The 180231-nt window shown below is 67.5% G+C and carries 162 protein-coding genes, 1 tRNA gene and 3 riboswitches (1 of these 166 running past the window's edge); of the genes, 72 read left to right on the top strand and 91 right to left on the bottom strand.

What is annotated here, in order from left to right; all coding sequences use genetic code 11:
- Positions 1-90, top strand: a 90-nt coding sequence (locus tag QZM35_RS31185) for an IS3 family transposase (RefSeq protein WP_301777433.1), incomplete at its 5' end; no start/stop codon positions are given.
- A gap of 79 nt (positions 91-169) precedes the next feature.
- On the opposite strand, the gene metF is transcribed toward QZM35_RS31185, so the two are convergent.
- From metF to QZM35_RS31140, 9 genes are all read right to left on the bottom strand, one after another.
- A complete protein-coding gene (gene metF, locus QZM35_RS31180; protein ID WP_089424248.1) occupies positions 170-1000 on the bottom strand; it encodes a methylenetetrahydrofolate reductase [NAD(P)H] in 831 nt (276 codons plus the stop codon).
- A 27-nt stretch (positions 1001-1027) separates the two neighbouring features.
- A complete protein-coding gene (locus QZM35_RS31175; RefSeq protein WP_006477367.1) occupies positions 1028-1381 on the bottom strand; it encodes a phage holin family protein in 354 nt (117 codons plus the stop codon).
- Positions 1382-1541: 160 nt separating this feature from the next.
- On the bottom strand, positions 1542-2960 hold the full coding sequence (gene ahcY, locus QZM35_RS31170) for an adenosylhomocysteinase (RefSeq protein ID WP_069246874.1): 1419 nt from the start codon (positions 2958-2960) through the stop codon (positions 1542-1544).
- 32 nt (positions 2961-2992) lie between these two features.
- Positions 2993-3108, bottom strand: a riboswitch (S-adenosyl-L-homocysteine riboswitch).
- A gap of 108 nt (positions 3109-3216) precedes the next feature.
- A complete protein-coding gene (locus QZM35_RS31165) occupies positions 3217-3951 on the bottom strand; it encodes an RNA polymerase sigma factor FliA (protein ID WP_006484033.1) in 735 nt (244 codons plus the stop codon).
- 22 nt (positions 3952-3973) lie between these two features.
- Positions 3974-4792, bottom strand: a complete 819-nt coding sequence (locus QZM35_RS31160) for a MinD/ParA family protein (RefSeq protein WP_174976287.1) — start codon at positions 4790-4792, stop codon at positions 3974-3976.
- Positions 4785-6530 carry a flagellar biosynthesis protein FlhF gene (gene flhF, locus QZM35_RS31155; protein ID WP_301777430.1) on the bottom strand — a complete coding sequence of 582 codons (1746 nt, stop codon included), beginning with the start codon at positions 6528-6530 and terminating at the stop codon, positions 4785-4787. The genes QZM35_RS31160 and flhF overlap by 8 nt, the downstream gene beginning before the upstream one ends.
- Positions 6527-8626: a flagellar biosynthesis protein FlhA gene (flhA, locus tag QZM35_RS31150; RefSeq protein ID WP_089424245.1), complete on the bottom strand. Its 2100-nt coding sequence runs from the start codon at positions 8624-8626 to the stop codon at positions 6527-6529. The genes flhF and flhA overlap by 4 nt, the downstream gene beginning before the upstream one ends.
- Positions 8623-9819: a flagellar biosynthesis protein FlhB gene (gene flhB, locus QZM35_RS31145; RefSeq protein WP_089424244.1), complete on the bottom strand. Its 1197-nt coding sequence runs from the start codon at positions 9817-9819 to the stop codon at positions 8623-8625. The genes flhA and flhB overlap by 4 nt, the downstream gene beginning before the upstream one ends.
- A 320-nt stretch (positions 9820-10139) precedes the next feature.
- The gene (locus QZM35_RS31140) at positions 10140-10520 is read right to left on the bottom strand and encodes a DUF805 domain-containing protein (RefSeq protein ID WP_089424243.1); all 381 of its coding nucleotides are present in this window, start codon (positions 10518-10520) and stop codon (positions 10140-10142) included.
- Positions 10521-10870: 350 nt separating this feature from the next.
- Here QZM35_RS31140 and QZM35_RS31135 point away from each other — a divergent pair, with 350 nt between their 5' ends.
- The gene (locus QZM35_RS31135; protein ID WP_174976289.1) at positions 10871-11305 is read left to right on the top strand and encodes a hypothetical protein; all 435 of its coding nucleotides are present in this window, start codon (positions 10871-10873) and stop codon (positions 11303-11305) included.
- A gap of 78 nt (positions 11306-11383) precedes the next feature.
- Here QZM35_RS31135 and QZM35_RS31130 read toward each other — a convergent pair whose 3' ends face one another.
- The 16 genes from QZM35_RS31130 to flhD form a co-directional block, all read right to left on the bottom strand.
- The gene (locus QZM35_RS31130) at positions 11384-11881 is read right to left on the bottom strand and encodes a VOC family protein (protein ID WP_089424241.1); all 498 of its coding nucleotides are present in this window, start codon (positions 11879-11881) and stop codon (positions 11384-11386) included.
- Between the two features lie 166 nt (positions 11882-12047).
- On the bottom strand, positions 12048-13292 hold the full coding sequence (locus QZM35_RS31125; RefSeq protein ID WP_089424240.1) for a DUF3443 family protein: 1245 nt from the start codon (positions 13290-13292) through the stop codon (positions 12048-12050).
- Between the two features lie 16 nt (positions 13293-13308).
- On the bottom strand, positions 13309-13812 hold the full coding sequence (locus QZM35_RS31120) for a DUF2844 domain-containing protein (RefSeq protein ID WP_089424239.1): 504 nt from the start codon (positions 13810-13812) through the stop codon (positions 13309-13311).
- A 262-nt stretch (positions 13813-14074) separates the two neighbouring features.
- Positions 14075-14806: a protein phosphatase CheZ gene (gene cheZ / locus QZM35_RS31115; protein ID WP_089424238.1), complete on the bottom strand. Its 732-nt coding sequence runs from the start codon at positions 14804-14806 to the stop codon at positions 14075-14077.
- A 1-nt stretch (position 14807) separates the two neighbouring features.
- Positions 14808-15203 (bottom strand): chemotaxis response regulator CheY, encoded by a 396-nt coding sequence (gene cheY, locus QZM35_RS31110; RefSeq protein WP_039346818.1) that lies wholly within the window; start codon positions 15201-15203, stop codon positions 14808-14810.
- A gap of 67 nt (positions 15204-15270) precedes the next feature.
- On the bottom strand, positions 15271-16362 hold the full coding sequence (locus QZM35_RS31105; protein WP_301777429.1) for a chemotaxis response regulator protein-glutamate methylesterase: 1092 nt from the start codon (positions 16360-16362) through the stop codon (positions 15271-15273).
- Positions 16359-17084: a chemoreceptor glutamine deamidase CheD gene (gene cheD, locus QZM35_RS31100; RefSeq protein WP_089424236.1), complete on the bottom strand. Its 726-nt coding sequence runs from the start codon at positions 17082-17084 to the stop codon at positions 16359-16361. The genes QZM35_RS31105 and cheD overlap by 4 nt, the downstream gene beginning before the upstream one ends.
- A complete protein-coding gene (locus QZM35_RS31095) occupies positions 17081-18064 on the bottom strand; it encodes a CheR family methyltransferase (protein WP_089424235.1) in 984 nt (327 codons plus the stop codon). Before QZM35_RS31095 ends, cheD begins: the two co-directional genes overlap by 4 nt.
- A gap of 3 nt (positions 18065-18067) precedes the next feature.
- A complete protein-coding gene (locus QZM35_RS31090; RefSeq protein WP_301777428.1) occupies positions 18068-20035 on the bottom strand; it encodes a methyl-accepting chemotaxis protein in 1968 nt (655 codons plus the stop codon).
- 37 nt (positions 20036-20072) lie between these two features.
- A complete protein-coding gene (gene cheW, locus QZM35_RS31085) occupies positions 20073-20588 on the bottom strand; it encodes a chemotaxis protein CheW (RefSeq protein WP_043185043.1) in 516 nt (171 codons plus the stop codon).
- A 51-nt stretch (positions 20589-20639) separates the two neighbouring features.
- Entirely contained in the window at positions 20640-22886 is a 2247-nt protein-coding gene (gene cheA / locus QZM35_RS31080; RefSeq protein WP_301777427.1) for a chemotaxis protein CheA, read from the bottom strand.
- Positions 22887-22919: 33 nt separating this feature from the next.
- On the bottom strand, positions 22920-23297 hold the full coding sequence (locus QZM35_RS31075) for a response regulator (protein ID WP_011350594.1): 378 nt from the start codon (positions 23295-23297) through the stop codon (positions 22920-22922).
- Positions 23298-23321: 24 nt separating this feature from the next.
- Entirely contained in the window at positions 23322-24347 is a 1026-nt protein-coding gene (motB, locus tag QZM35_RS31070) for a flagellar motor protein MotB (RefSeq protein ID WP_301777426.1), read from the bottom strand.
- A gap of 13 nt (positions 24348-24360) precedes the next feature.
- Positions 24361-25221, bottom strand: a complete 861-nt coding sequence (motA, locus tag QZM35_RS31065; RefSeq protein ID WP_011350592.1) for a flagellar motor stator protein MotA — start codon at positions 25219-25221, stop codon at positions 24361-24363.
- Positions 25222-25389: 168 nt separating this feature from the next.
- A complete protein-coding gene (gene flhC, locus QZM35_RS31060; protein WP_011350591.1) occupies positions 25390-25944 on the bottom strand; it encodes a flagellar transcriptional regulator FlhC in 555 nt (184 codons plus the stop codon).
- A gap of 92 nt (positions 25945-26036) precedes the next feature.
- A complete protein-coding gene (gene flhD, locus QZM35_RS31055) occupies positions 26037-26357 on the bottom strand; it encodes a flagellar transcriptional regulator FlhD (RefSeq protein WP_254600254.1) in 321 nt (106 codons plus the stop codon).
- Positions 26358-27020: 663 nt separating this feature from the next.
- On the opposite strand from flhD, the gene QZM35_RS31050 reads away from it, so the two are divergent.
- A complete protein-coding gene (locus tag QZM35_RS31050) occupies positions 27021-28085 on the top strand; it encodes a glycosyltransferase family 4 protein (protein ID WP_046547453.1) in 1065 nt (354 codons plus the stop codon).
- Positions 28086-28190: 105 nt separating this feature from the next.
- Here the strand turns inward: QZM35_RS31050 and QZM35_RS31045 are convergent, their stop codons facing one another.
- Complete coding sequence (locus tag QZM35_RS31045; RefSeq protein WP_021162849.1) at positions 28191-28487, bottom strand: H-NS histone family protein; 297 nt, start codon at positions 28485-28487, stop codon at positions 28191-28193.
- Positions 28488-28787: 300 nt separating this feature from the next.
- Here QZM35_RS31045 and aqpZ point away from each other — a divergent pair, with 300 nt between their 5' ends.
- Positions 28788-29531 (top strand): aquaporin Z, encoded by a 744-nt coding sequence (aqpZ, locus tag QZM35_RS31040; protein ID WP_089424232.1) that lies wholly within the window; start codon positions 28788-28790, stop codon positions 29529-29531.
- Positions 29532-29649: 118 nt separating this feature from the next.
- Here the strand turns inward: aqpZ and QZM35_RS31035 are convergent, their stop codons facing one another.
- Both QZM35_RS31035 and QZM35_RS31030 read right to left on the bottom strand, forming a co-directional pair.
- A complete protein-coding gene (locus tag QZM35_RS31035; protein WP_089424231.1) occupies positions 29650-30474 on the bottom strand; it encodes a Cof-type HAD-IIB family hydrolase in 825 nt (274 codons plus the stop codon).
- 136 nt (positions 30475-30610) lie between these two features.
- Positions 30611-31492: a BadF/BadG/BcrA/BcrD ATPase family protein gene (locus tag QZM35_RS31030; RefSeq protein WP_301777425.1), complete on the bottom strand. Its 882-nt coding sequence runs from the start codon at positions 31490-31492 to the stop codon at positions 30611-30613.
- Positions 31493-31634: 142 nt separating this feature from the next.
- On the opposite strand from QZM35_RS31030, the gene QZM35_RS31025 reads away from it, so the two are divergent.
- A complete protein-coding gene (locus QZM35_RS31025) occupies positions 31635-32237 on the top strand; it encodes a DNA-3-methyladenine glycosylase I (protein ID WP_174974890.1) in 603 nt (200 codons plus the stop codon).
- A gap of 117 nt (positions 32238-32354) precedes the next feature.
- Here QZM35_RS31025 and QZM35_RS31020 read toward each other — a convergent pair whose 3' ends face one another.
- Complete coding sequence (locus QZM35_RS31020) at positions 32355-33590, bottom strand: PepSY domain-containing protein (protein WP_301777424.1); 1236 nt, start codon at positions 33588-33590, stop codon at positions 32355-32357.
- Between the two features lie 226 nt (positions 33591-33816).
- Here QZM35_RS31020 and QZM35_RS31015 point away from each other — a divergent pair, with 226 nt between their 5' ends.
- Positions 33817-35940, top strand: a complete 2124-nt coding sequence (locus QZM35_RS31015; RefSeq protein WP_301777423.1) for a TonB-dependent siderophore receptor — start codon at positions 33817-33819, stop codon at positions 35938-35940.
- A 123-nt stretch (positions 35941-36063) separates the two neighbouring features.
- Here the strand turns inward: QZM35_RS31015 and rpsU are convergent, their stop codons facing one another.
- The gene (gene rpsU / locus QZM35_RS31010) at positions 36064-36276 is read right to left on the bottom strand and encodes a 30S ribosomal protein S21 (RefSeq protein WP_006401410.1); all 213 of its coding nucleotides are present in this window, start codon (positions 36274-36276) and stop codon (positions 36064-36066) included.
- Between the two features lie 544 nt (positions 36277-36820).
- Between rpsU and QZM35_RS31005 the strand changes: the two genes are divergently transcribed.
- From QZM35_RS31005 to QZM35_RS30995, 3 genes are all read left to right on the top strand, one after another.
- Positions 36821-37639, top strand: coding sequence for a flagellin domain-containing protein (locus tag QZM35_RS31005; RefSeq protein ID WP_011350581.1), 819 nt, complete (start codon positions 36821-36823; stop codon positions 37637-37639).
- Between the two features lie 192 nt (positions 37640-37831).
- Positions 37832-39250 carry a flagellar filament capping protein FliD gene (gene fliD, locus QZM35_RS31000; protein WP_174947693.1) on the top strand — a complete coding sequence of 473 codons (1419 nt, stop codon included), beginning with the start codon at positions 37832-37834 and terminating at the stop codon, positions 39248-39250.
- Positions 39251-39283: 33 nt separating this feature from the next.
- A complete protein-coding gene (locus tag QZM35_RS30995; protein WP_089424224.1) occupies positions 39284-39580 on the top strand; it encodes a flagellar protein FliT in 297 nt (98 codons plus the stop codon).
- Between the two features lie 250 nt (positions 39581-39830).
- Here the strand turns inward: QZM35_RS30995 and QZM35_RS30990 are convergent, their stop codons facing one another.
- The 3 genes from QZM35_RS30990 to QZM35_RS30980 all read right to left on the bottom strand — a co-directional run bounded on the left by QZM35_RS30990 (position 39831) and on the right by QZM35_RS30980 (position 46541).
- Positions 39831-42317, bottom strand: coding sequence for a glycosyltransferase family 41 protein (locus QZM35_RS30990; RefSeq protein WP_301777422.1), 2487 nt, complete (start codon positions 42315-42317; stop codon positions 39831-39833).
- Complete coding sequence (locus QZM35_RS30985) at positions 42314-44512, bottom strand: glycosyltransferase family 41 protein (RefSeq protein WP_301777421.1); 2199 nt, start codon at positions 44510-44512, stop codon at positions 42314-42316. The genes QZM35_RS30990 and QZM35_RS30985 overlap by 4 nt, the downstream gene beginning before the upstream one ends.
- Before the next feature lie 241 nt (positions 44513-44753).
- The gene (locus QZM35_RS30980; protein ID WP_301777420.1) at positions 44754-46541 is read right to left on the bottom strand and encodes a tetratricopeptide repeat protein; all 1788 of its coding nucleotides are present in this window, start codon (positions 46539-46541) and stop codon (positions 44754-44756) included.
- A 406-nt stretch (positions 46542-46947) separates the two neighbouring features.
- On the opposite strand from QZM35_RS30980, the gene QZM35_RS30975 reads away from it, so the two are divergent.
- Genes QZM35_RS30975 through QZM35_RS30950 form a run of 6 tightly spaced genes read left to right on the top strand, consistent with a single transcriptional unit; the run spans position 46948 to position 55080 of the window.
- Entirely contained in the window at positions 46948-47733 is a 786-nt protein-coding gene (locus tag QZM35_RS30975) for a class I SAM-dependent methyltransferase (RefSeq protein WP_089424220.1), read from the top strand.
- Positions 47730-49115, top strand: coding sequence for an FAD-binding oxidoreductase (locus tag QZM35_RS30970; RefSeq protein ID WP_089430447.1), 1386 nt, complete (start codon positions 47730-47732; stop codon positions 49113-49115). The genes QZM35_RS30975 and QZM35_RS30970 overlap by 4 nt, the downstream gene beginning before the upstream one ends.
- Entirely contained in the window at positions 49112-49834 is a 723-nt protein-coding gene (locus tag QZM35_RS30965) for a WbqC family protein (RefSeq protein ID WP_089430446.1), read from the top strand. The genes QZM35_RS30970 and QZM35_RS30965 overlap by 4 nt, the downstream gene beginning before the upstream one ends.
- Before the next feature lie 10 nt (positions 49835-49844).
- Positions 49845-50492 (top strand): class I SAM-dependent methyltransferase, encoded by a 648-nt coding sequence (locus QZM35_RS30960; RefSeq protein WP_089424217.1) that lies wholly within the window; start codon positions 49845-49847, stop codon positions 50490-50492.
- Between the two features lie 59 nt (positions 50493-50551).
- Positions 50552-51709, top strand: a complete 1158-nt coding sequence (gene rffA / locus QZM35_RS30955; RefSeq protein ID WP_089424216.1) for a dTDP-4-amino-4,6-dideoxygalactose transaminase — start codon at positions 50552-50554, stop codon at positions 51707-51709.
- Positions 51710-51711: 2 nt separating this feature from the next.
- Complete coding sequence (locus QZM35_RS30950) at positions 51712-55080, top strand: glycosyltransferase (protein WP_301777419.1); 3369 nt, start codon at positions 51712-51714, stop codon at positions 55078-55080.
- Between the two features lie 70 nt (positions 55081-55150).
- Here the strand turns inward: QZM35_RS30950 and QZM35_RS30945 are convergent, their stop codons facing one another.
- Positions 55151-56695, bottom strand: coding sequence for a TIGR04222 domain-containing membrane protein (locus tag QZM35_RS30945; RefSeq protein ID WP_301777418.1), 1545 nt, complete (start codon positions 56693-56695; stop codon positions 55151-55153).
- Between the two features lie 531 nt (positions 56696-57226).
- Between QZM35_RS30945 and QZM35_RS30940 the strand changes: the two genes are divergently transcribed.
- From QZM35_RS30940 to QZM35_RS30845, 20 genes are all read left to right on the top strand, one after another.
- On the top strand, positions 57227-57433 hold the full coding sequence (locus QZM35_RS30940) for a tail protein X (RefSeq protein WP_069246838.1): 207 nt from the start codon (positions 57227-57229) through the stop codon (positions 57431-57433).
- Positions 57434-57449: 16 nt separating this feature from the next.
- Positions 57450-57794, top strand: a complete 345-nt coding sequence (locus QZM35_RS30935; protein WP_069246837.1) for a putative holin — start codon at positions 57450-57452, stop codon at positions 57792-57794.
- 1 nt (position 57795) lies between these two features.
- Positions 57796-58062 carry a phage holin family protein gene (locus QZM35_RS30930; protein WP_089424212.1) on the top strand — a complete coding sequence of 89 codons (267 nt, stop codon included), beginning with the start codon at positions 57796-57798 and terminating at the stop codon, positions 58060-58062.
- Between the two features lie 3 nt (positions 58063-58065).
- Positions 58066-58911: an N-acetylmuramidase family protein gene (locus tag QZM35_RS30925; RefSeq protein ID WP_301777417.1), complete on the top strand. Its 846-nt coding sequence runs from the start codon at positions 58066-58068 to the stop codon at positions 58909-58911.
- Positions 58908-59348: an Rz-like lysis system protein LysB gene (lysB, locus tag QZM35_RS30920; RefSeq protein ID WP_089424210.1), complete on the top strand. Its 441-nt coding sequence runs from the start codon at positions 58908-58910 to the stop codon at positions 59346-59348. Before QZM35_RS30925 ends, lysB begins: the two co-directional genes overlap by 4 nt.
- Positions 59236-59472, top strand: a complete 237-nt coding sequence (lysC, locus tag QZM35_RS30915; protein WP_226207559.1) for an Rz1-like lysis system protein LysC — start codon at positions 59236-59238, stop codon at positions 59470-59472. Before lysB ends, lysC begins: the two co-directional genes overlap by 113 nt.
- On the top strand, positions 59465-59914 hold the full coding sequence (locus tag QZM35_RS30910; protein WP_089424209.1) for a phage tail protein: 450 nt from the start codon (positions 59465-59467) through the stop codon (positions 59912-59914). Before lysC ends, QZM35_RS30910 begins: the two co-directional genes overlap by 8 nt.
- A gap of 581 nt (positions 59915-60495) precedes the next feature.
- On the top strand, positions 60496-61182 hold the full coding sequence (locus QZM35_RS30905; RefSeq protein ID WP_089424208.1) for a phage baseplate assembly protein V: 687 nt from the start codon (positions 60496-60498) through the stop codon (positions 61180-61182).
- The gene (locus QZM35_RS30900) at positions 61179-61541 is read left to right on the top strand and encodes a GPW/gp25 family protein (protein ID WP_089424207.1); all 363 of its coding nucleotides are present in this window, start codon (positions 61179-61181) and stop codon (positions 61539-61541) included. Before QZM35_RS30905 ends, QZM35_RS30900 begins: the two co-directional genes overlap by 4 nt.
- Complete coding sequence (locus QZM35_RS30895; RefSeq protein WP_089424206.1) at positions 61538-62452, top strand: baseplate J/gp47 family protein; 915 nt, start codon at positions 61538-61540, stop codon at positions 62450-62452. Before QZM35_RS30900 ends, QZM35_RS30895 begins: the two co-directional genes overlap by 4 nt.
- Entirely contained in the window at positions 62445-62987 is a 543-nt protein-coding gene (locus QZM35_RS30890; RefSeq protein ID WP_089424205.1) for a phage tail protein I, read from the top strand. The genes QZM35_RS30895 and QZM35_RS30890 overlap by 8 nt, the downstream gene beginning before the upstream one ends.
- Before the next feature lie 6 nt (positions 62988-62993).
- Positions 62994-65669, top strand: a complete 2676-nt coding sequence (locus QZM35_RS30885) for a phage tail protein (protein ID WP_301777416.1) — start codon at positions 62994-62996, stop codon at positions 65667-65669.
- Between the two features lie 15 nt (positions 65670-65684).
- The gene (locus QZM35_RS30880) at positions 65685-66395 is read left to right on the top strand and encodes a tail fiber assembly protein (protein ID WP_301777415.1); all 711 of its coding nucleotides are present in this window, start codon (positions 65685-65687) and stop codon (positions 66393-66395) included.
- A 60-nt stretch (positions 66396-66455) separates the two neighbouring features.
- Positions 66456-67628: a phage tail sheath protein gene (locus tag QZM35_RS30875; RefSeq protein ID WP_089424202.1), complete on the top strand. Its 1173-nt coding sequence runs from the start codon at positions 66456-66458 to the stop codon at positions 67626-67628.
- Positions 67629-67656: 28 nt separating this feature from the next.
- A complete protein-coding gene (locus QZM35_RS30870) occupies positions 67657-68166 on the top strand; it encodes a phage major tail tube protein (RefSeq protein ID WP_048251463.1) in 510 nt (169 codons plus the stop codon).
- Positions 68167-68249: 83 nt separating this feature from the next.
- Positions 68250-68621 carry a phage tail assembly protein gene (locus QZM35_RS30865; protein ID WP_175237768.1) on the top strand — a complete coding sequence of 124 codons (372 nt, stop codon included), beginning with the start codon at positions 68250-68252 and terminating at the stop codon, positions 68619-68621.
- Between the two features lie 8 nt (positions 68622-68629).
- Positions 68630-68743, top strand: a complete 114-nt coding sequence (locus QZM35_RS30860; RefSeq protein WP_006484104.1) for a GpE family phage tail protein — start codon at positions 68630-68632, stop codon at positions 68741-68743.
- 15 nt (positions 68744-68758) lie between these two features.
- Complete coding sequence (locus QZM35_RS30855) at positions 68759-71320, top strand: phage tail tape measure protein (protein ID WP_301777414.1); 2562 nt, start codon at positions 68759-68761, stop codon at positions 71318-71320.
- Positions 71321-71344: 24 nt separating this feature from the next.
- Complete coding sequence (locus QZM35_RS30850; RefSeq protein ID WP_069246823.1) at positions 71345-71776, top strand: phage tail protein; 432 nt, start codon at positions 71345-71347, stop codon at positions 71774-71776.
- The gene (locus QZM35_RS30845) at positions 71773-72843 is read left to right on the top strand and encodes a phage late control D family protein (RefSeq protein ID WP_089430435.1); all 1071 of its coding nucleotides are present in this window, start codon (positions 71773-71775) and stop codon (positions 72841-72843) included. Before QZM35_RS30850 ends, QZM35_RS30845 begins: the two co-directional genes overlap by 4 nt.
- Positions 72844-73016: 173 nt before the next feature.
- Here the strand turns inward: QZM35_RS30845 and QZM35_RS30840 are convergent, their stop codons facing one another.
- On the bottom strand, positions 73017-73313 hold the full coding sequence (locus tag QZM35_RS30840) for a hypothetical protein (protein WP_089430434.1): 297 nt from the start codon (positions 73311-73313) through the stop codon (positions 73017-73019).
- Positions 73314-73627: 314 nt separating this feature from the next.
- Positions 73628-74047 carry a transcriptional regulator gene (locus QZM35_RS30835; protein WP_089424294.1) on the bottom strand — a complete coding sequence of 140 codons (420 nt, stop codon included), beginning with the start codon at positions 74045-74047 and terminating at the stop codon, positions 73628-73630.
- A gap of 162 nt (positions 74048-74209) precedes the next feature.
- On the opposite strand from QZM35_RS30835, the gene QZM35_RS30830 reads away from it, so the two are divergent.
- The 7 genes from QZM35_RS30830 to QZM35_RS30800 all read left to right on the top strand — a co-directional run bounded on the left by QZM35_RS30830 (position 74210) and on the right by QZM35_RS30800 (position 79920).
- Positions 74210-74425 carry a hypothetical protein gene (locus QZM35_RS30830; RefSeq protein ID WP_089424197.1) on the top strand — a complete coding sequence of 72 codons (216 nt, stop codon included), beginning with the start codon at positions 74210-74212 and terminating at the stop codon, positions 74423-74425.
- Between the two features lie 180 nt (positions 74426-74605).
- A complete protein-coding gene (locus QZM35_RS30825) occupies positions 74606-74854 on the top strand; it encodes an ogr/Delta-like zinc finger family protein (protein ID WP_048251455.1) in 249 nt (82 codons plus the stop codon).
- Positions 74855-75043: 189 nt separating this feature from the next.
- Positions 75044-75310 carry a hypothetical protein gene (locus QZM35_RS30820; protein WP_089424196.1) on the top strand — a complete coding sequence of 89 codons (267 nt, stop codon included), beginning with the start codon at positions 75044-75046 and terminating at the stop codon, positions 75308-75310.
- Positions 75311-75317: 7 nt separating this feature from the next.
- Complete coding sequence (locus tag QZM35_RS30815) at positions 75318-78110, top strand: toprim domain-containing protein (protein ID WP_301777413.1); 2793 nt, start codon at positions 75318-75320, stop codon at positions 78108-78110.
- Positions 78107-78478 carry a hypothetical protein gene (locus QZM35_RS30810; RefSeq protein ID WP_089430433.1) on the top strand — a complete coding sequence of 124 codons (372 nt, stop codon included), beginning with the start codon at positions 78107-78109 and terminating at the stop codon, positions 78476-78478. Before QZM35_RS30815 ends, QZM35_RS30810 begins: the two co-directional genes overlap by 4 nt.
- Positions 78479-78487: 9 nt before the next feature.
- A complete protein-coding gene (locus QZM35_RS30805) occupies positions 78488-78937 on the top strand; it encodes a helix-turn-helix domain-containing protein (protein WP_089430432.1) in 450 nt (149 codons plus the stop codon).
- A complete protein-coding gene (locus QZM35_RS30800; protein ID WP_301777432.1) occupies positions 78850-79920 on the top strand; it encodes a site-specific integrase in 1071 nt (356 codons plus the stop codon). Before QZM35_RS30805 ends, QZM35_RS30800 begins: the two co-directional genes overlap by 88 nt.
- Positions 79921-79935: 15 nt before the next feature.
- On the opposite strand, the gene QZM35_RS30795 is transcribed toward QZM35_RS30800, so the two are convergent.
- Positions 79936-80011, bottom strand: a tRNA-Arg gene (locus QZM35_RS30795).
- A 251-nt stretch (positions 80012-80262) separates the two neighbouring features.
- On the opposite strand from QZM35_RS30795, the gene QZM35_RS30790 reads away from it, so the two are divergent.
- Complete coding sequence (locus QZM35_RS30790) at positions 80263-81153, top strand: cytochrome c5 family protein (protein WP_089424191.1); 891 nt, start codon at positions 80263-80265, stop codon at positions 81151-81153.
- 111 nt (positions 81154-81264) lie between these two features.
- On the opposite strand, the gene QZM35_RS30785 is transcribed toward QZM35_RS30790, so the two are convergent.
- Positions 81265-83352, bottom strand: a complete 2088-nt coding sequence (locus QZM35_RS30785) for a UvrD-helicase domain-containing protein (protein WP_301777412.1) — start codon at positions 83350-83352, stop codon at positions 81265-81267.
- Positions 83353-83639: 287 nt separating this feature from the next.
- Here QZM35_RS30785 and QZM35_RS30780 point away from each other — a divergent pair, with 287 nt between their 5' ends.
- The 8 genes from QZM35_RS30780 to QZM35_RS30745 all read left to right on the top strand — a co-directional run bounded on the left by QZM35_RS30780 (position 83640) and on the right by QZM35_RS30745 (position 94023).
- Positions 83640-84347, top strand: coding sequence for an SGNH/GDSL hydrolase family protein (locus tag QZM35_RS30780; RefSeq protein ID WP_089424190.1), 708 nt, complete (start codon positions 83640-83642; stop codon positions 84345-84347).
- Between the two features lie 237 nt (positions 84348-84584).
- The gene (locus QZM35_RS30775; protein ID WP_089430429.1) at positions 84585-85637 is read left to right on the top strand and encodes an oxidoreductase; all 1053 of its coding nucleotides are present in this window, start codon (positions 84585-84587) and stop codon (positions 85635-85637) included.
- A gap of 158 nt (positions 85638-85795) precedes the next feature.
- Complete coding sequence (locus QZM35_RS30770; protein WP_011350564.1) at positions 85796-86158, top strand: hypothetical protein; 363 nt, start codon at positions 85796-85798, stop codon at positions 86156-86158.
- Positions 86159-86275: 117 nt separating this feature from the next.
- A riboswitch (glycine riboswitch) is annotated at positions 86276-86377 on the top strand.
- A gap of 33 nt (positions 86378-86410) precedes the next feature.
- A riboswitch (glycine riboswitch) is annotated at positions 86411-86544 on the top strand.
- An 84-nt stretch (positions 86545-86628) separates the two neighbouring features.
- Positions 86629-87747: a glycine cleavage system aminomethyltransferase GcvT gene (gene gcvT / locus QZM35_RS30765; protein WP_089424188.1), complete on the top strand. Its 1119-nt coding sequence runs from the start codon at positions 86629-86631 to the stop codon at positions 87745-87747.
- A gap of 117 nt (positions 87748-87864) precedes the next feature.
- On the top strand, positions 87865-88245 hold the full coding sequence (gene gcvH, locus QZM35_RS30760) for a glycine cleavage system protein GcvH (protein WP_089430428.1): 381 nt from the start codon (positions 87865-87867) through the stop codon (positions 88243-88245).
- A 143-nt stretch (positions 88246-88388) separates the two neighbouring features.
- Positions 88389-91316: an aminomethyl-transferring glycine dehydrogenase gene (gene gcvP, locus QZM35_RS30755; RefSeq protein WP_301777411.1), complete on the top strand. Its 2928-nt coding sequence runs from the start codon at positions 88389-88391 to the stop codon at positions 91314-91316.
- 151 nt (positions 91317-91467) lie between these two features.
- Complete coding sequence (locus QZM35_RS30750) at positions 91468-92604, top strand: alginate lyase family protein (RefSeq protein WP_089424293.1); 1137 nt, start codon at positions 91468-91470, stop codon at positions 92602-92604.
- Positions 92605-92634: 30 nt separating this feature from the next.
- A complete protein-coding gene (locus tag QZM35_RS30745; RefSeq protein WP_301777410.1) occupies positions 92635-94023 on the top strand; it encodes an L-serine ammonia-lyase in 1389 nt (462 codons plus the stop codon).
- Between the two features lie 10 nt (positions 94024-94033).
- Here QZM35_RS30745 and QZM35_RS30740 read toward each other — a convergent pair whose 3' ends face one another.
- Positions 94034-94318: a type II toxin-antitoxin system RelE/ParE family toxin gene (locus tag QZM35_RS30740; protein WP_089430425.1), complete on the bottom strand. Its 285-nt coding sequence runs from the start codon at positions 94316-94318 to the stop codon at positions 94034-94036.
- Positions 94315-94776 (bottom strand): hypothetical protein, encoded by a 462-nt coding sequence (locus QZM35_RS30735; RefSeq protein ID WP_089430424.1) that lies wholly within the window; start codon positions 94774-94776, stop codon positions 94315-94317. Before QZM35_RS30735 ends, QZM35_RS30740 begins: the two co-directional genes overlap by 4 nt.
- A gap of 326 nt (positions 94777-95102) precedes the next feature.
- On the opposite strand from QZM35_RS30735, the gene QZM35_RS30730 reads away from it, so the two are divergent.
- On the top strand, positions 95103-96806 hold the full coding sequence (locus tag QZM35_RS30730) for a thiamine pyrophosphate-binding protein (RefSeq protein ID WP_301777409.1): 1704 nt from the start codon (positions 95103-95105) through the stop codon (positions 96804-96806).
- A gap of 7 nt (positions 96807-96813) precedes the next feature.
- Complete coding sequence (locus QZM35_RS30725) at positions 96814-97899, top strand: ADP-heptose--LPS heptosyltransferase (RefSeq protein ID WP_174974761.1); 1086 nt, start codon at positions 96814-96816, stop codon at positions 97897-97899.
- Positions 97900-98081: 182 nt separating this feature from the next.
- On the opposite strand, the gene QZM35_RS30720 is transcribed toward QZM35_RS30725, so the two are convergent.
- The 3 genes from QZM35_RS30720 to QZM35_RS30710 form a co-directional block, all read right to left on the bottom strand.
- The gene (locus QZM35_RS30720; RefSeq protein WP_089424181.1) at positions 98082-99116 is read right to left on the bottom strand and encodes a helix-turn-helix domain-containing protein; all 1035 of its coding nucleotides are present in this window, start codon (positions 99114-99116) and stop codon (positions 98082-98084) included.
- Between the two features lie 222 nt (positions 99117-99338).
- Positions 99339-99893, bottom strand: a complete 555-nt coding sequence (locus QZM35_RS30715) for a hypothetical protein (RefSeq protein ID WP_174974759.1) — start codon at positions 99891-99893, stop codon at positions 99339-99341.
- 318 nt (positions 99894-100211) lie between these two features.
- Positions 100212-101738, bottom strand: coding sequence for an aldehyde dehydrogenase family protein (locus QZM35_RS30710; protein ID WP_089424179.1), 1527 nt, complete (start codon positions 101736-101738; stop codon positions 100212-100214).
- A gap of 322 nt (positions 101739-102060) precedes the next feature.
- On the opposite strand from QZM35_RS30710, the gene QZM35_RS30705 reads away from it, so the two are divergent.
- Positions 102061-102489 carry a pyridoxamine 5'-phosphate oxidase family protein gene (locus QZM35_RS30705; RefSeq protein ID WP_089424178.1) on the top strand — a complete coding sequence of 143 codons (429 nt, stop codon included), beginning with the start codon at positions 102061-102063 and terminating at the stop codon, positions 102487-102489.
- Positions 102490-102601: 112 nt separating this feature from the next.
- Here QZM35_RS30705 and QZM35_RS30700 read toward each other — a convergent pair whose 3' ends face one another.
- Positions 102602-104215 carry an MFS transporter gene (locus QZM35_RS30700; RefSeq protein WP_301777408.1) on the bottom strand — a complete coding sequence of 538 codons (1614 nt, stop codon included), beginning with the start codon at positions 104213-104215 and terminating at the stop codon, positions 102602-102604.
- A gap of 155 nt (positions 104216-104370) precedes the next feature.
- Between QZM35_RS30700 and QZM35_RS30695 the strand changes: the two genes are divergently transcribed.
- Positions 104371-105255, top strand: coding sequence for a LysR family transcriptional regulator (locus tag QZM35_RS30695; protein ID WP_301777407.1), 885 nt, complete (start codon positions 104371-104373; stop codon positions 105253-105255).
- A gap of 63 nt (positions 105256-105318) precedes the next feature.
- On the opposite strand, the gene eutC is transcribed toward QZM35_RS30695, so the two are convergent.
- From eutC to QZM35_RS30675, 4 genes are all read right to left on the bottom strand, one after another.
- Positions 105319-106113 (bottom strand): ethanolamine ammonia-lyase subunit EutC, encoded by a 795-nt coding sequence (gene eutC, locus QZM35_RS30690; protein ID WP_089424175.1) that lies wholly within the window; start codon positions 106111-106113, stop codon positions 105319-105321.
- Positions 106110-107507: an ethanolamine ammonia-lyase subunit EutB gene (locus tag QZM35_RS30685; RefSeq protein ID WP_089471894.1), complete on the bottom strand. Its 1398-nt coding sequence runs from the start codon at positions 107505-107507 to the stop codon at positions 106110-106112. Before QZM35_RS30685 ends, eutC begins: the two co-directional genes overlap by 4 nt.
- An 89-nt stretch (positions 107508-107596) precedes the next feature.
- Positions 107597-109009: an ethanolamine permease gene (eat, locus tag QZM35_RS30680; RefSeq protein ID WP_039351387.1), complete on the bottom strand. Its 1413-nt coding sequence runs from the start codon at positions 109007-109009 to the stop codon at positions 107597-107599.
- 324 nt (positions 109010-109333) lie between these two features.
- On the bottom strand, positions 109334-110797 hold the full coding sequence (locus QZM35_RS30675; RefSeq protein ID WP_089424173.1) for a mechanosensitive ion channel: 1464 nt from the start codon (positions 110795-110797) through the stop codon (positions 109334-109336).
- Positions 110798-111074: 277 nt separating this feature from the next.
- Between QZM35_RS30675 and QZM35_RS30670 the strand changes: the two genes are divergently transcribed.
- On the top strand, positions 111075-111953 hold the full coding sequence (locus QZM35_RS30670; RefSeq protein ID WP_089424172.1) for a GyrI-like domain-containing protein: 879 nt from the start codon (positions 111075-111077) through the stop codon (positions 111951-111953).
- A gap of 85 nt (positions 111954-112038) precedes the next feature.
- Here the strand turns inward: QZM35_RS30670 and QZM35_RS30665 are convergent, their stop codons facing one another.
- Together QZM35_RS30665 and QZM35_RS30660 are read right to left on the bottom strand one after the other, a co-directional pair.
- The gene (locus QZM35_RS30665) at positions 112039-112398 is read right to left on the bottom strand and encodes a zinc ribbon domain-containing protein (RefSeq protein WP_174974747.1); all 360 of its coding nucleotides are present in this window, start codon (positions 112396-112398) and stop codon (positions 112039-112041) included.
- Between the two features lie 10 nt (positions 112399-112408).
- Positions 112409-115042 (bottom strand): heavy metal translocating P-type ATPase, encoded by a 2634-nt coding sequence (locus QZM35_RS30660; RefSeq protein WP_367620800.1) that lies wholly within the window; start codon positions 115040-115042, stop codon positions 112409-112411.
- Positions 115043-115122: 80 nt separating this feature from the next.
- Between QZM35_RS30660 and cadR the strand changes: the two genes are divergently transcribed.
- Positions 115123-115554: a Cd(II)/Pb(II)-responsive transcriptional regulator gene (gene cadR / locus QZM35_RS30650; RefSeq protein WP_011350541.1), complete on the top strand. Its 432-nt coding sequence runs from the start codon at positions 115123-115125 to the stop codon at positions 115552-115554.
- Positions 115555-115622: 68 nt separating this feature from the next.
- On the top strand, positions 115623-116195 hold the full coding sequence (locus tag QZM35_RS30645; RefSeq protein ID WP_089424169.1) for a PadR family transcriptional regulator: 573 nt from the start codon (positions 115623-115625) through the stop codon (positions 116193-116195).
- Between the two features lie 45 nt (positions 116196-116240).
- Here QZM35_RS30645 and QZM35_RS30640 read toward each other — a convergent pair whose 3' ends face one another.
- The 4 genes from QZM35_RS30640 to QZM35_RS30625 form a co-directional block, all read right to left on the bottom strand.
- Entirely contained in the window at positions 116241-117671 is a 1431-nt protein-coding gene (locus QZM35_RS30640; protein ID WP_301777404.1) for an FAD-binding oxidoreductase, read from the bottom strand.
- Between the two features lie 15 nt (positions 117672-117686).
- Positions 117687-118475 (bottom strand): ABC transporter substrate-binding protein, encoded by a 789-nt coding sequence (locus tag QZM35_RS30635; protein WP_089430414.1) that lies wholly within the window; start codon positions 118473-118475, stop codon positions 117687-117689.
- Positions 118476-118532: 57 nt separating this feature from the next.
- Complete coding sequence (locus QZM35_RS30630; protein WP_301777403.1) at positions 118533-119687, bottom strand: pyridoxal phosphate-dependent aminotransferase; 1155 nt, start codon at positions 119685-119687, stop codon at positions 118533-118535.
- A gap of 210 nt (positions 119688-119897) precedes the next feature.
- Positions 119898-120566, bottom strand: coding sequence for a TetR/AcrR family transcriptional regulator (locus QZM35_RS30625; protein WP_301777402.1), 669 nt, complete (start codon positions 120564-120566; stop codon positions 119898-119900).
- Between the two features lie 120 nt (positions 120567-120686).
- Between QZM35_RS30625 and QZM35_RS30620 the strand changes: the two genes are divergently transcribed.
- The 7 genes from QZM35_RS30620 to QZM35_RS30590 all read left to right on the top strand — a co-directional run bounded on the left by QZM35_RS30620 (position 120687) and on the right by QZM35_RS30590 (position 126911).
- Entirely contained in the window at positions 120687-122339 is a 1653-nt protein-coding gene (locus QZM35_RS30620; protein WP_089424164.1) for an acyl-CoA dehydrogenase family protein, read from the top strand.
- A gap of 57 nt (positions 122340-122396) precedes the next feature.
- Positions 122397-123905 (top strand): class I adenylate-forming enzyme family protein, encoded by a 1509-nt coding sequence (locus QZM35_RS30615; RefSeq protein WP_089430411.1) that lies wholly within the window; start codon positions 122397-122399, stop codon positions 123903-123905.
- 172 nt (positions 123906-124077) lie between these two features.
- On the top strand, positions 124078-124737 hold the full coding sequence (locus QZM35_RS30610; RefSeq protein ID WP_301777401.1) for a PAAR domain-containing protein: 660 nt from the start codon (positions 124078-124080) through the stop codon (positions 124735-124737).
- 10 nt (positions 124738-124747) lie between these two features.
- A complete protein-coding gene (locus QZM35_RS30605; protein ID WP_089424161.1) occupies positions 124748-125293 on the top strand; it encodes a hypothetical protein in 546 nt (181 codons plus the stop codon).
- Between the two features lie 4 nt (positions 125294-125297).
- Complete coding sequence (locus QZM35_RS30600) at positions 125298-126023, top strand: M35 family metallo-endopeptidase (protein WP_089424160.1); 726 nt, start codon at positions 125298-125300, stop codon at positions 126021-126023.
- A 4-nt stretch (positions 126024-126027) separates the two neighbouring features.
- Complete coding sequence (locus tag QZM35_RS30595) at positions 126028-126507, top strand: hypothetical protein (protein WP_144025151.1); 480 nt, start codon at positions 126028-126030, stop codon at positions 126505-126507.
- Complete coding sequence (locus tag QZM35_RS30590) at positions 126504-126911, top strand: hypothetical protein (RefSeq protein WP_301777400.1); 408 nt, start codon at positions 126504-126506, stop codon at positions 126909-126911. The genes QZM35_RS30595 and QZM35_RS30590 overlap by 4 nt, the downstream gene beginning before the upstream one ends.
- 225 nt (positions 126912-127136) lie before the next feature.
- Here QZM35_RS30590 and QZM35_RS30585 read toward each other — a convergent pair whose 3' ends face one another.
- The 4 genes from QZM35_RS30585 to hemE form a co-directional block, all read right to left on the bottom strand.
- Complete coding sequence (locus QZM35_RS30585; RefSeq protein WP_089424158.1) at positions 127137-128276, bottom strand: branched-chain amino acid ABC transporter substrate-binding protein; 1140 nt, start codon at positions 128274-128276, stop codon at positions 127137-127139.
- Positions 128277-128360: 84 nt separating this feature from the next.
- Entirely contained in the window at positions 128361-132293 is a 3933-nt protein-coding gene (gene putA, locus QZM35_RS30580; RefSeq protein ID WP_301777399.1) for a trifunctional transcriptional regulator/proline dehydrogenase/L-glutamate gamma-semialdehyde dehydrogenase, read from the bottom strand.
- Positions 132294-132676: 383 nt separating this feature from the next.
- A complete protein-coding gene (locus QZM35_RS30575; protein ID WP_301777398.1) occupies positions 132677-134938 on the bottom strand; it encodes a primosomal protein N' in 2262 nt (753 codons plus the stop codon).
- Between the two features lie 454 nt (positions 134939-135392).
- Positions 135393-136487 carry a uroporphyrinogen decarboxylase gene (hemE, locus tag QZM35_RS30570; RefSeq protein WP_278190121.1) on the bottom strand — a complete coding sequence of 365 codons (1095 nt, stop codon included), beginning with the start codon at positions 136485-136487 and terminating at the stop codon, positions 135393-135395.
- Positions 136488-136636: 149 nt separating this feature from the next.
- Between hemE and QZM35_RS30565 the strand changes: the two genes are divergently transcribed.
- Entirely contained in the window at positions 136637-137437 is an 801-nt protein-coding gene (locus tag QZM35_RS30565) for a transporter substrate-binding domain-containing protein (protein WP_301777397.1), read from the top strand.
- Positions 137438-138159: 722 nt separating this feature from the next.
- Here the strand turns inward: QZM35_RS30565 and QZM35_RS30560 are convergent.
- The 25 genes from QZM35_RS30560 to QZM35_RS30440 form a co-directional block, all read right to left on the bottom strand.
- A complete protein-coding gene (locus tag QZM35_RS30560; protein WP_089430406.1) occupies positions 138160-139887 on the bottom strand; it encodes an AMP-binding protein in 1728 nt (575 codons plus the stop codon).
- Positions 139888-140138: 251 nt separating this feature from the next.
- Positions 140139-140564, bottom strand: coding sequence for a F0F1 ATP synthase subunit epsilon (locus tag QZM35_RS30555; protein ID WP_006477288.1), 426 nt, complete (start codon positions 140562-140564; stop codon positions 140139-140141).
- 151 nt (positions 140565-140715) lie between these two features.
- On the bottom strand, positions 140716-142110 hold the full coding sequence (gene atpD, locus QZM35_RS30550; protein ID WP_039322510.1) for a F0F1 ATP synthase subunit beta: 1395 nt from the start codon (positions 142108-142110) through the stop codon (positions 140716-140718).
- Positions 142111-142176: 66 nt separating this feature from the next.
- Entirely contained in the window at positions 142177-143052 is an 876-nt protein-coding gene (gene atpG, locus QZM35_RS30545) for a F0F1 ATP synthase subunit gamma (protein ID WP_039351431.1), read from the bottom strand.
- A gap of 69 nt (positions 143053-143121) precedes the next feature.
- Positions 143122-144663 carry a F0F1 ATP synthase subunit alpha gene (gene atpA / locus QZM35_RS30540; RefSeq protein WP_021160444.1) on the bottom strand — a complete coding sequence of 514 codons (1542 nt, stop codon included), beginning with the start codon at positions 144661-144663 and terminating at the stop codon, positions 143122-143124.
- 44 nt (positions 144664-144707) lie between these two features.
- Entirely contained in the window at positions 144708-145247 is a 540-nt protein-coding gene (locus QZM35_RS30535; RefSeq protein WP_011350524.1) for a F0F1 ATP synthase subunit delta, read from the bottom strand.
- Positions 145248-145249: 2 nt separating this feature from the next.
- On the bottom strand, positions 145250-145720 hold the full coding sequence (locus tag QZM35_RS30530) for a F0F1 ATP synthase subunit B (RefSeq protein WP_039351436.1): 471 nt from the start codon (positions 145718-145720) through the stop codon (positions 145250-145252).
- 129 nt (positions 145721-145849) lie between these two features.
- Positions 145850-146119 (bottom strand): F0F1 ATP synthase subunit C, encoded by a 270-nt coding sequence (atpE, locus tag QZM35_RS30525; protein WP_006482730.1) that lies wholly within the window; start codon positions 146117-146119, stop codon positions 145850-145852.
- A 75-nt stretch (positions 146120-146194) separates the two neighbouring features.
- Entirely contained in the window at positions 146195-147046 is an 852-nt protein-coding gene (gene atpB / locus QZM35_RS30520) for a F0F1 ATP synthase subunit A (protein WP_039351439.1), read from the bottom strand.
- Between the two features lie 109 nt (positions 147047-147155).
- Complete coding sequence (locus QZM35_RS30515; protein ID WP_089424151.1) at positions 147156-147680, bottom strand: ATP synthase subunit I; 525 nt, start codon at positions 147678-147680, stop codon at positions 147156-147158.
- A 567-nt stretch (positions 147681-148247) separates the two neighbouring features.
- The gene (locus QZM35_RS30510) at positions 148248-149378 is read right to left on the bottom strand and encodes an SLC13 family permease (RefSeq protein ID WP_089430404.1); all 1131 of its coding nucleotides are present in this window, start codon (positions 149376-149378) and stop codon (positions 148248-148250) included.
- Positions 149379-149388: 10 nt separating this feature from the next.
- Positions 149389-150282, bottom strand: a complete 894-nt coding sequence (locus QZM35_RS30505) for a ParB/RepB/Spo0J family partition protein (RefSeq protein WP_027788713.1) — start codon at positions 150280-150282, stop codon at positions 149389-149391.
- 31 nt (positions 150283-150313) lie between these two features.
- Positions 150314-151093 (bottom strand): ParA family protein, encoded by a 780-nt coding sequence (locus QZM35_RS30500; RefSeq protein ID WP_089424149.1) that lies wholly within the window; start codon positions 151091-151093, stop codon positions 150314-150316.
- A 56-nt stretch (positions 151094-151149) separates the two neighbouring features.
- On the bottom strand, positions 151150-151836 hold the full coding sequence (gene rsmG, locus QZM35_RS30495) for a 16S rRNA (guanine(527)-N(7))-methyltransferase RsmG (protein ID WP_089424148.1): 687 nt from the start codon (positions 151834-151836) through the stop codon (positions 151150-151152).
- Entirely contained in the window at positions 151833-153803 is a 1971-nt protein-coding gene (gene mnmG, locus QZM35_RS30490) for a tRNA uridine-5-carboxymethylaminomethyl(34) synthesis enzyme MnmG (protein WP_089430403.1), read from the bottom strand. The genes rsmG and mnmG overlap by 4 nt, the downstream gene beginning before the upstream one ends.
- A 588-nt stretch (positions 153804-154391) precedes the next feature.
- Positions 154392-155147 carry an ABC transporter ATP-binding protein gene (locus QZM35_RS30485; protein WP_089430402.1) on the bottom strand — a complete coding sequence of 252 codons (756 nt, stop codon included), beginning with the start codon at positions 155145-155147 and terminating at the stop codon, positions 154392-154394.
- Complete coding sequence (locus tag QZM35_RS30480; RefSeq protein ID WP_089424145.1) at positions 155147-156931, bottom strand: ATP-binding cassette domain-containing protein; 1785 nt, start codon at positions 156929-156931, stop codon at positions 155147-155149. Before QZM35_RS30480 ends, QZM35_RS30485 begins: the two co-directional genes overlap by 1 nt.
- A gap of 4 nt (positions 156932-156935) precedes the next feature.
- The gene (locus QZM35_RS30475) at positions 156936-157991 is read right to left on the bottom strand and encodes a branched-chain amino acid ABC transporter permease (protein WP_089424144.1); all 1056 of its coding nucleotides are present in this window, start codon (positions 157989-157991) and stop codon (positions 156936-156938) included.
- 207 nt (positions 157992-158198) lie between these two features.
- On the bottom strand, positions 158199-159356 hold the full coding sequence (locus tag QZM35_RS30470) for an ABC transporter substrate-binding protein (RefSeq protein ID WP_301777396.1): 1158 nt from the start codon (positions 159354-159356) through the stop codon (positions 158199-158201).
- Between the two features lie 1125 nt (positions 159357-160481).
- Positions 160482-161456 carry a branched-chain amino acid ABC transporter permease gene (locus QZM35_RS30465; RefSeq protein WP_175237700.1) on the bottom strand — a complete coding sequence of 325 codons (975 nt, stop codon included), beginning with the start codon at positions 161454-161456 and terminating at the stop codon, positions 160482-160484.
- Positions 161456-162340 (bottom strand): branched-chain amino acid ABC transporter permease, encoded by an 885-nt coding sequence (locus QZM35_RS30460; RefSeq protein ID WP_089424140.1) that lies wholly within the window; start codon positions 162338-162340, stop codon positions 161456-161458. Before QZM35_RS30460 ends, QZM35_RS30465 begins: the two co-directional genes overlap by 1 nt.
- Before the next feature lie 128 nt (positions 162341-162468).
- Positions 162469-163668 (bottom strand): ABC transporter substrate-binding protein, encoded by a 1200-nt coding sequence (locus QZM35_RS30455; protein ID WP_089424139.1) that lies wholly within the window; start codon positions 163666-163668, stop codon positions 162469-162471.
- A gap of 77 nt (positions 163669-163745) precedes the next feature.
- Positions 163746-164501 carry an ABC transporter ATP-binding protein gene (locus QZM35_RS30450; protein ID WP_089424138.1) on the bottom strand — a complete coding sequence of 252 codons (756 nt, stop codon included), beginning with the start codon at positions 164499-164501 and terminating at the stop codon, positions 163746-163748.
- Positions 164498-165277 carry an ABC transporter ATP-binding protein gene (locus QZM35_RS30445; RefSeq protein WP_021160426.1) on the bottom strand — a complete coding sequence of 260 codons (780 nt, stop codon included), beginning with the start codon at positions 165275-165277 and terminating at the stop codon, positions 164498-164500. The genes QZM35_RS30450 and QZM35_RS30445 overlap by 4 nt, the downstream gene beginning before the upstream one ends.
- A 469-nt stretch (positions 165278-165746) precedes the next feature.
- Positions 165747-167432: a GMC family oxidoreductase gene (locus QZM35_RS30440; RefSeq protein WP_301777395.1), complete on the bottom strand. Its 1686-nt coding sequence runs from the start codon at positions 167430-167432 to the stop codon at positions 165747-165749.
- A gap of 169 nt (positions 167433-167601) precedes the next feature.
- Between QZM35_RS30440 and QZM35_RS30435 the strand changes: the two genes are divergently transcribed.
- On the top strand, positions 167602-168501 hold the full coding sequence (locus QZM35_RS30435; RefSeq protein WP_089424136.1) for a LysR family transcriptional regulator: 900 nt from the start codon (positions 167602-167604) through the stop codon (positions 168499-168501).
- 235 nt (positions 168502-168736) lie between these two features.
- On the top strand, positions 168737-169270 hold the full coding sequence (locus QZM35_RS30430; protein WP_069246759.1) for a class IV adenylate cyclase: 534 nt from the start codon (positions 168737-168739) through the stop codon (positions 169268-169270).
- 66 nt (positions 169271-169336) lie between these two features.
- On the opposite strand, the gene QZM35_RS30425 is transcribed toward QZM35_RS30430, so the two are convergent.
- Complete coding sequence (locus tag QZM35_RS30425; protein ID WP_006408082.1) at positions 169337-169822, bottom strand: Lrp/AsnC family transcriptional regulator; 486 nt, start codon at positions 169820-169822, stop codon at positions 169337-169339.
- A gap of 139 nt (positions 169823-169961) precedes the next feature.
- Here QZM35_RS30425 and phhA point away from each other — a divergent pair, with 139 nt between their 5' ends.
- Together phhA and QZM35_RS30415 are read left to right on the top strand one after the other, a co-directional pair.
- Positions 169962-170855 (top strand): phenylalanine 4-monooxygenase, encoded by an 894-nt coding sequence (gene phhA, locus QZM35_RS30420; protein WP_301777394.1) that lies wholly within the window; start codon positions 169962-169964, stop codon positions 170853-170855.
- 175 nt (positions 170856-171030) lie between these two features.
- Entirely contained in the window at positions 171031-171339 is a 309-nt protein-coding gene (locus QZM35_RS30415) for a 4a-hydroxytetrahydrobiopterin dehydratase (RefSeq protein WP_089424290.1), read from the top strand.
- A 92-nt stretch (positions 171340-171431) separates the two neighbouring features.
- Here the strand turns inward: QZM35_RS30415 and QZM35_RS30410 are convergent, their stop codons facing one another.
- Positions 171432-171662 carry a DUF3717 domain-containing protein gene (locus QZM35_RS30410; RefSeq protein WP_039351485.1) on the bottom strand — a complete coding sequence of 77 codons (231 nt, stop codon included), beginning with the start codon at positions 171660-171662 and terminating at the stop codon, positions 171432-171434.
- Positions 171663-171784: 122 nt separating this feature from the next.
- Between QZM35_RS30410 and QZM35_RS30405 the strand changes: the two genes are divergently transcribed.
- Positions 171785-172477, top strand: coding sequence for a response regulator transcription factor (locus QZM35_RS30405; protein WP_006401494.1), 693 nt, complete (start codon positions 171785-171787; stop codon positions 172475-172477).
- Between the two features lie 118 nt (positions 172478-172595).
- Entirely contained in the window at positions 172596-174080 is a 1485-nt protein-coding gene (locus QZM35_RS30400; RefSeq protein WP_089424135.1) for a sensor histidine kinase, read from the top strand.
- 136 nt (positions 174081-174216) lie between these two features.
- Here QZM35_RS30400 and QZM35_RS30395 read toward each other — a convergent pair whose 3' ends face one another.
- The 6 genes from QZM35_RS30395 to QZM35_RS30370 all read right to left on the bottom strand — a co-directional run.
- On the bottom strand, positions 174217-174747 hold the full coding sequence (locus QZM35_RS30395) for an SET domain-containing protein (RefSeq protein WP_089424134.1): 531 nt from the start codon (positions 174745-174747) through the stop codon (positions 174217-174219).
- Positions 174748-174927: 180 nt separating this feature from the next.
- Positions 174928-176040 (bottom strand): NADH:flavin oxidoreductase/NADH oxidase, encoded by a 1113-nt coding sequence (locus QZM35_RS30390; protein ID WP_089493803.1) that lies wholly within the window; start codon positions 176038-176040, stop codon positions 174928-174930.
- Between the two features lie 215 nt (positions 176041-176255).
- Positions 176256-176966 carry a glutamine amidotransferase gene (locus QZM35_RS30385; RefSeq protein WP_301777393.1) on the bottom strand — a complete coding sequence of 237 codons (711 nt, stop codon included), beginning with the start codon at positions 176964-176966 and terminating at the stop codon, positions 176256-176258.
- Positions 176967-176994: 28 nt separating this feature from the next.
- A complete protein-coding gene (locus QZM35_RS30380) occupies positions 176995-177633 on the bottom strand; it encodes a MarR family winged helix-turn-helix transcriptional regulator (protein WP_027788730.1) in 639 nt (212 codons plus the stop codon).
- A 508-nt stretch (positions 177634-178141) separates the two neighbouring features.
- A complete protein-coding gene (locus tag QZM35_RS30375; RefSeq protein ID WP_006490006.1) occupies positions 178142-179257 on the bottom strand; it encodes a YbdK family carboxylate-amine ligase in 1116 nt (371 codons plus the stop codon).
- 14 nt (positions 179258-179271) lie between these two features.
- A protein-coding gene (locus tag QZM35_RS30370) for a cation:proton antiporter (protein ID WP_089424132.1) crosses the window boundary here: on the bottom strand, positions 179272-180231 show its 3' portion. Its footprint extends 255 nt past the window's final position; the window shows 960 of its 1215 coding nt (coding positions 256-1215); its start codon lies off the right edge, out of view — the gene reads right to left on this strand; its stop codon occupies positions 179272-179274.

Here is a 180231-nt window from a genome sequence, read left to right as displayed (position 1 = left end):
TTGGCAAGCTACATCCACTACTACAATCACGACCGCATCAAACTGAAACTAAAAGGGCTGAGTCCCGTGCAATACAGAACTCAGCCCTAGCCGTCATAACCCGTCCAACTTTACGGGGTCAGTTCACACAACCGGCGGGGCTTTGACGCATGCAATCGCGTGAGCGCGCTTACATGACGAGCCGTTCACAGATCGTCCGCGTCGCGGCCGCCGTGTTCAGCGTATAGAAATGCAGACCCGGCACGCCCGCGTCGACCAGACGCTGGCACAGGCTCGTGACGACGTCCGCGCCGAACGCGCGGATCGACTCGCGATCGTCGCCGAAGCTCTCGAGCCGGCGCGCGACCCAGCGCGGCACTTCGGCGCCGCACATCTCGGAGAAGCGCATCAGCTGCGAGAAGTTCGTGATCGGCATGATGCCCGGCACGATCGGCACCTCCACGCCCAGCTTGCGCGCATCGTCGACGAAGCGGAAATACGCATCGGCGTTGAAGAAGTACTGCGTGATCGCGGAATTCGCGCCGGCTTTCACCTTGCGCGCGAAATTCTCGAGATCGGCCTTCGGCGAGCGCGCCTGCGGGTGGTACTCCGGATAGCCGGCCACCTCGATGTGGAACCAGTCGCCGTGTTCGGCACGGATGAAGCTGACGAGCTCCGACGCATAGCGCAGTTCGCCGACTTCGCCCATCCCCGACGGCAGGTCGCCCCGCAGCGCGACGATGTGGCGGATGCCGTACGAGCGGTACTGGTCGAGGATCGCGCGCAGGCTGTCGCGCGACGAACCGATGCACGACAGGTGCGGCGCGGCCTCGAGGCCGTCCTTCTGCATGTCGAGCACCGTATCGAGCGTGCCCTGCTGCGTCGAACCGCCGGCGCCGAACGTGCAGGACACGAATTTCGGCTTCAGCGGCAGCAGCTGCGCACGCGTGGCGCGCAGCTTCTCGACGCCTTCCGCCGTCTTCGGCGGGAAGAATTCAAACGAGAGTTCGATCGGTTTCATGATTCTGAGGGAACAGGCCCTGGGGCGTCAGCCGATGTCGCGCTGACCGAAGATCAGGGCGGACAGCAGCCACGACACGATGCTGTACAGGATCGAACCGAAGAATGCGGACCAGAAGCCCGACACCTCGAAGCCCTTCAGCAGCGACGACGCGAACCAGAAGCACAACGCGTTCACGACGAGGATGAACACCCCGAGCGTGACGATCGTGACGGGCAGCGTCAGCAGGATCAGCACCGGACGGATCACCGTGTTGATCAGGCCGAGCACGACCGCGATGATCAGCGCCGTGCCGAAGCTCTTGATGTGGATCGACGGCACGAGGTAGGTGATGATCAGCAGCGCGAGCGCGTTGATGACCCAGGTGAGGATGACGCTCATGGAGTGCTCCGGTTCGGTTGTCGATCGGTACGATCAGTGGCCGCCGCCGGCTGCCGCGGGTGCCCGTAGGCGCGCCGCGGCAGCCGGCGATCCCGCGCCGTGCCGCCGTACCGGGTGCGCGGGTGACGCGCGTCCGGCACCGCGGCAGCGGCGCATCGGATCAGTAGCGGTAGTGGTTCGGCTTGAACGGGCCGTCCTTCTGCACGCCGATGTACGAAGCCTGCTCGTCCGACAGCACGGACAGGTTCGCGCCGATGCGCGCGAGGTGCAGGCGCGCAACCTTTTCATCGAGGTGCTTCGGCAGCACGTACACCTTGTTCTCGTACTCGTTGCCGCGCACGAACAGCTCGATCTGCGCGAGCGTCTGGTTCGCGAACGAGTTCGACATCACGAACGACGGGTGGCCGGTCGCGCAGCCGAGGTTCACGAGGCGGCCTTCCGCCAGCAGGATCACGCGCTTGCCGTCCGGGAAGATGATGTGGTCGACCTGCGGCTTGATGTTTTCCCACTGGTACTGGCGGGTCGACGCAACGTCGATTTCCGAGTCGAAGTGGCCGATGTTGCAGACGATCGCGTTGTGGCGCATCGCCTTCATGTGATCGTGGTTGATCACGTGGTAGTTGCCGGTAGCCGTCACGAAGATGTCGGCCTTGTCGGCCGCGTATTCCATCGTCACGACGCGGTAGCCTTCCATCGCCGCCTGCAGTGCGCAGATCGGGTCGATTTCGGTGACCCACACGGTCGCGCCCAGGCCGCGCAGCGACTGCGCGCAGCCCTTGCCCACGTCGCCGTAGCCCGCGACGACCGCGACCTTGCCCGCGATCATCACGTCGGTCGCGCGCTTGATGCCGTCGACCAGCGATTCACGGCAGCCGTACAGGTTGTCGAACTTCGACTTGGTGACCGAATCGTTCACGTTGAACGCCGGGAACGGCAGGCGGCCGTCCTTTTCCATCTGGTACAGGCGGTGCACGCCGGTCGTGGTTTCTTCGGTCACGCCCTTGATGTGCGCGAGGCGCGTCGAGTACCAGGTCGGATCCGCGTCGAGGTGCTGCGCGATCGACTTGTACAGCGCGACTTCTTCCTCGTTGGTCGGCTTCGCGATCACCGAACGATCCTTCTCGGCCTTCGCGCCGAGGATCAGCAGCAGCGTTGCGTCGCCGCCGTCGTCCAGGATCATGTTCGCGAACTCGCCGTTCGGCCATTCGAAGATGCGGTGCGAGAACTCCCAGTATTCGTCGAGCGATTCGCCCTTGAACGCGAACACCGGCGTGCCGGCTTCGACGATCGCGGCAGCGGCGTGGTCCTGCGTCGAGAAGATGTTGCACGAGGCCCAGCGGACGTCCGCGCCGAGCGCCTTCAGCGTCTCGATCAGCACGCCCGTCTGGATCGTCATGTGCAGCGAACCGGCAATGCGCGCGCCCTTCAGCGGCTGCTGCGCCTTGTATTCGTCACGGATCTGCACGAGGCCCGGCATTTCGGTCTCGGCGATGTTCAGTTCCTTGCGGCCCCAGCCGGCCAGCGCCATGTCGGCGACGACGTAATCGTTGGAAGCTTTGGAATCGATAATGGCGTTCATCACGCCCTCCTTTCTAAAAAGTTTCTAGATTGGTGACGTGAGCGCCGTTCAGGAAGCGGGGCCGACGCGGTTGTGCCGCACGACTGCTTGGTGAAGCCTTCCGAGCCTGGCGGACGCAGGGTGGTCCGTCGCAACGCTCCTCGGAAAGCGGAGAGGATTGTAGCAAATCGGCGCGCAGAATGCGCAAGCCTGCACATACACGACGCGCACCCGGCACACGCGCGCGGCGTCGGCGCGCGCGGCCGTCAGTAAAGGGTCAGGACTCCGCGCCGACCCACGCCTGTTCGCGCAGCCGGGCACGCAGGCGCGCAACCGCCTGGCTGTGCAGCTGGCACACCCGCGATTCGCTCACTTCGAGCACCGCGCCGATTTCGCGCAGATTCAGACCCCGTTCGTAGTACAGCGACATCAGCAGCTTCTCGCGCTCCGGCAGCCGCTCGATCGCCTCGACGAGCGCTTCGCGCAGGTGCTCGTCGAGCAGCGCCGACAGCGGATCGGCGTGATCGACGCGGTAGCGGTCGAGGAACGGCTCGTCGTCGGCCGCGCGGTCGAAATCCTCGTAGTAGATCAGCTGGCTGCCGTGCAGGTCCTGCAGCATCCCCTGGTATTCGTCGAGCGGCATGTTCAGGTGCTGCGCGATCTCGGTCTCGCTCGCCGAGCGGCCGAGATGCTGCTCGACCTGGTGCACCGCGTGCTCGACCTCGCGCGACGTCTTGCGCAGGCTGCGCGGCAGCCAGTCGTTGCTGCGCAGCTCGTCGAGCATCGCGCCGCGGATACGCTGGGTCGCGTAGGTCTCGAACTGCGCGCCCTGGTCTTCCTTGTAGCGGCCGGCCGCGTCCATCAGGCCGATCATGCCGGCCTGGATCAGGTCGTCGAGGTCGACGCTCGCCGGCATCTTCGCGACGAGCTGCAGCCCGAGGCGTCGCACGAGCGGCGCATATTGCGCGAGCACGTCGGCCTGGGACATCTTTCCTTGAGCGTTGTACATCATGGCTCTCTCCTTCCGGTGGCGCTCACGCGGCGTGTGCCGCGCCCGCCTCATACGACGGCTTGCCGCCCGCGTGCACGGCACGGCCCGCACCCGAGCGCGGGCGCATCGGCCAGTACAGCAGGTCGGCGGCAATCTGCCGGTAGTCACGCGCGGCGGGCGACGACGGGAACGCGTCGACCGCGGCACGCGTCAGCTCGCGCGCATGCTCGACGAGCGGATCGGCGCTCACGCAGCCCGCGTCGGCGATCGACACCGTCAGGTAGCGGCTCGCGACGCCCGCGAGGTTGTCGAACGCCGTCTTCGCGTCCGCGTGGCTGCCGACGTGATTGGTCAGCACGCGGAACTGCGCGAACGCATGCGCGAAATGCAGCCGCTTCATGCACGCATACGCCTCGGTGATCGCCTGCGCGGCGACCCGCGTGACGACCAGCACGTCGTGCGCTTCGCGGGCGAGCGCCGAGAACGAACCGTCGGCGCCGAGCTGCGCGTCGACGAGGACGATGTCGGCCGGGCCGTCGATGAAATCGCTCAGCTGCGCGTCGGTGTAGCCGGTGCGCGCGAGCCGCGCCGCGGCGCACAGGCCGAAGCCGGCCGCGACCCGCGTGCGCTCGCCGTCGCGCAGCCACGCGCCCGCCAGCGTCGCGCTGGCCGAATGCACGTCGGCACGCTCGTCGACGACGAGCACATCCTTGCCGAGCGACGCGAGCGCCGTCGCCAGGTTCACGACGGTGGACGTGCAGCCGACCCCCGCCGGCCCGCCCGCCACCGCGACGATGCGTGACGCGCGCCCGGCCAGCAGGCGCCGCAGCCCTTCGGCCTGGTCGATGATTCGTTTATCCAAATCGCACCTCGTGAAGCTCGGCGGTGGAACGTGCGGTCAGTGCGGAAAGCAGCGTCGGCATGTCCTCGTCTTGCGGCACGAAGGGCGAGCCGTCACGCGGTACACAGAACGCGCTCTTCAGCAGGAATTTGGTCGACGCGACGTACAGGTTCTCCGGCACTTTCTGGCCGGTCGACACGTAATGGATCGGCAGCTTGTAGCGGATCACCGTGTCGAGCACGCCGCCGAGGTGGGTCGCCTCGTCGAGCTTCGTGAGGATGCAGCCGGCCAGGTCCGGATGCTCGCCCGCGCTGCGGTACGCCTGCACGACTTCGTTGAGCGTGTCGCCGTGGCTGGTCGCGTTGAGCAGCAGCAGGCGCTGCACCGGCGCGTTCGCCCCGTGCAGCATCGCGATCTGGTCGGATACCGCGCGGTCGCGCTGGCTCATGCCGATCGTGTCGATCAGCACGATGTGCTTGTTGCGCAGCTCGGACAGCGCGAGCGCGAGGTCGCCCGCATCCTTCACCGCGTGCACGGGCACGCCGAGGATCTTGCCGAAGATGCGCAGCTGCTCGTGGCCGCCGATCCGGTAGCTGTCGGTGGTCAGCAGCGCGACCTTGCTCGCGCCGAAGCGCATCACGCAACGCGCGGCCAGCTTCGCGGTGGTGGTCGTCTTGCCGACGCCCGTCGGCCCCATCAGCGCGAACACGCCGCCGCGCTCCATCAGCGCATCTTCGCTTTCGAGCACCGGCAGGTTCGACGCGAGCACCGATTGCGCCCATTCGGCGGCCTGTTCGAAGGTCTGCGCGCCGTCGGCCGCCGGCATGTTGTCGACCAGCATCCGCACGAGCTGCGCGGAGAAGCCGGCCGCGAACAGGTGCTTCGTCAGCGCGCCATGCACGGCGCTGCGACGCTGGCGGTCGTGCCACATCAGGCTGTCGAACTGCTCTGCCATCATCCCGCGCAGTTCGCCGAGCTCCTGCATCACCGTATCGTTGACGATCCGCTCGATGCGCGACTTCACGGCATCGGCCACCGCGGCGGCCGCGTCGGCGGACAGGCGCGTGCGCTCGGCCGCCTTCGCGGCATGCGCGGCGCTCGTGTTCGTGTCGGGGGCGCGGGGGGCGGCGGCCGGCATCCGGCGTTCGGCCTCGCGCACGATGTCGCGCGCCCAGTTGGGCGGCGTCGCGCTCGCGGCGGCCTGCGGGGCAGGCGCGCTCGCTTGCGGCGCGGCGGGCGTCGCCTGCGCACGCGCCATCAGCGCGTCGCGCTGCTGCGTCAGGCGCTTCGCGTGCTCGACGAGCCACGGCGCGGGTTCAGAGGTGGCGGCCGGTGCGGGGGCGGCGGAGGACGGCGCTGCCGCGGCCGGCGCTTCGTCATCGAGCGCCGAAGGTTGCGCCGTCGCCTCGTCCGCGTCGGCACTTGCACCGAACATCGACGAGAACACGTCCGGCAACCCGCCTTCGCCTGCCGCATACGGATTGACCGTCGGGCGGGCCAGCGGCGCGCCCGGGCGCGACACGATGCCCGGCACGGCGGCAGCCGGCACCGATTCCGGCGGGCGCGACGCGGCGATGCGCGGGCGTGCCGCGGCCGGCGGGGTCACGGCGGCCAGGTCCGAATCTGCCAGGGCGACGATTTCCACGCTGCCGTCATCGAGCGTGCGGTTCGACAGCACGACCGCGTCGGCGCCGAGCGCCTCGCGCACCAGACGAAGTGCGTCGCGGCTCGTTGCGCCGGTGAATTTGCGAATGTTCAAGCGGAACCCCCGATGACGTTAACGACTTTGATCGTGCGTGTGTCCGGCACTTCGGCATACGACAGCACTTTCAATTGCGGCAGGCTGCGGCGCAGGAAACGCGCGAGCATCGCGCGCAGCGCGTGCTGCACCAGCAGCACGGGCGGCAGCCCGAGATTCTGTTGACGCAGCATCGCCTGTTGCGTGCCGGTCAGAAGGTTGTGCGCGAGGCCGGGTTCGAGGCCCGGGTTCGCGCCGGTGGCGAGCGCCTGCGACAGCACGCGCTCCAGATTCGAGTCGAGGCCCATCACCTGCATCTCGCCGGCGCCCGGATACCACTGCTGCGTGATCGCGCGGCCGAGCGACAGCCGCACGGCGGCCGTGATCTCGAACGCGTCGCCGCGGCCCGCGTGTTCGGACACGGCTTCGAGAATCGTGCGCATGTCGCGGATCGGCACGCCTTCCTCGAGCAGGTTCTGCAGCACCTTCTGCAGCGTCGTCAGCGAGATCGTCTTCGGCACGAGGTCCTCGACGAGCGACGGCGCATCCTTGCCGGTGCGCTCGATGAGCGACTGCACTTCCTGGCGGCCGAGCAGCTCGGCCGCGTGCTGGACGACCAGATGGTTCAGGTGCGTCGCGACGACCGTGCTCGCGTCGACCACCGTGTAGCCGTATACCTGCGCCTGCTCGCGCATCGCGACGTCGATCCACACGGCCGGCAGCCCGAACGCGGGATCCTGCGTGACGGCGCCCGGCAGCGCGGCCGTCACCTGGCCGGGGTTGATCGCGAGCCACTGGCCCGGGAACACTTCGCCGACACCGATCTCGACGCCCTTCAGCGCGATCCGGTACGCGTTCGGCCGCAGCTCGAGGTTGTCGCGGATATGGATCACCGGTGGCAGGAAGCCGATTTCCTGCGCGAATTTCTTGCGGATGCTCTTGATGCGCTTGAGCAGTTCGCCGTCGCTGTTCTTGTCGACGAGCGGGATCAGGCGGTAACCGACTTCGAGGCCGAGCGGGTCGATCAGCTGCACGTCGTCCCAGGTCGCCTCGTGGCTGTCCGACGGCAGCACCGCGGGCGGCGCGATGTCGGTCAGGTCGCCGGCCGCCTTGCGGGCCGCCGCGCGCTTGGTCTGCGTGCGGGCCAGCCAGATCGCGCCGCCGCCGAGGGCGAGGAACGCGAAGTGCGGCATGCCCGGGATCAGCCCCATCAGCACGATGATCGCGCCGGTGATGTTCAGCACGCGCGGGTTCGTGAACAGCTGGCCGGTGATCTGCGTGCCGATGTCCTCGTCGGTCGCGACGCGCGACACGATCACGCCGGCCGCGGTGGAGATCACCAGCGACGGGATCTGCGCGACGAGGCCGTCGCCGATCGTCAGCAGCGTGTAGTTCGTGCCGGCAGCCGCGAACGTCATGTCGTGCTGGACCATCCCGACGATCAGCCCGCCGATCACGTTGATCGCCATGATGATCAGGCCGGCGATCGCGTCGCCGCGCACGAACTTCGACGCGCCGTCCATCGACCCGTAGAACTCGGCTTCCTGCGACACGGCCAGGCGGCGCTTGCGCGCCTGCTCTTCGTTGATGAGGCCCGCGTTCAGGTCGGCGTCGATCGCCATCTGCTTGCCGGGCATCGCGTCGAGCGTGAAGCGCGCGGACACTTCGGCGATCCGCCCCGCGCCCTTCGTGATCACCATGAAGTTGATGATCATCAGGATCACGAACACGACGATGCCGACCGCGAAGTTGCCGCCGACCAGGAAGTGGCCGAACGCCTCGATCACCTGGCCGGCCGCGTCCGGGCCCGTGTGGCCTTCGAGCAGCACGACGCGCGTCGAGGCGACGTTCAGCGACAGGCGCAGGAGCGTCGAGAACAGCAGCACGCTCGGGAACGCCGCGAAGTCGAGCGGCTTCATCGTGTACATGCTGACGAGCAGCACCATCACGGACAGCGCGATGTTGAACGTGAACAGCAGATCCAGCAGCATCGGCGGCAGCGGCAGGATCATCATCCCCAAAATCATGCAGATGAGGATCGGGCCCGCGAGTGCGCGCAGGTTCGTGCCCGCGAACGGGTTCGGGCGCTTCGCGAACAGGCCGGTTGGGGTGCTCATGCCGTACCTCCCTTGCCGAGCGCGTCTTCCTGCTCTTCGCGTTCATCGTCGGCGGACACCGACGCGCCTTTGTCGAGGTCGGCCGGCACCTCCAGATCGACCGGCATCGCCGGGAACGCGCCGCCTTCCGAACGGAAGCGCTTGAGCTGGTAGACCCACGCGAGCACTTCGGCGACGGCCGAGTACAGCGAGCCGGGAATCTCGCGTTCGAGTTCGACGTTGTGATACAGCGCACGCGCGAGCGGCGGCGCTTCGAGCAGCGGCACGTTGTGTTCGGCCGCGAGTTCGCGGATGCGCGCGGCGACGAGGTTCACGCCCTTCGCGACGACCTTCGGCGCGCGCATCTCGCCGTCCGTGTATTGCAGCGCGACGGCGAAGTGCGTCGGGTTCGTCACGACCACGTCGGCCTTCGGCACGGCCGCCATCATCCGGCGGCGCGCGATCGCACGCTGCTGCTGGCGGATCCGCCCCTTCACGTGCGGATCGCCTTCGTTCTCGCGATGCTCGCGCTTCACTTCTTCCTTCGTCATGCGCAACTTCTTGTTGTACTGCCAGATTTGGTAAGGCACATCGAGTGCGGCGACCACCAGCATCCCGGCGACCGTCGTGCCGCAGCACACGGCGATCAGGTGCAGCGCATCGGGCAGCGCCACGCGCAGCGGCTGCGTCGCGAGGGCGAGCAGCTCGTCCTTGCTGCGCCAGATCGCGATGCCGCCGATGCCGCCGACGACCAGCGTCTTCGCGAACGACATCCCGAGCTGGATCGGCCCCTGGATCGAGAAGATCCGGCCGAGGCCCGAGATCGGGTTCAGGCGGTCGAACTTCAGCTCGAACGTCTTCGACGAGATCAGCCAGCCGCCGAGCGCCATCGGCGCGAGCAGCGCGGCAACGCCGGTGAGCGCGAGGATCGGCAGCAGCGCGGCGAAGCCTTCGAGGCTCGCGCTGCCGGCCGCCGACAGCATCCGGCTCGTGTCGAACGCGGTCGCGCGATCGAACGTGAACGCGCCGCGCAGCATCGCCTGCAGATGCCCGCCCGACGGGCCCGCGAGCAGCCACGTGCCGTAGAACCCGGCCGCGAGCAACGCGAACGAAGCCAGCTCGCGCGAACGCGCGACCTGCCCCTCCTCACGCGCCTTCTCGAGGCGCCTGGGAGTGGCGGCTTCGGTCTTGTCGAGATCGCTCTCGTCTGCCACGGGGCCTCCAGTCGGGTACGGCGGAATGCCGCTTTCCAGTGACACCGATTATTCATGGAGGCGTCAAACGCCGATCGGTCGAGCAAAGCCGGGAAAGGGGGGTATTTCGGGGAATCGGGCGAACCGGTGCGAACGGGGCCGGACGGGGGACGGAACGGGGTGCGGCGCGGCGGTAAAACGTGCCGGCGGGGGCGATGGCGGGTGTCGGCGCCGGGCGGAGCGGCGACGGCGTGAAGCGGGGAAGAAGCAGTGCAGCGGTGCAGCGGATGCGACGCGAAATCGGGCCCCGACGCGGCGTCGCGCGTCGGGGCAGGCGTCGGTCAGGCCGCCACGATCGGGTCCGCGCCGAAGCGGTTCGGACCTTCGGTGCCGCGCGTGCACGTCCATACCAGCAGCAAGATGCCGCCGACGACCGGAATCAGCGCGAGCAGCAGGAACCAGCCCGAGCGGCCCGTATCGTGCAGGCGGCGGACGCTGACCGCGAGGCCCGGAATGATCAGCGCCAGCGAAACCAGGGCGAGTACCGCGAGCAGCAGCAGCGTGATCAGGCCGCCGTCGCGGCCGGCCGCGCCGATGATCTGCGCGGCGATCGACAGCACCGTGGTCAACAGCACGAAATACCAGTATTCGGCACGACGCGCACGGCCTTCGAATGTCGCGTATTTATTGAGTACGGCACGAACGGCTTCGGAAAAATTCATTTTATTACCCTCCTGTTTTATATAGACGACCCCGGAAACAACGCCGGCATTATATGTTTGAATTTAGACGGACTCCATCTCTTTTCACATACCGGTAGTGCGCGCACCGGCCGTCTTGCCGGCCCGCACGGTGCGGGAATGGCTGCAATAGCGGAATCCGGCGCCATCGGCTTGCATGCCGCGTCATTTTAATAATCTTGAAGACCTGACAGAAACGACAGCCCCCGGATAATCCAGCATTTGATTACATCCGAATGAAATCGAGTGCGATCGATAATCGGCCGCGAGTGTGCCGCATTCGATTAACCGGCCGGCATTACGCGGGCGTGCAAAGCGCGCTACGCTTCGCCATGACTCGCCGATTCCGGTCGAACCGCACCATGCTCGGTCATCCGCTCGTTCCGTTGCTGTCGCTTGCCTGCGCGCTGGCCGCCGGATGCGCGGGCACGCCGGCCCTGCCGCCCGGCGCGCAGGCGCCTGACACGCCGCATCCCGGCACGATCGCCCTGCGCGATGCATGGAACGGATCGACGCAAACCCTGCGCGCGCAGGATTTCCCCGCGAGCTTCATCTTCCGCTGCGTCGACACGCGCGGCGAGCCGGCGGAACGCGCCCGCGCGGCCTGGTGCGTGCCGGTCGTCGAGATCGAATCGGTGCCGGTCGACGCCGCCGGGCGCCCGGTCGCGCCGGCCGACGCCGTCCGGATCGAAAGCACCGCGTACGGGCCCGACCACCGCTTCCTCGACCACACGCGCCTGATGCGCGACGGCCGGCCGCCGGCCTAGCGCCCATTCCGGCCGCCCACGGGGCTTGCGCGGCCCGCCGGTTCGCCGGTTCACGCCTGCACCCCGCCACCCGGCCCCCTAACCCGCCGCCGCCCGCTGCAACGCGTCGAGATCGAGCTTCTTCATCGTCATCACCTGCGCCATCACGCGCTCCGCGCGCGCCGGATCGCCCGTCATCAGCTCGCTCATCTGCGCCGGCACGACCTGCCACGACACGCCGAAGCGGTCGCGCAGCCAGCCACACTGCTGCGCACGCTCGTCGCCGCCTTCCGACAGGCGCGCCCAGTAGCGGTCGATTTCGTCCTGGTCCCGGCAGTTGACGACGAACGACACGGCCGGCGTGATCTGGAACACGGGGCCGCCGTTCAGCGCGACGAAGGCCTGCCCGTCGAGCTCGAACGCGACGGTCATCACCGCACCCTCCGCGCTGCCGGACGCATGCGCGCCGGCCTTGCCGTAGCGCGCGACATGCACGATGCGCGCGTTGTCGAACACCGATACGTAGAAACCGGCGGCCGCCTCGGCGTCGCGGTCGAACCACAGGAACGGCGTGATGCGTTGTATGCGCGGGTTCATGGCGCTGCCTCCTCGATGTCGTGCCGGCATGGGTGCCGGTATTACATCGTAGGCGCTGTGCCCGCGCGCGGCGGCGCGCCGGTCGGACCCGTCGTGCCGCGCACGGCCGTCGAATAAAAAAGGGGGCGATCGCTCGCCCCCTGGTCCTGCGTCTCGCCGTGCCGCGTCAGAACGCGACGAAAGGCGCCGCGCCGCCGCTCGCGGTCTTGTCCATCCCGAAGTAGATCGTCCGGTTGTAGAAGTGCGGCATGCCGATGTCGAGCCAGCTGGACGAACCAAACGGGCCCGCGATGTCGTTGAACGCGAACGTCGACGGGTTCGAGAACAGCGAATCCGCGTTCACGACGGGCATTGTCACCGTGCCGCTCACGCCGTTCTGGCCGGTCAGCGTCGCCGAATTGCTGGTCGTCGTCGACGGGCAGTAGAACTGCGTGTTCTTCGGGCAGGCCGGCAACGTGCCCGACGTATCGTTGAAGAAGTACGCATTCGAACCCGTATCGAAGAACGCGGTCACGTTGCGCCCCTGGAACGTCGCGCTGACGTCGCCCGTCGTGGTCGACGTCATCACGGTCTTCCCGGTCAGGTCGGGCAGGCCGAACGTCAGCGTGCCGGTTGCGCTGGCCTGCCCGCTGTCCGAAATTTTCGGCATGCTCACGCTCACCCCGCTGCTGTCGGCGAAGCGATGCACCGGGTTGGCGACCTGCTGCGCCACCGGCACGAGCGCGACCGTGCAGTTCGCGTTGTTGCCGTTCGGGCACGCGTAATAGTTGTTGTTCGTCGACGTCGACGTCGCGCAGGTCGTGCCGCAGTCGACCGGCGCCGGCCCGATGCCGAGGATCCCGTTCGCGCCGAGCGCGCTTGCCGAGTTGGCCGACGCGCCGCCGTTCGTGCACGAGCTCGGCACGTTGGTCGTGCCGAGGTCGCCGATGATCTGCACGGGCAGCGAACTCGCCTGCTCGGAGCCGATCGACAGGTCGACCGTGCGCACCGATCCCCACGTATAGCTCGACACGAACTTGCCGCACTCGGCGACCGGCGCGCCGCCGCTCGTCACCTGCGGGAGGCTGCCGAGCACGCCCGACACGGCGCTGCCGACGAGCCGCAGCCCGTAGGACGCGGTATCGACGAGCACGTTGTTGACCACCTGGCAGTTCGACGTGCCCGGCGCGCAGACCTTCAGGCTGACAGTCGGGATGTTGATCACGTTCGCGACGCCGGCATTGACGGTGATGACGGCCGTGTTCCCGGAATTGCCGTCCGAGCCGCCGTTACCGTTGTTGCCGCCGTTGCCGTTGTTGCCTGAGCTGCTGCCGCCGCCGTCTCCGCCGCCGCATGCCGTCACGAGGACGGCCGTTGCCGCCGCAAGGCCCAGCACGCCGAGCCAGCGCTTGAATGTACGAGGAATTCTCAAGATCGCTCTCCCGCTGTCACTGGATGTCGGTGCCGGTCAGGCCGGCAGGCAGCGCCGCCGGCAGCCACGCCTGGCCCGAGAAGGCGCCCATGTGGCCGCCTGTCCGGATCACGAGGCCGCTGGTGTCGACGGACACGGGCGCGCGCCAGCCGCGCGCCTGGTGCGCCGCCTGGACGCCTGCGGTGTACTGCGGGAAATAGCTGCCGAGCAGCGACGCGAGATCCGGCATCGTCGGCCCTTGCCATGCGAGGCCGAACACGCTGCCGGCGGCCGACGTGTATTCGTGGATGACGGTGCCCGATCCGAGCGTGATCTCGCGGACGGTATAGGCGGCCGTGCTCGTCTGCATGCCGTCTGCCGAACGCATCGCGCGCTGCAGTGCGCGCACGGTTGCGGCCCGATCGTCCGCCGGCGGCGACATCGGCGCGCCGCCCAGTTCAGCGTATGCGTGGACACTCCACAGCACACCCATTGCAGCCGTCGCGTGCGCGACGGCCCAGCCCAAGCGTTTCAGCTTCACGTTCCCCCCCAAGGGACTGGCTTCGTCGACGGCGGTGCGGCCATCGCGCCCGCGCCACCAGCCAACATATGAAATCGTACGATTGACGCTACGTTGCTGCTGACGCGTAGTATGCCTGCTGAGTGTGTCGAAGTGTCAATTTGACGCAGGATCGCGCTGCGCCACGCGGGGGCCGCGTGCGCGGTGAAGGAGTGCGGGGGACGGTGTGACGCGGGCATCGGGCGCCGCTGCGAGACGCGGCGCGCCGATGCCCGCGGCAGGGTCAGAAGCCCAGGCTGGCGAGCAGGTCGTCCACCTGCCCCTGGTCCTGGACCACGTCGGTCTTGCCTTCCGGCGCGATCTGCGGGCCGTTCAGCAGCGACTCGGGGCTGCCGGTCGGGCTGATCTGCTCGGCCGCGAGCAAAGCCGCGGTGGCCGCGAACTGCTCGCGCCGCTCGGGCGCGATGTTCTCGACGAGCACCGTGAGGAGCTGCTGCTCGATCAGGTAGACCATGTCCATGATCTTCTTGATCACCTGCCCGGTCAGGTCCTGGAAATCCTGCGCGAGCATGATCTCGAGCAGTTGCGCGCGGGTGGCCGAAGCCGACTCGGGCAGCGTGCGCAGGAACGTGCGCGTATCGTCCATCAGCTCGCGCACTTCCGCGTGCTCGATCGGTGCCGCATACCACTGGGCCCAGCGCGCGTCGAGCGCCTCGGCCTCGTTCTGGATGCGCTCCTGCATCGGCTTCGCGACCTCGATCGCGTTCAGCACGCGCACGGCGGCCTGCTCGGTCATCGTCGCGACGTAGCGCAGCCGGTCGCGCGCATCGGGCACGGCTTCCGCCGCCCGCTCGACATGCTTGTCGAGCCCGAGCTCGCGCATCGAATCGCGCAGCGTGCGCGTGACATGGCCGATGCGCGCGAGGATGCGGTCGCTCGCGAAATCGGCGCCTTCGGCCTGGCCGTCGGCGCTGAACCCGGCGCCGGTCAGCGCGGCATGGATCGGCTCGTTCACGTCAGCTCCCGGTCTTCGCCATCTTGTCGATGATCTTGTTCAGCTTCTCGTCGAGCGTCGCGGCCGTGAACGGTTTCACGACGTAGCCGCTCGCGCCGGCCTGCGCGGCCGCGATGATGTTCTCCTTCTTCGACTCGGCCGTGACCATCAGCACCGGCAGGTGCGTGAGCGTCGCGTCCGCGCGGATTTCCTTCAGCATCGCGAGGCCGTCGAGGTTCGGCATGTTCCAGTCGGAGATCACGAAGTCGAAACCGCCGCCGCGCAGCCGCGCCAGGCCGGCCGCGCCGTCCTCGGCCTCGTCGACGTTCGAATAGCCCAGTTCCTTGAGCAGGTTGCGGACGATCCGGCGCATCGTCGGGAAATCGTCCACCACCAGGATTTTCATGCTCTTGTCCATCGTCGTTCCTTTCCAGATTCGTTTCCGTCGGGACGCGTATCGTGGCACGCGCCCCGTGACATTCCATTCAAACGCGCTGCACGCGGTCGCCCATCGTCGCCAGGCGCGCCATCACGCGACGGCTCATCTCGGCGAGCGGCACGATCTCGTCCGCGCCGCCGAGCGCGATCGCCTCGCGCGGCATTCCGAACACGATGCAGCTTGCTTCATCCTGCGCGAACGTGTGAGCGCCCGCGCGTTTCATTTCCAGCAGGCCGGCCGCGCCGTCGCGACCCATCCCGGTCAGGATCACCCCGAGCGCGTTCTTGCCCGCGTGCGTCGCCGCCGAGCGGAACAGCACGTCGACCGACGGGCGGTGCCGGTTCACCGGCGGCTCGTCCGACAGTTGCGCAATATAGTTCGCCCCGCTTCTCGCAAGCAACAGGTGCGCGTGGCCCGGCGCAATATATGCGTGGCCCGGCAGCACGCGCTCGCCGTGCTCGGCTTCCTTCACCGCGATCCGGCACAGGCCGTTCAGCCGCTGCGCGAACGACTTCGTGAAGCCCGGCGGCATGTGCTGCGCGATCAGCACGGCCGGCGCATCCGGCGGCAGCGGCGTCAGCACTTCGCGGATCGCCTCGGTGCCGCCCGTCGACGCGCCGATGATGATCAGCTTCTCGGTACTGACGAGCGGGTTGTTGATCATCGGCGCGGCCGGGTGGCTGTCCGTCGCGCGCGCGGCGGCCTGCGGCTGCGGCGCCTGGCGCACGCGCGCCCGCGACGCCGCGCGGATCTTGTCGGCGAGCTTTTCCGCGTAGTCGAGCATGCCGTCGCGAATCCCGACGCGCGGCTTCGTGACGAAATCGACCGCGCCGAGTTCGAGCGCACGCAGCGTGATTTCCGAGCCGCGCTCGGTCAGCGACGACACCATCACGACCGGCATCGGCCGCAGGCGCATCAGCTTCTCGAGGAAGTCGAGCCCGTCCATGCGCGGCATTTCGACGTCGAGCGTGAGCACGTCGGGGTTGTGCTGCTTGATGAGCTCGCGCGCGACGAGCGGATCGGGCGCGGTCGCGCACACCGTCATGTCGGGCTGGCTGTTGATGATCTCGGTCATCAGGCTGCGGATCAGCGCCGAATCGTCGACGCACATCACTTTGATCTTCTGCACTGCGGTCATGCCTCCTGCTTTCTTGATAGGTTCGCCGCCCGCACGCCGCCGGCCGGCGCCGCGCTGCGCGCGCCGAACAGCTCGATGCGCGGGCGCGCCGGTTGCGGCGGGGCCGGACGCTTGGCCGCGAACAGCTCGACCTGCGGACGCGGCCGTGCGGCGCGGGCGCGATCGGCCTCGCGGGCGAGCGCGGCTTCGCGCTCGGTGACGCCCGGCACCTGCAGCCGCAGCTTCTTCACCGCCGCGCGCCCCGTGGCCGCCATGAACGCGACCTTGCGCGGGTGCACGCCCTGCAGGTCTTCCGCCGTGATGCGGATGCGTTCGAGCGCGAGGTAGCGGCGCACGAAATCCGCGTTGCGGTCGCCGATGTTGATCGTCGTCATCCCGGCCAGCACGGCGGCGCCCCCGAACACCTTCGCCTCGAAGCGTTCGCGGCGCCCGCCGGCCTTGATCATCTCGTTGATCAGCACTTCCATCGCATACGCGCCGTAGCGCATCGATTCCGACGCGGCCGCGCCCGGATCGGCGCCGTCGTCGGGCAGCATGAAGTGGTTCATCCCGCCGATGCCCGCGTACGGATCGTGCAGGCACGCGGCGACGCACGAGCCGAGCACGGTCATCAGCACCATGTCCTCGGACGTCGTGTAGAACTCGTTCGGCAGCAGCTTCACGCCGGGACGGCCGAAGTGGTTGTCGAAGTAGCGATTGGTGGCGATCGGCAAGGCGCTCATCCGCGCTCTCCCAGAGCGGATGCGGCGCCCGCGGCATGCATGCGCGCGGGAGACGGCATCGCGCTCGCCTGCGCGCCCCGCGGCCGCGCGCCCTGGGCGGCGTCGCGGGTCAGTTCGTACACCGTCTGCCCGCGCAGCCGGAACGCCTGCGTGACATACGTGAAGTTCTCCGAATGGCCGGCGAACAGCAGCCCGCCCGGCTTCACGAGCGGCTCGAAGCGCGACAGCACCTGCCCCTGCGTCGGCTTGTCGAAATAGATCATCACGTTGCGGCAGAAGATCGCGTCGAACGGCTTCGCGATCCCGTAATCCGCATCGGTCAGGTTCAGCTGCTCGAAGCGGATCATCGCGCGCAGCTCGGGGCGCACCTTCACGCGGCCGGCCTGCGCGCCCGTGCCCTTCAGGAAGAAGCGCTTCAGCCGCTCCGGCGCCAGGTGCTTGACCTGGTCGTACGTGTAGATGCCGGCCTCCGCCTTCGCGAGCACCTGCGTGTCGAGGTCGGTCGCGAGGATCGACGCGCCGCGCGCGGCCGATTCGCCGAGCGCCTCGATCAGCGTGATCGCGATCGAGTAAGGCTCTTCGCCCGTCGACGCCGCCGAGCACCAGACCGAGACCGGCGCCGGCCGCCCTTTCACGAAATCCGACAGGATCGGGAAATGGTGAGCCTCGCGGAAGAACGCGGTCAGGTTCGTCGTCAGCGCATTGGTGAACGCTTCCCACTCGAGCGGATCGTCTTCCTGCTCGAGCAGGTCGAGGTAGTCGCGGAACGTGTCGAGGCCGCGTGCCCGCAAGCGGCGCGCGAGACGGCTGTACGCCATGTCGCGCTTGTGCTCGGACAGCGAGATCCCCGCGCGTTGATGGATCAGCGCGCGAATGCGTGCGAAATCCGCGCTGGTGAACGCGAAATCGCGCCCCGGCTCGCCCGCGCGAGGCGAGGCATCCGGTGCATCGGGTCGAAACGGCGCGCGCGCATGCGGCATGGTTTAGAAGGTCTCCCAATCGTCGTCGGACGTGCCGGCCGTGGCCGCCGCCGGCTTCTCGCCGTTCAGCGCCGGGCGCACGAGCGCGGGCTTCGCGGCCGGCTTGTCGGCCGGTGCGGCGGTTTTCGCCAGACGCGGCCCGTAGCCGCCCGCGGCCGTGCCGCGGGAAGCCGGTGCATCCTTGTGCGCGTGCGCGCCCGTATCGGCTGCACGCTTCGTTTCATGGCCCGCACCCGACGCAGCCGCGGCGGCGGCACGCGGCGCCGGCGCGGCGCGCCGTGCCGGTTGTGCGGCAGCCTGCGGAGCCGGCAGCGCGGCGACCGGCGCCGCGTCGAAACGCGGCTCCGACGTCAGCGCCGGCGCGGGCTCGTGTGCGACCGGCCGCGCGACACCACGCGACGGCGCGAGCACGATGCCGCCCATCACGCGCCAGCCCGACACGATCGCCTTCATCTGGCGCGTCTGCTCCTCGAGCGACGCCGCCGCGGCGGCCGCCTGCTCGACGAGCGCGGCGTTCTGCTGCGTGACCGAATCCATCTGGCCGACCGCGCGGTTGACCTGCTCGATGCCGGTCGACTGCTCGTCCGACGCGGCGCTGATCTCGCCCATGATGTCGGTCACGCGGCGCACGGCCTGCACGATCTCGTCCATCGTCGTGCCGGCGCGCGACACGAGCGCCGACCCGCTTTCGACCTTCTCGGCCGAATCGCCGATCAGCTGCTTGATTTCCTTCGCGGCGCTCGCGCTGCGCTGCGCGAGCGAGCGCACCTCGCCGGCGACCACCGCGAAGCCGCGGCCCTGTTCGCCCGCGCGCGCGGCTTCGACCGCCGCGTTCAGCGCGAGGATGTTGGTCTGGAATGCGATGCCTTCGATCGTGCCGATGATGTCGACGACCTTGCCCGAGCTCGCCGCGATGTCCTGCATCGTCGACACGACCTGGCCGACCACCTCGCCGCCCTGCGTCGCGATGTCCGATGCGTTCACCGCGAGCTGGCTGGCCTGCCGCGCGTTTTCCGCGTTCTGCCGCACGGTGCCCGTCAGCTGCTCCATGCTCGACGCGGTTTCCTGCAGCGATGCGGCCTGCTCCTCGGTGCGCTGCGACAGGTCGGTGTTGCCGGTCGAGATCTCGCGCGCGCCGACGTCGATCGACTCGGTACCGCGATGCACGGCCTGCACCATCGTCGTGACGGCGTCCTGCATCCGCTTGATGCCGCCGAACAGGCGGCCGATCTCGTTGGTGCTGAACACGTTGACCGGCTGCGTGAGGTCGCCGCCGGCGATGCGCTCGAAGTGCGCGATCGCGTCTTCCAGCGGCTGCACGATCAGCCCGCGCAGCGCGAAGCGGATCGCGATCACGACGACGAACGCGATCGCGATGCCCGCCGCGATCAACCCGATCATCAGCGAGATCTGCGATTGCGTCGTGGCCTGGCGATCTTCCGCGCGCTTCTGCAGCGATGCGACCACGGCCGCCGCGGCCTGGTCGTACGCGACGAACATCGGGCTGATCTTGGTATCGGCAACGGCGTGGTACGCGGCCATGTCGCCCGCGCGCGCGGCCGCGAACTCGGGCTCGACGCCTTCCTTCACGATCGTCGCGTAGCGGGCGGCCAGGTCGTCGACGAGCGCCTGCTCGATACCGAGCTTCGGCGTCGCCTGGAACGCCTGCCAGTTCTGGTTCGACTTTGCGTACAGCTCCTGCGCGCGGTCGAGCACCTTGGCCGCTTCGGCCGTGTTGCCGGCTTCCGTCAACGAGCGGAAGCGGTCGAGCGACACGCGTGCGCGCAGCAGGTACGACGACGTATCGTCGAGCGAGTGGATCGCCGGCAGGTCGACGTGCGCGATCGCGTCGAGCGAGCGGCTCGCGTGATTCAGCGCGACCAGGCCGAGCCCGCCGACGGCTGCGGCCAGCGCCACGAGGATGAGTCCGACCGCCGTGAGCGTCGTGCGGATCGACCAGTTTTGCAACATTGCAGATTCTCCCGAAATTCCTGCGCGCGCGGCGCGCTTACCCGCCGAGCGTCTCGATCAGCGCCATTTCACGGCTCGACATCAGCTTCTCGATGTCCATCAGGATCAGCATGCGGCCGTCGACCGTGCCGAGGCCCGTCAGGTACTCGGTCGTCAGCGTCGCGCCGAATTCCGGCGCCGGCATGATCTGGTCGGTCTGCAGCGTCAGCACGTCCGACACGCCGTCGACCACCATCCCGACCACGCGATGCGCGACGTTCAGGATGATCACGACGGTCTGGTGGTCGTACTCGACGCGGCCGAGATGGAACTTGATCCGCATGTCGACGATCGGCACGATGATCCCCCGCAGGTTGATCACGCCCTTGATGAACTCCGGTGCGTTCGCGATGCGCGTGACGCTGTCGTAGCCGCGGATTTCCTGCACCTTCAGGATGTCGATCCCGTATTCCTCGTCGCCGAGCGTGAACACGAGGAATTCCTGGCCCGTCGCGTCGCCTTGTTCCGCGTCGCGGCGGCTCGTCGCCGCGTTCGCCGCGGCCGGATTGATCATTTGGACTTCAGCAGACACGTTTGCCCCCAATCGGTTGAATGGCGAGTGACATCAGAACATCGCGAGCTCGGCGCCGGCACGGGCGCCGTGCATCGCACGGGTTTCGCGGTTCAGCGCCGCGACGTCGACGATCAGCGCGACGCTGCCGTCGCCGAGGATGGTCGCCGCCGAGATGCCGTGCACCTTGCGGTAATTGGTTTCGAGGTTCTTCACGACCACCTGCTGCTGGCCGACCAGCTCGTCGATCAGCATCGCGAAGCGGCGCCCCTCGGTTTCCATGATCGTGACGATCCCTTGCGTCGGGTCGGTGCGCGCGTCGTCGACCGAGAACACCTCGTGCAGCGCGACCAGCGGCAGGTATTCGCCGCGCACGCGCACCACGCGCTCGCCGTTGCCGACCGTGTAGATGTCGTCGTTCGACGGCTGCAGCGACTCCATTACGAAGTTCAGCGGCAGGATGAAGATCTCGTTGCCGACCTTCACCGACATCCCGTCGAGGATCGCGAGCGTCAGCGGCAGCACGATCCGCGTGGTCGTGCCGCGGCCGGCCACCGACGTGATTTCCACGTGGCCGCCCATCGACTGGATGTTGCGCTTCACGACGTCCATCCCGACGCCGCGGCCCGACACGTCGGTCACCGTCTCGGCGGTCGAGAAGCCCGGCGCGAAGATCAGCTGCCAGACTTCGTCGTCGCTGATGTTGTCGGACACCTGCATGCCCTGTTTCGCGGCCTTCGCGAGGATCCGCTCGCGGTTCAGGCCCGCGCCGTCGTCGCTCACCTCGATCACGATGTTGCCGCCGTGATGCGCGGCCGACAGCACGAGCTGGCCCACGGCGTCCTTGCCGGCGGTCACGCGCTTGTCGACCGTCTCGATCCCGTGGTCGAGGCTGTTGCGCACGAGGTGGGTCAGCGGATCGATGATCCGTTCGATCAGGCTCTTGTCGAGCTCGGTCGCCTGGCCGAACGTGACGAGCTCGACCTGCTTGCCGAGCTTGCCGGCGAGGTCGCGCACGAGACGCGGGAAGCGGCTGAACACGTAGTCCATCGGCATCATGCGGATCGACATCACCGCTTCCTGCAGGTCGCGCGCATTGCGCTCGAGCTGCGCCATCCCGTTGAACAGGCGGTCGTGCAGCGCCGGATCGAACGCGCTCGCGGTTTCCGCGAGCATCGCCTGCGTGATCACGAGCTCGCCGACCAGGTTGATCAGCTGGTCGACCTTCTCGACACCGACGCGGATCGAGCTGCCTTCGGCGCCCGATGCCGCCGCGGCGGCCGGGCGGGCGCGCTTGTCGTCGTGATGCGCGGCGGCCTGCGGCGCGTGGTCGGCGTGCGCCGCCGGCTGGGCCGGCTGCGGCGCTTGCGCGGCGGCGGCCGGCTCGGCGGGCGCGGGTGCGGCCGGTGCCGATGCCGCCGGTTGCGGTGCCGCGGCCTGCGGCGTGAATACCTCGGCGCGCGCCGGTTGCGCGGCGGCGGCCGGTTCCGCGGCCGGCACCGCGGCGTCCTGCGCGGCCGCCGGTGCAGCCGGCGCCGTGCCGCGCCCGACGCGGATCTGGCTTTCGTCGATCACGAAGCAGCACACGGCGACGATGTCGTCCGACGGCACGTCCGATTCGACCCACAGCGTCAGGTCGGCGCCCACTTCCTCGCGGCCGACGATCCGGCCGAGGTTGCCGAGTTCTTCGGTGAGCAGTTCGCGATCCTTTGCATCGACGCCCACGAGCGTGATCTTCAGGTGCGGGCCGCCTTCGCCTGCGTCGCCCGCCGGATGCGCAGCCGCGACGGCCTGCTCGATCACGTGGTCGGGCACACGATCGTCGGCGGCAGCCGGTTCCATGGCCGGCGCAGCCGGTGCGACGACAGCCGCGACCGGCGCCACGGCGGCGGCAGCCGGCGCAGCCGCGCCGCTCTCGGCCTTCAGCCGTTCGAGCTTCGCGCAGATCGTCGCGGCGGCGGCCGCGTCCGGTTCGGCGCTCGCGCGATAGTCGACGAGCTGGTCGGACAGCACGTCCTTGGTCTCCAGGAACGCGTCGACCATTTCCTTGGTCAGCGTCAGCTCATGGTTGCGGGCGCGGTCGAGCAGCGATTCGAGGATGTGCGTCGTATCGGTCAGCGCGGAAAAGCCGAACGTCGCCGCGCCGCCCTTGATCGAATGCGCGGCGCGGAAGATCGCGGCCAGATCCTCGGGGTCGGGCGAACCGACGTCGAGGTTCAGCAGCAGCTGCTCCATCTGTGCGAGCAGCTCGTCCGCTTCGTCGAAAAATGTCTGGTAGAACTGAGTGATGTCGAGAGTCATGCCCGGTCCCGGGTTGAATGCGTCGCGTGAATGTCAGGAGGCGGCCGGCTCGGACAGCGTCGCGACCAGGTCGACCAGCACGGCGGGGTCGATCGGCTTCTCGATCCAGCCGGTCGCGCCCGCGTCGCGTGCGGCGTCCTTGAACGCGTCGCTGCCTTCGGTCGTCAGCACGAGGATCGGCGTTTCCGTATAGGCGGTCAGCTTGCGCAGCGCGGCGATCACTTCCAGCCCGCTCTTGCGCGGCATGTTCTGGTCGGTCAGCACCAGGTCGTACGGCACGGTGGCCGCCAGGTCGAAGCCGGCCTCGCCGTCCGGCGCCACCGTCACGTCGTAGCCGGCCTGCATCAGCGTTGCCTGCAGCAGCGCACGCATGGTCGCGGAGTCGTCGATGGCGAGAATGGTTCGGATCATGTCTGTCTCGGAATCTCGTAAACGTCAGGGTTTCGGCACGGCGACGGCGGACGCCGCGAGCGCCGGGCGCACGGCCGGCGCCGGGGCCAGCTGCTGCGCGAGCTGCTGCGAGCCGGCCGCATCGGCCGACAGCGTCGTGGTCGTCGCATCGTCGCGCATCAGCGCCTCTTCGGAATTGCGGTTCAGCACGATCACGCTGATCCGGCGGTTTTCCGGATCGAGCGGGTCGGCCTTGTTCAGATTCTGGGTCGACGCGAGGCCGAGCACGCGCAGCACTTTCGCCTCGCCCATGCCGCCGGCGATCAGCTCGCGGCGCGACGCGTTCGCGCGGTCGGCCGACAGCTCCCAGTTGCTGTAGCCGCCCTCGCCGCCCGCGTACGGCACGGCGTCGGTGTGGCCCTGGACGATGATCCGGTTCGGCACGTCGTTCAGCGTCTTGCCGATCTCGCGCAGGATGTCGCGCATGTACGGCTCGACGTGGTCGCTCGACATCGCGAACATCGGCCGCTTCTGCGAATCGACGATCTCGATGCGCAGCCCCATCAGCGTGGAATCGATGCGGATCTGCTGCTTGAACTGGCGCAGCGTCGGGTTGGCCTCGATCGCGGCCATCAGCTTGATCTGCAGGTCGTGCAGGCGCGCCTGCTCGAGCCGGTCCTGCGCGGCCTGCGCGTTCTGCGCCTGCGAGCGGGAATGCTCGTCGCCCATCTTCGCGAGACGTTCGGCGAGCTGCGTGGTGCCGTCGGTGCGGCGCAGCGTGCCGGCGTCGACGCTCGACAGGTCGCGGCCGCCGCCGTTGATGATGCTGGAATCCTGCGAGCTGCGGTCGCCGCTGCCGAACAGCGCGGCCTTCAGCGGCGTGTTGAAGTATTCGGCGATCCCCTTCAGCTGCACCGGCGTGACCGAGCTCAGCAGCCACATCAGCAGGAAGAACGCCATCATCGCGGTCATGAAGTCCGCGTACGCGAGCTTCCATGCGCCGCCGTGGTGGCCCTTCTTCGCCGGGGCCACCCGCTTGACGACGATTGCGCGATCCTTGCTCTTGCTCATTGGGCGCTCCGCGTCACTTCGCCTTCACGCGGCGCACATGTTCTTCGAGTTCGGAGAACGACGGGCGCTCGGTCGAGAACAGCACCTTGCGGCCGAACTCGACCGCAATCGCCGGCGCATAGCCGTTCAGCGTCGCGAGGATCGTCACCTTGATGCACTGGAACATCTTGGTCGACTCGGCGACGCGCTGCTCCGCGAGGCTCGCGAGCGGCCCGATCAGCCCGTACGACAGCAGGATCCCGAGGAACGTGCCGACCAGCGCCTGCGCGATCATCGCGCCGAGCACCGCGGGCGGCTTGTCGGCCGACGCCATCGTGTGCACGACGCCCATCACGGCCGCGACGATACCGAATGCCGGCATCGCGTCGCCGACACGCATCAGCGCATGCGCGGGGCCTTCGCCTTCCGCGTGGTGCGTCTCGATCTCCTCGTCCATCAGGCTCTCGATCTCGAACGCGTTCATGTTGCCGCCCACCATCAGGCGCAGGTAGTCGGTCAGGAATTCGACGATGTGATGATCGGCGAGGATCTTCGGGTATTGCGTGAAGATCGGGCTCTTTTCCGGATCGTCGATGTCGGCCTCGAGCGTGAGCGTGCCTTCCTTGCGTGCCTTCGCGAGCAGCACGTAAAGAAGCGCCATCAGCTCCATGTAGACATCCTTCGTGTATTTCGAGCCCTTGAAGAGCGTCGGCAGCACGCGCAGCGTGGCCTTGATGGTCTTGCCGCCGTTGCCGAGGATGAACGCGCCGACGCCGGCGCCCACGATCATCAGGATCTCGACCGGCTGGATCAAGGCGCCCAGATGCCCGCCTGCCAGCGCATAACCGCCGAAGACGGACAACAGCGTCACGAGTGTTCCCACGATAATCAGCACTGCCTGTCCCTCACGAATGACCGGCGGGGAGACCGCCGTTAAACAGGTTTACGGCAGTCGGCAGGAAAACTTTCGCGGGCGGCCAGGCGGCGGCCCGACGGTGTTTACCAGCAATTCGCAGACGATTCGCGCCATCCGGCGCGGCCTGAGCGCCCCGCCCGGCGCTGCTCAGGCCGCGGCAGCGGCCAGTTCGGCGCGCGCGGCGGCGGCCTTGCGGGTCTTGCCCGCGCGCGACGGCGGCTGGCAGAGGCCGCAGACGAAACCTTGATGCGGATCATGCGCATGCGCGACGAAGTGGCCGCCGCAGCGCGTGCACGGGGTCATCTGCAGCATCCCCGAATCGAAGAAGCGCACGAGCGTCCACGCGCGCGTGAGGCTCAGCGCGGCCTCGTCGCCGGACAGGTTCACGTGCTCCTGATAGAGCCGGTACGCCTTCACGATCGACTGGATCGGCTCGCAGCGGCCGTGGTCCTGCATGAACCGGTAGATGTTGTAGAACAGCGACGAGTGGATGTTCGGCTGCCACGTCATGAACCAGTCGGTCGAGAACGGCAGCATCCCCTTCGGCGGCGACACGCCCTTCAGTTCCTTGTACAGCTTGATCAGACGGTCCCGCGACAGGCTCGTCTCCGCTTCCAGCAGCTGCAGCCGGGCGCCCAGTTCGATCAGTTCGATGGCGAGGGTGATTTCCTTCACCTCGATCACGACGCTTTTGCTTGCCATGGTGATAACCGTCCGCTTGACGTTATTCGGATGGATGGCCAATACGCTGCCCACCGGCGCGGCACGCCGGGACAAACGCAAGGCGGGATGGATCAGCGGACGCCTTCGACCTGCTGCCCGGCCATCAGGATGGCCGAGTGGGCGTGCGCGACGACATCGCTGCGGCCCTTGTCGGCGAGCGACGAGAGCAGCGCGTGATCATCGAAGCGGAAGCGGCACAGCATCTGGTTCGACGCAGCCAGCTTCACGGTCTGTGCGAGCGTGAGGCTGGCGAGCACGTCGGCGAGTTCCTGGGAAATGCCCATGCGGAACATGCCCATCGCTTTGTCTTCCCGCAGCAGGCGTTGCGCGAGGAGGAGGTACGACAGGTTGACCTCTTTGATCTCACTGAGCATTTCGCTGGTAGCGCTCATGATTCCCCCGTTAAAGAGCTTTGCTTTGGCCATTCGTGTTATGAAAACGTTTGCTCGATCAGAGCGCTCTTGGCGCTCAGTCGGCTCGTTTATAGTCTTACAGGGCGAATTTTGGCCAAACGGCATGTGCGCCGGTATCAGCGAAGTGGCGTATGCCGCGCAGGATTTGTCTGTAAACCGTGTAGGAATTTTTCCGACAAAGCGAATTGAAAGACTCAATCGGGGAAGCGGCTGGCAGCGCGGATTCGGCTGTGATGTGTCCGATGGCCTCCGTGCAGTCCTGGAAGGCTTGCCGGCAAGGCTGCCAGCAATCGGATCGGTAAAAATTATAGTGCTTTTTCACGAAGACGCAACAATAGTTGCGTCTATCTCTATTTCTGTTTCCGCACCCTTTTTATCGGGGTTTTCGCGTATTTCATCGTGTAACAAGCCTTAAGTGTTTGAAAAAACACTCGAACCCCTCAGGGCGATATCGATAATGGACTCCAATGGGCGGCGGCGCGAGCCGTGCCGGCCCGCCCCGCAGCTTGCCGTCCGAAGCCCCGCGCACCCCGCCCAGGGCACGGCCACGTACCGCCAACCGCGTACGCCGGCGAGTTCCGCAACGTTGCACGGGACCCGCGTCGGCGCCACCGCGCCCCGGGTCGAAACAGGAGAACATCCATGCGAATTGCCCAGATCGCGCCGCTTTACGAAGCCGTTCCGCCGAAACTCTACGGCGGCACCGAGCGTGTCGTGTCCTACCTCACCGAGGCGCTCGTCGATCTCGGCCATGACGTGACCCTGTTTGCCAGCGGCGACTCCGTCACGTCGGCCCGACTCGAGGCGGCCTGGCCGCGCGCACTGCGGCTCGACCCGTCGATCCGCGATTCGATGGCGCCCCATATGCGGCTCCTCGAAAAGGTCGCCCGGGTCGCGCACGAATTCGACGTGCTGCACTTCCACCTCGACTACCTGCCGTTCCCGCTGATGTCGCGCCTCGACACGCCGTACGTGACGACGCTGCACGGCCGCCTCGACCTGCCGGAACTGCAGCCCGTGTTCGATGCGTTCCCGGACGCGCCGGTTGTGTCGATCTCGAACAACCAGCGCAAGCCGCTGCCGCAGGCCGCGTGGGCCGGCACCGTGTATCACGGGCTGCCCGACACGCTGCTCACGCCGCAACCGGGCGTGAAGCCCGAATACCTCGCGTTCCTCGGCCGGATCTGCCCGGAAAAGCGCGTCGACACCGCGATCCGGATCGCCGCGCAAAGCGGGCTGCCGCTGAAGATCGCCGCGAAGGTCGACAAGGCCGACGCCGACTACTTCAAGGAAGTGATCGAGCCGCTGCTCGACCAGGCGCACGTCGAATTCATCGGCGAGATCAACGAGGCGCAGAAGCCCGCGTTCCTGTCCGGCGCGAAGGCGCTGCTGTTCCCGATCGACTGGCCGGAGCCGTTCGGCCTGGTGATGATCGAGGCGATGGCCTGCGGCACGCCGGTCGTCGCGTTCAACCGCGGCTCGGTGCCCGAAGTGATCGAGGACGGCGTGACCGGCTTCATCGTCGAGGACGTGCAGGGCGCGGTCGGCGCGCTGCACCGGATCGACAGCCTGTCGCGCACCGCCATCCGCGAACGTTTCGATACGCGCTTCAGCTCGAAGGCGATGGCGCAGCGATATGTCGAAACTTACGAATCGCTTTGCACGGGAGCCCGTCAACCGGCATTGCGCCGGGTCGCCGGCGCCTGACACGGAATGCCGCAAGGAAATATGCCGTAATCCAATCCGCGCCGAAATTGGCGCGGATAACAAAAGAGCCGCATCTCGATGCGGCTCTTTTGTTTGGGCTTTCGGTCATTCGATGAGGAAACGATCGCGGTTTTTACCGACGATCCAATTCGGCGGCTTGCCACGCCCGCTCCAGGTCGCGCCCGACTTCGGATCGCGGTATTTCGGGGGCAGCGGCGCCTTCTTCGGCGGACGCCCGCGCTTCGCTCGCTCCGCGAAGCCCAGATCCTGGGCAGTCAGCCCATATTCGGCAATCTTTTGCTGGACTTCCGCAATCACCGCCGCCACTTCCTGGCGGCGCACATCGTCCGCCTGGGCCTGCAGATCGGCGATCTGCGCCTTGAGCTTCGCGTATTGAGACATTTTTTGACTCCCCTTTTCGATGATGCGGCCCCGGCGAATCCGGCCGGGACACCAACATCCGTTACGCCATCCGCACTGCCGCCCTGCCCTTTGAAATGAATGCTGTCATCTTTAACCGATTCGACTATATCGAGAATGCGGACTTATTCTAATAAAAGGCATTCGTCAGCTATTCAAATTTAACAATCGTTGACCCTCCCCGACCCGATTCATTTCCTATAATCCAGACCAATTCCGGGTGACGGTTTAAATCCGTCGCGTCGTCCGGTTGTCTTCAATCCACTTGAACGAGGTCCTTACATGAATCTTTCTCAGCGTCTCGCTGCAGAGGTATTCGGCACGTTCTGGCTGGTGCTCGGCGGGTGCGGAAGCGCCGTGCTGGCCGCCGCCTTTCCGGGCCTCGGCATCGGCTTTGCCGGCGTCGCACTTGCCTTCGGCCTGACCGTGCTGACGATGGCATTCGCAATTGGCCACATTTCGGGCTGCCACCTGAATCCGGCGGTGAGCGTCGGCCTGACGGTCGCCGGCCGCTTCCCCGCACGCGATCTCGTGCCGTACATCGTCGCGCAGGTGGTCGGCGCGACGCTCGGCGCGTTCGTGCTGTACCTGATCGCGACCGGCAAGCCGGGCTTCGACGTCGTCGGCAGCGGCTTCGCGACGAACGGCTTCGGCGAACGCTCGCCCGGCCACTACGCACTCAGTTCGGCGTTCATTTGCGAAGTCGTGATGACGGGCTTCTTCCTGTTCGTGATCCTGGGCGCCACCGACAAGCGCGGCGTGCCGGCCGGCTTTGCGCCGATCGCGATCGGCCTGTGCCTGACGCTGATCCACCTGATCTCGATCCCGGTCACCAACACGTCGGTGAACCCGGCCCGCTCGACCGGCCCCGCGCTGTTCGTGGGCGGCGATGCGATCGGTCAGCTCTGGCTGTTCTGGGTGGCACCGATCATCGGCGCGGTACTCGCCGGGATCATCTATCCGCTGGTCGCGGGGCGTGACGACGCCGTCGACCTGCTGCCGGCATCGGCTCGCACAAGCGAATAAAACACTACGGGGTCAAGCGAGCAGAGCAGCGAGCCTCACGCTGTCGAAGAAGATCGAGGCAGGTCATTTCGACGGGCGCCACTGGCGCCCGTTTTTCATTTCCGCGCCGGCAGCGCGCTCAGGAGGCGGCGACGTTGTCTTCGAGCGAGAACAGCGTGCGCAGGTGACGGGCGACGCCCGAATCGAAGTTGTTGCCGATCCGCGGGATGTGCGGGAGCCGCGCGATCAGGTCGGGATTCGCGTTGTTCATCATGAACGCGTGGCCGGCGGTTTCGAGCAGGTCGATATCGTTCATGTTGTCGCCGAACGCGATGCAGTGGCCGGTGTCGACGCCGAGCCGTGCGAGCACCGAGCGCAGCGCGCGGCCCTTCGACACGTTCGCGGTCATCACCTCGAGGCAGTCGGGCAGCGAGTACGTGACGTACAGCGCATCGCCGAAGCGCACGCGCATCTGCTCGGCGACGACCGCCAGATCCGCCGGATCGCCGATGTACAGCACTTTCGCGATATCCGCGCCGTCATGCGCGGGCATGTCGATCACGTCGTAGCGGAAGCCCGAATCCTGGTGGAATTCGAGCAGGTGCGGCGCATCGCGGTCGATCAGCCAGCCCTGGTCGGTGAACAGGTTGACGATCACGCGGCCATGCGCGCCGACGACATCCGGCTGCACGAGGCCGCGGACGATCGCCGGATCGATGTCCTGCGCGTGGATCGTCGTGTCGTCCGGTGCATGCACACGCGCGCCGTTCGACGTGATCAGGTACGGCCGGATGCCGAGCACGTCGCGAATGCCGGCGACGTCCGCGTAATGGCGCCCGGTGGCGATCACGAACTGCAGGCCGTCGCGGTCGAGCCGGCGGACGGTGTCGATCGTGTACGGATCGAGCTGGTGGTCGCTGTTCAGCAGGGTACCGTCGAGATCGGTGGCGATGACTTTGTACATGGGACGGAAGAATGGCGCTCAGGGCTCTGCGGAATGGCCATTCTAACGTCGTGCCCGGTTGCCCGCCGGACGGTTCCCGGTCGATTGCCGCCAGCGGCGCGGTTGCGGTGCGCCTCCAACCACCCCCGAAACGCCGTCAGCCCCCTTCCGCCGCCCGCAACGCCTGCAGCGCGAGCCGCAGCGCGCCGTGCGCGGAATCGTCGAGCGGCGCGCGCAGCCGGACGGCATGGCGCGCCGGCACGGCCGGAGCGAGGGCGTCCGCCAATCCACCGCACAGCGCAACCGGCAGCGCCCGCTGCGGATCGAGCGCGTCGATCATCTTGCCGATCTCGTCGCCCGCCTGCGCGATCAGCGCGGCCGCGACCGGATGCGCACGATGCGCGAACACGATCGGCGCAAGCCGCGCGTAGATCGTCTGGTTCGCATCGCACGACCACTGGACGAGCGCGTCGCGATCCTGCGCGCCCGTTTCCGCGAGCAGCGCGGTGGCGAACGCATCGCGCGGCACGCGGCCGTCGAGCGCCTGCTGCGCATACGCGAGCGCGCGCACGCCGAGCCATGCGCCGCTCGCCTCGTCGCCGGACGGGAAGCCGAAGCCGCCGGCGATGCGGCACGCGCCGGCCGCATCGAGCGCCGCGGCGATGCTGCCGGTGCCGAGCGCGACGATCAGCCCCGGCGCGCCGCCGTGCGCGCCGACGACGGTCGTATACGCGTCGCTCTCGACCGCGAGCGCGCCGAGCGGTGCCTGCGCGCGGAACGCGGCCAGCCACGCCGCATTGTTGACGCCCGCGAGCCCGCAGCCGAGCGCGCACTGCGACCAGTCGAATGCATGACCGGCCCGGGTGAATGCATCCGCGCAGGCTGCGCCGATCGACGCCCACGCGCGCTCGATGCCGAGCCCGAGCCCTGACGGGCCGCCGCGCCCCTGCGCGAGCTCGCGCCCGTGCCGGTCGGCCAGCACCGCGCGCGTGCCCGTGCCGCCGCCGTCGATGCCGATCGCAAAAAGTAATGCCGCCATGCCTTCATCCCGCTGATTCGAACAGGCGCCAAGCTTAACCGGATCGGCGCCGCGCGCCCATCTGCCGTTCGGCCGGCTGTTCCGTGAAAAGGGCTTCCGCTATGCTGACGCGATCGAATCGATACGAAAAGCGAGGCAGACGATGTCGCAGCGGTGCAACTGGGTGAAGACGGAAGCGGATGCTCACTATCACGATACCGAGTGGGGCGTGCCGTCGCACGACGATCGCCACCTGTTCGAAATGCTGATCCTGGAAGGCGCGCAGGCCGGGTTGTCGTGGTCGACGATCCTGAACAAGCGCGTGGGCTATCGCGAAGCCTTTGCGGATTTCGACGTCGATGCCGTCGCGCGCTTCACGCCGAAACGCATCGAGAAGCTGCTGGAGAATCCCGGCATCGTGCGCAACCGCGCGAAGGTCGAATCGGCGGTCACCAATGCGCGCGCCGTGCAGCGCATCCGCGAAGAGCACGGGTCGCTCGCCGCGTTCCTGTGGTCGTTCGTCGGCGATACGCCGGTCCAGAACGCGTGGCAGTCGTACCGCGACGCGCCCGCGTCGACCGAACAGTCCGACGCGCTCAGCAAGGCGCTGAAGGCGTACGGCTGCAAGTTCGTCGGTTCGACCATCTGCTATGCGCTGATGCAGGCCACCGGCATGGTCAACGATCACGAAGTTGGCTGCCCGTGCCACGCGCAATGCGCGGCGCTCGGCGGCAAGCCGGCCGCACGCCGGCGCAAGGCGGGCTGACGGCGCGAGGCTGGCCGACGGCGCGGGCAGCTGCCGACCGACCGCCGGTCCCCGCGGCCCAGCGCCGGTTACGCCGCCCGCTCACCGCTCACGAAGCGCGGCGCGGCGCGCCACCCCTCACCTTGCGGCGCGCGACGACGCCGGCGCAACCGAGCGCGTGCTGCGCGCGGCCCGCACGCGGGCGCTGCGCTTCTTCACCCAGATGCAGATGCCCGTCACGCTCAGCATCGCGATGACGATGCCGAGCGCGCTCACCGCCGCACGCCCCGCGACGCCGGCGATCCGCCCCGAGTGCAGCGGAAACTGCGCCTGCATGAACAGGTCGCCGGCCGAACCGCGGCCCGGCACCTGGGCGGCAACGGGCTTGCCGGTCACCGCATCCCAATAGAGCCACGCATTGCCGAGCCCGACGTCGCCGTGATCGTTGCCGGGCGTGAAGAACCCGACCGCATAGGCATTCATCGCCGGCGCGAACAGCAGCGCGCCGGGCGGTGCGGCGAAACCCGCGTCGCGCCCTGCCGCACGCGCGATCTCGACGATCCGCTCGCGCGGCAGCACCGTGCTGCCCGGCGCGGCGGGCGGGAAGTGTTCGGGATTCGTGTACGGCGTCTCGGCCAGCGGCGACACCAGCGATACCAGCGGCCGCACGACGGGCACGGCGAGGTTCATCGAGATCGACGTGACCGCGACGACCAGCAGCAGCCCCCACACCCACACGCCGCCCGAGCGGTGCAGGTCGAACACCAGCGGATAGCCGCCGCGGCGCACGCGGAACGCAAACGACTTGCGCCAGCTCTTCGGGTTCGGAAACGCGAGCACGAGCGCGATCAGGCAGTCGATCGCCCACACGATGCCGACGACGCCCATCACCCAGAACCCGAAGTTGATCCCGCCATACACGGGCAGGAACAGCGAATAGTGCAGCCGGTAGATGAACGGCATCAGGTCGAGCCGCGCGACCGACAGCGCGCCCCATTCGCGGCGGCACTGCACCGCACCGGTCGCGGGATCGACGGCGATCTGGCTGAAGCCGAGCGCGTACGGCTGGCCCGTTGCCGGGTCGGTGCGCGGCATCACGCCCGCCTGCAGTGTGTGGCCCGGCTCGATCGCGAGCGGCAGATAGGTCACCTGCACGCGCGGGTCGGCGGCCTCGATGCGCGTCGCGAGCGCGAGCGGATCAAGCGGCGCCGCATCGCTGCGGGCGGTGTAGAAGTCCGGGTTCAGTGCCGCGTCGAGCTCGTGATCCCACGCGATCAGCGCGCCGGTAAGGCCCGCGACGAACAGGAACAGCGCGATCGCGAGGCCGAACCAGCGATGCAGGCGGACGAGAAATGGTCGCAGGAACGCGTTCATCGCGCGCCCTGGGAAGGGAAAGCGGGCCGGCACGAGCGGCCCCGGTTCAACGGGATGCAGGTCATTTGCGGTCAGGCGCCGCGCCCGAGCCGGCCGGCCGCCGCTGGCGAGGCCGGATGCCCTTGCACGCGGCATGGAATTGTTGCGCGTTCGACGGGTTTTGATACGATGCGCAACATTTTATCGCAATGCGAATGATTCTTACTTGCATTTTTACTTACCCGTCATGACCGTCAGCCTCGCCCGTCCTCCTGTCCGCCCACGTCGTGTGGCCGCCGCCCTTGCCTGCCTTGCCGCGTCGCTCGCGCACGCGGACGATTCGCCCGGCGGCGCCACGGCGCTGCCGGCCATCAACGTCACCGCTGCGCATGACTCGCCGCAGCACCTGACCGACACGCTCTCCACCGGTGCGCTCGGCACGCGCCGCCAGCTCGACACGCCGTTCTCGACGACGATCGTCACGTCGGAGGAGCTCGAGGCACGCCAGCCGTACAAGCTCGGCGACGTGTTCGCGAACGACGCCTCGGTGTCCGACAACAGCGGCGCGTACAGCGCATGGGCCAGCTACATGACCGTGCGCGGCATGCAGCTCGACTGGCAGAACGGCTACAAGATCGACGGGCTGCCGTTCGTCACGTACGGGATCACGATGCCGTACGAACAGCTCGACCGCGTCGAGCTGCTGAAGGGGCTCGGCGGGTTTCTGTACGGCTTCGTGACGCCTGGCGGCGTCGTCAACTACGTGACGAAGCAGCCGGGCGTCGAGCCCGTGCGCAGCGTCGACGTCGGCTACCGGAGCACCAACGTGTGGACCGAGCACGTCGATCTCGGCCAGCGCTTCGGGCCGAACGGCATGTTCGGCGCGCGGCTGAACGCGACGCACGAGGAAGGCAAGACGTACAACGACGGCAACATCCGCCGCGACAGCGTCTCGCTCGCGCTGCAGGCGAACCTGACGCGCGACCTGTCGGTGACGTTCGGCGCGCTGTACCAGGACCGCCGCACGACGGGCCAGACGCCGTCGATCTTCACCGGCAGCTACCCGGGCGGCGCGCTGCCCGCGACGATCAGCGGCGGCACGACGAACCTCGGCGGCAAGGATCAGTACCTGAACACGAACCTGCAGCTCTACACGGCCGGGCTGCAATACCAGCTCGCACCCGACTGGCAGCTCGACGTCGCGTACAGCTACAGCAAGGCGACGCGCCGCCGCAACGAAAGCACGCTGTACCTGCAGGACGCGGCCGGCAACTACACCGACAGCCGCTACGTCGGGATGGAGGATCACCGCTTCAGCCAGTGGCGCGCGATGGTCGAGGGCAAGGTGCGCACGGGCCCGTTCAGCCACCAGATCGTGCTCGGCGCGTCGTGGCAGAAGCAGGCGAACGACTATTCGGCGAACAGCGTGTTCGTGCCGCTCGGCGCCGGCAACCTGTATGCGCCGAACCCATACCGCTACGACAGCCCGCACGGCTTCATCCAGTACCGCACGAGCGAGATCGTGCAGAAATCGCTGTTCGCGAGCGACACCGTGCAGTTCACCGAGCGGTGGTCGGTGCTCGCCGGCGTGCGCTACATGAACTACGAGCAGCGCTCGTTCCAGGCGAGCGGCGTCGAGGATCCCGGCTACCGCCAGAACGGCGTGGTCACGCCGACGTTCGCGGTGATGTTCAAGCTCGCGCCGACCACGACCGCTTACGCGAGCTACGCCGAATCGCTCGAGCCCGGCAGCCGCGTGAACGACGTCTACGCGAACGCCGGCCAAGTGCTCAAGCCGCTGCGCAGCAAGCAATACGAGCTGGGGATCAAGAGCGAGCACGCGCGCTGGAGCGCGACGGCCGCGCTGTTCCGCATCCAGCGCAGCGCCGAATATGCGAACGCCGCGAACGTCTACGTGCAGGACGGCGAATCGATCATCCAGGGGATCGAGTTCGGTGCGCGCGCGAAATTCGGCGCACGCTGGAACGCAGGCGTCGACGCGATGCTGCTCGACGCGTGGTACGCGAACGGGATCGGCAACAACGGCAACCGTGTCGCGGGCGCGCCACGTTTCGTGCTCGCCGGCGACCTCGGCTATGCGGTGCCGGGCGTGCCGGGGCTGACGCTCGGCGTCGACGCGAAATTCACCGGCGCGACGCCGCTGCGCGCGGCCGGCGGCCTCGACGCGCCGAGCTTTCTGGTCGTCAACGCGGGCGCGCGCTACCTGACGCGGGTCGGCCGCCACGACGTGACGCTGCGCGCGTCGATCGACAACGTGCTGAACCGCCGTTACTGGGAATACCAGTACGCGGACTACGTAAAGCCGGGCGACCCGCGCACGGTGAGCCTGAGCGCGAAGATCGACTTTTGAACGGCGGGCCGGCACGGCCGCCCCGCCACGGCCCCGGGAGTTTCCCGGCCCCCAAAAGCGAAACGGCGGAGCGGCTTCTTTCGAAGCACGCTCCGCCGTTTCGCGGCGAACCGTAAGACGCTCTTAGTGGAGCTTCTTCGGCAGCATCTGGCTGCGCAGGCGCTTGTGCAGGCGCTTGACGGCTGCTGCCTTCTTGCGCTTGCGGACTGCGGTCGGCTTTTCGTAGGACTGGCGTTCGCGCAGTTCAGCGATCAGGCCATTTTTTTCGATAGCACGGCGAAAGCGGCGAATCGCCACTTCGAACGGCTCGTTTTCTTTCAGAAGAATCGTCGTCATGTCGTTCCTAAATTGCTTAAACGGTCAAAAACGTAGCGGCCAAGCGCCACGCACCGGCCATCCGAGCGTCCCCACAAACAGGCGAAACGAGCGGAAATACGGCCTCGGAGGCCGGAAAAGAGAGGCGGAAAGCACCGCGAGTACGCTTCACAACCGCGTGCAGCGCCGCGTTTGACTGCCAGCAGACATGCCGAAAACGGCAGAGGCGTGACAGAAATCTCAATTCAGCCCGCCATCATAGCAGAGAATCACAGACAAAACTACCCTTTTGCATCCCCCGGTTCGCCGCTCCGCGTCGCGCGGTCGCTCACCCCGTCGCACGGGGCCGGGTGCCGCGCCTGCCCGCGGCCCGGCCGGCCAAGCCGGGCGGGCCTTTCGGCCGACAGCCATCCTTCCGTCCCGAATTTACCCAAACATCCCTCTAAAGTTTTCGCCGGGTGCCGCCGTCAACCAGGAAAGGCGGGGCAGCGCCAGTCGCGATAAAGCGCAACGCCGAAATCAGAACCTGTCTGTATCCCAGCCATTTTCCAAAACGAGGAAGCAAATGCTGAACATCAACACCAACATCCTTTCGCTGACGACGCAGACGAATCTGTCGGGCTCGCAGAGCGCACTGTCGCAAGCAATCAACCGCCTGTCGTCGGGCAAGCGCATCAACACCGCTGCTGACGATGCAGCCGGCCTGGCGATCTCGACGTCGCAAACGGCGGCAATCAACGCGCTGACGCAAGGTGTTGCAAACGCGAACAACGGCATCTCGATGATCCAGACCGCCAACGGCGCGCTGCAATCGACGGTCGACAACCTGCAGCGTATCCGTACGCTGGCGCAACAAGCCGGCGACGGCTCGCTGGATTCGAGCGCTCGCGCGAACCTGCAAGCTGAAGTGACGACGCGTCTCGGCGAAATCGACCGTGTCGCATCGCAAACGACGTTCAACAGCCAGACCATCCTGGGCGGCACCGGCAGCGTCACGTTCCAGATCGGCGCAGCAGCGAACCAGGTCGTCACCGTCGACTTCGGCACGGCGAACTGGAACAGCACGGGCATGAGCGTGAACACCCTGAGCGTCGCCACCCAGTCGGGCGCGCAATCGGCGATCACGGCGATCGACGCGGCACTGAAGCAAGTCAACACGTTCCAGGCAACGCTGGGCGCAGCACAGAACACGTTCCAGGCTGCGATCTCGACGACGCAAACCCAGGCAACCAACATGACCGCCGCTCGCTCGCAGATCACCGACGCGGACTTCGCGACGGAAACGGCGAACCTGAGCAAGGCGCAAGTGCTGCAACAAGCGGGTATCTCGGTTCTGGCGCAAGCGAACTCGCTGCCGCAGCAAGTCCTGAAGCTCCTCGGCTAATCGAGCAGCACCCGCGGCGGGCCACGCGCCCGCCCGCCTCCGGGCCGGCGGCGTCGCCATGCGATGCATCGCGACGCCGCCGACACCGCCCGGATCAGAATTCTCCAGGGAGGCACGCCTCCCTCTTTGCATTGAACCGCGGCGCCCCGCCGCATCGCGCACGTTGGTTGCGCGGACGACCGGAGCAACGGCATGGCCACCACGACCCCCGTCAGCAGCACGGACATCAGCAGCATCCTGGCGAATGCAGGTCAATCGATCATCAGCGGCGCGACCAATTCGTCGCTCGACGTCAATACGCTCGTCACGACGCTGGTGAACGCGAAGACGGCCGGGCAATTGCAGACCCTGCAGACCCGCCAGACGAACGACAATACGCAGTTGTCCGCGATCGGCCAGCTGAAGGGTGCGCTGTCCGCGCTGCAGACCGCGCTCACCGGCCTCTCGGACGGCACCGCGCTCGGCAGCCTGGCCGCGACGGCGAGCGGCACGGGCATCGCGACGACGATCAAGAGCGGCAGCGGCGCGGTGGCCGGTTCGTATTCGGTCAATGTCACGCAGCTCGCGACCGCCAACAAGCTGTCGTCGGCCGGCGTGACGTCGGCGGACACGATCTCGGCCGGCTCGCTGAGCATCACCTTCGGCAGCAACCCCGCGTTCAACGTCAACGTGGCGGCCGGCGCGTCGCTGTCCGACATCGCGTCGTCGATCAACTCCGCGTCCGGCAATGCCGGCGTCACCGCGTCGGTCATCACCGGCTCGGACGGCCAGCATCTCGTGATGCAGTCGAACGCCACCGGCGCGGCCAACACGATCTCGATCACGGGCACGGGCGTCAACTCGAAACTGACGTCGGGGTACACGACGGTCACGCCGGCCGCCGACGCGAAGCTGACGATCGACGGCACGCCGGTTTCGAGCGCGTCGAACAACGTGTCGGGCGCGCTGACGGGCGTCACGCTGGCGCTGTCGCAGGCCGCTGTCGGCACGACGCAAACCGTCACGCTGTCGCAGGACACGGCCGCGGCGACGACCGCGATCAACAATTTCGCGACCGCGTATACCAACTTCGTGAATACCGCGAAATCGCTGACGAGCTACGACCCGACGGCGAAGACCGCCGGCCCGCTGCTCGGCGACGCGATGATGAACACGATCAGGAACACACTCGCGACGACGCTCAGCAGCGGCGTCACGACGGGCGGCACGACCTATGCGCTCGGCAGCATCGGCATCAACGTGGACTCGACCGGCGCGATGTCGGTCGACACCGCCGCGCTGACCACCGCGCTCAAGTCGAACAGTTCCGCGGTGACGGCGATCTTCAACCAGACGAACGGCATCGCCCAGGCGCTCAATGCGAACATCAACACGTACACGCAGACGTCCGGCCTGATCGACCAGCGCACCAACGCAATCAACGCCGATCTGAAGAGCGTGCAGGGTCAGGCGACGCAGCTGCAGACCTACTCGGACCAGTTGACCAAGCAATACAATGCGCAGTTCACCGCGCTGAACACGCTGATGGCGACGATGGCGAACAACACCCGCTACCTGACCCAGCTGTTCGGCGGCCAGAACAGCGCCGGCGCGATGGCCAACAACAAGTAAGCCTTCGCCACACCGCCCCTTCGGAGCCGAACCATGACGAACGACACCCTGTCCCGCGCCTTCGACCTGACCCGTGCCATGCAGTCGGCGGCCGACGCACGCGACTGGGTGCGCGTCGCGGCCCTCGTCGACGAACGCTCGCCGCTGCTGATGAACCTGTCCGGCGAGCAGACCCCGGACGTGCTGGACCAGGTGCGGCAGATCATGGCGATCGACGCGTCGATCACCGAGCATGCGCAGACGGACCGTGACCGCCTGGCTGCGGAATTTGCGCAGTCCCAGGAGCGGATCAAGGCCGCGAGCCAGTACCAGAAGGCCGGCTTGCTGTGACCGGCCGGGCGTCTCGCCCGCCGCGCATGTCGAATTAAAAGACGCCGCCAGTCGAGCGGTCCGTTGTCGCCGTACCGTCGAGCCGCTTCAATGCGGCTTTTTTTTCGCCGGCGGGCAGGAGCGCGAGCCGGATCGCGCCGGCTACGGCCGCATCGCCCGCGTCGCCCGCTCGACGGCCGCGCCGATCATCTCGGGCGGCCGGCCCAACGATGCGCGAGCGCGGCTTCCAGCCGTGACGCTATCCTGCTCGTCACGCGTCCGGGGTCGCCGTCTCGCCGGACGCGTAGCAGGCCCACATACCGTGCAGCGCGTTTTCCAGGTTGCGCGCGAAGCGCGACGCGTCGCACAGCGGCGACGCGAGCAATTGCGCGCGCAGCGTTGCCCGCAACGTCGCCAGCCGGTCACGATCGCGTGCGAACGCGACGGCCTTCGTCAGGTACGCCTCCTCGTCCGTCGCGATCCAGTCGCCCATGCCCGCCGCGTGCAGCACGCTTTCGCAAATGTGCGTGACGAACCGGCCGCCCTTCATCCCGAGCACCGGCACGCCCATCCACAGCGCTTCGGCCGTGGTCGTGCCGCCCGGGTACGGAAACGGGCTCAGCGCGACGTCGATGCGGTTATACGCGGCAAAGTATTCCGCACGCGGCGACCCGCCTTCGAGAATCAGCCGATCCGCGCCGATGCCATGCCGCGCGAAGCGGTCGAGCGTCGCCTGGTTCACGTCGTCGGCGCCGAGCTCATGAGCCTTCAGCAGCAGGCGCGCGTCCGGCAGCGCGTGCAGGATGCGCGACCACAGCGCGACGACCTCGTCGCTGATCTTGACCAGCTTGCCGAAGCAGCCGAACGTGACGCCGCCATGAGCCACCATCGGCAGCGGGCCGACCGCGACATCGTACGGTGGCGGCGTGAAGCACAGGTAGCTGTCCGGCAGCCGCCACGGCCGCTCGGTGAAGTGATGCGCCTCGTCGGCGGGTAGCGTATGCGCATCGCCGATGAAATAGTCGATCGCGCGGCAACCGGTCGTCGCGAAGAAACCGAGCCAGCTCGCCTGCACCGGTGCGGGCTTGTGTCCGAAGATCGGCAGGCCGCTCCAGTCGGTATGGCCTGCCATGTCGATCAGGATGTCGATGCCGTCGTCGCGAATCAGTTTCGCGGCCTCCTCGCGGCCCAGGCTGACCACCTTCTTCCAGCTCGCGAAGTTCGGCTTGAGCCGCGCGGTCACGTCGTCCTCGCCGATGAACGTCACATAGGCATGTGGCTCGATGCGCGACCGGTCGATCCGCGCCAGCACGCTTTCCAGAAAAATGCCGACCGGATGCTGGCGCAGGTCGCCCGACACGAAGCCGACGCGCAGCGGCCGCCCCTGCGCCTGTGCGACGCGCTGCGCGCGGTCGTGCTCGAACGGAAGCGCATCGCGCTCGAGATGTTCGCCGTAGCGGCGCGCTTCAGCGACCCACTCCTGCGGCTCGAACGCGGGCGAACTCGACATGTTGAACAGCATCCGCGAGTACGCGCGATGCAGGTCGTAGCGGATCGCCGTGCGGAATGCGTCCAGCGCGCCGGCGAGATCGCCTTTCGCCCACAGGATGTCGCCGAGCGTCATCTGGAGCTTCAGCGGATCGATGCCGAGTTCCCGCGCGATCTCCGTGTGCTTCATCGCCTCGTCGAGCTTCTCGAGCCGCAACAGCGCGGCGGCGAGGTTCTGATGGGCGTCGGCATCGTCGGGGTTCAGGTCGATCGCGTGCCGGTAGCTCAGCTCCGCCGCCGCCAGCCGGTTGAGGTTGTGATACGCGTAGCCGAGGAAATTGTACGCATCGGCCAGTTCGGGATCGAGCTCGATCGCGTGCCGGCACGCCTGCACGGCCTGCCCGTATTCGCCCTGCTGGTTGCGCAGGTCGCCGAGCCAGGCCCATGCCCGCGCATGCGCGGGATCGATCGCGATCGCCCGCTCGAGCAGTTCGACCGCCTTGCCGAACTCGCTCATGCGCTGCAGCAGCCTGGCCAGTACGCAGTGCGCGTCCGCGTCTTCCGGATCGAGCCCCTCGCGCGCATGGTCGACCGCACCTCGCAGGTCACCTGCCGCGCGCAGCGTCGCGCTCAGCCCCTGGTGCGCGACGTGGAAGCCCGGTTGCAGCGCGATGGCGCGACGATAGGCCTCCGCGGCATCGTCGAATTTCTCCTGCGCATGCAGCGCGTTGCCGAGATTGCAGTACGCATCGGCGTATTGCGGCTGGTGCGCGACCGCCTTGGCGTAGCTCGCCGCCGCCGCCTCGTGCTCGCCCAGATCCTGCAGCGCGTTGCCGAGGTTGTTGTACGCCTGCGCGTAACCGGGCCGCAGCTCGATCGCGCGCGCGCAGCTCTGCATCGCAGCCGCCGGCTCGCGCGCGTCGCGCAACGCGTTGCCGAGGTTGTTGTGCGCCTCCGGATAGTCCGGTCGCAGCCCCACCGCGCGACGGTAGTGCGCGATCGCGTCGTCGAGCCGGCCGCTTTCGCGCAGCATGTTGCCCAGGTTGTTGAAGTACGACGCGTCCGGGCGCGCGACGAGCGATTGCTCCATCAGCGCGATGCCCGCGTCGTACTGCTTCAGCTGGCACGCCAGCAGCCCGAGGAAATGCAGCGCGTCCGGCTGGCCCGGCTGCGCGGTGAGGATCGCGTCGTACAGCGTCTTCGCTTCGGCGAGACGCCCCGCCTGGTGATGCGCCAGAGCGGACTGCAGCGTGTCGTGAATATCGTTCATGCTTCGTGTTCCGAGTTCGTATAGCGTTGCCACATGCCGATGAACGCCGCTTCGAGATGCGCCGCGAACCGGCGCGCGTCGCACAGCGGCGACGCGAGCAGCTGCGCGCGCAGCCCGGCGCGCAGCGTCGCGAGCCGCTCGCGGTCGCGCACCGCCGCGATCGCCTTCGCGACGTAGGCGTCCTCGCCGTCAGCGACCCATTCGCCCATGCCCGCCGCGTGCAGCACGCTTTCGCAGATGTGCGTGACAAAGCGCCCGCCCTTCATGCCGAGCACCGGCACGCCCATCCACAGCGCTTCCGCGGTGGTCGTGCCGCCCGGGTACGGGAACGGGCTCAGCGCGACGTCGATGCGGTGATAGGCGTCGAAGTATTCCGCGCGCGGCGAACCGCCCTCGAGGATCAGCCGGCTCGCGTCGATGCCATGCCGCGCGAAGCGCGCGACGGTCGCGTCGCGCACGCCCTCGCGGCCGAGCTCATGCGCCTTGAGCAGCAGCCGCGCGTCAGGCAGCGTGTGCAGGATGCGCGACCACGCGCGCACGACGTCGTCGCCGATCTTCACGAGCTGGCCGAAGCAACCGAACGTCGGATGGCCGCGCGCCGCCATCGGCAGCGGGCCGACCTCGACGTCGCAGGCCGGCGGCGTGAAGCACAGGAAGCTGTCCGGCAGCCGCCACGGCCGCTCGACGAAGTGATGCGCTTCGGCGTCCGGCAGCGTGTAGCGGTCGCCGATGAAGTAATCGATCGCGTCGCAGCCGGTCGACGCGAAAAAGCCCAGCCAGCTCGCCTGCACCGGCGCGGGTTTCCAGCCGAACACGGCCAGCCCGCTCGACTGCGTATGGCCCGCGAGGTCGACGAGGACGTCGATTTCGTCGTCGTGAATCATCCGCGCAGCCGCCTCCGGACCCAGCGCGGCGATCGAGCGCCAGGCGCTCGCGTGCGGCTGCAGTTTCGCGGTGATCGCGTCCTCCTCGTCCGTGGTCACGTACACGCGCAGGTCGATGCGCGTGCGCTCGAGGTGCGCGAGCACGCTTTCCAGGAAGATGCCGACCGGATGCAGGCGCAGGTCGCCGGACACGAAGCCGACGCGCAGTGGCCGCCCCTGCGCGCGCGCGGCCCGCTCGCGCGGATCGTGCGCATGGCGCGTCGAACGCGCGGCCAGGTGCCGGCCGTAGCGCCGCGCGTCGGCCAGGTAGTCGGCGGGGGTCACGCAGGCGGACGCCGCCGCGCTGAACAGCAGCCGGTTCAGCACGGTCGCCGCGACGTCGTCGGCGTCGTCGCGCACCAGCGCAAGCGCATCGCGATACGCGTGGACCGCGGCATCGACGTTGCCCTGCGCGCGCAGGATGTCGCCGAGATTGACGTGCATCAATACGGCCGGCGGGCCGGCCTGCAACGCCTGCCGGCAATACACGAGCGCCTCGTCGAGCCGCTGCAGCTTCAGCAGCACGACGGACAGGTTGTGGCACGCGCCGGCGTCCGCCGGATTCAGCGTGACGGCCGTGCGATGGCTGGCCTGCGCCGCGTCGAGCCGGTCCAGTCCGTGATACGCGTTGCCCGCGTGGTTGTGCGCTTCGGCGAGGGTCGGCGCGAGCCGGATCGCGTCCTGCGCATGCGCGAGCGCTTCCGCGCAGCGCAACTGCTTGTGACGCACGGCGCTCAGGTTCGCATGGGCCATTGCCATCGACGGATCCAGCTCGATCGCGCGGCCGTAGTGCGTAGCGGCGTCGTCGAGGTCGCCCAGATCCTGCAGCGCGTTGCCGAGGTTGTTGTACGCCTGCGCGTAACCGGGCCGCAGCTCGATCGCGCGCGCGCAGCTCTGCATCGCAGCCGCCGGCTCGCGCGCGTCGCGCAACGCGTTGCCGAGGTTGTTGTGCGCCTCCGGATAGTCCGGTCGCAGCGCCACCGCGCGCCGGTAGTGCGCGATCGCGTCGTCGAGCCGGCCGCTTTCGCGCAGCATGTTGCCGAGGTTGTTGAAGTACGACGCGTCCGGCCGCGCGACGAGCGATTGCTCCATCAGCGCGATGCCCGCGTCGTACTGCTTCAGCTGGCACGCCAGCAGCCCGAGAAAATGCAGCGCGTCCGGCTGGCCCGGCTGCGCGGTGAGGATCGCGTCGTACAGCGTCTTCGCTTCCGCGAGACGCCCCGCCTGGTGATGCGCGAGCGCCGTCTGCAATGCCTGTCCTGTTCCGTCCATCTCGTCTGCTCTGCTCAATAGCGATGCGGTTCGCGTCCGAAGTCGATCAGCCTGCGGCCGTGCCCGATCATCACGGCCGACGCCGCCATCCCGTCGCGTGCCATCCCGACGACGGTGTCGCGCACGCGCCACCGGCCGGAATGACGATCACACCGGCCGGCGCGGCGTTCAGCGCGCGGGGCACCATGTTGCGCTTGCCGCCGGCGTGGAAATGCCCACGCACGTCACGTCGTGAGCGGCCTCACACGGTTGCGCCCGACGCGGCTTCGACGTGCTGCGCCCACATGCCGTGCAGTGCGTCCTCGAAGTGGCGCGCGAAGCGGGGCGCGTCGCACAGCGGCGACGCGAGCACCTGCGCGCGCAGCGTCGTGCGCAGCGCCGCCAGCTCGGCGGGCTGGCCGACCTGCGCGACGGCCTTCGCGACATACGCGTCGTCGTCGTCCGCGATCCACTCGGGCAGCCGCGCCGAATGCAGCAGGCTCTCGGCGATGTGCGACAGGAAGCGCTCGCCGCGCCGGCACAGAACGGGTACGCCCATCCACAGCGCTTCGGCGGTCGTCGTGCCGCCCGGATACGGGAACGGGCTCAGCATCAGGTCGACGCGCCGGTACGCGGCCAGGTATTCGGCGCGCGGCGAGCGGCCTTCGAGGATCAGGCGCCGCGCGTCGATGCCGTGCGCCGCGAAGCGCGCGGCAAGCGCCTGCTGCTCGCGCGGATCGTCGAGATGCTCCGCCTTCACGAACAGCTTCGCGCCCGCGACCGATTGCAGCACGCGCGACCAGACCGCGACGACGTGCTCGGTGATCTTCGCGAGCTTGCCGAAATAGCCGAAGGTCGGATGGCCGTTCGCGAGCATCGGCAGCGCGCCGACGTCGACAGGCTCGGCCGGCGGCGTGAAGCACAGATAGCTGTCCGGCAGATGCCACGGCCGCTCGGTGAAATGCGCGGCCTCGGCGGGCGGCAGCACGTGACGGTCGCCGATCACGTAGTCGATCGCCCGCACGCCGGTGCTCGCGAAATAACCGGGCCAGCTCGCCTGCAGCGGCGCCGGCTTCCACGCGAACAGGGGCAGGCGGTTGTAGACCGTGTGGCCCGCCGCGTCGAGCAGCACGTCGATGCGGTCCGCGCGAACACGCGCGGCCGCCGCTTCGTCGCTCAGCCCGGCAATGCAGGTCCACGTCGCGAAGGCCGGCTTGAGGCGGGCGGTCACGTCGTCCTCGACGTCGCGCGTCGGGTACGCATGCATCTCGATCCGGTTCGGGTCGAGATGCTTCAGCATGCTCTCGATGAAATAGCCGACCGGATGCGCCTTCAGGTCGCCCGACACGATGCCGACCTTGAGCGGCCGCCCGGCGCAGGCGGTCAAGTCGACGAGCCAGTCCGTCCACGGCGTCGCGCACCGCGTGACGACTGCGTCGTAGCGCTCGGCCTCGGCGAGATAGGCGTCGTGGTCGAACGCCTCGCTGCAGTGGCTCGCGAACAGCAGGTTGCTGCGCGGCTCCGGCAGTTCGGGGCGCAGCGCGACCGCGTGCCGGTACGCCTCGAGCGCGGCCGGAATCTCATTCAGGTCGAACAGCGCATTCGCAAGGTTGTTGTAGGCCTGGCCGTTGTCCGGCTTCAGCGCGATGGCCTGGCAGAACGCATCGACGGCCGCGCGGGCGTCGCCGGCGAGCCGCAGCGCGTTGCCGAGGTTGTTGTACGCATCGACGTAGTCGGGTCGCAGCTCGATGGCGAGACGAAAGCACTCGGCGGCGGCGGCGTGACGGTTGTCCGCCTGCATCACGTTGCCGAGGTTGTAGTAGTACATCGCGTCCGGCCTGATCTCGATCGCCGCCATGATCAGGTCGGATGCCTCCCGATAGCGCCCGTGCTGATGACCGATCAGGCCGAGGAGGTGAAGCGCGTCCGCGTGCCGGGGATCGGTGTCGAGGATCTGCCGGTACAGCGTCTCGGCCTCGTCGAACCGTTCGGCCTGATGGTGCGCCAGCGCCTGTTCGATCGTGGCGGCGGCGGGGGAGGTGGGCATCATGAGCTAAGTCGTCCTGGTAGCCAATACGGGATTCGAATCGCGGCCGGCACCCCTGCGCCGGCGCACGCCTTCGCCCGCGGACGCACGCACCGACGGTCTCCGACGTGTCCGAATTCTCCTCGCGCACGCCGCGTTCCAATCCGGCGAGCAGGTGCTGGAATTGGTCGCTATTCCCGCGACTGCAAGCCGCACCCGCGGGCGCGCCGAATGCGCGCCGGACACCCGCGCATCCATCGAAATGCGGGGTGAAACCACCCGCTAATCCGACATTCGATCCTGGCGACGCTCGCTAGACTTGATCGTAGAAAGATGTCCGACCTGCGACGTTCGGACGGTTGCGCATTCCGATGCCACCGCGCCGACACGCGCTCGTCCGGCCACACCCTTTGTGCCTGGAGCCCTGTGTATGCACGAATCAGCGATCATCACCAACGCAGATGGCGATCAGCTCGCGGCGCGCCGCGAACTGTTCGACCTGATGCAGACCTACCCCGCGACGCGCGAGGAACTGGAACGGTCGCTCGGCCTGTTCGTGCGCGGCTCGCTCCTCGCACGCATTCTCGCGACCTTCGAGATTTATCAAAAAATCGTGCCGCTGCCGGGCGCGATCCTCGATCTCGGCACGTGGCGCGGGCAGACCGCCGTGCTGTGCGAGAACTTCCGCGCGATTCTCGAACCGCTGAACTTCCAGCGCCGCATCCACGCATTCGATACGTTCACGGGCTACACGGGCTTCGCCGAGCACGACACGCGCGACCGCAAGCTGTTCTCAGACGGCACGTACTCGCTGTCCGGCGAGTACGCCGACCTGCTGCGCAAGCTGCTGAACCTGCACGAGCGCAGCAACGCGATGGGGCACGTGCATGACAAGCACCACGTGTGGGAAGGCGATTGCCGCGACACGCTGGCGGCATTCGGCGAAGCGCATCCCGGCGAGATGGTCGCGCTCGCGTGGTTCGACCTGAACGTGATCGAGCCGACCCGGCACGCGTTCGACGCGGTGATGGAGCGGCTGGTGCCCGGCGGCATCGTCGCGTTCTGGCAGCTCACCCGCGGCGGCCAGCTGCCCGCGGAAGGCGTCCATTACCTGCGCGACCTGCTCGGCAACCGTCCGCACCAGATCCACAAGGCGGCGGCCTATCCGTCGCTGTGCTACCTGTCGTTCCCCGAGGGTGGAGGCACACGCAAATGAAAATCGCGATCCTCGGCAACGGCATTCTCGGCCTGATGACGGCCCGCGCATGGCAGCGGGCGGACCCGGGCGTCGAGCTCGTGATCGTGGGCCACGCGCATCGGCCCGGCTCGGCCACGCGCGCCGCGGCGGCGATGCTCAATTCGTTCACCGAGCTGGAAGGCGATTCGCTCGGCACGCCGATCGACCGCTTCAAGTTCGAGCTGAGCCGCGGCGCGACGGCGGCCTGGCCCGCCGTATTCGCTGAAATCTGCACGCCGGCGCGCGCGATCGCGCACGGCTTCGGCACCTTCGTGCTGAACAACGCGGCGACCGACGCGCTCGACGACGAGAACTTCGCGGCCATGCAGCGGTTCTGCCGCGAATTCGAGGAGCCCTGCGAGGCGGTCGATCCGTCAGGGATCCCGAACTATCATCCGGACCCGCGCTATCGCGCGCTGAAGGCGGTCTTCCTGAAACGCGAAGGCTGGGTCAATCCGAAACAGTTTCTCGACGCGCTGACCGAGTCGGTCGCGCAAGCCGCCAACGTGCGCTTCATCGACGCCGAGGTCGAGCGGCTCGACACCGCGGCCGGACGCGTCACCGGGGCACGCCTGTCCGATGGCAGCGTGCTCGGCGCGGACCGCTTCATCCTCTGCAACGGCGCCAACGTGACGCGCGTGCTGCAGGCGAGCCTGCCCGAGCTGCCGGTGCAGCGGATGTTCTACGGCGTCGGCATGTCGATCGAACTGCAGAGCGCGGAGAACGTGCACACGCACTGCGTGCGCACGACCAACCGCGGCCTCGCGTGCGGCGTGTATTCGGCGCCGCACGGGCCTGACCGGACCCTCGTCGGCGCCAGCAACTATATCAGCCCGGTGCCGCACGAGCACGGCCACGCCGGCAGCGCGTACACGCTGCTGAAGTCGGCGATGGACCAGATCAACACCCGCTTCTCGCGCGCGAGCCTGGTCAACGTCAACGTCGGCTGGCGGCCGACGACGTCCGACCTGTATCCGCTGTTCGGCGAAACCAGCGTGCGCGACCTGTGGATTCTCGGCGGCACCAAGCGCGACGGCTTCCACCTGTCGCCGGTGCTGAGCCGCGATCTCGTCGCGGCGATGCGCGGCGAGCCGATCGACCCGCGCTACGCGGAACTCGCGCCCGAACGCAAGCTGATCCGCAACATGACGCGCGAGGCCGCGATCGCGAAGACGGTACGCCATCAGATCAATGCCGCGTACCAGCACGACTTCGTGCCGGCGCGCAACCGCATGGTCGAACAGCTCCAGAACGCGATCCGCGCGGACCTGGAGGCGCTGCACGACAAGCTGGGCGCGACGGACTGGGGCATTCCGCCCGAGCTCGTCGACATGTACCGGTACGGCCACATTCCGGCATGAGCGGTGCGACCATGAACCGCGACGCGAAGCGGGTGGCGATCGTCCAGTCCAACTACATTCCGTGGAAGGGCTACTTCGACCTGATCGCCGCCAGCGACGAGTTCATCCTCTACGACGACGCGCAGTACACGCGCCGCGACTGGCGCAACCGCAACCAGATCAAGACGCCGCAGGGCGTGCAATGGCTGAGCGTGCCGGTGAAGGTGAAGGGCAAGTATCACCAGTCGATCCGCGAAACCGAGATCGACGGCGCCGACTGGGCGCCGCTGCACTGGAAGGCCCTGCAGCAGAACTACGCACGCGCGCCGCACTTCGCGCGCTATGCGGACGAGCTCGAAGCGCTCTACACCGGCCGAACCTACGGGATGCTGAGCGAGCTGAATGCCGCGATGCTGACGTGGGTCCTCCGGCAACTGGAGATCGGCACGCGCGTGTCGTCGACGTCGGACTATGCGCTGCACGGCGACCGCACCGAGAAGCTGCTGAACCTGTGCGTGCAGGCGGGCGCGACCGAGTACCTGTCCGGCCCGGCCGCGCGCAGCTACCTCGACGAGAACCTGTTCGCCGATGCCGGCGTCGCGGTGCGCTGGTTCGACTATCCGGCCTATCCCGAGTATCCGCAGCAGTGGGGCGACTTCGTCCACGGCGTGACGGTGCTCGACGTGCTGTTCAACTGCGGTCCCGAAGCGCGCCGGTACGCGCTGACCTCGAAAGACTGAGGTGATGCCCATGAGCGAATCCCGGCATGCGAGCCTGCTGGAAGAAGTGGCCGCGTACTACAGCGCGCGGCTGGCGGAGCACGGCGCGACCGCACGCGGCGTCGACTGGAACGGCGAAACCGGCCAGTTCCTGCGCTTCGAACAACTGACGAAGATCCTGCCCGCGTCCGGCGGCCACTCGGTGAACGACATCGGCTGCGGCTACGGCGCGCTGGTCGATTTCCTGAAGGCGCGCGCGCTGCCCGACGGTTTCGCGTATGCAGGCTACGACATCTCGTCCGACATGGTCGACGCCGCGCGGCAGCGCTACCGCGACGACGCGAACGTCGCGTTTCATGTCGGCGCGGTGCCGCAGGCCGCGTCGGACTACGGGATCGCCTCCGGCATCTTCAACGTCAGGCGCGGTCACGACGACGACGCGTGGCTCGACTACATCCACGCGACGCTCGACACGCTGCACGCGACGAGCCGACTGGGCTTCTCGTTCAACTGCCTGACGTCGTATTCCGATCCGCCGTTCATGCGCCCGGACCTCCTGTACTACGCGGACCCGTGCGCGCTGTTCGATCGCTGCAAGCGCCGCTATTCGCGCCACGTCGCGCTGCTGCACGACTACGGCCTGTACGAATTCACGATTCTCGTCCGCAAGGACACCTGAGCGGCGCCGCGCGCGAGCCGCGCGGCCGGACGTCCCACCCCTTGATGCGGAGCCTGACCATGTTCGGCCCACCCAACCTCGACTGCATTCCGTTCGGCCGCCCGTTCGTGGTCGGCAAGGAGCTCTACTACATCGCGAAAGCGGTCGAGCAGGGCGGCCTCGCCGGCGACCAGGCGTTCACGAAGCTCTGCCACCGCTGGCTGGAAGCACGCATCGGCTGCCAGCGCGCGCTGCTCACGCACTCGTGCACGGCCGCGCTCGAGATGGCCGCGCTCCTCGCCGACGTGCAGCCCGGCGACGAAGTGATCATGCCGTCCTACACGTTCGTGTCGACCGCCAACGCGTTCGTGCTGCGCGGCGCGACGCCGGTGTTCGTCGACATCCGCCGCGACACGCTGAACCTTGACGAGACGCAGATCGCCGCCGCGATCACCAAGCGCACGCGCGCGATCGTGCCGGTGCACTACGCAGGCGTCGCCTGCGACATGGACGTGATCGGGCAGCTCGCGGCGGACCACGACCTGTGGGTGATCGAGGACGCCGCCCAGGCACTGCAGTCGACGTGGAACGGCAAGCCGCTCGGCAGCCTCGGCCACCTCGCGTGCCTCAGCTTCCACGAGACCAAGAACGTGATCTCGGGCGAAGGCGGCGCGCTGCTGGTCAACGACCCGCGCCTCGTCGAGCGCGCGGAGATCATCCGCGAGAAGGGCACCAACCGCAGCCAGTTCTTTCGCGGGCAGGTGGACAAGTACACCTGGGTCGACGTCGGCTCGTCGTTCCTGCCGGGCGAGCTGATCGCGGCGTTCCTGTACGCGCAGTTCGAGCACGCGGACGTGATCACGGCGCAGCGGCGCGCGACCGTGCAGCGCTACCAGGACGCGCTGCAGCCGCTGCACGCGGACGGGCTGATCGAGCTGCCCGCGATTTCGCTCGCCGAGCGCGGCAACGGCCACATGTTCTATTTCCTCGCACGCGACCTCGCCGAACGCACCGCGCTGCTGCAGCAGATCCGCGCGGTGGGCGTGAACGCGGTGTTCCACTACGTGCCGCTGCACAGTTCGCCGGCCGGCCAGCGCTACGGGCGCTGCGGCTCCGGCATGGCGGTGACGGACCTCGTCGCCGACCGGCTCGTCCGGCTGCCGCTGTACCACGACATGACCGAAGCCGAACAGGATCGCATCCTCGACGTGGTCTTCGATTTCTACCGCACCCGATAACGATGACGACTCCCACACCTGGCCTGGCGCACGGCGGTTCGCGCATCTTTACGCGACTCGACCACCCGTACTACATCCTCGCGCCGAATTTCCGGCAAACCTCCGGCGGGATCCGCGCGATGCACTACCTGTGCCACGTGCTGAACCTGCTCGGCCACGAAGCGTACGTCTGCACGGCGGTCGTGCATCCCGAGCTGCGCACGCCGCCGCTGACCAACGACATCGCGCAGGCGCACGCCCGCGCGAACCGCAGCCCGATCGTCGTCTACCCGGACGTCGTCACCGGCAATCCGTTCAACGCGCGCTGCGTCGTGCGCTACCTGCTGGCCGAGCCCGGCCGCATCAACGGCGAACCGATCAGCCTGCAGCCGGACGACCTCATCTTCACGTTCGGGCCGTCGCTGGTGCCCGAGGAATGGCAGGCGGACCTGCTGCGCATACCGCTGGTCGACACGCGCATCTTCAACAGCGACGGGGTCGACGACGCCCGCCGCAACGGCACGGCCGTCTTCATCAATCGCCACCTGCGGCGCGGCGGCACGCTGCATCCGGTCACCGCCGAGTCGATCGAAATCTCGACCCGCGTGCCGGAACGTTCGGCGCACGAACTCGCGGCGCTGTTCCGGCAGGTCGAGTGCGTGTACATGTACGAATGGTCCACCGCCGTGTTCGAAGCGCTGCTGTGCGGCTGCCCGGTCGTGTGCATCATGAATGACGCGTCGCTGTCGGAGCCGACCCGGTGGGTGATGGACGGCAAGGGCATCGCGTGGGGGCTCGACGAACACGAGATCGCCCACGCGAAGGCCACCGTTCACGAAGCGCGCGGCGTCTACCTGAAGGAAGAGGAGACGTTCTGGCAGCAGTTGCAGCACTTCGTCGAGCGGACCCAGGCCCATGCGGACACGCTGGATGCGCAGGCCGTCGCGACGGGCGCCGCCGCCCACGGACAGCCCGCGTCCGCGCCGCGCTCGTGCATCGCGGTCGTCACCGCCGAACCGGCCGACCACGCGCGCACCAGCCTGCGCTTCGCGCAGCCGTTCGCGCGGCTGGACCGCGAATGGGCGCTGACGTTCCCGGTCACGCCAGCCGGCATCGATCCCGACGCGCTGCAGCGCGCGGACCTGATCGTGCTGCAGGGCGACACGCCGGGCCTGCTGTCCGCCGCCACGCTGGAACACCTGTTCTCGCTCGGCAAGCCGGTCGTCCTCGACATCGACGTGCCGCTCGACACGCTGCTCGCCGACCTCCCCGGCGCGGCCGACAACGCGCGCCGCAAGGCGGGCATCCGCAGCGCCGTGCAGCGCGCGCATGCGATCGTCGTGCCGTCGGAAACGCTGGTGCGGGAGTACCGTCATGTCAACGCCTCGGTGCACGCGCTGCCGACCGGCGTCGATCTCGAACGTCTGCACCGCGCGGCGCCCGGCGTGCGCGATCACGTGAACCTCGCGGTTTCCGGCACCGGGCTCGACGGCGTGCGTCTCGAGCAGGTCCGCCAGGCGCTGGCCGAGCTCCGCCGCCGGTTTCCGGGGAAGCTCCGGGTGTCGTTCGTCGGCGCGGCGCTGCCGGCCGGCTGGGATCGCGAACCGGACGTCACGCTGATCGCGGAGCCTGCCCCTTACGACCGCTACGCCGACGCGCTGAAGCGCGCGGACCTCGACATCGCGCTGGTCGCGGCGCCCGTCACGTTGCGCGACGATGCGCCGCCGCGCGCATGGCTCGAATGCTCGGCGGCCGGCGCGGCCACGGTGCTCGTCGCCACGCCGGCGCAAGGCGGCCCGCTTGTCCACGGCAGCACGGCCTGGCTCGTCGCCGACACCGCCGACGCGTGGGTCGACGCGATCGCGCACCTGATCGAGCATCCGCACACCCGCGCGCAGCTCGCCGCGGCCGCGCAGGATGCGATCCGCGCGCAGCACGACATCGGCCGCAACGCCGCGCGCCACGGTGCGCTGTACGCGCGGCTGCTGGCGGAGAACCGGACGCTGGCGCCCGTCGCCGCGACTGCGGACGCCGCACCGCGCGGCAAGCGCCTGGTCGTGTATTCGATCGATCCGGACGCATGCGCGTCGTCGCGAATTCGCCTCACGCTGCCGTTCGGTCTGCTGAACGATGAATGGGAACTCGTCCCGGGCTTCCGGGACGGCCAGCTCGACAGCAGCGTGCTGGCCACGGCCGACGCCATCCTGCTGCACCGGCTGGCGCCCGGCATGCTGACGGGCAACGACCTGTATACGATCTTCAAGCATGAAAAGCCGGTGATCTACGAGACCGACGACCTGCTGACCGACCTGCCGGCCGCGCATCCGCTCGCCGCGCAAGGCGGGATGGCCCGCGCGGGGATCGAGCTCGTGCTGCGCAACGCGGACGCCGTGATCGTATCCACGCCGTTCATCGCCAGCCGCTACCGGCTGTCGCATCCGCGCGTTCACGTGCTGCCCGACAGCGTGGACTTCGACCGGTTCTACCGCCCCGTGACGGCGCGCGGCGACGACTGCGTGACGATCGGCATCGCCGGCGCGTCGCTGCGCGCCGACAACTTCGCGCTCGTCGACGCGGCGCTGCAGGCGATCTGCGCGCGCCATCCCGGCAAGGTCCGGGTGAGTTTCGTCGGCGCGGACGTCCCGCCGGGCTGGGCCGGCCACCCGGCCGCCGGGTGCGAGCCCGAGCTTCACGACTACGACGCGCACGCGCAACGCCTGCCGGAACGGCGCTGGGACATCGCGCTGCTGCCGCTCGCCGACCACGACTACAACGCCGGCACGAGCACGATCCAGTGGCAGGAATACGCGGCGGCCGGCATCGCGTCGATCGTCAGCGACCGGCCCGCCTATCGCTTCGCGCTGCACGACGGCTGCGACGGCCTGCTGGTTCCGGATGCGCCGCAGGCCTGGGTCGACGCGCTCGAGCGGCTGATCGCGAACCCGGCGCTGCGCCGCGGGCTCGCGCGCACGGCGCAGGCGAAGGTCCGCAAGCATCACGCGCTGCAGCAGGCGCTGCCGCGCTATCGCCACGTGTATCAGCAGTGCATCGACAAAGGCGCGATCGGCAACCCGCCCGGCCACCCCGATGCGCCGATCCCCGGCGCGCTGATCCTGGACGCCGAGGGCGACCTCGACCAGGTCCGGCTGAGCCTGCAGGACATCGCACGACGGCCGGAGCAGGATCTGCTGGCGGTCGTGGTGACCACGTCGCAGGCGCCGCTGCCCGAATGGACCGACAAGGTGCGCTACCTGCACGCGCCCGCGCACGAGTACACGGCCACCGTCGAGCAACTCTGCGCACTGCCGGCGTTCGACTGGACGCTGATCGTCGAGGCGGGCGACGGGCGTGCCGCGCAGGCACGCACGCACGCCGATGCCGCGCTCGCGTAAGTCTGTGCGCGCCGTGCCGCCTGCCTGACGCTGGCGGCGCGGCGCGCTATCCCGGCAGCGCGCGCTGTGCTCAGGTGCTCGAACAGCCGCCGCAACTGCTCGAGCTGCATGAGCTCGACGAACTGCACGAACTCGAACTGCTGCTGTCTCCGGCGCCCGAGTCGAACGAACCGCTCGACCCGCCGGTTTGCACGGCAACGGGCGGCGGCGCCATCAGCACGTTCGAATGCGCGGCCCACACGGTGCCGGCGAGCGCGCCGGCGCCGAACAGCGCGGCCGTCCACAAGAGCCCGTCCGGCGTCGCGCGGTCGCCCCGGCGTTGCTCGCGGTGCGCGTCGAGCGCCGCCTCGCCGCCGCGCGTCATGCCGCCGCGCCCGACGCCGGGCAGGCGTTCGACCATGAAGTGGTACGCGACCATGAACGCCGCCATGACCATCATCAGCAGCAGCACGGGCCGGCCACGGCTCAGGCCGACCGCGAGCTTCGCCGCGCCCGCGCCGAACACGAGCAGCAGGATCGCGCGCGCGGCCATCCGCGTCGCCCGCATCTCGCCCGGCGCCCAGAGCCAGCCTTTGCGCTGCAACGCCGCGGCGCAGTCGGCTTCGCGCCACGCGAGACGCTGACGAAACGCGTAGCAGCTCGTCTCGCCGCCGGGTTGCCGCCGCAGCCATTCCCAGTCGGCGCCATACACGCCTGCGTGTCGCGGATCGTCGATCCGCACCCGCGCGTCGTGACCCCTGCTCATCCGCAGCTCGATCGCACCGGCATGCGCGAGCGACAGCATCACGACCTGCGCCATCCGCGCACCGCCGCCCGCGAGATACGCCGCTTCCTCCGCGCTCAGGTCAGGCGACGATTCGGGGGCGCGCGTTCCCCACACCCGGTGGCGGTATTCGATCCACTGCAGGCCGGCGATCAGCAGCAGCGCGGCGGTGCAGAGCGGCACGTAGAACAACCCGAGAAAGTCCGGCCCCGAGAAGTCCAGCACATTGAAATCGCTCGCGCTCGCGCAGGTCGCCGCGACGCTGATCGCCGCCGTCGGCCACGCGAACTTCGCGATGCGCCGCCAACGTCGCGGGCGCGCGGCGGGCGCGCTCGACGGGCCGTCGCGCCGTTCCGCGCGCTGCACCGGGGCGTCGGCGGGCACGGCCTCGGCGACGGGGCGCGGCCAGATCGCTTCGGGCGGCTCGCAGCCGAACAGCCTGCGATAGCTGTCGAGCGTGTCGCGATAGCGCTGCACGTACACGGCGGCTTCGTCCGGCGCGCCCGTGCCGGGCATGTGATGCAGCCGCGCGCGCAGCACGCCGGCGCAGAAGACGTCCCAGTATTCGAGCGTGTACTGCAGGTGGAAATGCCACGCGGCATCGACCGCGACCGACGGCGTGACCGGATGGCCGGCCGCCTGCGCGAGGAACGCGAAGCGCTTGTATTCGTCGATCACGGCCAGCGCATGCGCATGCGACCAGCCTTCGGCTTCGGCAAGGCGCCGGCTGTACGGCAGGGGCGCGGTCGGATCGTCGGGGGAATAGGCGTGCAGACGCGCGAGCAATGCCTGCTGCGCATCGGTCAGCGCGCGGGCATCGACTGCGGTCGGGGTAGACAGGATGGCAGCCATCGGGAGTCGGCGCGATGCGCGGACGGCCGCCGCGATCGTCGCTTGGAGTGGTCGTTGCAGGGGATTCTCGCATGACGGTGCGGCGGCAGGCGCACGCCGTGCATCGGCAACCCCTGCCTTCGGAGTTTTACCTACGTTCCCCCCGCCCTTGCCCGGCAAGGGCTCGACACGCGTCGCACAGCGCAAAACCAAGGCTGCACAAGGTCAATCAAGGCCGCCCCGGCTCACGCCAGCTGCAATCCGGCTGCACGGCTCGCGCCGCATCCGCCCGTGACGTGCCCGTCGAGCGCCCATCAAGCCCCCCACGGAAAGCGTAAGGCCCGATGCACGTCGCGACACGCGCCGCGCTGCGTCTCCGCACAGGCGACGCATGCGTGTCGTTGAACGCCGCCCGGCGAAGCTCGACCATGGGAACCCTCTCCACTGCCTCACTGCCCGGGACCTCGCCATGGCAAGCAGCACGACATCGACAAGCCTCCACCCCGCGCCGGCCGGCGACTGCGACGCGCTCCCGCATCGGGAGCGCCGGCCATGATCGTACGCACCTTGCAGGGCGACACCGTCGACGCGCTGTGCTGGCGCCACTATGGCCGCACGGACGGCACCGTCGAAACGGTGCTCGAAGCCAACACCGGGCTCGCCAGCCTCGGCGTCGTGCTGCCGGCCGGCACGCCCGTCCATTTGCCGCCGCTCGACACCGCCACGCGCGCCCGGCCGTTGCTGCAACTGTTTGACTGACCCTGGAATCGCCCGCATGGCCGAACCGAACCTCACCACCGCCGCGATGCTGTCCGCCGCGATCGGCGTCGCCGGGCTCGCGCCCGGCATCGACGGCAACGCGCTGATCGGCGCGTTCACGGGCGCCGCGCTCGTGGTCGTCACGTCGAAGGAAATCGGCGTCGCACGGCGCGCCGCGTACTTGCTGATCTCGCTCGTGATGGGCTATCTCGCCGCACCGGAAATCGTCGGCGCCACCCCGATCCATTCGACGGGCGTCGCCGCGTTCTTCGCGGCCGCGCTCGTCATCGCCGTCACGCTGCAACTCATCGAACGGGTCAAGACGCTGGACCTGCTCGCGCTGTTCCGCAAGGGGGGATGACATGCCGCTCCCGCTCGTGCTGATCGCGCTCTGCGCCCACGTCGCCGTGCTCGTGCGCGTGCTCACCTACCGGCGCAACGGCGCGCGGCACCGGCATCGCGCGTCCTGGTTCGCGTGGATCGTCGTGGCGGTCGCCGGCGGCGCATCGATCGAATTGCTGCTGCATGCCGGCTCCGTCGGCTTCTTCGAGGCGGCTACCGCCGTGCTGCTGGCGATGTCCGTCTGCGGCACGCGCGGCAACGTCGCCCGCCTGCTCAGGAGTGAATGAATCATGAAGACCCGCCGCCTCGGCGACCACGGCGACGACGTCGGCCTGCTGCAACGCCGGCTGATCCGCGCCGGCTATCCGGTGCAGGTCACGCACCTCTACGACGCGGCGACCGAAGCCGCCGTGATCGCGCTGCAACGGAACACCGGCCTCGTCGACGACGGCATCGCCGGCCCGAAGACCTGCGCCGCGCTGGCCACCGGCCGGCGCGATCCGACCCACCTCGCGCTCGCCGATCTCGAACGCGCCGCACGCACGCTCGACGTGCCGCTCGCGTGCATTCGCGCGGTCAACGAAGTCGAGTCGCGCGGCGCCGGGTTCCTGCCCGACGGCCGGCCCGTGATCCTGTTCGAACGCCACGTGCTCTGGAAGCGGCTGCAGGCACGCGGCATCGATCCCGCACCGTTCGCGGCGCGCCAGCCGGACATCGTGTCGCGCACGCGCGGCGGCTATCGCGGCGGCGCCGCGGAATACACGCGCCTCGCGACGGCCGAGTCGATCGATGCCGGCGCCGCGTGGGAATCCGCGAGCTGGGGCGCGTTCCAGGTGATGGGCTATCACTGGGCGCGTCTCGGCTATGCCGGCATCGACGAATTCGTCGCGTGCATGGAAAGCGGCGAAGCCCGGCATCTCGACGTCTTCGTCCGTTACATCGCGGCCGACGACGCGCTGCGCCGCGCGCTCCGCGACCGCCAGTGGGCCGCATTCGCACGCGCGTACAACGGCCCCGACTACGCGGCGAACCTCTACGACGTGAAGCTCGCGCGCGCCTATGACCGCTATGCGTCGCAACCGGCCGCGTCGACGCCGGGCGGATCCGCATCGACCGGCGCCCCGTCCGCCGCATGAACGGGCTCGCCGCGAAATTCGCCGCCTGCGTCGCCGCGCTTGCCGCGTGCGCCGTCGCGGCGCTGGTCGTGCATGCGCTGCGCGCCGACCTGGGCGCCACACGGCAGCAACTCGTCGAGGCACGACAGGCGCTCGCCGGGCGCGACGACGTCATCGCGCGCATGCGGCAGGACACCGCCGAGCGCGCCCGACAGCAGGCCCGGCTCGACCGCTCGCAGGCCGCGATCGCGTCGAAGCTCGACGCCACCCGACTTGAAAACCGGAGATTGACCGATGAAAACGCCGCGCTTCGCGCCTGGGCTGGTACTCGTCTGCCTGACGACGTTGTCCGCCTGCAAGCCAATCCCGCTCTCACCGGCGCCGACGCTTACGTCGAATACGTGCCAGGCGGTGAGCCCCTGCACGCTGCCGATGCTCGCGCCCCGCACCAACGGTGAGCTCGATGCCGCGCTCACGCTCGCGAAGGCGGCCTGGGCGACCTGCGCGGCGCAAGTCGACATGATCGCGGCATGCCAGGCCGGCACGCCCGCAACCCGCCACGGAGCGCATCCGCATGATTAAGCCAGACAGCCTGCGGCAGGCGCTCGTCGCCGCCATCCCGTCACTCGGAACCGAACCGGGCGCGCTGACCGTGCTCGTCGAGCAAGGATCGATTGCGACCACCGGCACGCTGACGCCGTCGTTCGAATACCGGTACACGGCCCACGTGCTCGCGATGAATTTCTCCGGCGACACGGATCCGGTGTTCGTCGCGGTCGTCGAATGGGTCCGCAAGAACCAGCCGGATCTCGTGACGAATCCCGCCGCGCGCACGAGCGGCATCACCTTCGAGGTCGGCGTTCGCGACCCGGCGGCAATCGACCTGTCGATCCGGCTGGCGCTGACGGAAAGCGTCAACGTCGCAATTGGGCCGGACGGCCGGCACGTGATCACCCACGTCGACGACACGCTGGTCGATCCGGCCAACACGCTCACCTGGGTCGCGCTGCCGCAGATCAGGTAAGCCCGGTAAGCCCATCTTCACGCACACGGCATCGGAGTCGCGTGCGGCCGAGAGAACGCCGTGCGCCGTGAGTACGCGGTGTTCTTCCGCATACATTCGCCCCGGCAACGGCTGCGCGCGGCAGCCGGCCATCTCGTTTCGGCCGCCTCGTTTCGGCCACCGTAACGAATCCTCGCGCCGCGATCGCAACGCCGATCGCCCGCTTTCCCGCTCGCGCATTGCCGTCGAATCAGCCGGTGCAGGCAATGCGAGCTGCATTGACAGCATCACCCGTGGCGGCACTTCCATGTGCCCCTTGCACCAACGTCCCGTCTATGCGGCTCTCCGCCGCGACAACCCCATCTGCATTTCGTCGCCACGCAACCCGTCGCATCGCCGCGGAGTCGCCGCTGCGCCGTCGATCCGCTCACGCATTCCAGCCCCGCCACCCCATCGCCAGGGCGCACGACGCCATCCTCACGCCAACCGGTGATGCGATTTTCGACGCGCGCGTTCGTGCCGGCATCCGGTGCGCGCTGTCCTCGTCGCGACGACACAGGCCATCGCTCGCGCCGTGGCTGCCCGACCGTCACCATGGCTGCATGGACGCAAATGAAATTCAACGGCAGGCACGCAACGCGGTGCGCAAGGGAACGATCCTCGCGGTCGACCATGCGGCCGCGTTGTGCCGCGTCTCGGTCGGCGACGCCGACTCCGACGGCAGCGGCCTGCAGACCAACTGGATTCCGTGGGTCGCCGGCACCGCCGGCGGCACGCGCGACTGGCTGCCGCCGACGCCGGGCGAACAGGTCGTGCTGCTCTGCCCGATGGGCGATCCGGCGCAGGGCGTCGCGCTGCGCGGCGTGTATTCGAATGCCGCGCCGGCCCCTGCCTCGAGCCCGGACACCCACGCGCGCGTCTACCCCGACGGCGCGAGCATCACGTACGACCACGCCGCGCATGCGCTCACGGCCGAGCTGCCCGCCGGCGCGACCGTGCGCATCGTCGCGCCGGGCTCGGTCGTCGTGCAGACCCGCGACGCCACGGTGAAGGCCGAGCGCATCACGTTCGACGCGCCACAGACGACCTGCACCGGCGCGATGACGGTCAAGGGCCCGTTCGCATTCGAATCGGGCATGACCGGCACCGGCGGCGCCGGCGGCGGCGCCACGATGCAGATCGACGGCGCGGCCACCTTCACCCGCGAAGTGACATCCCAGGGCATCAGCCTCCCGCATCACACGCATCGCGAACAAGGCGATGGACAACTCGTGAGCGCACCGCAATGAAAGGCATGAACGCGAACACCGGCCGCTCGATCTCGGGCCTGGACCACTTCTACCAGTCGATCGGCAGGATCGTGACGACGCCGCTCGCGTCGTGCGTGAAACGCCGCACGTTCGGCTCCGAGCTGCCCGACCTGATCGACGCACCCGGCAACGGCACCGTGCGCACCCGGCTGTACGCGGCCGTCGCGACGGCGCTCATGCGCTGGGAGCCGCGCCTGACGCTCACGCGCGTCGTGCTCGCCGCCGACGACGCGAATGCGGCCGCCGGGTCGGTCTATCTCGACATCGAAGGCTGGACCGGCGAGAACGGCACGATCGTGTCGACCCGCGTGCCGATGACGAACGGGAGCCCCGCATGAGCGTGACGCCGATCGACCTCTCGCAGCTGCCGTCACCCGACGTCGTCGAAACGATCGACTACGAAACCCTGCTTGCCGCGCGCAAGGCCCGCTTTGTGTCGCTCTACCCGGCCGACGAGCAGGCCGAAATCGCCGCGACGCTCGCGCTCGAATCGGAGCCGGTCGTGAAGCTGCTCCAGGAGAACGCGTACCGCGAGATCGTGCTGCGGCAGCGCGTGAACGACGCCGCGCGCGCCGTGATGCTCGCCTACGCGGTCGGCACGGACCTCGATCATCTCGCCGCGCTGTTCGGCATCCGGCGCCTGACGATCACGCCCGCCGATCCGGAACACGACGTCGCGGCGGTCATGGAAAGCGATACCGACCTGCGCGCCCGCACGCAGCTCGCGCCGCAGAGCCTGTCCGTCGCCGGCCCCGAAGGCGCGTACGTTTCGCACGCACGCAACGCGGACGGCCGCGTGCTCGATGCGTCGGCCGTCAGCCCGGCCCCGTGCGAAGTCCTCGTCTCGGTGCTGGCGCGCGATGGCGACGGCACGGCGGATCCGGCGCTGATCGCCGCGGTGGCGGCCGCGCTGCAGGCCGACGACGTGCGGCCGCTGACCGACAAGGTCACGGTGCGCGGCGCGGAAATCCTGCGCTACCAGGTGCGCGCGCGGCTCGTGTTCTTCGCCGGCCCGGATCGCGCGGTGGCGCTCGCGGAAGCCAACCGCGCGATGAAGAAATACACCGAATCCATGCACCGCCTCGGGATGGAGGTCACGCTCGACGGAATCTACGCGGCCGCCCGCGCGGCCGGCGTGCAGAAGGTGATCCTCGAAAGCCCGTCCGCCGGCCTGCCGGCGACGAAGCAGCAGGCGCCGTATTGCACCGGAATCGAGCTGATCGACGGCGGGGTGTACAGCAATGAATGACGTCCTCCCGCCGAACGCGACGCGGCTCGAACGCCGGCTCGCCGCGACGAACGCGCGCATCGACGATGTGCCGACGCCGCTCGCGACGCTGATGAATCCGGACGCGATCCGGTCCGACCTGCTGCCGTGGCTCGCATGGCACCTCGGCGTCGATGCGTGGAAGGACTACTGGCCCGAGTACGTGAAGCGGGCCCGGGTCGGCCAGGCGATTCCGATCGCCCGCCGCAAGGGCACCGCCGCCGCGGTGCGCGAAGTCGTCGCGGCCTTCGGCGGAAACATCGTCCTGCGTGAATGGTTCGAGCAGCGCCCGCCGGGCCAACCCGGCACGTTCGACCTCGTGATGACGGTCAGCGGCCAGGAAGGCCAGCCGCCGACCGCCGAATACGTCGCCGACATCCTCGCGGAAATCGACCGGACCAAGCCGGTACGGGCGCACTACACGTTCACGCAGGGCTTCGAGATGCGGGGCCGACAACCGGTCGGCGCCGCCGCGCGCGTGGCGGCCTATCGCCGCCTGAACCTCACCGACTACTGATCGCACATGGCAACCCAGATCATCATCACCGACGCCGGCCGTGCCGCGCTCGTCGCCGCCGGCAACGGCGGCACGAATGCCCACCAGGTCGTGGAAATCGGCCTGGCGAACGCGCCGTTCGTCGCCGACAAGGGGCTCACGAAGCTGCCGAACGAGCTGAAGCGGATCAAGTCCTTCGGCGGCGCCAACGTCGCGCCGGACACGATTCATACGACGCTCAAGGACGACACCGCGGACCAGTACTCGCTGTACGGGTTCGGCCTCTATCTCGAGAACGGCGTGCTGCTGGCCAGCTACGGCCAGGCGACGCCGATCATGGAGAAGTCGCCGGCCGCGATGCTGCTGCTGTCGTCCGACCTGCAGTTCGCGACGATCGACGCGACGCAACTCGTGTTCGGCGACGCGTCGTTCCTCAATCCGCCGGCGACTACCGAGCGGCAGGGCGTGGTCGAGCTGGCGACCCAGGCGGAAGTCAACGCCGGTGCGGACGATACGCGTGCAGTGACGCCGAAAACCGCGGCGTCGCGTTACGCGGCGTTGACCGGGGCGAAGTTCACCGGGCCGGTCGTCACCGAGTTCGATGCGGGTCCGGATACGGCGCATGTCACGGTGCGTCCGCCGACCGGCAAGAACGGGCGGGAAAGCCGTGTACGCCTGCATGGCACGTTCGGCGGCAACATCGCCGATACCGGGACGCGCTTGATCGCGACGGTGCGGGCAGGCTTCGACAATGGCGCGTGGGGGCGCGAGTACGTCGATCTGTGGGTCAACAAGACCGGCAACGACGCAGAGACCGACGCGAACCAGGCACGCGCCGTGCGGGTCGCATACGGCGGCCGCGTGCTCGTGGGCAATGGCAGCGTGGACGACGGCAACACGACGCTACAGGTCGCAGGCAACGCCAAGGCGTCGGGAACGCTCTATTCCACGGCATCATCGATTCAGGCAGCGGGTTCTGGCACGGGCTACGCGACCCTGTTCTTCACCAATCCGGAGTCCTCAAAAGTTCGCTGGACGGTGTACAAGGAAGATTCGGTGGAGGGCGCCGGTAATGCTGGTTCCCACTTCGGCATCAATTCGTTTGACGACAGCGGCAACCAAACGCGCCGCCTGTTCATTCGACGCGACACGGGAACCGTGAGCGTGACCCAGCGCCTGGTCGTTGGCGACGTGGGCGACGACGGACGGAACGTGTTCCAGGTCGGCGGAAACGCCACTTTCAAGGGCAGCTTAACCTCCCGCGAAATGGACGCCAACGGTGCGCATTTCCGGGCGATCTCCAACGACTACGGTGCCTTGCTGCGCAACGACGGCACGAACATGTATCTGCTGTCGACGAACAAGGGCACCCCGGAAGGGCAGTGGAACGATTTCCGCCCGTTCGCATGGAATCTCGCGACCGGCCTCGTCACGATCGACGGCCAGGGCGCCGGTACGACGATCGGCGGCAATGCAAACGTCCGCGGCGAGCTTTCGGTTGGTACCAGTCAGGCTCAAGGCTCGATTCGTGTCGGCCCTGTCGACGGCTTCCTCTATTCGAACAGCGATGGCTATGGCTGGTGGACACCGACAAAAGGCGCATTCCAGTATTACATCGCCGATCGCACTTTCCGCATTGACGGTAACCCCGTGTGGCACTCGGCCAACCTCACACCGCTCGACCGCATGAAGGGCGGCACGATGTCGGGGGATCTCTGGTTCGATCCGGGCAAGCGGATTTTCCTGTCGGAAGGCAGCGCGAAAGCACCGTCCCTCACGTTCATCAACGACGGCGCGCCGGACACGGGCCTATACCACGTCAACGACGGCTCGTTCGGCGTGACGTGCAACTCGATCCCGCAGGTTTCGTTCACGCCGGGTGGCACCGTCTTCCAGACCCCCGTGCAGGGCCCGACACCCGCAACGGGCGATCGTTCGAAGGCGCTCGCCACGACCGAATGGGTGCTGGCCGCCCTCTCGACGGCGACGGTCGGCCAGATCGTATTCGAGCCGCGCACGCTGCCGCGCGCCGGGTTCCTGAAAGCGAACGGCGTGCTCGTCAATCGTGCCGACTACCCCGCTCTTTGGACCTATGCGCAGGCCAGCGGCACGCTCGTCTCGGACGACGAATGGCGCAACGGACGCTGGGGCTGCTTCTCCACTGGCGACGGATCGACGACGTTCCGCCTCCCGGAGCTGCGCGGCGAGTTCATCCGGTGCTGGGACGACGCCCGCAGTATCGACAAAGATCGCACGATCGGCTCATGGCAGGACAGCACGAACCGATTGCACGGCCACGGCGCGAGCGCGAGCGAAGTCGGGGATCACGTGCACTCGGCATGGACCGACGCGCAGGGCTGGCACGGTCACGGCGTCAGCGATCCCGGGCATAGCCACGGCGTCAACGACCCAGGGCACTCGCACGGTACGGACGTGCCCCACGGCGGTGGCGGGGGAAATCAACGCTCAGTAGTTGGCCCCTTTGGTATTGACGGCTTCTACAACACATACGGCTCGGGAACAGGAATTTGGCTGAGCGGCTCCGGAACCGGAATTGGCATCAACGGCGACGGCAACCACGGCCACAACGTCGGTATCGGCGGCGCCGGCCGCCACAGCCACGCCATCACCGTCAACGGTGACGGCGGCAACGAAGCGCGGCCGCGCAACGTCGCGCTACTCGCCATGATCCGCGCCTACTAACCTGGATAACGAAACATGCTGATCCATCACTACAGCCAATCAAACGGCGAATACCTGAGCAGCGGCCAGCCCGACGCCGATCCGCGCAACCCCGAACGCTGGCTCGTGCCGTCATGGGCGACGTTCGACGAGCCGCCGGCGCGCACGCCGACGACCTGGCCGTTCTACCGCGACAACGCGTGGACGCTGCTGCCGGACTTCCGCGGCCGCCTCTGCTATCGCACCGACACGGGCGAACCGGTCGAAATCGCGACTGCCGGCAAGACGCCCGACGAACTCGGCCTCACGACCGAACCGCAACCGTCGCCGCGCCACGCATGGATCAACGGCGCGTGGGCCATTCCGGCCGCGCTGCTCGAACGCGAGAAACGCGACGCCGCGATGGCCGAGTTCGAGCGACGCCTCGAAGCCGCACGCAAGGCCAACGCCGGCAAGGCCGATGCCTACGCCGCGGGTCTGCTCGACGACGAAGGCGTCTATTACTTCAAGGCCTGGTCGGCCTACCAGATGGCACTCGTTTCGGTCGTCCAGTCCGACACGTTCCCCGATGCGGTGACGTGGCCGACTACGCCGGCGCCGTACGTACCGCCTCCGCCTCCGCCTCCGCAGCCGGAACCGCAACCGCAACCGCAACCGCAACCGCAACCGGAACCGGAACCGGAATCGAAGCCCCAGCCCGACGAACCCAGCGCACCTGCAGCTCCGGTCGCGGACCCCGCGGCCTGATCCGCACGGGATTTCTCCCGTTCTCTTTCATCTGATCTGCACACACAGGAGCCACACACCATGCCGCAGGATTACCACCACGGCGTACGCGTCATCGAAATCAACGAGGGCTCGCGCCCGATCCGCACCGTGTCGACGGCCGTCGTCGGCATCGTCTGCACCGCGTCCGACGCCGATGCCACCGCCTTCCCGCTCGACACGCCCGTCCTGCTGACCAACGTTGTCGCCGCGCTCGGCAAGGCCGGCACCCAAGGCACGCTGCGCCGCACGCTCGACGCGATCGGCCGGCAGACCAAGCCCGTCACGATCGTCGTGCGCGTCGCCGAAGGCAAGGACGCCGCCGAGACGGCGACCAACGTGATCGGCACCGTCACCGCCGACGGCAAGTACACCGGCATGAAGGCGCTGCTCGGCGCGCAAGCGCGCTTCGGCGTGAAGCCGCGCATCCTCGCGACGCCGGGCCTCGACACGCAACCCGTCGCCGCGGCGCTCGCGTCGATCGCGCAGTCGCTGCGTGCGTTCGCCTACGTGTCGGCCAACGGCTGCAAGACGAAGGAAGAAGCCGTCGCCTATCGCAAGCAGTTCAGCCAGCGCGAACTGATGGTCGTCTGGCCGGACTTCCTCGCGTGGGACGACACGACCAGCAAGACGATCGTCGTGCCGGCCACCGCGTATGCGGCCGGCTTGCGCGCGAAGATCGACAACGACACGGGCTGGCACAAGACGCTGTCGAACGTCGGCGTGAACGGCGTCACCGGCATCAGCGCCGACGTGTCGTGGGACCTGCAGGATCCGGCGACGGACGCGGGCTTCCTCAACGAGCAGGACGTGACGACGCTCGTGAACCGCAACGGCTTCCGCTTCTGGGGTTCGCGCACGTGCTCGGACGATCCGCTGTTCGCGTTCGAGAACTACACGCGCACCGCGCAGGTCATCGCCGATTCGATCGCCGAAGCGCAGATGGCCATCATCGACGGCCCGCTCAACCCGTCGCTGCCGCGCGACATCATCGAAACGATCAACGCCAAGTTCCGCGAATGGATCTCGCAGGGCTACCTGATCGGCGGCTCGGCCTGGTACGACCCGGAGCCGAACACGACCGACGTGCTGAAGTCCGGCAAGGCGTATCTCGACTACGAATACACGCCGGTTCCGCCGCTCGAAAACCTGATGCTGCGCCAGCGCATCACCGACCGTTACCTCGCCGATTTCGCCGCGCGCGTCAGCGCGTAACGACCGGCCTCACCAGGAGTCAAACACGATGGGTATGCCTCGCAAACTCAAGGGATTCAACCTGTTCCAGAACGGCGAGAACTTCGTCGGCCAGGTTGTCGAAGTCACGCTGCCGAAGCTCACGCGCAAGATGGAGGACTACCAGGGCGGCGGCATGAGCGGCCCGATCAAGGTCGACTTCGGGCAGGAAGGGATCCAGCTCGAATGGACCTGCGGCGGCTTCATGCGCTCCGTGCTCGGGCAATACGCGATCACGAAGCACGACGGCGTGCTGCTGCGCTTCGCCGGCGGCTACCAGTCCGAGGATTCGACCAACGTCGACGCGATCGAGATCGTCATCCGCGGCCGCCACAGCGAAATCGACCCGGGCACCGCGAAGTCGAAGGAAGACACCGCGTTCAAGGTCACGACCGTCGCCAGCTACTACAAGCTGTCCGTGAACGGCCAGGACGTGATCGAGATCGACTTCGTCAACATGATCGAGAAGGTCAACGGCAACGACCTGTTCGCGGCGCTGCGCAACGCGATCGGCCTGTAATCCGCCGCCCGGCCGGTCACCCCGGCCGGGCCATTCCTCGCCCTTCCCCCCGCTTGATCACCGACAGGACCACCATGAATCCGATGCAACCCGACCCGGCCGCGAACGACTTGCAGGCCGATGCGTCCACCGTCGCCGTCGTCGCCGCGCCCGACCAGGACGATCCGGCCACCCACACGCTCGACACGCCGCTCGTGCGCGGCAACCAGACGATCACGTCGATCACGCTGCGCAAGCCGAAATCGGGCGAACTGCGCGGCGTATCGCTGTCCGACCTCGTCAGCCTCGACGTCGTCGCGCTGTCGAAAGTGCTGCCGCGCATCAGCTCGCCGATGCTGACCGAAGCCGACGTCGCCGGCCTCGACCCCGCCGACCTCGTGCAGCTGGGAGGCATCTTCGCCGGTTTTTTGATGCCGAAGGCCGTGAAATCCCGACTGGCCTCCCAGACCGCGTAGAAGACCCGATGGCAGACATCGCGACGGTGTTCGGCTGGACACCGCCCGTGATGGATGCCTTCAGCCTGGCCGAGCTGATGGACTGGCGCGAGCGCGCCCGAGTACGCGCCGGCGCCCAATGAGCGAAACGATCGACGATGGACAACACCACGAAACTGCGCGTCATGTTCGACATGGTCGACAACATGACGAAGCCTCTGCAAATGATGCTGACCGGCAACAAGGGGCTGGCCGATTCGCTGCGGGCCACCCGCCGCGAGCTGGATGACATGGCGAAGACGCAGAAGCGCATCGGCGAGTTTCGCGAGATGCGCAAGGGCCTCGCCACGACGGCATCGGACCTCTCGGCGGCACGCGCACGCGTCGACACGCTCGCCCAGTCGCTGCGCGCGACCCGCTCGCCGTCGCAACAGATGATCAGCGACTTCAACAAGGCGCAACGCGCGGCCGAGAATCTGGCGTCCGCGCACCACTACCAGGCCGGCCGCGTACAAGCCATGCGCACCCAGCTCGCCGGCGCGGGCATCGACACGCGCAACCTGTCGCGGGACGAGCGCAACCTCCGTGCGACGACGGCGTCGCGTGCGTCGATGATCGACGCGGGGGTGCGCGGGTACGACACCCGGCGCCAGCAGCAAGCCGACGCCCGGCGCGCCAGGATCGACGCACTGCGCGGCGTCGGCGAGAAGTGGGCGAAGCGCGGCGAGACGGTCAAGGGCGCCGGCAAGAACATGCTCGGCATGCTGTCCGATCCGCTCGACGCCGCGAAGCAGGCCGAAAGCGAAACGCTGCGCATGCGTGCGGCGGGTGCGTCGGCCGACGCGGTGAAGTTCGCGCGCGCGCAGCAGGCCCCGGGGCTGTCGACCATCGACAACCTGGCGCTGATGCGCGAATCGCTGACCGAGTTCGGCGGCGACGAACAGCATGCGCGGGTCGCGCTGCCGTTGCTGTCCTCGATGAAATTCGCGAACGAGGCGCTGTACGGCAAGGAAGACGCGAAAAAGAACGTCGACCAGTTCATGAGCATGCTGAAGGTGATCGACCTGCGCGGCGGCACGAAGAGCGAAGCGGCGTTCGGCGCCGAAGCGAACATCGTGCAGAAGATGCAGACCGCGACCGGCGGCAAGGTCAGCGGCGACGAGTGGAACAACTTCGCCGAATCGGGCGGCAACGCGGCCAAGAAGTTGCGCACGGACGCGTTCTATTACCAGATGCAGCCGCTCATCGAAAAGCTGGGCGGCAAGTCGGCCGGCGCAGGCCTGGCCGCCCTGTCCGGCAGCGCGCTCGAGGGCAAGGCGTCCGCACTCGCCGCGCGACGGCTGGCGGCGCTCGGCCTCGTCGATCCGAAAGGGCTCACCCACCGGAAGAACGGTGCGATCGCCGGGCTCAAGCCGGGCGCGCTGGCAGGCAGCGACATGCTGCAGGCGTCGCCGTTCGAATGGCTCGAAAAGGTGCTGCTGCCGAAGCTCGCCGCCAAGGGCATCACGAGCCCCGACAAGGTCAAGGCCGAGTTGGCGAAACTGTTCCCCGACAAAGCCGCCGGAAGCCTGCTCACCACGATGTATGACCAGCGCGAGCAGATCCACGACACCGAGCGGCAGAGCGCCGCCGCCGATGGCGTCACCGGCATGCGGGCGAAGGCCGCGGATTCGACCGCGGGCCGCGAGCTCGTCGTCCTCGCGCGGTTGCGTGACCTGAAGCTCGAGATCGGCGAGAAGATCACGCCGATGTACAACGCGGCGCTGGACGTCACGGCCACCGTGCTCGAGAAGATCGTGAAGTTCGTGCGCGAACACGGCACGGCCACCCGCATCCTCGCCACGGCTTTCGCCGGGCTGGGCGGCGTACTCACGGTCGTCGGCACGCTGGCGAGCGTCTTCGGCAACGTGCTCGGATCGGTGAACGTGCTCCGCTTCGCGACGTCGATGGTCAGCGCGTTCAGGCTCGTCGGGCAGGCGTTCATGGTGCTTGGCCGGCTCGCGCTGGCGAATCCGGTGATCGCCGTGATCAGCCTGATTGCAGCGGCCGCCATCTACGTCTGGCAGAACTGGGACACGCTCGGCCCGAAGTTCATCGCGCTGTGGGAAACCATCAAGGGCGCGTTCGGCGCGGCCGGCGACTGGATCACCGCGAAATGGGACGCCACCGTCGAGTGGGTGAAGACCGCGATCGGCGGCATCGGCGACTGGTTCGGCGACATCGGCACACGCTTCCAGGAAATCGGCGCCAGCCTGGTGTCGGGGCTCGTCGACGGCATCAAGAGCCGCTTCGTCGCGGTGAAGGAGACGGTCGGCGGCCTGGGCAGTTCGATGCGCGACTGGGCCAAGGAGAAACTCGGCATAAAGGCGTCGACCACGCCCGACGACGCCACGGCCGGCGCCCCGTCGCTCATGGCCCGCACCGCCGCCGCCCTCACGACCACCGCCGCGCTGGTCAGCCCGCCCGCGTTCGCCGCGAGCCCCGCGATCGCCGCCGCCGCCCCGCTCGAGCGCTACAACCTGTCGCTCGACTACCGTGCACCGCTCACGGCGCCGGCCGTCGCTGCCGCCAGCGCCGCGCCCGCGAGCGGCCCCGTCACCATCAACATCGCGCCGCCGCCCGGCTCCGATGCGGCGGAGATCGCCCGCATGGTGCGCGCCGAGCTCGAACGCGCCGAACGCGCGAAGGCGTCGCGCGCCGGCTCGCGCCTGTCCGATTGATCGTTCGTTGAAGGAAACCCGCCCATGATGATGTCGCTCGACCAGTTCGTTTTCAGCCTGGCGACCACGCCGTACCAGGAGCTCCAGCGCCAGCGCAACTGGAAGCACCGCACCAGCTCGCGCATCGGCGTGCGCGATGCGAGCCAGTTCACCGGCGCCGGCGACGACACGATCACCCTGTCCGGTATCGTCGCCCCCGACAACGGCATCGGCGAGATCGCGTCGATCGAGGCGCTCGCCCGGATGGGCGACGCCGGCGATGCCTACGTGCTCGTCGACGGGAACGGCAACGTGTACGGCGCGTACGTGATCGACAGCCTCAACGAGACGGCCACGTATCACACGAAGGAAGGCATCGCGCGCAAGATCGCGTTCACGCTGACGCTCAAGCGCGTGGACGACGGCGTGCTGGCCGAGCCGCAGCAGGACGACGAAAGCGGAGCGGACGAGCAATGAGCACGCTGGAACGCAAGCCGGGCGACGCGCAGGCCCGCGCGGGCCGCGTGCAGCCGCAGGCCGACTATCGGATCACGCTCGACGGCCGCGACCTGTCGCGCCTGATCGCGCCCAACCTCATCAGCCTGTCGCTGTCGGAGTCGCGCGCGGACGAGGCCGACATGCTCGACCTGGTGCTCGACGACGCGCGCGGCACGTTCGCGATTCCGAAGCGCGGCGCGAGCATCAAGCTGTCGATCGGCTGGGTCGGCGAGCCGCTCGTCGACAAGGGCGCGTTCACGGTCGACGAGGTCGAGCACGGCGGCGCACCGGACGTCATCACGATCCGCGCGCGCTCGGCATCGATGACGAAGGGCATGCACGAGCGCCGCGAGAAAAGCTGGCACCGGCAGACGATCGGCGCGATCGTGCGCACCATCGCGACGCGCCACGGGCTCACGGCCGCCGTCGACGCCACGCTCGCCGCGACGCGGATCGACCATGTCGACCAGACGCAGGAATCCGACATGTCGTTCCTGACGCGCCTCGCCAGGCGCTACGACGCGGTGATGACCGTGAAGGACAAGCGCCTGCTGTTCACGCCGATCGGCAGCGGCAAGACCGTCACCGGCAAGCCGCTCGACGTGCTGGCCCTCACCCGCGCGAGCGGCGACCAGCATCGCTACCACATCGCGCAGCGCGACGATTACACGTCGGTGCGCGCGCACTATCACTCGAACGGTAGCGCGCGGCGCCTGTCGGTGGTCGTCGGCGACGCAAAAGGCAAGAACGTCAAGGTGCTGCCCGAGGATTACGCGACGGAAGCCGAGGCCCGGGCGGCCGCGCAAGCCGACTATGCGCGCACGCAGCGCGGCCAGTCGACGCTGAGCTACACGCTCGCACTGGGCCGGCCCGAACTGTTTCCCGAAATGCCCGTCACCGTGACAGGGTTCAAGCCGGAAATCGACGAGACGCCGTGGCTCGTGAAGAAGGCCACGCATACGATCGGCGACGGCGGGTTCACGACCGCGCTCGAGCTCGAGGTACGCGATGCGCCGAAGCAGTCGGGTCGAACCGACAAGCGCTGACGGGTGAAGTAACGGCCAGGGCCGCGATGCCCGGCACGCGATCGCGTGCCGGCGATCGCGGTGGCGAACTCAGGATCCCGGTGGGCGGGGCGAGGCAATGCGCGGGGTGCGCGGCTCGGATTCGATGCAGCGGCCGGAGCGAATGCCGGCCGGCGGGAAGGCGTGGTGGCGGTTCAGCTCGATTGCTGACGCCCGCCGAGCGTCATGCGCGTGTCGCGCGCGTCGCCGCATTGCTGCAACGTGGCACGCGCATCGCGCAAATTGGCCATCGCCTGCAGCGCGGCCTCGAGCACCTGCCCGACCGACAGCATCGCGCTGTCGATCTTTGCGTGCGCGTCGGCCCGTTCGTCTTCGGTCAGGTCCGGACGATATCGCGGCGGGCCCATCGTCGATCCGCGCGGATCCGCGCGATGGTCGGCGCGCGCCGACGCGCCGATCGTCCCGATGTCGTGCTTCCTGTTGGTGTCCATTTTTCCGGTCTCCGCAAACTCAGTCATCCACCGGGGGCCGCCTGACACGACGGGTCGCCTCGGAACGCCCCGCCGCCAGCTCACCGGCTTTCAGAATGCTAAACCAATACTGTATGGATATACAGTGATTCGTCCGATTTTATCCGATGCGCTTGCGCGGCGCGCTCAGCGCACCGCCGTGGAATCGGGGAAACGGAAAGGGGATGGGCCGCCCGCGCCGCCGCATGCGCTGCGGCCCGGATCGGGCAGCGCGTGGCCGCATGCAGCGCGCTGCCGGCATGCGCGGCAGCGCGTGCGCCGGGCCGCGCGGCCGCTTATTTCTTCGGTTGCTTCGCCGCGCGCTCGGACTTCAGCCGTTCGACCTCGGCCATCGCGCGCTCGACGTTTTCCGCCGTGCGCTGATCGAGTGCCGCACGGCGATTCTCCGGCAGGCGCTTCGCGCGTCGCGCCGGCGTCGCCTGCACCATCGCGCCCGTGCTGATGCAGCTGGCGAGAAACGCGTGCAGCGATGCCTTGCCTGCGTCGTTGAGCTGCCGGTACATCGCCAGCACGTCGGCTTCGTCCGCGTCGCGGCCGCCGGCCTCCGACGCCGGTTCGCCTGCCGTGGACCGTTCGCCGGTCAGCACGTAGCCGATATCGACACCGATCTCGCGAACGGCCAGCAGATAGGACGCGTCGGGAGAGCGCTCATCCGACTCGTACGCCGACTGCGAGCGCCTCGCGACACCGCCCACGGTCGCAAACTCATCCTGGCTGAGCCCGATCCGCAAGCGCTCGTCCCGCAAGCGACTCCCGATTTGTGTCATAAATTACCCATTAACAATTGACGCGCTGTTTTTTGCTCATTACACTGGCCTTACCGTAACGCAAGACTATCTCGACAAAGTATACCGACCATGACTACTCCCAAAGGCCCGCGCCGTTCGCCGCGCGGCACGATGTCGGACAAACCCGTCTACGTGGGGCTGACGCCGGTCGAACGCGGCGAGCTCGAGCAGCTCGCCGCGCAGCGCAACCGCTCGATCTCCAGCATGGCGCGCGAACTGATCCGCATCGGCGCGAGCCACCTGCGCTCAATCGCGGCGCCGCGCTCGCGCACCGCCGGCCGTTGAACCGGGCGCCGTCATGTTCCGCACCGTCGAACGCGCCCGACCGTCCGTGCCCGCAACGTCGATTGTGAACCGCGCGCACGCCCGCAACCATCCGCCGATCGGCCAGCGATGCAGCCGGATCGCCCGCGCAGCCCGCTGCCCGTCCGGCCCTGCGCAGACTCTCGCCCGGAGCACGACCCCATGCGAATCCTGAACCGTTGCCCGCACTGCCGCACCCGCGCCACCGCGCGCAGCAGCCGCGAAATGTCGCTGACGTTCCGCGAAATCACTTTCCAGTGCGCGAATCCGGAGTGCGGCCACACGTACGTCGTCAACATGGAATTCGCCCGCACGCTGTCGCCGTCCGCCGTCCCGAACCTCGCGTTGCAGTTGCCGCTTTCGCCGCACGTCCGCGAACGCCTGGCCGCGCAACTCGAGCTGCCGGTCTGACGCCCTAACCCCTCGTTCCCGCGTTTCCCTCGCATCGTGCCTGAACGGCGCGAGGGATCGCCTTTGCCATTGAAAAGGACACCTCATGATCCCGATCCAAGCGGGCCGCGCCGTCCAATGCCCCGCCGGCCCGGTGATGGTCCGCCACCCCGCGCGATGCGTACCGGTCGATTACCAGGAGGCGCGCCCATGAACCGCTACGCCACCGAACCCGCGCCGCACGACGCCGCGCTGCGCGCCGCCATCGCGGCGGCCGCCGACACGCTGAGCTTCGACGCCCCGCCGGACAGCCCCGAGCGGCAACGCACGCTCGGCCGCTTCGTGTCGGCGCTCGCTGATCGCCTCGCGCTCGGCTTTCCGCAATCCGCCGCCGCGCTGCGCGCGCTCGCCCATTCACCGGCCGCGACGGGCCATCCCGCGCCGCCCGCATCACCGCAACCCGAACGGCAGCAATGACGAAGATATGGCCTCGATCGACGAACTGAAACGACACATCGACCTGCATGACCTCGCCGGCCGCCTCGGCCTGAAGCGCGGCCGCGGCGGCGACCGCGCGCTCTATCACTCGCCGCAGCACGCGGACCGGAGCCCGTCGCTGTCGATCTATGCGAATCACCCGAAGTACGGCACCGGCTGGCGCGATCACAGCGCCGACGCCGGCGGCTCGTGCATCGACCTCGTGATCCACGCGCGCGGCGGCACGGTGGCCGACGCCGTCCGCTATCTCCACGACGCGTATGGCCTCCCGTCCGAGCGCCCGGCCCCCGCGGAGCGCCGCGAGAAATCCACCGTCGAGTACATCGCCGACCGCTGCACGGCCGAGCGCGATCGCGTGCGCGACTACCTCGGCGGCCGCGGCATCTCCGCCGCGGCGCTCGACGCGGCGTTCGCGGCGCGCACGCTCGGCTTCAATTCGTGGACGAGCCCGAAGATCGCCGCCGGCGACGTCGGCCACGGCGGCCCCGCCGCCGCGTTCGTGGTGCGCGCGCCGGGCGATGCGCGCGTCGTCGCGGTCGACATGCGCTACGTCGACCCCGCGCTCAACGGCGGCGTCAAGACGCAGACCCAGGGCGACAAGGCCGGCTACGGCTGGACCGCCGACGCGCGCCGGCTCGAGCGCGCGAAACGCGTGATCATCGTCGAAAGCGCGATCAACGCGCTGTCGATCGACACCTGCGCGCTGCCCGGCACGGCCGCGCTGGCGCTGCGCGGCCTCGCGAACGTCGAGCGCATCGACTTCGCGTTCCTGCGCGGCAAGCAGGTCACGATCTGCCTGGACAACGACGAGCCGTTCGCGGAAGGCCACCCGCGCGCCGGGCAGCGCCCCGGCCCCGAGGCCGCGTGGGCGCTCCACGAACGGCTGACCGCGCTCGACATCAGTGCGGTGCTGGTCGACCAGTCGGACTGGCTGGCGGATCTGGCGGACGGCGACGCCAAGCGCACGCCGATCAACGACGTGAACGACTACCTGCAGCTGCGCGGCCCGGCCGACCTCGCGCGCGCGCTCGACCAGCTCGAGCCGTGGCTCGTCGCCGGCCTGCCGGGCGACGCCTCGCGCCGCGGCCGGCCGCGCATCTTCCTGCCGGCGCACGATTTCGCGCAGTACTGGCGGTTTCGCGTGCGGCCCGACTTCACGAACTACATCACCAAGATGGATCGCAACGAGGAATCCGGCGTCGAGACGCCCGTGATGACCGACCTGTGCGGCTTCCGCATCGCCGGCATCAGCCGCGTGGCCGTCGCGAGCGCGACGTCGACGATGACGGGCGACGCCGACCAGGCGCCCACCGTCTACTTCGCCGTGTCGGTTCAGGCGCCGCGGCACGGTGCGCAGCTGATCCGCCGCGTGATGCTCGACGACCAGCTGCACAACGTCGACCAGTGGAGCAAGTTCGGCCCGATCTGGGCGCCGGCGCCGTTCAAGCGGATGGTGAACATCCTCGAGCGCGGCGCCGATCTCGGCGCGCGCCGGGCCGCGAACTTCGTCGGGCTCGCGTGGCGCGACGGGCGGCTGATCGTCAACGAAGGCCCCGACTGCTACTTCACCGAAGCGGACAAGCAGTGCCCGTATCACAACCTCACGTTCCCGGGCGGCCCGGTGAGCGACGCGCGCCGCGTGATCGCCGCCTACCAGACGACGTTCCGGCAGAACGCCGCGACGATCCCGCTCGTGTGGGCGCTCGGCGGCCACCTGAAGGCGCTGCTCGGCTTCTGGCCGCATCTGACGGTCCAGGCGAACAAGGGCGCGGGCAAGTCGACGCTCATCAAGCGGCTCGAGCGCTCGCTCGCGTTCACGATGTTCTCGGGGCAGTCGCTGCAGACCGAATTCCGCCTCCTGACCAGCATCAGTCACACGAGCCATCCGGTCGGCTGGGAAGAGCTGTCGGCACGGCGGCAGGACGTGATCGACAAGGCGGTCGGGCTGCTGCAGGAGAACTACCAGTACACGGTGACGCGGCGCGGCACCGACATGACTGAATACCTGCTGTGCGCGCCGGTGATGCTCGCCGGCGAGGACGTGCCGGTGCGCAGCCTGCTCGGCAAGCTCGTGCGCACGACGCTGACCGGCAAGCGCGGACCGCTGCTGCCCGACGACCTGCCGCGTTTCCCGGTCCGCCAATGGCTCGAGTTCCTGACCGGCCTCGACCGGCGCACCGCGCTCGACCAGTACGCGACGCTGCGCGACCAGGCACTCGCCGGCTGCCGCGCGAGCGGCGAGGACGACGGCGCACGGCGCATGGCCGGCAACTACGCGGCGATCGGGCTCGCGTGGCGCTACCTGTGCGAATTCGCCGGCATGGACCCGAGCGAAGGCGAGTTCCCGCGCGACCTGATCGCCGAGATGAACGGCCACGTCGCCGAAACCAGCGCCGACCGCGAGCCGTGGGTCTGGATCATGGAAACGGTGCTGTCGGAAATCGACGGCGGCAACTACAAGCATCCGTACACGTTCGACACCGTCGACGGCGAATTCTGCCTGCTGCTGCGCACCGGGCACGTGATGGATCACCTCGCGCACACGAGCGCGCTGCGCGACAAGTGGAACGGCCTGCCGGTGAAGTCCGACCGCGTGTTCAAGGCGCAGCTCAAGCACGCCGGCGTCGTGGTCGGCGAGAAGGAGGTCGAGCGCCGCATCTACATGCGCCGCGTGCCGTACCTGACGCCGGTGTCGCTCGAGCGCCTGGCCGCATACGGCCTGCACGTGTCGGTGCGGGAGGACCTGGCGACCGACGCGCTGCAGGGAGGCCGCGCATGAGCCGCGCCCTGTCCGGCCAACCACCGCACGGCGGAACCCGCCGGGAGTGGGCAGGCAGCGCACGCGAGTCGTGGTTGTCGCGGGTGACGGCTCGCAAGTCCTTGATTCCTGAGGAAACTGCCGCCCTGCCTCACGCCGGGTTCGCCACGTGTCATGCCGCTTTTGCCATGAGTCCGGCGAGCGCGCCGGTGGCGGCCCCTTCTTCATTCTCTCTCTTCAACTCATTGAAGAAAAAGAAGAAAGAGAACCGGGAAGCCACGGCCACGAGCCGCTATCGCGCACCACGAGTCGGCTCCGCATTGCCATCGGTCGCCGGCGATGCAGCGAGTTCGCGCCACGGGTTCCCCGCGGCCGCCACGCCTGAATGATGGCAACCGATGGCCAACAAAACGCTTGAACATCAACGTGTTATGCACTCTTCACACGCGAACCATCCTTCCACGAGTTGCGCTGCGTGCCCGCCCGGCGCGCGGCCTGCCGACAGCGCGCATCCGGCCACCGTCGACCTGGCCGGCGCCGCGGCGCTGCTCGGCGCCCATCCCGAAACGGTGCGCCTGAAGGCCAGGGCCGGCGCGCTGCCCGGCCGCAAGGTCGGCAAGCGCTGGATCTTTTCCGTCGCCGCCCTGCAGCGCTACCTCGCCGGCGAATGGCTCCCGCCCGTCGCCCATCACGATCAGCAAGAGGAAACCCGCCCATGTCGCTCTACAAGCGCAAGACCAGCCCGAACTGGCAATACAAGCTGTACCCCCCTGGCGGCGGACCGCCGGTACAGGGAAGCACTGGCACCCGCGACAAAGCGCAGGCCCAGGAATTCCACGACCGGCTGAAGGTCGACCTGTGGAACCAGGCGCGGCTCGGCACGAAGCCGCGCCATTCGTGGAACGACGCGGTCGTGCGCTACGTCGGCGAACGCGCGGGCCTCGCCAGCCTGGAAACGTCGAAGATTCACCTGCGCTGGCTCGACCCGCACCTGTCCGGCGTCGCGCTCGCCGATATCGACCGCAACCGCGTCGACGCGATCGCGCTCGCGAAGCGCCAGGAGCCGCGCACGGTGCGCACCCGGCACGGCATCGTCGAGACCGACCGGGCCGTCAGCGACGGCACCGTGCGTCGCGTGATCGGCGTGCTGAAGTCGGTGTTGAATGCGGCGGTCGAATGGGAATGGCTGGAGCGCGCGCCGGTCACGAAACGCGCGAAGATCGTCTCGAAACGCATCCGCTGGCTGACCCCGGCCGAAGCGGAACGGCTGCTCGCCGAACTGCCCGCGCATCTCGCCGACATGGCGCGTTTCAGTCTGGAGACCGGCCTGCGCCGCGCCAACGTGACGGGGCTGCGGTGGTCGCAAGTCGACCTCGCGCGGCGCGTCGCGTGGATCCACCCGGACCAGGCGAAGGCCCGCAAGGCCATCACGGTGCCGCTTTCGGAAACCGCGATCGCCGTGCTGCGCCGCCAGCACGCGAACCCGCGGGCGCCGGAGTGCGCGGACAGCGTGTTCACCTATCGCGGCAGGCCGGTCTACCAGACGGCGACGGCCGCCTGGGCCAAGGCGCTGCAGCGTGCCGGCCTGAGCGATTTCCGCTGGCACGACCTGCGTCATACGTGGGCGAGCTGGCACGTGCAGCGCGGCACGCCGCTGCAGGTGCTCAAGGAGCTGGGCGGATGGGAGACGATGGAAATGGTGCAGCGGTACGCGCACCTGTCGGCCGATCACCTCGCGCAGTGGGTCACGCCGCTGACGGCCGAGCCCGTGCCGGTGCCAGCTGCAATTCAGCTGCAACGAGACAATGCGACGAACGGAGAAAACCGCTGAGAGCCTGACTAGGCTTGGCGCGCCCGGCTGGGATCGAACCAGCAACCCCTGCCTTCGGAGGGCAGTACTCTATCCATTGAGCTACGGGCGCCTGTGACAGTGAAACGACCCCAATATACAGGCCGCCCACGATTGGCAAGACGGCAAGGATACCCGGTTTCCCATGACGCGTCCACCTTGCCCGACGAATCCCCGCCGGGCCGGGCCGCGTGCGGGTAAACACGCGCCATCGCACCGCTCGCCGTGATGTAAACGTTCCGTCTATAATCGACCGGGCTTCATTGGACTGCCATTTGCCGTTGCACCGCGCTCACAATTCCTAATCACGGAGACGAGGCAAGCATGAGCGAAGCACCCCACGAATCTCCCGTCAAAACCCCCGGGCAGCTGATTGCCGTCATCATCGCGTCGTTCGCGATTCCGATCATCCTGATCGTCCTGTTCGCCAACTATGCGAACCATGCGTTCCGTGCCGGCGCCGGCACGGACGCGCTATCCGACGAACAGGTCGCCGCACGTGTCGCCCCGCTCGCGAAGGTCGACGTGAAGGACGCCAACGCGCCCCGCACGTACAAGACCGGCGAGGAAGTCTACAAGGCCGTCTGCGTGACCTGCCACGGCACGGGCGCCGCCGGCGCGCCGAAGTTCGGCAACAAGGACGACTGGGCGCCGCGCATCTCGCAAGGCTTCGACACGCTGCTGAAGACGGCGCTGGCCGGCAAGGGCGCGATGCCGCCGCGCGGCGGCACGAGCCCCGACGACGTCAGCGACTATGAAATCGCCCGTGCGATCGTCTACATGGCGAACAACGACGGCGCGAACTTCCCCGAACCGGCCGCGCCGGCCGCCAACGCGGCGCAATCCGCCAGCGGCGCCGCAGCCGCGTCGGGCACGGCAGACGCCGCCAGCGCGCAAATCGCCGCGGCCCAGGCGGCAATCGCCGCGCTCCCGAAGGCTGGTGAAGCGCCCGCGGCAGCGGCCGCCCCGGCCGGCGCCGACGCCGGCAAGGCGCTGTACACGTCGACCTGCCAGGCCTGCCACGCGGCGGGCGTGCTCGGCGCGCCGAAGTTCGGCAGCAAGGAAGACTGGGCGCCGCGCCTGAAGGACTCGATGGACACGGTCTACAACTACGCGCTGCACGGCAAGGGCGCGATGCCGCCGAAGGGCGGGTCGAACGCGTCGGACGCCGACGTGAAGGCCGCCGTCGACTACATGGTCAACGCGTCGAAGTAACCCCACCCGGCCGTCAGTAAAAAACCCCCGCGATACGTGTGCGTCGCGGGGGTTTTGTTTTGCGGGCGAACCACTGGAGCGCCGGAGCGCCATGCGCCCGGCGCCGCCACATCACTTCTGCAGCAACGCCTTCAGGCTTGCGAGCCGGTCCTTCGGCGACATCGGCGCCTCTTCCGGCGTCGGCGGCGGCGCGTCGTCGAGCCCCATCTCCGGGATGAAGCGCGACGGTTCGCACACGACCGTCTCGCGCGCCCGCTTGCGCTTCTTGCACCAGTTCAGGTGCAGGCTGCGCTGCGCGCGCGTGATCGCGACGTACATCAGCCGGCGCTCCTCCTCGATCCGCTCGTTGTCGATCGGGCCGTCGTCCTCGGAGCTGCCGCGGTGCGGCATGATGCCTTCCTCGACGCCGACCAGGAACACGTGCGGATACTCGAGCCCCTTCGACGCATGGACCGTCGACAGCCGCACCGCATCCGGATCCTCGTCCTTGCCCTCGAGCATCGACATCAGCGCGACGGTCTGGATCAGGCCGAGCAGGTTCTTGCCGGTATCGGCGAGCCCGTCCGCGTTGTGGAAGCCTTCCGCCTCGCCGTCGACCGCTTCCGTCTCGGGCTTGGTGCCCTTGCGCTTCAGCCATTCGAGGAATTCGAGCACGTTCTGCCACTTCGACTGCGCCTGCCGCTCGTCGAACGCATCGTACAGGTACGCCTCGTAGTGGATCGCCTCCATCATGTCGTCGAGCACGGCGGTGGCGGGATCCTTGTCCGCACGCTCGGTCAGGCGCTGGATGAAGTCACAGAACATCCGCAGCGGCTCGACCTGGCGCGCGGACAGCCGCGCCTCGATGCCGCCCATGTACACGGCCTCGAACAGCGACACCTTCGCCTGGCCCGCGAACGAGCCGAGCGCTTCGAGCGTCGTGTTGCCGATCCCGCGGCGCGGCGTCGTGACCGCGCGGATGAACGCGGGATCGTCGTCGGCGTTCGCGATCAGCCGCAGGTATGCGCACAGATCCTTGATCTCGGCCTTGTCGAAGAACGACTGGCCGCCCGACAGCACGTACGGAATCCGCTCGCGGCGCAGCACCTGCTCGAAGATCCGCGCCTGGAAGTTGCCGCGATACAGGATCGCGTAGTCGCGGAACTGCGCGCGCCGCTCGAACTTGTGCGCGGACAGCCGGAACACGACCGATTCGGCTTCATGCTCCTCGTCGTTGCACGGCGTGACGGTGATCGAGTCGCCCATCCCGTGCTCGGACCACAGCTTCTTCTCGAACAGCTTCGGGTTGTTCGCGATCACGTTGTTCGCGGCGGTCAGGATGCGCACCGTCGACCGGTAGTTCTGCTCGAGCTTGACGAGGTGCAGCTTCGGGAAATCCTTGCCGAGCTGCGCGAGGTTCTCGAGCGTCGCGCCGCGCCAGCCGTAGATCGCCTGGTCGTCGTCGCCCACCGCCGTGAACGCCGCGCGCGGGCCGGCGAGCAGCTTCAGCAGCTCGTACTGGCACGCGTTGGTGTCCTGGTATTCGTCGATCAGCAGATAGCGCAGCTTGTTCTGCCAGCGGTCGCGCACCTGCTCGTTCTTCGCGAACAGTTCGGCGGGCAGGCGGATCAGGTCGTCGAAGTCGACCGCCTGGTACGCATGCAGCGTCGCGACGTAGTTGCGGTAGACCAGCGCGGCCTGGTGCTCGTCCTCGTTGGCCGCGATCGTCATCGCTTCCTCGGGCATGATCAGGCCGTTCTTCCACAGCGAGATGGTGCTCTGGATCTTGCGGATCAGGCCCTTGTCGGTCGTGCCGATCTGCTCCTGGATCATCCCGAAGCAGTCGTCCGAATCCATGATCGAGAACTGCGGCTTCAGGCCGACGTGCTCGGCCTCCTGGCGCAGGATCTGCACGCCCAGCGAGTGGAACGTGCAGACGGTGAGCTGGTTGACGGGCACCTTGCGGCCTTCCTTGCCGGGCGTGGTGAGCGTCTTGCCCTCGAGCAGCTTCGACACGCGCTCGCGCATTTCGGCGGCCGCCTTGTTCGTGAACGTGACGGCGGCGATGTGGCGCGGCTCGAAGCCTTTCGCTTCGATCAGGTGCGCGATCTTCTGCGTGATCACGCGGGTCTTGCCGCTGCCCGCGCCGGCGAGCACGAGACAGGGACCGTCGAGGTAGCGCACCGCTTCGTTCTGGGCGGGATTCAGGCCTGCGGACATGATGGCGGATGGTGTTGCGGTTGACGGCGGAACGCCGGGAGGATGCCGTGCGCGGCGGGCTGGCGAAGCAGGCGGACACGCGGGCAGGACGCGCATGTTAACACGTCGGCGGCGCGCTTTTCGGGAGCGCCGCCGGGCGGGGCTGCGCGGGCCGACCGGCCGGGCACCCCCTGTCCGTTCGGCCAATCCGGCCCCGTTCGCGCACCGATCGGCCACAATATGGCCACTTCGGCGCCGCCCCCGCGCCGGCCCGTTTGCGTCACCTGTACCGCCACCGGATCGACATCATGGGATACCCGTTCGCCACCGCCGCCCTCGGCCCGCTGCTGTTCGCGCAGGGGCGCTACGTGCGCCGCGTCACGCCGCGGCTGCCCGAGGCCGCCGGCCCGCGCGACGGCGTGGCGGGCGACGGCCCGCCGCTGCGCGTGCTGGTGGTCGGCGATTCGGCCGCCGCGGGCGTCGGCGTCGCGACGCAGCGCGACGCGCTGTCCGGGCAACTGGCGAGCGCGCTCGCGGCCACCCATCGCGTGAGGTGGAAACTGCTCGCGCGCACCGGCCTGACCACACGGGAGCTGGTCGACTGGCTCGCCGCCGAGCCAGCCGAGCCGTTCGACGTGGCCGTCACGTCGCTCGGCGTCAACGACGTGACGGGCGGCGTGCCGCCGGCCCGCTGGCTGGCGCAGCAGGCCGAGCTCGTCCGGTTGCTCGCCGCGCGCTTCCGGGTCGGGCACGCGATCCTGTCGGCGGTGCCGCCGATGGAGCGCTTTCCGGCGCTGCCGCAGCCGCTCGCGTGGTATCTCGGGCTGCGCGCGAAGCGGCTCAACACGGCGCTCGCCGGGTGGGCCGCCACGCAGCCGCACTGCACGTTCCTGCGCGTCGAGCTGCCGCTCGAGCGCCACCTGATGGCCACCGACGGCTTCCACCCCGGCGCAACCGCCTGCGCGGTGTGGGCCGCGCAGGTCGCCGCCGCCGTGCTGCGGCGGGCAACCGTATGACGCCGGGCGGCGCCCCCGCGGCAGCCGTTCATTGCACGGGCGTAGGCGGGCAAACCCCGCTCGCGCGGCCCCCCGGCCCGCGCAAAATGCCGGCTTTCCTTGCGCAAGCGCCGCATCGCATCGCGCATTTCGCCCGAACGCGCCGGTGCAAGCGGCGGCGCCATGCCAAAATAGCCGGTCGTCTTCGCGCCGTCCCGGCGCGCCATCCTTTAGTTTCCTTCGCAGCCAGGAATTGCCATGTCGTCATTGCTCAGGATTGGTTTGATGGGTTTCGGTTTCGCCGGCGCGACGTTCCACGCGCCCGTGATCGCCACGAGCGGCCGCACTGAAGTCGCCGCGATCGCGACGGGTCAGCCCGATCGCGCGCAGGCGGCGTATCCGGGCGCGCGCGTCGTCCCCGATCTCGACACGCTGCTCGGCCTCGACGATATCGAATGCGTGGTGATCGCCACGCCGAACGACACGCACTTCGCGCTCGCGCGCCAGGTGCTCGAAGCGGGCCGCCACGTGGTCGTCGACAAGCCCGTGACGCTCACCGCCGACGAGGCGCTCGCGCTCGCGCGGCTCGCGAACGCGCGCAGCCGGCTGTTCGCGCCGTTCCACAACCGCCGCTGGGACGGCGATTTCCTCACCGTGCGCGACATCGTCAAATCGGGCGAGCTCGGCCGCATCACCAGTTTCGAGTCGCACTTCGACCGCTTTCGCCCGACGCCGCGCACGCGCTGGCGCGAGGAGCCGGCTCGCGGCGGCGGCCTGCTGCTCGACCTCGGCCCGCACCTGATCGACCAGGCGCTCGCGCTGTTCGGCCTGCCGGAAACGGTGAGCGCGACCGTCAAGACGCGCCGCGACAACGGCACGGCGCCCGATTTCGTGCACCTGCAGCTCGGCTATCCGGACAAGGACGTCGCGCTGCATGCGAGCGCGCTGTCGGCGATCGAACCCGCGCGCTTCACGCTGCACGGCACGCGCGGCAGCTACCAGAAGTTCGGGCTCGACACGCAGGAAGACCAGCTCAAGGCCGGCCTCACCGCCGACGACGTCGAATTCGGCGGCGGCAACCCGCCCGGCCTGCTGCGCGTGCTCGACGGCGAAGTCGAGGTCGAGCGCCCGGTGCCGACGCTCGATGGCCAGTACGCGGAGTTCTACCGCGCGCTCGCCGCGTCGATCCGCGACGGCGCGCCATTCCCCGTCACCGCGCAGGACGCCGTCGACGTGATGACGATCATCGAGCTCGCCGCGCAGAGCGAGCACGACGGCCGCCGGCTGCCGTTCGTGCGCCGCACGATCTGACACCGCGCGCCGGCCGGTAGCGGCCGGCCGGCGCCGGTGCAGCGGGATCAGCCGGAACATTCGGTTACAAATGCCGGGGGAACGAAAGTCAGCGGCAGACTGGTCTGATGCGTTTCTCGAAAAAGTCGATCCGACACCAATCCGTCAGGAGAATGTTGATGCAACGGTTGATTCGCGCAGCAGCGTGCTGCGTCCTGGTTTCCTCGCTTGCGGCCTGTATCGTGCAGCCGCAGCAGCCGGTCCGCCCGGCGCCCCCGCCGCGGCCGAATCCGCAGGTCGTCGCGAACGAGCGGATGCAGCAGATCCAGGGCCGGATCGACAATCTGCACCGCCGCATCGATGCGCGCGTGAACGGCGGCTACTACCCGCCGCCGTACGGCGCGCAGCTTCATCATCGCCTCGACGTGATCCGCCAGGAATCGAACGACATGTCCGCGCAGCACAGCGGCGGCCTGTCAGGCGACGAGCAGCGCGTGCTGAACCAGGAACTCGACACGGCCGCGCGCGCGATCGGCGAGTAACGCACCGGCCGGCGCCCGCCGGAGCGGAAAAAGCGGCGGCACCGGTTGCCGCCGCTTGTCGCGAAGCGACATTCTTTTGCTCAAATTGACAAGGCCCACCCGCTCGCGTACAGTCGCCCGCACGCGTCGGGAGAGCGTGTAACCGGGCTGTTTCAGCCGGTTGCGCCGCCGAAGGGGCACACCCGCAAACTCTCAGGCAAAAGGACCGACCGCGTCGGGGAATCCCGTCCGCGCATTGCGCGGGCCACACTCTCCCCGCACTCTGGAGAGCGGCAGTAGCCCGCAGCGCATCCGCTGCGCGGGCAAGCTGCCCACCGAAGGGGCGCGCGTTCGCCAGGCCTGGCCGGCAGCGCAATCTCTCAGGTATCGAGGACAGAGGGGCATGTACCGGATCGCTCGCAGGCCATCGGCCGCGGTGGTCGGCACATGGCCGTTCTGATCCGCGCGCAAGCGCCTTGCCTGAGGCCTCGATGACTGCACTGAATCACACCCCGCTCAACGCCGCGCACCGCGCGCTCAATGCCCGCATGGTCGATTTCGGCGGCTGGGACATGCCCGTCAACTACGGCTCGCAGATCGAAGAACATGAAGCCGTGCGCACCGACGCCGGCATGTTCGACGTGTCGCACATGTGCGTCGTCGATTTCACCGGCAGCCGCGTGCGCGCGTTCTTCGAGCATGCGATCGCGAACAACGTCGGCAAGCTCAAGACGCCCGGCAAGGCCCTCTACTCGTGCCTGCTCAATCCGCAGGGCGGCGTCATCGACGACCTGATCGTCTACTACTTCACCGAAGAATTCTTCCGCGTCGTCGTCAACGCCGGCACGGCCGAGAAAGACATCGCGTGGTTCAACCAGCTGAACGAGCAAGGCGGCTTCGGCGTCACGATCGCGCCGCGCCGCGATTTCGCGATCATCGCCGTTCAGGGCCCGAACGCCCGCGAAAAGACCTGGGCGACCGTGCCCGCCGCGCGCGCCGCCACCAGTGAGCTGAAGCCGTTCAACGCCGCGCAGGTCGCCGGCACGCCGTTCGGCGATCTCACCGTCGCGCGCACCGGCTACACCGGTGAAGACGGTTTCGAAGTGATCGTCCCGGCCGTGCACGTCGAAGCGCTGTGGAACGCGCTGCAGCAAAACGGCGTGCGCCCGTGCGGGCTCGGCGCGCGCGACACGCTGCGCCTCGAGGCCGGCATGAACCTGTACGGCCAGGACATGGACGACACCGTGTCACCGCTCGACGCGGGCCTCGCGTGGACGGTCGACCTCTCCGCGCCGCGCGACTTCGTCGGTCGTGCCGCCCTGGAAGCCAACGGCACCCGCGCCGCGTTCGTCGGCCTGATCCTGCAGAAGGAAAACGGCAAGGCCGGCGGCGTGCTGCGCGCGCACCAGAAGGTCGTCACGCCGCACGGCGAAGGCGAGATCACGAGCGGCACGTTCTCGCCGTCGATGCAGGAATCGATCGCGTTCGCGCGCGTGCCGGCGGCCGTCCAGATCGGCGACCTCGTCCAGGTGCAAATTCGCGACAAGAATCTTCCCGCGCGCGTGGTAAAACTGCCGTTCGTGCGCAACGGCAAGGTCCTCGCTGCGTAACGGCCGGGAGGCCCGCCTCCCGGGAAGCCGGGAGATGGCGCCCGGCGCAATACCATACCCGGCGCGCCCCGGCGGCGCGCCAGCAAAACGAACACACCCTTTTACCAGGAGCATCCGATGAGCAATGTCCCGGCCGATCTGAAATACACCGACGAACACGAATGGATCCGCACCGAGGCGGACGGCACGCTGACGGTCGGCATCACCGATCACGCGCAGAGCACGCTCGGCGACATCGTCTTCCTCGAACTGCCGCAAGTCGGCAAGTCGGTGACGGCGGGCGACGCCGTCGGCGTCGTCGAATCGGTGAAGGCCGCATCCGACATCTACTCGCCGGTATCCGGCGAGGTCGTCGCGATCAACGAAGATGCCGCCAATTCGCCGGAAGAAGTGAACAGCGACGCGTACGGCGTGTGGCTGTTCAAGATCAAGCTCGCGGCCGGCGCGTCGACCGACAAGCTGATCGACGCTGACGCGTACAGCAAGCTGATCGACTAATTTCCCTGAATCGCGCGGGACGGGTCAGCCACCCTGCCCCGCGCGGAACCCGGGCCGGCGTCAACGCGCCGCCCCGGGTCGACCGCAAAGCATGGGGCCCGGGCGAACGCTGCATCGCTCGCCCGGGCCGACCAAGGAACGCCATGAAGCTCGAACACCCGGACCGCCTGATGAACCGCACGCCCCTCTCGCTCGCCGCGCTCGAAACGCACGACGCGTTCGCCGAACGCCACATCGGCCCCGACGCCGCCAGCCAGCAGGCCATGCTCGACACGCTCGGCTTCCCGACGCGCGCCGCCCTGATCGACGCCGTGATCCCGGCCTCGATCCGCCGCGCCGAAACGCTGCCGCTCGGCCCGTTCGCGCAGCCGAAGAGCGAAGCCGAAGCCCTCGCCGCGCTGCGGGTTCTCGCGGACAAGAACCAGGTGTTCCGCTCGTATATCGGTCAGGGTTACCACGACACGCACACGCCGGCCGTCATCCTGCGCAACGTGCTCGAAAACCCGGCGTGGTACACGGCCTACACGCCGTACCAGCCCGAAATTTCCCAGGGTCGCCTCGAGGCGCTCCTGAACTTCCAGCAGATGGTCGCCGACCTCACGGGCCTCGCGATCTCGAACGCGTCGCTGCTCGACGAAGCCACCGCCGCCGCCGAAGCGATGACGCTGCTGCAGCGCACCGGCAAGCCGACGTCGAACGTGTTCTACGTCGCCGACGACGTGCTGCCGCAAACGCTCGAAGTGATCCGCACGCGCGCGCTGCCGGTCGGCATCGAGGTCAAGACCGGCCCGGCCGCCGACGCCGCGCAAGCGAATGCGTTCGGCGTGCTGCTGCAATACCCGGGCGTGAACGGCGACGTGCGCGACTACCGCGCGCTCACCGAAGCGATCCACGCGGCCGGTGGCCACGTGGTCGTCGCGGCCGACCTGCTCGCGCTGACCGTGCTCACGCCGCCGGGCGACTGGGGTGCGGACGTCGCGATCGGCAACACGCAGCGCTTCGGCGTGCCGATGGGTTTCGGCGGCCCGCACGCCGCGTATCTCGCGGTGCGTGACGAATTCAAGCGCCAGATGCCGGGCCGCCTCGTCGGCGTGACGGTCGACGCGCAGGGCAAGCCCGCGCTGCGCCTCGCGCTGCAGACGCGCGAACAGCACATCCGCCGCGAGAAGGCGACGTCGAACGTGTGTACCGCGCAGGCGCTGCTCGCGATCATGGCCAGCATGTACGCGGTCTACCACGGCCCGCACGGCCTGAAGACGATCGCGCTGCGCGTGAACCGCATCGCGGCGCTGCTCGCCGCCGGCGTGAAGCAGCTCGGCTTCGCGACCGTCAACGACACGTTCTTCGACACGCTGACGATCGACACCGGCGCGCGCACCGCGCAGGTCCACGAATTCGCGAAGGCGAAGCGCATCAACCTGCGCCGCGTGAGCGACACGCAAGTCGGCGTATCGGTCGACGAAACGACGACGCGCGACGACCTCGCCGATCTCCTCGCCGTGTTCGCGCAAGCCGCGGGCGGCACCGCACCGGCCGTCGACGCGCTGGACGCGGGCGCAGCCGGCGTCCCCGCGCTGCCGGCCGGCCTCGAGCGCACGAGCGCGTACCTGACGCACCACGTGTTCAACCGCCACCATTCCGAAACCGAAATGCTGCGCTACCTGCGCAGCCTGTCGGACAAGGATCTCGCGCTCGACCGCTCGATGATCCCGCTCGGCTCGTGCACGATGAAGCTGAACGCGACGTCGGAAATGCTGCCCGTCACGTGGCCCGAGTTCGGCCGGATCCACCCGTTCGCGCCGGCCGACCAGACCGTCGGCTACCGCGAGATGATCGACCAGCTCGAGCAGATGCTCGTGGCGGCCACCGGCTACGCGGCCGTGTCGCTGCAGCCGAACGCGGGCTCGCAGGGCGAGTACGCGGGCCTGCTGATCATTCACGCCTACCACGCATCGCGCGGCGAAGCCCATCGCGACGTGTGCCTGATCCCGGCGTCCGCCCACGGCACGAACCCGGCATCCGCGCACATGGCCGGCATGAAGGTCGTGGTCGTTGCATGCGATGCACAGGGCAACGTCGACATCGCCGATCTGAAGGCGAAGGCCGACGCGCACGCGAAGGACCTCGCTGCAATCATGATCACGTACCCGTCGACGCACGGCGTGTTCGAGCAGAACGTCCGCGAGATCTGCGAGATCGTCCATGCGCACGGCGGCCAGGTGTACGTCGACGGCGCGAACATGAACGCGATGGTCGGCCTGACCGCGCCGGGCCAGTTCGGCGGCGACGTGTCGCACCTGAACCTGCACAAGACCTTCTGTATCCCGCACGGCGGCGGCGGCCCGGGCGTCGGTCCGGTCGCGGTCGGCGCGCATCTCGCGAAGTTCCTGCCGAACCAGCGTTCGACCGGCTACACGCGTGAGGAAGACGGCATCGGCGCGGTATCGGCCGCGCCGTACGGCTCGGCGTCGATCCTGCCGATCTCGTGGATGTACATCGCGATGATGGGCGCGAAGAACCTGACCGCCGCCACCGAAACCGCGATCCTCAACGCGAACTACATCGCGAAGCGCCTCGCGCCGCATTACCCGGTGCTGTATTCGGGCCCGGGCGGGCTGGTCGCGCACGAGTGCATTCTCGACCTGCGTCCGATCAAGGAAACGAGCGGCATCAGCGTCGACGACGTCGCGAAGCGCCTGATGGACTATGGCTTCCACGCGCCGACGATGAGCTTCCCGGTGCCGGGCACGCTGATGGTCGAGCCGACCGAATCGGAATCGCAGGAAGAACTCGACCGCTTCATCGCCGCGATGATCGCGATCCGCGACGAAATCCGCGCCGTCGAGGAAGGCCGCGCCGACCGCGAGGACAATCCGCTGCGTCACGCGCCGCACACCGCGGCCGTCGTCACCGCGAACGAATGGCCGCACGCGTACTCGCGCGAGCAGGCTGCGTACCCGGTGGCGTCGCTGGGCACGAACAAGTACTGGCCGCCGGTCGGCCGCGCGGACAACGTCTACGGCGACCGCAACCTGTTCTGCTCGTGCGTGCCGATGTCGGACTACGCATAACGCGCGCCAGGCCAGGAGCCGCCCGATGGTGACCGCACCGCACGCAACCCGGAGTTGCGTGCGGTTTTTTTGTTCGCCGCTCGAACCGGTTCACGTTCGTCCGCCAATCCGGCTAACATCACACGCGATCCAGCCAATGAAGGAGTTCCGCATGGTGCGTCCGATGTTTCCGGGCCATGGTGCAATGCAAGGGCGGCCGCGCGCGCGCCGCGTCGTGCCGATGCTCGTCGCGTCGCTGTCGTTTGCCGCCGCCGGTCTCGGCGCGTCCGGCAGCGCGCGCGCGGCGATGAATTTCTGCGCGGCGCCGGCACTGCAGGCGAGCGAGACGACACAGGCCGAGCCGGGCATCCAGGCGCTGATCCGCAGCGTCGACGCGCGCATCGGCGAGCAGCCGAAGGCGATGGCGCGCGTGCACACCGAGGGCACGCTGCCGCACGAAGGCATCTACGACCAGAGTGCCGCCGCGCTGAAGGATCTCGACCTGATGCGCGATGCCGCGCTCGCGTGGCGCGTGACGAACGCGCCGCGCTACCTGCAGCTCGTCGACCGCTTCCTGTCCGCGTGGGTCGCGACCTACCAGCCGAGCTTCAACCCGATCGACGAGACGCGCTTCGACAGCCTGATCGTCGCGTACGACATGACCGCGAGCGCGCTGCCGGTGAAGACCCGCAACGCGACGGCCGCGTTCATCGCGAAGCTCGGCGCCGGCTACGTCGCGCAGATCGACGCGCAGAAGCGTCCGCTCACGGGCACCTGGCGCAACAACTGGCAGAGCCACCGGATCAAGCTGATCGCGCTGTCCGCGTTCACGCTCGGCGACCGCAAGATGATGAACGCCGCGCAGCGGCTGTTCGTCGAGCATCTCGCCGACAACATCGGCCCGGACGGCAAGACCTGGGACTTCGAGGAACGCGATGCGCTGCATTACGCGGTCTACGACCTGCAGCCGCTGGTGACGGCCGCGCTCGCCGCGCGCCGCTTCAACCGCAACTGGCTGCGCGAACGGGGCGCGAACGGCGCGACGCTCGCGGCCGCGCTCGACTGGCTCGTGCCGTACGCGCTCGGCGAAAAAACGCACGAGGAATTCGTGAATTCGCCGGTGCCGTTCGATGCGAAGCGCCGCGAGGCCGGCCTGCCGGGCTACACGGGGCAGTGGGACCCGAAAAACGCCACCGAACTCTTTCATCTGGCCGCGCGGCTCGACGGGCGCTACGCCCGCGTCGCGCAGCAGCTTTCCCCAACGCCGCCCGCATGGCTCGCCGCGTGCCTGCCATTGCAGGCGCGCTAGCATTATTCTTAAAGCAAGGCAGAAATCACTATGGCAGTCAGCGTCTTTGACCTTTTCAAGATCGGCATCGGTCCGTCCAGTTCGCATACGGTCGGGCCGATGCGCGCGGCGCTGATGTTCGTCCAGGGACTCGAGCGTGACGGGCAACTCGCGGCGACGGCCCACGTGAAGGTCGAGCTGTACGGCTCACTCGGCGCAACCGGCAAGGGCCACGGCACCGATCGCGGCGTGATGCTCGGCCTGCTCGGCGATGCGCCCGACACCGTCGATCCCGACACGATCGACGCGCGGCTGGAAAACATCCGACAATCGAAGCAGCTCGCGCTGCTGGGCACGCATCCGGTGCCGTTCGTGCTGAAGGAGAACATCGCGTTCTACCGTCAGGCGCTGCCCGAGCACCCGAACGGGATGAAACTGCGCGCGTCCGACGCGAGCGGCAACGTGCTGGTCGAGCGCACCTACCTGTCGGTCGGCGGCGGCTTCGTCGTGACGGCCGGCGCACCGAACACGAAGGTGCTGAGCGCGGCCGAGCAGATGACCCACCCGTTCCGCACCGGCGCCGAGCTGCTCGCGCTGACCGAGTCGACCGGCAAGTCGATCGCGCAACTGATGTGGGAAAACGAGCGCGCGTGGCACACCGAGGAAGAGACGCGCGACGGCCTGCTGAAGATCTGGGCCGTGATGCAGTCGTGCGTGTCGCGCGGCTGCGGGATCGGCAACCCGGAAGCCGACGGCAACCTGCCCGGCCCGTTCCAGGTCAAGCGCCGCGCGCCGCAGCTGTACCGCACGCTGACGGGCAGCCCCGAGCGCGCGCTGCAGGATCCGCTGTCGATGATTGACTGGATCAACCTGTACGCGATCGCGGTCAATGAGGAAAACGCGGCCGGCGGCCGCGTCGTCACCGCGCCGACCAACGGCGCGGCCGGCATCATCCCGGCCGTGCTGCACTACTACACGCGCTTCACGCCCGGTGCGAACGAACAGGGCGTGATCGACTTCCTGCTGACGGCAGCCGCGATCGGCATTCTTTACAAGCTGAATGCGTCGATCTCCGGCGCGGAAGTCGGTTGCCAGGGCGAAGTGGGCGTCGCGTGCTCGATGGCGGCCGGCGCGCTCGCGGCCGTACTCGGCGGCACGCCGCAGCAGGTCGAGAACGCGGCCGAGATCGGGATGGAACACAACCTCGGCCTCACCTGCGACCCGGTCGGCGGGATGGTGCAGATCCCGTGCATCGAGCGCAACGCGATGGCGTCGGTGAAGGCGGTCAACGCGGCGCGCATGGCGCTGCGCGGCGACGGCTCGCACTACGTGTCGCTCGACTCGGTGATCAAGACGATGCGCGAGACGGGCGCCGACATGAAGACGAAGTACAAGGAAACGTCGCGCGGCGGGCTGGCGGTGAATATCGTCGAGTGCTGAGCGCGGCGCGTCACGGCCACTGCCGGCGCGCATGCAGTACACGGAGAATCTCCACGATGCCGTCGGCTGGCCGAATGCGATACACCAGTACATAATTCGGCGCGATCACCAGTTCGCGCGTGTCCGGCACGCGCCCCAGTCGATACAGCTCCGCGCGCGCCGGCAGCGACGCGGCCTTTGCCTCCAGCAGTTCGTCCAGTTCCAGCGCGGCCAGTGGATTGTCATGACCGATATAGTCGAGGATCGCAACGCGATCCTCGTACGCCTTCGGATGCCAGTGCAGTACGAGGGTCAAGAAGCATCACCCTGCTTGCCGGCAATCCTCCGACGCAGCGCATCGCGACGTGCCTCGAACCCGGCCCTGACTTCTGCGTCGGGAATCGAGGGGCGCGGGTCGTCCAGCGCCTGCTGCACCTGCTCGCGAAACCAGCGATCGTGAGCGGCCGCTTCGTGGGCCACTTTCAGCGCCTCGGCACGATCGGGCCGGGTCGTCCGGCCGGGCGCCTCCGGATCGAAGCCGGCCGCATCGACATCGAACCGGCTGATGCCGATGTCGCGCAAAAAGCCGACCAGCGTTTCAAAGCGACGGAACACGCGCACATCGCCGCGTTTGGCCGACAGGAAGCGTTCGTTCGCACCACAGCGGGCCGACAGCGCCCAGCCGTTGCCGCAGCCGACCACTCGCGCCGCACGTACGGCGCCCGCTTCGACGAGCTGGGTGAGCGTCTTCTGGTCGATCGTCTCGGTTGTCATGCCGTTCCTTGATTTCGTCAGTCGTTTCGACGGAAATTTTACTATTGAATGAGTTCCCATTTTATTGTTAATTGGGCGACATATTCGCGGAGGGTGAAACGGAAATTTGGCTGGATCCTTGTTGCCCCCAACTTTCCATCATCGGGCTATCGCCCACAAGCCGGCCTTTTGGCCATCGCGCACCACCGGCGATCCAGCATGCCTTCCCTTCTCCACGGCAGCCCGATCTATTCCCCCTTGTTCCGACACTTTTCAGCAGACGGCGTACCGGCGCCCCGCCAACGGGCGTAAGCTGTACGTCCCGCTACCCAGGGAGACGGCAGCCCATGTCGCATTCCAAGGATCTCGAGCAGCCCGCCACCAGCGGCGCGCGACTGCTCGTCGATGCGTTGCTCGCCAATCACGTCGAACGCGTGTTCTGCGTGCCGGGCGAGAGTTTCCTCGCCGTACTCGATGCGCTGGCGGACGACACCGCGCGCATTCAGACGGTCGTCTGCCGCCACGAGGCGGCCGCCGCGAACATGGCCGAGGCCGTCGGCAAGCTCACCGGCCGCCCCGGCATCGCGTTCGTCACACGCGGCCCCGGCGCGACCCATGCGTCGATCGGCGTGCACACCGCGTTCCAGGATTCGACGCCGATGATCCTCTTCGTCGGCCAGTGCGCACGCGAGCACCTCGACCGCGAAGCCTTCCAGGAAATCGACTACCGGCGGATGTTCGGCCAGATGGCGAAATGGGTCGCGCAGATCGACGACCCGCGCCGCATTCCCGAATACCTGAGCCACGCGTTCCACGTCGCGACGTCCGGCCGCCCCGGCCCGGTCGTGCTCGCGCTGCCGGAAGACGTGCTGTCCGAAGCGTGCGCGCCGCAGCCGGTCGTGCCGGCCGCGAAACGCGTCGCGGCCGCGCCGTCGGCCGCGCAGCTCGACGAGCTGCGCGAGCGGCTCGCGCGCGCCGAGCGGCCGTTCGCGATCGTCGGCGGCAGCGGCTGGACACCCGACGCATGCGCGAACCTGCGCACCTTCGTCGAGCGCTGGCAGCTGCCGGTGGCCTGCGCGTTCCGCTACCAGGACACGATCGACAACGCGCACCCGAACTACGCGGGCGACGTCGGGCTCGGGATCAACCCCGCGCTCGCGAAGCGCATCCGCGACGCCGACCTGCTGCTCGTGATCGGGCCGCGCCTCGGCGAAGCGACGACCGGCGGCTACACGCTGCTCGACATCCCGAAGACGCGCCAGACGCTGATTCACGTGCATCAAGGTGCGGACGAGCTTGGCCGCGTGTATGCGGCTGACCTGCCGATCGTGTCGGGCATGCCCGAAATCGCCGCGCCGCTCGCCGCGCTCGAGCCGCCCGAGCACCCGGCGTGGGCCGGCACCGCTGCCGATGCGCATCGTGCGTATCGCGAATGGCATGCGCCGCTGCCGATGCCCGGCGACGTCCAGCTCGGCGACGTGATGGTGCAGCTGCGCGAGCGCCTGCCGCATGACGCGATCCTCACCAACGGCGCCGGCAACTATGCGATCTGGCTGCATCGCCACTTCGCGTACCGGCACTTCCGCTCGCAGCTCGCGCCGACCAGCGGCGCGATGGGCTACGGCGTGCCGGCCGCGCTTGCCGCGAAGTCGCTGTACCCGTCGCGCGCCGTCGTCGCGCTCGCGGGCGACGGCTGCTTCATGATGGCCGGCAACGAGCTCGCGACCGCGATGCAGTACGGGCTGAACATCGTCGTGATCGTCGTCAACAACGGGCATTTCGGCACGATCCGCATGCATCAGGAGCGTAACTACCCGGGGCGCGTGCATGGCACGGGGCTCACGAATCCCGATTTCGCCGCGTATGCGCGTGCGTTCGGCGCACATGGCGAGACCGTCGAGCGCACCGCCGATTTCGCGCCCGCGCTCGAGCGCGCACTGACCTGCGGGCTGCCCGCGCTGATCGAGATCCGCATCCCGCAGGACGCCAGCACGCCGGCCGCGACACTCGAACAGATCCGCGAACAGGGCCGTCGCGCACGCGGTGGGTGACGGGGACATGCACGCCGCGCCGCACGCCGTCGCGCTGTCGCACGACGCCGCACTCACGTACCCCGGCACGCTGCTCGCGCCGGACGGCACGCTCGTCGCGCCTTACGATCTGGAGCACGGCGGTGCGCGTGCCGTCGGCCACGTGCCTGCCGCGCCCCCACGCGGCCTGCTGCACGCCGCGCACCGGCCGTTCCGGCTCGACTATGACCGTGCACGGCACGTACACGTGATCAACGGGATGGGTGTCACGCTCGGCGATTCGGTGATCGGGCTCACGGCACTCGCCGCGTTGCGCGCCGCGCACCCGGGCCTGCACTTCACGCTGTATCGACCGGCCTGCGCGCCGGGTTATGTCGAGGCGCTGTATGCGCTCGCGGCCGACAGCGTCGCGCCGTCGCGCGCACTGCCGTACCCCGCCGGCGCGCTGCCGGCGGACGCGCCGTGCATCGACGTCGGCAATCACCTGTACTGGCCCGCGTTCGCGCGGCTGCCGATGATCGATTTCTTCCTCGACGCGCTCGGCGTGGAGCCCGCGTCGGTGCCGGCGTCGGCCAAGCGCAACCGCTGGCTCGCGCAGTTGCCGCTGCCTGCGTTGCCTGCGCAATGGCAACGCCCGTACGTGCTGTTCTGCGCGACCGCGAGCACCGCGTTGCGCAGCGTGCCGCCGGCACTGCAGGCGACGATCGTCGAGCAGCTCGTGCAGCGCTACGGGTTGCCGGTAGCCGGGTTCTGGCCCGTCGCGCATCCCGCCTATGTCGACGTGAGCGCCGATGCGGCCGGCGGTACGGCCCGGTTCATGGCATGGATCAAGGGTGCCAGCGTGCTGTTCGCGCCCGACACGGCAGCGCTCCATCTCGCCGACGGTTTCGACGTGCCGACGCTCGCGTGCTTCACGACGATCGGGCCGACGCTGCGCGTGCGCGACTATCCGCATTGCGTGCCGGTCGCGCTCGACGTGCCCGCTGAATTGCGCGGGATGCATCGCAGCGAACGGCCGGCCGATCTCGCGGCGGTCGAGGCCGCCTATCGCGCGATCGACTGGGATGCGCTGGCGTGGCCCGCGCCGCGCGAAACGGCGGCTACGGCCGAATAGGGACACAAGGTGCGGCGGCCAGTTGCGAGGCCGAAAGCGTCGCCGCCTGAGCCTGAGCCTGAGCCTGAGCCTGAGCCTGAGCCTGAGCCTGAGCCTGAGCCTGAGCCTGAGCCTGAGCCTGAGCCTGAGCCGGTGCCGAAGGCGGCGTCTAAACCAGAGCCGCTTCGCCTACCACCCCGCGCTCACCCCGCCGCCACCATCACCGCGCGCTCGCGCAGCGTCTCCGACGGCCGCTTGCCGAACAGCCGCCGGTAATCCGTCGCGAACTGGCTGAGATGCCAGAAGCCCCATGCCTCCGCCACGTCCTGCACCGAGCCGGCCGCGCGGCCGCACAGGTCACGCCGCGCGCCGTTCAGCCGCAACGTGCGCAGATAGGTCGCGGGCGCCATGCCGAGCACGTCCTGGAAGCAGTACTGCAGCGTGCGCCGGCTCACGTGCAACTGCTCGCACAGCTCGGGTACGCCGACCGGGCGCGTGCGGTGGGCGAGCACGTAGTCGCGCGCCTGTTCGACGATCCAGCGGCGCATCGACGGCGCACGGCCTGAATCGTCGTCGGCCGGCTGCGCGCACGCGTCGAACAGCGCGGCCAGCACCTCGCCCTGCAGGTCGTCGCGCTGCGCATCGGCCAGCGGGCCGGCCATCGCCATCGCGCCGTCGAGCCGGCGGCCGAGCAGCGCGCACAGGCGCGCGAGCCGCGCATCGCCAACCTGCATCACGCGCTGCGTGAACAGCCGCTCGTCGAGCGCACAGTGCTCGACCTCTTCCGCGTAGCGGCGCAGCACGTCGCCGCGCACGACGACACCGTAGATCGAGAACTGCGCGGGCGTCACCAGTTCGAATTCGACGTTGCCGGGCCGGAACGCGAGCGCACCCGGCCCGATGCGGCACGCATCGACGCGCGCGGTGCCGTCGCTCACGAGCGGAATGCCGAACCAGTACGCATCGCCGCGCACCTCACACGCCTGGCGCAGCAGGTGGCTCGTCGATTCGCGAAACAGCTTCATCGTGTCGAGCGGCAGCTCGGTCAATGTGCCGACGAATCGGCCGGCCGCGAGCTGGTCGTAGGTCTGCCGCCAGCCGATCAGGTTGCGCGCCTGCTCGTCGGCATCATGCGCGACGCTGACGACCGCCTGCCCGGCCAGCGCGTCGTCGCCCTGCGCGTTGCGCCGCGTGTCTTCGGCCGTCGGTTCTTCGCTGCACGCCACGTATTGGTCCATCGTGTCCTCCCTCACCTGCCCGGAACCGCACCTGCCACGCAAGTCCCGTGCCGAACAGCGCGCGCCCCGCGCAAAGTCCGTCATTCGACGCTGCGCGGCACGGACGCGCCATGCGGGCATGCCCGAACGCCTTGTCGCACGCACCCCGTCGGTGCGGCACGCGCCGCGCCGGCGCATCCGCATCCGGTACGCGTCGCGCGCCCGGCAATGCGCGACGGCCGGCTAGCCACCGTTCGCGGGCCGCAACCGCACGACGCGCGTGCCGCAATTGCCGTACGCCTGCGCGACCGCCAACTCGACGATCGCGCTGCCGGCCGGCCACGGCGCCGCGTCCGCCTCGGACAGATCCGTCCGCAGCGTCGCGCGCCCGTTGATCCGGTAACGGATACCGCGCACGAAGTCGACGAACAGCAACCCGACGCCGCTGCCGTTACACCGCGCCGCGTCAATCCGGCCACCGTCGCTCTCGCCGTACACCGGCAACACGAAGCGCAGCGTCTTCGTATCGATCACGCGCACGACCGGCAGCAGGTCGCCGTTCGCGTCGCGCCGGCTCTGCACGATGTCGCAGCTCACGCCCGCCTGCCCGCCGCACGCCGTGCCGACGAACATGAATGGCTGCGTCTCGATGAACTGACGCACGCCCATGCTCAGCCGCGTCGTCACGACGTCGCTCATCCGCTCGGCCTCGTCGGCGACGCCGAAACGGTGTTGCGCGTCGAGTTCACCCGCGTGGAACACGGGATGGCGCGGATAGGATCGGGGCGGTTCTGACATGGAGTTTTACGTCCGGTGCGCCGGCTCGACTTGCCGCCGCGAGCAAACGACCATCGGTATCGTTTCCGGCGAAGACCGCGACAATGCGCGGCCGGAACCAGATTGCAAATGCGAATGGGCGGAAACGGTCAATCTCCGGATCGCCGGTCGGCCGCGCGGCACGCATCCGCGCACCGGTCGTCGGCCAGGCAGCCACCGCCGCCCGGCGCGACACGCGTTCAACGACCCTCCGGTATCCGAAGCTTTACCGCTCGAGACGGCGCCCCGAGCGGCCGACGCATACCGCGCCGCCGGCCGGCCAGGACGCCCACACTCGGATCAGAAGAACCCGAGCGCCTCGGCCTGGTAGCTCACCAGCAGGCACTTCGTCTGCTGGTAATTCGACAGCGCCATCTTGTGCGTCTCGCGGCCGATCCCCGACTGCTTGTAGCCCCCGAACGCCGCATGCGCGGGATACAGGTGGTAGCAGTTGGTCCACACGCGGCCGGCTTCGACCTCGCGGCCCATCCGGTACGCGCGCGTGCCGTTGCGCGTCCACACGCCCGCGCCGAGCCCGTAGAACGTGTCGTTCGCGAGTTCGATCGCGTCCTGCTCGTCCTTGAACGTCATCACCGACGCGACCGGCCCGAAGATCTCTTCCTGGAACACGCGCATCTTGTTGTTGCCGAGCAGCATCGTCGGCTTCACGTAATAGCCCGTGCCGAGCTCCGCCGCCGGCGCCGTGCGCTCGCCGCCGGTCAGGCATTGCGCGCCTTCGCCGCGACCGATGTCGATGTACGACAGGATCTTGTCGAGCTGCTGCTGCGAAGCCTGCGCGCCGATCATCGTCTGCAGGTCGAGCGGATGGCCGGCCTTGATGCGCTCGACCCGCGCGACCGCCTTCTCGATGAACTTCTCGTAGATCGATTCCTGGATCAGGATCCGCGACGGGCACGTGCACACTTCGCCCTGGTTCAGCGCGAACATCGCGAGCCCTTCGAGCGCCTTGTCGAGGAACGCGTCGTCCTGGTCGAGCACGTCGGCGAAGAAGATGTTCGGGCTCTTGCCGCCCAGTTCGACCGTCGACGGGATCAGGCTGTCGGCCGCCGCGCGCAGGATGTGCTTGCCGACCGGCGTCGAGCCGGTGAACGCGATCTTCGCGATGCGCTTGCTGGTCGCGAGCGCTTCGCCCGCTTCCTTGCCGAAGCCGTTCACGATGTTGATCGTGCCGGCCGGGAACAGGTCGCCGATCAGCTCCATCAGCACCAGCACCGACGCGGGCGTCTGCTCGGCCGGCTTCATCACCACGCAGCAGCCGGCCGCGAGCGCCGGCGCGAGCTTCCATGCGGCCATCAGCAGCGGGAAGTTCCACGGGATGATCTGGCCGACGACGCCGAGCGGCTCGTGGAAGTGGTACGCGACGGTGTTGTCGTCGATTTCGGAGATGCCGCCTTCCTGCGCGCGGATGCAGCCCGCGAAATAGCGGAAGTGGTCGATGGCGAGCGGCAGGTCGGCCGCCATCGTCTCGCGCAGCGGCTTGCCGTTGTCGATCGTCTCGGCCACGGCCAGCAGCTTCAGGTTCTTTTCCATCCGGTCGGCGGCGGCGAGCAGCAGGTTCGCGCGCTCGGCAACCGACGTCTTGCCCCACTTGCGGCGTGCGGCGTGCGCGGCGTCGAGCGCGAGTTCGATGTCGTCGGCGCCCGAGCGCGGGATGCGACAGAACGGCTGGCCGTTGATCGGCGATACGTTCTCGAAGTACTCACCTTTCACCGGCGGAACCCACTTGCCGCCGATGTAGTTGTCGTATTGCTGACGGTACGGGTATTCGACGTCGAGGCCCAGTTGCTTCAGGTCAAACGGGTTCATACATGTCTCCTGTTCATCGTGCTTGTGTGAGTACAGCGCCGGTTGGAATTGCGCTGCACTCGTTTACGCAACATGCGTGCCAAACAGGACCGAAGCACGGCAACCGCGGCCGGCCCGCGTGCGCACCGTGCCGTGTTCACCGACGCAGCATGGCGGGTGTGCCGATTCTGAACAGCATGGTTGCGCAGCGCGCCGGGGCGGTGTTCGAAATTTCAACAGTGCGCGAGCGCAGCTGCGCGCGGAGGCAGGCCGCGCCGCGTGGCATGTCGCTTGCGTGCGCCCTGTGCATTCCTACGCAACGGCATGTGCGCCGAACCACACCATGAACGATCGCGGCCCCCTGACCGACGACGCCATCGCGTTCATCCGCGAGCAGGCGTTCCTGATCGTCGCGACCGCCGACGCGGCCGGCAACAGCGACTGCTCGTACCGCGGCCGCCAGCCGCGCGCGGACGGCTCGTTCGAGCCGCTCGTCGACCTGCCCGACCGCCGCACGCTCGTGCTGCCCGACTTCGCGGGCAACCACCTGTTCAACACGATCGGCAACCTGCTGGTGAATCCGGCCATCGCGCTGCTGTTCGTCGACTTCGTGCGGCAGACGACCTGGCTCGTGCAGGGCCATGCGACGATCGACGAGGAGGCAGGAAGCCGTGCGCATCTGTGGCCCGATGCGCGGCGCTATGTGGTGGTTGAAGTGGCGCATGCCCAGGCACGGGCGGATGCGACGCTGCCGCCGCTGGTGCTGGCTTGAGGGTCGAGGCGGATCGTCAGCGTGCGAATGCGGCAATGACGAAATCGATGACGAAATAGGACGACGCTCCGGCCGCCGTGGCCGGAGCCGCCCGTGCGCGACGACGCGTGGCTCAACGCGCGTGCGTCTCCGCACAAGCCGGTTCGATCCGGTTGCGCACCGGCACGTCGGCATGCGCGTGCTCGTCGGTATCGTCGCCCGTTTCGGTAGCCGCCGGTCGCCCACCAAGAAACGCAAACACCACCCCCGCACACAGCACCGTCACGACCGCCAGCCCGATCAACAACCGATCGAACGCATGCGTGTAACTCGCGAGCAGCGCCGCATGCCCGACACCCGGCAGCGCAACCGCCGCACCCGCAAGATCACCGGTCGCGAGCCGCGCCGCCGCACGCAGCGTCGCGTCGGGCGTGCCGGCGGCACCCGCCGCCTGCGTCAGCCCCGTCCGCGCGAGCCCAGCCAGCACCGCACCCACGATCGCGAGCGCGATCCCTTCGCCGGCCACGCGCGTCGTGCTGAAGATCCCCGTCGCCATCCCCGCGCGCTCCTTCGGCACGACGCTCACCGACAGCCCGTCCATCAGCCCCCACGGCATCCCGGCGCCGACGCCGATCGTCACCATCGGCGCGATCGCCGCGGCCCCCGCGCCGCCACGCAGCGCGATGCCCAGCCACACGAGCCCGGCCGCCGCGATCAGGAGCCCGAACCCCGAGATCACGCCGGCCGACAGCCAGCGCGTGAGCGTCGCCGCGATGAACGGCACGATCAGCATCGGCGCGGAAATCGCGAGCATCAGCCAGCCGGCGTCGATCTCGCTGAAGCCGTCGATGCCGATGAAGCGCAGCGGCAGCACGACGAGCAGCACGATGTAGCAGCAGCAGGTCGACACCGGCAGCACCTGCACGCCGACGAAGCGCGCGATCCGGAACAGCGACAGATCGAGCATCGGCCGCGCGACGCGCGTCTCGATCGCGACGAACGCCCACGCACCGAGCGCCGCGCCTGCCAGCAGCGCGATCACCAGCGGGCTCGTCCAGCCGCGCGCGGGCGCCTCGATCACGCCGAACGTGAACAGCGTCAGTGCGGTGGTGAACGCGGCCGTGCCGGGCCAGTCGAGCCCCGTCGCATGCGGGTCGCGCGACTCGTGCATGCGCGGCAGCCCGAATACGAGCGACAGCCCGCCGGCCACCGCGCTCGTCACGAAGATCGCGCGCCAGCCGTAATGCCCGATCAGCGCGCCGGCGAGCACCGGCCCGAACGCGAGCCCGATGCCGAAGGTCGTGCCGAGCAGGCTGAATGCGCGCGTGCGCGCCGCGCCGTCGAACTCCTGCGCGAGCGCGGCCGTGCCGCCCGCGAGCGCCGCGGCCGCCGCGAGCCCTTGCGCGGCGCGCAGCAGGTCGACCGCGAGCATCGACGGCGCGAACGCGAGCGCGACCGACATCAGCGTGAAGCCGCCGACGCCGACCGCGAACAGGCGCTTGCGGCCGAACTGGTCGGCCAGCGCGCCGGCCGCCATCAGGAAACTGCCGAACGCGAGCATGAACGCGTTGGTGATCCAGTTCATCGCGACCGTCCCGCCGTGCAGGTCGCGGCCGATCGCGGGCGTCGCGACGGCGCCGCCCGAAAACGACAGCGGCAGCGCGACGGCGGCCAGGCAGACGGCGGCCAGCACCCACGCGCGCCGGCGTGCCGACTGAGCCGAAGCGGCTGAAAAAGGCTGATCCATCATCGCTCCTCGAAAAGCCGGCGCGGATGCGCCGTCAGAGCGACAGAAGATAAATCCGATTCAATCGGCGAAAAACCACGCAAAGCTCCGTATATAACGGACTAAAATTCCGCAATTGACCCGCTCGCGTGCGTCGCCGCACGTCCTTCGATTCGATGGAAAACCTCACCGGCATCGTCGCCTTCGTCCGCACCGCCGAAGCCTTGAGCTTCGTCGCGGCCGGCCGCGCGCTCGGCATCTCGGCGTCGGCGGTCGGCAAGACGATCGCGAAACTCGAGCAGTCGCTCGGCGTGCGCCTGTTCAACCGCACGACGCGGCGCGTCACGCTCACCGAAGAGGGGCGGCACTTCTATGAACGCTGCCAGCGGATCCTCGCGGATTTCCGCGACGCGGAAGCGACCGTGACGGCCTCCGCGCAGCGCCCGCGCGGCAAGCTGCGCGTGAGCCTGCCGGTGATCGGCTACCGCTTCCTGCTGCCGGTGCTGCCTGAATTCCGGCGGCGCTACCCGGACGTCGAGCTTGATCTCGATTTCAACGACCGGATGGTGGACGTCGTCGAAGGCGGCTTCGACGCGGTGATCCGCAGTGGCCCGCTGTCGGATTCGAGCCTGATGTCGCGGCGGCTCGGCCCGTTCGCGTTCGTGCTGTGCGCGACGCCCGCGTATCTCGCGCAGGCCGGCACGCCGCGCACGCCGCGCGATCTCGAAGCGCACGAATGCGTGCGCTACTGCTTCCCGACCACCGGCAAGCTGCAGGACTGGGCGCTCGCGGCCGACGACGGCACGCCGCTGAAGCTGCGCACCGCGCTGACCTGCAACAACATGGAGGCATTGCGCGGTACCGTGCTCGCGGGGCTCGGCATCGGCTACATGCCCGACTTCCTCGCGCGCGATGCGCTTGAGCAGGGCGCACTCGTCACCGTGCTCGACGACTACCGGATCGCGCCGGGGCAATTCTCGATCGTGTGGCCGTCGAGCCGGCAGTTGTCACCGAAACTGCGTGTGTTCGTCGATTTTCTGTGCGAGCGGCTGTTCAGATAGCCGCCCGTCGGGCCGCTCGAACGGCTCGAACACCGCCACGCGGCGGCCCGCGCATGGCCCTTTTCACTCCGCCCCGATCCGCTCCGCCTCCGCCTGCGGCAGCAACGCATCACTGTCGTCCTTCAACCCGACGCCCGTCAGCCCGAGCCGTCGCGCGTGCGTCATCAGGTAATGCAGCTTGTGCGCGGCCCCCGCGTACGGCAGCCCTTCAGGCCGCACGTTCGAGATGCAGTTGCGCAATGCGTCGTGGCAGCCGACCTTCGGCGCCCACGTCAGGTACACGCCGAGGCTGTCCGGCGAGCTGAGCCCCGGCCGTTCGCCGATCAGCATCGCGACCACCTTCGCGCGCAGCAATTCGCCGATCTCGTCGCCGAGCGCGACGCGCGCCTGCGTCGCGACAACCACCGGGCCGATCCGCCAGCCATCGGCATCGAGCCGCGGCCGCACGGCCTGCAGCAACGGCAGCGCCTGCTTCGCGGCTGCAAACGCCGACAGCCCGTCGCCGACCACGAACACGACGTCGGGCCCGTCGCCCGTCACCGCGTCGCCGTGCGCCGCCAGCAGCGCGCGCCCGTCATCCGACAGCTTGCGGCCGAGGTCGGGCCGGCGCAGGTAATGCTGGCGATCGGGCGCGGCACTCTGCACGCCGAGCGTCGCGAAGCCGGCCGCGTCGAGCTCGCGCCGCAGCGCGTCCGCGTCGAGCGGCTGGTGCACCGCGTCGCGCGCCTGCGCATGCGACAGGTTGAACGCAAGCAGCGGCGCGGTCGGCAGGCTGTTGCCCGCGCGGCCGAGCGCGATCCGCGCGTTGGTGAACGACTTCAGCTGCGCCCACGGGTTCTTTTCGACGGCGTCGCTCATGCCGAAATCCCCATCCAGTCGTTCGCACCCGCGAGCAGCGGCACGCGCGACGTCGCCGCGCGCAACGCACCGTGCGCGTCGGCGATCTCCATCGTCTCCAGCCACTCCTCGAATTCCGGCGCGCGGCGCAGGCCCAGCACCTCGCGCACGTACAGCTGGTCGTGGAACGACGTGCTCTGGTAGTTCAGCATCACGTCGTCCGCGCCCGGAATCCCCATGATGAAGTTGATGCCGGCCGCACCGAGCAGCGTCAGCAGCGTATCCATGTCGTCCGAGTCGGCTTCCGCGTGGTTCGTGTAGCAGATGTCGCAGCCCATCGGCACGCCGAGCAGCTTCCCGCAGAAGTGATCCTCGAGCCCCGCACGGATGATCTGCTTGCCGTCGTACAGGTATTCCGGCCCGATGAAGCCGACCACCGTGTTCACGAGGAACGGCTCGAACTTGCGCGCCACCGCGTACGCGCGCACTTCGCAGGTCTGCTGATCGACGCCGAAGTGCGCGTTCGCCGACAGCGCACTGCCTTGCCCCGTCTCGAAGTACATCAGGTTGTTGCCGACGGTGCCGCGCTTGAGCGACAACGCGGCCTCGCGCGCCTCGCCGAGCAGCGCGAGCGAGATCCCGAAGCTCGCGTTCGCCTTCTCGGTGCCCGCGATCGACTGGAACACGAGATCGACCGGCGCGCCCTTCTCGACCGCCGCGATCGTGTTGGTCACGTGCGTGAGCACGCACGACTGCGTCGGCACGCCGTAGCGTTCGCGGAAGCCGTCGATCATCGCGAGCAGCTTCACGATCGCCGCGAGGCTGTCGGTGGCCGGGTTGATGCCGATCATCGCGTCGCCGCAGCCGTACATCAGCCCGTCGAGCATCGAGGCGGCGATGCCCTTCACGTCGTCGGTCGGGTGGTTCGGCTGCAGCCGCACCGACATCCGGCCCGGCAGCCCGACCGTGTTGCGAAAGCGCGTGACCACGCGGCGCTTCCGCGCCGCCGCGATCAGGTCCTGGTTGCGCATCAACTTCGACACCGCCGCGACCATCTCGGGCGTGAGGCCCGGCGCGATCCGTTCGAGCGCCGCGCCGTCGGCGGCCGGCGACAGCAGCCAGTTGCGGAACTCGCCGACGGTGAGGTGCGAGATTTCCGCGAAGGCAGCCGCATCGTGATCGTCGACGATGAGGCGCGTGACCTCGTCGTCTTCATACGGGATCACCGCTTCGTTCAGGAATGCCTTCAGCGGCACGCCCGCGAGCGCGATCTTCGCGGCGACGCGCTCCTCCTCGCTCGCCGCCGCGACACCGGCGAGCTGGTCGCCGGAACGCAGCGGGCTCGCCTTCGCGAGCAGCGTCTTCAGGTCCGCGAAACGGTACGTGCGCGAACCGATCGTCTCCGTATAGGACATCTGCGAATCTCCTTGCCAAAAACCGACGGCGCGCCCGTTCGACGGGGCGCGCCGGATGCCGTCAGGAACGGCCGTTCACCTGCACCTGCTCACTCCTCCAGCAGCACGTCGCCCGGCGCACTCGCACGCTGCGAACGCGTCGCGAGGAAGTACGCGTAGCCGAACGCGAGGAAGCCGAGGAACACCAGCGCGACCAGCCCGTTGAAGTAAATCATCGTGCCGAGACAGACGAGCGCGGCCAGGATCGCGAACGCCGGGAAGATCGGGTACAGCGGCGCGCGGAACGGCCGCGCCATGTTCGGCTGCGAGCGGCGCAGCTTGAACAGCGACGCCATGCTCACGATATACATCACGATCGCACCGAATACCGACATCGTCACGATATTCGCGGTCAGCGTCTGCCCGCCGAACTGGATCAGCTCGTCGCTGTAGATCGCCGCGATGCCGACCACGCCGCCCGCGAGAATCGCGCGATGGGGCGTCTTGAAGCGCGGATGCACCTTCCCGAGCCATTCCGGCAGGTAGCCTTCGCGGGCCAGCGCGAAGATCTGGCGCGAATAGCCGAGGATGATCCCGTGGAACGACGCGACCAGCCCGAACAACCCGAGCCACACGAGCATGTGCATCCAGCCGCTGTTCGCGCCGACGATGTACTTCATGGCCTGCGGTAGCGGATCGTTGATGTTCGCGAGCTTGGTCCAGTCGCCCGCGCCGCCGGCGAACACCATCACGCCGATCGCCAGTGCAACGAGGGTCAGGATCCCGGCCACGTACGCGATCGGGATCGAGCGCTTCGGGTTCTTCGCTTCCTCGGCGGCCATCGCGACGCCTTCGATCGCGAGGAAGAACCAGATCGCGAACGGGATCGCCGCGAACATCCCGTGGAACGCGCCCACGCTGAAATGATCGGCGCCCGACCAGCCGCCTTTCATGAAGTTGCTCCACGCGAAGCCCGGCGACACGACGCCCATGAACACCAGCAGCTCGAAGATCGCGAGCAGCGTGACGACCAGCTCGAAGGTCGCCGCGATCTGCACGCCGACGATGTTCAGCGCCATGAACACGAGATACGCGCCCATTGCCGCATGCTTGGGCTCGAGGCCCGGGAACTGCACGTGCAGGTACGCGCCGATCGCGAGTGCGATCGCGGGCGGTGCAAACACGAACTCGACGAGTGTCGCCGCACCGGCGAGATAGCCGCCGGTCGGGCCGAACGCCCGGCGCGCATACGCGAACGGGCCGCCCGCATGCGGGATCGACGTCGTCAGCTCGGTGAAACTGAAAATGAAGGTGGTGTACATCGCCGCGACGAACAACGCGGTGACGACGAAGCCCAGCGTGCCGGCGCTCGCCCAGCCGTAGCTCCAGCCGAAGTACTCGCCGGAAATCACGAGGCCGACCGCGATGCCCCACAGTTGCCAGGTCCCGAGCGTCTGCTGCAGCGCGGGCTGGCCGGACGACTTGGCGCCGGCGGCGGGCCGGCCATTCGACTCTGCTTTCATCGGACTCTCTCCTCAAAGGCGCCGTGCCTGCCGGCCTGCGCGACTGAGAATCGATGCTAGAGAGTCATTAAACGACGTGTTATCGAAATTCGGCAAAGATCGCGGCTGACATTTCGCTTGCGGAAATGCCGACACGGAACGCGTGACGAAGCCGACACGCCGCAGGCGGCACAGCGACAGCCTTCGCCGAACGCCGACAGCCGGGCGCTGGCGGCGCCGCCCGAGCGGACGCTGTCGCGTGGCGTTCCCGCCCGACCGGATACATACGCGGCCGCAACACCGTCCGGCCATGCAGCGCGGCCGGACGGAGGCGCGACGGTGGTGTTACTGGCCGCCGCCGCGCTGGTTGAACCAGCGGTCGAGCAGCTTGCCGGCCGCTTCGCGGCCGCCGAGGCCGAACGACAGCGCCACCGCCACCGCGATCGCGCCGAGCACGAGGCCAAAGGCAAGCTGGACGATCTCGTTCGCGATGCCCATCGCGCGCAGCCCCATCGCGAACACGAGGCCCAGGATCGCGAACTGCGCGATGCGCGCGAACAGCACGCTGTGCTCGCGGTCGGCCTGCTCGATCACGCGGCGCGCGAGGCCCGCGAGCCACACACCGATCACGAGGATCACGCCGCCCATCAGCACGTGGCCGCCGAATTCGATGAACAGCGTGACGACGTCGCGCACCTGCGAGAAGCCGAGCCGGTTCGCGGCTTCGACCGACGCGAACAGCATCGCGAAGAACACGATCAGCCGCGCGACCAGCACCGACGGCTGCAGGATCCCCGAGAACACGCGCTCGACGCCGAGCACGGCCGGCAGCCCGTCGGCGCCCGCGGCCTCCAGCAGCTTCTGCGCGAGCGACGCGACGAAGCGCGCGAAGTAGAACGTCACGAGCACGATCACGATCGCCGCGACGATGTCCGGCACCGCGCCGAGGAACTGGTTCAGCATGTTGGTGGCCGGCACCGAGATCGCGTCGATCTTCAGCGCGTCGAGCGCGGAGATCAGTGTCGGCACGAACACGAACACGTAGACGATCGTGCCAATCAGGCTCGACACGCGCACGGGCGTCGGGCTGTCGAGGCGCTGCGTAAGGCGGTCGGCGCCGGCGGCGACGAGCAGGTTCGTCACGAGGCCGCGCAGCACGCGCGCGACGATCCAGCCGACGATGCCGATCACCGCGGCCGCGAAAATGTTCGGCACGATCGCGAGCAGCTTGTCGACCATCCCCTGCACCGGCGACAGCAGCCCCGACAGCGCGAACGACGCGAGGATCGCCGGCAGGAACATCAGGATCACGAGCCAGAACAGCACGTCGCCGAGATAGCCGGTCATCGGCTGCATACCGGCGCCTTCGGACAGCTTGTCGTCGATCTTGCTCGCCTTCAGCGCGCGGTTCGCGAGGCTGCGCAGCAGCGACGCGATGAGCCACGCGATCAGCGTCAGCGCCGCGCCGCCGATCAGGTTCGGCAGGTAGTTGACGATGTGGGTGACGAGCAGCGAGAACGGGTTGGACACCGCATACAGGTTGAGCACGTTGAAGATGCCCACCGCGGTGACGAGCAGCACGAGCCAGAACAGGCCGCCCGCGATGATGCGCTCGACGCAGGCGCCCTGGCCGGTGCTTTCGTTGATCCGCTGATCGACCTTCAGCGCACTGAGCAGGCGCATCGCGCCGGCCCGCACGACGACGGCGATCAGCCAGCCGATCACCAGGATGCCGATCGCGCCGGCGATCTTTGGCAGATACCCCCCTAGCGTGGTCTGCAGCGACGTGATGAAGCTGGAAGCATCCATTTCTTCTTCTCCCGAAAACGTGGTGTTGCGATTGAACATCGACGAACTACCTGCGTACTTCGAAAAACGTGCTGCCCCGACGGAGCAACTTACCCGAGAAAAATGACGCGATCACCCGATTTCACCGTCTTTAACTTTAGTCATAGATCGCAGGGGGGCAAGACCCCATTTCGCCAAAATAAAATGGGGCTCGACTCGTTGGCCTCCTACGCATTTCCGCAAGATTTATCAAATCGGGCCGTGCTACCGTGACGTCGGTTCCTGCCCTGACACGCCGATGACCATCGAAACGAAACCCGACCCGCCCGCCTGGCTTCGCTATGCGGCGAGCGTGGCGCGCGTGCACGAGTACATCCGCGCACACCTCGACGGCCCGCTCGACCTGAACCGGCTCGCCGAAGTTGCGTGCCTGTCGCCGTATCACTGGCAGCGTGTCTATCGCGCGCTGTATGGCGAGTCGATCGTGCTGACGGTGCGGCGGATGCGGATCGTGCGCGCGTCCGAGGATCTCGTGTGCACGGCGCGGCCGATCGACGAAATCGCGCGGCGCGCGGGCTACGGTTCGACGCATGCGTTCGCGCGGGCGTTTCGCGACGCCTACGGCGTGCCGCCCGTGCAGCACCGTCGCACGGGCAGCCACCGGCCCATCTATCCGTTACAGCGAGGAGAAGCAGACATGTTCAAGCATGAAGTCGAGATTCGGCGGCTACCGGAATTACACGGCTATGCGGTGGCGCACACCGGGTCGTACTTGAAGGTCGGCGACGCGTTCGCCCGGATCGGTGCGTGGGCCGGTCCGCGTGGGCTGATCGGCCCGGGCGCGAAGATGATCGGGATTTTTTACGACGATCCGGACACGACGCCCGAAGCGCAGTTGCGCGCAAAAGCGTGCTTCATGCCGGCCGACGGTGCGCCTGACATCGAACCCGCGCCGCCGGTGGAGCGTGCGACGGTCGCGGGCGGCGAATATGCGGTGCTGCTGCATACGGGGCCGTATGCAGACCTGAAGACGGCCTACCAGTGGCTCTACGGCGACTGGCTGCGTCACTCGGGCCGTGAAGCCGCCGATGCGCCGCCGTTCGAGCTGTACCTCAATACGCCGATGGATGCCGCGCCGGCCGACCTGCGCACCGAGATTTACCTGCCGCTGCGCTGATCGAACGGCCTGCGCGGCGGCCCTGAAACGAAGCGCGCCGGCCGGCGTTCACACACCGCCGGCGCGAATGCGCGGACCAACCGGCTTACGCAGCCTGCGTCCCGCACCCGGGGCAAAACCGCGCGTCGTCCGCCAGCGCCGAGTGGCAGCGGCTGCAGGACTTGCCGCGTTGCGCGGCACCGCACTGCGCGCAGAAGCGCGCATCCGCCGCATTGAGTGCGCCGCAGCCCGCACAGGCGAGCTGAGTCAGCGGCACGTTGCCGCCGGCCTGCCCGCTTCGACTGTCGGCCGGCGCCTGCCAGCCCCAGCCGTGGCGATCGCGGCCGCGCGCATCGTGGCCGCCGTGCCCGTCCCGGCGCTGCCCGCCGTGATGCCCGCCACCGTGGCCGCTATTGTTGCCGTGCCCGCCGCCATGGCCACCCAGGATTCGTTTCAGAAAGCTCATCGCCCGCTCCTCAACGCTTGGCCTGCGCGCCGCCGAACGCCCCAGAGGACGACAGCAGCCGCAAACCGTTGGCCACGACGATCAGGCTTGCGCCCGCGTCGGCGAAGACCGCCATCCACATCGTGCCGAGCCCCGCGACCGTGAGGCCGAGGAACACGATCTTCACGCCGAGCGCGAAGCCGATGTTCTGCACCAGGACGCGATGCGTCGCACGCGACAGCCGCACGAACGCGGGGATCTTGCGCAGGTCGTCGTCCATCAGCGCGACGTCGGCCGTCTCGATCGCCGTGTCGGTGCCCATCGCGCCCATCGCGAAGCCGATGTCGGCGCGCGCGAGCGCCGGCGCGTCGTTGATCCCGTCGCCGACCATCCCGACCGCGCCCGCGCCGCCGGCCGACAGTTCCTCGACTGCCGCGAGCTTGTCTTCCGGCAACTGGTTGCCGCGTGCGTCGTCGATGCCGGCCTGCTGCGCGATCGCCTGCGCGGTATACGGGTTGTCGCCGGTCAGCATCGCGGTGCGGATGCCGAGCGCATGCAGATCCGCGATCGCTTCACGGCTCGTCTCCTTGATCGTGTCGGCCACCGCGAAGATGCCGAGCACACGCGCTTCGTCGACCAGCACCACGACGCTCTTGCCCTGCCGCTCGAGCGCATCGAGCTTCGCTTCGAGGGCCGTCGAGCAGCGCTCGAGTTCCTCGACGAGCCGGTGGTTGCCGAGCCAGTAGCGCGTGCCGTCGATCGTGCCGCGCACGCCGCGCCCGACGATCGCTTCGAAGTCCTGTACATCGGCGAATGCCGTCGTGCCGCCGTCGCGGGCAGCCGTTGCGATCGCCTGCGACACCGGGTGATCGGAGCGCGCCGCGAGGCTCGCGCCGAGGTGCCGCACGCGTGCCTCGTCGGCGTCGGTCGCGTGCAGGTCGAAGTCGGTCTGCACCGGCTTGCCGTGCGTGATCGTGCCGGTCTTGTCGAGCGCGAGCCACGCGAGCTGGCGCCCTTCTTCCAGGTACACGCCGCCCTTCACGAGAATCCCGCGTCGTGCGGCGGCCGCGAGCCCCGACACGATCGTCACCGGCGTCGAGATCACCAGTGCGCACGGGCATGCGATCACGAGCAGCACCAGCGCGCGGTAGATCCAGTCGTGCCACGCACCGCCCATCACGAGCGGCGGCGCCACTGCGACCAGCAGCGCGACCGCGAACACGATCGGCGTGTAGACGCGTGCGAACTGGTCGACGAAGCGCTGCGTCGGCGCCTTCGCGCCTTGCGCTTCTTCAACTGCGTGGATGATCCGCGCGAGCGTCGAGTTGGCCGCGACGGCCGTCACGCGATAGTCGAACGAACCCGATTCGTTGATCGTGCCCGCGTACACGGCGTCGCCGGTCGTCTTTTCGACGGGCAGGCTCTCGCCGGTGATCGGCGCCTGGTTCACCGTCGAGCGGCCCGCGACGACTTCGCCGTCCAGCCCGATCCGCTCGCCCGGCTTCACGCGCACGACTGCGCCGAGTGCCACCTGCGCGGCCTCGATCGTGCGCCACGCCCCGTCGGCGTCCTGCACGGTCGCGGTGTCCGGCGCGAGCTGCATCAGGCCCTGGATCGCATTGCGTGCCCGGTCGAGCGACTTCGCTTCGATCAGCTCGGCGATCGTGAAGAGCACCATCACCATCGCGGCTTCCGGCCACTGACCGATCGCCATCGCCCCCGTCACCGCGATGCTCATCAGCGCGTTGATGTTCAGGTTGCCGTTGCGGATCGCGATCCAGCCCTTCTTGTACGTGGTGAGCCCGCATGCGAGCACCGCCGCCAGCGCAAGCGCCGCCGCGAGCCACACGGGCAGGCCGGCCCAGGTCGCGCCTTCGGACGCGATCGCGGCGACACCGGCGAGCGCCAGCGGCCACCACGGCTTCGGGGGTGCGTCAGCGACGCGCGCGGCCGGTGCGCCGGGCGCTGCCGCCTCGGGCGTCATCCCGAGCGAGCGGATCGCGCTTTCGATCGCCGGCTGGGCGTCCGGCACGTGCTCGACCGTCAGCATCCGCTGCATCAGGTTGAATTCGAGCGCCGACACTTCGCTCATCCCGCCGAGCTTCTTGCGGATCAGCGTTTCCTCGGTCGGGCAGTCCATTTGCATGATCCGGAATGCGGAGCGCACGTGACCCGACGCGGTCGCCTGCGCGACCGGCAGCGGCGCGAGCGTCAGCGCGGCGGGCGCGCAGCAATCGCCGGCCGCGTGGTCGTGGTCGTGGTCGTGGTCGTGGTCGTGGTCGTGGTCGTGGTCGTGACCGGCATGGTCGTGCGCGGCGCTGCCGTGTGCACAGGCGGCGCCATGGACATGCCCGTCGCCGTGCTCGTGTGCATGCTCAGGACCGTGGTCGTGGTCGTGTTCCTCGCCGCTGCCGTGGCTGCAACCGGCGCCGTTGACGTGACCCTCTTCACGACCCGCGTGCCCGTGATCATGTTCATGATCGTGGCGGCGCGCATGCGGCTGCGCGCCGCGCGCTGCAGCGACCTCACCGTGCGCGTGCTCGCCGGCCACCGGCGCCGCATCGGCGACGGTGGCCGTATCCGTATCGTGCGCGTCGGCGCAGCACGGGGCGGCGCCGCCGGCATGACGGTGTCGTGGGTCGTGGGTACGCTGGGCGTCGGTCATGACAACCTCCTCAATGGCTAACGGTGTAGAGTTAACACCCTGAAGCCACTACAAGGTCAACCCTTGCACGGGAGAAAGGTATGAAGATCGGCGAACTGGCCAAAGCGGCCCGCTGCACACCCGAGACGATCCGTTTCTACGAGAAAGAGGGTCTGATGCCGGATGCGGAGCGCACCGACTCGAACTACCGCAACTACACCGACGTGCACGTCGAACGGCTGCGCTTCATCCGCAACTGCCGCGCGCTCGACATGGCGCACGACGAAATCCGCGCGCTGCTGCAGCTCACCGACACGCCGGCCGATCCTTGCGATTCGATCAACTCACTGCTCGACGAGCACATCGGGCACGTCGATGCGCGCCTCGCGGAACTTACACATCTACGCGACCAGCTCACCGAATTGCGCCGCCAGTGCGTCGGCGAGCATTCGGTCGAAGATTGCGGCATCGTGCACGGTCTCGCGACGATGGAAACCGTCGCCCCGGCCGCGAAGCGCTCGCACCTCGGCTGAAACCCTTGTGAAATATGATAGTCTGGTTGAGAATAGTTATATTCTTACTAGATATTGAATAACTATTCATGTCCACCAGCCGCCCGTCCCCGCTCGCGCTGGCCGTCCTCGCGACGCTCACCGAAACGCCGATGCATCCCTACGGGATGCTGCAGCAACTGAAGGCACGCGGATACGACGAAGTCGTCAACGTGCGCCAGCGCACCAGCCTCTACCAGACGATCGACCGGCTGCTGCGCGACGGGCTGATCGCCGTGCATGACACCGAGCGCGACGGCGCGTTTCCGGAGCGCACGCTGTATGCGCTGACCGAGGCCGGCCACACGGCGGGGCAGGCGTGGCTGCATGCGCTGCTCGCGGAACCCGCGCGTGAATTCCCGGCGTTCGGCGCCGGTCTCGCGTTCCTGCCGCTGCTCGATGCCGAAGACGCCCGCCACCAGCTCGAGCTTCGGATCACACGGCTCGACGCGGAGCGCGAACGCCTCGAAACGCTGCGCGCCACCGCGCAGGCCGACCAGGTGCCGCGCCTGTTCCTGCTGCAGAACGAGCATGCGCTCGTCCTGCTCAATGCCGAACTCGACTGGGCGCGCAGCGTCGTCGAGCACCTGAAGATCGGTGCGCTGCGTTGGGTGGACGGCTGACGCGTCACGCAGGCCGATTCGCGCCGGCAACGTGCGTCGCCCCGATCAAAGCACCTTGCCGGGATTCAGGATGCCGAGCGGATCCAGCGCGGCCTTCAGGCGTCGCATCAATCCGATTTCCGCGTCGCTGCGCGTATGCGCGAGATAGGGGCGCTTGAGCACGCCGATCCCGTGCTCGGCCGACACCGAGCCGCCCATGTCCCGCACCACCGCGTACACGCAGTGATCGAGCGCATCGAGGTCCGTGTCGGTCATCCCGGCCAGCGACACGCCGATATGCACGTTGCCGTCGCCGACATGGCCGAAGAACAGGCACGTGACGTCCGGCCAGCGCGCCCGCAACGCCGCCTCGCAGCGCTCGGCGAACGCGCCGAGTTCGCCCGTGGGCAGGCTCACGTCGAAGTTGACGAGTTGCGGCAGCGCGTCGATCGCGAGTCCTTCGCGCAGTGTCCACAAATCGCGCGCCTGCCGCTCCGACGTCGCGAGCACCGCATCCTCCACGAGCCCTGCATCGAACCCCGCCGCGAGGCCGGTTTCCAGCGCCTGGTGCGCATCGCCGCCCGGCGCGCTCGTCGCGCATTCGATCAGGACCGCGAAGCCATCGTCGCCGACAAACGGCGCCGAAACGCCCGGCGTATGGCGCGCGACGTAGTCGTAGAACGCCGGCCACATCGCCTCGAAACTGACGACCTCCGGCAACATGCGCACGCGGTTCCACAGCGCGACCACCGCGTCGTAGTCGCGCACGCGGCAAAGCGCCGTGGCCGGCGCGGCCAGCAGCGGATGCAGCCGCAGCACCGCACGCGTGACGACGCCGAGCGTCCCTTCGCTGCCGATGAACAGCTGCTTGAGGTCGTAACCCGCATTGTTCTTCAGCATCCGGTTCATCGACGACACGACCGTGCCGTCCGCGAGCACCGCCTCGAGCCCGAGCACCTGCTCGCGCATCATCCCGTAGCGGATCGCGCGCGTGCCGCCCGCGTTGGTCGCGAGCATGCCGCCGATCTGGCATGAGCCGCGTGCGCCGAGATCGACGCCGAACGTGAAACCCGCCGCTTCCGCAGCTTCCTGCACCGTCTGCAGCGGCGTTCCGGCGTGTACCGTCATCGTGCCGGCGGCCGCGTCGAGCGCCTCGATGCCCGCGAAGCGCTCCATCGACAGCACCACCTCGCCGCCGAGCGCGACCGCGCCGCGCGCGAGTCCCGTCAAACCGCCCTGCGGCACGACCGGCTGGCCGAGCCGCGCGCACAGCGCGAGCGTGCGCGACACGTCGTCGACACTGCGCGGTCGCACCAGCGCGCGCGGCCGCACGCCGGCCGGCTCGTTGTACGCGGTGAAGTAACGCGGATCGATGTCCGCCGAGCGCGTGACGAGCGCATCGCCCAGTTCGGCGACGAGCACGGCTTCGACCGCATCACCCGGCAACGATGCGCCGCCCTGTTCGCCACCCGCGGCGGCCGTGTCCCGGTTCTGCATCGCGCGCGGCTCCGCTTACTTCGCCGAGATGTCGATATCGCCGAAATACTTCAGGCCGAGCGACTTCACCGTGCCGTCCGCCTTCAGCTTGTCGATCGCCGCATCGAGTTTCGCCTTCAGCGCGCTGTCGCCTTTACGCAGCCCGAATGCGATGCCATTGCCGAGAATCTTGTCGTCGCGCACGGGCTGGCCGACGAACGAGAAGCCCTTGCCGTCCGGACGCGACAGGAAGCCGCGCTGGCCGGACGGTGCGAGCACGAGCGTCGCGTCGAGACGGCCGGCCACGAGGTCCGCGTATGCCTGGTTCTGGTCCTGGTACGCGACGACCGCGACGCCCGCCGGCTCCCAGTGCGCCTTCGCGAAGGTTTCCTGGATCGACGCCTGCAGCACGCCGACGCGCTTGCCCTTCAGCGATTCCGGCGTCGGCAGCAGGCCGCTGCCGGTGCGGGCGATCAGCTGGGTCGGCACGCGATAGATGATCGTCGTGAAATCGATCGCCTGGCGCCGCTGCTCGGTCGCGTTCATCGCCGAGTTGATCGCGTCGAACTTGCGGCCCTGCAGCGCGGGAATCAGGCCGTCGAACGACGTCTCGACCCATTTGCACGACAGCTTCGCCGTCTGGCAGACGGCATTGCCGACGTCGATGTCGAAGCCCTGCAGGTCGCCGTTCGGCGCTTTCGATTCGAACGGGGGGTATTGCGCTTCGAGGCCGAAGCGCAGCGTCTGCGCATCGGCGAGCGCCGCGCCCGAGCCGATGGCGCACGCGAGTGCGAACGCGAGTTTCAGGGTGGCCGTGTGCTTCATCGTGATCTCCTTTGTCTGGTCGGTGCGACGCTCCCGTCGCCGGTTGACGTACGGGCCTTACAGCGAACGCAGCCGCCGCGCGCCTTCGACCAGCGTCGCGTCGTCCTTCGAAAAACTGAGCCGGATCACGCCGGCGTCGGTGCCGTCGGTATAGAACGCCGACAGCGGAATCGTCGCGACGCGTGCATCGCGGATCAGGCGCAGCACGAAATCGCTGTCGCTTTCGTCCGAGAAGTGCCGGAAGCGCGCGAGCATGAAGAACGAGCCTTCGCTCGGCAGCAGCTCGAAACGCGAATCGGCCAGCTCGCGCGCGAGCAGGTCGCGCTTGGCCTGGTAGAACGCCGACAGGCCAAGATAGCTGTCCGGCCGCGCGAGGATCTCCGCGAACGCGACCTGCATCGGCGTGTCGGCCGCGAACACCATGAACTGGTGCACCTTGCGGATCTCGTCCATCAGCTCGGCCGGCGCGAGGCAATAGCCGACCCGCCAGCCCGTCACGTGGAACGACTTGCCGAACGACGACACGATCACGCTGCGCTCGGCCAGCTCGCGATGGCGCGCCATGCTCTGGTGCTGCGCGCCGTCGAACACGACGTGCTCGTAGACCTCGTCGGACAGGATCACGATGCCGGTATCGCGCGTGAGCTGCGCGAGCCGTTCGAGATCGTCGGCCGAAAACACCGTCGCGGTCGGGTTGTGCGGCGTGTTGACGATGATCATCCGCGTGCGCGGGTTGATCGCCGCGGCGACTTCGTCCCAGTTCACGCGGAAATGCTCGGGCGACAGTTTGATCGCCACCGGCGTCGCGCCCTGCAGCCGCACGATCGGCGCATAGCTGTCGAACGACGGCTCGAAGTAGATCACCTCGTCGCCCGGATGCACGAGCGCGCTGATGGCCGCGTAGAGCCCTTCGCTCGCGCTGGCGATCACCGTGATTTCCGTGGCCGGGTCGTAGTGTGGGCCGTACAGCGCCTCGGTCTTTTCGGCGAGCCGCTCGCGCAGCGCCATGACGCCGACCATCGGCGCGTACTGGTTGTGCCCGTCGCGCATCGCGCGCGCAACGCTTTCGACGAGCGCCGGATCGGGCGCGAAATTCGGCGCCCCCTGCGACAGGTTCAACGCATCGTGCCGGGCAGCCAGTTGGCCGATCACCGTGAAGATCGTCGTCCCGACGTCGGGCAGTTTCGAACGGGGCGCGGTCGCGCTTCGCATGACTCCTCCTTCTGATGTCCTTCGGGCGGCCGCGCGCGACACGCGCGGCCTGCATCTGTCGCACGATTTAGCCCGAGCCAATATCGGTGGACAATCGAAAGTTCGTCATGGCGGCCATGCATTTTTCTCATGGCTCGCGCAGAGGGGTATGCAGCGGCAAGGCTAGCCTGCCGGGCCGACATGCGAATCAGGCATTTCCCCTAGGGTCTGTTACCGGCCGGCCGCCGCCAGATAGGCGAGCAGCACGGCCCGCAGTTCGTCGCGCAGCGCGGCGATGTCGAACGCGGGCCCGAGCGTCAGCAACGCCTGCGAAAGCCCGCCGTAGCAGATCGTGTGCGCCATCCGCGCGAGCCCGTCGAGCCGCGCGGCCGGCGGCGGATCGGCCGCGTGCGCGAGCGCGTCACGCCACAGCGCGACGTAAGCGTCGTAATGCCGACGGTAGGCGGTGAGCGGCGACACCTGCCGTTCCAGCGCGAAGAGCGCGCCCCACAGCGCCGCGTCGGCGCCGATCGCGTCGACCTGCAGGTCGACGAGCGCGGCGGCCAGTTCGGCCCGCGGCGCGCCGTGCAGTCGCGCGATGGCGTCGCGCAGCCGGTCGGCCATCGCCTGTACGTGCCGGTGGATGCAGAGCGCCGCGAGGCTCTGCTTGTCGCCGAAGTATTCGTAGAAGGTGCCGATGCTCACACCCGCGACCGACGCGATCTCGCGGATCGTCGCCTTCGCGTAGCCGCGTTCGAGCAAAAGCTGAACGAACGCCTGCTGCAGCGCGTCGGAACTCGCCTGTGCGCGCGACTGGCGCGGCCGGCGGCGCAAGGCGGGTGCGGGTTGCGCCGCCGGCTGGCCGGGCGGCGCCGGAACCTGAACATGTCGCGGCGGCATATTTGCTACTCTGGGAATCAGCAGGGAATGCGTTTTACCGGGGGCCGGAGCCGGCGCCGAAGCGTCATCCGTGCGGCATGACGCCGGCCGCCCGCGCAGCATGAGACCGGAGACACCTCGATGACCGAATCGACTCACGCCGTCACGAACCAGTTCGACGAACTGGTCGACTATAACCTCTTCGCGACGGACATCGCGCTGCGCGACGCGCTCGCCCGCGCGGGCGCCGACTGGGCCGTGCCGCAGCTCGACGCCTACGGCGCGCGGCTCGGCAGCGCCGACACCGCGCGCCTCGCCGACGAAGCGAACCACCACACGCCGGAACTGCACACCTTCGACCGGCGCGGCCGGCGCATCGACCGCGTCGACTTCCACCCGGCGTGGCACACGCTGCTCGGCCAGTACCGCCACGAAGGCTTCGTGTCGCTCGCGTTCCGCGACACGCGTCGCGGCCGCTGGGCCGCGACCGCGGCCGGCTTCTACCTGCATGGCCAGATCGAGGCCGGCACGCTGTGCCCGGCGACGATGACGCAGGCCGCGATTCCCGTGCTGCAGAAGGAGCCCGCGCTGTGGGACCTGCTGCGCGACAAGCTCTACAGCAACGACTACGATCCGCGCGACGTGCCGGTCGCCGACAAGCGTTCGATCTGGTTCGGCATGGGCATGACCGAGAAACAGGGCGGCTCCGACGTGCGCGCGAACACGACGCTCGCGACCGCCGTCGGCGCGGGCGGCCGCGGCGGCGAATACCGGCTGCGCGGCCACAAGTGGTTTTTCTCGGCGCCGATGTGCGACGCGCACCTCGTCGTCGCGCGCACCGAAGCCGGCAGCCCGTCGTGCTTCTACGTGCCGCGCTGGCGGCCGGACGGCACGAAGAACGCGGTCGAGATCCAGCGGCTGAAGGACAAGGTCGGCAACCGCAGCAACTCGAGCAGCGAGATCGAGCTGAACGACGCGTGGGGCATCATGCTCGGCGACGAAGGCCGCGGCATTCCGACCATCATCGAGATGGCCACCACCACGCGGCTGAACTGCGTGCTCGGCAGCGCGGCGATGCTGCGCCAGGGCGTCGTGCAGGCGATCGCGTACACGCGCCAGCGCCATGCGTTCGGCCGCGCGCTCGCCGAGCAGCCGCTGATGCGCACCGTGCTCGCCGATCTCGCGCTCGAGAGCGAAGCCGCGCTGTCGCTGTCGATGCGTCTCGCCGACGCGTTCGAGCGCGACGACTCGCCGCGCGAACGCGCATGGAAGCGGATCGTCACGCCCGCGGCGAAATTCTGGGTGTGCAAGCGCGCGGTCGAGTTGACCGGCGAGGTGATGGAAGTGTTCGGCGGCAACGGCTACGTCGACGACGGCCCGATCGCGCGGCTGTTCCGCGAGGCGCCCGTCAACTCGATCTGGGAAGGCTCGGGCAACGTGATGTGCCTCGACGTGCTGCGCGCGATATCGCGCGAGCCCGACGCAGCCGCCGCGCTGTTCGCCGAACTCGCCGACCTCGGTGCGGGCGAACCGCGCATCCGCACGGCGCTCGATGCGCTACGCGCGATGCTCGCGGCGCCGGCCGACACGCTCGAGGCGTCGGGCCGCGTGTTCGCGCAGCGGCTCGCGGTGGTCGCGCAGGCGTGCCTGCTGCGCCGCGATGCGCCGGCGGCCGTGGCCGACGCATTCGTCGCGACGCGGCTCGCCGCGCCCGACTGGGGCCGCATCGCGGGCGGCTTCGATCCGCACGCGATCGACGTCGCCGCGCTGCTGCAGCGCGCGTACCCGGCCTGATGCCCTTTGGATAGCTTGGTAAGGCCCAGCGCCTTCGTTCGCCCGCCCGGAGTCACGATGAACCTCGTCGCCGCCCTCGACCGCGCCGCCCGTGCGACGCCCGACCAGCCGTTCCTCGTCAGCGAATCCGCGACGATCACCTATGCCGCCGCGCGCGAGCGCTCGCACCGCGCGGCGGCCGTGCTGAGCGCGCTCGGCGTCGCGGCCGGCGACCGCGTCGCCGCGATGTGCTTCAACACACCGTCTTTCGTCGACCTGATGTTCGGCGCGTGGCGGCTCGGCGCGACGTTCGTGCCGGTCAACCACAAGCTGCAGGCGCCGGAAGTCGACTACGTGCTCGAACACAGCCGCAGCAAGGCGCTGCTGTTCGACGTGGCGCTCGCGCCGGTGGTCGAACGCCTCGTGCATCCCGCGCGGCGGCTCGTGACCGAAGGCGAACTCGACGGCGTGCCGTGCTTCGACACGCTGTGCGCGACGATGGACGGCCTCGCGGGCATCGAGCCCGCCGACGGCGACATCGCGCAGATCCTCTATACGTCCGGCACGACCGGCCACCCGAAAGGCTGCGTGCACAGCCACCGCACCGTGACGCTCGCGGCGATGCAGGCGGCGCTCGCGACCGGCATCGGCCGCCACGAGCGCACGTTGATGGCGATGCCGATCTGGCATTCGTCGCCGCTCAACAACTGGTTCGGCGGCACGCTGTATGCGGGCGGCACCGTCGTGCTGCTGCGCGAATACCATCCGCTGCGGTTCCTGCAGGCCGTCGAGCGCGAGCGCGTGACGCTGTATTTCGGCGCGCCGGTGTCGTACCTGCTGCCGCTCGACACGATCGACGGCTTCGCGGCGTTCGACCTGTCGAGCGTGCGCGCGTGGCTGTACGGCGGCGGCCCGATCGGCCCCGCGCAGGCCGAACGTCTCACGCGTGCGTATCGCAGCAACGCGTTCTTCCAGGTGTATGGCATGACGGAAGCCGGCCCGGCCGGCACCACGTTGTATCCGGACGAGCAGATCGCGAAGGCCGGTTCGATCGGCCGCACCGGCGGCCCGGGCGTCGACCTGCGCGTCGTGCGGATGGACGGCCTCGACGCGCAGCCGGGCGAGACCGGCGAGATCTGGCTGAAGACCGACAGCATGATGCTCGGCTATCTCGACGATGCGGCCGCGACGCGCGCCGCGTTCGCGCCGGACGGCTGGTATCGCACCGGCGACATCGCGCGGATCGATCAGGACGGCTACCTGTTCATCGTCGACCGGCTGAAGGACATGATCGTGACGGGCGGCGAGAACGTCTATTCGAAGGAAGTGGAGGACGTGCTCGGCGCGCATCCGGACATCGCCGAGGCGGCCGTCGTCGGCGTCCCGCATCCCGACTGGGGCGAGACGGTCGTCGCGCACGTGGTGCTGCGCGCGGGCAGCGTGCCTGACGCGGATGCACTGCGCGCGTTCTGCGGCGAGCGGCTGGCCGCGTACAAGATCCCGCGCGAATTCACGTTCGCGCAGGCGCTGCCGCGCACGCCCACGGGCAAGCTGCAGAAGTTCCTGCTGCGGGTGCGCAGGGACTGAGTATCCGCGATTGAGCTAGCGGATTCGCGCACGCGCGGTCAATGCAACAGGCAGAACGGAACAAGTAATAGAAGTTACCAGCTCTGAATCATATTCGTCCGATTGATCGACGTTTCTTATCTGGAATAGCGTCTCTAGGCAGCCATTCCATTTACTGAGACAGGGAAGCCGGATGAAAAACGAACCCAAAGGACCGACCCATCTTTTCGCCACCGTTGGCGCACTCACGGAACGCGGTGGACGCGTCACCACCGCAACCAGCGGCCTGACATTGGCCGGATTGGAAGTCGCCTGCGTCGGCGATGTAGTGACCTACGACGACGGTAGCGAGGCCGCGATTATCGACGGCGCGGGAAACAACCATAGCGGAGGCAAGCCATTCGCGTTAGTGGGCAGCCGGTTGAGCAACGGCGACCGCATTACCGAAACGCTGCGCACTTCGTGGGGCATTCACGCAGGGGATGGGCGATGCGTTTCGGGCCTGTTCGATCCGACCTATGTGCCGCCACCCGCACCGCCTGCCTACAGACTGGCGGTACGTGGCGCGACAACAGCGCGCGGCGGTGCATTACGCGAACCGTCCGGCACATGGGAAGTAGCGCCGCACTTGGGCAAAGCTGCCACGGTGGGCGACCTGATCCTCTATCCCGACGGCTCAACCGCGCGCGTTACGACCTGTCTGGGTTTGGCCGACCGGGCCGACTTCGCGCCGCTCGCCTTCGTTGGCAGCGAACTCGATAACGGCGACACGATCACCGATAGTCCCGAGCGACAAGGCGTGGCGTCGTCCGTTGTATTTGGCATCGTCACCCGCTCGTCCATGCCCCGCTGAGGTAGCGCTCATGATCCGCTACTTTCTTGCCAAAGGCGACCGCGCCGGGGAAGCGGTCATTGTCGAAGGCCTCGACCGCGTGACCTGTTCCAATCCGCCGCCGATGGTTCATATCGCCACGCTGGATATGAAGACCTACTGTTCGGCCTGTAAGCGTGAAGGGTATATCGCACCGCAAGGGCCGCGCTGGCCAGGCACCGGCCCGAACGGCAAACAGTGGGCATTGAGCGGGGATATCAATGTCTGCGGATGCAACCCACCGCCGATCTTCTACGCTGAGCGCGGCATGCGGATGACTTTTACTGCGGGCGAAATTTTGACGCTGGATGGGCGCAAACCTGGTGCAGCCCATCTGCCGTTTGCCTCATCGGATGCCGTACATGACGAGCAATTTACCTTGCTCGATGATGCACACCGCCCGCTCGCCAACGTTCGCTATCGAATCATCACCGACACCGGGCAGATCTTCGCAGGCATCACGGACGCGGCCGGGCAAACAGATCGAATTGCCACCGACGCCGCAGCATCTCTGAAAATCTATACGAAGGGGCATTGACGCGATGAGCGGTTTTTCGGGAAATAAATACGACTTCGAAGCTCAGGAAAACGAAGAATGGGTCCTCGTCCATTCGGGGGCCGTCACCAACACCAATCCGGGGTCCATGGTCTATATATCAATCAACACGATGCCAATTTGCCCCAACATGAGTAACAAGGCGTTCAGATCCCTAATAATGCGACTACGGGACACCGCGGTGATCTTAATTGAGGAACGCATATCGGATCTGGCACGATGGGATAAAATTGCCCGAGATAGAGTGCAATTCTGGTTTGGCCGAAGCGACGAAGCGATACGTCAAAAACTCTGTTTCGGCCTCCCCAGGCTCGCTGCGGCTATGTGCGAACTACAGCCCGAGAAGATCATCAGATGGGACGAACAAAGCCAGCGGCAACTTACATGCTCAGTGGCCCCTGATACTGGCGCAAATGACGCGGCTGTATGCAAGCCCGATTCGGCACGTCGAATAATCGCGATTTACCCGCATTTCTGCACTGTCGAGGATGTTTACGTTGCTGGAAACTGCAAATTGAAAATTCTCATTCACGAATGTTCCCATTACATTGACACATTCGATGCGGACGACGTCAACTATGGGTTTGCTCGAGGGATCGGGTATTGGGCACAAGCCCATCCAGAAGGTGCACATAGGAATGCAGACAGCATTGCATGCTACATCGCGCACTTTGATGACATAAGTGAATTCTTAAAAAAGAATATTTGGTGATTGAATGATAAAATTTCTGATTCCCGTTGCCGCGCTTGCTAGTACCGTTTTTATTCAACACGCAAGCGCTTGTACGATATCGGAACACATGCTCGAAAGCGTGCCTCTGAATTATCCCGGCATTCCAAATACATATCGAATAAAGATAGTCGATATGGTTTTGGCTGCGCGGCAATGGCCCGATGTTGAAGTGCAGGCGCAAATCATCGCCAGCGCATATGTCGGCGAACGCAACTCCTTGAATCTGGCAAAGTCAAGAGGTGACCAGCTGAAAGACTTCCTGATACAGCTTGGCATCAAGCCTCAATATATCTATGTTGACACGCACGTCAATCGAATTACATACCCAATCGATAGCACCGGCCATGGAGGATACTTGCAGCTCGGCGTGAGTCTTCTGCCTTTCTGCAAAAATGGATGTGGAAATTTATGCGATGCTCCGGCGTCTCGCCGACAACAAAACTCACCAAATAATAAACTATGAAATTAATTGCTGGCCTATGCGTCGTCGCGTCTAGCCATGCATCTGCGTGTGTCCCAAGCGAAAATTTCGATATCCATTTTCCGAAAAACAGTTCATATGTATCGAATTCTGAAATCGTCCGCACTGCAAACTGGACAGCAAACCAGAAAATCGCCTACGCACGTCACGTAACCAAGGAAACAACGCTGATTAGCGGCCATGCCGAGGAAAGCGAACAGAGCGCACTGCCCCTTGCACAATCGCGAACGCAAACCGCGTATGCGCTGCTGAAGCAATTCGGTTTTCTACGCGGAACCATTAAGACGAGCGCCCGCGTCTATTCGCATGGGTACGTGGATAATGGGCGGCGTGTGGAAATTTCCTTCCTGCCCGATTGCCCCAACAAGTGCTGTGAAGATAAGTAACCTCGCACTGCCGCCAGTCGCATCGATGAGGCATTGACGTACACACGCGGCGCCCCCCTCGGAACATACCCAAACCGTTGAATCATCGCCGGCAAGAGCCGTATGTACTACCTGGCCGTGCACCGCCAAAGAAAAAGCCACCCGGCCCGACGGCCAGGTGGCTTTTTCGCATGATCGACGGGACGGCGACATGCGCCGCCGCCCGTTCGTCACGTCAAAGGCTGCTTACTTCCCGCCGATGCTCTTCAGCGGCTTCCACTCGCCCTTCTCGACCTTGTACATCGTGATGCCGCCGTTCTTCAGGTCGCCCTTCGCGTCATACGCGACGTGCGTCGACGTCACGCCGGCCATGTCGGTCTTCGCGAGCAGCGGCAGGTACTTCGCCGGATCGGTCGAATCGGCCTTCTTCATCGCGTTGAACAGCGCCATCGCGCCGTCGTACGCGTACGGCGAGTACGTCTGCACGTCTTCGCCGAAGCGCTTCTTGTACTTGTCGGCGTACGTCTTGCCGCCCGGCATTTCTTCCAGCGGGAGACCCGCCAGCGAAGCGATCGTGCCGTCGGCCGCGTTGCCCGCGATCTTCAGGAACGTCGGCGTCTTCACCATTTCGCCGCTCATCAGCGGGGCGGTGATGCCGAGCGCCTTCATCTGCTTGACCATCGGTGCCGCCTGCGAATCCGCGCCGCCGTAGTAGACGAGATCCGGCTTCGCCGCCTTCAGCTTGGTCAGGATCGCCTTGAAGTCGACCGCCTTGTCGTTCGTGAATTCACGGTCGACGATCGATGCGCCGCCGGCCTTCGCGGCCTTCTCGAACTGGTCGGCGAGACCCTGGCCGTAGGCCGTGCGGTCGTCGACGATCGCGATCTTCTTCATGCCGAGATCCTTCGACGCGAACGTGCCGGCCACCGAGCCCTGCTGCGTGTCGGACGTCATCATGCGGAAGGTCGTCTTGTAGCCCTGCTGCGTGTATTCCGGTGCGGTCGCCATCGCGATCTGCGGAATGCCCGCGTTCGCGTAGATGCGCGAAGCCGGAATCGTCGTGCCCGAGTTGAAGTGGCCGAGCATGCCCTTGATGCCGTCGTCGACGAGCTTCTGCGCGACCGTCGTGCCGGTGCGCGGGTCAGCCTGGTCGTCCTGCGTGTCGAGCACGAACTTCACCGGCTTGCCGCCGATCTTCGGGCTCGTCGCGTTGAAATCCTCGATCGCGAGCGCGATCCCGTTCTGCATATCCTTGCCGTAGTGCGCCTGCGCGCCCGTCATCGGCCCTGCGTAACCGATCTTCACGTCATCCGCATGGGCCGTCCCCGCCAGCGACATGACCGCGACAAACGTCGCGCCTGCCAGCTTTTTCATCGTGTGTTGCATAGCATCTCCTTGGTACCAGGGTAAATGGAGCGGCTTCGGGATCGCCTTGCCGCTTCCTATGTTTGATCCGAACGGCAAGGATGATCAGCCGATCGTCATCAAATTCGCATTGCCACCCGCCGCGGCCGTGTTCACGCTCACCGAGCGCTCCGTCAGCAGCCGCTCCAGCGCGTAATCTTCCGCATCGCCGTTCTCGAACGCGCCCACCGACACGCCCTGCACCGACACGATCGGGCCCGGCCGCTGCGCGACGTCCTTCACGAGCGTCTGCAGTTCGTCGCTGTCGCCTTCGAACAGCACCGCGTCGAACGGCGCGTCGGCCTGCTTGCGCACGGTCGCGTGCGCCTTCAGCGATGCCGGCAGCGCGGCCACCAGCGCCTCGCCAGCGGCACCCGCGAACAGCGCGCGGTTACCGGTCGCCAGCACCGCCGCGAACTGCGCGCGCGCACCGCCCGGCGTCGCCGCGACACACAACACCGTGCCGCGCGGGCCGAGTGTATACGTGTTTCGCTCGCCCGTCGGACCGGTCAGCACCGCGGTCGCACCGGCCGGCACCTGAGCCAGATAGCCGTCGCAACGCGCAGCCAGCGCCGGCTCGCGCTGCTCGATCAGCCAGTCGCGCAGCGTCGTGAGCGCCGCCGCCGGGTTGCCGCGTGCGTCGCCTTCCACCGCGCCGTCCGCGATCAGCGCCTGCGCGAGCGAACGCGGCAGGCCCGACGGACGCGTCGCGAGCAGGCGCTGCAGGTACAGCGCGCCGCCGGCCTTCGGGCCCGTGCCCGACAGCCCTTCGCCGCCGAACGGCTGCACGCCGACCACCGCGCCGATCACGTTGCGGTTCACGTAGATGTTGCCGACGTGCGCATTCGAGATCACGTGCGCGATCGTCTCGTCGATCCGCGTGTGGATGCCGAGCGTCAGGCCGTAGCCGGTCGCACGGATCTGTTCCAGCAGCTTGTCGAGCTGGCTGCGGCGATAACGCACGACGTGCAGCACCGGGCCGAACACCTCGCGCTTCAGCTCGTCGATGCTGCCGATCTCGATCAGCGTCGGCGGCACGAACGTGCCGTGCGCGCAGGCCTCGGGCATCGGCAGCTGCGTGACGCCGTGGCCCTTGTCCTTCATCGCCGCGACGTGCGTGTCGATCGTCTGCTTCGCTTCGGCGTCGATCACCGGGCCGACGTCGGTCGACAGCCGGTCGGGGTTGCCGAGCGCCAGTTCGTGCATCGCACCCTTGAGCATCGTCAGCGTGCGGTCCGCAACGTCGTCCTGCAGACACAGAACGCGCAGCGCCGAACACCGTTGACCGGCCGAGTCGAACGACGACTGCATCACGTCCGCGACGACCTGCTCCGCGAGCGCCGACGAGTCGACGATCATCGCGTTCTGGCCACCCGTTTCCGCGATCAGCGGGATCGGCTTGCCGTCCGGGTCGAGGCGCGCGGACAGCGTCTTGTTGATCAGGCGCGCGACTTCGGTCGAGCCGGTGAACATCACCGCACGCGTACGCGCGTCGGCCACCAGCGCCGCGCCGACGGTTTCGCCCGTGCCCGGCAGCAGCTGCACCGCACCGGCCGGCACGCCGGCCTCGCGCAGCAGGCGCACGGCCTGCGCGGCGATCAGCGGCGTCTGCTCGGCCGGCTTCGCGAGCACCGTGTTGCCGGCGGCGAGTGCCGCGGCGACCTGGCCCATGAAGATCGCGAGCGGGAAGTTCCACGGGCTGATACAGACCACGGGGCCCAGCGGGCGGTGCGTGTCGTTCGAGAATTCGTCGCGGATCTGCGCGGCGTAGTAGCGCAGGAAGTCGACCGCCTCACGAATCTCGGCGATCGCGTTCGGCAGCGACTTGCCGGCTTCGCGCAGGATCAGGCCCATCAGCGTGTGCATCTGCGCTTCGAGCAGGTCGGCCGCGCGCACCAGGCAATCGGCACGCGCATCGACCGGCGTCGCCTGCCAGATCGGCGCGGCGGCCACCGCGTGCGCGAGCGCCGCGCTCACGTGTTCGGCCGTCGCTTCGCTGACCGTGCCGACCAGGTCGCGCTGGTCGGCCGGGTTGCGCACGTCGCGGGCCGGCGCGTCGGCGAGCGTGTCGTCGGCGAGCATCGGCGCCGCGCGCCACGGGAAATGCGCACTCGCGAGCAGCGCGGACGACAGCGACGCGAGACGGTGTTCATTCGACAGGTCGAGGCCCATCGAGTTGGGACGCTCGTCGCCGTACAGGTTGCGCGGCAGCGGGATCTTCGTATGCGGCGCGCCGAGCGGCACGACCTTCGATGCCTCGTCGACCGGATCGGCGACCAGCTCCTTCACCGACACGGTCTTATCCGCGATGCGGTTCACGAACGACGTGTTCGCGCCGTTCTCGAGCAGGCGGCGCACCAGGTACGCGAGCAGCGTCTCGTGCGTGCCGACCGGCGCGTACACGCGGCACGGCCGGTTCAGCTTGTCGCGGCCGGTGACTTCCTCGTACAGCGGCTCGCCCATCCCGTGCAGGCACTGGAATTCGTACTGGCCCGGGTAATAGTTCTGGCCCGCGAGCTGGTAGATCGCGGCCAGCGTGTACGCGTTGTGCGTCGCGAACTGCGGGTACACGGCATCCGGCGCCGCGAGCAGCTTCTTCGCGCACGCGAGGTACGACACGTCCGTGTAGATCTTGCGCGTGTAGACCGGATAGCCTTCGAGGCCGTCGACCTGCGCCCGCTTGATCTCGGTATCCCAGTACGCGCCCTTCACGAGGCGGATCATCAGGCGGTGACGGCTGCGGCGCGCGAGATCGATCAGGTAGTCGATCACGAACGGGCAGCGCTTCTGGTAGCCCTGCACGACGAAGCCGATGCCGTTCCAGCCCGCGAGATCCGGATCGAAGCACAGCGCTTCAAGCAGGTCGAGCGACAGCTCGAGGCGGTCGGCCTCTTCCGCGTCGATGTTCAGGCCGATGTCGTAGCGGCGGGCGAGCAGCGCGAGCGCGCGCACGCGCGGCAGCAGCTCGCTCATCGTGCGGTCCTGCTGCGAGCGCGAGTAGCGTGCGTGCAGCGCGGACAGCTTGATCGAGATGCCCGGGCCTTCGTAGATGCCGCGGCCGCCGGCCGCCTTGCCGATCGCGTGGATCGCCTGTTCGTACGACGCGTAGTAGCGCTGCGCGTCCTCTTCGGTCGTCGCCGCTTCGCCGAGCATGTCGTACGAGTAGCGGAAGCCGCGCGCTTCGTACTTGCGGCTGTTCGCCAGTGCTTCGGAAATCGTCTCGCCGGTGACGAACTGCTCGCCCATCAGGCGCATCGCCATGTCGACGCCCTTGCGGATCAGCGGCTCGCCGCCGCGGCCGATCAGGCGCGTCAGCGCCGACGACAGCCCGGCTTCGCTGTTGGTCGTCACGAGCTTGCCGGTGATCATCAGCCCCCACGTGGCCGCGTTCACGAACAGCGACGGCGCGTGGCCGACGTGCGAGCGCCAGTCGCCCTTGCTGATCTTGTCGCGGATCAGCGCATCGCGGGTCGCGCGATCGGGAATGCGCAGCAGCGCTTCGGCGAGGCACATCAGCGCGACGCCTTCCTGGCTCGACAGCGAGAACTCGTGGATCAGCCCTTCGACACCGCCGCCCGAGCTCTTCTCGCGTAGCGCCTCGACGAGCTTCGTCGCGAGCGCCTGCACGTCCGCCTGCAGGTTCGCGGGCAGGCGCGCCTGGCCGAGCAGGAACGGCACGCATTCCGGCTCGGGGCGGCGGTACGCCGCCGTGATCGCCGCGCGCAGCACCGATTGCGGTTGCACGTTCTGCGCGAACTCGAGGAACGGATGCGGCGAGTTGTCGTCGTCGCCGTCCGTGGATTGACCGTCGGCGAGCTCCGTCACGCCGCTGTGGCCCGACAGCTCGGGCGGCAACTGGCCGTGCTCGATCCGCTCGAGATACGCGAAGATCGCCTGCTTGATCAGCCAGTGGGGAGTGCGCTCGAGACGCGCGGCGGCGTCCTTGAGGCGCGAGCGGAGAAGGTCGTCGACTTTGACGCCGAGAGTCGTGCTTGCCATGGTGGGTTCGTGCGCCGGTGCGAGCCCGGCAATGTGGTGTGAGAGGATGCGCGAAATCCTACGGCACGCAATAAAAAGGTGCAACCAAATTACGAGGCAGGTTGCACCCAGAGGTTACTCAATATAATCAGCCACTTATGCGGTTGCAACCTAGGAGTTGCCCGTGGTCGGAGGATCGGTGTTTTCCCTGAGCGGGCCGGTTTGACGGGCGTGCGCAACCTTCCGCGCGGGTCGCGGCGGACGAAAACGGGTTGCACTGGGTGCGGCGGAAGGCGGGACGCCCGGGCGCGGCCGGGCGGCAAGAGACAATTCAGGGGTACCCGGCCCGGTGGCCGGGGGTGCAACGCAGCGGCACGCGGCCCGGCAGCCGCATGCCGCGCCGCTCAGATATCCAGCGGATCGACCTCGACGCTCCACCGCAACACGCCTTTCAACGCGCGCAGCTCCGGCTGCCATGCGCGCAGCGCATGCTGCAGCGCCGCCCGCGATGCACTTTCGAGCAGCAACTGCGCGCGATGCACGTTCGCGACCTTGACGATCGTCATCGGCACCGCGTCGTAGACGGTCACGCGATCGGCGCCCGGCAGCCCCGGCAACGCGGCCGCGGCTTGCAGCAGGAACGCGAGCGCAGCGTCCAGCGTGCGCCCTTCGGCGCGTAGCAGCGCCTGGTAGACGAACGGCGGCAGGTGCGCGTCGCGGCGCTCGCCGAGCGTCGAATTCGCGAAGCCGACGTAGTCCTGCCGCCCGAGCGCGTGGTACAGCGCGTGGCGCGGGTAACGCGTCTGCACGAGCACTTCGCCCGGCAGCCCGGCGCGGCCCGCGCGGCCGCTCACCTGCATCAGCTGCGCGAACAGCCGTTCGCTCGCGCGGAAGTCGTGCGAGAACAGCGCGGTATCGGCATTGAGCACGCCGACGAGCGACACGCGCTGGAAGTCGTGCCCCTTCGCGATCATCTGCGTGCCGACGAGGATATCGACCTCACCCGCGTGCACATCGGAAAAGAGCGCCTGTGCGCTGCCCTTGCGGCGCGTGCTGTCCGCGTCGATCCGCAGCACGCGCGCGCCCGGCACGACCTCGGCGAGCGCCTCCTCGATGCGCTGCGTGCCGCGCCCGAGCGGCGCGATGTCCACGTTCCCGCACTCGGGACACGACCGCGGAATGCGCGATTCCCAGCCGCAGTGATGGCAGCGCAACGCGTGCTCGGGCTTGTGCAGCACGACGTACGCGCTGCAGCGCGGGCAGCCGGCGACCCAGCCGCAGGCGTCGCACGCGAGCTGCGGCGCATAACCGCGCCGGTTCAGGAACACGAGGCTCTGTTCGCCGCGCTCGAGCCGCGCCTTCAGCGCCGCGACGAGCGGCCCGGACAGCCCGCCCATCGACGCGCGCCCGCGCCGCCGTTCCTCTTCGAGATCGATCAGCCGCACGGTCGGCAGCGTCGCGTCGGCCACCGCGCGGCGCGACAGCGTGAGCCGCGTGTAACGGCCCTGCTCGGCCTGCCACCAGCTTTCGAGCGACGGCGTCGCCGAGCCGAGCACGACCGTGATGCCGAGCTGCTTCGCCCGCCATACGGCGAGGTCGCGCGCCGAATAGCGCAGCCCTTCCTGCTGCTTGTACGCGGGCTCGTGCTCTTCATCGACGACGATCAGCGCGAGCGTCGGCATCGACGCGAGCACCGCGAGGCGCGTACCGAGCACGATCCGCGCGCGGCCCGTATGCGCGGCGAGCCAGTTGCGCGCACGCTCGCCCTCGGCGAGCCCGCTGTGCAGCGTGACGATCGCGTCGTCGGCGAGCGCCCCCGCGAAGCGCGCGCGAAACGCGGCCTCGAACTGCGGCGTCAGGTTGATTTCGGGAACGAGCACGAGCGCCTGCGCATCCGGTCGCGCGTCGAGCAACGACGCGAGCGCATGCAGATAGACCTCGGTCTTGCCGCTGCCCGTCACGCCGTGCAGCAGGAACGGCGCGAAGCCCTGCGCGGCGCGGATCGCGTCGAGCGCCTCGGCCTGCTGGTCCGTGAGCGCCGGCGGCACAGTTCGTCCACCGGCTGCCAACAGGTTATCCACAGCTTTGGGCACAGGCGCATCGGCCCAGCCGATCTCCTCGACGTCGACCCAGCCGCGCGCCGCCCAGTCGTCAAGCGTGGCCGCCGCCTTCGGGTGCAGTGCGCGCGCCTCGGGCAGCGCCAGCGAGCCGCTGTCGACCAGCGCCCGCGCGAGCCGACGCAGCGCGGCGCCGCGCGCGGGCAATGCATCGGGCAGCGCCGCGCGGCCCGCTTCCGTCGGCCGGTAACGCACCTCGGGCGCGAGCAGCCGCCCCCAGCGCCCGGCATCGCGCAGCGCCTGCGGCAGCGCCGGCAACGCGACCTCGCCACGCCCGCGCTGGTAATAATCCGCGGCGAACGACACGAGCGCGAGCCAGTCCGGCGACAACGGCGGCAGGTCGGTGCAGATTGCGTCGACCGCACGCAGCCGCGACGGCGGCACGTCAGTGTGAGTCGTCACTTCGCAGACGAGCCCGACGGCCTGCCGCTTGCCGAATGGCACCTGCACGAGCGTGCCGGGCCCGGGCGCCGGTTGCGCGTCGCAGCGGTAATCGAACAGGGTGGCGAGCGGATGGTCGAGCGCGACGCGCAGATAGGTGCCGCTCATCCCGGCGCTCCGGTGGCGGGATGGGCCGCATGGGCATGGACGGCCGACATCCGCGCCCGCCTCGGGGCAGCGAACTTAAAGTAAAACTTCAGTTTCGGCGCTAAGTTTTGGATTCGCATTAGGAATCGCCGTATACCCTGCCCAGCCTGTGGATAACTTTGTTGAGAACTCGCCGCTCGATGGCCGCAACGCGCGCAGGGCCGCGCTTTCCGCTGATTTTCACCGCTTGCTACGGTGCCCCGCGGAGCCTTATGCCATAAGGCTGCTATTCAAATTACCGAACCATAGCGAGACAGATTGACCGATACAGGGCTCTACCGCGCTGCAACGTGGAAAATGTGTATAAGTCAAGTCTTGACAAGCACTGAATCGGCAACCGGTGCGGGGTTGCGCCCTGTTTAGTGCCAATAGCGAAACGCTGTCACGCCGCAGTGCAGCATGACAGCGCTTGCGTTCAGCCGGCGGCTCCGCTACGGATCGCGCGGCTGTGGCGATGCACTTCGTCGACGAGTTCGGCGACGTGATCGGGCGACGTGAATTGCGAAATGCCGTGCCCGAGGTTGAATACGTGGCCCGGATGGTTGCCATAGCTGTCGAGCACCGCACGCGCCTGCTCGCGCACCGCGGCCGGCGGCGCAAACAGGATCGTCGGGTCGAGGTTGCCCTGCAGCGCGACCTTGCCCGCAACGCGCTCGCGCGCCTGGCCGAGGTTGACCGTCCAGTCGAGCCCCACCGCGTCGACGCCGGTCGCCGCGATCTCCTCGAGCCACAGCCCGCCGCCCTTCGTGAACGTGATCACCGGCACGCGTTCGCCGTCGTGCTCGCGCTTGAGCTGCGACACCACGCGTCGGATGTAGTCCAGCGAGAAGCGCTGGTACGCGCCGTCCGCCAGCGCGCCGCCCCACGTATCGAAGATCATCACGGCCTGCGCGCCCGCTTCGATCTGCGCGTTCAGGTACGCGGCCACCGCCTGCGCGTTCACGTCGAGGATCCGGTGCATCAGGTCGGGGCGCGAATACGCCATCGACTTTACCGTGCGGAAGTCGTCCGACCCGCCGCCTTCGACCATGTAGCACGCGAGCGTCCACGGGCTGCCCGAAAAGCCGATCAGCGGCACACGCTGGCGGCCCTGGCCGTCGGTCAGCGCGCGACGGATCTCGCGCACGGCGCCCGTCACGTAGCCGAGCGTTTCCTCGATGTCCGGCACCGCGAGCTTCGCGACGTCGGCCTCGGTACGCACCGGATGCGCGAACTTCGGCCCTTCGCCCACCTGGAAGTCGAGGCCGAGCCCCATCGCGTCCGGAATCGTCAGGATGTCCGAGAACAGGATCGCGGCGTCGAGCGGAAAGCGCTCGAGCGGCTGCAGCGTCACTTCGGTCGCGTAGTCGGGATGCTTCGCGAGACCGAGGAAGCTGCCGGCGCGGGCGCGCGTCGCGTTGTATTCGGGCAGGTAGCGGCCGGCCTGGCGCATCAGCCAGATCGGCGTGTAGTCGGTCGGCTCGCGCAGAAGCGCACGCAGGAAGGTGTCGTTGAGCAGGGTATGGGCCACGGTAGGAGCGACGATGCGAGGGCAAAGCGGCATTTTACCGGACAGCCGCCCTCACGCTGCGCATGCCGACGCGATGGCGGCCATATGACGCGCGCGATGGCTCCGTTATGATCGGACGCTCATATCGAACGAAACGAAGGAGGAGACCGATGAAGACATTCGCCACGCTCGCCTCGGCCGCGCTGCTTTGCTGCGCCGCCGCGCACGCGCAGACCGGCGCGCTCGCCGCTGCCGCCGCACCGGGCGCCGCCTCGCGGCTCGACGACGTGCTCGCGCGCGGCACGCTGCGCGTGTGCACGACGGGCGACTACAAGCCGTATTCGTACTACCGCGCGGACGGCCGCTTCGAGGGCATCGACATCGACATGGCCGAATCGCTCGCGAAGTCGCTCGGCGTGAAGACCGACTACGTGAAGACAAGCTGGCCGAACCTGACCGGCGACTTCGTCGCGAAATGCGACATCGCGGTGGGTGGCGTGTCGACGACGCTCGAGCGCCAGAAGCGCGTGTTCTTCACGCAGCCGTACGTGGTCGACGGCAAGACGCCGATCGTGCGCTGCGCGGACGTCGACAAATACCAGACCGTCGCGCAGATCGACCGGCCGGAAACGCGCGTGATCGTGAACCCGGGCGGCACCAACGAGCGTTTCGCGAAGCAGTATTTCACGCACGCGAACCTCACCGTCTATCCGGACAACGTAACGATCTTCAAGCAGATCCTCGCCGGCAAGGCGGACGTGATGGTGACGGATGCATCCGAGACGCAACTGCAGCAAAAGCTGAATCCGGGCCTGTGCTCGGTGCATCCGGACAAGCCGTTCCAGTTCGGCGAGAAGGCGTACATGGTGCCGCGCGGCGACGTCGCGTTCCAGCAGTACGTCGATCAGTGGCTGCATCTCGCGCTGTCGACCGGCGAATACCAGGCGATTTCGGATAAATGGCTGAAGTAAGCAAGCTCGTGCGTGGCGGCCGATAGCGGGCACCGACCGCGCATCAGCCGCCTGCAAAAGTCGCTGCGCGGCGGTGGCCCCATCATCGCCGTTACACTTCGCTGCAGCGTGCCGACGCCCGGAAAATCGGCGCGAAGCCACCGAATTGGCCGAACGGCCGACTTCCGCGCCTGCCAATCACGTTTCAAAATCTTTCTGACGAATGAATCGTCATGCGCGGTATCGGCCGGACGGCGCATTTTCTCGCGTGCAAATCGGCAATTCGTCGCGCCTGATACGCATGAAAAACGCATCGTGCGCATGTGCTGAAAACGCTGCGGAAAATATGGGTAAAAATGACCTTTTTCGACCCCTCAAAAACAGCAAAAAATCCCGGAAAGCCTTATCTGGCGGGCGTTACAACCTGAAACACTTTGTTACCGCGACGGGTCATTAATTCGCCCACAATGGCCTCAACGGTTTCAACACGGATGCGGTCTCGTGTGCCAAGTGTGAGCGGACGCGAAGCGCTGCGAGCCAGTCGGTCACGTACCGAAGCCCTTCCGAGGGGCATCCCTGTTGGAGTCGTTTCCGGCCCCCCGCCGGACTCGGTTTCATCTTTGGTCTCCTCGCGCTAACCCCGTAGCGTGTGGTTTTTAGCGGGCTAATAAGCCCGCTTTTTTTCGTCCATCGAAAACGCAACGGCCCGCAGGCCGCCGCGTTTTTCCCGCCTTCATGCCGCGCTAGGCGGTCTTCTGCACGTCGAGCTTCAGCTCCTCGATCATCCGGTCGCGCATCACGAACTTCTGCACCTTGCCCGTGACCGTCATCGGCAGCTCGTCGACGAAGCGAATGTAGCGCGGGATCTTGTAGTGCGCGATCTGCCCGTTGCAGAACGCACGCACGTCGTCCTCCGTCATCTGCTCGTCCGCGCGCAGCACGATCCACGCGCACAGCTCCTCGCCGTACTTCGCATCGGGCACGCCGAATACCTGCGCGCTCTGAATCTTCGGATGCCGAAACAGGAATTCCTCGATCTCGCGCGGATAGACGTTCTCGCCGCCGCGAATCACCATGTCCTTCAGCCGGCCGACAATGTTGCAGTAGCCGTCCGCATCGAGCGTCGCGAGGTCGCCCGTATGCATCCACCCGTCCACCAGCACCTCGCGCGTCTTGGCGTCGTCGTCCCAGTAGCCGAGCATCACCGAATAGCCCTTCGTGCACAGCTCGCCCGTCACGCCGACCGGCACGATGGCGCCGCTCGGATCGACGATCTTCACTTCCAGATGCGGCTGGATGCGTCCGACCGTCGTCGTGCGCTTCTCGAGCGGATCGTCGGTCGAGCTCTGGAACGACACGGGGCTCGTTTCCGTCATCCCGTACGCGATCGTGATCTCCGACAGGTGCATCTGCGACACGACGCGCTTCATCGTCTCGATCGGGCACGGCGAGCCGGCCATGATCCCGGTGCGCAGCGTCGACAGGTCGAATTTCGCGAACTCGGGGTGATCGAGCTCGGCGATGAACATCGTCGGCACGCCGTGCAGCGCGGTGCAACGCTCGTCGGCCACCGCCGCGAGCGTCGCGACCGGGTCGAACGCTTCGCCGGGGAACACCATCGTTGCGCCCTTCGACACGCATGCGAGCACCGCGAGCACCATCCCGAAGCAGTGATACAGCGGCACCGGGATGCACAGCGTGTCCTGCTCGGTGAAACGCATCGCTGTCGCGATCGAGCGCCCGTTGTTGACGACGTTGCGGTGGGTGAGCGTCGCGCCCTTCGGGCTGCCGGTCGTGCCGCTGGTGAACTGGATGTTGATCGGCTCGCCGGCCGAGAGCGTCGCGCCGATCGCATCGAGCAATGCGGGATCGACGGCCTGGCGGCCGCGCGCCATCAGGTCCGCGAAGCGGAACATGCCGGCCGGCGCGACGTCGCCCATCGACACGACCGTGCGCAGGCTCGGCACGCGCGCTGCATGGAGATCGCCCGGCGTCGCGGTCGCGAGCTCCGGCGCGATGGTCTGCAGCATCTCGACGTACGCGGACGTCTTGAAGCGCTCGGCGGCGATCACGGCCTTGCAGCCGACCTTGTTCAGCGCGTATTCGAGCTCCGACAGCCGGTAGGCCGGATTGATGTTGACGAGCACCGCGCCGATCCGCGCGGTCGCGAACTGCGTGAGCAGCCATTCGCTGCGGTTCGGCGACCAGATGCCGACGCGATCGCCCTTCACGATGCCGAGCGCGGCCAGGCCCGCGGCCAGCACGTCGACCTCGTTCGCGAACTCGCGCCAGGTCCAGCGCACCTGCTGCTCGCGGAACACGACGGCCGGACGATCAGGAAAGCGCCCGGCCGTGTCGAGCAGGAACCGGCCGATCGTCGCTTCGGAGAGCGGCACATCGGTCGTGCCGCGCACATACGACAAGCCGTTTTCGGGCGCGATCAGCGCGCCCACGCCAAGGTCTGCTGCCATGAATGTCTCCGTCCTTTTTGTCTGATCGGCCTGCGCGCTTCCTGCGCCCGCCTCCGCCGCGCACTCGCGACGAATGGCCTCAACCCGGATGATGACGCGCGCGGCTGACGATACTCTGACAGCAAATCACGGCGAACGGATGAAATAGCACGACCGGACGGAATGATCCGGCCCGCAAAAATCAGACGAACACGACGGACGAAAAAAAGCAGCCCGAAGGCTGCTTTCTTTCGCGGGATACGCGGCGCGGCTCAGTGCCGGCTGCGAATCTTCGCCAGACGCTGGATCGCCTCGAGCTGCGCCATCGCGGTCGCGAGCTCGGATTGCGCCTTCGCGAGGTCGAGATCCGACTTCGCGTTCTGCAGCGTTTCCTCGGCACGCTTGCGTGCTTCCTCGGCTTTCGCCGCGTCGAGGTCCTTGCCGCGGATCGCGGTATCGGCGAGCACCGTCACGGCGCCCGGCTGCACTTCGAGAATGCCGCCCGCGACGAACACGAATTCGTCGTTGCCGCCCTCGACTTCGATGCGCACCGCACCCGGACGAATCCGCGTGATCAGCGGCGTGTGGCCCGGCAGAATGCCCAGCTCACCCGTTTCGCCCGGCAGCGCGACGAATTTCGCCTCGCCCGAGAAGATCTGCTCTTCCGCGCTGACGACGTCTACTTTGATGGTTGCCATATCGACTCCTGTCGATCGGAGCGGGCGCTAAAACGCCCACTTCGATCCCATGCACGGCGGATTGAGCATATTGCGTGGGTGCCGTGTCCCCTATCGCCAGTGCTATAGGAGAATCAACGGCCAACGGCACCCGCTGCGTTACGCCCGACCCTTACGAGATCTTCTTGGCCTTTTCGAAGGCTTCGTCGATCGTGCCGACCATGTAGAACGCCTGTTCCGGCAGGTGGTCGCACTCGCCGTCGACGATCATCTTGAAGCCGCGGATCGTTTCCTTCAGCGGCACGTACTTGCCCGGCGAGCCCGTGAACACTTCAGCAACGTGGAACGGCTGCGACAGGAAACGCTGGATCTTACGCGCGCGCGCGACCGACAGCTTGTCTTCCGGCGACAGTTCGTCCATGCCCAGAATCGCGATGATGTCGCGCAGTTCCTTGTAGCGCTGCAGCGTCTGCTGAACGCGACGGGTGATCGAGTAGTGCTCTTCACCGATCACGTTCGGGTCGATCTGGCGCGACGTCGAGTCGAGCGGGTCGACCGCCGGGTAGATACCCAGCGAAGCGATGTCACGCGACAGAACGACGGTTGCGTCCAGGTGGCCGAAGGTCGTAGCCGGCGACGGGTCGGTCAAGTCATCCGCAGGGACGTACACGGCCTGGACCGACGTAATCGAGCCCTTCTTGGTCGACGTGATGCGCTCTTGCAGCTTGCCCATTTCTTCAGCCAGCGTCGGCTGATAGCCCACTGCCGACGGCATACGGCCGAGCAGTGCCGACACTTCGGTACCGGCCAGCGTGAAACGGTAGATGTTGTCGACGAAGAACAGCACGTCGAGGCCTTCGTCACGGAAGTGCTCGGCCATCGTCAGGCCGGTCAGCGCGACGCGCAGACGGTTGCCCGGCGGCTCGTTCATCTGGCCGTACACCAGCGCGACCTTGTCGAGAACGTTCGAGTCCTTCATTTCGTGGTAGAAGTCGTTCCCTTCACGGGTACGCTCGCCCACGCCCGCGAACACGGAGTAACCGCCGTGCTCCTTCGCGATGTTGTTGATGAGCTCCATCATGTTGACGGTCTTGCCCACGCCAGCACCGCCGAACAGGCCAACCTTGCCGCCCTTTGCGAACGGGCAGATCAGGTCGATGACCTTGATACCCGTTTCGAGCAGTTCGGTCGACGGCGACAGTTCGTCGAACGCCGGAGCCTTCTGGTGGATCGAACGCGTCACGTCGCTTTCGATCGGGCCGGCTTCGTCGATCGGACGGCCAAGCACGTCCATGATTCGGCCGAGGGTCGGCTTGCCGACCGGCACCGAGATCGGCTTTGCCGTGTTCTTCACGGTCAGGCCGCGGCGCAGGCCGTCGGATGCACCCAGACAGATGGTACGGACAACGCCGTCGCCCAGCTGCTGCTGGACTTCGAGCGTCAGTTCCGAGCCATCGAGAATGAGCGCGTCGTAGATCTTCGGCATGCTGTCGCGCGGGAATTCCACGTCGATAACGGCGCCGATGCACTGTACGATCTTGCCTTCTACCAAAGCAGCAGTACTCATCGCTTTTCCTTTAAATACCTGATTCTTTACTCGCGCAAAGGCGCAGTTGTCGTCCCGGGCGCGCGCTTAAACAGCGGCTGCGCCGCCGACGATCTCCGACAGTTCTTTCGTGATCGCGGCCTGACGGCTCTTGTTGTATACGAGCTGCAGTTCGCTGATCACCGTCTTCGCGTTGTCGGACGCGGCCTTCATCGCGACCATGCGCGCCGATTGCTCGGACGCCATGTTTTCCGCGACGGCCTGGTACACCAGCGCCTCGACGTAACGCACGAGCAGTTCGTCGACGACTGCCTGCGCGTCCGGCTCGTAGATGTAGTCCCACGACGTGGCCGGCGTACCATCATCGGCTTCGAAGTGTTCCGACGACAGCGGCAGCAGCTGCTCGATCACGGCTTCCTGCTTCATCGTGTTGACGAAGCGCGTGTAAGCGATATAAACCGCCGACAGCTTGCCTTCCGAGTACAGGTCGAGCTGCGTCTTCACGGCGCCGATCAGCTTGTCCAGATGCGGGGTGTCGCCGAGGTGCACGACCTGCGACATCACCTTCGCGCCGAAGCGGTTCAGGAACCCGAGGCCCTTGCTACCGATCGCGGTGGCTTCGACCTTCTGGCCCTTCTCTTCCAGCTCCTTGAACTTCTGCACCGTCGCACGCAGCACGTTGGTGTTCAGACCGCCGCACAGACCCTTGTCCGTCGTGACAAGGATGATGCCGGCCGTCTGCGCGCCTTCGTTCGCCACCATGAACGGGTGGCGGTACTCCGGGTTCGCGCGGCTCATGTGCGCGGCGATGGCACGGACCTTGTCCGCATACGGACGAGCGGCGCGCATGCGTTCCTGCGCGCGGCGCATCTTCGATGCGGCCACCATTTCCATCGCCTTCGTGATCTTGCGCGTGTTCTGCACGCTCTTGATCTTGCCGCGAATTTCCTTCATTCCAGCCATAGCTTGCTCCTTGACCGAAGCGGCGCGGGCGCATCAGCACCCGCGCGGCCTCAGTGTGTCACTCGCGGATCAATAGGCACCGGACTTCTTGAAGGATTCGATCGCCGAGCGCAGTGCGCCTTCGTCGTCCTTCGAGAGATCCTTGGTGTCTTCGATGCGCTTGATGAGGTCAGCGTGGCTGGTCTTCAGGTTTTCGCGCAGGCCCTTCTCGAACGACAGCACTTGCTTGACGTCGAGGTCGTCGAGGTAGCCGTTGTTTGCGGCGTACAGCGACACGGCCAGTTCCCACACCTGCAGCGGCTGGTACTGCGGCTGCTTCAGCAGTTCCGTCACGCGGCGGCCGCGCTCGAGCTGCTTGCGGGTCGCTTCGTCGAGGTCCGATGCGAACTGCGCGAATGCCGCCAGTTCACGATACTGCGCGAGGTCGGTACGGATACCGCCCGACAGCTTCTTCACGACCTTCGTCTGAGCGGCGCCACCGACTCGCGACACCGACACGCCGGCGTTGATTGCCGGGCGGATGCCTGCGTTGAACAGGTCGGTTTCCAGGAAGATCTGGCCGTCGGTAATCGAGATCACGTTCGTCGGAACGAACGCGGTCACGTCGCCAGCCTGCGTTTCGATGACCGGCAGTGCCGTCAGCGAACCGCTCTTGCCCTTCACTTCGCCGTTCGTGAACTTCTCGACGTACTCTTCCGACACGCGAGCAGCACGCTCGAGCAGACGCGAGTGGAGATAGAACACGTCGCCCGGGTACGCTTCACGGCCCGGCGGGCGGCGCAGCAGCAGCGAGATCTGACGGTATGCCCAAGCCTGCTTGGTCAAGTCGTCATAGATGATCAGCGCGTCTTGGCCGCGGTCGCGGAAGTATTCGCCCATCGTGCAGCCGGCGTACGGTGCGAGGTACTGCATCGCTGCCGAATCCGAAGCCGAAGCGGCGACGACGATCGTGTATTCCATCGCGCCCGTTTCTTCGAGCTTGCGAACCACGTTCATGATCGACGAAGCCTTCTGGCCGATCGCGACGTAGATACAGATCAGGTCCTTGCCCTTCTGGTTGATGATCGCGTCGAGCGCCACCGCGGTCTTGCCGCACTGACGGTCGCCGATGATCAGCTCACGCTGGCCACGGCCGATCGGCACCATTGCGTCGATCGACTTGATGCCCGTCTGCACCGGCTGCGACACCGACTTACGCCAGATCACGCCCGGGGCGATCTTTTCGATCGCGTCGGTCAGCTTGGCGTTGACCGGGCCCTTGCCGTCGATCGGGTTGCCGAGCGCATCGACCACGCGGCCGACGAGTTCCGGACCAACCGGGACTTCGAGAATGCGGCCCGTCGTCTTGACGATGTCGCCTTCCGAGATGTGTTCGTATTCGCCGAGAATCACCGCGCCGACCGAGTCGCGCTCGAGGTTCAGCGCGAGGCCGAACGTGTTGCCCGGAAACTCGAGCATTTCGCCCTGCATCACGTCCGACAGGCCGTGGATACGCACGATACCGTCGGTCACGGAGATCACGGTGCCCTGGTTGCGAACGTCTGCGCTCGCTTCAAGGCCCTGGATCCGGCTCTTGATCAGCTCGCTGATCTCAGAGGGATTGAGTTGCATTATTCGCTCCTGATAGTCAATTCTGTTGCGTGCCGGCGTGGCGCTCAGGCGGTCAACGCAGCCTGCATCGATGCGAGGCGCGCGCGAACCGAGGTGTCGAGCACTTCGTCGCCGACCGTCACGCGCACGCCGCCAATCAGCGACGAATCGACTGCGACCGTCGGTTTCAGCTTGCGCTTGAACTTGCGTTCGAGGCCCGAGACGAGACTCTCGAGATCCGCGCCGTTCAGCGGGAACGCGCTCACGATCTCGGCGTCGGCTGCACCTTCACGTTCGTTCTTGAGCGCCTCGAACTGCTCGGCGATTTCCGGCAGCAGCGCGATGCGATGATTGTCGACCAGCATCTGCACGAAGTTCTTCGCTTCGGCGCCAGCTCCGAGCGGCGACTTCACCGCAGCAAGCAGCAACTCGGCTACTTGCGTGCGCGTCACCTTCGGGCTCGACGCGACCGACAGGACTTCCGGCAGACGCGCAACCTGGGCCAGCTCTTGCACGAGCGTGGACCAGGCGGCGATGTCACCGCCCTCGGCCACGCGGAACAGCGCTTCTGCGTAAGGGCGGGCGATGGTTGCAAGTTCGGCCATGATCAGAGCTCGGCTTTCAGTTGATTCAGCAGTTGGGCGTGGGCCGTTTGATCGACTTCGCGCTTCAGGATCTGCTCGGCGCCCTTCACGGCCAGCGTAGCGACTTCACCACGCAGCGCTTCGCGCGCCTTCACGATTTGCTGTTCTGCTTCCGCCTTCGCCTGGGCGATGATGCGGGCGGCTTCAGCCTGGGCGTTGGCCTTGATTTCCTCGGCGACCGCCTGGGCACGCTTTTCAGCGTCGGCGATGCGCTGCTGGCCGTCATTGCGGGCCTGCGCGAGTTCCTGGTCCACGCGCTTGTGCGCTGCGTCGAGTTCTGCCTTGCCCTTCTCGGCGGCGGCGAGGCCGTCGGCGATCTTCTTCGAACGTTCGTCGAGGGCGTTGATCAACGGCGGCCACACGAATTTCATCGTGAACCACGCGAGGACCAGGAACACGACCATTTGCGCAAACAGAGTTGCGTTGAGATTCACGGTGTTTCCTTATCTGCTATTCCGGAAAAATGAAACGGTAAGGCGCTCATCGAGTTGCATTCGATCAGCGCCCCAAGTCTCCGTTCCGCCCTGCGCCGGCTTGCGCCGGACGCATATTTCCGAGGAACCTTAGCCTGCGAGCTTCGACAGGAGCGGGTTCGCGAACGCGAACAGCATTGCAACACCCACGCCGATCAGGAATGCCGCGTCGATCAGACCAGCCAGCAGGAACATCTTCGTTTGCAGCGGGTTGATGAGTTCCGGCTGACGTGCGCAGGCTTCGATGTACTTACCACCCATCAGCGCGATACCGATACAGGCGCCGATTGCACCCAGGCCGATGATGATGCCGATACCGATGGCGGTCAGACCCTGGATGTTGGCGATGTAAGCTTGCATGATCACTCCTTTGTGAAAAGACTTGGAACTGAGATTTAAAAAACTAAAACGGAAACTCTTTCTTGCACGCCGCGCTTAGTGCTTGTCGTGCGCCTGGCCGAGATACACCAGCGTCAGCATCATGAAAATGAATGCCTGCAACAGAACAATCAGGATGTGGAAGATTGCCCAGACGCTACCCGCGATCACATGGCCAACGAAGCCGAGGAACGTTGCGTCGCCACCGAAGCTCCACATGCTGCCGAGCAGGGCGATCAACAGGAACAACAGCTCACCCGCGTACATGTTGCCGAACAGCCGCATACCGAGAGAGACGGTCTTCGCGAGATATTCGACGATGTTGAGCGCGAGGTTCGGGATCCACAGCAGCGGGTGGGCGCCAAACGGTGCCGACAGCAGCTCATGCACAAAGCCGCCCGCGCCCTTGATCTTGATGCTGTAGTAGATCATCAGGACGAACACGCCGAGCGCGATGCCGAGCGTGCCGTTCAGGTCGGCCGTCGGGACGATGCGATGGTGGGAAATCACGTCCGACAGACCAAGCAGGCCGATCACGCGGCCCGGCAGGTCGACCGGGAGGAAGTCGAGGGAGTTCATCAGCGCGACCCACACGAACACCGTGAGTGCGAGCGGGGCGATGAAGGTACGATTGCCGTGAACGATGGCCTTCGATTGGTCTTCGACCATCTCGACGAGCATCTCGATCGCGCACTGGAAACGGCCCGGCACGCCCGACGTCGCCTTGCGGGCGGCCAGACGCAGCAGGAGGATCGTCACGATGCCGCAAACGATCGACCAGAACAGCGTGTCGAGATTCCAGACGTGGATGTCGAAAATCGACGTCTGATGCGAGGTGGAGAAATTCTGCAAGTGGTGCGCAATGTACTCGGACGGATCCGGACCGCGCGTGCCTTCGCTAGCTGCCATATCGTTAATGCCACCCAAATTGTCGAAAATCGTTTTGCCCGTTCCGCAACACGCTATTGCGGGAACGGGCTGGTGCGGTTCGTTGTCGAAACCGCACGCTGCTTGTTCCTTACCGCCAGGCCAGCGCGATCCAGTACGTCTTCAGCACGACGAGGTACGTGACGAGGAACGGCACCCAGTGCACGCCGGACCAGCCGAACGCCACTGCAGTGAACATCCCGATCGTCAGAGCGAGCTTCAGGGCTTCGCCCATCACCCAGCTCATCACGGTGGCCGAGCCACCTGCCTTCAGTCGTGCCACGAATACCGCACTGGGCACCCAGCCGATCGCTCCGCCCAGAAACGCGGATTGCGCAGCGGCGCCCGGCGACTTTGAAAACAGCCACCACGCCAGCGTTGCAACCAGGGACAGAACCACTTGCGCGAATACCACCTTATAGGGGGTCACGCGCGAGGGCTTGCTCACGTTCGGGCCGAACAGCTTTTCGGCGTCTGCCCGCGTGAGCGGAACGATGTTGTTATCTTGTTGCTCGGCGTCCCAGTCATCGTCGAATTCGCGCCGCTCGCCGGCCGCTGAAGCGGTGCGTTGCGTGCGCTGATCATCGTGCCTGTCGTCCGGCGCCTGACCCGCCATCGCAATCTTCCGCAAAATCCTTGAACCCGGCCCCAAGCTTTCTGAAAGCTTTCAGGGGTGCCTAGCTAACAAATCCGGGCGATTGTAAGCGATAGTTGCAAGTGATTCAAGGCTTTAGACGCGACAAAAACCTGCGTAAAACGACGCCTCATCATGTGAAAAAACGGGCGATTCGACGACGTACGATGACAGTTGTAAGGTCGCTTTTTTGCACCGGTATTTCTTGCTCGAAAAAATCCGGCGACGAGGAAATGGCGAGGAAACGATGCCCGGCGCGGGTGCCGTCGGGGCGGCACGATCACCACCAGGAGCCCGCGCCGTGACGCGGCTCCGGGCCCGAGCTCAGCACGAAACCCCGAACAGACGAAACACTGTGATCACCCGGCCGCGCCGGATGCGCGAAATCCGGACTGATGCTGACGCAACGAATTATCCAATCAGTTGTCATGCCACCACAGTCGATCGACTGTGGATTGCGGCACTTATCAACAACCCCGCACCAGCGCGAATGCTGTGCACCCTCCCCGCCACCCGAATGGCACGCCTGTGCCACACGCACCACATCGTTCAACCATGAACGAGCAGCCACGCACCGAGTGCCGCGCTGGCGAGCGCGAACGGAATCGAGACCAGGTGGAACGGCAGCCACATGCGCGGCTCCTTCGCGAGACGCACCGCGATCAGGTTCGCAAGCGAGCCGATCGCGAAACCGAATCCGCCGACCGATACGCCGAACGCGAGCGCGCGCCAATCATGCGTGAACTCGGACAGCAGGATCGCGGCCGGCACGTTGCTGATGCCCTGTGACAGCACGGCACCAGCCGCAAAGATGCGCAGCGGTGAATCGAGATTCGCATGCGCAATCGTGTCATGGATGACGGGCAGCGCAGCCGCGCTGCGCAGCACGACGAACATCAGCACGAAGATCAGCAGCAACAGCCAGTCGATCTTCAGGACTGCGTCACGTTTGGCGACGAGCAGCACGATCGAGACGGCAAGCAGGCCCGGCAGCGGATGGTGCGCATCGGCGAGCAGCACGAAGGCCGCGAACAGCACTGCGGCGATCAGCGCGTGCAGGCGTTGTACGGGAATGGCGACGACGTCGCCGGACAGGTCGAGCGGTTTCGCACGAAACGCGCACGCGGTCAGCACGAGCAGCAGCGCCATCAGCGCGATCGCGAGCGGCCCGAGCGTGACCACGAAGCGGCCGAACGACACGCCGCTCAATTGCCACAGGAAAAGATTCTGGGGATTGCCGAGCGGCGTCGCGACGGACCCTGCGTTGACGGCCAGCGCGACGACGATCACGAGCCGCCGGAACGGCAGTGGCGTCAGCGCACGCAGCGACACCATCAGCGGCACGACGACGAACAGCGCGACGTCGTTGGTGAGCCACATCGACAGCAACGCGGCGAACCCGACGAGCAGCATCGCGAGCCCGCGTTCGGAGTGCACATGATGCACGATGCGGTGTGCGAGCCACATCAGGCAGCCGGACAACTCGAGCGCCTTGGTCAGCATCAGCAGGCCCGCGAGCGTCGCGACCGTCTGCCAGTCGACCCGATCGGCCAACACGGAAAATGGTTGCGGACGCACCCATTGCAGCACGATCAGCCCAAGCACAAGCACCGATAGCACGGGCTCCTGCGCAAGCCACCCCAACCACCGGCGCGGCGCCGGTGCGTCCGTCTCCGCCATGCGCCGCCCTTTACTCTTCGGTTGCGACGTTGCCGCGCAGTCGCACGAGAATGCCCTCGAGCGCGTCGAGGTTGCCGAAGTCGATCGTCACCTGCCCTCGCCCGCGGCGGCCAAGCTTGATCTTCACCGTCGACGCGAGCAGGTCGGACAACTCCTCCTCGAGACGGCGCGTATCGCGACCGCCATCGTCCTTCGCGCGCGCCTTCACCGCCGGCGCTTCCTTCGTCGTGTGCGTGACGAGCTTTTCGGTCTCGCGCACCGACATGCGCTTGTTGACGACCTGATGGGCAAGCGTGATCTGCGTGGCCGCATCGACGGCGAGCAGCGCGCGCGCGTGCCCCATGTCGAGATCACCGGCCAGCAGCATCGTCTGCACCGGCGAAGCCAGGTTCAGCAGGCGCAGCAGGTTCGATACCGCGCTGCGCGAACGGCCGACCGATTCGGCCGCCTGTTCGTGCGTGAAACCGAACTCGTCGAGCAGGCGCTGGATGCCGTGCGCTTCTTCAAGCGGGTTCAGATCCTCGCGCTGGATGTTCTCGATCAGCGCCATCGCCGCGGCGGCCTGATCCGATACGTCCTTCACGAGCACCGGCACTTCATCGAGGCCCGCCAGGCGCGCCGCACGGAAACGGCGCTCACCCGCGATGATCTCGTATTTGTCTGATGAAATAGGCCGTACCAGGATCGGCTGCATCACGCCCTGCGCGCGGATGCTTGCCGCGAGCTCCTGCAGGCTGCCTTCGTCCATCCGCGTACGCGGCTGGTACTTGCCGGCCTGCAGCTTGCCGAGCGCGAGCGTGTTCGGTGCCCCTTCGATCTTCACCGCTTCGGTGATATCGGCACTGCCGCCGAGCAGCGCTTCGAGGCCACGTCCCAAGCCCTTCTTCTTTGGTACCGCGTTCATGTCTTTCTTCCTCGCTTCGCTCATGTCCGGATCACGACACCTCGAACGCGCGAACGCGGTCGATCATTTCGGCACCGAACTGGAGATACGCTTGCGCACCACGCGAGCTGCGGTCGAACACGACGCCCGGCAGCCCATAACTCGGCGCTTCCGCCAGGCGCACGTTACGCGGAATCACCGCGTCGAACACCTTGTCGCCGAAGTGCGCTTTCAGTTGATCGGAGACTTGCTGCTGCAGCGTGATGCGCGGATCGAACATCACGCGCAGCAAGCCGATGATCTTCAGGTCGCGGTTCATGTTCGCGTGAACCTGCTTGATCGTGTTGACGAGGTCCGACAACCCTTCCAGTGCGAAGTACTCGCACTGCATCGGAATCACGACGCCGTGCGCCGCGCACAGCCCGTTCAGCGTCAGCAGCGACAGCGTCGGCGGACAGTCGATCAGCACGAAGTCGTAGTCGTCGGACACGCGCTCGAGCGCAGCCTTCAGCCGGCGCTCGCGGTTGTCGATGCTGATCAGTTCGATCTCGGCACCGGACAGCTCGCGATTCGCGGGCAGCACGTCGTAGGTGACGCCGTCCGGACGGATGCGCGCATCGGTCACCGACACGCCGTCGACCAGCACCTCGTACACGGTCGCTTCGCAAGCAGCCTTGTCGATCCCGCTGCCCATCGTCGCGTTACCCTGCGGGTCGAGATCGATCAGCAGGACTCGTTGCTCCTGCGCTGCAAGGCTTGCGGCGAGATTGACCGATGTCGTCGTCTTGCCGACGCCCCCCTTCTGGTTCGCAACGCAGAAGATCTTTGCCATCGTTGGTGTGTTCCCTTTACCTTCAAACAAACGGCGCGCTACTGCGCGCCTGCCCTTCAATTCGCTTCGTCGACGGCCACTTCGATCAGATGCCGTTCGGCATCGAGCATCGGCACCGCCAGCCGTATCGTCTGCTTCACGCGGCTGCCTTCCGGCAATCGCGCAATCTCGTCGTCCGGATGGACGCCCTTCATCGCCCAGATCGATCCGCCCGGCGCGACCAGATGTCGAGCAAGTTTAACGAAGTCGGACAGATCCGCGAAAGCGCGGGATACGATCATGTCGAATTTTTCCGGCACTTCAACACCCGGCTGCAGCGATTCGACCCGACCGGTGACCACCGACAGGTTCGCGAGCTTCAGCTCCGCGCGCATCTGAGTCTGGAAGGCAGACTTCTTCTGCACGATATCGTTCAGCGTGACCTGCCAATCCGGCTCGACGATCGCCAGCACGATACCGGGCAACCCGCCGCCCGAACCGACGTCGAGCACGCGGGCCGATGCACGGCCGCGCAGATGCGGGACGATGGAAAGCGAATCGAGGATGTGCTGGATCAGCATCTGCTTCGGGTCGCGGATCGCGGTCAGGTTGTAGACCGCGTTCCACTTGCCGAGCAGCGCGACGTAGTCGAGCAGCTGGTTGAGTTGCGCATCCGTCAGGGTGAGGTCGAGCGCCGTCGTGCCTTCGACGAGCATCTGCTCCAGTACGTCCCGATTAACCGCCGGCGCGCGACGCGCCGTCATTGTTGCGTCGGGACGGCGCCGCCCCCCTGCTCCGTTGCCTCTGCGGCACTGCCATTACGGCGCCCGAGGCCGCGGCGCTTCAGGTGCACCATCAGCAGCGAGATCGCTGCCGGCGTGACACCCGAGATGCGCGATGCCTGCCCGATCGTCTCCGGCCGGAACTCGTTGAGCTTCTGGCTCACCTCGAACGACAGGCCGCGGACTTCGCGGTAATCGATACCGTCCGGCAGGCGCGTGTTCTCGTTCGCGTCGTTGCGTTCGATCTCGGAGGCCTGGCGCTCGATATAGCCCTGATACTTGATACCGATCTCGACCTGCTCCTTGATCTGCTCGAGCATCACCGGATCGTCGGCCAGCGGCTCTGCGGGGCCGCACTCGCCGCCCTTCAGTCCACACACGCCGTCGTAGCTGATACCCGGGCGGCGCAGCAGCTCGGCGAGGCTGTATTCGTGATCGATCGCCTTGCCGAGGAGCGCGGTCGCCTCTTCCGCCGGCAACGTCTTCGGCGTGACCCACGTCGACTTCAGGCGTTCGGTTTCACGTGAAACAGCGTCGCGCTTCCGGCTGAATGCGTCCCAGCGCACGTCGTCGACGAGGCCCAGTTCGCGGCCGATCTCGGTCAGGCGCATGTCGGCATTGTCTTCACGCAGGCTGAGGCGATACTCGGCGCGGCTCGTGAACATCCGGTACGGCTCGGCCACGCCGCGCGTCACGAGATCGTCCACCAGCACGCCGAGGTAGGCCTGGTCACGGCGCGGGCACCATGCGTCCTTCTCCTGCACGTAACGGCCCGCATTGAGGCCGGCCAGCAGGCCCTGCGCGGCCGCTTCTTCATAGCCAGTCGTGCCGTTGATCTGGCCCGCGAAGAACAGTCCGTTGATCGCCTTCGTCTCGAGCGATGCCTTCAGCGCGCGCGGATCGAAGTAGTCGTACTCGATCGCGTAGCCGGGGCGCAGGATATGCGCGTTCTCGAGGCCGCGCATCGAATGCACGAGCTCGAGCTGGACATCGAACGGCAGGCTCGTCGAGATCCCGTTCGGGTAGAACTCGTTGGTCGTCAGCCCTTCCGGCTCCAGGAAGATCTGGTGCGATTCCTTCGACGCGAACCGGTGAATCTTGTCCTCGATCGACGGGCAATAGCGCGGCCCGACGCCCTCGATCACGCCTGTATACATAGGCGAACGGTCGAGACCGCCACGAATGATGTCGTGCGTGCGCTCGTTCGTGTGCGTGACCCAGCACGGCAGTTGCTGCGGATGCTGCTCCGCGCGGCCCAGGAACGAGAAGACGGGGATCGGATCGAGATCGCCCGGCTGCTCGGTCAGCTGCGAGAAATCGATCGAGCGGCCATCGATACGCGGCGGCGTACCGGTCTTCAGGCGGCCCTGCGGCAGCTTCAGCTCCTTCAGGCGCGACGACAGCGACACGGCCGCCGGATCGCCCGCGCGGCCGCCCGTGTAGTTGTTCAGGCCGACGTGGATCTTGCCGTCAAGGAACGTCCCGGCGGTCAGCACGACCGCGCGAGCGCGGAAGCGGATGCCGATCTGTGTGACGGCACCCACCACACGGTCGCCTTCGACCATCAGGTCGTCGACGGCCTGCTGGAACAGCCAGAGGTTCGGCTGGTTCTCGAGCCGATGGCGGATCGCGGCCTTGTACAGGATACGGTCGGCCTGCGCACGCGTCGCGCGCACGGCCGGCCCTTTCGACGAATTGAGGATCCGGAACTGGATACCACTCTCGTCCGTCGCGGCTGCCATTGCGCCGCCCAGCGCATCGACTTCCTTGACCAGATGGCCCTTGCCAATGCCGCCGATCGACGGATTGCAGCTCATCTGCCCAAGCGTTTCGATGTTGTGGGTCAGCAGCAGTGTCTTTGCGCCCATGCGGGCGGACGCCAGCGCGGCTTCGGTGCCGGCATGACCGCCACCGACGACGATGACGTCAAATTCTGTGGGAAAAAGCATGGTGGATTCCGCACGCAGGGCTGCGCACGAACCTATCAGAGAAATGTATGGGGCGAATTATAGCGGGTTCGCTTTTCCCCCGAATGCCGTCCGAATGGTAGGGTCTGTGCATTTCGACGATTTTTCGGCGTTGGACCGATGAATCTGTGGTTCCGCGCCTACGCCTGCGAATAATCCGGCCCGCCGCCGCACATCGTTGCGCCTGTGCAGAGATCCATGTGCCGAGAAATTTCACGTGGAACATATAACCCGTTCGAGGCCTGTGCCCCGCCCAACACCCAGGCGAAACACCCTGTGCGCCCGTCCTCACAGAATTTCCGTCGGTACGCTCGACACTTATCCCCTGTGACCCGGCACATCATCATTCTGTGGAACGAGTGGCAGCCAGCTCCGATCGACAAACCGGATCGCCATTTGCGCTTGAGATACCTCCCCCACCGCCACTGCACAGAGCTTTTGATTGTTCCTCCGGTACTTATCCCCTGGTTGTTAACCGCCGATGCATGGGAGTCAGACCTCCACCCAAAAACAAAAGCGGCGTGTTTCACGTGAAACACGCCGCCCGTTCCCCACCCACCGCGCCTCCGATCAAGCCGTTTTCTTCGCTAACCCGAGGTAGGTTTCGATCACACGTGGATTCTGCGCGAGTTCCGCCGCCGGCCCTTCCAGCGCAAACTCTCCCGTCTCCAGCACGTAGCCGTAGTCGGAGATCTGCAGCGCAGCCCGCGCATTCTGCTCGATCAGCAGCGTCGCCACGCCCGTCCCGCGCAACGCGCTGATGATATGAAAGATCTCCTTCACGATCAGCGGCGCCAGCCCGAGGCTCGGCTCATCGAGCATCAGCAGGTCGGGCTTGCCCATCAGCGCGCGGCCAACCGCGAGCATCTGCCGCTCGCCGCCGGACAGCGTGCCGGCCGCCTGCTTGCGCCGCTCCTTCAAACGCGGAAACAGCGCGAACACGTGATCGAGCTGGTCGAGGAAGTTCGCTTCACCCGCCAGCTTGCGTCGATACGCGCCCAGCACGAGGTTGTCCTCAACCGTCATCGTGCTGAACAGCTCGCGCTTTTCCGGCACGAGGCACATCCCGCGTGCGACGCGCTGCTCGACCGGCAATGCACCGACATCGTGACCGCGATACACGACCGCGCCCGACGCATGCCCGGTCACCGGCAGCGCGCCCATGATCGCGTTCAGCAGCGTCGATTTGCCGGCCCCGTTCGGCCCAATCACGCTGACGATCTGTCCCGCACCAACCTTGATCGCCGCGCCGTGCAGCGCCTCCACCTTCCCGTACCGGACCGCCAGCCCGCGCACGTCGAGAATCGGCATCGTCGTGTCCGTCATCACTCCACCCCGCCCAGATACGCTTCGAGCACCGCCGGATCCTGTTGCACGTCTTGCGGCAGCCCTTCCGCGATCCGCGTGCCGAATTCCATCACCACCAGCCGGTCGGTGAGATTCATCACGAAATCCATGTCGTGTTCCACGAGCAACACGCTCATGCCTTCCGCCTTCAGCCGCCGCAGCAGGTCGGCGAGTTGCTGCTTCTCCTGGTAACGCAGCCCGGCGGCCGGCTCGTCGAGCAGCAGCAGCGTCGGGTCGCAGCACAGCGCCCGCGCGATTTCGAGAATCCGTTGCTGGCCCAGCGCGAGGCTGCCCGCTTCGTCGTACATGTGCTTTTCGAGCCCGACGCGGCGGATCTGCTGTGCAGCCTCGGCCAGCAACTGCGCTTCCTCGTGGGCATTGAGCCGCACGACGCTGCGCCACACGCCCGTATGGCCGCGCAGGTGCGCACCGATCGCAACGTTCTCGAGCACCGTCATCGCCGGCAACAGCTTCACGTGCTGGAACGTCCGGCCGATGCCGCGGCGGACGATCTGGCGCGACGTGAGCCCGTCGATGCGCTCGCCACGGAACGTGATCGTGCCGCCCGTCGGCTTCAGCACGCCCGTCACGAGGTTGAACGTGGTCGACTTGCCGGCGCCGTTCGGGCCGATCAGCCCGATGATCTGCCCCGCTTTCACGTCGAAGCTGACGTCGTTGACGGCCACGAGGCCGCCGAACTGCTTGCGCGCGTTGTCGACGACGAGCAGCGGCTCGCCGGCCGCGGGCTTCGCGCGTTGCGGCAACGGGTCGGCGTGCTCGGGTACATGCGCACGCGGCCCGCGCGGGAACAGCCTGGCGACGAACGGCCATACGCCCTGGCGGGCGTACTGCAGCAGCAGCACCATCAGCACGCCGAACACGATGATCTCGAAGTTGCCTTCCGAACCGAGCAGCTTCGGCAACAGCGTCTGCAGGTAATCCTGCAGCACGGTCAGGATCGCCGCGCCGAGCACGGCGCCCCACACGTGCGACACGCCGCCGACCACGGCCATGAACAGGAACTCGATCCCGTGGTTCAGCCCGAACGGTGTCGGGTTCACCGCACGCTGCAGGTGTGCGTACAGGAAGCCCGAGATGGCCGCGAGCACGGCCGCATAGACGAAGATCACGACGCGCATCCACGCGGTGTTCACGCCCATCGCCTCGGCCATCACGCCGCCGCCGCGCAGCGCACGGATCGCGCGACCCGGGCGGCTGTTCAGCAGGTTCTGCACCGACACGATCGCCGCCAGCACGACGGCCCAGATCAGGAAATACAGGCTGCGGCCGCTGTCGAGCGTGATGCCGAACAGGTTCAGCGCCGGAATCCCGTTGATCCCGTCGTACTTGCCGAGCAGTTCGAGATTGCCGAACAGGTAGAACAGCGCGAGGCCCCACGCGATCGTGCCGAGCGGCAGGAAGTGGCCGGACAGCCGCATCGTGACCGCGCCAAGCACGAGCGCGACGAGCGCCGTCAGCACGACACCGACGATCAGTGCAAGCCACGGTGACACGCCGTAGCGCGTCGTCAGGAGCGCGGTCGCATACGCGCCGATGCCGACGAACGCGGCCTGCCCGAAGCTCGTCATCCCGCCGACGCCCGTGAGCAGCACGAGCCCGATCGCGACGATCGCGTAGAGACCGATGTAGTTCAGCAGCGTGATCCAGTATTCCGGCACCTGCAGCGCGCCGGGCAGCACCGGCAGCGCGAACAGCACCACGAGAAACACCCAGAAGGTCTTGTTGCGTACCATCGTCTTCATCGTGTCACTCCTCTTCCTCTTCCGCGTGCGGCGTGGCGAAGCTCCGCCACAGCAGCACCGGAATGATCAGCGTGAACACGATCACCTCCTTGTACGCGCTCGCCCAGAACGACGAATACGATTCGAGCACGCCGACGAGCAGCGAGCCGGCGGCCGCGAGCGGATAGCTGACGAGCCCGCCGATGATCGCGCCGACGAAACCCTTCAGGCCGATCAGGAAGCCAGAGTCGTAGTAGATCGTCGTCAGCGGGCCGACGAGGATCCCGGACAGCACGCCGAGCCCCGCCGCGAACGTGAACGCGAGCCGCCCGGCCTCGGTCGTGCCGATGCCGACGAGCCGCGCGCCGAGCCGGTTCACCGACGTCGCGCGCAGCGCCTTGCCGGCGATCGTGCGGCCGAAGTACACGTAGAGCGCGCCGATCAGCACGAGCGCCGTCACGACGACCAGGATGCTCTGCACCGACACGGTCATGCTGCCGATCGACAGCGACGCATCCGAGAAGCCGTTGGTGCGCGAGCCTTCCGCGCCGAACATCACGAGCCCCAGGCCGACCATCGCGAAGTGGACGGCGACCGACACGATCAGCAGCAGCAGCGTCGTGCCTTCCGCGATCGGCTGGTAGACGAGCCGGTAGACGAACGGCCCCATCGGCACGACGATCGCGAGCGTCAGTGCGATCTGCGCGAGCATCGGCAGCGGCTGCACGGCGAAGCTGCGTGTGATCGCGAACACGGCGAGCGGCAGCAGGATGTAGCGGCTGCCGAGTGTCGCGAGCGTGCGGCCGAGCTGATGGCGCCGTTCGCGATGCCGGATCAGGCCGCCGACTTCGAGCAGGAAGCACGCGATGCCCATCACGAACAGCAGCCAGCAGGTGGCGGGGAATTTCTGCGCCTGCAACGCGGCAAGCGTCAGCGCACCGTAGGCGACGAATTCGCCCTGGGGAATGAAGATCACCCGCGTGACGGAAAACACCAGTACGAGCGCCAGCGACAGCAATGCATATATGGCGCCGGTCGTGATGCCGTCTTGCGCGAGGATCGCTGCAATCGAGAGATCCATACGTTTCGTGTATCGAGAATGCTGCGGTGAAACGAAAGACAGGAACGGCCGGGGCGCACGAGCCGCAAGATCGACACGTCAGGCGCCATGCAGCGAGCCCCTGCGGTTCCACACGACATGGGCATGGTCGCGGCCCGTCGGGCCCGGCGCCCTGCCGACGGCATGCACGGCGCCATTCGCGCCGCGCACGCCGGTTTCACGTGATGCTTACTCGGCCTGCAGCTTCCACTTGCCGTCGACGATCTGCACCATCACACGCGCACGCGTGTCGAAGCCGTTGTGGTCGGTCGCCGTCATGTTGATCACGCCGTGCGACACCGGCAGGTCCTTCACGTTCTCGATCGACGCGCGCAGCGCCTCGCGGAACGCCTCGGTGCCCGGCTGGCCCTTCTTCAGCGCTTCCGGAATCGCACGCTGCAGCAGCAGCCCGGCATCCCACGCATGGCCGCCGAACGTCGCGAGCGAGCCCGCGCCGTACGCCTTCTCGTACGCGGCCTTGTAGCCGAGCGCCGGCTTCTTCACCGGGTTCGAATCGGGCAGCTGGTCGGTCACGAGCACCGGGCCGGCGGGCAGGATCTCGCCTTCGCAATCCTTGCCGCACACGCGCAGGAAGTCGTTGTTCGCGACGCCGTGTGTCTGGTACACCTTGCCCTTGTAGCCGCGCGCCTTCAGCGTCTTCGCCGGCAGCGCCGCCGGCGTGCCCGAGCCGGCGATCAGCACCGCATCCGGATTCGAGCCCATCAGCTTCAGCACCTGCCCCATCACCGACGCGTCGGTGCGGTTGTAGCGCTCGTTCGATACCACCTTCAGCCCGTTCTTCGCGGCCGCCGCATCGAACGTCTTGTACCAGCTGTCGCCGTACGCATCGGCGAAACCGATGAAGCCGACCGTCTTCACGCCGTGCTTCGCCATGTAGCCGGCGATCGCGTCGGCCATCAGCTGGTCGTTCTGCGGCACCTTGAACATCCATGCGCGTTTCGCGTCCATCGGCGAAATGATCTGGGCGCTCGCCGCGAGCGAGATCGTCGGCGTCTTGCCCTGCGACACGGGGTCGAGCATTGCCAGCGAGTTCGGCGTGACCGACGAGCCGATGATCGCGTCGACGTGATCTTCATCGATCAGCTTGCGCACGTTCTGCACCGCGCGGCTCGTGTCGGATGCGTCGTCGAGCACGATGTACTGCACGCTCTTGCCGGCGATTTCCTTCGGCAGCAGCGCGATCGTGTTCTTTTCCGGAATCCCGAGCGACGCGGCCGGCCCGGTGGCCGACAGCGTCACGCCGATCTTCACCTGCGCCGACGCCGTTGCCGCCGCGCACACGAGGCCCGCGGCGAGCGCGGCCTCCATCCATCGATTCATCTTCATTTACGTTGTCTCCAAACGCTGCTCGAAAAAGCCTCGGGTCGCTCGGGCGGCTCCCGGTCCCCAAACAAGTTAATAAATTAACTATCTCGCCATACCGCGTCTACGCTCGTTTTCCCGTGAAACACCCCATCTTCAACGGCACCCGGACGGCACCACGCGCGGACGCACCGGCCGGCGGTCGAAACGGTCGTTCGACCGTCACGATGCGCAGCGGCGGTGTCGTCTGGATGAAGAAAGCGGAGAAAGGCGGAATCGTGTGCGCAATCGATGTATGCGCAACAATCAAGGAAAAGCACGTCGATCCGGCCTGACGCGGCCAGGCTCGCGAGCGGCGCACGATCGGGAAGCCGGCCGCTCATGCGAATGCGGATGCGAATATCGACACGGATGCGCACGCAACGACCGGCGATGACGCCGGAACGCGCCTACAGGCCGCAGAACGGCTCGGGAAGGCCGCGGCGACAGCAGCCCAACCCCACGACGAACGAACGGCACCCGCCGCCCTTCCTGCCCCGATCCATCGTCCTGCGCTGCTCATCCAACCGTACTCCCTCTTCTGCATTCTGCTTGTAGGAGAACTGCCGACCGATTTTCCCGACCGCGCGGTCGGCGAAAGCTGAGTGTAACGGACGCGTTTTGCGCACGCCAACCGGGTTAGCCCGAACGGCCGGCGCACGGCTGCGCATCGTTGGCGAACGAATCGTGGGAAAGCGGAAATCTGGAAAACGGGGGACGCGGCGAAGCGCGGAAGAAGCGCGGTGCGAACGCAAGCGCGGAATACGGCCACCGCGCAGGCCGCTGCACCAACAGCGCAAATCCGTGCACGCAAATGAAAAAGCGCTGTTGGATTCCGTCCAACAGCGCTTTGGGGTCCGGGCACTTTGTGCCTCGATTGTCTCCTCGTTCTCCACCTGCAAATTCGTTTCGCGGTGCATCAGAACTAGGGTGAATCTTAAAGAGGCTTAAGCACCACGACAACTTAGCATTTACCCCTATGGTGCATCGCCGCACGAAAATGGGGCACTAGTCTGCCGCACGGCGCCGGCCCGAGCCCGCTCCTGCGCCCTTCCGGAGCATGCCGGATGGTGCTTCGCATCAACGCCCGGGGACGCGCGCCGCACGCATTCAGGACGCCCTGAGCGGCTTGATCCGCGCGACCATTTCACCGACGATGCCGCGCCGGAACGCGAGCACGCATGCGATGAAGATCAGTCCGGTGACGATCGTCGCCGATTCGCCGAGCGAATGGAACCATGCGACGCCCGTCGTCGACGCGAGCCATTCGCCGATGTCGCCGAGCCGGTCTTCCAGCGCGACGATCAGCGCCGCGCCCAGCAGCGGCCCGAACAGCGTGCCCATCCCGCCGACGAGCGTCATCAGCACGACGAGGCCCGACATCGTCCAGTAGGCGTCCGACAGCGTCTCGAAGCCGAGCACGAGCACCTTCAGCGAGCCGGCCAGCCCCGCGATGCCCGCCGACAGGATGAACGCGAGCAGCTTGAAGCGGTCGGTGTCGTAGCCGAGCGAGATCGCGCGCGCTTCGTTCTCCTTGATCGCGACGAGCACCTGGCCGAACGGCGAATGCACGACCCGCACGATGAACGCGCACGCGGCGACCACCACGGCCAGCACGACGTAGTACAGCGCGACGTCGTTCGACAGGTCGAGCAGCCCGAACAGGCGGCCGCGCGGCACGCCCTGCAGCCCGTCCTCGCCGTGCGTGAACGGCGCCTGCAGGTAGATGAAGTAGACCATCTGCGCGAACGCGAGCGTGATCATCGCGAAGTAGATCCCCTGCCGCCGGATCGCGAACAGCCCGACGACGAGCCCGAGCAGCGTCGCGGCAACGGTGCCGACCAGCACGCCGAGCTCCGGCGTGAAACCGAGCGTCTGCATCGAATAACCGGTCGCATAGCCGGCGGTCGCGAGGAACATCGCATGGCCGAACGACAGCAGCCCCGTATAGCCGATCAGCAGGTTGAACGCGGCCGCGAACAGCGCGAACGTGAGCACCTTCATCACGAACACCGGATACGCGCCGATGAACGGCGCGGCGAGCAGTGCGGCGAGCAGCACGCCGTAGAGCACTTTTCTCTGCATCATTTTTCCTTGCCGAAGAGGCCCGCCGGGCGGAACAGCAGCACGATCGCCATGATCACGAACACGACCGTGGCCGACGCTTCGGGGTAGAACACGCGCGTGAAGCCCTCGATCACGCCGAGCAGCAGGCCCGTGACGATCGAGCCGAGGATCGAGCCCATCCCGCCGATCACGACCACCGCGAACACGGTGATGATCATCGGCTGGCCCATCAGCGGCGACACCTGGATCACCGGCGCGGCCAGCACGCCCGCGAACGCGGCGAGCGCGACGCCGAAACCGTAGGTGAGCGTGATCATCATCGGCACGTTCACGCCGAATGCCTCGACGAGCTTCGGGTTCTCGGTGCCCGCCCGCAGGTACGCGCCCAGGCGCGTCTTCTCGATCACGAACCACGTCGCGAGACATACCGCGAGCGACGCGACCACCACCCACGCGCGGTAGTTCGGCAGGAACATGAAGCCAAGGTTGGTGGCACCGGACAGCTGCGACGGCACGTCGTACGGCTGGCCGGACGAACCGTAGATCGACCGGAACACGCCTTCGACGACCAGCGTAAGCCCGAACGTGAGCAGCAGCCCGTACAGGTGATCGAGCTTGTACAGCCAGCGCAGCATCGAGCGTTCGATCAGGATCCCGAACGCACCGACCAGCAGCGGCGCGATCACGAGCATCGCCCAGTACGGCAGCCCGAAATACGACAGGCCCATCCACGCGAGCATCGCGCCCAGCATGAACAGCGCGCCGTGCGCGAAGTTGATCACGTTGAGCAGCCCGAAGATCACCGCGAGCCCGAGGCTCAGGATCGCGTAGAACGAGCCGTTGACGAGCCCGAGCAGCAACTGGCTCAGCATCGCCGGCAACGGAATGCCAAAGATTTCCATCGACTTAGCCGTCAGAATGAGTTTCGTTGCGCGCGCAACCTTCATGCAGCGCGTGCGCGGGCGGCGCAGCGGGCACATCGCTGCGGCCGCCACCGAGCGGCGCGCCCGCGCGCGCCGCTACGTCCTGCCTACTTCCACAACGCGCAGCGCGTTTCCTGCTTGGTCCCGAACGCCTGCTCGCCCGGAATCGTCGCGAGCACCTTGTAGTAATCCCACGGCTCCTTCGATTCCGCCGGCTTCTTCACTTCCATCAGGTACATGTCGTGGATCATGCTGCCGTCCGTGCGGATATAGCCCTTTGCGTAGAAGTCGTTGATCTTGATCTTCTTCAGCTCGGCCATCACCTTGTCGGAGTCGGTCGTACCGGCGGCCTGGACTGCCTTCAGGTAGGTCGTCACCGACGAGTAATCGGCCGCCTGCAGGCTCGACGGCATCTTCTTCATCTTGCCGAAGTAGCGCTGCGCCCACTGGCGCGACGCCGCATCGCGGTTCCAGTACCAGCTGTCGGTCAGCACCAGGCCCTGCGTCGTCTCGAGGCCGAGGCTGTGCACGTCGTCGATGAACATCAGCAGCGCGGCGAGCTTCATCGTCTTCGTGATGCCGAATTCCTTCGCGGCCTTGATCGAGTTGATCGTGTCGCCGCCCGCGTTCGCGAGGCCGAGGATCTGCGCCTTCGACGATTGCGCCTGCAGCAGGAACGACGAGAAATCCGATGCCGACAGCGGGTGGCGCACCGCGCCGAGCACCTGGCCGCCGTTCGCCTTCACGACGTCCGACGTGTTCTTCTCGAGCGCCTTGCCGAATGCATAGTCGGCCGTCAGGAAGAACCACGACTTGCCGCCCTGCTTCACCACCGCCGAACCGGTGCCCTTCGCGAGCGCCATCGTGTCGTACGCGTAGTGGACCGTGTACGGCGTGCACTGCTCGTTGGTCAGCGTGTCGGCGCCCGCGCCGATGTTGATGTAGACCTTCTTCTTCTCGGCCGCGACCTGGTTCATCGACAGCGCGGTGGCCGAGTTCGTGCCGCCGACCAGCAGGTCGAGCCCGCCGCGGTCCATCCATTCGCGCGCCTTCGACGCGGCGATGTCGGCCTTGTTCTGGTGATCGGCATAGACGACCTCGATCGGCTTGCCGAGCACCTTGCCGCCGAAGTCGGCCACTGCCATGCGGATCGCCTCGAGGCCGCCCTGCCCGTCGATATCCGCGTAAAGCCCCGACATGTCGGTGATGAAGCCGATCTTCACGGTATCCGCCGCGTGTGCGGCGCCGGCGGTGAGCGCGGCGGTCGCGAGTGCGAGACAGGCCTGTGCGAGGGTCTTCATTTTCATTGACGTCTCCTGTTGTTCTGATGCGTTGTGGTTGTTCGAGGGCCGCCACGGCTAGCGGCAAGGGAAACGGGGCGGCGTCACACCCCGAGCAGGTCGTGCAGGGTCGGCATCTTGCTTTCCAGTTCGGCCGCCTGGAAATGCTCGACGATGCTGCCGTGCTCCATCACGTAGAACCGGTCGGCGAGCGGCGCGGCGAACCGGAAATTCTGTTCGACCATCACGATCGTGTAGCCGCGCGCCTTCAGCGCGACGATCATCCGCGCGAGCGCCTGCACGATCACCGGTGCGAGGCCTTCGGAGATCTCGTCGAGCAGCAGCAGGTTCGCGCCGGTGCGCAGGATCCGCGCGACCGCGAGCATCTGCTGCTCGCCGCCGGACAGACGCGTGCCCTGGCTCTGCCGGCGCGACGCGAGGTTCGGGAACATCGCGTAGATCTCGTCGATCGGCATCGCGTGCTCGCGCGGCCCGATCAGCGGCGGCAGCAGCAGGTTCTCCTCGCACGACAGGCTCGAGAAGATCCCGCGCTCCTCCGGGCAGTAGCCGATGCCGTAATGCGCGATGCGGTGCGTCGCGAGGCCGATCGTCTCGTTGCCCGCGACCTTGATCGACCCGCTGCGGCGGCCCGTGAGGCCCATGATCGCGCGCAGCGTCGTCGTGCGGCCCGCGCCGTTGCGGCCGAGCAGCGTGACGACTTCACCGCGATGCACCGTCAGGTCGACACCGTGCAATATGTGGGATTCCCCGTACCAGGCCTCCAGGCCCGTGATCTCCAGCGCGGGCGTACCGCTTTCGACGCCGCTCAATTCGCGTTCCTCCCGTTCGCTGTGCTTCATGCGTGCGCCCCCGCGAGCGCCGCGTCGGCGCTGCCCATGTAGGCCTCGATGACGAGCGGATTCTTCGACACTTCCGCATACGAGCCTTCGGCCAGCACCTCGCCGCGTTGCAGGACGGTGATCGTGTCGGAGATGCCCGCGATCACGTTCATGTTGTGCTCGACCATCAGGATCGTGCGGCCGCTCGCGACCTTCTTGATCAGCGCGGTCACGCGATCGACGTCCTCGTGGCCCATCCCCTGCGTGGGCTCGTCGAGCAGCATCAGTTCGGGCTCCATCGCGAGCGTGGTCGCGATCTCCAGCGCGCGCTTGCGGCCGTACGCGAGCTCGACGGTCGGCACCTGCGCGAAATCGGTGAGGCCGACCTGCGTGAGCAGGTCCATCGCGCGGTCGTCGAGCCGCTTCAGCGTGCGTTCGCTGCGCCAGAAATGGAATTCGGTGCCGAGCGCGCGCTGCAGGCCGATGCGCACGTTCTGCAGCGCGGTCAGGTGCGGAAAGACGGCCGAGATCTGGAACGAGCGGATGATGCCGCGCCGCGCGACCTGCGCGGGCCGCTCGTCGGTGATGTCGATGCCGTTGAAGACGATCTGGCCGGCCGTCGGCGTCAGGAATTTGGTGAGGAGGTTGAAGCAGGTGGTCTTGCCCGCGCCGTTCGGTCCGATCAGCGCATGGATCGCACCGCGACGCACACGCAGGTTCACGCCGTTGACGGCCGTGAAACCCCTGAATTCCTTGGTCAGTCCGCGTGTTTCCAGAATCGTGTCGCCGAGAATCATGTTCCCTTCCGTACGAAGTCAGGCGAAGCACCGGGAAGATTCGCGAGAAGCGTCCGCGAAACAGGTCAGCGGATGAGCGGGCTGCCCCGGGCGCCGTGTTACGCCTCGAGGGTGGTCTCCCGCGCCGACGCGTATGCACACTGCGCCACATTGTCTCGCCGTTGGTGCAGTGCAATCATCGGGATTTGCACTTATAGGGCTGGCCGCCCTGTCGCACGCGGCTGTGCACGGTTTTGCACGCTGTTTTTTTGACACGTGCATCATCGTGCGTTGACCATCCGCACGGCCCGGCACGCATGCAACAAAAAAGCCGTGCGGCTGCACGGCTTGCATGGATCTTGCGGGACGAACCGACGGTGTTCGCTGCTATCGGCACCCTCGGCACCGCTGCTGCAACAGCAGTTTGTTTCGCATATCGAATCAGCGGGCGTCATCATGACAGCCCGCTGTCGTGCGTGTCAGCGTTCCGTCACGCGGCTGTCACCGCCTGCTCCGTGCGCACCGGCGTCGCTTCGCGCGCCGCGCGGCGATCGGCACGAATCATGTCGCTCGCGCGCTCGGCGATCATCAGCGTCGGCGAATTAGTGTTGCCCGACGTAATGAACGGCATCACCGATGCATCGACGATTCGCAGCCCGGCGACGCCACGTACGCGCAGCCGGCTGTCGACCACCGCGCGCTCATCGTCGGCACGCCCCATCCGGCAGGTGCCGACCGGATGGAAGATCGTCGTGCCGACGGCGCCGGCCGCCTCGATCAGCTCGGCTTCGCTTCGATACTGCAGGCCCGGCAGGATTTCCGCCGGCCGATAGCGCGCGAGCGCCGGCGCGGACGCGATCCGGCGCGTGAGCCGCAGCGCGTTCGCGGCGACGTGGCGATCGTGATCGGTCGACAGATAGTTCGGTGCGATCGCGGGCGCCGCGCCCGGATCGGCGCTCGCGATATGCACGCTGCCGCGCGACGTCGGCCGCAGATGGCACACGGACGCCGTAAACGCGTTGAAGCTGTGCAGCGGCTCGCCGAAGCGCTCGAGCGACAACGGCTGCACGTGGTATTCGAGATCGGGGCGCGTGAGCGCGGGATCGTCGGGATCGGATTTTGCGAACGCGCCGAGCTGCGACGGCGCCATCGACATCGGCCCGCGCTGCAGCAACGCATATTCGGCGCCGATCATCAGCTTGCCCCACCAGTGCGCGGACAGCGTGTTGAGCGTGCGCACGCCTTCGACGCGAAACGCCATCCGCAATTGCAGGTGATCCTGCAGGTTTTCGCCGACGCCCGGCAGATCCTGCACGACGTCGATGCCGAGCGCCTGCAGCCGCCGGCCATCACCGACACCCGACAGTTCGAGCAGCTGCGGCGAATTCACCGCGCCGGACGTCAACAGCACCTCCGAACGCGCCCGCGCGACGTAATCCGTGCCGTCGCCGTGGTATTCGACGCCGACCGCGCGCCGCCCGTCGAAGATCACGCGCTGCGCCTGCGCGCCAGTGATCACGGTCAGGTTCGGGCGCGCCATCGCGGGCCGCAGGAACGCCTTCGACGTATTCCAGCGCACGCCGCGCTTCTGGTTCACCTCGAAATAGCCGACCCCGGCATTGTCGCCGCGGTTGAAATCGTCGGTTGCCGGGATGCCTGTCTGCTGCGCGGCCTGCGCGAACGATTCGAGGATCTCCCAGCGCAGCCGCTGCTTCTCGACACGCCAGTAGCCGCCCGCGCCGTGCGCGTCGCTCGCGCCCGCATGGTGATCCTCGCTGCGCTTGAAGATCGGCAGCACGCTGTCCCACGACCAGCCGGCGTCGCCGGTTTCCTGCGCCCAGCTGTCGTAATCCTCGCGCTGGCCGCGCATGTAGATCATCCCGTTGATCGACGAACAGCCGCCTAGCACCCGGCCGCGCGGATACGACAGCGCACGGCCGTTGAGCGCGGCTTCGGGTCGCGTCTTGTACAGCCAGTCGGTGCGCGGATTGCCGATGCAATACAGATAGCCGACCGGGATGTGGATCCAGTGATAGTCGTCCTTGCCGCCCGCTTCGAGCAGCAGCACGTGGATGTCGGGATCCTCGGTCAGGCGGTTCGCGAGCACGCAGCCCGCGGTGCCCGCGCCGACGATCACGTAATCGAATTCGCCTTCTAGCGTGCGTTGGGTAGTCACGGTTTGTCTCCTGTCACGCGGCGCAACGCCGCGCGTCATTTTCAGCATAGTGCGCCGCGAGCCACGCTTGCGGCCCCGCGCCACGACCGATGAAGCGTACTCCGGCCGCCGGCCGCCGATCCAATGAGTTATGCTGAACTGCGTTATAAGCTGCGCTCATATCACGACGATGGATCTCACCCTGCTCCGCGCGTTCGCGACGGTCGCGCGCGAAGGCAACCTGACGCGCGCCGCCGCGCAGCTGCACCTGACGCAGCCGGCGGTCAGCCTGCAGATCAAGCATCTGCAGGAAACGCTCGGCGTCACGTTGTTTACACGCACATCGCGCGGCCTCGCGCTCACGCGCGACGGCCAGACGCTGCTGCCGCATGCGGAACGTGCGCTCGCCGCGGCCGCCGACGTGCAGCGTGCCGCCGCTGCGCTGCGGCACGAGGTGCGCGGCCGGCTGCGGATCGGCACGATCCTCGACCCGGGCTTCCTGCGGCTCGGTGGCTTCCTGCGCGCGCTCGTCGAAACGCATCCGCAGATCGAGACGGCGCTGCGGCACGGGATGTCGGGCTGGGTGATCGAACAGGTGCGCACGCAGGCGCTCGACGTCGGCTACTACATCGGTCGGCCAGGCGAGGACGATCCGCTCGACGGCGCCCTGTTCCACACCGTCACGCTCACGCATTTCCAGTACCGCGTACTCGCGCCGGCCGGCTGGAAGGAGCGCGTGCAGCGCGCACACGACTGGCGCGCGCTTGCCACGCTGCCGTGGATCTGGACGCCGCCGGCGTCCGCGCACCACCGGCTGCTGTCGCGGCGCTTCGCGGAGGCCGGCGCGCAGCCGCTCAAGGTGGCCGAGGTCGACCAGGAGCAATCGATGCTCGACCTCGTCAAATCGGGGATCGGATTGACCCTCGCGCGCGACTCGACCGCGCTGGCCGAAGCGCACGCGCATGCGCTGACGATCGTCGAGCCCGTGACGGTGCCGACCGAACTGACGTTCGTGACGCTCGCCGAGCGGCGCGACGAACCGGCGATCGCGGCGGCGCTGCGGCTGATCGAAGCGCAGTGGGCGATATGAGTGCTGCTGATAGCGCTGGAACTGGCCGTGCACCGGACGTCAACGCCTGACACGTCGCCGGTCGGCAGCCGGCGACCGTGCGGGCCATCACGCGTGCGTGAATGGGGAAATCACGGGGCCGAGCCTCCCGGCCGCGGCGTGTCGCCGCGTCCCGCCGGTCGTCACGCCACCTTCGCGGGCTTTTTGCTAGATTGTGCGTTCGCACACCGCGAGACCCCGATTGAAGGAGACCCGCATGGCCCGCAACATCGAGATCAAAGCCCGCGCCCGCGAATTCGACCAGCTGCGCGAACAGGCGGCCAGGCTCGCGACCGAAGCGCCGCTGTTCTATCGCCAGCAGGATTTCTTCTATGACGTGCCGCGCGGCCGGCTCAAGCTGCGCCGCTTCGAGGACGGCACGCCGGCCGAACTGATCTTCTACCAGCGCGACGACCGCGACGGCCCGAAGGCGTCGTACTACACGCGCAGCCCGGTGACGAACCCCGACGCGATGCACGCGCTGCTCGCCACCGCGCTGACCACGCGCGGGATCGTGACGAAGGAACGGCACGTGTACCTCGCGGGCCGCACGCGCATCCACCTCGACCGCGTCGACGGCCTCGGCGATTTCATCGAGCTGGAAGTCGTGCTCGGCCCCGATGACGACGAAGCCGGCGGCGAAGCCGAAGCGCACGACGTGTTCGCGAAGCTCGGCGTGTCGCAGGACGACCTCGTCGCCGTCGCGTACGTCGACCTGCTGAACGCCGACACGCCGCACGAAGCGGCCTGATCCGGCCCTGCCCCGAGGCGGCGCAACCCGCGCCGCCTTAACCCTTGCCGCCGCGCGGTGGCCGCGTCAGGCGGCGCCGGGCGCCAGGTGCGCGAGCGGTAGCGCGCCGTTGCGCTTGAAGGTCGTCAGCACGATGTTCGAGCGCACGCTGTCGACACCCGGCACGCGCATCAGCTTCTTCATCACGAACTGCGACAGCGCGTTCAGGTCGGGCGCGACGATCCGCAGCAGGTAGTCGGCATCGCCCACCACCGCATGGCATTCGAGCACTTCGGGCAGCACGTCGATCTGCTGCTGGAACTGCTCGATGATCGAGTCGCCGTGGTGCTTGAGCTTGAGGCTCGTGAACGCGGTGACGCCGAGCCCGAGTTTTTCGGGGCGCAACATCACGCGGTAGCCTTCGATCACGCCGGCCGCCTCGAGCCGCTGCAGCCGCCGGCCGATCTGCGACGGCGACAGCGGCACCTCCTCGCCGAGCTGCTGATGCGTCGCGCGGCCGAAGCGCTGCAGCACGTCCAGCAGCGCGAGATCGAAGTGATCGAGTTCCAGCATGAGCATTCTCCGCATTGATTCGTGATTTGATGCGCGATTATCGCATCATCGAGCGAATCAACGCCAACTATGCGCCCATTCCGCGCGCAGCCCGCTCTACACTTGCATGGTTCCCAACCGCCACGTGCAGAGCCAGATCATGTCCACCGTCGTCACCGCGAAACTGCAGGAGCAGTTCGATGCGGGCCTCGAAACCCGCGCCGATTTCACCATCGACCAGCCGCTCGCGCGTTACGGCCAGGTCGACCACGCGGTGTGGAAGCAGCTCTATGCACGCCAGTCGGCGCTGCTGCGCGGGCGCGCCTGCGACGCATTCGTCGTGGGGCTCGGGAAAATCGACCTGCCGGCCGATCGCGTGCCGTCGTTCGCCGACGTGAACCGACAGTTGAAGCCGGCAACGGGCTGGCAGATCGTCGCGGTGCCGGGCCTCGTGCCCGACCGCGTGTTCTTCGAGCATCTCGCGAACCGGCGCTTCCCCGTCACCTGGTGGATGCGCCGTCCCGACCAGCTCGACTACCTGCAGGAACCCGACTGCTTTCACGACTTGTTCGGCCACGTGCCGCTGCTGATCGACCCAGTGTTCGCCGACTACATGCAGGCGTACGGCCGCACCGCGCTCGCGGTCGCCGACGATGAAGCGGCGCTGGCGCGCCTCGCGCGGCTCTACTGGTATACGGTGGAATTCGGGCTGATCCGCGATGCGCGCGGCACGAACGGGCTGTCGATCTATGGCGCCGGGATCGTGTCGAGCAAGGGCGAAAGCCTGTACAGCCTCGAAAGCGCGGCGCCGAACCGGCTCGGCTTCGACCTCGAGCGCGTGATGCGCACGAAGTACCGGATCGACACGTTCCAGAAGACCTACTTCGTGATCGACGATTTCGCGCAGCTGTTTGCGCTCGCCGACGTCGACGGCCGTGCGCTGGCCGCCCGCCTGGCGGCGCTGCCCGAGTTCGCGGCCGGCGCGGTGCTCGAGACCGATCGCGTGCTGCATCGCGGCACGGGCGACGGCTGGCCCGACGACGCGGACGCGTGACGCTCGAGGGGGCCGGAACCAGCCTCTGCCGGCCTCCCGATCGCCTTCCCCGGATACCCGTCGCCGGTCGCCCGTCCCCGGATGCCCGTCCCACAACTATGAAACAATGACCGATGCCGGCTTCGCCGCGCGGCGCAGCCGCGCGCGGGCGCCGTTACCGACCGAGAGGTGCAAGATGATCCACAAGCTCACATCAGAAGAACGCAAGACCCGGCTCGAAGGCCTGCCGCTCTGGACGGCCGTACCGGGCCGCGATGCGATCCAGCGCAGCCTGCGCTTCGCCGATTTCAACGAAGCATTCGGCTTCATGACGCGCGTCGCGATCAAGGCGCAGGAAATGAACCACCATCCGGAATGGTTCAACGTGTACAACCGCGTCGACATCACGCTGTCGACCCACGATGCCGACGGCCTGACCGATCGCGACATCGAACTGGCGCTGTTCATCGACCGTGCCGGCGCGCACGCGCAACCGGCCGCCTGAGGCCTTCCTCTACCGCCGCGCGTCTTTCGATGCGCGGCGCGTCAACTTTTCATTTCGATGAACGTTTTCTAGGATGTAGTCAGCGAAAGCCTTCAGCTTTCCAAGCCATCCTTAAGGCGCACGTAAGTCTCGTACGCATTCCGTGCCTTGGGGTCCAATCCTTCCAGTTGTAGCGCGCTTTCGCGCTGTACAATCAGCAGCGCATACGGCTTGGAGAGCGCGCTGGCCTCTTCGCAGAGTTTGAGTTCGTCGCCGCTCGACGGCGAGCGGGCGCGCCAGAAATTGATCGCGGCTTCTAGGTCGTTGATCGAAATATCGGACATGTTTGGATTTAATCGTTCGCTGGCCGCCATGCTTGATGTCAGGTGTTGCGGCGCCCCTGTGGAAACGGCGTCGTGCTGTCCGCGTGCCTGAACCGCCAACCCATTGTACTTGAGCGAACTTCATGCGACTCCTTCTGATCGAAGACGACCGCCCCATCGCACGCGGTATCCAGAGCAGCCTCGAGCAGGCTGGCTTCACCGTCGACATGGTGCATGACGGCATCTTTGCCGAACAGGCGCTGGCACAGAACCGCCACGAACTCGTGATCCTCGACCTCGGCCTGCCGGGCATCGACGGGATGACGCTGCTCACGCGCTTCCGCCAGACCAACCGCCACACGCCCGTCATCGTGCTGACCGCACGCGACGAGCTGAACGACCGGATCCAGGGCCTGAACTCCGGCGCCGACGACTACATGCTCAAGCCGTTCGAGCCGGCCGAGCTCGAAGCGCGCATCCGCGCGGTGATGCGCCGCAGCGGCCCGCACAGCGACATGCCGCGTCCGGAAGTGTCGCTGGGTGGCGTCCGCCTGTCGGGCGTCGACCGTCGCATCTTCAACGACGACAAGCCGCTCGAACTGTCGCCGCGTGAATTCGCGGTGCTCGAGATGCTGCTGCTGCGTCACGGCCGCGTCGTCAGCAAGGCCCAGCTGCAGGATCACCTCACGCACTTCGGCGGCGATCTCGGCGACACCGCGATCGAAGTCTACGTCCACCGCGTGCGCAAGAAACTCGAGCAGTGCCGTGTCGAAATCGTCACGGTGCGCGGCTTCGGCTACCTGCTGCAGGAAATCCGCCAGACGGCGAGCGTCTGAGCGGCACCGCACGCCGGGCGGCCGCGTGCCGCCCGCGTGTGCGCGCTGCTCCGCGTCGCCGCCCGGCGCACGACCGCGCCGCTCCTCGTGAGCGGCGCTTATCCATTTGCCCGTCGAAATGTCTCCTGATCCGGCTGTGACCACCAGCCTGCGCCGCTCGCTGCTTCGGCGCCTCGCCGCCCCGCTGTCGATGCTCGCGCTGATGAGCGGCCTGATCGCCTACTGGCTCGCGTGGCAATACACGCAGCACGTGATCGACCGCTCGCTCGCCGATCTCGCGACCGCCATCTCCAAACAGATCCAGATCGCCGGCCCCGACGCGCCGTTCACGGTGCCGCCGCTCGCGCAGGCGATGTTCTCCGATCCCGCCGAAGCACTGATCTACCGGATCAGCGACGGCGAACAGGAACTCGCTGGCGATCCGAAGCTGCCGCTGCAGGGGATCAACGTGCGCCGCATGCATCACGCGTACGTGTTCGAGGCCGAATACGACAACCGCGCGGTGCGGGTGGCGCAGGTGCGCGTCGACGACGTCGAAGGCGGCAAGCCGATGGTCGTCGAGGTCGCGCAGCCGGTGCGGCACCGCTACCGGATCGCGGCCGAATTCCTCGTCGCGATCATGATGCCGCTGCTGCTGCTGCTGCTCGCGGGCTGGGGCATCGTGTGGCGCGTCGTCAACCAGCAGCTCGGCCCGCTCACGCACCTGGCCGATTCGCTGAACCGGCAGACCCACACGTCGCTGGAACCGGTCGACGAAACCGAGGTGCCGCTGGAAATCCGGCCGCTGACGAGTGCGATGAACGCGCTGCTCGGCCGCCTGAAGACCGCGCTCGACGCGCAGCGCAAGTTCATCGCCGATGCCGCGCACCAGTTGCGCACGCCGCTCACGGCCGTGAAGCTGCACGCGGAGCAGGCAGCCGTCGCGCGCGACCCGCACCAGACCTTCGCCGCGGTGCGCGAACTGCGCGCGGCTGCCGACCGCGCGGTGCGGCTGTCCAACCAGTTGCTGTCACTCGCCCGGGCGGAGCCAGGCGAACAGGCCGCGCGATTCGTCGACGTCGACCTCGCGGCGATGGCGTTCGAGACGGGTGCCGAGTGGGTGCCGCGCGCGCTTGCGTCGCACGTCGACCTCGGCTTCCAGCGCACCGACGATCCGGGTGACGACGAGAAGCTGGTCGTGCGCGGCAACCCCGTGCTGTTGCGCGAGGTGATCGCAAACCTGCTCGACAATGCGCTGAAGTACGTCCCGCTCGCGCGGCCGGACGGCGCACGGATCACGGTGAACGTTGCGCGCGGCGCACTCGAGGACGGCCAGCCGGCCGCCGAGATCGTCGTCGAGGACAACGGCCCCGGCGTGCCCGCCAATCAGCAGGCCGACCTGTTCAAGCGCTTCTTCCGCGGCGACGCGCAAAGCGGCAACGGCGTCGAGACGGGCGCCGGGCTCGGCCTCGCGATCGTGCACGACATCATCGCGATGCACGGCGGCACCGTCTCGTACGAGGATGCATCGGAAGGCGGCTCGCGCTTCGTGGTGAGGGTGCCGCTGGTTGCGCACACCGAGAAGCCGGCCAGCGAAACACCGGCCGCCGCGTCGACGCACTAAGGATCTGAGGGACTCGCGGCGTGCGGCCGCCGAGCGGGCCGCACGCCGGATGAGGAAGGCGGAAAACACGGCTGCGCGACGCGCGCAGCCATCCGCTGAAACAACAACGGCAGCGCACGATGCGCCGCCGCCTGCGTCACTTCTTGCTTTTCTTGTCCTTCGACCGGGACTCGGACTTGCCGTCCTTCTTGTCCTTCTTCTTTTTCTTCTTGCCGCCCTCGTCGGACGTCGCGAGCAGCGTGCCGCGGCACGACGCCGCGCCGCAATGGCACGCGTACTCGCGCTTGAGCGTCTTCGTCAGCTTCGCGTCGATCACGAGGCCGTAGTCGTAGAACAGTTCCTCTTCCGGCCCGATGTCGCGCAGCGCGTGGATGTACACGCGGCCTTTGACTTCCTCGGCTTCGCAGTTCGGCGCGCACGAGTGATTGATCCAGCGCGCGCTGTTGCCGTCGATCTTGCCGTCGATCACCCCGCCCTCATCCAGTGCGAAGTAGAACGTATGGTTCGGTTCGCTCGGGTCGTGCGGGTGGCGGCGCAGCGCCTCCTTCCACGAAATTCGTTCGCCCTTGTATTCCACTACGCGCTCGCCGGCCTTGATCGGCGCCACGGCGAACACGCCCTTGCCGTGTACTCCCGAGCGGCGCACCGCGATCCTGCGTGAACTCATCGAACGAATCCTTGTGAAGACGACTTGAATGGAAGACGGCCGTGGTCACGGCCTGGCGTCGCGCAAAACGAAAACGCGGCACCGGTGGGTGCCGCGTCGGGGCATGCGGCGAATCACCCGCATCCTACACGTTCACGATTGCTTCGTTCAACATCACACGCAATATTGGGCGCGCGGTGCTCAACGCTGGCCGAATGCGATGTCGCCGAACAACGCCTTGTGCTCGCGCGGCTGCGAGCGCCAGTATTGCGGCGGCGCCGTCACCTGCGCGCCGAGCTCGGCCGCCGCATGCCACGGCCAGCGCGGGTCGTACAGCATCGCACGCGCCATCGCGACGAAATCGGCATCGCCTGCCTCGATGAGCCGGTTCGCATGCGCGGGCTCGTTGATCAGGCCGACGGCGATCGTCGGCATGCCGACCGCGCGCTTCACCGCCTGCGCGAACGGCACCTGGTAGCCGGGCGACAGCGGAATCTTCTGCAGCGGCGACACGCCGCCGGACGACACGTCGATCCAGTCGCAGCCGCGGCGCTTCAGCTCGTGCGCGAACGCGATCGTATCGTCGAGCTCCCAGCCGCCTTCGACCCAGTCGGTCGCGGACACGCGCACACCGACCGGCCGATCCTCTGGAAACGCCGCGCGCACGATCTCGAAGATCTCGAGCGGAAAGCGCATGCGGTTTTCGAGCGAGCCGCCGTATTCGTCGGTGCGCTGGTTCGCGAGTGGCGAAAGGAACTGGTGCAGCAGGTAGCCGTGGGCCGCGTGCACCTCGATCGCGTCGATGCCGAGCCGTGCGGCCCGCTTCGCCGACGCCGCGAACGCTTCGCGGATCCGGTTCAGGCCCGCAGCATCCAGTGCGAGCGGCGGCGTCTCGCCATCCTTGTGCGGCACGGCCGACGGCGCGTGCGGCAACCAGCCGCCGTCGGCGACGGACACGAGCTGACCGCCCTGCCACGGCACGTTGCTCGACGCCTTGCGCCCCGCATGCGACAACTGCATCGCGATGCGGACCGGCGAATGCTTGCGGATCGCGGCCAGCACGGGCTTCAGCGCGGCTTCGGTCGCGTCGTCCCAGAGGCCGAGGTCGCCATGCGTGATGCGCCCGTCGGGTTCCACCGCGGTCGCCTCGATGCAGAGCAGCCCCGCGCCCGACAGCGCGAGATGGCCGAGGTGAATCATGTGCCAGTCGGTCGCCTCGCCGCGTTCGGCTGAATACTGGCACATCGGGGAGATCACGATCCGGTTCGGAAGGGTCACGCCACGCAGCGTGAACGGGGAAAACAGCGCAGTCATGGAAGCCGCTCGCCAGGAAGGGAAAGAGCGAACGAGCGTAGCACGCAGGCGGCCAGCGTGCAGATGGCGCGTCCGGCAGTAAGCGGATGGTCAGGTACGGCACGCGGCAGGTGGCCGGCAATGGAGATAAGGCGGCGCATACGGCGATGCGCCGGCCTGCAACGCATGCGGGCCGGGCATCCTGTTCGCGGCCAGCGGCGGCGCCGCTGGCGGCGTCAGAGTCCGACGCTGTCGAGCCACTCCGCGAACATGCGTCGCGCGGCCGCCTCGAGCGCGGGGCCGTGCTGCACGGTATCGGCGCGCAACTGGCACGCGTCGATGCCGGGCGTCGCCGCGATTTCGCCGGCGTTCGCGATCAGCCACGGTTCGAAACGGTCGGTGCGGATTTCCGGATGGCATTGCAGCGCCAGCACGTGCTGGCCCCATGCGAATGCCTGGTGACGGCAGGCCGCGGTCGAGGCGAGATGAATCGCCCCGCCCGGCAGGTCGAACGTGTCGCCATGCCAGTGCAGCATCGACGTCGCCGCACCATCGAGATGGCGCAGCGGCGATGCGCGGCCGGCATCGGTGAGCGTCAGCGGCGTCCAGCCGAGTTCGTGCTGGGCAGCCGGATAGACGCGCGCGCCGAGCGCCCGGGCGATGAACTGCGAACCGAGACAGATCCCGAGGATCGGCAACCCGGCGTCGATGCGCTTGCGCACGAGCGCCGCGAGCGGCGCGATCGTCGGATATTGCGCATCGTCGTACACGCTGATCGGCCCGCCGAGCACGACGAGCAGCGACGGCTCGAGCACGTCGAGCACCTCGACCCGCGACGACCCGACGTCGACGTAGCGCACCCGCCGGCCCCGTTCGCCGAGCACCTGCTCGAAGCTCCCGAGGTCCTCGAAATGCACGTGGCGGATCGCCACGACTTCAGCGTTCATCATCGGCCTCCCGGTCGATCGACGGACGTCAGCCGGCGAAAATCTTCCAGGTCTTCTTCTGCGTCGCCGCGTCGGCCTCTTCCTGCACCGAGCAGTCGAGACGCAGATCGCTGTCGGACATCGAGATGTCGAGCGCCGCGCAGTGATGCACGGTCTTCTTCGACAGCTTGCCCGGCTGGAAGTGAGCGCACGTCAGGCACATGCGCTGCGGCGGCGTCGCACCGGCCACCTGCAGTTCGCGCAGCGTCTTCAGCAGCGCGCGATACAGTGCGCCCTGCTCGTCCGCGCCGAGCTTGCCGACCGCTTTCGTCAGGAATTCAGGCCATTGCAGCGCCTTCTTCGCGGCCGTCCGGCCACGGGCCGACAGGCGCACGGCCAGTGCGCGGCCGTCGTCCAGCGCACGGCGCTTCTCGACGAGACCCTTCGTTTCGAGCGTGCTCACCGCATCGCTCGTGGTCGCCGCGGTCAGTTGCGTCTCGCGCGCGATCTCGCCGAGCCGCATCGGGCCCTTGCGCTGCAGCAGCAGCACGAGAATCTCGCCCTGCGTCGGCGTGAGGCCTGCGCCTTCCGCCCAATCCCATGCCTGGCTTCGCATGGCCGTACTCAACCGCAGCAGGCTGTGGGTCACACGTCCCGAAGCCTGATTCCCGTAAACGCCTTCGCTCATAGTCTTTTCGCTTTGCCGCCGCCCGGTTTGCCGAGCGGCCGTAGTGTGGAGATCGAATGTCTATCTCAAAACAGACATGCTCTTGCGAGTATGTCAGCACGGCCGTCGCGAGGGCACACGCGGCGGTCGCGTTCGCGGCGACCGGTAAGACACTCGACGTTCCGGTGTCCGCAAAGCCGACATTCTAAGCGAGAGCGGAAAATCGCACAGCTAAGTTATCCCCTTCATTCTGTGGAAAATCACTGGATAACCAAGATTTTTCGTTGTGCCAGCAATGTCGAACGACCGCCAAACGGTGCGCAACGGCATTTTCCTGTTCGGATCGGCCATCGGGCCCACCGCAATGATCCACCGGGTTATCCCGTGCACAGATCGTTGACTTTGCAGCGGAATATCCTGTTATCCACAGATTTTCGGGACAACCGGCAACGATTTCGGCGGCAATCGGGGCCGCCGGTCATTCAGTGAATCGCGACTCGGTCGACCCCGTAATCTGCAAAACATTTTTTCACTCGCGCCAACGTAAGCACTGCTGGCGGACCGTCTCATTGAGCGATTTTTCCTGTTTGAAAACGGTTCTCAACCACGATGCGTCGTTCACGCGCGCCTTGGCGAGCGCGCCGATCTCGTCGAGCGCCGCGCGCGAACCGAGCGCGGCCGCATGCGGTGCGATCCGGTCGAGCGTGTCGAGGATGTCTTCGGCGATCGTGCGGCGCTCACCCGTCTGAGGATTCACGCAGGTGCCCTCGAGCCCGAAGCGGCACGCCTCGAAACGGTTGAACGTGTAGACGAGGTAGTCGTCCTCGGACAGCTTCAGCGGCCGGTCGGTCAGCAGGTAGCGCGCGAGCGTCTGGATGTAGCAGGCGATCGCCGCCGCGCGGTCGACCGACAGCGGCGTGTCCATCACGCGCACCTCGATCGTCCCGTAGCCGGGCTTCGGCCGGATGTCCCAGTAGAAGTCCTTCATCGAGTTGACGACGCCGGTGTTCACCATCTTCGTGAAGTACTCCTCGAAGCTGTCCCAGGTCAGCACGAACGGCGCGCGTCCCGACAGCGGGAACGCGAACACCGAATTCAGGCGTGCCGAATGGAAGCCGGTGTCGACGTTCTGCACGAACGGCGACGACGCGGACAGCGCGATGAAGTGCGGAATGAAGCGCGACATCGAGTGCAGCAGGAACAACGCGCTGTCGGGATCGGGGCAGCCGATGTGCACGTGCTGGCCGAACACGGTGAACTGCTTGGCGAGATAACCGTACAGCTCGGAGATGTACTGGAAGCGCGGCGCATCGTAGATCTGCCGGTCGCTCCATTGCTGGAACGCATGCGTGCCGCCGCCGGCCAGCCCGACGTTGAGCTGGTCGGCCGCCTTCACCAGCACGTCGCGGATCGCATGCAGCTCGCTCACCGCCTGCTCGTGCGAATGGCAGATGCCGGTCGACAGCTCGATCATGCTCTCGGTGATTTCCGGCGTGATGTTGCCCGGGAAGGTCTCGCCCTGGATCAGGCGCATCAGGTCGGAGGCCGCTTTGGTCAGGTCGTAGTTGTGCGTGTTGACGACCTGGATCTCCAGTTCGACGCCGAACGTAAACGGCTCGGAATTGACGAAGGTTTCGAGTGCCATGGCAGGTTCCGGAATCAGTTGCCGTCGCTGCGTTCACCGACCGCCGACAGGCAGCGGTACACGATGAACGGGCTGACGAGCTGCAGGATCACGATCGTGCACATCACGATCGCGCGCAGGTGCGGGTCGAAATTCGGATAGAGCTGGTAGGTGTCGTCGACGAGCAGGTACGACAGCGCGGACATCGGCGTGAGCGCGATTCCGAGCGCGACGCCCTGCTTCATGCCGATGCCGCTCGGCTTCGCGAACGCGACGACGCCGGCCAGCTTCGCAACGAGCCGCGTGACGATCAGCACGATCGCGAGCAGCCCGCCGAGCGCGATGTCGCCCCACGTGAACGACGTGAGCGTGAGCACGAACAGCGTCACCGTCAGCAGCCAGCCGGCCGTGCCGAAGTGCTCGGGCCACAGTTGCGGGCGCGCCTCGAGGTTCTTCACGATGATGCCGGCGAGCAGCAGCGTGAGCAGCGTCGACAGCTTCAGCGCCTGGGCGACGGCGATCGCGAGCATCACGAGCCCGAACAACGCGACGAACGAATGCTCGTCGCGCATCGTCGCGGTCATGTGGCGGAACAGGTAGTTGCACGAACGCGCGACGACATACGCGACGATGAACGAACCCGCGAGCAGGTAGAGCGGCTGCAGGATCGTCGCGAAAACGTTGCCGTACGCTTCCTGGTGGAGCCAGCTCGTCACGAGCTTGGTCAGCACGATCGCATAGACGCTGTTGAGCGCGGTGAGCGTGATGAGGCGTTGCGACACCTGCCCTTCCGCGCGCAGTTCGGTCTTCAGCTGGATCACCATCGACGGCGACGTCGCGATCGCGATCGCCGACAGCACCAACGCGACCATCCCCGACACACCGAGCGCAAGCATCACGAACAGCACCAGCACGAACGTCAGCGTGGCTTCGGCGAGGCTCGACGCGACGAGCCACGGATTGCGCCGGATCCAGCGCAGGTCGAGACGGCTGCC

The organism is Burkholderia sp. AU45274, assembly GCF_030482505.1.
Taxonomy (GTDB): Bacteria; Pseudomonadota; Gammaproteobacteria; order Burkholderiales; family Burkholderiaceae; genus Burkholderia.
The sequence above is the reverse complement of the archived record's forward strand: the minus strand, read 5'-3'. Positions and strand labels throughout refer to the sequence as shown.

Excerpts from the sequence above, each read along its gene's own strand:
- QZM35_RS31045 (WP_021162849.1), bottom strand. The coding sequence starts at position 28,487 with ATGTCTCAATACGCGAAGCTCAAGGCGCAGATCGCCGATCTGCAGGCC.
- QZM35_RS30875 (WP_089424202.1), top strand. The coding sequence starts at position 66,456 with ATGCCGCAGGATTACCACCACGGCGTACGCGTCATCGAAATCAACGAG.
- QZM35_RS31175 (WP_006477367.1), bottom strand. The coding sequence starts at position 1,381 with ATGAGCGTCATCCTCACCTGGGTCATCAACGCGCTCGCGCTGCTGATC.
- QZM35_RS30845 (WP_089430435.1), top strand. The coding sequence starts at position 71,773 with ATGAGCACGCTGGAACGCAAGCCGGGCGACGCGCAGGCCCGCGCGGGC.
- QZM35_RS30390 (WP_089493803.1), bottom strand. The coding sequence starts at position 176,040 with ATGACTGCGCTGTTTTCCCCGTTCACGCTGCGTGGCGTGACCCTTCCG.
- cheA (WP_301777427.1), bottom strand. The coding sequence starts at position 22,886 with ATGACTCTCGACATCACTCAGTTCTACCAGACATTTTTCGACGAAGCG.
- lysB (WP_089424210.1), top strand. The coding sequence starts at position 58,908 with ATGAACGGGCTCGCCGCGAAATTCGCCGCCTGCGTCGCCGCGCTTGCC.
- QZM35_RS30455 (WP_089424139.1), bottom strand. The coding sequence starts at position 163,668 with ATGAAAATGAAGACCCTCGCACAGGCCTGTCTCGCACTCGCGACCGCC.
- ahcY (WP_069246874.1), bottom strand. The coding sequence starts at position 2,960 with ATGAACGCCATTATCGATTCCAAAGCTTCCAACGATTACGTCGTCGCC.
- QZM35_RS30770 (WP_011350564.1), top strand. The coding sequence starts at position 85,796 with ATGCAACGGTTGATTCGCGCAGCAGCGTGCTGCGTCCTGGTTTCCTCG.
- atpA (WP_021160444.1), bottom strand. The coding sequence starts at position 144,663 with ATGCAACTCAATCCCTCTGAGATCAGCGAGCTGATCAAGAGCCGGATC.
- QZM35_RS30645 (WP_089424169.1), top strand. The coding sequence starts at position 115,623 with ATGTCCACCAGCCGCCCGTCCCCGCTCGCGCTGGCCGTCCTCGCGACG.
- QZM35_RS30785 (WP_301777412.1), bottom strand. The coding sequence starts at position 83,352 with ATGTCCGCAGGCCTGAATCCCGCCCAGAACGAAGCGGTGCGCTACCTC.
- QZM35_RS30865 (WP_175237768.1), top strand. The coding sequence starts at position 68,250 with ATGCAACCCGACCCGGCCGCGAACGACTTGCAGGCCGATGCGTCCACC.
- gcvH (WP_089430428.1), top strand. The coding sequence starts at position 87,865 with ATGAGCAATGTCCCGGCCGATCTGAAATACACCGACGAACACGAATGG.
- QZM35_RS30895 (WP_089424206.1), top strand. The coding sequence starts at position 61,538 with ATGAGCGTGACGCCGATCGACCTCTCGCAGCTGCCGTCACCCGACGTC.
- QZM35_RS30425 (WP_006408082.1), bottom strand. The coding sequence starts at position 169,822 with ATGCTGGAACTCGATCACTTCGATCTCGCGCTGCTGGACGTGCTGCAG.
- rsmG (WP_089424148.1), bottom strand. The coding sequence starts at position 151,836 with ATGACGGCGCGTCGCGCGCCGGCGGTTAATCGGGACGTACTGGAGCAG.
- QZM35_RS30405 (WP_006401494.1), top strand. The coding sequence starts at position 171,785 with ATGCGACTCCTTCTGATCGAAGACGACCGCCCCATCGCACGCGGTATC.
- QZM35_RS31015 (WP_301777423.1), top strand. The coding sequence starts at position 33,817 with ATGACCGTCAGCCTCGCCCGTCCTCCTGTCCGCCCACGTCGTGTGGCC.
- QZM35_RS30475 (WP_089424144.1), bottom strand. The coding sequence starts at position 157,991 with ATGGATCTCTCGATTGCAGCGATCCTCGCGCAAGACGGCATCACGACC.
- QZM35_RS31165 (WP_006484033.1), bottom strand. The coding sequence starts at position 3,951 with ATGATGTACAACGCTCAAGGAAAGATGTCCCAGGCCGACGTGCTCGCG.
- QZM35_RS30500 (WP_089424149.1), bottom strand. The coding sequence starts at position 151,093 with ATGGCAAAGATCTTCTGCGTTGCGAACCAGAAGGGGGGCGTCGGCAAG.
- QZM35_RS30935 (WP_069246837.1), top strand. The coding sequence starts at position 57,450 with ATGGCCGAACCGAACCTCACCACCGCCGCGATGCTGTCCGCCGCGATC.
- QZM35_RS30435 (WP_089424136.1), top strand. The coding sequence starts at position 167,602 with ATGGATCTCACCCTGCTCCGCGCGTTCGCGACGGTCGCGCGCGAAGGC.
- QZM35_RS31005 (WP_011350581.1), top strand. The coding sequence starts at position 36,821 with ATGCTGAACATCAACACCAACATCCTTTCGCTGACGACGCAGACGAAT.
- flhD (WP_254600254.1), bottom strand. The coding sequence starts at position 26,357 with ATGAGCGCTACCAGCGAAATGCTCAGTGAGATCAAAGAGGTCAACCTG.
- QZM35_RS31135 (WP_174976289.1), top strand. The coding sequence starts at position 10,871 with ATGACTCGCCGATTCCGGTCGAACCGCACCATGCTCGGTCATCCGCTC.
- QZM35_RS30625 (WP_301777402.1), bottom strand. The coding sequence starts at position 120,566 with ATGCCGCCGCGACATGTTCAGGTTCCGGCGCCGCCCGGCCAGCCGGCG.
- QZM35_RS31075 (WP_011350594.1), bottom strand. The coding sequence starts at position 23,297 with ATGATCCGAACCATTCTCGCCATCGACGACTCCGCGACCATGCGTGCG.
- metF (WP_089424248.1), bottom strand. The coding sequence starts at position 1,000 with ATGAAACCGATCGAACTCTCGTTTGAATTCTTCCCGCCGAAGACGGCG.
- QZM35_RS30395 (WP_089424134.1), bottom strand. The coding sequence starts at position 174,747 with ATGAGTTCACGCAGGATCGCGGTGCGCCGCTCGGGAGTACACGGCAAG.
- QZM35_RS30820 (WP_089424196.1), top strand. The coding sequence starts at position 75,044 with ATGAACCGCTACGCCACCGAACCCGCGCCGCACGACGCCGCGCTGCGC.
- QZM35_RS31025 (WP_174974890.1), top strand. The coding sequence starts at position 31,635 with ATGTCGCAGCGGTGCAACTGGGTGAAGACGGAAGCGGATGCTCACTAT.
- QZM35_RS31020 (WP_301777424.1), bottom strand. The coding sequence starts at position 33,590 with ATGAACGCGTTCCTGCGACCATTTCTCGTCCGCCTGCATCGCTGGTTC.
- QZM35_RS30855 (WP_301777414.1), top strand. The coding sequence starts at position 68,759 with ATGGACAACACCACGAAACTGCGCGTCATGTTCGACATGGTCGACAAC.
- QZM35_RS31140 (WP_089424243.1), bottom strand. The coding sequence starts at position 10,520 with ATGAATTTTTCCGAAGCCGTTCGTGCCGTACTCAATAAATACGCGACA.
- putA (WP_301777399.1), bottom strand. The coding sequence starts at position 132,293 with ATGGCAAGCACGACTCTCGGCGTCAAAGTCGACGACCTTCTCCGCTCG.
- QZM35_RS30565 (WP_301777397.1), top strand. The coding sequence starts at position 136,637 with ATGAAGACATTCGCCACGCTCGCCTCGGCCGCGCTGCTTTGCTGCGCC.
- QZM35_RS30610 (WP_301777401.1), top strand. The coding sequence starts at position 124,078 with ATGAAAAACGAACCCAAAGGACCGACCCATCTTTTCGCCACCGTTGGC.
- QZM35_RS30870 (WP_048251463.1), top strand. The coding sequence starts at position 67,657 with ATGGGTATGCCTCGCAAACTCAAGGGATTCAACCTGTTCCAGAACGGC.
- QZM35_RS30585 (WP_089424158.1), bottom strand. The coding sequence starts at position 128,276 with ATGCAACACACGATGAAAAAGCTGGCAGGCGCGACGTTTGTCGCGGTC.
- QZM35_RS30720 (WP_089424181.1), bottom strand. The coding sequence starts at position 99,116 with ATGGACCAATACGTGGCGTGCAGCGAAGAACCGACGGCCGAAGACACG.
- QZM35_RS30460 (WP_089424140.1), bottom strand. The coding sequence starts at position 162,340 with ATGGAAATCTTTGGCATTCCGTTGCCGGCGATGCTGAGCCAGTTGCTG.
- cheY (WP_039346818.1), bottom strand. The coding sequence starts at position 15,203 with ATGGACAAGAGCATGAAAATCCTGGTGGTGGACGATTTCCCGACGATG.
- QZM35_RS30965 (WP_089430446.1), top strand. The coding sequence starts at position 49,112 with ATGAGCGGTGCGACCATGAACCGCGACGCGAAGCGGGTGGCGATCGTC.
- QZM35_RS30635 (WP_089430414.1), bottom strand. The coding sequence starts at position 118,475 with ATGAAGCACACGGCCACCCTGAAACTCGCGTTCGCACTCGCGTGCGCC.
- QZM35_RS30510 (WP_089430404.1), bottom strand. The coding sequence starts at position 149,378 with ATGGCGGAGACGGACGCACCGGCGCCGCGCCGGTGGTTGGGGTGGCTT.
- QZM35_RS30950 (WP_301777419.1), top strand. The coding sequence starts at position 51,712 with ATGACGACTCCCACACCTGGCCTGGCGCACGGCGGTTCGCGCATCTTT.
- cadR (WP_011350541.1), top strand. The coding sequence starts at position 115,123 with ATGAAGATCGGCGAACTGGCCAAAGCGGCCCGCTGCACACCCGAGACG.
- QZM35_RS30840 (WP_089430434.1), bottom strand. The coding sequence starts at position 73,313 with ATGGACACCAACAGGAAGCACGACATCGGGACGATCGGCGCGTCGGCG.
- QZM35_RS30985 (WP_301777421.1), bottom strand. The coding sequence starts at position 44,512 with ATGGACGGAACAGGACAGGCATTGCAGACGGCGCTCGCGCATCACCAG.
- QZM35_RS30695 (WP_301777407.1), top strand. The coding sequence starts at position 104,371 with ATGGAAAACCTCACCGGCATCGTCGCCTTCGTCCGCACCGCCGAAGCC.
- QZM35_RS30850 (WP_069246823.1), top strand. The coding sequence starts at position 71,345 with ATGATGATGTCGCTCGACCAGTTCGTTTTCAGCCTGGCGACCACGCCG.
- QZM35_RS30960 (WP_089424217.1), top strand. The coding sequence starts at position 49,845 with ATGAGCGAATCCCGGCATGCGAGCCTGCTGGAAGAAGTGGCCGCGTAC.
- QZM35_RS30860 (WP_006484104.1), top strand. The coding sequence starts at position 68,630 with ATGGCAGACATCGCGACGGTGTTCGGCTGGACACCGCCCGTGATGGAT.
- eutC (WP_089424175.1), bottom strand. The coding sequence starts at position 106,113 with ATGAGCGACGCCGTCGAAAAGAACCCGTGGGCGCAGCTGAAGTCGTTC.
- QZM35_RS31105 (WP_301777429.1), bottom strand. The coding sequence starts at position 16,362 with ATGACCGCAGTGCAGAAGATCAAAGTGATGTGCGTCGACGATTCGGCG.
- eat (WP_039351387.1), bottom strand. The coding sequence starts at position 109,009 with ATGAAAGCAGAGTCGAATGGCCGGCCCGCCGCCGGCGCCAAGTCGTCC.
- QZM35_RS30630 (WP_301777403.1), bottom strand. The coding sequence starts at position 119,687 with ATGCGAAGCGCGACCGCGCCCCGTTCGAAACTGCCCGACGTCGGGACG.
- QZM35_RS30945 (WP_301777418.1), bottom strand. The coding sequence starts at position 56,695 with ATGGCTGCCATCCTGTCTACCCCGACCGCAGTCGATGCCCGCGCGCTG.
- QZM35_RS30480 (WP_089424145.1), bottom strand. The coding sequence starts at position 156,931 with ATGAAGACGATGGTACGCAACAAGACCTTCTGGGTGTTTCTCGTGGTG.
- rffA (WP_089424216.1), top strand. The coding sequence starts at position 50,552 with ATGTTCGGCCCACCCAACCTCGACTGCATTCCGTTCGGCCGCCCGTTC.
- QZM35_RS30450 (WP_089424138.1), bottom strand. The coding sequence starts at position 164,501 with ATGAAGCACAGCGAACGGGAGGAACGCGAATTGAGCGGCGTCGAAAGC.
- QZM35_RS30970 (WP_089430447.1), top strand. The coding sequence starts at position 47,730 with ATGAAAATCGCGATCCTCGGCAACGGCATTCTCGGCCTGATGACGGCC.
- QZM35_RS30910 (WP_089424209.1), top strand. The coding sequence starts at position 59,465 with ATGATTAAGCCAGACAGCCTGCGGCAGGCGCTCGTCGCCGCCATCCCG.
- cheW (WP_043185043.1), bottom strand. The coding sequence starts at position 20,588 with ATGATCAATCCGGCCGCGGCGAACGCGGCGACGAGCCGCCGCGACGCG.
- QZM35_RS30975 (WP_089424220.1), top strand. The coding sequence starts at position 46,948 with ATGCACGAATCAGCGATCATCACCAACGCAGATGGCGATCAGCTCGCG.
- QZM35_RS30660 (WP_367620800.1), bottom strand. The coding sequence starts at position 115,042 with ATGACCGACGCCCAGCGTACCCACGACCCACGACACCGTCATGCCGGC.
- QZM35_RS30940 (WP_069246838.1), top strand. The coding sequence starts at position 57,227 with ATGATCGTACGCACCTTGCAGGGCGACACCGTCGACGCGCTGTGCTGG.
- QZM35_RS31050 (WP_046547453.1), top strand. The coding sequence starts at position 27,021 with ATGCGAATTGCCCAGATCGCGCCGCTTTACGAAGCCGTTCCGCCGAAA.
- QZM35_RS30555 (WP_006477288.1), bottom strand. The coding sequence starts at position 140,564 with ATGGCAACCATCAAAGTAGACGTCGTCAGCGCGGAAGAGCAGATCTTC.
- QZM35_RS30575 (WP_301777398.1), bottom strand. The coding sequence starts at position 134,938 with ATGAGCGGCACCTATCTGCGCGTCGCGCTCGACCATCCGCTCGCCACC.
- flhA (WP_089424245.1), bottom strand. The coding sequence starts at position 8,626 with ATGAGCACCCCAACCGGCCTGTTCGCGAAGCGCCCGAACCCGTTCGCG.
- gcvT (WP_089424188.1), top strand. The coding sequence starts at position 86,629 with ATGACTGCACTGAATCACACCCCGCTCAACGCCGCGCACCGCGCGCTC.
- QZM35_RS30885 (WP_301777416.1), top strand. The coding sequence starts at position 62,994 with ATGGCAACCCAGATCATCATCACCGACGCCGGCCGTGCCGCGCTCGTC.
- QZM35_RS30905 (WP_089424208.1), top strand. The coding sequence starts at position 60,496 with ATGGACGCAAATGAAATTCAACGGCAGGCACGCAACGCGGTGCGCAAG.
- QZM35_RS30595 (WP_144025151.1), top strand. The coding sequence starts at position 126,028 with ATGATAAAATTTCTGATTCCCGTTGCCGCGCTTGCTAGTACCGTTTTT.
- QZM35_RS30400 (WP_089424135.1), top strand. The coding sequence starts at position 172,596 with ATGTCTCCTGATCCGGCTGTGACCACCAGCCTGCGCCGCTCGCTGCTT.
- QZM35_RS30485 (WP_089430402.1), bottom strand. The coding sequence starts at position 155,147 with ATGACGGACACGACGATGCCGATTCTCGACGTGCGCGGGCTGGCGGTC.
- QZM35_RS30805 (WP_089430432.1), top strand. The coding sequence starts at position 78,488 with ATGGCCAACAAAACGCTTGAACATCAACGTGTTATGCACTCTTCACAC.
- QZM35_RS30620 (WP_089424164.1), top strand. The coding sequence starts at position 120,687 with ATGACCGAATCGACTCACGCCGTCACGAACCAGTTCGACGAACTGGTC.
- QZM35_RS30790 (WP_089424191.1), top strand. The coding sequence starts at position 80,263 with ATGAGCGAAGCACCCCACGAATCTCCCGTCAAAACCCCCGGGCAGCTG.
- QZM35_RS30710 (WP_089424179.1), bottom strand. The coding sequence starts at position 101,738 with ATGAACCCGTTTGACCTGAAGCAACTGGGCCTCGACGTCGAATACCCG.
- QZM35_RS30590 (WP_301777400.1), top strand. The coding sequence starts at position 126,504 with ATGAAATTAATTGCTGGCCTATGCGTCGTCGCGTCTAGCCATGCATCT.
- flhC (WP_011350591.1), bottom strand. The coding sequence starts at position 25,944 with ATGGCAAGCAAAAGCGTCGTGATCGAGGTGAAGGAAATCACCCTCGCC.
- cheD (WP_089424236.1), bottom strand. The coding sequence starts at position 17,084 with ATGAGCGCCTTGCCGATCGCCACCAATCGCTACTTCGACAACCACTTC.
- motB (WP_301777426.1), bottom strand. The coding sequence starts at position 24,347 with ATGAGCAAGAGCAAGGATCGCGCAATCGTCGTCAAGCGGGTGGCCCCG.
- atpD (WP_039322510.1), bottom strand. The coding sequence starts at position 142,110 with ATGAGTACTGCTGCTTTGGTAGAAGGCAAGATCGTACAGTGCATCGGC.
- mnmG (WP_089430403.1), bottom strand. The coding sequence starts at position 153,803 with ATGCTTTTTCCCACAGAATTTGACGTCATCGTCGTCGGTGGCGGTCAT.
- QZM35_RS30815 (WP_301777413.1), top strand. The coding sequence starts at position 75,318 with ATGGCCTCGATCGACGAACTGAAACGACACATCGACCTGCATGACCTC.
- QZM35_RS30385 (WP_301777393.1), bottom strand. The coding sequence starts at position 176,966 with ATGAACGCTGAAGTCGTGGCGATCCGCCACGTGCATTTCGAGGACCTC.
- atpG (WP_039351431.1), bottom strand. The coding sequence starts at position 143,052 with ATGGCTGGAATGAAGGAAATTCGCGGCAAGATCAAGAGCGTGCAGAAC.
- QZM35_RS31030 (WP_301777425.1), bottom strand. The coding sequence starts at position 31,492 with ATGGCGGCATTACTTTTTGCGATCGGCATCGACGGCGGCGGCACGGGC.
- QZM35_RS30600 (WP_089424160.1), top strand. The coding sequence starts at position 125,298 with ATGAGCGGTTTTTCGGGAAATAAATACGACTTCGAAGCTCAGGAAAAC.
- QZM35_RS30675 (WP_089424173.1), bottom strand. The coding sequence starts at position 110,797 with ATGGATGCTTCCAGCTTCATCACGTCGCTGCAGACCACGCTAGGGGGG.
- aqpZ (WP_089424232.1), top strand. The coding sequence starts at position 28,788 with ATGAATCTTTCTCAGCGTCTCGCTGCAGAGGTATTCGGCACGTTCTGG.
- QZM35_RS31090 (WP_301777428.1), bottom strand. The coding sequence starts at position 20,035 with ATGTTGCAAAACTGGTCGATCCGCACGACGCTCACGGCGGTCGGACTC.
- QZM35_RS30705 (WP_089424178.1), top strand. The coding sequence starts at position 102,061 with ATGAACGATCGCGGCCCCCTGACCGACGACGCCATCGCGTTCATCCGC.
- atpE (WP_006482730.1), bottom strand. The coding sequence starts at position 146,119 with ATGCAAGCTTACATCGCCAACATCCAGGGTCTGACCGCCATCGGTATC.
- QZM35_RS30730 (WP_301777409.1), top strand. The coding sequence starts at position 95,103 with ATGTCGCATTCCAAGGATCTCGAGCAGCCCGCCACCAGCGGCGCGCGA.
- QZM35_RS30415 (WP_089424290.1), top strand. The coding sequence starts at position 171,031 with ATGATCCACAAGCTCACATCAGAAGAACGCAAGACCCGGCTCGAAGGC.
- QZM35_RS30745 (WP_301777410.1), top strand. The coding sequence starts at position 92,635 with ATGGCAGTCAGCGTCTTTGACCTTTTCAAGATCGGCATCGGTCCGTCC.
- QZM35_RS30990 (WP_301777422.1), bottom strand. The coding sequence starts at position 42,317 with ATGAACGATATTCACGACACGCTGCAGTCCGCTCTGGCGCATCACCAG.
- QZM35_RS30375 (WP_006490006.1), bottom strand. The coding sequence starts at position 179,257 with ATGGCACTCGAAACCTTCGTCAATTCCGAGCCGTTTACGTTCGGCGTC.
- QZM35_RS30615 (WP_089430411.1), top strand. The coding sequence starts at position 122,397 with ATGAACCTCGTCGCCGCCCTCGACCGCGCCGCCCGTGCGACGCCCGAC.
- QZM35_RS30735 (WP_089430424.1), bottom strand. The coding sequence starts at position 94,776 with ATGACAACCGAGACGATCGACCAGAAGACGCTCACCCAGCTCGTCGAA.
- QZM35_RS30470 (WP_301777396.1), bottom strand. The coding sequence starts at position 159,356 with ATGAAGATGAATCGATGGATGGAGGCCGCGCTCGCCGCGGGCCTCGTG.
- QZM35_RS30810 (WP_089430433.1), top strand. The coding sequence starts at position 78,107 with ATGAGCCGCGCCCTGTCCGGCCAACCACCGCACGGCGGAACCCGCCGG.
- QZM35_RS30560 (WP_089430406.1), bottom strand. The coding sequence starts at position 139,887 with ATGGCAGCAGACCTTGGCGTGGGCGCGCTGATCGCGCCCGAAAACGGC.
- QZM35_RS30505 (WP_027788713.1), bottom strand. The coding sequence starts at position 150,282 with ATGAACGCGGTACCAAAGAAGAAGGGCTTGGGACGTGGCCTCGAAGCG.
- QZM35_RS30725 (WP_174974761.1), top strand. The coding sequence starts at position 96,814 with ATGCACGCCGCGCCGCACGCCGTCGCGCTGTCGCACGACGCCGCACTC.
- QZM35_RS31095 (WP_089424235.1), bottom strand. The coding sequence starts at position 18,064 with ATGCCGCATGCGCGCGCGCCGTTTCGACCCGATGCACCGGATGCCTCG.
- QZM35_RS30775 (WP_089430429.1), top strand. The coding sequence starts at position 84,585 with ATGTCGTCATTGCTCAGGATTGGTTTGATGGGTTTCGGTTTCGCCGGC.
- gcvP (WP_301777411.1), top strand. The coding sequence starts at position 88,389 with ATGAAGCTCGAACACCCGGACCGCCTGATGAACCGCACGCCCCTCTCG.
- QZM35_RS30880 (WP_301777415.1), top strand. The coding sequence starts at position 65,685 with ATGCTGATCCATCACTACAGCCAATCAAACGGCGAATACCTGAGCAGC.
- QZM35_RS30890 (WP_089424205.1), top strand. The coding sequence starts at position 62,445 with ATGAATGACGTCCTCCCGCCGAACGCGACGCGGCTCGAACGCCGGCTC.
- QZM35_RS30535 (WP_011350524.1), bottom strand. The coding sequence starts at position 145,247 with ATGGCCGAACTTGCAACCATCGCCCGCCCTTACGCAGAAGCGCTGTTC.
- QZM35_RS30640 (WP_301777404.1), bottom strand. The coding sequence starts at position 117,671 with ATGCAGAACCGGGACACGGCCGCCGCGGGTGGCGAACAGGGCGGCGCA.
- atpB (WP_039351439.1), bottom strand. The coding sequence starts at position 147,046 with ATGGCAGCTAGCGAAGGCACGCGCGGTCCGGATCCGTCCGAGTACATT.
- QZM35_RS31035 (WP_089424231.1), bottom strand. The coding sequence starts at position 30,474 with ATGTACAAAGTCATCGCCACCGATCTCGACGGTACCCTGCTGAACAGC.
- QZM35_RS30930 (WP_089424212.1), top strand. The coding sequence starts at position 57,796 with ATGCCGCTCCCGCTCGTGCTGATCGCGCTCTGCGCCCACGTCGCCGTG.
- QZM35_RS30665 (WP_174974747.1), bottom strand. The coding sequence starts at position 112,398 with ATGAGCTTTCTGAAACGAATCCTGGGTGGCCATGGCGGCGGGCACGGC.
- QZM35_RS30995 (WP_089424224.1), top strand. The coding sequence starts at position 39,284 with ATGACGAACGACACCCTGTCCCGCGCCTTCGACCTGACCCGTGCCATG.
- QZM35_RS30925 (WP_301777417.1), top strand. The coding sequence starts at position 58,066 with ATGAAGACCCGCCGCCTCGGCGACCACGGCGACGACGTCGGCCTGCTG.
- phhA (WP_301777394.1), top strand. The coding sequence starts at position 169,962 with ATGTCCACCGTCGTCACCGCGAAACTGCAGGAGCAGTTCGATGCGGGC.
- QZM35_RS30685 (WP_089471894.1), bottom strand. The coding sequence starts at position 107,507 with ATGTCCTATACGGAGACGATCGGTTCGCGCACGTACCGTTTCGCGGAC.
- QZM35_RS30700 (WP_301777408.1), bottom strand. The coding sequence starts at position 104,215 with ATGGATCAGCCTTTTTCAGCCGCTTCGGCTCAGTCGGCACGCCGGCGC.
- QZM35_RS30715 (WP_174974759.1), bottom strand. The coding sequence starts at position 99,893 with ATGTCAGAACCGCCCCGATCCTATCCGCGCCATCCCGTGTTCCACGCG.
- QZM35_RS30410 (WP_039351485.1), bottom strand. The coding sequence starts at position 171,662 with ATGTCCGATATTTCGATCAACGACCTAGAAGCCGCGATCAATTTCTGG.
- QZM35_RS30900 (WP_089424207.1), top strand. The coding sequence starts at position 61,179 with ATGAAAGGCATGAACGCGAACACCGGCCGCTCGATCTCGGGCCTGGAC.
- QZM35_RS30980 (WP_301777420.1), bottom strand. The coding sequence starts at position 46,541 with ATGATGCCCACCTCCCCCGCCGCCGCCACGATCGAACAGGCGCTGGCG.
- QZM35_RS30780 (WP_089424190.1), top strand. The coding sequence starts at position 83,640 with ATGGGATACCCGTTCGCCACCGCCGCCCTCGGCCCGCTGCTGTTCGCG.
- QZM35_RS31130 (WP_089424241.1), bottom strand. The coding sequence starts at position 11,881 with ATGAACCCGCGCATACAACGCATCACGCCGTTCCTGTGGTTCGACCGC.
- QZM35_RS30605 (WP_089424161.1), top strand. The coding sequence starts at position 124,748 with ATGATCCGCTACTTTCTTGCCAAAGGCGACCGCGCCGGGGAAGCGGTC.
- QZM35_RS30430 (WP_069246759.1), top strand. The coding sequence starts at position 168,737 with ATGGCCCGCAACATCGAGATCAAAGCCCGCGCCCGCGAATTCGACCAG.
- rpsU (WP_006401410.1), bottom strand. The coding sequence starts at position 36,276 with ATGACGACGATTCTTCTGAAAGAAAACGAGCCGTTCGAAGTGGCGATT.
- fliD (WP_174947693.1), top strand. The coding sequence starts at position 37,832 with ATGGCCACCACGACCCCCGTCAGCAGCACGGACATCAGCAGCATCCTG.
- QZM35_RS30830 (WP_089424197.1), top strand. The coding sequence starts at position 74,210 with ATGACTACTCCCAAAGGCCCGCGCCGTTCGCCGCGCGGCACGATGTCG.
- QZM35_RS30515 (WP_089424151.1), bottom strand. The coding sequence starts at position 147,680 with ATGGCGGGTCAGGCGCCGGACGACAGGCACGATGATCAGCGCACGCAA.
- QZM35_RS30750 (WP_089424293.1), top strand. The coding sequence starts at position 91,468 with ATGGTGCGTCCGATGTTTCCGGGCCATGGTGCAATGCAAGGGCGGCCG.
- QZM35_RS30380 (WP_027788730.1), bottom strand. The coding sequence starts at position 177,633 with ATGAGCGAAGGCGTTTACGGGAATCAGGCTTCGGGACGTGTGACCCAC.
- QZM35_RS30670 (WP_089424172.1), top strand. The coding sequence starts at position 111,075 with ATGACCATCGAAACGAAACCCGACCCGCCCGCCTGGCTTCGCTATGCG.
- QZM35_RS30825 (WP_048251455.1), top strand. The coding sequence starts at position 74,606 with ATGCGAATCCTGAACCGTTGCCCGCACTGCCGCACCCGCGCCACCGCG.
- QZM35_RS30465 (WP_175237700.1), bottom strand. The coding sequence starts at position 161,456 with ATGCAGAGAAAAGTGCTCTACGGCGTGCTGCTCGCCGCACTGCTCGCC.
- QZM35_RS30445 (WP_021160426.1), bottom strand. The coding sequence starts at position 165,277 with ATGATTCTCGGCGACACGATTCTGGAAACACGCGGACTGACCAAGGAA.